Annotated in this window: 214 protein-coding genes and 2 riboswitches (2 of these 216 running past the window's edge); of the genes, 52 read left to right on the forward strand and 162 right to left on the reverse strand. The window is 43.3% G+C overall.

All coding sequences use genetic code 11. The annotated features are described in order from the left end of the window. The 10 genes from galU to JOC33_RS02815 all read right to left on the reverse strand — a co-directional run. Positions 1-709, reverse strand: the 5' portion of a protein-coding gene (gene galU, locus JOC33_RS02770) for a UTP--glucose-1-phosphate uridylyltransferase GalU (protein WP_205090736.1). It extends 185 nt beyond the left edge of the window; only the first 709 of its 894 coding nucleotides appear in the window; its start codon is at positions 707-709; the stop codon falls past the left edge of the window. A gap of 21 nt (positions 710-730) precedes the next feature. Continuing rightward, positions 731-2,581 (reverse strand): nucleoside-diphosphate sugar epimerase/dehydratase, encoded by a 1,851-nt coding sequence (locus JOC33_RS02775; protein WP_239533948.1) that lies wholly within the window; start codon positions 2,579-2,581, stop codon positions 731-733. Between the two features lie 5 nt (positions 2,582-2,586). Then, positions 2,587-2,736 (reverse strand): hypothetical protein, encoded by a 150-nt coding sequence (locus tag JOC33_RS02780; protein WP_205090738.1) that lies wholly within the window; start codon positions 2,734-2,736, stop codon positions 2,587-2,589. Positions 2,737-2,740: 4 nt separating this feature from the next. After that, positions 2,741-3,514 carry a tyrosine-protein phosphatase gene (locus JOC33_RS02785; RefSeq protein ID WP_205090740.1) on the reverse strand — a complete coding sequence of 258 codons (774 nt, stop codon included), beginning with the start codon at positions 3,512-3,514 and terminating at the stop codon, positions 2,741-2,743. Positions 3,515-3,813: 299 nt separating this feature from the next. Continuing rightward, positions 3,814-4,581: a tyrosine-protein phosphatase gene (locus tag JOC33_RS02790; protein WP_205090743.1), complete on the reverse strand. Its 768-nt coding sequence runs from the start codon at positions 4,579-4,581 to the stop codon at positions 3,814-3,816. A gap of 195 nt (positions 4,582-4,776) precedes the next feature. Further along, positions 4,777-5,472 (reverse strand): CpsD/CapB family tyrosine-protein kinase, encoded by a 696-nt coding sequence (locus JOC33_RS02795; RefSeq protein WP_205090744.1) that lies wholly within the window; start codon positions 5,470-5,472, stop codon positions 4,777-4,779. Next, entirely contained in the window at positions 5,444-6,220 is a 777-nt protein-coding gene (locus JOC33_RS02800; protein WP_205090746.1) for a YveK family protein, read from the reverse strand. The genes JOC33_RS02795 and JOC33_RS02800 overlap by 29 nt, the downstream gene beginning before the upstream one ends. Before the next feature lie 277 nt (positions 6,221-6,497). Then, on the reverse strand, positions 6,498-8,294 hold the full coding sequence (locus tag JOC33_RS02805; protein ID WP_205090748.1) for an LTA synthase family protein: 1,797 nt from the start codon (positions 8,292-8,294) through the stop codon (positions 6,498-6,500). A gap of 115 nt (positions 8,295-8,409) precedes the next feature. Further along, a complete protein-coding gene (locus JOC33_RS02810; RefSeq protein ID WP_205090749.1) occupies positions 8,410-9,171 on the reverse strand; it encodes a zinc ribbon domain-containing protein in 762 nt (253 codons plus the stop codon). A gap of 15 nt (positions 9,172-9,186) precedes the next feature. Further along, complete coding sequence (locus JOC33_RS02815; protein WP_205090750.1) at positions 9,187-11,040, reverse strand: zinc ribbon domain-containing protein; 1,854 nt, start codon at positions 11,038-11,040, stop codon at positions 9,187-9,189. Between the two features lie 415 nt (positions 11,041-11,455). On the opposite strand from JOC33_RS02815, the gene JOC33_RS02820 reads away from it, so the two are divergent. Then, positions 11,456-13,342 carry an FAD-dependent oxidoreductase gene (locus JOC33_RS02820; RefSeq protein ID WP_205090751.1) on the forward strand — a complete coding sequence of 629 codons (1,887 nt, stop codon included), beginning with the start codon at positions 11,456-11,458 and terminating at the stop codon, positions 13,340-13,342. Here the strand turns inward: JOC33_RS02820 and JOC33_RS02825 are convergent. From JOC33_RS02825 to JOC33_RS02835, 3 genes are read right to left on the reverse strand one after another with little or no spacing between them, the layout of a single operon-like run. Then, positions 13,339-15,333: an LTA synthase family protein gene (locus JOC33_RS02825; RefSeq protein ID WP_205090752.1), complete on the reverse strand. Its 1,995-nt coding sequence runs from the start codon at positions 15,331-15,333 to the stop codon at positions 13,339-13,341. The two genes, JOC33_RS02820 and JOC33_RS02825, sit on opposite strands and share 4 nt — an antisense overlap. A gap of 60 nt (positions 15,334-15,393) precedes the next feature. Next, positions 15,394-15,633, reverse strand: a complete 240-nt coding sequence (locus tag JOC33_RS02830; RefSeq protein ID WP_205090753.1) for a DUF3006 domain-containing protein — start codon at positions 15,631-15,633, stop codon at positions 15,394-15,396. A 12-nt stretch (positions 15,634-15,645) separates the two neighbouring features. Next, positions 15,646-17,271 (reverse strand): S-layer homology domain-containing protein, encoded by a 1,626-nt coding sequence (locus JOC33_RS02835; protein ID WP_239533949.1) that lies wholly within the window; start codon positions 17,269-17,271, stop codon positions 15,646-15,648. A 269-nt stretch (positions 17,272-17,540) separates the two neighbouring features. Here JOC33_RS02835 and JOC33_RS02840 point away from each other — a divergent pair, with 269 nt between their 5' ends. Continuing rightward, positions 17,541-19,616, forward strand: coding sequence for a 5'-nucleotidase C-terminal domain-containing protein (locus JOC33_RS02840; RefSeq protein ID WP_205090758.1), 2,076 nt, complete (start codon positions 17,541-17,543; stop codon positions 19,614-19,616). Between the two features lie 162 nt (positions 19,617-19,778). Further along, entirely contained in the window at positions 19,779-20,756 is a 978-nt protein-coding gene (locus JOC33_RS02845; RefSeq protein ID WP_239533950.1) for a C40 family peptidase, read from the forward strand. Between the two features lie 148 nt (positions 20,757-20,904). On the opposite strand, the gene JOC33_RS02850 is transcribed toward JOC33_RS02845, so the two are convergent. From JOC33_RS02850 to JOC33_RS02860, 3 genes are all read right to left on the reverse strand, one after another. Next, positions 20,905-22,560, reverse strand: coding sequence for a S8 family peptidase (locus JOC33_RS02850; protein WP_205090761.1), 1,656 nt, complete (start codon positions 22,558-22,560; stop codon positions 20,905-20,907). 70 nt (positions 22,561-22,630) lie between these two features. Next, complete coding sequence (locus JOC33_RS02855; RefSeq protein ID WP_205090764.1) at positions 22,631-23,995, reverse strand: N-acetylmuramoyl-L-alanine amidase; 1,365 nt, start codon at positions 23,993-23,995, stop codon at positions 22,631-22,633. A 393-nt stretch (positions 23,996-24,388) separates the two neighbouring features. Next, a complete protein-coding gene (locus tag JOC33_RS02860) occupies positions 24,389-28,702 on the reverse strand; it encodes a S8 family serine peptidase (RefSeq protein ID WP_205090766.1) in 4,314 nt (1,437 codons plus the stop codon). A 281-nt stretch (positions 28,703-28,983) separates the two neighbouring features. On the opposite strand from JOC33_RS02860, the gene JOC33_RS02865 reads away from it, so the two are divergent. From JOC33_RS02865 to csaB, 5 genes are all read left to right on the forward strand, one after another. Beyond that, positions 28,984-30,921, forward strand: coding sequence for an S-layer homology domain-containing protein (locus JOC33_RS02865; protein WP_205090769.1), 1,938 nt, complete (start codon positions 28,984-28,986; stop codon positions 30,919-30,921). A gap of 109 nt (positions 30,922-31,030) precedes the next feature. Next, entirely contained in the window at positions 31,031-31,762 is a 732-nt protein-coding gene (locus JOC33_RS02870; RefSeq protein ID WP_205090770.1) for a WecB/TagA/CpsF family glycosyltransferase, read from the forward strand. Beyond that, positions 31,759-33,315 carry a putative polysaccharide biosynthesis protein gene (locus JOC33_RS02875; protein WP_205090771.1) on the forward strand — a complete coding sequence of 519 codons (1,557 nt, stop codon included), beginning with the start codon at positions 31,759-31,761 and terminating at the stop codon, positions 33,313-33,315. Before JOC33_RS02870 ends, JOC33_RS02875 begins: the two co-directional genes overlap by 4 nt. A gap of 45 nt (positions 33,316-33,360) precedes the next feature. After that, positions 33,361-35,250, forward strand: coding sequence for a DUF5693 family protein (locus JOC33_RS02880; protein ID WP_205090772.1), 1,890 nt, complete (start codon positions 33,361-33,363; stop codon positions 35,248-35,250). After that, positions 35,247-36,335 (forward strand): polysaccharide pyruvyl transferase CsaB, encoded by a 1,089-nt coding sequence (csaB, locus tag JOC33_RS02885; RefSeq protein WP_338054462.1) that lies wholly within the window; start codon positions 35,247-35,249, stop codon positions 36,333-36,335. Before JOC33_RS02880 ends, csaB begins: the two co-directional genes overlap by 4 nt. Positions 36,336-37,037: 702 nt before the next feature. On the opposite strand, the gene JOC33_RS02890 is transcribed toward csaB, so the two are convergent. From JOC33_RS02890 to JOC33_RS02910, 5 genes are all read right to left on the reverse strand, one after another. Continuing rightward, positions 37,038-38,258: an acyltransferase gene (locus JOC33_RS02890; RefSeq protein ID WP_205090773.1), complete on the reverse strand. Its 1,221-nt coding sequence runs from the start codon at positions 38,256-38,258 to the stop codon at positions 37,038-37,040. A 59-nt stretch (positions 38,259-38,317) separates the two neighbouring features. Beyond that, a complete protein-coding gene (gene tagH, locus JOC33_RS02895; RefSeq protein WP_205090775.1) occupies positions 38,318-39,133 on the reverse strand; it encodes a teichoic acids export ABC transporter ATP-binding subunit TagH in 816 nt (271 codons plus the stop codon). A gap of 19 nt (positions 39,134-39,152) precedes the next feature. After that, positions 39,153-39,962: an ABC transporter permease gene (locus JOC33_RS02900; RefSeq protein WP_205090776.1), complete on the reverse strand. Its 810-nt coding sequence runs from the start codon at positions 39,960-39,962 to the stop codon at positions 39,153-39,155. Between the two features lie 139 nt (positions 39,963-40,101). Next, on the reverse strand, positions 40,102-42,201 hold the full coding sequence (locus JOC33_RS02905; protein ID WP_205090777.1) for a CDP-glycerol glycerophosphotransferase family protein: 2,100 nt from the start codon (positions 42,199-42,201) through the stop codon (positions 40,102-40,104). Between the two features lie 80 nt (positions 42,202-42,281). Continuing rightward, positions 42,282-43,343, reverse strand: a complete 1,062-nt coding sequence (locus JOC33_RS02910; RefSeq protein ID WP_205090778.1) for an acyltransferase — start codon at positions 43,341-43,343, stop codon at positions 42,282-42,284. Between the two features lie 316 nt (positions 43,344-43,659). Here JOC33_RS02910 and JOC33_RS02915 point away from each other — a divergent pair, with 316 nt between their 5' ends. From JOC33_RS02915 to JOC33_RS02930, 4 genes are all read left to right on the forward strand, one after another. Next, positions 43,660-45,219: a glycosyltransferase gene (locus JOC33_RS02915; protein ID WP_205090779.1), complete on the forward strand. Its 1,560-nt coding sequence runs from the start codon at positions 43,660-43,662 to the stop codon at positions 45,217-45,219. A 334-nt stretch (positions 45,220-45,553) separates the two neighbouring features. After that, positions 45,554-45,952 (forward strand): glycerol-3-phosphate cytidylyltransferase, encoded by a 399-nt coding sequence (gene tagD, locus JOC33_RS02920; RefSeq protein ID WP_205090781.1) that lies wholly within the window; start codon positions 45,554-45,556, stop codon positions 45,950-45,952. Further along, positions 45,945-47,099 carry a CDP-glycerol glycerophosphotransferase family protein gene (locus tag JOC33_RS02925; RefSeq protein ID WP_205090782.1) on the forward strand — a complete coding sequence of 385 codons (1,155 nt, stop codon included), beginning with the start codon at positions 45,945-45,947 and terminating at the stop codon, positions 47,097-47,099. Before tagD ends, JOC33_RS02925 begins: the two co-directional genes overlap by 8 nt. Positions 47,100-47,125: 26 nt before the next feature. Beyond that, complete coding sequence (locus JOC33_RS02930; protein WP_205090784.1) at positions 47,126-48,139, forward strand: LCP family glycopolymer transferase; 1,014 nt, start codon at positions 47,126-47,128, stop codon at positions 48,137-48,139. Between the two features lie 68 nt (positions 48,140-48,207). Here JOC33_RS02930 and JOC33_RS02935 read toward each other — a convergent pair whose 3' ends face one another. From JOC33_RS02935 to JOC33_RS02980, 10 genes are all read right to left on the reverse strand, one after another. After that, a complete protein-coding gene (locus JOC33_RS02935) occupies positions 48,208-49,335 on the reverse strand; it encodes a glycosyltransferase family 4 protein (RefSeq protein WP_205090786.1) in 1,128 nt (375 codons plus the stop codon). Positions 49,336-49,891: 556 nt separating this feature from the next. Continuing rightward, complete coding sequence (locus tag JOC33_RS20640; protein ID WP_205090790.1) at positions 49,892-50,506, reverse strand: tetratricopeptide repeat protein; 615 nt, start codon at positions 50,504-50,506, stop codon at positions 49,892-49,894. 161 nt (positions 50,507-50,667) lie between these two features. After that, positions 50,668-51,156, reverse strand: coding sequence for a VanZ family protein (locus JOC33_RS02945; protein ID WP_205090791.1), 489 nt, complete (start codon positions 51,154-51,156; stop codon positions 50,668-50,670). Positions 51,157-51,224: 68 nt separating this feature from the next. Further along, complete coding sequence (locus tag JOC33_RS02950; RefSeq protein ID WP_205090792.1) at positions 51,225-52,484, reverse strand: tetratricopeptide repeat protein; 1,260 nt, start codon at positions 52,482-52,484, stop codon at positions 51,225-51,227. A gap of 27 nt (positions 52,485-52,511) precedes the next feature. After that, complete coding sequence (locus JOC33_RS02955) at positions 52,512-53,768, reverse strand: tetratricopeptide repeat protein (protein WP_205090794.1); 1,257 nt, start codon at positions 53,766-53,768, stop codon at positions 52,512-52,514. A gap of 492 nt (positions 53,769-54,260) precedes the next feature. Beyond that, positions 54,261-56,150 (reverse strand): asparagine synthase (glutamine-hydrolyzing), encoded by a 1,890-nt coding sequence (gene asnB / locus JOC33_RS02960; protein ID WP_205090796.1) that lies wholly within the window; start codon positions 56,148-56,150, stop codon positions 54,261-54,263. Positions 56,151-56,557: 407 nt separating this feature from the next. Continuing rightward, positions 56,558-57,706 carry a galactonate dehydratase gene (dgoD, locus tag JOC33_RS02965; protein WP_205090798.1) on the reverse strand — a complete coding sequence of 383 codons (1,149 nt, stop codon included), beginning with the start codon at positions 57,704-57,706 and terminating at the stop codon, positions 56,558-56,560. Between the two features lie 4 nt (positions 57,707-57,710). Then, a complete protein-coding gene (locus tag JOC33_RS02970) occupies positions 57,711-58,358 on the reverse strand; it encodes a bifunctional 4-hydroxy-2-oxoglutarate aldolase/2-dehydro-3-deoxy-phosphogluconate aldolase (protein WP_205090800.1) in 648 nt (215 codons plus the stop codon). Positions 58,359-58,382: 24 nt separating this feature from the next. Next, positions 58,383-59,351, reverse strand: coding sequence for a sugar kinase (locus JOC33_RS02975; RefSeq protein ID WP_205090802.1), 969 nt, complete (start codon positions 59,349-59,351; stop codon positions 58,383-58,385). A 13-nt stretch (positions 59,352-59,364) separates the two neighbouring features. Next, positions 59,365-60,219, reverse strand: coding sequence for a MurR/RpiR family transcriptional regulator (locus JOC33_RS02980; RefSeq protein ID WP_205090804.1), 855 nt, complete (start codon positions 60,217-60,219; stop codon positions 59,365-59,367). Between the two features lie 220 nt (positions 60,220-60,439). Here JOC33_RS02980 and gntK point away from each other — a divergent pair, with 220 nt between their 5' ends. Genes gntK through gnd form a run of 3 tightly spaced genes read left to right on the forward strand, consistent with a single transcriptional unit; the run spans position 60,440 to position 64,303 of the window. Continuing rightward, the gene (gene gntK / locus JOC33_RS02985) at positions 60,440-62,002 is read left to right on the forward strand and encodes a gluconokinase (protein WP_205090812.1); all 1,563 of its coding nucleotides are present in this window, start codon (positions 60,440-60,442) and stop codon (positions 62,000-62,002) included. A gap of 17 nt (positions 62,003-62,019) precedes the next feature. Then, positions 62,020-63,369 (forward strand): GntP family permease, encoded by a 1,350-nt coding sequence (locus JOC33_RS02990; RefSeq protein ID WP_205090813.1) that lies wholly within the window; start codon positions 62,020-62,022, stop codon positions 63,367-63,369. 34 nt (positions 63,370-63,403) lie between these two features. Next, a complete protein-coding gene (gene gnd / locus JOC33_RS02995; RefSeq protein WP_205090817.1) occupies positions 63,404-64,303 on the forward strand; it encodes a phosphogluconate dehydrogenase (NAD(+)-dependent, decarboxylating) in 900 nt (299 codons plus the stop codon). Between the two features lie 115 nt (positions 64,304-64,418). Here gnd and JOC33_RS03000 read toward each other — a convergent pair whose 3' ends face one another. The 3 genes from JOC33_RS03000 to pcp all read right to left on the reverse strand — a co-directional run bounded on the left by JOC33_RS03000 (position 64,419) and on the right by pcp (position 65,976). Then, a complete protein-coding gene (locus JOC33_RS03000; RefSeq protein ID WP_205090818.1) occupies positions 64,419-64,742 on the reverse strand; it encodes a helix-turn-helix domain-containing protein in 324 nt (107 codons plus the stop codon). A gap of 87 nt (positions 64,743-64,829) precedes the next feature. Beyond that, entirely contained in the window at positions 64,830-64,982 is a 153-nt protein-coding gene (locus JOC33_RS03005) for an anti-repressor SinI family protein (RefSeq protein WP_239533952.1), read from the reverse strand. Positions 64,983-65,004: 22 nt separating this feature from the next. After that, positions 65,005-65,113, reverse strand: a riboswitch (cyclic di-GMP riboswitch). 242 nt (positions 65,114-65,355) lie between these two features. After that, complete coding sequence (gene pcp / locus JOC33_RS03010) at positions 65,356-65,976, reverse strand: pyroglutamyl-peptidase I (RefSeq protein ID WP_205090822.1); 621 nt, start codon at positions 65,974-65,976, stop codon at positions 65,356-65,358. A gap of 471 nt (positions 65,977-66,447) precedes the next feature. On the opposite strand from pcp, the gene JOC33_RS03015 reads away from it, so the two are divergent. After that, positions 66,448-67,185, forward strand: coding sequence for a CBS domain-containing protein (locus JOC33_RS03015; RefSeq protein WP_239533953.1), 738 nt, complete (start codon positions 66,448-66,450; stop codon positions 67,183-67,185). An 84-nt stretch (positions 67,186-67,269) separates the two neighbouring features. Further along, the gene (locus JOC33_RS03020; protein ID WP_205090824.1) at positions 67,270-67,620 is read left to right on the forward strand and encodes a PilZ domain-containing protein; all 351 of its coding nucleotides are present in this window, start codon (positions 67,270-67,272) and stop codon (positions 67,618-67,620) included. Positions 67,621-68,056: 436 nt separating this feature from the next. Here the strand turns inward: JOC33_RS03020 and JOC33_RS03025 are convergent, their stop codons facing one another. The 4 genes from JOC33_RS03025 to JOC33_RS03040 form a co-directional block, all read right to left on the reverse strand. After that, positions 68,057-71,116, reverse strand: a complete 3,060-nt coding sequence (locus JOC33_RS03025) for an efflux RND transporter permease subunit (RefSeq protein WP_205090826.1) — start codon at positions 71,114-71,116, stop codon at positions 68,057-68,059. A gap of 1 nt (position 71,117) precedes the next feature. Next, entirely contained in the window at positions 71,118-72,449 is a 1,332-nt protein-coding gene (locus tag JOC33_RS03030) for an efflux RND transporter periplasmic adaptor subunit (protein ID WP_205090828.1), read from the reverse strand. A 246-nt stretch (positions 72,450-72,695) separates the two neighbouring features. After that, positions 72,696-73,316 (reverse strand): hypothetical protein, encoded by a 621-nt coding sequence (locus JOC33_RS03035; protein WP_205090830.1) that lies wholly within the window; start codon positions 73,314-73,316, stop codon positions 72,696-72,698. Positions 73,317-73,502: 186 nt separating this feature from the next. Next, complete coding sequence (locus JOC33_RS03040) at positions 73,503-73,964, reverse strand: competence protein ComK (RefSeq protein ID WP_205090832.1); 462 nt, start codon at positions 73,962-73,964, stop codon at positions 73,503-73,505. Between the two features lie 273 nt (positions 73,965-74,237). Here JOC33_RS03040 and JOC33_RS03045 point away from each other — a divergent pair, with 273 nt between their 5' ends. Both JOC33_RS03045 and JOC33_RS03050 read left to right on the forward strand, forming a co-directional pair. Continuing rightward, positions 74,238-74,426 (forward strand): YjfB family protein, encoded by a 189-nt coding sequence (locus JOC33_RS03045; protein ID WP_205090833.1) that lies wholly within the window; start codon positions 74,238-74,240, stop codon positions 74,424-74,426. A gap of 34 nt (positions 74,427-74,460) precedes the next feature. Beyond that, complete coding sequence (locus tag JOC33_RS03050; RefSeq protein WP_205090834.1) at positions 74,461-74,634, forward strand: hypothetical protein; 174 nt, start codon at positions 74,461-74,463, stop codon at positions 74,632-74,634. A gap of 37 nt (positions 74,635-74,671) precedes the next feature. Here JOC33_RS03050 and JOC33_RS03055 read toward each other — a convergent pair whose 3' ends face one another. Together JOC33_RS03055 and fabZ are read right to left on the reverse strand one after the other, a co-directional pair. After that, positions 74,672-74,980 (reverse strand): hypothetical protein, encoded by a 309-nt coding sequence (locus tag JOC33_RS03055; protein WP_205090835.1) that lies wholly within the window; start codon positions 74,978-74,980, stop codon positions 74,672-74,674. A gap of 150 nt (positions 74,981-75,130) precedes the next feature. Then, positions 75,131-75,553, reverse strand: a complete 423-nt coding sequence (fabZ, locus tag JOC33_RS03060) for a 3-hydroxyacyl-ACP dehydratase FabZ (protein ID WP_205090836.1) — start codon at positions 75,551-75,553, stop codon at positions 75,131-75,133. Between the two features lie 193 nt (positions 75,554-75,746). Between fabZ and JOC33_RS03065 the strand changes: the two genes are divergently transcribed. Continuing rightward, positions 75,747-75,893, forward strand: a complete 147-nt coding sequence (locus JOC33_RS03065; protein WP_205090837.1) for a lmo0937 family membrane protein — start codon at positions 75,747-75,749, stop codon at positions 75,891-75,893. 217 nt (positions 75,894-76,110) lie between these two features. Here the strand turns inward: JOC33_RS03065 and JOC33_RS03070 are convergent, their stop codons facing one another. The 7 genes from JOC33_RS03070 to spoIIID form a co-directional block, all read right to left on the reverse strand. Beyond that, entirely contained in the window at positions 76,111-77,184 is a 1,074-nt protein-coding gene (locus JOC33_RS03070) for a class I SAM-dependent methyltransferase (RefSeq protein ID WP_205090838.1), read from the reverse strand. A 117-nt stretch (positions 77,185-77,301) separates the two neighbouring features. Beyond that, positions 77,302-78,603 carry an FAD-dependent oxidoreductase gene (locus JOC33_RS03075; RefSeq protein WP_205090840.1) on the reverse strand — a complete coding sequence of 434 codons (1,302 nt, stop codon included), beginning with the start codon at positions 78,601-78,603 and terminating at the stop codon, positions 77,302-77,304. Positions 78,604-78,852: 249 nt separating this feature from the next. After that, on the reverse strand, positions 78,853-79,167 hold the full coding sequence (locus JOC33_RS03080; protein WP_205090841.1) for a DNA-directed RNA polymerase subunit beta: 315 nt from the start codon (positions 79,165-79,167) through the stop codon (positions 78,853-78,855). Between the two features lie 19 nt (positions 79,168-79,186). Continuing rightward, positions 79,187-80,017 carry a flagellar hook-basal body protein gene (locus JOC33_RS03085; protein ID WP_205090842.1) on the reverse strand — a complete coding sequence of 277 codons (831 nt, stop codon included), beginning with the start codon at positions 80,015-80,017 and terminating at the stop codon, positions 79,187-79,189. Between the two features lie 11 nt (positions 80,018-80,028). After that, on the reverse strand, positions 80,029-80,844 hold the full coding sequence (locus tag JOC33_RS03090) for a flagellar hook-basal body protein (protein ID WP_205090843.1): 816 nt from the start codon (positions 80,842-80,844) through the stop codon (positions 80,029-80,031). A gap of 18 nt (positions 80,845-80,862) precedes the next feature. Continuing rightward, positions 80,863-81,864 (reverse strand): rod shape-determining protein, encoded by a 1,002-nt coding sequence (mreB, locus tag JOC33_RS03095; protein WP_205090844.1) that lies wholly within the window; start codon positions 81,862-81,864, stop codon positions 80,863-80,865. Between the two features lie 167 nt (positions 81,865-82,031). Continuing rightward, positions 82,032-82,319: a sporulation transcriptional regulator SpoIIID gene (gene spoIIID, locus JOC33_RS03100; RefSeq protein WP_205090845.1), complete on the reverse strand. Its 288-nt coding sequence runs from the start codon at positions 82,317-82,319 to the stop codon at positions 82,032-82,034. Between the two features lie 67 nt (positions 82,320-82,386). Between spoIIID and JOC33_RS03105 the strand changes: the two genes are divergently transcribed. Next, on the forward strand, positions 82,387-82,539 hold the full coding sequence (locus JOC33_RS03105; protein ID WP_205090846.1) for a hypothetical protein: 153 nt from the start codon (positions 82,387-82,389) through the stop codon (positions 82,537-82,539). Positions 82,540-82,664: 125 nt separating this feature from the next. Here the strand turns inward: JOC33_RS03105 and JOC33_RS03110 are convergent, their stop codons facing one another. The 48 genes from JOC33_RS03110 to JOC33_RS03345 form a co-directional block, all read right to left on the reverse strand. Then, positions 82,665-83,630: a stage II sporulation protein SpoIIQ gene (locus JOC33_RS03110; protein WP_205090847.1), complete on the reverse strand. Its 966-nt coding sequence runs from the start codon at positions 83,628-83,630 to the stop codon at positions 82,665-82,667. A 778-nt stretch (positions 83,631-84,408) separates the two neighbouring features. Further along, positions 84,409-85,443 (reverse strand): stage II sporulation protein D, encoded by a 1,035-nt coding sequence (gene spoIID, locus JOC33_RS03115; RefSeq protein ID WP_205090849.1) that lies wholly within the window; start codon positions 85,441-85,443, stop codon positions 84,409-84,411. Between the two features lie 193 nt (positions 85,444-85,636). Continuing rightward, a complete protein-coding gene (gene murA / locus JOC33_RS03120) occupies positions 85,637-86,962 on the reverse strand; it encodes a UDP-N-acetylglucosamine 1-carboxyvinyltransferase (RefSeq protein WP_205090851.1) in 1,326 nt (441 codons plus the stop codon). Between the two features lie 34 nt (positions 86,963-86,996). Continuing rightward, positions 86,997-87,719 carry a YwmB family TATA-box binding protein gene (locus tag JOC33_RS03125; protein ID WP_205090854.1) on the reverse strand — a complete coding sequence of 241 codons (723 nt, stop codon included), beginning with the start codon at positions 87,717-87,719 and terminating at the stop codon, positions 86,997-86,999. A 90-nt stretch (positions 87,720-87,809) separates the two neighbouring features. Then, positions 87,810-88,055 carry a DUF1146 family protein gene (locus JOC33_RS03130; RefSeq protein ID WP_239533954.1) on the reverse strand — a complete coding sequence of 82 codons (246 nt, stop codon included), beginning with the start codon at positions 88,053-88,055 and terminating at the stop codon, positions 87,810-87,812. 559 nt (positions 88,056-88,614) lie between these two features. Next, positions 88,615-90,120: an NADH-quinone oxidoreductase subunit NuoN gene (nuoN, locus tag JOC33_RS03135; protein WP_205090856.1), complete on the reverse strand. Its 1,506-nt coding sequence runs from the start codon at positions 90,118-90,120 to the stop codon at positions 88,615-88,617. 4 nt (positions 90,121-90,124) lie between these two features. Further along, entirely contained in the window at positions 90,125-91,597 is a 1,473-nt protein-coding gene (locus tag JOC33_RS03140) for a complex I subunit 4 family protein (protein WP_205090858.1), read from the reverse strand. Beyond that, a complete protein-coding gene (nuoL, locus tag JOC33_RS03145) occupies positions 91,598-93,463 on the reverse strand; it encodes an NADH-quinone oxidoreductase subunit L (RefSeq protein ID WP_205090860.1) in 1,866 nt (621 codons plus the stop codon). 43 nt (positions 93,464-93,506) lie between these two features. Next, positions 93,507-93,821 (reverse strand): NADH-quinone oxidoreductase subunit NuoK, encoded by a 315-nt coding sequence (nuoK, locus tag JOC33_RS03150; protein WP_205090862.1) that lies wholly within the window; start codon positions 93,819-93,821, stop codon positions 93,507-93,509. Continuing rightward, a complete protein-coding gene (locus JOC33_RS03155) occupies positions 93,818-94,333 on the reverse strand; it encodes an NADH-quinone oxidoreductase subunit J (protein ID WP_205090864.1) in 516 nt (171 codons plus the stop codon). The genes nuoK and JOC33_RS03155 overlap by 4 nt, the downstream gene beginning before the upstream one ends. Then, a complete protein-coding gene (gene nuoI, locus JOC33_RS03160; protein WP_205090866.1) occupies positions 94,330-94,749 on the reverse strand; it encodes an NADH-quinone oxidoreductase subunit NuoI in 420 nt (139 codons plus the stop codon). The genes JOC33_RS03155 and nuoI overlap by 4 nt, the downstream gene beginning before the upstream one ends. Positions 94,750-94,768: 19 nt before the next feature. Next, a complete protein-coding gene (gene nuoH / locus JOC33_RS03165; RefSeq protein ID WP_205090868.1) occupies positions 94,769-95,788 on the reverse strand; it encodes an NADH-quinone oxidoreductase subunit NuoH in 1,020 nt (339 codons plus the stop codon). Next, the gene (locus JOC33_RS03170; protein WP_205090870.1) at positions 95,788-96,888 is read right to left on the reverse strand and encodes an NADH-quinone oxidoreductase subunit D; all 1,101 of its coding nucleotides are present in this window, start codon (positions 96,886-96,888) and stop codon (positions 95,788-95,790) included. The genes nuoH and JOC33_RS03170 overlap by 1 nt, the downstream gene beginning before the upstream one ends. A 5-nt stretch (positions 96,889-96,893) precedes the next feature. Beyond that, complete coding sequence (locus JOC33_RS03175) at positions 96,894-97,952, reverse strand: NADH-quinone oxidoreductase subunit C (protein WP_205090872.1); 1,059 nt, start codon at positions 97,950-97,952, stop codon at positions 96,894-96,896. Next, positions 97,949-98,467, reverse strand: a complete 519-nt coding sequence (locus tag JOC33_RS03180; RefSeq protein ID WP_205090875.1) for a NuoB/complex I 20 kDa subunit family protein — start codon at positions 98,465-98,467, stop codon at positions 97,949-97,951. The genes JOC33_RS03175 and JOC33_RS03180 overlap by 4 nt, the downstream gene beginning before the upstream one ends. Continuing rightward, positions 98,458-98,832, reverse strand: a complete 375-nt coding sequence (locus tag JOC33_RS03185; protein WP_205090876.1) for an NADH-quinone oxidoreductase subunit A — start codon at positions 98,830-98,832, stop codon at positions 98,458-98,460. The genes JOC33_RS03180 and JOC33_RS03185 overlap by 10 nt, the downstream gene beginning before the upstream one ends. A 779-nt stretch (positions 98,833-99,611) precedes the next feature. Next, positions 99,612-100,013 carry a F0F1 ATP synthase subunit epsilon gene (locus JOC33_RS03190; protein WP_205090877.1) on the reverse strand — a complete coding sequence of 134 codons (402 nt, stop codon included), beginning with the start codon at positions 100,011-100,013 and terminating at the stop codon, positions 99,612-99,614. An 84-nt stretch (positions 100,014-100,097) separates the two neighbouring features. Further along, on the reverse strand, positions 100,098-101,510 hold the full coding sequence (gene atpD / locus JOC33_RS03195) for a F0F1 ATP synthase subunit beta (RefSeq protein ID WP_205090878.1): 1,413 nt from the start codon (positions 101,508-101,510) through the stop codon (positions 100,098-100,100). A gap of 42 nt (positions 101,511-101,552) precedes the next feature. Continuing rightward, positions 101,553-102,416: a F0F1 ATP synthase subunit gamma gene (locus JOC33_RS03200; protein WP_205090879.1), complete on the reverse strand. Its 864-nt coding sequence runs from the start codon at positions 102,414-102,416 to the stop codon at positions 101,553-101,555. 38 nt (positions 102,417-102,454) lie between these two features. Then, the gene (gene atpA / locus JOC33_RS03205; protein ID WP_205090880.1) at positions 102,455-103,963 is read right to left on the reverse strand and encodes a F0F1 ATP synthase subunit alpha; all 1,509 of its coding nucleotides are present in this window, start codon (positions 103,961-103,963) and stop codon (positions 102,455-102,457) included. Positions 103,964-103,978: 15 nt separating this feature from the next. Beyond that, positions 103,979-104,527: a F0F1 ATP synthase subunit delta gene (locus tag JOC33_RS03210; RefSeq protein WP_205090881.1), complete on the reverse strand. Its 549-nt coding sequence runs from the start codon at positions 104,525-104,527 to the stop codon at positions 103,979-103,981. Further along, positions 104,524-105,048: a F0F1 ATP synthase subunit B gene (locus JOC33_RS03215; RefSeq protein ID WP_338054463.1), complete on the reverse strand. Its 525-nt coding sequence runs from the start codon at positions 105,046-105,048 to the stop codon at positions 104,524-104,526. The genes JOC33_RS03210 and JOC33_RS03215 overlap by 4 nt, the downstream gene beginning before the upstream one ends. 183 nt (positions 105,049-105,231) lie before the next feature. Next, positions 105,232-105,444 carry a F0F1 ATP synthase subunit C gene (atpE, locus tag JOC33_RS03220; protein WP_205090884.1) on the reverse strand — a complete coding sequence of 71 codons (213 nt, stop codon included), beginning with the start codon at positions 105,442-105,444 and terminating at the stop codon, positions 105,232-105,234. A gap of 44 nt (positions 105,445-105,488) precedes the next feature. Then, on the reverse strand, positions 105,489-106,211 hold the full coding sequence (gene atpB, locus JOC33_RS03225; RefSeq protein ID WP_205090886.1) for a F0F1 ATP synthase subunit A: 723 nt from the start codon (positions 106,209-106,211) through the stop codon (positions 105,489-105,491). 5 nt (positions 106,212-106,216) lie between these two features. Next, complete coding sequence (locus JOC33_RS03230) at positions 106,217-106,606, reverse strand: ATP synthase subunit I (RefSeq protein ID WP_205090888.1); 390 nt, start codon at positions 106,604-106,606, stop codon at positions 106,217-106,219. Position 106,607: 1 nt separating this feature from the next. Then, on the reverse strand, positions 106,608-106,796 hold the full coding sequence (locus JOC33_RS03235; protein WP_420825695.1) for an AtpZ/AtpI family protein: 189 nt from the start codon (positions 106,794-106,796) through the stop codon (positions 106,608-106,610). Between the two features lie 573 nt (positions 106,797-107,369). Further along, on the reverse strand, positions 107,370-109,541 hold the full coding sequence (locus JOC33_RS03240; protein WP_205090892.1) for a S8 family serine peptidase: 2,172 nt from the start codon (positions 109,539-109,541) through the stop codon (positions 107,370-107,372). Between the two features lie 484 nt (positions 109,542-110,025). After that, positions 110,026-111,171 (reverse strand): non-hydrolyzing UDP-N-acetylglucosamine 2-epimerase, encoded by a 1,146-nt coding sequence (wecB, locus tag JOC33_RS03245; RefSeq protein WP_205090893.1) that lies wholly within the window; start codon positions 111,169-111,171, stop codon positions 110,026-110,028. A 14-nt stretch (positions 111,172-111,185) separates the two neighbouring features. After that, positions 111,186-111,818, reverse strand: coding sequence for a uracil phosphoribosyltransferase (gene upp, locus JOC33_RS03250; RefSeq protein WP_205090894.1), 633 nt, complete (start codon positions 111,816-111,818; stop codon positions 111,186-111,188). 279 nt (positions 111,819-112,097) lie between these two features. Continuing rightward, positions 112,098-113,333, reverse strand: a complete 1,236-nt coding sequence (locus JOC33_RS03255) for a serine hydroxymethyltransferase (protein WP_205091529.1) — start codon at positions 113,331-113,333, stop codon at positions 112,098-112,100. Between the two features lie 32 nt (positions 113,334-113,365). Continuing rightward, positions 113,366-113,935 carry a TIGR01440 family protein gene (locus JOC33_RS03260; protein ID WP_205090895.1) on the reverse strand — a complete coding sequence of 190 codons (570 nt, stop codon included), beginning with the start codon at positions 113,933-113,935 and terminating at the stop codon, positions 113,366-113,368. A 120-nt stretch (positions 113,936-114,055) separates the two neighbouring features. Further along, positions 114,056-114,496, reverse strand: coding sequence for a ribose 5-phosphate isomerase B (gene rpiB, locus JOC33_RS03265; RefSeq protein ID WP_205090896.1), 441 nt, complete (start codon positions 114,494-114,496; stop codon positions 114,056-114,058). A 171-nt stretch (positions 114,497-114,667) separates the two neighbouring features. Next, a complete protein-coding gene (locus JOC33_RS03270) occupies positions 114,668-115,282 on the reverse strand; it encodes a low molecular weight protein arginine phosphatase (RefSeq protein WP_205090897.1) in 615 nt (204 codons plus the stop codon). Between the two features lie 81 nt (positions 115,283-115,363). Continuing rightward, positions 115,364-115,915, reverse strand: a complete 552-nt coding sequence (locus JOC33_RS03275) for a manganese efflux pump MntP (RefSeq protein ID WP_205090899.1) — start codon at positions 115,913-115,915, stop codon at positions 115,364-115,366. Between the two features lie 61 nt (positions 115,916-115,976). Then, a complete protein-coding gene (locus JOC33_RS03280) occupies positions 115,977-117,020 on the reverse strand; it encodes an L-threonylcarbamoyladenylate synthase (RefSeq protein WP_205090900.1) in 1,044 nt (347 codons plus the stop codon). A gap of 197 nt (positions 117,021-117,217) precedes the next feature. After that, on the reverse strand, positions 117,218-117,616 hold the full coding sequence (locus JOC33_RS03285) for a hypothetical protein (RefSeq protein ID WP_205090901.1): 399 nt from the start codon (positions 117,614-117,616) through the stop codon (positions 117,218-117,220). Positions 117,617-117,672: 56 nt separating this feature from the next. Next, positions 117,673-118,293 carry a stage II sporulation protein R gene (gene spoIIR / locus JOC33_RS03290; RefSeq protein ID WP_205090902.1) on the reverse strand — a complete coding sequence of 207 codons (621 nt, stop codon included), beginning with the start codon at positions 118,291-118,293 and terminating at the stop codon, positions 117,673-117,675. A 71-nt stretch (positions 118,294-118,364) separates the two neighbouring features. Beyond that, the gene (prmC, locus tag JOC33_RS03295; protein WP_205091530.1) at positions 118,365-119,246 is read right to left on the reverse strand and encodes a peptide chain release factor N(5)-glutamine methyltransferase; all 882 of its coding nucleotides are present in this window, start codon (positions 119,244-119,246) and stop codon (positions 118,365-118,367) included. Between the two features lies 1 nt (position 119,247). Further along, positions 119,248-120,318 carry a peptide chain release factor 1 gene (gene prfA / locus JOC33_RS03300; protein WP_205090903.1) on the reverse strand — a complete coding sequence of 357 codons (1,071 nt, stop codon included), beginning with the start codon at positions 120,316-120,318 and terminating at the stop codon, positions 119,248-119,250. Positions 120,319-120,482: 164 nt separating this feature from the next. Further along, complete coding sequence (locus JOC33_RS03305; protein WP_205090904.1) at positions 120,483-120,878, reverse strand: hypothetical protein; 396 nt, start codon at positions 120,876-120,878, stop codon at positions 120,483-120,485. A gap of 232 nt (positions 120,879-121,110) precedes the next feature. Continuing rightward, positions 121,111-121,734, reverse strand: a complete 624-nt coding sequence (locus JOC33_RS03310) for a thymidine kinase (RefSeq protein ID WP_205090905.1) — start codon at positions 121,732-121,734, stop codon at positions 121,111-121,113. A 283-nt stretch (positions 121,735-122,017) separates the two neighbouring features. Next, positions 122,018-122,263, reverse strand: a complete 246-nt coding sequence (locus JOC33_RS03315; RefSeq protein ID WP_205090907.1) for a type B 50S ribosomal protein L31 — start codon at positions 122,261-122,263, stop codon at positions 122,018-122,020. A gap of 139 nt (positions 122,264-122,402) precedes the next feature. After that, complete coding sequence (gene rho / locus JOC33_RS03320) at positions 122,403-123,704, reverse strand: transcription termination factor Rho (protein ID WP_205090909.1); 1,302 nt, start codon at positions 123,702-123,704, stop codon at positions 122,403-122,405. A gap of 346 nt (positions 123,705-124,050) precedes the next feature. Beyond that, entirely contained in the window at positions 124,051-125,019 is a 969-nt protein-coding gene (gene glpX / locus JOC33_RS03325) for a class II fructose-bisphosphatase (protein WP_205090912.1), read from the reverse strand. 66 nt (positions 125,020-125,085) lie between these two features. After that, positions 125,086-126,369 (reverse strand): UDP-N-acetylglucosamine 1-carboxyvinyltransferase, encoded by a 1,284-nt coding sequence (locus JOC33_RS03330; protein WP_205090913.1) that lies wholly within the window; start codon positions 126,367-126,369, stop codon positions 125,086-125,088. 144 nt (positions 126,370-126,513) lie between these two features. Beyond that, on the reverse strand, positions 126,514-127,155 hold the full coding sequence (gene fsa, locus JOC33_RS03335; RefSeq protein WP_205090914.1) for a fructose-6-phosphate aldolase: 642 nt from the start codon (positions 127,153-127,155) through the stop codon (positions 126,514-126,516). A gap of 94 nt (positions 127,156-127,249) precedes the next feature. Then, positions 127,250-128,113 carry a class II fructose-1,6-bisphosphate aldolase gene (fba, locus tag JOC33_RS03340; RefSeq protein ID WP_205090915.1) on the reverse strand — a complete coding sequence of 288 codons (864 nt, stop codon included), beginning with the start codon at positions 128,111-128,113 and terminating at the stop codon, positions 127,250-127,252. 214 nt (positions 128,114-128,327) lie between these two features. Further along, positions 128,328-128,696: a response regulator gene (locus JOC33_RS03345; protein WP_205090916.1), complete on the reverse strand. Its 369-nt coding sequence runs from the start codon at positions 128,694-128,696 to the stop codon at positions 128,328-128,330. Between the two features lie 268 nt (positions 128,697-128,964). On the opposite strand from JOC33_RS03345, the gene JOC33_RS03350 reads away from it, so the two are divergent. Then, positions 128,965-129,480: a DUF2529 family protein gene (locus JOC33_RS03350; RefSeq protein ID WP_205090917.1), complete on the forward strand. Its 516-nt coding sequence runs from the start codon at positions 128,965-128,967 to the stop codon at positions 129,478-129,480. Between the two features lie 522 nt (positions 129,481-130,002). Here the strand turns inward: JOC33_RS03350 and JOC33_RS03355 are convergent. Both JOC33_RS03355 and rpoE read right to left on the reverse strand, forming a co-directional pair. After that, on the reverse strand, positions 130,003-131,604 hold the full coding sequence (locus JOC33_RS03355) for a CTP synthase (protein WP_205090918.1): 1,602 nt from the start codon (positions 131,602-131,604) through the stop codon (positions 130,003-130,005). A gap of 290 nt (positions 131,605-131,894) precedes the next feature. Continuing rightward, entirely contained in the window at positions 131,895-132,428 is a 534-nt protein-coding gene (gene rpoE, locus JOC33_RS03360; protein WP_205090919.1) for a DNA-directed RNA polymerase subunit delta, read from the reverse strand. A 275-nt stretch (positions 132,429-132,703) separates the two neighbouring features. On the opposite strand from rpoE, the gene JOC33_RS03365 reads away from it, so the two are divergent. Continuing rightward, a complete protein-coding gene (locus tag JOC33_RS03365; RefSeq protein WP_205090920.1) occupies positions 132,704-133,015 on the forward strand; it encodes a hypothetical protein in 312 nt (103 codons plus the stop codon). A gap of 390 nt (positions 133,016-133,405) precedes the next feature. Here the strand turns inward: JOC33_RS03365 and icmF are convergent, their stop codons facing one another. The 8 genes from icmF to JOC33_RS03405 form a co-directional block, all read right to left on the reverse strand. Next, positions 133,406-136,651, reverse strand: coding sequence for a fused isobutyryl-CoA mutase/GTPase IcmF (gene icmF / locus JOC33_RS03370; protein WP_205090922.1), 3,246 nt, complete (start codon positions 136,649-136,651; stop codon positions 133,406-133,408). 18 nt (positions 136,652-136,669) lie between these two features. Beyond that, entirely contained in the window at positions 136,670-137,308 is a 639-nt protein-coding gene (locus JOC33_RS03375) for a TetR/AcrR family transcriptional regulator (protein ID WP_205090924.1), read from the reverse strand. Then, on the reverse strand, positions 137,301-138,251 hold the full coding sequence (gene meaB, locus JOC33_RS03380) for a methylmalonyl Co-A mutase-associated GTPase MeaB (protein ID WP_205090926.1): 951 nt from the start codon (positions 138,249-138,251) through the stop codon (positions 137,301-137,303). The genes JOC33_RS03375 and meaB overlap by 8 nt, the downstream gene beginning before the upstream one ends. A 35-nt stretch (positions 138,252-138,286) precedes the next feature. Further along, entirely contained in the window at positions 138,287-139,426 is a 1,140-nt protein-coding gene (locus JOC33_RS03385; RefSeq protein WP_205090928.1) for an acyl-CoA dehydrogenase, read from the reverse strand. 25 nt (positions 139,427-139,451) lie between these two features. Beyond that, positions 139,452-140,597: an acyl-CoA dehydrogenase gene (locus JOC33_RS03390; RefSeq protein WP_205090930.1), complete on the reverse strand. Its 1,146-nt coding sequence runs from the start codon at positions 140,595-140,597 to the stop codon at positions 139,452-139,454. A gap of 21 nt (positions 140,598-140,618) precedes the next feature. Continuing rightward, positions 140,619-141,473 carry a 3-hydroxybutyryl-CoA dehydrogenase gene (locus JOC33_RS03395; RefSeq protein WP_205090932.1) on the reverse strand — a complete coding sequence of 285 codons (855 nt, stop codon included), beginning with the start codon at positions 141,471-141,473 and terminating at the stop codon, positions 140,619-140,621. A gap of 39 nt (positions 141,474-141,512) precedes the next feature. Continuing rightward, positions 141,513-142,700, reverse strand: a complete 1,188-nt coding sequence (locus tag JOC33_RS03400) for an acetyl-CoA C-acetyltransferase (RefSeq protein ID WP_205090934.1) — start codon at positions 142,698-142,700, stop codon at positions 141,513-141,515. Between the two features lie 203 nt (positions 142,701-142,903). Beyond that, entirely contained in the window at positions 142,904-145,036 is a 2,133-nt protein-coding gene (locus JOC33_RS03405; protein ID WP_205090935.1) for a heterodisulfide reductase-related iron-sulfur binding cluster, read from the reverse strand. Between the two features lie 252 nt (positions 145,037-145,288). On the opposite strand from JOC33_RS03405, the gene cls reads away from it, so the two are divergent. Further along, positions 145,289-146,482 carry a cardiolipin synthase gene (cls, locus tag JOC33_RS03410; protein WP_205090936.1) on the forward strand — a complete coding sequence of 398 codons (1,194 nt, stop codon included), beginning with the start codon at positions 145,289-145,291 and terminating at the stop codon, positions 146,480-146,482. A 2-nt stretch (positions 146,483-146,484) separates the two neighbouring features. Here cls and JOC33_RS03415 read toward each other — a convergent pair whose 3' ends face one another. The 5 genes from JOC33_RS03415 to speE all read right to left on the reverse strand — a co-directional run bounded on the left by JOC33_RS03415 (position 146,485) and on the right by speE (position 150,985). Continuing rightward, positions 146,485-146,664, reverse strand: a complete 180-nt coding sequence (locus tag JOC33_RS03415; RefSeq protein ID WP_205090937.1) for a XapX domain-containing protein — start codon at positions 146,662-146,664, stop codon at positions 146,485-146,487. A gap of 70 nt (positions 146,665-146,734) precedes the next feature. After that, complete coding sequence (gene argS, locus JOC33_RS03420; protein ID WP_205090938.1) at positions 146,735-148,405, reverse strand: arginine--tRNA ligase; 1,671 nt, start codon at positions 148,403-148,405, stop codon at positions 146,735-146,737. After that, entirely contained in the window at positions 148,402-148,842 is a 441-nt protein-coding gene (locus tag JOC33_RS03425; RefSeq protein ID WP_205090939.1) for a YwiB family protein, read from the reverse strand. The genes argS and JOC33_RS03425 overlap by 4 nt, the downstream gene beginning before the upstream one ends. 428 nt (positions 148,843-149,270) lie before the next feature. Then, entirely contained in the window at positions 149,271-150,143 is an 873-nt protein-coding gene (gene speB, locus JOC33_RS03430; RefSeq protein WP_205090940.1) for an agmatinase, read from the reverse strand. Positions 150,144-150,157: 14 nt separating this feature from the next. Next, a complete protein-coding gene (gene speE, locus JOC33_RS03435) occupies positions 150,158-150,985 on the reverse strand; it encodes a polyamine aminopropyltransferase (RefSeq protein WP_205090942.1) in 828 nt (275 codons plus the stop codon). Positions 150,986-151,287: 302 nt separating this feature from the next. Between speE and JOC33_RS03440 the strand changes: the two genes are divergently transcribed. Then, on the forward strand, positions 151,288-153,336 hold the full coding sequence (locus tag JOC33_RS03440; protein WP_205091531.1) for a transglycosylase domain-containing protein: 2,049 nt from the start codon (positions 151,288-151,290) through the stop codon (positions 153,334-153,336). Between the two features lie 230 nt (positions 153,337-153,566). Here JOC33_RS03440 and JOC33_RS03445 read toward each other — a convergent pair whose 3' ends face one another. Together JOC33_RS03445 and JOC33_RS03450 are read right to left on the reverse strand one after the other, a co-directional pair. Then, entirely contained in the window at positions 153,567-154,103 is a 537-nt protein-coding gene (locus JOC33_RS03445; RefSeq protein ID WP_205090944.1) for a YwhD family protein, read from the reverse strand. Between the two features lie 139 nt (positions 154,104-154,242). Beyond that, on the reverse strand, positions 154,243-155,112 hold the full coding sequence (locus JOC33_RS03450) for a dimethylarginine dimethylaminohydrolase family protein (protein WP_205090946.1): 870 nt from the start codon (positions 155,110-155,112) through the stop codon (positions 154,243-154,245). Between the two features lie 243 nt (positions 155,113-155,355). Between JOC33_RS03450 and JOC33_RS03455 the strand changes: the two genes are divergently transcribed. From JOC33_RS03455 to JOC33_RS03465, 3 genes are all read left to right on the forward strand, one after another. Continuing rightward, positions 155,356-155,559: a hypothetical protein gene (locus JOC33_RS03455; protein ID WP_205090947.1), complete on the forward strand. Its 204-nt coding sequence runs from the start codon at positions 155,356-155,358 to the stop codon at positions 155,557-155,559. Between the two features lie 111 nt (positions 155,560-155,670). Continuing rightward, positions 155,671-155,877, forward strand: coding sequence for a stress-induced protein, KGG, repeat-containing protein (locus JOC33_RS03460; protein WP_205090948.1), 207 nt, complete (start codon positions 155,671-155,673; stop codon positions 155,875-155,877). Positions 155,878-155,952: 75 nt separating this feature from the next. Next, on the forward strand, positions 155,953-156,330 hold the full coding sequence (locus JOC33_RS03465) for a con-10 family general stress protein (RefSeq protein WP_205090949.1): 378 nt from the start codon (positions 155,953-155,955) through the stop codon (positions 156,328-156,330). 143 nt (positions 156,331-156,473) lie between these two features. Here the strand turns inward: JOC33_RS03465 and JOC33_RS03470 are convergent, their stop codons facing one another. Continuing rightward, entirely contained in the window at positions 156,474-156,971 is a 498-nt protein-coding gene (locus JOC33_RS03470; protein WP_205090950.1) for a YwgA family protein, read from the reverse strand. A 14-nt stretch (positions 156,972-156,985) separates the two neighbouring features. Further along, the gene (locus JOC33_RS03475) at positions 156,986-158,281 is read right to left on the reverse strand and encodes an HD domain-containing protein (RefSeq protein WP_205090951.1); all 1,296 of its coding nucleotides are present in this window, start codon (positions 158,279-158,281) and stop codon (positions 156,986-156,988) included. A gap of 206 nt (positions 158,282-158,487) precedes the next feature. On the opposite strand from JOC33_RS03475, the gene JOC33_RS03480 reads away from it, so the two are divergent. Continuing rightward, complete coding sequence (locus tag JOC33_RS03480; protein ID WP_205090952.1) at positions 158,488-159,324, forward strand: lipoate--protein ligase family protein; 837 nt, start codon at positions 158,488-158,490, stop codon at positions 159,322-159,324. Positions 159,325-159,838: 514 nt separating this feature from the next. Here the strand turns inward: JOC33_RS03480 and JOC33_RS03485 are convergent. Both JOC33_RS03485 and JOC33_RS03490 read right to left on the reverse strand, forming a co-directional pair. Next, entirely contained in the window at positions 159,839-160,465 is a 627-nt protein-coding gene (locus JOC33_RS03485) for an FMN-dependent NADH-azoreductase (RefSeq protein ID WP_205090954.1), read from the reverse strand. A gap of 79 nt (positions 160,466-160,544) precedes the next feature. Beyond that, a complete protein-coding gene (locus JOC33_RS03490; protein ID WP_239533958.1) occupies positions 160,545-160,976 on the reverse strand; it encodes a MarR family winged helix-turn-helix transcriptional regulator in 432 nt (143 codons plus the stop codon). 192 nt (positions 160,977-161,168) lie between these two features. On the opposite strand from JOC33_RS03490, the gene JOC33_RS03495 reads away from it, so the two are divergent. After that, positions 161,169-161,411, forward strand: coding sequence for a hypothetical protein (locus tag JOC33_RS03495; protein ID WP_239533959.1), 243 nt, complete (start codon positions 161,169-161,171; stop codon positions 161,409-161,411). A gap of 44 nt (positions 161,412-161,455) precedes the next feature. Here the strand turns inward: JOC33_RS03495 and pta are convergent, their stop codons facing one another. Then, positions 161,456-162,427 (reverse strand): phosphate acetyltransferase, encoded by a 972-nt coding sequence (pta, locus tag JOC33_RS03500; RefSeq protein ID WP_205090957.1) that lies wholly within the window; start codon positions 162,425-162,427, stop codon positions 161,456-161,458. A 218-nt stretch (positions 162,428-162,645) separates the two neighbouring features. Here pta and hemQ point away from each other — a divergent pair, with 218 nt between their 5' ends. From hemQ to JOC33_RS03520, 4 genes are all read left to right on the forward strand, one after another. Further along, entirely contained in the window at positions 162,646-163,389 is a 744-nt protein-coding gene (hemQ, locus tag JOC33_RS03505; RefSeq protein WP_205090958.1) for a hydrogen peroxide-dependent heme synthase, read from the forward strand. A gap of 330 nt (positions 163,390-163,719) precedes the next feature. Then, positions 163,720-164,142: a cell wall hydrolase gene (locus JOC33_RS03510; RefSeq protein ID WP_205091533.1), complete on the forward strand. Its 423-nt coding sequence runs from the start codon at positions 163,720-163,722 to the stop codon at positions 164,140-164,142. 23 nt (positions 164,143-164,165) lie between these two features. Beyond that, positions 164,166-164,714, forward strand: coding sequence for a spore coat protein GerQ (gerQ, locus tag JOC33_RS03515; protein ID WP_239533960.1), 549 nt, complete (start codon positions 164,166-164,168; stop codon positions 164,712-164,714). 96 nt (positions 164,715-164,810) lie between these two features. After that, positions 164,811-165,059, forward strand: coding sequence for a hypothetical protein (locus JOC33_RS03520; RefSeq protein WP_205090959.1), 249 nt, complete (start codon positions 164,811-164,813; stop codon positions 165,057-165,059). Here JOC33_RS03520 and JOC33_RS03525 read toward each other — a convergent pair. The 4 genes from JOC33_RS03525 to JOC33_RS03540 all read right to left on the reverse strand — a co-directional run bounded on the left by JOC33_RS03525 (position 165,056) and on the right by JOC33_RS03540 (position 167,955). After that, on the reverse strand, positions 165,056-165,424 hold the full coding sequence (locus JOC33_RS03525) for a DUF423 domain-containing protein (RefSeq protein WP_205090960.1): 369 nt from the start codon (positions 165,422-165,424) through the stop codon (positions 165,056-165,058). The two genes, JOC33_RS03520 and JOC33_RS03525, sit on opposite strands and share 4 nt — an antisense overlap. Before the next feature lie 15 nt (positions 165,425-165,439). Beyond that, entirely contained in the window at positions 165,440-165,775 is a 336-nt protein-coding gene (locus JOC33_RS03530; protein ID WP_205090961.1) for a YwdI family protein, read from the reverse strand. 375 nt (positions 165,776-166,150) lie between these two features. Beyond that, positions 166,151-166,618: a GNAT family N-acetyltransferase gene (locus tag JOC33_RS03535; protein ID WP_205090962.1), complete on the reverse strand. Its 468-nt coding sequence runs from the start codon at positions 166,616-166,618 to the stop codon at positions 166,151-166,153. Then, positions 166,612-167,955 (reverse strand): sodium-dependent transporter, encoded by a 1,344-nt coding sequence (locus JOC33_RS03540; protein WP_205090963.1) that lies wholly within the window; start codon positions 167,953-167,955, stop codon positions 166,612-166,614. The genes JOC33_RS03535 and JOC33_RS03540 overlap by 7 nt, the downstream gene beginning before the upstream one ends. Before the next feature lie 347 nt (positions 167,956-168,302). Between JOC33_RS03540 and JOC33_RS03545 the strand changes: the two genes are divergently transcribed. Continuing rightward, on the forward strand, positions 168,303-169,013 hold the full coding sequence (locus JOC33_RS03545; RefSeq protein ID WP_205090964.1) for a YwaF family protein: 711 nt from the start codon (positions 168,303-168,305) through the stop codon (positions 169,011-169,013). 50 nt (positions 169,014-169,063) lie between these two features. Here the strand turns inward: JOC33_RS03545 and JOC33_RS03550 are convergent, their stop codons facing one another. From JOC33_RS03550 to JOC33_RS03570, 5 genes are all read right to left on the reverse strand, one after another. Continuing rightward, positions 169,064-169,639 carry a cytochrome c oxidase subunit 3 gene (locus tag JOC33_RS03550; RefSeq protein ID WP_205090966.1) on the reverse strand — a complete coding sequence of 192 codons (576 nt, stop codon included), beginning with the start codon at positions 169,637-169,639 and terminating at the stop codon, positions 169,064-169,066. Beyond that, positions 169,629-171,557 (reverse strand): cytochrome c oxidase subunit I, encoded by a 1,929-nt coding sequence (locus JOC33_RS03555; protein ID WP_205090968.1) that lies wholly within the window; start codon positions 171,555-171,557, stop codon positions 169,629-169,631. The genes JOC33_RS03550 and JOC33_RS03555 overlap by 11 nt, the downstream gene beginning before the upstream one ends. 21 nt (positions 171,558-171,578) lie before the next feature. Next, the gene (gene coxB / locus JOC33_RS03560) at positions 171,579-172,265 is read right to left on the reverse strand and encodes a cytochrome c oxidase subunit II (protein WP_205090970.1); all 687 of its coding nucleotides are present in this window, start codon (positions 172,263-172,265) and stop codon (positions 171,579-171,581) included. 209 nt (positions 172,266-172,474) lie between these two features. Next, complete coding sequence (locus JOC33_RS03565) at positions 172,475-172,795, reverse strand: phasin family protein (protein ID WP_205090971.1); 321 nt, start codon at positions 172,793-172,795, stop codon at positions 172,475-172,477. Further along, positions 172,788-174,455 carry an ABC1 kinase family protein gene (locus tag JOC33_RS03570; protein ID WP_205090972.1) on the reverse strand — a complete coding sequence of 556 codons (1,668 nt, stop codon included), beginning with the start codon at positions 174,453-174,455 and terminating at the stop codon, positions 172,788-172,790. The genes JOC33_RS03565 and JOC33_RS03570 overlap by 8 nt, the downstream gene beginning before the upstream one ends. Before the next feature lie 461 nt (positions 174,456-174,916). Between JOC33_RS03570 and JOC33_RS03575 the strand changes: the two genes are divergently transcribed. Then, positions 174,917-177,031 (forward strand): choice-of-anchor J domain-containing protein, encoded by a 2,115-nt coding sequence (locus tag JOC33_RS03575; protein WP_205090976.1) that lies wholly within the window; start codon positions 174,917-174,919, stop codon positions 177,029-177,031. A 440-nt stretch (positions 177,032-177,471) separates the two neighbouring features. Further along, positions 177,472-178,368 carry a GNAT family N-acetyltransferase gene (locus JOC33_RS03580; protein WP_205090978.1) on the forward strand — a complete coding sequence of 299 codons (897 nt, stop codon included), beginning with the start codon at positions 177,472-177,474 and terminating at the stop codon, positions 178,366-178,368. A 40-nt stretch (positions 178,369-178,408) separates the two neighbouring features. On the opposite strand, the gene JOC33_RS03585 is transcribed toward JOC33_RS03580, so the two are convergent. Beyond that, positions 178,409-180,703 carry a glycoside hydrolase family 65 protein gene (locus JOC33_RS03585; RefSeq protein WP_205090980.1) on the reverse strand — a complete coding sequence of 765 codons (2,295 nt, stop codon included), beginning with the start codon at positions 180,701-180,703 and terminating at the stop codon, positions 178,409-178,411. Between the two features lie 480 nt (positions 180,704-181,183). On the opposite strand from JOC33_RS03585, the gene JOC33_RS03590 reads away from it, so the two are divergent. Both JOC33_RS03590 and JOC33_RS03595 read left to right on the forward strand, forming a co-directional pair. Further along, positions 181,184-181,936, forward strand: coding sequence for an AraC family transcriptional regulator (locus JOC33_RS03590; protein ID WP_205090982.1), 753 nt, complete (start codon positions 181,184-181,186; stop codon positions 181,934-181,936). Positions 181,937-181,984: 48 nt separating this feature from the next. Further along, positions 181,985-182,854: a fructosamine kinase family protein gene (locus JOC33_RS03595; protein WP_205090983.1), complete on the forward strand. Its 870-nt coding sequence runs from the start codon at positions 181,985-181,987 to the stop codon at positions 182,852-182,854. Here JOC33_RS03595 and JOC33_RS03600 read toward each other — a convergent pair whose 3' ends face one another. Further along, the gene (locus tag JOC33_RS03600; protein ID WP_205090984.1) at positions 182,855-183,826 is read right to left on the reverse strand and encodes a YbgA family protein; all 972 of its coding nucleotides are present in this window, start codon (positions 183,824-183,826) and stop codon (positions 182,855-182,857) included. A 255-nt stretch (positions 183,827-184,081) separates the two neighbouring features. On the opposite strand from JOC33_RS03600, the gene JOC33_RS03605 reads away from it, so the two are divergent. Then, positions 184,082-185,431 (forward strand): YjiH family protein, encoded by a 1,350-nt coding sequence (locus tag JOC33_RS03605; protein ID WP_205090985.1) that lies wholly within the window; start codon positions 184,082-184,084, stop codon positions 185,429-185,431. A gap of 52 nt (positions 185,432-185,483) precedes the next feature. On the opposite strand, the gene JOC33_RS03610 is transcribed toward JOC33_RS03605, so the two are convergent. The 14 genes from JOC33_RS03610 to JOC33_RS03675 form a co-directional block, all read right to left on the reverse strand. Further along, positions 185,484-186,146 (reverse strand): type 1 glutamine amidotransferase domain-containing protein, encoded by a 663-nt coding sequence (locus JOC33_RS03610; protein ID WP_205090986.1) that lies wholly within the window; start codon positions 186,144-186,146, stop codon positions 185,484-185,486. Between the two features lie 259 nt (positions 186,147-186,405). After that, positions 186,406-187,401: an acyltransferase family protein gene (locus JOC33_RS03615; RefSeq protein ID WP_205090987.1), complete on the reverse strand. Its 996-nt coding sequence runs from the start codon at positions 187,399-187,401 to the stop codon at positions 186,406-186,408. Positions 187,402-187,897: 496 nt separating this feature from the next. Further along, positions 187,898-188,674 (reverse strand): ectoine/hydroxyectoine ABC transporter ATP-binding protein EhuA, encoded by a 777-nt coding sequence (gene ehuA / locus JOC33_RS03620; protein WP_205090989.1) that lies wholly within the window; start codon positions 188,672-188,674, stop codon positions 187,898-187,900. Then, positions 188,671-189,378, reverse strand: coding sequence for an ectoine/hydroxyectoine ABC transporter permease subunit EhuD (ehuD, locus tag JOC33_RS03625; RefSeq protein WP_205090991.1), 708 nt, complete (start codon positions 189,376-189,378; stop codon positions 188,671-188,673). The genes ehuA and ehuD overlap by 4 nt, the downstream gene beginning before the upstream one ends. Further along, positions 189,375-190,034, reverse strand: a complete 660-nt coding sequence (gene ehuC / locus JOC33_RS03630) for an ectoine/hydroxyectoine ABC transporter permease subunit EhuC (protein ID WP_205091535.1) — start codon at positions 190,032-190,034, stop codon at positions 189,375-189,377. Before ehuC ends, ehuD begins: the two co-directional genes overlap by 4 nt. 77 nt (positions 190,035-190,111) lie before the next feature. Further along, positions 190,112-190,981 (reverse strand): ectoine/hydroxyectoine ABC transporter substrate-binding protein EhuB, encoded by an 870-nt coding sequence (gene ehuB / locus JOC33_RS03635; RefSeq protein ID WP_205090993.1) that lies wholly within the window; start codon positions 190,979-190,981, stop codon positions 190,112-190,114. Positions 190,982-191,241: 260 nt separating this feature from the next. Then, positions 191,242-192,480: an aminopeptidase gene (locus tag JOC33_RS03640; protein ID WP_205090995.1), complete on the reverse strand. Its 1,239-nt coding sequence runs from the start codon at positions 192,478-192,480 to the stop codon at positions 191,242-191,244. Positions 192,481-192,705: 225 nt separating this feature from the next. Then, positions 192,706-194,100, reverse strand: coding sequence for an L-cystine transporter (locus JOC33_RS03645; protein WP_205090997.1), 1,395 nt, complete (start codon positions 194,098-194,100; stop codon positions 192,706-192,708). 307 nt (positions 194,101-194,407) lie between these two features. Beyond that, positions 194,408-194,875 carry a 6,7-dimethyl-8-ribityllumazine synthase gene (gene ribH, locus JOC33_RS03650; RefSeq protein ID WP_205090999.1) on the reverse strand — a complete coding sequence of 156 codons (468 nt, stop codon included), beginning with the start codon at positions 194,873-194,875 and terminating at the stop codon, positions 194,408-194,410. A 21-nt stretch (positions 194,876-194,896) separates the two neighbouring features. Further along, positions 194,897-196,090: a bifunctional 3,4-dihydroxy-2-butanone-4-phosphate synthase/GTP cyclohydrolase II gene (locus JOC33_RS03655; protein ID WP_205091001.1), complete on the reverse strand. Its 1,194-nt coding sequence runs from the start codon at positions 196,088-196,090 to the stop codon at positions 194,897-194,899. A gap of 14 nt (positions 196,091-196,104) precedes the next feature. Beyond that, positions 196,105-196,761, reverse strand: coding sequence for a riboflavin synthase (gene ribE / locus JOC33_RS03660; protein ID WP_205091003.1), 657 nt, complete (start codon positions 196,759-196,761; stop codon positions 196,105-196,107). Positions 196,762-196,764: 3 nt separating this feature from the next. Further along, a complete protein-coding gene (gene ribD / locus JOC33_RS03665; RefSeq protein ID WP_205091004.1) occupies positions 196,765-197,862 on the reverse strand; it encodes a bifunctional diaminohydroxyphosphoribosylaminopyrimidine deaminase/5-amino-6-(5-phosphoribosylamino)uracil reductase RibD in 1,098 nt (365 codons plus the stop codon). A gap of 135 nt (positions 197,863-197,997) precedes the next feature. Then, positions 197,998-198,177: riboswitch (FMN riboswitch) on the reverse strand. A gap of 196 nt (positions 198,178-198,373) precedes the next feature. Next, positions 198,374-198,763, reverse strand: coding sequence for a hypothetical protein (locus tag JOC33_RS03670; RefSeq protein ID WP_205091005.1), 390 nt, complete (start codon positions 198,761-198,763; stop codon positions 198,374-198,376). A 188-nt stretch (positions 198,764-198,951) separates the two neighbouring features. Beyond that, complete coding sequence (locus JOC33_RS03675; protein ID WP_205091006.1) at positions 198,952-199,212, reverse strand: hypothetical protein; 261 nt, start codon at positions 199,210-199,212, stop codon at positions 198,952-198,954. Positions 199,213-199,394: 182 nt separating this feature from the next. Here JOC33_RS03675 and JOC33_RS03680 point away from each other — a divergent pair, with 182 nt between their 5' ends. Beyond that, positions 199,395-199,598 (forward strand): hypothetical protein, encoded by a 204-nt coding sequence (locus JOC33_RS03680; protein ID WP_205091007.1) that lies wholly within the window; start codon positions 199,395-199,397, stop codon positions 199,596-199,598. Between the two features lie 275 nt (positions 199,599-199,873). On the opposite strand, the gene JOC33_RS03685 is transcribed toward JOC33_RS03680, so the two are convergent. After that, the gene (locus JOC33_RS03685) at positions 199,874-200,125 is read right to left on the reverse strand and encodes a hypothetical protein (protein ID WP_205091008.1); all 252 of its coding nucleotides are present in this window, start codon (positions 200,123-200,125) and stop codon (positions 199,874-199,876) included. Positions 200,126-200,301: 176 nt separating this feature from the next. On the opposite strand from JOC33_RS03685, the gene JOC33_RS03690 reads away from it, so the two are divergent. Both JOC33_RS03690 and JOC33_RS03695 read left to right on the forward strand, forming a co-directional pair. Then, entirely contained in the window at positions 200,302-200,553 is a 252-nt protein-coding gene (locus JOC33_RS03690) for a hypothetical protein (protein WP_205091010.1), read from the forward strand. A 586-nt stretch (positions 200,554-201,139) separates the two neighbouring features. Next, on the forward strand, positions 201,140-201,331 hold the full coding sequence (locus JOC33_RS03695) for a hypothetical protein (protein ID WP_205091012.1): 192 nt from the start codon (positions 201,140-201,142) through the stop codon (positions 201,329-201,331). Between the two features lie 173 nt (positions 201,332-201,504). Here JOC33_RS03695 and JOC33_RS03700 read toward each other — a convergent pair whose 3' ends face one another. Then, positions 201,505-201,831, reverse strand: a complete 327-nt coding sequence (locus tag JOC33_RS03700; protein WP_205091014.1) for a hypothetical protein — start codon at positions 201,829-201,831, stop codon at positions 201,505-201,507. Between the two features lie 334 nt (positions 201,832-202,165). Between JOC33_RS03700 and JOC33_RS20275 the strand changes: the two genes are divergently transcribed. Then, on the forward strand, positions 202,166-203,845 hold the full coding sequence (locus JOC33_RS20275; protein WP_239533963.1) for an N-acetylmuramoyl-L-alanine amidase: 1,680 nt from the start codon (positions 202,166-202,168) through the stop codon (positions 203,843-203,845). A 200-nt stretch (positions 203,846-204,045) separates the two neighbouring features. Further along, positions 204,046-204,210, forward strand: coding sequence for an aspartyl-phosphate phosphatase Spo0E family protein (locus tag JOC33_RS03710; protein ID WP_205091016.1), 165 nt, complete (start codon positions 204,046-204,048; stop codon positions 204,208-204,210). Positions 204,211-204,357: 147 nt separating this feature from the next. On the opposite strand, the gene JOC33_RS03715 is transcribed toward JOC33_RS03710, so the two are convergent. From JOC33_RS03715 to JOC33_RS03725, 3 genes are all read right to left on the reverse strand, one after another. Further along, the gene (locus JOC33_RS03715) at positions 204,358-204,618 is read right to left on the reverse strand and encodes a hypothetical protein (protein ID WP_205091017.1); all 261 of its coding nucleotides are present in this window, start codon (positions 204,616-204,618) and stop codon (positions 204,358-204,360) included. 520 nt (positions 204,619-205,138) lie between these two features. Beyond that, a complete protein-coding gene (locus JOC33_RS03720) occupies positions 205,139-205,588 on the reverse strand; it encodes an OsmC family protein (RefSeq protein WP_205091018.1) in 450 nt (149 codons plus the stop codon). A gap of 230 nt (positions 205,589-205,818) precedes the next feature. Further along, positions 205,819-206,178, reverse strand: coding sequence for a DUF488 domain-containing protein (locus JOC33_RS03725; RefSeq protein WP_205091019.1), 360 nt, complete (start codon positions 206,176-206,178; stop codon positions 205,819-205,821). Between the two features lie 136 nt (positions 206,179-206,314). Between JOC33_RS03725 and JOC33_RS03730 the strand changes: the two genes are divergently transcribed. Then, the gene (locus JOC33_RS03730) at positions 206,315-207,220 is read left to right on the forward strand and encodes a hypothetical protein (RefSeq protein ID WP_205091020.1); all 906 of its coding nucleotides are present in this window, start codon (positions 206,315-206,317) and stop codon (positions 207,218-207,220) included. A 17-nt stretch (positions 207,221-207,237) separates the two neighbouring features. Here JOC33_RS03730 and JOC33_RS03735 read toward each other — a convergent pair whose 3' ends face one another. Beyond that, positions 207,238-207,459, reverse strand: a complete 222-nt coding sequence (locus JOC33_RS03735; protein ID WP_205091021.1) for an SE1561 family protein — start codon at positions 207,457-207,459, stop codon at positions 207,238-207,240. A gap of 88 nt (positions 207,460-207,547) precedes the next feature. Further along, the gene (locus JOC33_RS03740; RefSeq protein ID WP_205091023.1) at positions 207,548-207,991 is read right to left on the reverse strand and encodes a DinB family protein; all 444 of its coding nucleotides are present in this window, start codon (positions 207,989-207,991) and stop codon (positions 207,548-207,550) included. Between the two features lie 454 nt (positions 207,992-208,445). Here JOC33_RS03740 and JOC33_RS03745 point away from each other — a divergent pair, with 454 nt between their 5' ends. Together JOC33_RS03745 and JOC33_RS03750 are read left to right on the forward strand one after the other, a co-directional pair. Continuing rightward, entirely contained in the window at positions 208,446-209,537 is a 1,092-nt protein-coding gene (locus tag JOC33_RS03745; RefSeq protein WP_205091537.1) for an AI-2E family transporter, read from the forward strand. A 163-nt stretch (positions 209,538-209,700) separates the two neighbouring features. Further along, complete coding sequence (locus JOC33_RS03750) at positions 209,701-210,891, forward strand: MFS transporter (protein WP_205091024.1); 1,191 nt, start codon at positions 209,701-209,703, stop codon at positions 210,889-210,891. An 89-nt stretch (positions 210,892-210,980) separates the two neighbouring features. Here JOC33_RS03750 and JOC33_RS03755 read toward each other — a convergent pair whose 3' ends face one another. After that, positions 210,981-211,817 carry a GNAT family N-acetyltransferase gene (locus tag JOC33_RS03755; protein WP_205091025.1) on the reverse strand — a complete coding sequence of 279 codons (837 nt, stop codon included), beginning with the start codon at positions 211,815-211,817 and terminating at the stop codon, positions 210,981-210,983. Between the two features lie 81 nt (positions 211,818-211,898). Between JOC33_RS03755 and JOC33_RS03760 the strand changes: the two genes are divergently transcribed. Continuing rightward, complete coding sequence (locus JOC33_RS03760) at positions 211,899-212,084, forward strand: SE1832 family protein (protein ID WP_338054465.1); 186 nt, start codon at positions 211,899-211,901, stop codon at positions 212,082-212,084. Positions 212,085-212,282: 198 nt separating this feature from the next. Here the strand turns inward: JOC33_RS03760 and JOC33_RS03765 are convergent, their stop codons facing one another. Next, positions 212,283-214,148, reverse strand: coding sequence for a cation:proton antiporter (locus JOC33_RS03765; RefSeq protein ID WP_205091026.1), 1,866 nt, complete (start codon positions 214,146-214,148; stop codon positions 212,283-212,285). Between the two features lie 389 nt (positions 214,149-214,537). On the opposite strand from JOC33_RS03765, the gene brnQ reads away from it, so the two are divergent. Further along, the gene (brnQ, locus tag JOC33_RS03770) at positions 214,538-215,851 is read left to right on the forward strand and encodes a branched-chain amino acid transport system II carrier protein (protein ID WP_205091027.1); all 1,314 of its coding nucleotides are present in this window, start codon (positions 214,538-214,540) and stop codon (positions 215,849-215,851) included. 304 nt (positions 215,852-216,155) lie between these two features. Here brnQ and JOC33_RS03775 read toward each other — a convergent pair whose 3' ends face one another. The 4 genes from JOC33_RS03775 to JOC33_RS03790 form a co-directional block, all read right to left on the reverse strand. Further along, entirely contained in the window at positions 216,156-217,007 is an 852-nt protein-coding gene (locus JOC33_RS03775) for a transglutaminase domain-containing protein (protein ID WP_205091028.1), read from the reverse strand. Between the two features lie 80 nt (positions 217,008-217,087). Next, a complete protein-coding gene (locus tag JOC33_RS03780) occupies positions 217,088-218,050 on the reverse strand; it encodes an alpha-E domain-containing protein (RefSeq protein ID WP_205091029.1) in 963 nt (320 codons plus the stop codon). Continuing rightward, entirely contained in the window at positions 218,043-219,503 is a 1,461-nt protein-coding gene (locus tag JOC33_RS03785) for a circularly permuted type 2 ATP-grasp protein (protein ID WP_205091031.1), read from the reverse strand. Before JOC33_RS03785 ends, JOC33_RS03780 begins: the two co-directional genes overlap by 8 nt. A 101-nt stretch (positions 219,504-219,604) precedes the next feature. Then, positions 219,605-220,543 (reverse strand): NADP-dependent oxidoreductase, encoded by a 939-nt coding sequence (locus JOC33_RS03790; RefSeq protein ID WP_205091032.1) that lies wholly within the window; start codon positions 220,541-220,543, stop codon positions 219,605-219,607. Positions 220,544-220,640: 97 nt separating this feature from the next. On the opposite strand from JOC33_RS03790, the gene recQ reads away from it, so the two are divergent. Next, positions 220,641-222,782 (forward strand): DNA helicase RecQ, encoded by a 2,142-nt coding sequence (gene recQ / locus JOC33_RS03795; RefSeq protein WP_205091033.1) that lies wholly within the window; start codon positions 220,641-220,643, stop codon positions 222,780-222,782. 214 nt (positions 222,783-222,996) lie between these two features. On the opposite strand, the gene JOC33_RS03800 is transcribed toward recQ, so the two are convergent. The 7 genes from JOC33_RS03800 to JOC33_RS03830 all read right to left on the reverse strand — a co-directional run bounded on the left by JOC33_RS03800 (position 222,997) and on the right by JOC33_RS03830 (position 229,490). Further along, complete coding sequence (locus JOC33_RS03800; protein WP_205091034.1) at positions 222,997-223,251, reverse strand: hypothetical protein; 255 nt, start codon at positions 223,249-223,251, stop codon at positions 222,997-222,999. Between the two features lie 136 nt (positions 223,252-223,387). Beyond that, positions 223,388-223,594 (reverse strand): DUF2187 family protein, encoded by a 207-nt coding sequence (locus tag JOC33_RS03805; protein ID WP_205091035.1) that lies wholly within the window; start codon positions 223,592-223,594, stop codon positions 223,388-223,390. 477 nt (positions 223,595-224,071) lie between these two features. Beyond that, positions 224,072-224,908: a phytanoyl-CoA dioxygenase family protein gene (locus tag JOC33_RS03810; protein ID WP_205091036.1), complete on the reverse strand. Its 837-nt coding sequence runs from the start codon at positions 224,906-224,908 to the stop codon at positions 224,072-224,074. Between the two features lie 82 nt (positions 224,909-224,990). After that, positions 224,991-225,986, reverse strand: coding sequence for an ABC transporter permease (locus JOC33_RS03815; RefSeq protein ID WP_205091037.1), 996 nt, complete (start codon positions 225,984-225,986; stop codon positions 224,991-224,993). A 14-nt stretch (positions 225,987-226,000) separates the two neighbouring features. Beyond that, positions 226,001-226,960 carry an ABC transporter permease gene (locus JOC33_RS03820; RefSeq protein WP_205091038.1) on the reverse strand — a complete coding sequence of 320 codons (960 nt, stop codon included), beginning with the start codon at positions 226,958-226,960 and terminating at the stop codon, positions 226,001-226,003. Further along, entirely contained in the window at positions 226,953-228,488 is a 1,536-nt protein-coding gene (locus JOC33_RS03825; RefSeq protein WP_205091039.1) for a sugar ABC transporter ATP-binding protein, read from the reverse strand. Before JOC33_RS03825 ends, JOC33_RS03820 begins: the two co-directional genes overlap by 8 nt. Before the next feature lie 45 nt (positions 228,489-228,533). Then, positions 228,534-229,490 carry a substrate-binding domain-containing protein gene (locus JOC33_RS03830; RefSeq protein ID WP_205091040.1) on the reverse strand — a complete coding sequence of 319 codons (957 nt, stop codon included), beginning with the start codon at positions 229,488-229,490 and terminating at the stop codon, positions 228,534-228,536. Between the two features lie 289 nt (positions 229,491-229,779). Here JOC33_RS03830 and JOC33_RS03835 point away from each other — a divergent pair, with 289 nt between their 5' ends. Further along, positions 229,780-230,686, forward strand: the 5' portion of a protein-coding gene (locus JOC33_RS03835) for an ArsR/SmtB family transcription factor (protein ID WP_338054467.1). Its footprint extends 35 nt past the window's final position; only the first 907 of its 942 coding nucleotides appear in the window; the start codon lies at positions 229,780-229,782; its stop codon lies beyond the right edge, outside the window.

The raw sequence follows: 230,686 nt of genomic DNA on the forward strand, positions 1-230,686 counted from the left end.
TAAGTTTTTGTATGGCATCAGTCAGTTGTATTTCCCCTCCAGCACCAGCGTTCTGCTGGCTTAAAAAAGTAAATATTGCAGGGTTTAAAATATACCGCCCCATTATAGCTAAGTTTGATGGGGCGGTACCCGGTTGTGGCTTTTCCACAAACTTGTTCACATGATACCTTCTCCCGTTTTTTTCTCCAGGCTCTATTATACCGTAGCGGTGTGTTTCATTAGGCGGTATTTGTTGCACACCAACTAATGAACTAGCTGTTTTTTTGTATTGCTCCATTAATTGTTTTATACATGGAACCTCGGCTTTTACTATGTCATCTCCTAATAACACTGCAAAAGGCTCATCTCCAATGAACTTACGCGCACACCATACCGCGTGTCCTAGGCCCATAGGTTCTTTTTGACGAATATAATGTATATCTACATTTGATGACTTGTTAACTTTTTCTAAAAGATCAAATTTTCCCTTTTTTATTAGATTTTCTTGCAACTCGAAATTATTATCAAAATGATCTTCAATTGCGCGTTTTCCTTTACCTGTAACAATTATTATATCTTCAATACCTGATTCAATAGCTTCCTCTACTATGTACTGAATGGTTGGCTTGTCTACTATAGGAAGCATTTCTTTTGGCATTGCTTTTGTTGCAGGCAAGAACCTTGTACCTAAACCAGCTGCAGGTATAATAGCTTTAGTTATTTTTCTCAATAGAAACACCCTTTTGAAATTTTATTTGGCAAAACTATAATGTTTTAATTTCTTATCGTTAGCTAGGGAGATTACATATTCAGACAGTTGATCTTGCATTAAATTCATATGGGATTCAATTAGGAAATTAACCTTATGAACATCAAATTCAACTGACTTACCAATAAATATTTTAGGGAATACCGGCTCAGAATGCACTTCATTTTCATTCAATAACTCTTCAAACATCTTCTCACCAGGTCGTATTCCAGAAAAATGAATAGGTATTTCTTTTTCTGTAAAACCCGATAAATGGATAAGGTTCCTTGCAAGATCCACTATTTTTACTGGCTCACCCATGTCAAGCACAAATATCTCTCCGCCGCGTGCTAAAGCACCGGCCTGCAACACAAGTCTGGATGCTTCAGGGATTGTCATAAAATAACGTGTCATGTCTGGATGGGTTACTGTGACAGGACCACCGTTTGCAATCTGCTTCTTGAATAACGGTATGACACTTCCACGACTTCCAAGCACATTGCCAAAACGAACTGCTACGTAATTAGTTTGGCTAGTATGTGCAAGCTGCTGGATAACCATTTCTGCAATTCTTTTTGTTGACCCCATAACATTTGTCGGATTTACCGCCTTATCTGTAGATACCAGTACGAATGTTTTAACATTAGCAATATCAGCTGCTTCTGCCACATTTTTTGTACCTATTACGTTATTTTTTACTGCTTCTTTAGGATTTGCTTCCATTAAAGGTACATGTTTGTGAGCAGCAGCATGATAAATATATTTTGGTGCATAATCAGTTACTACCTGAAAAATGCGATCACGATCCTGGACATCCGCTATCACCGGAATGAGTTCTGTGCTGATATCCAACTGTTTCAGTTCCATATGAATGGTATAAATGCTGTTTTCTCCATGCCCAAGTAAAACAAGCTGCCTCGGCTCGAACTTCACCAGCTGCCTGCAAATTTCAGACCCTATTGATCCACCAGCACCGGTAACAAGCACCGTTTCTCCCTTGATTTCGCTGGATATGGAATCAATATCCAGTTCAACTGGTTCACGTCCTAAAAGGTCTTCTATTGAAACATCCCGGATTTGACTCACCGACACATTACCAAGAGCGATATCTTCAATCATCGGCAGCGTCTGTACACTTGGAACGAGCTGGTGTGCTTCTGTTATGATTTCTTTAACACGGTCTCTTTCAACAGAAGGCATCGCTATAACAATATGGTTTATAACCTTTTTTTCAACAACTTTTGCTAAGTCTTTCGTACTCCCTAAGACAGGAACATTGTTAATAGATAAATGGTGTAAAGTGAAATCGTCATCAATGAATCCAACTACATTAAAGTCCTGCTCACTGTTACCTTTCATCTGCCTGGCAAGCATCTGGCCAGCCGAACCAGCGCCGATGATCAGTGTTCTTTTTTGATTTGTATTTTCCTGTGCCTGTTTCACCCTTTTACGGCGAGGCGCTAGTGTAAACCCATACGTATTGTAATAACGCCACGCAAAACGCAAACCACCAATTAAAATAATATGAAGCATCCATGTAACCGTTAAAGCCCGCTCATAGACCTCTCCGAAAATGATTTGCTGTTCGACTGCTGTAATAATGATTGCTCCCGTAACCGCGATAAATATCCCGATTAATTCTTCTAAGCTGGCATAGCGCCAAACTTTTTTATAAAGATCTAATATGTAGGAAAAAACGTGATGCGTAATCAATAACGTTATCGAAGCGACGAGCATTTTGGTATCGAATACTTGGACGTAGGGATTCAGGAAAAAGTGCGACATGAAAATCGAAAACGAAACAATGACGGAATCGATCAATATTAACAATGCCAACCGTTTACTATAGCTCAAACCTCTCACCCTTTCTGTCCTTCTATTTCTTTGCGCTGCGTTAATGCTTTTTGAAACTGTTTTTCGATTAAACCGATCTTATTGGCAGGAGCATCCTGTCTGATGTACCGCAGTGCTTTCATCACTGATTTTGGTAATTGTCCGTTATTTTTCAAATGATCACCCGAATATCCCAAATAGTTTTTTCTTCTTTTTAACAGGTTCTGGCGGGTCGGCTGCCAAAATACTTCCTTCTGCAACAAATTTCGCATTCTCCACAAAATAATAAACCATGGCAGCCCCATAGTTTTCCTTGATTTCCTGATAGGCCTCTTGGATGCAAAATCCCCGGGATGTGGTGTTATGTGCATCAGTTGCAATGATGTGTGTCAAATTTGCTTCAACAAGCTTATGGGTGAATTTCTGTACATTCTTTCCGAATCTGCCGCAAATACTAGCAGCTGTTACCTGGGTGAATGCCCCGTTTTTCACAAAATCATAGAGTAAATCCGGCTCTTTGATCAGCTTCGCATTACGTTCTGGATGAACAATAATTGGCTTGTACCCTTTCACCTGCAAATCGAACAGCATCTGCTTCGTATAGCGTGGAACTTGATCGGATGGGAGTTCAACAAATATGTAATCACTGGTTTGGTTAAGTGGCAGGATTGTTGCTTCCTCAAGTCCAGTTAAGAAATCTCCATGGATGCGTGTTTCCTGGCCGGGAAGAATGGTTAGTGGGATATTTTCTTCAGCTAAGCTAGCATTCAATTGATCTACTGCTGCGATGATAGTTTCCTTATCATTATTATATTTTCCATTCCGATGATGCGGTGTCGCGATGATGGAATCGATACCTTCTTCGACAGCACTTCGCGCCATGGAGAGGCTGTCTTCTAAGGTCTTCGCCCCATCGTCTAATCCTGGGAGAATGTGGCAATGGATGTCGATCATAGTCTAGAATTCCCCTTTTTTCTTTTTGAATATTTACAAATCTTTCAGTTATTGTCTATGTTAACATAATTTTCCCGGTTATGTATGGGGAATATAGGAGTATTTTAACTCAATAGATACTCCTATATCAGATTTCAATAAACCTTTTGTCCCTCTGCATGTAAGCCTTTTAACCCGAATTTCAAATACTTGTTAGATTATAGCATTAGATAAGCAAGATTAATAGATAATCTTGCCGCTTTTTACAAATATTTATAGTAAATTTACAAATTATTGAACCCGTTCGACAGGATTCGAGGTTAGAAAATGCCCATGAACTTTTTCGCCTTGATTCGCTCTGGCGGATCTGCGGCAACTACTTGTCCATCTGTCACATAAAAAGAATTTTCCGCAAAGTGGTAGACAGAACTTGCTCCATACCGCTTCTTGATTTCCCGGAAGGCATCTTTCATGAAAAAACCTCTATTTTTTACGTTATGCGCATCGGAAGCAATCAGGTGAGTCAGATTATGCTCAATCAGCTGATGAGTGAATTTCTGTACAGATTTTCCGAACTTTCCAGCTACACTTCCCGCCGTTACTTGGGTGTATGCCCCATTTTTCACTAGTTCATAAAGGATTCCAGGCTCCTGCATAAATTTCTTATTTCGTTCCGGATGGACGATTATAGGCTTGTAGCCTGTCCGAAGTATATCCAGCAATAGTTGTTTCGCATAAGTCGGCACCTGATCGGATGGCATTTCCACAAATACATACCCGCTCTCTACATTTATCGGCAGCAGTTCATCCCTTTTCAATTCTTCTGCCATTTCTCCATAAAGACGGATTTCCTGACCTGGCATAATAGTCATATCCAGTCCTGCCCGCTGAATTTCGTAATTCAATTCCTGGACTTGCTGAAGCACGTCCAGTTTATGATTTTCATACCTTCCGTCAAAATGATGCGGTGTGGCAACAATCGTATCAATTCCTTGATCAATCGCTTCCCTCACCATGGCCAAACTCTCTTCCAGTGTCTGTGCGCCATCATCTACTCCTGGGAGGATGTGGCAGTGTATATCTATCATTTACGGACCTCCTACTTCTATTTACCTACTAAAAGTTACATAACCCCTACATAAGTGGTATAAATTGTAATTACTAGTATACCAGAGGCATTTCGCATTTAAAGAGGTAAAAAATGTCGAATCCTTAGAAGTTAGCAAGACACTTGTCACATAATAAATAAACAACCCCGCCCTCGCTTTGAGGACAGAGTTGTTTCAAGAACCATAATAATAATAGTAGTTGGAATTCTTCGCTTCGACATCATTCAACACAGCACCAAGCACATTCGCCTGTACCTGGTTTAATAATTCAACCGCTTTCTTACCAGCATCGATTTCCGTCTGCTTGCTTCGGGTAACCAGCAGGACACCGTCACACAAACTGGACAAGATCTGACCGTCGGTTACTGCCAAAACGGGAGCGGTATCAAAAATGACCAGGTCGTAATAGTTTTTCGCAATTTCAAGGAAGTTTTTCATGGCCTTAGAACCGAGCAGTTCAGAAGGATTCGGCGGTATCGGGCCAGATGGTATGAGGTCCAGATTGTCCAAGTCGCTTCGTCTTACCACCTGATCCAAGCTGTAATCGCCGATCAGCACACTGCTCAACCCGATACTGTTATCGAGACGAAAGGTGTAATGGAGTGTCGGTTTCCTCATATCCGCATCAATCAAAAGTACTTTCTTTTCTTGCTGCGCAAACGTGACCGCCATATTTGAAGTGGTCAGGGACTTCCCTTCTGATGGACCAGCTGATGTCACCATCATGCTGTTTAAATCCTGATCGACGGAGGCAAATTGTAAGTTTGTACGAATTGTACGGTACTGTTCTGAGATTGGTGATCGAGGATTGATCTGGGCGATTAACGTTCTCGCTTTATTGTTAGACAGTTTCTTTCTTCTGCTTCTCATAGTGGTAATTGCCTCCTCTCGTCCTCATAGATGTCGCACTAACACGTTCTGCTGCTCTCGCAACTTCTTCTTCCCCGATATGCGTGACGATTCCCATAATTGGAATTCCAAGTTTATCTTCAATGTCTTTTTCGGTTTTGATCGTATTGTCGAGATACTCAAGCAAGAACGCAATTCCGACACCGATCATCAGACCGAGTACAAACGCGATGGCCATGTTGAGCATCGGTTTCGGGCTGACAGGGGATGGAGTATTTTTGATTTCCGCTTCGGATAATACACTTACATTATCCACATTCATAATTTCCGGAATTTTTTCCTGGAATACTTCTACGATCATATTAGCAATTGTAGCTGCACGGGCTTGGTCAGGATCTGTGACAGTAACCGCAACTACCTGTGAATTTTGTTCACTGGAAACTGCCAATTTATTCCGGAGCTCGTCAGCCGTCATTCCCAACTCCATTTCTTCAATTACTGCATCCAAGATTGCCGGACTTTTAATGACTACATTGTATGTATTGATGAGTTCTATATTGGTACGTATTTCGTTTTGCGTAAATTCAGCATTCTCCGATGTTTCATTCTTATTAACAATGAATTGCGAAGTAGCTTCGTATGTAGGTGTAAGGAAAAAGTAACTGATCAGTGCAGCAATGATGACAGCCCCGATGGTTGTCGCCGCAATAAGCAGGAAGCGTTTCTTGATGACCTCGGCAATCTCCTTCAATGATATGGTTTCTTCCATGTAAGTATGTCCCTCCGTACTTTCTAAAGTTTGCATTTGTAAAAACTAGTCACATTATAGCACAGGAAATGAGCAATTTTTGTAAAAATTTATAGAAAGGTGAATCTAATCCTATATATTTATAATGTTTCTCTAGTATCAGAAAATGCCACAATACATACATCGGCAGTATTTGTCGAAACTTAAATTGTTTTAGTCACTTTTTAAATATGGGCTTAATTTCCTATTAAAATTCCAAAGAAAAATAGCCTTATCCCGTTTAAGATAAGGCCTTTCATTAAGGTTTGGTAGCAAAATTCGACTTGATCAGGTCTTCTGAAATTTCCAGTGTTTCATGATGGATAGGAGCATATTCGGAAATACTGCCTTCATTATTAATAACGATGCTTTCGCCATAATCACCTCTCAGCAGGAATATTTCTTTATTGCTGAAACGGTTAATATTATGGCCGAGAGCGTGATTTTCATAGGTTTCACGCGGAAATCCGAACCAGTCAAGGATAGTGGGAGCGGTGTCAATCTGCCCAGTGACATCTGAAATTGCCATAGTTTCCTTTATACTAGGAGCAGCTGCCAGGAACGGTACCGACATGTATTTATTCCGCCATTCGCTTTCCGTTATTTCCTTCCCTCTCCACGCTTCTATTTCCGCTTTCGATTCATGGAAAATCCCGTTATGATCCCCATAAATGACCACTACGGTGTTTTCCAGCAGGCCGTCTTTTTCCAGCTTGTCGAAGAATTTCCCGAGATGATGATCCGTGTAATGAATACTTTCAAAATAATTGCCGAGATGCGTATTCTTTAGATTTCCTGTATCCAGCTTCACTTCTTCCGGCGGTATGTCGTATGGAGTATGAGAAGAAAGTGTGATCAGCAAAGATAGGAACGGTTCCTTTTGCTGTACGATTTTATCTGCGGTTTGTTCAAAAAAAGCTTCGTCACTTAATCCCATTCCAAGTTCACTTTTTTCCGTACTCTTGTAGTCTTCTATATCGTGATAGCTGTCGAAGCCCATCGCTGGATAGACGTTTCCCCGATTCCAGAAAGACCCTTCATCCCCGTGAAAGGCAGATGTTGTATACCCTTTTTCCTTAAAGGTTTTAGCTATGGAAGGATAATCTGCTGCAGGATAACGGAAGAAAGTACTTCCTTCTTTAAGAGGGTAGATACTGTTCAGGACAAGTAATTCAGCATCCGAGCTGTTCCCCTCTGCCGTCTGTGGGTAATAGCGTTCAAACGATAAACCATTTTCTGCCAGCCTATTGAGGTTCGGCGTTATTTCCTGGTTATTGACTTCCGCGCCAATGACGAATTGCTGCAGGGACTCAAACTGGATTAAAAGCAAGTTTTTCCCTTGGAATATCCCTGGCTCTAATAACGGCTGTGCCCGCTTCGTCACTCTTTCTTCACTGGAAAGGAAGGTATGAATATCCTCCATTTCTTCTGCGGAAAGCTCCAATGTCTGCTGGGAGGAGATAAAGTCGTAAAAGTCGATCATCTGGTGGCCGACGATTCCGTAATTACTGATATACGTATTAGCTGTGAATTTTTTCAGTAGTAGATGGTCCAAGTCAGACACATACATCGATACCGGTTTGACTGCTATCAAAAGCATTGCTGCAGCTGCCATCATGGATGTAATCCGATAATTACGGTGAGTCAGGTAGCTGAGATTGGTATTTCGCATCTTTTCATAAAGAAGTACAGACTCGAGAATCAGTAAATCCAAGAAGAACACAATCTGCCACCAGGAGATCTGTCCAATGATACTGTCTGACATTCCCGAGAGGTTCGCCGTTTGAAGCATAATATAGGAAGAAAACGGCGCCTGGAAGTAATCCATATATAAGTACGAACTCCAGCTGTAAAGCCCGATCAGCAACGAAGCGACTGCGCCATAGAGCAGCCAATGTTTTTTAAATAAGAACATCCACCCGAAAATGAAGAGAGCAAAGCTGATCGATACAAGGGTTGCCCCCTTTGACCATTCACTGAGCAGCAAATGACTGATGCCGATGAGCTTGATTGAAGCAGCAAGCGTGAATAACCCCCACCAATACACTCGACGCATATATGTATTCCCCTTTATCCAATAAGATTCTTATTAGTATTGGAACCCTAAAGAGAATATATGCAAAGAAGATGCCAGGCACTCCACATATTGGATTACCTGGCACCTAGAAAACTTAAAAGTTACTGAAGGTTTCAATCGTTTCTAGTAAATCACCGAACACTGCGTTTTCCGCTATCGCTTGTAAAACGACAAGCAAAACTACATAGGCAATAAGTGAGCTGTATAATGCATCTAACCCTGGAGTATCCTCTCTTTTATACGAGTAGATAGAGAAAGTCAAGGCAACGAACATGGTAAGCACCGCGAGACCTGTTGTAATCGCGAACAATGAAAACACATTCAATAACAGAAACACAAAACCTACGAGCAGAAAAGCTGCAGGAAGAATCATGAAGGTTCCAAATCTGCTTAAAGCACCTTTGAACGTCAATTGACTGTTACCTGGTTTAGAGAGCCCGAATACAAGGGCCGTCATGATTACCAGCAATATGGCCGTATACATGAATATCGGGAAAAATATCGACAAGAATGGAACATCAAAGTACATCATCACTTTAGAGGAAGCGGTGTACCCGATTGCCGCAAATAGAAGAGCATACAATACCAGTGTTATGGTGCCATTCACAAAATCATTCGGGCTTGTATTGTGTGATTTTTTCGTTGGATTCTTCAATCCATCCAGAAAATATCCCATGTAATTCTGGCTGGATTGTTTTAATTTCTCAAAAGTAGTTTCACTATCATACATTGGCGCTGCCGTCGCAGCTGCTTCTCCTGCTGATTGCGTATGCGCAACGTTACCTTCCACAGGCGAACCACAGTTTCCGCAAAATTTTCCGCCATCATGGGCAGCATTACATTTAGGACAAGTCATTAAAAATTCCTCCCTTTATTCACTAATAGACGAAAGTTTCCATGCTCCATCGACCAATACCGCTGTATATACCCACTTGTAATCCTGTACTTTCTCGGTACCGTCTCCATAATTGATAGCAATTGTTTCGGAAGTGGTGATACGCATCTCGGAACCGGCCTTTGAAACATCCGTAATTTCGAAATCCTCTACCTCCTCAGTGATACCTCGGTCATGGAGGCCTGCGACCAGACTTTTCTGTGCTTCATAAAGGCTGCTTCCTTCGAGCAGCAAATGGTCTACACTGCCAAAATCGTTTGTATTAATAGCTGTTGTCAATCCGTAAAGATAGTTCGCCATCAGTTCGGCAGTTAACTCTTTTAACTTACTGTCAGTGTCGCCTGGGTCTGTGTCATCTTGTTTATCTTCTTGCTTATCTTTTTGCTCATCTTTTGGTTTTACATTTTGTACTATGGGGCCATCGTAGGTATATGTTTTTTCCTTATTCAATAACTTGATCCCATTTTCCCATCCATTTGTGGTATCCATATGAAAGTCCTGGTATTCATAATCGACCAACCATTTTCCATCCTTGTAAATAATATCGTAAAAATACACATTCTCTTCTTCCCCATTGGATTTACGAAGAAGTTTATCTTTTGTATATACTCGGAGAATATATGTACCATCTATCTTTTGTTTTACCATTACATAGTCCATCAACAAGATGGATTCTGAAAGCGTCCATTCCAAATCAGAACCATAAGTAGCCTGGTTCTCGTATTCCAACATGACAGTACCCATCATCTCGTCTGTCATGACGTTTTCCCCTGTCTTTTCACCGGTGCTTATTGTAGTATGGTATCCATCTTTAAATGCAGTCATGGTTTCTTTAATCTTTTTCTTAAGTTCTTCCGAAGTTTTGAACGAATACACAGATACTTCCGACCCAGTTACTGATACCGGGGCACTTGTCATTGTTCCCCAGGGAAATTCTGCTTCTGCTGTAACTTCCATGGAACCATCGTACTTGGCGGGACCAAATTTATTACCTGCAAAGGGATTGAAATTTACTGCTTTACCATTAATGAACAACCTGCCCTTGGTCGACTTTCCAAGTTCTGAATCAAAATAGATTTCCTCACTCTCAAGCTCCAATTCAATTGTATCCTCACCACTGAGCACTTCGATTGTTTCCTGTGTTTCCAACTCGATCCAGTCATTTTTATAGACAGCTTTGAATTCGTGTTTACCTGGAAGAAAAGGACCGAATTGCTGCTCAAAATCGGCGGAATCAGACGTGACCAGTTCTGTTTCTCCCTTATATATAACAGTGTCTGCATAATTAGTAGACACACTTACATATACAGGCTCAATAGTAAGTTCATAGTTGTCGAACAGAAAGGTTTTTCCATGCTTTTCAAGCTGAACTACCCCATTTTTCAACAATTCCATCCCGCCTGCTACAGCTTTTTTATTCTCGTAATTCGATAACTGGGTGGTAAGGGAGCTTAGCATAAATTCTTTTTCCATGGGTGAACTATCTATGTATGTTAAAAATGCTTCAGCCTCTTCCTTCGTAACTTCTTTATCTGAATTCTGGTACATAAGGAGTTCTGCTACCTTTGTTGCATCCTGGTCCTCTACAGCCTCTCTAAAAGCTCCAACCAGCCGCTCTCCTGAAGTATAATATGCACCGACTTTGTACAGGCCGAATAAAATAATCAGACCCGCAACAAGACCTCCGATCCAAAGCTTTTGTTTCTTTGGCATCGGCTTTTTTTGTTTCCGGATAGATGCTTGACCGCTTCCCTGAATCGGAGCACCACATCCCTTACAAAACTTATTTTCTCCCGTAATCTTCTCTCCACACTCTTTACAAAATTTCATATTACCCTCCCCATTTTCACTTCGCCATATATATAGACTAGCAAAGTGGTATTATTTACTTTTTTAATAGTACCATAAGCCTATTACTTATTCTATGACTTTATGATTGATTTTAGACTCAATGACTCAATTATCAGAAATGCATTGTTTATTTAGGGGGAAATTCTCCTAAAATGCAGTTAGAAGAGATCACCCTCTCGTACTTTTATTACCTCCATTTTATGTCACCTCCTTTGGTTCTAAGGAAAACCTTTACCGCTCAAAGCTTACTTTAACCTCCATTTCTTGGAGTGTCTGGCACCTATTGGTGTGGTATAATACTCACAGCTTAAATTTTTACATTAAATTAACATTTATCGAGTTGAAAGATTAACACAAAATAAAATTACCCAGATTTAAAGGAGTGCAATTATAGATGAAGAAATTGTTTTTGCCCTTAACACTGATAGGTGCGGTGGCAATCGTCTTCGTAATATTCATTTTTGGCGGCGCAGAAAAAGAAAAAAATTATCAGGCTCCACCTATTGAAAGTGTGACTGAGGAGTCGTATGACACTATAGTCATTGGAGGGGAGCCTGAAGGTGTTGCTGCAGCGGTATCTGCCGCTCGCAACGGATCAAAGACACTGCTCGTTGCAAAACGTGATGGGTTAGGCGGCTTAATGACTTATGGCATGTTAAATTACATAGACATGGTTTATGGCATTGACAATAAAAAAGCTATTGGCGGGATTTTTGCTGAATGGCATAAAATGGTTGGAGGTAAGGATGCTTTTGCTATTGACAAAGGAAAGCAGGCTTTTCTTGACCTTGTATTAGCGGAAGAAAATCTTACCTTGATGCTTGAGACCGATTTGAAAGATGCCATAGTAGAAGAAGGCAAAGTTGCCTCCGGTGCTGTGCTGGAACGTAATGGGGAAACATTTAAAGTAACTGGAAACAAGATCATTGATGCTACACAAAGCGCAAATTATGCAGTCATGGCTGGAGCTCCTTATTACAAAGGGGGCGGTGATCTAAATATGCCGGACCGCAAAATGGCTGTCACCCTTATGATTCATCTTAAAGGTATTGATTGGGATGGGATCCGTAAAGCTGCCAAAAATGAAGTGTTGGGACCGGCAGGGTTGAATGAAACTGTTGCCTGGGGCTTTGGCGAGCTTCATTATGCTTATAAGCCAGTCGAGAAGAATACACGCCTAAGAGGCTTGAATATTGCTCGTATCCAAAAAGATGATGGCCCAGATCAATTTTATATCAATGCCTTGCAGATTTTCGGAGTGGATGGGACTAACCAAGAAGATATCGAAAAAGCTCTTGCGAAGGGTGAACGAGAAACGAAGCATATAGTGGACTTTCTTCGTAAGAACCTACCCGGGTTTAAAAATGCTGAGATAGCTAGTATACCTGATGAATTATATATTCGCGAAACCAGACATATTAAATCAGAATACATGCTCCAAATGTCAGATGTGTGGACTAACAGTGACTTTTGGGATGGAATCGCTTATGGCGGTTATCCAGTAGATGTCCAGGCTACTTCCATAAATGATTATGGGCAGGTTGTAGCTTCCCCAACGCAGTATTCCATCCCATTTAGATCAACCGTCCCGTTAGAAGTTGAAAACCTGCTAGTTGTCAGTCGTTCTGCTGGTTATTCCTCTCTGGCTGCAGGCAGTGCGCGAATCATTCCTACTGGTATGGCTGTAGGCGAAGCCGGAGGTGTTGCTGCTGCTTTGGCAAATGAACATAATGTCACTTTCCGTGAAATGTCGGAAAATGAGGGTTTAGTCGGACGTATGCGCAACCAGTTGATGGAACAAGGTGCTAAGGTGAAGCATTTCGATATTGGTTATCCTTATGAAGGTAAGTGGTACGATGAATCTTTACAGTTTCTTTTAAACTACGGTTTAATTGCTGGAGGCTACGATAACAATTTACATGTCGAAGAGAACTTAGATCGCAACCATATGAGGAAAGTTTTGCAAAACGGCTTATATCGTGGCAATATGGAAGCCTACAAAAAGTACGCACAACCATTGAAAGACAACTTACCAGCTAACGGTTCTAATGGAAAAGTATTCACCCGTGATGGACTGGCAAGCTATCTGATTAAAACATTCACAGGTAAAGAACCTAGTGCTCATCCGTGGGATCAGGCTTTAGACCTTGGACTTATCGATGATACTATACACTCTCGGCTTGCCAAAGATCAGGTGCTGAAACGGATGCATGGGTACTATATTGCAGCGGAAGTATTACAAAACTATATCGAAACAAAAGAGAACGCACAAGCGGATTAATCCGCTTGTGCGTTTTTAGGTACTTTTCTCCATTCTGCAATCAAGTCATGAAGAATAATTTTGTCCGACATATTCAATATTTCTCTTGTTCGCTGCGCATCTTCCAGGCATTGCCCTACTGGCAGCTTTTCAAGTTTCTCTACGTTGTAGCAGGTACCATTTTCATAGCTTCCATCAAGAGAAGCCTCGTAATAAATATCTCCTTTTTTGTACGAGCCGTAACGGAAAGCAACCAGTTGATCTTCTCCATTCAGCATGTTTTCTCCGAAATGATAGTAATCACTGTCATTGCCAAGAAGGTGTAACAGCGTTGGCGCAACGTCGCTCAGCCCAACCGAGTTTTCAAAAGTCTTCGCTTTTTCTTCCAATCCAGGCACATGAATGATCATTGGCACCTTGTCGTTTCGGTTCAGGATAGAAATAGGGTCCCCAGGCAATCCTAGAGCCTTTGCATGCTTTTCGGTAAACTCCAGCCCGCTGTCATGATCCCCATAAATCATTAGAATTGTATTCTCCCAGACACCTTCTGCTTTCATTTTTTCTACCAATTGACCGATAGCATAGTCGACATAATGGGTTGCATGAAGGTAATGAGCGAAAGTGGTACCATCAAACGGTTTCGTGTTCAATTCATAGTATTTGCTCGGTATGTTGTAAAAAGGATGATGACTGGTCAGTGCCACAGTAAAGGCGTAAAACGGCTGGTCATCTGCATTTTCTTCTGTCATCTGCATGAATACCCCTTCGTCCCCTACTGTCTTGAAGGGGCCAGCTGTTTCATAATCGCCAAAATCTCCCTTCCCGACAAAACGTTCAAACCCGTAATTCGGATATACGGTAGAACGGTTCCAAAAAGTCTTCTCATAGGCATGATAAACCGACGTAGCATACCCTTTTTCCTTCAAAATCCCTGGAAGGGCATCGAATGTGTTCATCGGCTCCCGCACATAAACGGAACCTGTCGGTAATGGGTATAAGGATGTTTGCGTCAACAGCTCAGCATCAGAAGTACGCCCCTGGGCAACCTGATGATAGAAATTAGAGAAATAAAACGATTCACCAATCAAATCATTCAGATGAGGAGTGATTTCTTTCCCGTTGATAGAACTGTTGATCAAATAGTTATGGAAGGATTCAAGCTGAATCATCATTACATTATAGCCTTCCCCTGCCCCGAAAAAAGGTTCCTCCTTCGAGGTGTTTGTCGCAAATTTCTCTTCGAAATAACTTTTGATTTCCACTTTTTCTTCCTCTGTGATTTCCGGTGCGTTAATAATGTTATTGTTTATGTATTTCTGCGTTTCAAACACGTGGAAACCCAGATGGCCAGTAACATTATAGATAGATACATTCGACCAGGTATTAATGAAAAGATTTTTCCCATTTGCGTCAATCCACGATTTAATTGGCACAGCCACAAGCAGCGATCCCACAATAATGGCAATTACAAAAAGCGGCAGACGCTCTTTCCACATGATGTACTGCTTGACCTTCTTTATTTTAAGAATGATGAATACAACCAATACAATGATAATATCGAAAAAGTATTTCAAATCCGCCCATGCCATCAACTCGGTAATGCTACCTGAAATGTCACCCATTTGAGTGGAATGACTCAACACAGGGGTCGTTATCAAATCACCGAAATAACGGAAATAGACGAGATCCGCATATACAATAAAAGCCCCGATCAAACCCACAAAGAAAAAATATAATAGCCGGTTGACCCGCTTAAACAGGAGTCCGAATGAAAACAAAACGATTACGGAACCTACATTGACTAAGAGCCGATGCTCGGTTAACAGATGTATGCCAACCTCTTGTGCAAACCAGAAGATTTTAATGAACAAGAGGGCTGATAAAATCGGAATTTCGATATGCCTTAATACAAAGGCTCCGATTGATTTAAGGATGTGCACCGCGTTTCCCTCCATTTGAAATGAACTCAATCCATTATATTTCTTCTCATGATGAATATCAATTGCTTTCAAAAGTCTGGTTCCCATCATGCCAAAGCGGGACAGGTTAACTATACCTGTCCCGCTTCTTTATTACTTATGCTTATTTTTAAGCTTTTCCAACAATGCTTCAGCTTTATTCCTCGCTTCGAATGTTTCTTCTTTTAAAACACTGTACCGAAAAGAACCATCCTGTTGTTCTTCTACTAAATCCCCTTCTGAAATGTCATCTGGGAAATATCGTTTCGGGACATCTTTTTGAATAGATTCATTCCCTTTTTCTAACAGAACCGCTAGCTCCCCTTCGAATCGGTCAATAGTATATTTTCTCATGTTATCTATCCTTTATAGTGTAATGTAGGGTCGCATTTCTTCTACGGTTGCCGGTCCGATGTAATGGACATTATCCAATTCTTCAATCGTTTGAAATGGACCATACGCATTACGGTAATCGATAATATATTGCGCAATGCTTTCCCCTACTCCAGGAATCAACTGCAGTGTTTCATAATCTGCAGTATTTACGTTAATAGGATAATTAGGTTCTGGGTCCGGATCTGGGGTCGGTTCTGAATTCGTTCCGCAATTGGCTTCTCCCTGGAATGGTTCGGCATTAACATCATAGCCAGAACCATTGGTGGTCACAGTAATCGTCCCCTGGTGACAGGTTGAATAAAGTGCTGTTTCATGGTCACGAAGCCTGTCGACTATCTCTGACTCAGGATGCCCGTAACTGTTTTCTCCATAGGATAAGATTCCTACTTCCGGGTTTACTTCTGCTAAGAAGGCTTCTGAAGTCGATGTGCTGGCACCATGGTGGCCAACTTTTAATATTTCTGCTTCTACCTCATAATTATCGATTATTTGCTGCTCGTTATCTACAGTCGCATCCCCTGTCAATAGAAAATCAATTTCCCCATGGGATACTTCCAAGACAATTGAAGATTCATTATTGTCGCTTGATGAGGAAGTAGAGTGCAGCACTTTGATATCTAATGCTTCATCAAAGTTGATGGTTGAACCTTCCTCTGCTACCGAAAAGGGGATATTCTTTTGATCAATCAACTTTAAGTATTCCATGTAAGTATCAGTCGTATGAGATTTGCCGCTGTCCAATACTTCTTTTACTTCGACCTGCTGAAGAACATCGATAAGTCCGCCAATATGGTCGGCATCCGGATGAGTAGCAACCATCAAATCAATCGTGTCAATTCCTGCTTTATTTAGATAATCTACTACTTTTTCACCTGCGGATTTACGCCCTCCATCTACTAAAATCGTTTTTCCAGAAGGAGATTCCAACAGTATACTATCTCCTTGGCCAACGTCGATGAAATGTGCTTCTGTATCTCCTAGTGGACGAAACTCAGGCTCTATCGTCCTGGCCATTACTACAGAAAACTCAGCCCGATTAATAGAATTACCTGGCTGGAAGGTTCCTGATGGATAGCCATTGATGATATTCTGCGAAGAAAGATCCAGAATGCTGTCAAGCGCCCAGGAGTAACCAACGTTGACATCACTAAAGTGCGTGGCATCTCCTTCTCCTTTTATCTCATATGCCCTGTCTACCATTACCGCAGCTTCTGCACGGCTGATGGTGGCGGATGGTTGGAATGAACCGTCTGGATAACCGTTCAAATAACCTTTCTCAAAGGCAATTGCAATCGCATCGTAGTAAAAATTACTTTTGGTTACATCCGTGAATCCCGGGTCTACTGCTGTTTGCCGCTCCGGATGTAAATCTGTGACAAGCATAAGCGCAACTTGGGCACGAGTAATATTATTTGTTGGTCCAAATTTTCCATTTCCGTATCCATTGATAATATCTAAATTACTGAGGTAAGTAATCTCTTCCTCAGCCCATGGAGTAGGATCTAAATCTGTAAAAACTGCCTCTGCATTAGCACTAGTAGTTATGTAAGGTGCCATCAGTGTTAATGCAAGAAGAAATGATATAACTTTCTTCAAAATAACCCTCCTAATTGTTTTATACACTATTATTATAGTAGAAACCTTCCACTATATGGATTAAAGGAGAGAATTTAGATATATAGACCTAGTAAATTTGTTTTTTTCTGTACTATAAATGTTATCCATAAGAGTAAATTTATTTATAGAAAGATGAAGGAATTTATAATGTAATATTTTTGAATATTTTTATGAATTATGTCCCCTTTATAGAGCCCATAGATTATAATGGATATGTTCTACTAATCTAGTAATAAGGAGGAATTAATGTGCAATTTTGGAGGAAAAGTATCACCTTATTGTTGATGGCTCTTCTTGTTCTGGGCGGGTTAAATTGGCATACATCCCAGGTCCACGCTGCTGACAACACAAAAATCACGATTCTACATACGAATGATTCGCATGGACGGGTCAAGGAAGGCACTTATGATGGTATGGGGTTTGCAAAATTAGCGACCCTTGTCGAACAGAAACAGTCGGAGAACCCGAACACCATCCTGCTCGATGCTGGAGATACGTTCCACGGAACGCCTTTTGCAACTCTTGAAAATGGCTCTAGCATTGTCGATATTATGAACTTGCTGGGCTACAATGCCATGGCAGCAGGTAATCATGACTTCAATTATGGTTATCAGCGGACGCTTGAACTTGCCGATGAAGCTGCTTTCCCTTTGTTAAGTGCAAACGTCCGAGTAGATGCTACTAATAATCAGTTACTGCAACCCTATTATATTGAGGAAATTGCTGGATTGAAGATTGGAATCTTCGGGTTATCCACTCCAGAAACACATTACAAAACCAATCCAAAAAATGTTGAAGGTTTGACCTTTACAGACCCGGTAACGGAAGCTAAAGCAATGGTCGCTGAGTTGGAGTCACAGGATGTCGATATGATTATTGCACTCACTCACCTTGGAACTGATGCTTCCAGTACGGATACTTCCATTAAAGTTGCAAAAGAGGCACCAGGAATCGATTTGATTGTCGATGGCCACAGTCATACAGTCGATAACATCGGGGAAGGCGACACATTAATTGTCAGTGCCGGGGAGTACACAAAGAACCTTGGAATCGTAGAATTGGAATTCGATGCTGACCAGCAGCTTGTCTTAAAAACAGCTGACCGTATTACAAAACAGGATGCAGCTGAAGTAGAGGAAGATCCTGAAACAAAGACATTGATCAGCAATATTGAAAAAGAGCAGGAAAGTATTATGAATCAAGTAGTCGGAAAATCATCGGTGAATCTTAACGGGGAGCGTGCGGACGTTCGAACCAGTGAAACCAATCTCGGCAATTTGATTACCAATGCAATGCTTGAAAAGTCAGGGGCTGATATAGCTATTACCAATGGCGGCGGTATCCGGGCTTCCATCGGTGAGGGTGAAGTTACTTTAGGAGAAATCATCAATGTATCCCCGTTCGGGAATTACCTCGTTAAAATGAAAATGTCCGGAGCTACCATCAAAGAAGCACTGGAACACGGTGTTAGTGATTACCCGAATACAAAAGGGGCGTTCCCTCAAGTTGGAGGCATGACTTTTACTATTGACTCCAAAGCATCAGCAGGTAAACGCGTCAAGGATTTAAGGGTTTCTGGTGAGCCAATCGATCTTGAAGCCACTTACCTTGTTGCTACTAATGACTTCCTTGCTGCTGGCGGGGACGACTATTCGATGTTTGCAGAAGCTGAGCTCGTGACAGAATACGAAGCATTAGAAGAAATTATGAAAGAGTATATCAATGTTAATTCTCCGGTAAATATCGGAGACGAAAATCGTATCAATATTCTTCTCCCATTCAGTGATGTCAACAGGGATGATTGGGGATTTGATTATATCGAGCGCCTGTATGGACATGGAGTTATCAACGGTATGACACCAGAAATGTTTGGTATTGACCATACGCTTACTCGTGTTCAATTTGCAGCCATGCTTGTGAGGGGATTGGGACTTACTGCTACCACCGAGGCTCCATTCACTGATTTGGAGAAAGCCAGCGAGGAAATGCAGGTGGAGATTTCCGCTGCTTTTGAAGCTGGCCTGATTAAAGGACATGAAGATAACACCTTCCGTCCCCATGAAGCTGTTAAACGTTATGAAATGGCTTTGATGATCAAACGAGCTTATGAATATAAGGTATCAGAACCTGTGAATAATGATATTAAATTGAGTTTTGAAGATATTGAGCAAGTGGATGCAGAAACACTAGAAGCAATTAAATATGTCAACGTCCTTGGCTTCATGGAAGGACATAATTCCACAACCTTCGAACCATATGGCGATGCAACACGCGAACAAAGCGCCAAAGTCATCGACCTCTACCTGCATGCCGTAGGATACTGATTGAAACTGGTTTTCCCAGTAAATGGAGTGACAGGAGCTCCATTTACTGGGAATTTTTCGTTTTTGTTACACAATTGTAAATTAAATTTGAATTATAATGTGTTACGATTTTAAAGGATAATAATTTAATTTCAATACATATTCTTCAGGGGGTTACATATTTTGTTAAAGAAAGTTGCTAGTATTTTACTGGCTGGTTTAATGTTTTTTGTAATGTTTGTTCCTTTCGCACATGCTTCTGACTCTACCAGGGACCAGGTAGTTTCGATAGCAAAACAATACTTAGGAGTTCCCTATCAATGGTCTGGTTCCTCTCCATCCGGTTTTGACTGTTCAGGATTTACCTCTTATGTATTCGGCAAGGTCGGAATTGATCTTCCTGCCGGATCTTATAATCAATATGATGAAGGTACATATGTTTCCAGATCAGAATTGAAACCCGGGGATTTAGTATTTTTCTCAGGTACATACAAAAGCGGCATTTCCCATGTTGGTATTTACATCGGTGGCGGGGATATGATATCCGCTACTTACAGCAGAGGAATCGACATTGATTCCGTCTTTTCTGGTTACTGGAGTGATTATTATACCGGAGCTAAGAGAGTAATCGAGGATAATGGATTATATACTGATTTATCTGAAGACTACTGGGCTTACGGTGAAATTGAATATCTAAGTAAAAAAGGCATTATAGACGGGAATCCAAATGGGACCTTTTCTCCTGAGGATGAAGTGACAAGAGCTGAAGTTGCAAAGATGCTTAGCGAATCTATGAATCTCAATCCATCAGGAAATAACACCTTTTCCGATGTTTCTTCCTCCCATTGGGCATATGAGTTCATCAATGCAGCTGCAGAAAAAGGGTACATAGAAGGCTATGAGGACGGAACCTTCAGACCAGATGAGGCTATTACCCGTGCAGAAATAGCTGCATTATTCACTCGTGCTTTTGACTTATCCGGAATGAACACTGCCGCGAATTTCGAAGACGTAAGTTCCTCCCACTGGGCATACGATGAGGTTTATACCTTATCAGCAAATGATATTACCAGTGGTTATAAGGACGATACTTTCCGTCCGGGTAAAGAAACTACCAGAGCGGAATTCAGCGTATTCCTATATCGCGCCCTTCATCAATGAGAACGTCTATATATTTATAAAAAGCGGATGTCCCAAAGGCTGTTATACACGCCTTTGGGACATCCGCTTTATTTATCAACTATACTCTAAATGAGAGCTTATTGACTCTGATAAGTCTAGACCAGCCTACCGAAATATCCGCTTAGTTTTATCGCAGATTTTCGTTTAATGTCTTTGCTAAAATAGCTGAAAACTCAGCTCTTGAAATTTCCTGCTCAGGGCGGAATTTACCATCATTGTACCCTGTGATTAGATTATGTGCTTTTAATACATGAACTGCTTCATAGTAGTATTTATCTGCATGAACATCTGTAAATGGCTCTGTGCTTTTTTCAGGGAAATCGAAGGCTCTGTCAATGATGACTGCTACTTCTCCGCGGGTGATCGCGGATTTTGGCCGGAATGTCTGATCAGGATAGCCCGTTACAATATTTTCATCATAAGCGGAATCAATGTAACCAGATCCGAAATAATCCACTTTTACATCCGTGAAAACCGTCTCGCGTCTTTCGCCGTTAAGACCTAATGCTCTTCCGATCATGGTTACTACTTCTTCCCGTGTGATTTTGTTTCCAGGGCGGAATGTTCCATCGGTATACCCATTGATTAGATCTCCAATTACCAGGTAATTAACATATGGAGTGTACCAGGCTGCTTCTTCCATATCCCAGAATAACTTATCCGGTGATTGGATCAGGCCGTATCCGTATTGAATGTCTTTCCCGCCTGCACCGAGATCCATCACTTCCTTGGACACAATCTCTATTATCTTTTCATTAGCCATGTCAGGGTAGTTTTGTTTATATAAAGCTATGATACCTGCAGCATAAGGAGTTGCCATTGATGTACCGCTCATTACCGCATACCCATCTGGATGGTCTGCGTTCGTGATATAAGTACTGTAGATATCTTCACCGGGTGCAGTATAAGATAGGGACGGGCCAACATATGAGAATTCTGCTCTATACAGCTCTTCATTAACCGCCCCAACACCAATGACAGAATCATACCGGGCAGGATACATGATGTCTTCCGTGGTCTGTCCATTTCCTGTCTCTTCATTTCCTGAAGCTGCAACGACAATGATTCCCTGGTCTTTTGCCTCTTCCAGCATAGTCTTCATGGCAATGGAGGAATATGGACTAGTAATACTGAGGTTGATGATATCCACTTCATTGTCCATCGCCCACTCTATTCCCGCCATGACATCTGTCTGATTTCCCATACCGTCCTCGTCCAGCGCTTTAACAGCATATAACTCGACTGCCGGGGAAACACCGAGTGTTCCGATATCATTGTTTTGTGCAGCAATAACTCCAGCGACATGGGTGCCGTGGCCATTATCATCATCATAAGAATAGGTCTCATCGACGAATGTAATTCCGCCCGCTATATCCAAATCAGGATGAGTTGTACTGATTCCAGTATCGATGACAGCTACCTTCACGCCTTCACCAGTCAGATTCAGTTCTTTTGCTTCTGTAGTTTCTGTGGCCTTATAACCCCAATCAATCAACTGCCCTTCTGTCTTAACGATGCGGTCCTTCTCGACCCATTTAACCTCACTGGTCCCCTGCAGCGCTTTAATTTCTGTAACAGGTCCCGTAACTGTCACTGCATCGATTTCTTCATGGATATAGTGTACTTCGTAAGGAATATCTTCAAAAAGCGTAAAATCGATTTCTTCTTCAAACCCTACGATAAATCGGTCCTCGCTTTCGCTGTCAGGAGAACCTATTACTTCATTTGTGGTAAATATAGAAAAAAACAAGAAAAATGTTAATACGTAAAACAGTTTTTTCATTATGTAAATTCCACTCCCATAGTGTTACTTTCTTAAAGTGTAAAAAAGCGGACGAGGATGTCCGCTTTTATCAATATTTCCAATCATAGTAATCTTCAATTCCCAGATAAATCGCCTTGGCAGCTCTTTCTCTATAGAAGCTGGACCCTAATTTTGCTGCATCCGAATCATTTGTAACAAAACCTAATTCCAACAGTACCGATGGCAGCGGGTTATGTTCAATGACACGGAATGGACCCTCTTTTACACCGCGATCATAAGTGTTTAAAGCATCAACAAGACGCTCTTGAATGAAGGTTGCGAGCATTTTACTTGCTTCCGCACGGGGGTTCAAGTCTGCGGTTGAATAATAAGTCTCCGTCCCGTGTGCATTTGGCGTGAATGCGTTTGAATGAATACTGACAAAGGTATCTGCATTTCTATTGACAGCATAGTCAATTCTTTCATTCAACTTTAGGAAGCTATCATCCGTACGAGTCATAACTACTTTGATACCGGCTTTTTCCAGATATCTTTGGGTTCTTAAGGCGACATCAAGGTTGATTTCTTTTTCTACAAGGCCATTTGCCTGTGCACCTGGATCATGGTCACCATGCCCAGCGTCAATCGCTACAATTCTTACATTCTCTCTTAAATAATCCGTATGGACGTAGCCTTTCAAATCGTTATACGACATATACGCCCAGTTACCGACCACTTTATAGATGGAAATTATACTGCCGCCCGTCAACTGACCAATCCTATCATAGCTGATTCCTGGTCCTGTTCTGACATTCAAGACAGCAGTAGAGACTACACTCGAATCAATTGGCTGTGGTTGTACCTCCACTTTAAAATCAGGATTTAAACCGCGAGCGACCAATAGTGAGAATTCAGCCCTTGTGATGGATTGATCAGGACGGTAGGAACCATCCGGGTAACCCATTGCGATTCCTGCGGTAGATACTTTGTTGATTGCTTCGTAACGTTTCCCGCTTCGTTCAACATCATAATAGTGAATATCACTGATTTGTGTAAGATTGAATGCCCGGGAAATCAGGAAAGCCATTTCACCTCGTGTGATATGGTTTTTGGGTTTGAAAGTCCCATCACCATAACCAGTGATGATTCCTTTTTCAACCGCTGATTGTATGTATCCAGATGCATAAGAAGATGAATCGACGTCGTTGAAGGAAGTGTTTCTTTCTGTGCCATTCAAATTCAGCGCTCTGCCGATCATGGTGGCTGCTTCTTCTCTCGTCACTGACTTCTCTGGATAAAAATACCCGTTGGGATAACCAGTAACCACCGATTTGTTGATGAGGTAATTGATTTCCTCGGCATATTTATCCGGGATATCCTTCAGAGAACCAGCCTCCGCTTTTCCTACAAACACATTTGACATAAAAACCAAAGCAAACAGAGCAAATAATAGCTGTGTGTTCCTTTTGATCATATTCTTTTTTCTGCCCCTTTTCCCAAGTAGATTAGAAGTCTAATATTAGACTAATTAACACTAATATCGACATAATATATGGTTTTTTTACCCATTTGAAGTCTAAATCTACTAAATAAATCTTTATGCCTAGTAAAAATAAATCATACCACCTAATAATAAATGGAAAAATTACTATTGTAAGGAATTGAATTCGGAGGGTTATATAAGGTTTTTATCAAAAATATTAATCATTAATGACACACATTAGAAAAACTAGAATTGTCGCCAAGTCCTATGGCGAAAGCCTTAGTCCTACTTATACTTTAATCCTTTAACAAAGTTAAACTTTCTTAAAATGCAAAAAAGGCCGGGGAAAGTCGCTATCCACCCCCGGCCTTGCTTAATACTTATTTATTTTTTGAAGCGATCATCAATCGATCTGGCTAACATGAGAGCAAATTCAGCGCGGGTAGTATTCCCATTCGGCTTAAACGTGCCGTCCGGATATCCAACCGTGATGTTATTTGCCACTAATGTATTGATATAATCTGTTGCCCAATAATCTGGGACGTCAGTGAATTTGTTCTCTTCACTGCCTTTCATGTCATAAGCTTCTACCAGTATCTTGGACATTTCAGCGCGTGTGAGCAAAGATTCAGGAAGGAACTTACCTGCTGGAGTACCTGTCATGATTCCCGCTTCTGCAATAGCGGCTATATCTTCATAACCGTAATCGCCTTTCTTCACGTCCTTGAATCCTGGATCTTTCACATTGGATGTGTCTAAATCAAGAGCACGCACCAGCATTTGTGCGGCATGGACACGTTTGATTTCGTCATCTTTTCCGAAGTCACCGTTGGTGTATCCATTGATGACACCCATAACATTCAGCATTTCTATAGCGTCTTTTGCCCAGTAATTCTCTGAAATGTCATCAAAATTCTTCGGTTTCTCATCGGATCGGATAACGGTTATTTTCTTAGTCGTTTCATTACCAGCTATATCAACTAGCTTCAAGTTGAACCTGTTGGTACCATCTTTCAGCTTCAGGGTTTCTGTATATTCATGAGTGAAAGGCACCATTTCATATGGTTCCCTGAATTCTTTATAATACTTTTCACTGTCATTGATATAGAACCGCATCATGCTGTAATTGTCTTTCAAGGCTATATCAAGGTCCACTGTGTCTTTATTTGTAATAAATGGACCTGCTACATCAATGGAAGCCTTCGTAGTATCAAGCATCACCCTGCGGATGAAAGAGATGTCATTCCCTTTGGCATCTGTTCCGGATACTTCAATTTCTTTTAATCCATCCGTTTTGTAGGTTAATGTCTTGCTGAAGGCGTAGCGGCTGTTTTCTTCATCCCAGGCAATTTCAACTTTATTCCCATCGATGAACAATTCTTTTACAGCTGATTCATCTTTGACATAACCTGTAACCGCAATTTCTTTTGTATCATGAACAGAAAGTGCTTCAGGAGTTAACACAGTAATATACGGAATAGTCTCGTCTTCTGATGTACCTGCTGTATCCATACCTGCATTCCCTGCCCAGTCATGAGCGACCACTTTGATGGATTCTGCTTCTTCTGATCCCTCAAGTGTGTATTCTTTAGCATCACCGGCAAGCGGCTGTTCCAGAACACTTTCCCCGTTTACGAGTACTTCATAATGGGAGATGCCGGCACCTTCATCTTCTGATACCCAGCTGACCTTTCCGGTCTCCTCATCATATGTCACTTCCACTGTAGGATCTTTTGTATCTACGAGGACAGGAATCTTTTTCGATTGCCATTCCGCATCCGGATAGTCGATGACTGTCTCTATCTCGTAATAATACAAGCCGTCTTCTACTGTTTCTCCTGAGACTTTACCATTCCAGGCACTGTCCGCGAAAATGGTGTATGGTGATGCTAAGCCTCCATCATAGTAATGTTTCCTTACTTCTTTTTCTGTGCGGATAGTTTTCAACTCTTCTTCGTCTTCATTCAATATCTTGAACTTGACGTCTTTGGCATTCCTTAAGAAGGACAGGACAGGCAGAGCACTATCGTGCACGTCATCCCCGTCTGGAGAGAAGGCGATTTTCGATTCCTCCACCCCTTCTGAAAGTGCATTGCTGCCAAGGTATGCAAAGTCAGCTCCGCTCGGTGTCACAAGTCCTCCGACACCATAGAACGTATCTTCTTCATACATCAGGTCATCAAGCACTGGCGCTTCATCCCATTCTCCATGGAAACCTACATACGGTACGTTGACTTCCGGATTGGAATCATTAGGATCAGTCAATGTAATAAACCCTTCAACGAAATGGCCATTTTCAAAGATTTCTTCTAATGGTTTGTTATAGAACCAATCGATTGTGTTCTCCAAATCGATCGTAACATTCAATTCGACCGTTTCATTTGCCGGCACTACTATCTGATATTCCCCATCGACTTCTCCGCCGTTTGGAGATGTGATGCTGATCGGAAATTCACCAGTAAACGGTGCTTCACCACTGATAGTTCCAGCTTTGTATATACCTTGTGTTTCCATCGCATTTGAGCCACTGTTTACTAAGTCTGTCTGCACTGTGCCGTCCACAGTGTAGATGACATTTTCATCACTGAAGTTATTGACTTCGAGTGTAAAATTAGTTTTCTTATCGATTTCTTTTAACGCCACTTTAGCTAAACCGGTTTTTTCGGCAGTAACCGTCACAGGAGTGCTCATTGCTGCATGCAAGTCCATCAGTCCTGCACCCTGTAAACGCGGCGAGTATCCTAATCCGACTTGATAATAGTCATTGAAAAGACCTTTATCAATCTGTGGTCTGGATGTATTCATCAAAATATTTTTCGTCATTTCGACGCGGTCGGCACCGGCCAGGTTGAACGCTTCTTCCACCCGCTGCATAACCAGTGCTGACCCACCGGCAACATGTGGAGCCGCCATGGATGTCCCGCTCATCATGCCATATTCATCATCCTGCAAGGTAGAAAGAATACTTGCGCCAGGGGCAGTGATTTCTGGTTTAAAGTCCAGGCTAGGTGTCGTGCCCCAGGATGAAAAGGTAGCCATTTTCCCGTTTTCCGGGTTAAGGGCTTTAATTTCTTTGCCATTGAATGCGATTTCCACTTTCTTTCCTGCCTCGAGATAACCCTTCAGTTCTTCCCCAGGTTGTTTAAGGATGAACAACTGCGGAATTTCAATCGCATCGTCTGTAGCCATGCTTACATAACCGGAGACATTATTGAAAATGATGACTCCCACGGCGCCATGTTCTTGTGCGTTCATTGCTTTATCAACAAAAGCAGATTCCCCACGTTGGATCAGCGCGATTTTACCTTCCAGATCAAGCCCTTCGAAGTCATTCGCATCAGGGGCATTTTCTGAATCCCCCGGCATTCTGCCTAAACCTGCATAGACTACTTCATAAGCTGTATCGCCTAATACTTCTGGAGAGACATTTCCTGCTGATAAGAAAGCAATAGGATCTTTCGCTTCCCCGTCCACAGTCGTATCGAATGCTTCCAGGTTTAAATATTTGTTTTCAAAAGCAGCTACCTGTAAGGATTCTGAGGCTAAACCAGGCGCCCCTACCACACCAATGTCCGGGTTAGAGGCGTATGGATCCGCAAAACCCTCACCGAACTTTGCCGAGTTACCAGCTGAAATAGCCATCATGACACCATTTTCAACTGCACGTTTGATCGCTTGTTGTTCCGGATCTTCCGGAAGAACGAAGCTCGCCGTTGAACCCAGGCTCATGTTGATGACATCTGCCCCCAAAATGATAGCGTCATCAATTGCTTTGATGTAGATATCACTATATGTGGAAGGCATTTCAGGGTCGTTTCCGAAAACTTTCAGACCCAGGATTTGCGCTTCAGGAGCGATTCCTTTAATGCCCCCATTATCTTCGTCCCCATTTGCACCAACTGTACCGGATACATGCATCCCATGCATACTAGCTTCGGGCCCTAAGTCGAGAACTTCATTATTCTCATCTGCATAGTTGTATCCATACGGGACTTTCTCAGTGAAATATTTACCCGCAAGATCGTCTTTTAATGCTGTGACATCTTCTTTACTGATTTCAGGATCTGTTTTTTCACTGAGTATCATGTCTTGATGGGAAGGATCGATACCTGTGTCAATAACACCGATCGTAATCCCTTCCCCTTTGTATCCATACTCCTGCCATGTTTTTTGGGCATTGACAAGTTCCTTGCTGTATAGCATCTTAGGTTCTTCTGTCGGGCGTGTGTATTCGTTTGTGATATGTACCTTTCCGACATTTGGTAAACTTTCAATCACTTTGATAGATTTATAGTTTACTTTACCACTGAAGCCATTATAAATTGTTGTGAAACTTTCTTCGTATTCCATCTTGATAGAATTTTCCGAAATATTATTCTTTACTCGTTCCTGTGCATCTAAAGCTGCCGTGCGAAGCTTCTCTTTATTTGATTCCGAAAGTTCGTGGTAACTTTTACCCAGACTTTCCGCAGAATAGATAACAGGTTCTTCTTTAAGTTCTACAATGACACGAACTTCGTCGTTTGGTGCATATTCTTTTGCCGAATCATTCATTTTAATGACATTTTCAAATTGTTGCTTTTCAGGCTTTTTGACCTTGCCCAGGTCCTTTTGTGGTATTCCGCCGGCGGCAAATGCCGCATTCGAGAATGCCAGCAGGAAAATAATGAATAATAATAAACTTTTCTTCACATTCACAAGCACACCTCCAGTTTATTGGTCACTCCTGCTATCCTCCTTCCATATTTTACTAGAGTTAATTATATGCTTATTTTTCAAAACTATCAATTGAAATTAGGTATTTCGACACCCTTCGATACTTTCTTTTTTAGAATCAGGTCTTTTTGTCTAACTTTGTAATATCAAGGCGTACTATAATAGCAAATTTTGTGCATGGGAGAAAAAAGTACTATTATTTTTTGTCGAATTTTGATAAATTAATAGAGAATATAAACACAATTGGGAGGAATAGACATAATATGAAAAGAATTCTATTAGCAATGTTGATTTTCATTGTTGCATTTTCTTTTTTCAAAACAGGACCAGTCAACGCAGCCGATGACATAACCGGTCACTTTTTTGAAGAAGAAATGAGAGAACTGATCGAAAAAGGAATAATGACTGGTTATAATGATGGTACATATCGCCCTAACCGGGATGTTACACGTGCAGAATTTACTGCTTTCCTTGTCAGAGCACTTGAAATTGAAACACTTGCTACTTCAGGTTACTCCGTAGCTGAACTTTCAGAAACTACTAATTACAGCGACATCGATCCTGGCGCCTGGTACTACCCTGCCATCACTGCGGCAAGCACCCAGGATATTGTTAACGGCTATCCTGATGGAACCTTTAAACCTGGTAAAAAGATTTCCCGCCAGGAAATGGCTGTCATGATGTTAAGGGCTGTCGAATCAAAAGGGGTCATTTCTGAAAAAGCCCCACTAGACTTCCAAGATGCCGATGAAATCCATCCGATATATCGGGAAGCTGTACAACGTCTTATTTATTTAGAAATTATCAACGGTAAGGTTGATAAAGAAGGCCATAGTTTCTTCGCCCCGTTGGATAAAACAACTCGAGCACAAACTGCTGGTGTCATTGGTAGAATGCTAGACATCATCCACCCACCTGTTCCACTGGATTACAAGGTGGTCAACTTATCCACAAATGAAGAGCCTGTGGTTCGCGGAGAGTATGAAACCTTCCAGGAAGCGAAGAGCGCCGCCAAAGCTAGCCAGGTTGTCATGAAAGGGAATAATGTCCTTTGGATTGATGAAGGTATCGCTGTTTCTAACAAATATACCGTCATTTATGAAAATCCAGATTTCACTTCCCACCATACCTATGTAACTTCTGGTGTCGAAATGGAATTTATCGATTCGACCGAAGATTGGGTAAAAGTGCAAACGGCTGACGTTACAGGCTATGTCAAACCTGATACCGTCAACTTGAACTCCAGTCACCTGGTAACGGATCGTTCATACTATCAGAATAAAAACGGGGACCTTGTTCACTTCATCTATAACCCGATCAGGGAAAGTTGGGCAAGCTATGTATACGGGAAGGCTCCGTCATTCATGGCAGAAGGTACGAAATACTATAGCTGGAACGGGCACACTTTCCACAATACCAGGGGAACAAAAGTCGGTGTTGCTAACCAGTTCTTCAATAAAATGCCACTCTATACGGATACAAAGTATACAGCAGAGCAACTGGATGAATATATCCGCTATGCCAAACCTGACAGTCCTTTGATTGGGACTGGCGATGACTTTAAAAAAGCTGAGCTAATGTATGGCACAAATGCCATGTATCTTCTTGCTCACGCTATCCACGAAAGCAATTGGGGAAAAAGCGCAATTGCCCAGGATAAAAACAACCTGTTTGGTATCGGTGCAGTTGACAGTAACCCTTATGAAGGTGCTTATACGTATGAAAGCTTTGAGGAAGGAATCCTTGAGGCGGCCAGTGACTTCATCATTCCAGGTTATTTCAAGATAAGTGACTGGCGTTATGAAGGGGATCACCTAGGCAATAAAAACACTGGCATGAACGTAAGATATGCTTCCGATCCTTACTGGGGGCAAAAAATTGCCGGTTATATGTATCGTATGGACAAATATCTAAGTAACAAGTATGGTACGAAGCCTGAACTGGGTAAAAACGACCTTGCCATGACCATTGCAGATTCAGTGAATGTCCGTTCAGAGCCGAAAGTTGGCGACAATCAGTTATACCAGATCGAAGAATCAGGCACTACTTTTGAAATACTAAGAAGTGTACACGCCAATGGTACGTGGTATAATGTCATACCGAAGAATGTGCTAGGCAACAGTTATTCTGAAATGTATGTTTATAGCCATGGCTATAAAAACTACGGTACCAGTTTGAAATTATTGCCAGTAGTAGAATAAAATTTTGTAAAGTGAGTTTAAATTTGGGAAGTGACAACTATTTGTTACTTCCCTTTTATGTTATATTATTTAAAGTATTAATGAATTAAATTGAAGGAGTATTCTTGGTATGAAATTTGTCGAAATTATGGGAGTGCCCTTTTTACATACGGATTTGTCCTCTTTTGTATCCACGCTAGATGATGACATTCGACAGCAAAAAAAAGCTTTCGTCATCACAGCAAATCCTGAAATTGTAATGAAAGCTAGAGAAGATATGAAATTCATGGAACTTATCAGGCAAGCAACTTATGTAACAGCTGATGGTATTGGTATCGTAAAAGCAGCCCAGCTGCTGAACAAGCCGCTTCCTGGACGGGTGACAGGATATGATACGATGATCAGCCTGTTACAGCTGGCTAATAAAAAAAAGTATCGAGTTTTTTTATTAGGTGCTAAACCCGAAACCTTACAAAAAGCAAAAGCAACAATTGAGAAAGATTACCCTGATGTTGAAATCGTCGGCACCCAGGATGGTTATTTTAATTGGGATGATAATGATATTGCTGAACGTATCAAGAAAGCCAAGCCGGATATCACTTTTGTAGCTCTAGGAGTACCAAGACAGGAAAAATGGATCTCTGAGAATATCTCTTATTGTAATAGTGGAATATTCATTGGCGTCGGCGGCAGCTTCGATGTAATTGCAGGTACCGTACAACGTGCTCCACTTTTCTGGCAGAAGCTTAACCTCGAATGGTTATACCGGCTTTTGAAGCAGCCCAGCAGATGGAGAAGGATGCTTGCTTTGCCGCGCTTTGCATGGCAAATACTTAAACTGAAAGCCAGAAATTCAACATGAGCCGTTCAACTTTCTTTAAAAGCACTGTCATTTTATCGATAGCAACATTAGTTTCCAAATTCTTAGGAAGTGTATTTCGAATTCCGCTTCAGAACATTGCCGGAGATGAAATTCTGGGTATCTTCAGTCTTGTCTACCCTGTCTATATGGTTGCACTGATTCTATCTGTCGCTGGTATACCAATTGCTATTTCAAAACTGATTGCAGAAGCAAGAGCGAAAAGCAGACAGACTGATATTAAACAAATTTACGTAACTGCAAGTATCCTTGCTGTGTTATTTGGATTATTAAGCTTTTCACTCATTTACAGTTTTTCACCTTTCATAGCTGCAGCATTGGGAAGCCAAAGCACACGCTTGGCTCTTATTGTTGTAGGAGTGACATTATTAGTTGCACCTTATATGGCCGTTTATCGCGGCTTTTTCCAAGGTTTTGATAATATGAACCCGACAGCTGTTTCTCAGGTACTCGAGCAATTATTCAGAGTAGGAATCATTCTGGTACTGGCATACTACCTGGTCAGTGAGGGATACTCCGATCGGGTTGTCGCTGGTGGAATAATGGCTGGGTCTGTTATTGGGGCATTGATTTCACTCCTTTATTTAAGAGTCAAATACATTCGTTCAGACTTGAAAATCACTTCCGGCGAGAAATACTCAACAGAGCAGTTCTCCTACTGGAGCAGAACGATTCTTAAGGTTTCCATTCCCATTGCTGTCGGCACCATTACAATGGCCTTACTAAATTTCGTAGACTCTTTCACTATTCCCTATGGACTGAAGGCTGCAGGGAAAGCAACGAATGAAATCAATTATTATTATGGTATCTATGGACGTGGACTTTCTTTAGTACAAATTGCTACGGTATTCGCAACTTCCGTCGTTCTTCCGCTGATCCCGCTGATTACAACAAAGCTGGCGGAAAGAGATTACACGAAGACCCGGGAATTGATAGAAAAGACACACCGAATTACCCACATCCTTTCCTGGCCGGCTGCATTCGGACTTTTGGCATTGACCCTGCCGATCAATCTGGCCTTGTTTACTGACCTGGAGGGAAGCCTTGTGCTGGCAATTATCGGATTCAGTTCTGTGTTCACTTCTTTGACGGTGCTCGGTACAGGTATTTTGCAGGGAATGAACCTTGCTCTTCAAGCAGCATTGATTATCATAGGGGGAGTGGTTTTAAAAACCTTTGTGAATATCTCCCTGATTCAATTATTTGGTTTAACAGGAGCCGCTTTGTCGACACTATTTGTGTATTTTATTCTTTATGTAATAAATAGTTATTTTATTTTTACTAAGATGGAACACCGAGTGTCTAAAAAGGAAACATCCGTAATTATTGTATCTTCTATCCTTATGGGATTGTGTGTAGGGCTTCCAACATTAACGTTTGATATCGCATCCTGGACAAGAATAGAAGCTTTCTCATATGTGGCTGTAGCTGCTTTGATTGGCGGGTGCTTATACTTTTTACAGTTATATTTGTGGAAGATCATTGATAAACGTACCATTAAAAACCTTCCCATCGTCGGTAAATTCCTGGGATGAGGCATACTATCTAGAAAAGACCCAAGGGAAAGGACTGAAATCGTATTGAAAAAACAGCTTTGGCTATGGTCTTTGATCATACTGCTACTTCTTGTATCGTTACCTGGTTTATATGAAAGATGGAACTCGGAAACGGAAAACGACACTTTTGAATTCATTGTTCCTTATCAAGATATACATGACCTGACAGTTGATAACAATATGAGTTTGGATCATGCCCTTTCAACATTAGAAGAATCCGGACTAACTACCGTGAGTCTTGCCCCATCCACCTTATCCTCGTGGGCAAGACAGGACATATTAACGATGTATGGACAGAAAGAACTGGAGGAAAAACTGGAGTTACTTGGGGTTAAAGGAGATTACAAACAAAAAGAACAAGGGTTTTATATCACTGTACCTGAAAAAGAATACTATGTAGATAAAATCAACGAAACGTTTAATCCGAAAGAAGTTACGATCAATGGTCAAGAGCTTTATTTCATTTCTGATAAAAAGGGTGAATTGCCCCAATACCCCCTTGGATATAACCAGAAGGCTATCGACAAAATAAAAGAAAACGGCCTGAATTACATATTGCGGTTAGAAAATCATGAAGATCCAGCGTTGAATGCGCAAGCTGTCGAAGAAACTGTTGAGCTGAAAAATGCTGCATTCAGCCGGGTGTTATTTTCAGGTGTAGAAGTAGTCGGTTATCCTGACGTTTCTAAAATTAAAAAATGGGGCGAACAGCTTAATAAGGCAGGTATTGGCTATTATATGATTGAAATGGCCAACCAGCATGGACTGCAAACCGTAGTCAGACAGTCTGATTACGATGTGATACGCCTCCACAGTCTAAGCTTAGGGACACGCACGATGGAAGATAGTGTAGATACAACAGTACGTGCCGTTAAGGAAAGAAATATTAGAGCGATATTCTTTCATCTGAAAAATGATGAACCTTCAGAAACATTGAAAAATGCGTCTCAATACATGGAAACTGCCATCAATAAAATGCCTGACTATTTTGAGACGGGCGCCCCCGAATCTTATAACAAAATCAATACACCTTGGTGGATGACTGTTTCTCTCTTGATTGCAGGCACATTATTGTCCTTCCTGGCAGCAAGTGACATTCTCCACAACAAGCTTGGAGTTGCTGCTCTAATTTTCATGGGGCTGCTATCCATCGCTTATCTTTTATTAGGGTCGATCATGTTAATCAAAGGATTCGCTCTGATTGTAGCTGTCATCACACCTATTTATGCAGTTGCAGCTACAGCTGAAGGCTCGACAAAAACTGGAAGGATCACTGTACAATATTCGAAAGCAATAGGCATCAGCTTTGCCGGAATCGTAATAGTCACCGGCCTGTTAAACGGTGTTCCTTATGTTACGGGATTCGAGCTGTTTCGTGGTGTGAAGCTAGTATATATCGTCCCAATTTTATTCTTTGTCATTTATGCGGTATGGGATAAAATCCTCTCCCTTTACAAAGAAAAAACATTTATGAATATATGGAATAGACAAATAACCTATGGCCATCTTTTTATTATCGGTCTAATTGCCTTTGTTTGTTATTATTATATTTCACGGACTGGCAATGCTGGATCGGTATTGGCATTTGAACTATGGGTGCGACAAAAACTGGAAGAATTATTATTCGTAAGACCACGAACAAAAGAATTTCTTATTGGTTTCCCTTTTTATCTGCTGGCGTTATATGTCATGGGGATAAACAAAAAATGGGGGGTATTCCTTCTTGTTCCTGGTGTTATCGGATTCTTGTCCATGATGAACACGTTCACCCACTTTCATATACCTTTGTATATTTCTCTTCTGCGTACAGCTTACAGCCTGGCATTTGGCTATGTCATCGGCATTATTGCCATTTACTGTTTTAGATTCATATTCCGTTATCTTTCCAAAGTGCTTAGAACGAGGTGGTCATGATGCATATTGTATTATCCGGATATTATGGTTTCGATAATGTGGGAGATGAAGCGATTTTATTTTCTATCGTTCAGGCACTGAAAGGTATTAATCCAGATATTAAGCTTACAGTCCTATCGAACAACCCAGAGACAACCAAGGCTACCTATGGAACTGATGCAGTAAACCGTTGGAAAATCAAAGATGTCATTTCCGCGATAAAAAGTTCAGATGGTCTGATTAGCGGAGGTGGCAGCCTGCTTCAGGATGAGACAGGCATGAAATCCATTCCTTATTATGCCGGAATCATGAAAATTGGACAGTGGCTAAATAAACCAGTATTCGTATATGCGCAAGGAATGGGACCAATAAAACAAGGCCTCAGTAAATGGATGGTCAAGAAAACCTTAAACAAGGTGGACCTGATTACTGTGCGTGATGAAGATTCGAAAGCACTCCTTGAAAAGATCGGTGTAACAAAGAGCTCTCAAGTGGTGCCAGATCCAGTAATGAGCATTGATGCACAATCATTTACCAATGAATGGCTTAAGAAAAATGATGTCCCTTCTTCCTATATTGCCGTGAGTATCAGGGATTGGTCCACAACCGTAGATTACAAAGTGCGAATTGCAAATGCATTGGATCACCTCGTTCAGCAAGGAAATACCATTGTATTTGTCCCAATGCATGGAAAGCTTGATGAGATAGCTTCCTATGATATTGTAGGTATGATGCGTGAAGCCAGTTATGTTGCTCCAGGGGATGCCTCTATTCAGGAAAAAATTTCATTGATCGGACAGTCTCGTCTCTTGATTGGAATGAGGCTTCATTCATTGATCTTTTCTGCTATTAATCATACGCCGTTTGTAGCTATTTCTTATGATCCTAAAATTGATTCCTTCTCTTCTATTTGCGAACAGCCGGTTGCTGGACACGTCGGAGAAGAAAATTGGGACAGCCAGGCAATCATTACACAGGTAGAAAACATAATGGCAAACGAGGCAAACCATACTGACCTCATCAGGGGTAAGGCAGAAGTACTTCAAAAAGAAGCTTTTTCTACTCCTCAATTGGCGGTCAATCTATTTTCTCAGTCAAATCTATAACACTATCAGAAATTTGTTGATTCTCACGAATTTGCTTGCCGCAGGGGTACAGCCTCTCGCTCATAGATTCACTACTAAAGAAAAGTGCTGTCCCATGAGTCTTTAATAGAATAATTGGGGCAGCCTTTTCTGTATTGTTGATACCGGAAAAGTGTGGCTGGGAAACGATTCTCTGTCCACGGGGAAGACGACAAGTCTCCCTCTCCTGTAGGAGTGTCATCGTTTCCCTGATCAAATTGACAATCGAACAATGCAAAAATCTTCTTTTTATATACGAAAAAACCACGAAGAAAAGTCACCTTCTTCGTGGTTTTTTGTTTCTAAGAAGCCTTTTGGGACAGCCCTTTTCTAAGCTTGGTAGTTATTCAGTGGCTTCGCACGAACCCGAGCTTTTTGTGCGTGAAAATTTTCTAATTTGGAGGAGCTGGGAAACTTCGAATCATATTATAAATGATTGACAATCCAAAGAAGAGATAGGTTGCTATAATTATGGTCAGTACTTTATTAAGCCCATTATTGACTATTATCGCCACCGCAAAAAATAAAAAAGAATATTTTAGTGGATTTCCCCAATAACCTGCACCTAATACAAATTTGTATATGGCGTATGAAAAAGTGATCAGCCACAATCCAACAAAACTGTAATACGATATCTTCATGAAATCAGCCTCAAATCGTTCCTAGGACCATTACGACTAAAAGTCAACTTGAACGCTTATACTGTGTTCTTTTATTATTCTTCGGCAGCTTTTGCTGTTCCGCCAGTTTCCCGAAAATAATCCAATATTTCGGAACGAAGTGAAAAGTGAGCCTCACAACAGCCCAGCTGGCTGAACTGATTAATAAGAATGTGATGACCTGCCAGCTATGATATTCAAGCGGACTGCCCCCGGGGAATAACGCTCTTGCTCCCATCAAATATAGGGGATGAATCAGATATATTCCAAACGAGGTTGCTCCAATTTCCATAAATATCATCTTTGATCTGGAACTGAACTTCTTATTCGCTCTATGCGCCAGGTAAAACAGCACCAAACCAGCTAATAAGGCATGTGTTGCCCAGGTAAACTCACTGATATAGCTCGTAACAAACTGAGGGAGTGAATCGGCTATTGCCTTATAACCCCCTACTCTGACCAAATACATATAACCTGTGTAGAGCATCACTATTGCCCCGTAGCCTATGAAAACCGGAATCAACACTTTGTCCTTATACTCGGGCTGCTGCATCTTGTTTTTGATATCAAAGTAAAAAATCCCAAGATACGCCCCGATAAAATAAAAGGATAAATACGATAACGAAATAGAACCCTTCAAGGTAATATGAAAGTAATTTTTATTTAAAATCACCCAGACCCATTGCAAAGTTATCCCAATCCAGATCGCATGGTAGCGTAAAAACGTTAATTTCTTAAACAAGATCAATAGCAGCGGGAAAAGTAAATACAGCTGGACACTGATAAATACAAAATATAGATGTGGGTGGTTTTTACCTAAAGCTAATAAGTATAAAAATCTGCTTGCAGCGTCAGTGATGCTTCCGTAATCATAATAGACATACCATTTTATCAAAAAATACAACAGGGAAAATAAAATGTACGGTACAATAATAAACTTCAGGCGTTTTTGATAAAATCGTTTGATTAATTGAAAATCCGTTTTTCTAGGATAGTAATTATAGAACAATACGAAGCTGCTGAGCATAATGAATGTCGGTGTCCCCAATTTCCCAGCGATATTCAGAAAATTATAGATCGGGTAAAGCAAAGAATCAGTTGGTACCTGTGTCACTCCACTGGAAGAGGAATGTACAACCAACACAGCTAAGATGGCAAAAGCCCTGGCTAATTGAATTTCGTCCAACCCATTCTTACTTGTTACATGATTCAATTTCATCACCTGCAATACTTGGATTTTCCCCATTTACCCTTTCATCCAAGTAAAGCAGCCCCTCCATTACTATGCAGGGGCGTATGTGAAAATCATGTAGAAGCAATTCCTTCTGGAGACGTGTTCAGCTTCTTAATAGCTTCTTCTTTATATTTTTTCTTTTCTGCTTTTGACATTTTTTTGAATTTATTTAAGAATTCCTCATACTTAGGCAGAACTTCCTCAGCAGGTCCAAATTCTTTCACTCCGCCATATTCCAGCCAGAGCACTTTTTCACAAAACTTTTTCATCTGCCCAATCGAGTGACTGACAAAGAACATTGTTTTGCCGCTTTCTTTGAACTCATGCATTTTGGAAAGGCTTTTTTCTGCGAATGCTTTATCACCAACGGATAATGCTTCGTCAATCAGCAGGATATCAGGGTCCACCGTTACAGAAATAGCAAAACCGAGCCTTGATTTCATCCCGCTTGAATATGATTTTACCGGCTGGTCAATGAACTTGTCTATTTCAGCGAATTCAATGATATCGTCCTGAAGTGCTTCAATTTCTTTTCTGCTGAATCCAAGCATTAGTAGTTTCAGTTCAATATTCTCACGCCCGGTAAGCTTGTTATCAAGCCCTGCATTAACAGCAATCAAGGCTGCTTGTCCTTTCACCTCGACTGAACCTGAAGTTTCAGGTACAATGCCCGCAATTATATTAGAGAGCGTGGATTTACCTGAGCCATTGACACCTACGAAACCGACAATGTCCCCTTCATCCACGTCGAAACTGACATTCTGTAATGCATAGAAGTCTTCCCCATAAGATTTGCGGGGAACAATTAAATCAAGCATACGTTCTTTCTGATTGTCGAACAGCTTATATTTTTTCGTTACGTTTCTTACGATGACTGATTTAGTCATGATGATCACATCCATTTAATTATAGAAAGTCAATGAAATGTCTTCGGAACCTGACATGCAGCATGGAACCGACCAGGAATAGTAAAGCAACTACACCTATAAAATATAAAGTATATTGCCATTCTTCGATAAAGTACCAGCCTTGGCCAATCAACGAGTGTCGATAACCCTCGACGATATAGTAGAAAGGGTTGATTTTCATGATGATTTTCAACCATTCTTGATCTAATGAATCTACATTCCACAAAATAGGTGACAGGTAAAGTAACATTCTCAGGACTGCCTGAAGCAGCATCTGGACGTCACGGATGATAGTTGACAATGTGGAAGTAATCAATGATATCGCAAATAATAAAGATAAGACAGCTATAGTATATAATGGCAGCTGAATATAGTAAATATTAATGGGATAGCCCAAGAACTGCAACAATACAATCACAAGTCCCAATAGCATCAAATGCGGATAAAATTTAGAAAAAATCACGTAATTAGGAATGACACTCATTGGAAAATTCATCTTAGAAAGCATTCTAATCTTTGTGTATATCGATTTAGATGCCTGTAATATCCCCTGGTTGATCAAAAACCATACGACAATACCAGCGAGCATCCACTGAAAGAACGGAACTCCGTCAATCCCATCCCGTCCTCTGATACCGAATCCGAAGACAAACCAGTATATCGCAATTTGGATCGCCGGGTTCAATAGTTCCCAAAAAACACCCAGGTAGGTGTTCATGTTAGAGCTTTTCATTTCATACCATGATAGTCTTCTTACAAGGTAAAAATATTTGATTTGTTCTTTTAAAACGATAAATGCAGCTTTCATAGCAGGTCCTTCCTTGATTGACTGTTCGTCATAACTCATCAAATTATACTAATAACCTTCAAAAAACTCAATGACACTTTCTTTACAAAAAAAAGACGGCCGGCACATTCATGTGGAGTACCGGCAGAGTCTTTAGCTGTTATTTGAAAACCTGGTTAACTACACGTTCCGTAGATTCCCCGCATTCCCATGAACAAAACCTTTCATGGAATTCCTCAAAGTCATCTGGCAGCACGAAACCATTCTTATCCAGTTTCTTGATTTCGCTGATCACTTCCCCCGTGGTCTTAGTCAGTGGGCCAGGAGCTTTTTTCTCAAAATCAAAATAGAAACCACGAAGCTTATCACGGTATTCGTCAAGATCATACACGTAAAAAATCATTGGTCTTCTCAAATTGGCATAATCAAAAAATACAGACGAATAATCCGTAATCAATATGTCTGAAATTAAGTAAAGCTCTCTGATATCTTCATAAGTGGACATATCGTAAGCAAAGCCCTGATAAGGGGATAAATCAAAATTTTCTGCAATGAGATAGTGCATCCGCAGAACGACCACATATTCCTCACCAAGTTCCTCTCGCAGCCTGTCCAGATCAAGGCTTAAATTGAAGCGATATCGGCCTTTCTGATAGAACTGGTTATCTCTCCAGGTTGGGGCATACATGATAACTTTTTTATCTAATGGGATATTTAACTTTTCCTTTATCTTATCAATATCTTCCTTGTTATTATGGCTATAAAGGAAATCATTGCGCGGATAGCCTGATTCGATCATCTCTTTATCGAATCGGAAGGCTCGCTCAAATATCTTCGCGGAATATTCATTAGGAGCCACCAAATAATCCCACTTACTCGATTCCCTCGTAAAGTTTTCCTTATACTTTTCCGTATTTGTACCAGGCATATGAACTTCTTCCATATCAGCTGCCAATCGTTTCAATGGCGTACCATGCCATGTTTGCAAGTATTTGGTGCCTATAGGTTTATGCAGCCATAGTGGCAGCCTGGCATTGGTCACCCAGTACTTTGCTCGCGGCATCGTCAACAGCCATTTCAGGGAAAACCTTCTGATCACATCCAAGCCTTTTTCACGGAATAATTGAATATGCCTCCGATCAGCACTCCAGACTAATTTATACTCCGGATGATGATCTTTCATATATTCATAAATGGCTCTTGGACTATCACTATATTGCTTACCGTGAAAGCTCTCAAACATGACCAGTTTTTTGTCCTTAGGCATAAAACTGAAAATGCGGAAGGCAAACTGATAGGCTTTCAATAACCGCTTACTTCTTCTGACTTTGGTAATCGTCTTTCTCGTGTTTTGGACAAGTTCTTTTTTAAAGTTTCTTTCCATTGATGAAACCGAAAGGAACTTCGATTTTTTTGTCGGCTTGATACGGATGTCTACTTTTACATCGTTGATAATGAAGGAATGCTGCTGACGTAACAATTCCTTATCCTTATTCCGGTATTTAAGACGTCCGCTTTCTATCCACTCGTTTCCGTTTTCCGTCTGGACATTTGCCTCCACATAAAACTTGAAATACTTTTTGTCCGTTAAATTCACGTGGGGCTTCAAATCAAATGAAGCTTTGAAATACTTATCCAGCTTGTTATGTTCTTCGTCAAAGCCGAGCTCGAACGGAATTCGTAATTCTTCTTTATCACAATTATTTCTGATAATAAGGTTTGTTTCTATCACTGAGTCAGAATCCCTGGAATAAGGCGGGAAGTCAAAATATCCTTCAACCGTTAAAGAGCCATCACCGTCAAGGAACACATGATTAATACCGGCTAAAATGCGATAATCTTTGATAGCAAAAGAAAAATTTCCTTTTTTAGTAATGTAAGGGTAGAATATTTTTTCTTTGCTCTCCAGAAGTTGATAAGACAACTCCAAGCCGCCTTCTGTTGCTTTAATACGCTTTCTCTTAGATTCTTCCTCGGAAATTTCTCCATGGAGATAAACGTCCCAATACAAACCATCAAGGAGAAGTTGTTGGTGGTTTTTAAAATTAAGTTTACCTTCAAGTAACTTGTACTCTTCTCCTTCTTCTACCACTTTGGTTTCGATAGGGAGTTCTTCCTCCGTACTTCTATTTCTAAGAAGCAAGGACCATGTTTGTACATTTTCAAAAAACGTTTCTTTCATAGAAATTTGAAATTGGTAATTCCCGCTTTGTTGTACTAAGGAAATTAAGTGACCGTGTTTATAGGATACATTTTCCATCAGGAATACTTCCCTTCTCTACTTTAAAAATCTAACGAATATTATAAGATTTCCTTCAATTATTTTCAAATTTACCTCACCTAGACCCGTTTCCTTGCTTTTAGACTTTTTTTAACCTGTTGAAGCAATACGGAAGCATAATAAGAAATTAAAAAGATAAAAGGAGTAAATCCGAGCCCCCACCAAACTGTATCTTTCAACTCTTCCCATTTCCCCAGTGTCAGGATGGTAAGCAGAAGACTGATAAAAAATGCATGAATCACATAAATTCCTAATGTATTCTTTCCTATCTTATTAAACCATGTACCTCTCCCTAAATGCGGAAATCTTAAAGCAAGTAAAAGCATGAAGAGGACTAGCGGAATAGTCATGATAAAGTAGTTACCCACCTTTCCGCCAAAGTTGTAATAACTGATGTATGCTTCCACAACCTGCAATGCTGAAAATGTAAATAATAACAGCACCATCGTAAAAGTGTTGATCTTACGAGCTTTCAATTGCAAGCTATTTTTATATTTGGCACCAACTGCTCCTAGGGCAGTGTAAAACAGACCAAAAAAGAAAGGATCCCTTGTCTGAATGTTCAATTCATAAAAGAAATTGTAGGATTGTCCAAGAAGACCAATCATGTTTAGCACAAAACTTACTAATAACAGTACTTTAACCAAATTAAACCGAATGAAAATATATAGAATTGCGGCACACCAAATCAATGCGTATAAATACCATAAATGATAGTGTGTTTCACTTGCACCGTAAAGAATGGTCTGCCAATGGAAGAACTCTAAGAAATATCCCTTCCATACCGTTAATGCAGCACCAAGGGTCTTCTTTTCAGCAAGCAAATAAAGACGTATCATATCATATATGAAATAAAAAAGGCTCCACGTCAGTAGTATCTTTCCTAGTTTACCTAGGTATTTTTTAACGTAATCTAACGGGCTTTCCGCTTCACTCGTCTTATTCATTAGGAAGAAACCAGCTACCATAAAAAAATACGCAACTCCGAAACGGAAAAACGCGTCCACTACAAAATCTAAATATTCTCCTTCCCCAGTATGCTGAAAAGTTCCTGTATGAATAGCTACTACACCAAACATTGCCAAGAACTTAAATGTGTCGAAGGTTTCATTTCTTTCCATGGCCATTCACTCCTGAGCAATTCCTCGAATTTTGTCACCAAATACAAGTATAAGAGGAAAGCTCACTAGTTCGCATGGTTTAACTCCACCTTTTAATCGAATTATTAAAATTGCAATCATTCGTTAATCTCTTTGTAATATTCATGGACGTTACCCTTAGAGATAATGTAGAGTTGAAGATAAAGGGATATTTTTACTGTTTATATTTAAATACGGTAGGAAAAGAAAATTAGTAGTCGAACATTATCCATGCATTACCTTGATGAGCATGAGAGAATAACAGAATAATAATCCTTAAGAAAAGCAGGTGAATCACATGGCTGATAAACATACGATGTACTTCTTAATCAATTCGATTGATCTCGCACGCGGTGGGTTAACAAGAGCATCCTTAAAACAAGCTTCTACTTTTGCTGAAATGGGTTATGATGTCGAAATGGTCACGTTCAATTATAACTTGAAATATTCGAAAATAAGGAAAAAACTAGTTGAAATGGGGAAAGTTCACCCTGATGTTACCATTCGAAATATGTATGAAGAACTGGAGGGAAACAATGAACCTGTAAATTCAATCCCCTCCCATAATAAAACTTCACTCAAAGAACTAGCAGATGGAGGAGCTTTGGATAAAAGAAGCGGATATAATAGTTACCGAGTTTATAAAAACGGGCTATATATAAAGTATATCGATCTTGATAAAAACGACACTCTAAACTTCATCGATTATTTTAATGAAAACCGGTACCGAACTAGTCGAGTTGAATATGATCAGGCGGGAAACATTCGTCGTGTCTCTTATATGGACTTTCAATATAATAAGCCACGACAAATCATTCATTATGACCCGTACGGAAATGCCTATCTATCCCAGTGGGAAAATGCAGAAAAAGGAAAAATCCAAAGAATTAACATTTTTAATCCGAATAATGGCGAAGTGGAAAAAACTTATTTCAACGATGATGACTTAAAAGTCGCATGGCTTGAAAAAATTCTTAAAGAATCAGAAAATCCAGTGGTTGTATCGGATACACGGAGCACTGATTCTGTGCTAGGTAAACTGGATAAATCAGCGGCGACTAAAATTTGGCGTCTACACAGCTGTCATGTGAAGTATCCATTCCAAAAAGATGGCGAAATTGTGCCCAAAGTTAGAGATGCTATAAAATACTTGGATAATTACGATGGGGCTTTCGTTTTGACAGAAGAACAAAAGAACGATCTTGTACAAAGATACGGTGGAGAATCTTTCTTCCATGTCGTCCCACACTTTCACGAAGAAAAAAAGCGTAACTTTTTGAAGGAAATGATAAAGAAAGAGAAGAAAAACGAAAAACTTGGTGTTATTATCAGCAGATTATCTACACTTAAGCGTATTGATCATCCTATTAGAGCTTTCAAGAAGGTAGTACAGCAAATGCCGGAAGCAAAACTGGAAGTTTGGGGGACAGGTACTGAAACCGAAAAGCTGGAAGAACTTATTAAAGAACTTGGGCTTGAAAATAATGTAAGTATGAAAGGATATACCCATGATCCTGACCTTATTTATCAAAAAGGACTATTTTCCATATTGACCTCAAAAACAGAAGGTTTCGCATTATCTATTTTAGAGAGCATGGCCAATAAGACACCTGTTATAAGCTATAACATTAAATACGGACCAAATGAGTTAATCCAACACGATCAGACAGGGTTGCTAGTCGAAGACAAAGATATTGAAGGGTTAGCTGAAAGTATGCTTTACATGTTTAAAAATCCTGAAAAAACCAAAGCGATGGGAGAAGACGCAGCTGAATTTGTAAATGAAAAATTCAGCAAAGAAAATTACAAGGAAAGATGGATAAAGTCCATCGCAGCAACCCAGAAAAATAAAAAGTAGTTTTTAGTAAAGCATTCTCACTTTAAGAGAATGCTTTTTTTGTGAAAATAGATATGGAATTAATAGTCTTTTAGATGGAAGTATAGCAATTTCAAGTGGGGATTATATGGAAATTATTCCATTACATAGGTTCTTGTATTCTCCATACAGGACAAGTATAATAAAATATGATTAACTTTATCATTATAAATGTTTAATATTATGATAGTTTAAAGGAATTGTTAATTCTATGTTAACCTCATGACATAAATGGGTATTATAATGACTAAGTGTGAGAGCAATATTATTCTAGAAAATTGGCGAATACTGATAAATAGATTAGGAGGAATTATAAATGAAGAAAGTTATCACATACGGAACTTTCGATTTATTGCACTGGGGGCACATCAACCTGCTTAGCCGTGCCAAGGAATTAGGTGACTACTTGATTGTCGCTATTTCTACTGACGAATTTAACGATATAAAAAATAAGAAGGCATATCATAGTTTTGAAAACAGAAAAATGATTCTAGAAGCAATTAAATACGTGGATGAAGTCATTCCAGAGGAAGATTGGGAGCAAAAAGTACAAGATGTCATTGATCACGATGTTGATGTTTTCGTGATGGGTGATGATTGGAAAGGGAAGTTCGACTTTCTGGAAGACCATTGTGAAGTGGTCTATCTCCCTCGTACTGTTGGCATTTCTACTACAAAAATCAAAAAAGACATGCTTAAAGTAAATAATGGTTAGAGAAATTCTAGTGAGTGCCTATTTGATTTTCTTTCAAATAGGCTTCTCTCTTTTCAAACTATTTCCCCTAAGGAAGAAAACAGTATTTGTAGCTTCTTTTGGGGATAATATTTTGTATGTAGAAAAAGCTCTAAAAAAACGGTACAATGGAGAAATAGTGATACTGAAGGATCCTTCCTGCCGTATTAATTTCAAAGAAGACGAATACGTCAAAGTCCTCCCATTCGATATAAGGAAACATCCATTCACCTATATTCTCGGAATCTATCACCTGGCTACATCCCGTCATGTTTTTGTAGATAACTATTTCGGGTTTCTGGCAAGCGCCACCTTTCGTGATTCAGTTACATGTGTTCAGCTGTGGCATGCAGCCGGTGCTGTGAAAAAATTCGGACTTAAAGATCCGACGGTGGAATTCCGTCTTCCTAAGGCCAGAGAGAGATTCCTAAGTGTTTATCAAACGTTTGATCAAGTGGTAGTAGGCTCTGAAAAGATGGCAACTATCTTTAAGGAAAGTTTCGGAATAGACGATCAAAAAATCATGCGAACTGGGATACCAAGAACGGACTTTTTTTTCGAAAACGAAAAAATGAGCAGAATCAAGAAGGATATTGAACATAGGTTTCCTTTAATAAGCGGCAAAAAAGTCATTTTGTATGCTCCGACCTTTCGGGATAACGAATTGAAAAAACAGAAGATCCGTTTAAACTTGGAAAAACTACGCACACATTTAAAAGATGATTATGTTTTTCTTATCCGGCTTCATCCAGCAGTCCAGGAATCTTTCGATAATCCTTATCCTGATTTTATTATGGATGTGACCTCTTACCCAGATGTTAATGAATTATTAGTTATAACTGATATATTGATTACCGACTATTCTTCTATTCCTTATGAGTTTGCATTATTAAACCGACCAATGATATTTTATGCATATGACTTCAAGGAATATACAAAGATGAGAGGTTTCTGGGAGGATTACTTTGACAGCCTGCCCGGGCCAATTCTCACTTCTACTGACGATGTTTTGAAAACCATCCAAAATCGTTCCTTCAGGTTGGATGAAATACACGAATTTGCCAGTACATGGAATCAATATTCTAATGGCAATTCCAGTGAAAAGCTTATTGAGCAATTATATGATTAAGTATTATTTAGACAAGGAGTAACAGCATGAAGCGAAAAGTATTGGTGAAGAGAAAGCGCCGTAAAAGATTATTAAGAAGAATTGTTACCGTATTTGTTTTAGCGCTGCTCATTATAACCGGTGGCTTCACATATCTTTATTATCAGACAAGCCAGGCAGCAGACCAGTCTTACAACGATTTGAATCGGGAGAAATCAAAGTTACGCCAGGATACGGTTTCCATATCCAATGATCCTGTTTCATTCCTATTATTAGGGGTCGAAGACTATGCTACCAGTGGTGCAAACGGCAGAGCAGACACGATTATGGTGGCTACTTTCAACCAGACTAAAGAAACAATGAAATTAGTAAGCATTCCCAGGGATACACTAGTTACAATAGCCGGAAAAGGTACAGAAGATAAGATCAACCATTCTTATGCTTTTGGCGGAGCTAAAATGACTATAGAAACAGTAGAGCAATTTTTGGATATTCCGATTGATTATTACGCCACGATCAACTTTGAAGGATTTGAAAATATAGTGGATATTGCTGGCGGAATTCCAGTTGAAGTACCTTTTGATTTTACAGAAAAGAACGCTGATGACTCAGAGATACTTCATTATTACGAAGGACCTATGGTTTTAAACGGAGAAGAAGCTCTCGGCTATGCAAGAATGCGCAAACAGGATCCACGGGGAGATTTAGGACGTGCTGATCGACAAAAACAAGTTCTGAAAAGCTTAATTGATGAGCTGACTAAGCCTAGTTCTGTTATGAAAGTTGATGAATTAACGGAGGAAGTCGGAAAAAACGTAACGACGAACTTGAAAATTTCGGAAATGTTAGCCTTTTATAAACAATATAAAGACTTCAATGTAGATAATATTGAACAATTGACTTTAGAGGGTGAAGGAATCAGGTTGAACGGCAGATACTATTACAATATCTTCGATTCCTCTTTAGCCGAAATACAACACACCTTGCGCAGTCACTTGGAAATTGAATCTACGAAAGAAACTTCTTATAATAATGATTCCTATGAAGATAGCAATTATTAAAATGAAGTGCGGGCCTGCCTGCACTTCATTTTTTTCGTAAAAAAAATAGGCTGCTTATAGCCTATTTTTTACGAAGATGTACGCTTTTTTTTCTTTTTATCATCTTTATCATCTTTATTGTCTTTATTGACTGTTTTAGCTGCCGTGTTTTTGACTGTATCAATAACAGGTTTCCTACCACCCTTTACTACACCTGTCATTTCAGCAAATAAATGCAGAATAAATACAATCAGAAATGTAATTCCAAGCGCCAATGCGAAAGACGCATAAGAAAAGAAAACAGCCAAAACTCCGAAAAGTGCACTAAATGCATATATTATTAGTACAGTCGTACGGTGACTGAACCCTGATGCGATCAATTGGTAATGGATATGCTGGTTATCTGCCTCTAATACAGGCTTCTTATTTATTAGTCTTCTTAAGATGGAGAAAAGCGTGTCGAAAATTGGTATTGCCAAGACCAGAATAGGAATGACAAAGCTGAAGAATGTAAGACTTTTGAACAGTCCTAACATGGATAATACGGCAACCGAATACCCTAAAAAAAGGGAGCCTGTATCACCCATGTAAATTTTAGCCGGATAGAAATTGTGAAATAAGAATCCTATATTACTTCCGATAATGGAAATACAAATCAATATTACTGCCATCCTGCCATCAATAAAAGCCATGACGGTTATGCTGGTAAGAGCAATTGTTGAAACCCCTGTAGCAAGGCCATCCAAACCGTCTATCAGATTGATGGCATTTGTTATGCCAATGATCCAGAAAAAAGTTACAATGACACTAACAAAAATATTCAACTCAATCATCCCATAAAGGGGAATGGTTATATTGTCAATCAGAAGTCCAGAGAAGATAAGGATGGATGCTGCAATAATCTGCCCTGTCAGTTTCACCAATGGCCGAAGCTGATAACGGTCATCCAGTAGGCCTGTCACCATAATAATTGTGGCGCCAATGCTTATTGGTAAAAACTCTGGGATTTGAGGTCTCAGATACAATAAAGCGACTACCACACCGGCAAATATTGCAACTCCCCCCATCCTTGGAGTTATAGTTGTATGTATTTTCCGTAATTCGGGATAATCCATTACCTTCCACTTCACGGCTAATTTACGAATAGGAAAGGTCAAAATATAGCTTGTCAGTACGGCGAGTATAAATGCAATAATTAGGCTTGTAATATCAAACATAGGAGACCTCACTTTTGTAAATTATTGAAAATAACTAGCAAATCACTTTTATTTTACATGATTCAACAAAAATCATAAAGTGAATTTTGCCTGTCTCCTAAGATATTTACATTTTCTTTAAAAAGAATTAACCTAACTGTTGCTTAAGCTGTTCAATGACTTCCTCTGTCGTCTCAATTTCAGCTGCTTCACTCTGCCTGATGATGTTCTGCAGAACCTCACTGAGATCTACTTTATCATTCATAAGTTAAACATCCTTTTTTATTTTTTTAAACTTTTAAGTAACCAGTTTATTTTCCATATATGGAAATACTTTTGATTCATGCTCTTCCGCTCGTCCCTTGCGTGCGGAAGAAATGCTTTTCGGGAACGTTTTTCTTCAACCCTTGTATAATTATATGATTTAGAGGTCGTCCGTGTTTCTTTATTGAGTATATTCACTACAAAATACGGGTTGAAACTTGCTTTTTTGACTGCTTTCGTAATTTTCGGTATCTAGAAGCATGCAAAAAAAGACATTTTGCCATGATGGCAAAATGTCTTTTTAACCTATTTCTTAAGCACGTAAACGTTCTCCCTGAGAAAAATGGGTGAGCATGGAGTAATCTGCTTTATGCTCCCTGTCTTCCTTGGATAATTCTAATAACTCCTCAAAGTAGCGCTTGCTCTCATCAAAGTTGTGCATGTAATAATATTTGACGCCCAAATAATGAAACATGGCTTTGTCAAAGATGATATTTTGTTTAAGAATGGGATACTTGTCCAGAAAGTAACACAGAAAGTTATCCTCCAGCCACGATGCATGGTCAAAGCGCTGCTTTTTATAGTGGTAGACCGCTAGTAACAGGTGGTATATCACCTCTTGCTGCAACGAAGGAATCGGCTGATAACTTTCAATTCTTACGATCAGGTTTTCCATGTTACCTTCATCGGATTGCAGTTTCTGCTGAAATTCTATCAGAAGCTGATGCAGACACGGATTGACCTCTTCATGCTCTTCAAAATAAGAAGCCGGTCTATCAAACACAGTGGAGAGACGCTGGATACTCGATGGTGGCAGGTGGACCATCCCTTGCTCTAGCATGTCCAATTCTTCGACGGGGATGTCCAGCATGTCGATTGTCAGCCCGTTTATGTTACACAAATAATCGATTCTCGACCGTAAATTCACTTTGTGTACTCCCCCTTGGCAGTTGATAACTTAAACTTATCATACTGTCCATGAAAAGCTTGTCGAGTTATGGAAAGGTTTTCAGTAAATTCCGAAAAGTTTTCGACATTTGGTGTGCATTTCCCGGGAAATATTTATATTCCGCATAAATTATTTCCTTCTCAGCGACGCTGCCGTCGAATTGTTGAAAGAAGTACTATCGCTATGACAGCAAACGACGCTCCGACAGCATCCAGCACAACATCCCCCGCATATGGTGTCCGGTTCGGCGTCAATCCCTGATGCCATTCATCCGTGATGGCATATAAAACCGTGCACACCCATGCTAAAGTGACGCTAAGACTCCGTTTAAAAGCTGTTGTTTTCGTAAAGGCGTAATAAAAAAGAACGGCCAAAATCATAAATACTGTCACATGGGCTCCTTTACGGATAAAAAACTCGATAAATCCTGCCGCACCGAGTGTAGCAACACTTACTTCTTCCTGGTGATAAACGAAGCTGATTCCATCCAAAAATGGCGTAATAAAAGTTAGGTCAAAGCGCTCAGAAAGGAATGGTTTCATGTTCTGTTCTTGATACGGCTGGGAGGAAGAGTGGAAAATCACGCCCATCCATAGGATCGGTAATAGCCAATATTTCCATTTTTTCAATCATAGACACCCATTTCTATGTAGGAGATTGAGAAAGACCTGCGAGGTATATTGGCCTGCAGGTCTTTTTATGCTTCTTTTTCTTTCTCTAATTTGATATGAAGCTTGTGCTGAAGCTGCTCGTATTTACCTGCTTTATTGGGGTCGCCGTTCTTTTCATACAGCTTAATCAGCTTCTGATAGATTTCGTCCAGTTTGCGAAGATTGGCAAAGTAATCTGCGGCCTTTTCATATATCGCAATCGCCTCTTGGATATTATCTTCTTCTAGTATATCTGCGTCCAGCATGTCGGCGAGCATGTTCTCTTCCTCATTTTTGGCAATCTCTTTAGCCTTATTCAGGAAACGTGCTGCCTGATCATGGTTTCCTATGTGGAAGTAATTTCTGGCGAGAGCATGGTAAGAGAAAAACAGTTCATCATCGAAGCCGCGAGAAGTTTGCCAGTCAATCGTCTGATGATACATGGCTATGGCATCTTCGTAGCGATCCTGTTTTCCATAGAGCACTCCCAAGTTATGATAAAGCCTCGCCTGCATCAATGGCTCAAGCTCCATTTCATTGAGTTTTTCAAAATAATAGATGGAGGTCGGGTAACTGCCTTTAAGCAAATGAAGAACGCCTAAATAGTTCAGTGCAACTGATAAACCGCGGTTGTGATGGAGTTTCCTGCTGAAGCTTTCCAGTTCTTTCATATAGTGAATCGCCTGGTCATAATCCTTGTTGTTCTTTGTAATAAGAGCAAGGTTCTGCATGACAGACACCACTTCATCGGGATCGTTTGATTTCTCCAACAGCCGTTCGAAATAGTCAAGTGATTCTGCTGCATTTCCCTCAAAGAAATATTTCACCCCAAAGTAGTAGAAATACGCCCGCTGGAAGGCGACAGTTTCTTTTAACATCCGGCGATCCGGCAGCATGATAGCGAGATAATCTTTTTCGATTTGGGCTGCTTTAGCAAGTTGATTCTCTTTATAATGATAGACGGCTTTCAGGAGGTGAAAAATGACTTCCTGAACAATAGAATTTATGGACATCGGCTGATCCAGGTCCCTCATGCGCTGCGCGGCACGTTCATCATTGGTGAGCAGTTCGTGTTGCAGCTGTTGGAGCTCACGATGTATCGTAAGATCATTTTGTTCATAAGCCGTCAAATAAGCAATTGGAACGTTCCATTTTTCTGCTAGAATCGCAGCCAGTTCATGACGGAGCGGCAGCTTCTTTCCCAACACAGCCGACCATTCCACTTCAGGAATCGGCCATGTGTTCAAGTCCGGTTCTATTTTGTTATAGGTTTCAATCAGATAAGTTAACCGCTTCCCGATGTTCATTTGGAAACCCCGCCTTTTATGCTTGTCCTATGCTTCCTTTTCTTTTCGCATTTTAATGTGTAATTCTTTATAACGCCTGCTATACAGACTTGCTTTCTCTTTTTGACCAATTCTTGTATAAAGCCGGATAAGTACCGGATAAATATCGTCCAATATAGTCGCTATACCACATGTCGCAATCGTTTCGTACATACGGATTGCTTCTTCCGGATGCTTGTCTTCCTGCATTTGTGCTTCAATCATTTTTGCGAGCATCCGTTCTTCTTCATTATCAGCCTGGTGATTTGCGAGATTCAGATAATAATGTGCCTTTTCCTCATCCCCATTGAGGTGATGATTCCGGGCTAGAGCGTGACAGGATAAAAACATTTCTTCCTCTATATTATACGCCTTCCGCCATACTACCGCTTGCTCATACATGGCGATCGCTTCTTCAAATCGCTCCTGCTTCCCATACAGGACGCCTAAATTATGATAGAGACGGGATTGCATTAAAGGATCAAGCTCCATTTCGTTTAGCTTTTCAAAATAGTAAATCGACGTTGGATAGCTTTCTTTTAATAAATGGAGCACCCCGAGGTAATTCAGGGCAATGGACAATCCACGTTGATGATTGTGTTTTCTGCTGTACTGTGCCAGGTCTCTCATATAAACGATCGACTGGTCGTATTCTTTGGTATTCTTTGAAATCAGTGCAAGGTTTTGCATGACTGATACCACTTCATCTGTATCTGATGTTTTTTCCAGCAAACGTTCGAAATATTGCAGGGACTCTGCTGTCTTCCCTTCATAGAAATACTTCACGCCGAAATAATAGAAAAATGCTCGTTGAAACGCAATGGTTTCTTTCCATATAGTGTAATCAGGCAGCATTAAGGACAAGTACTCCTGTTCGATTTCGGACGCTATCGCAAGTTCATTTCTCTTATAATGATAGACGGATTTCAGCAGGTGGAAAATGACCTCCTGAACAATCGAATGGATAGACATTGGCTGATCCAGCTTATTGATTCTTTCCTCTGCGTGGGAATCATTTGTCAGCAATTCATGCTGAAGAGCCTGCAATTCCCGATGGATCGAAAGGTCATTTTGTTCGTAAGAGGTTAAATAACCAATGGGAACGTTCCAATTATTAGCAAGTATGGATGCAATTTCATAACGCAAGGGAAGTTTTCTTTCCAAAATGGCAGACCACTCTGCAGCTAAAACCGGGCCTTCCTTGAAATCTGGTTCTGTTTTGTTGTAGGTGTGTATCAAGTAACGTAAACGTTTCCCGATATTCATAGTAGTTTCCGCCCTTTATGCTTGTTTCGACTTTTTTCCGTCTGGCTGTACCTCTATCATTTGAAGTATAACATACCAGAAACACGGAACATTCTCTTGAATATGCTCCAATTGGTTTTTATTTCCATTTTTAGTTTCAGAGTATTTGATAACGCTTTCTTATTAATAAATTGATAACTCATGGAAATTCCAAATTGGAGCTGAATTATAAAGACTTGAAGGTAAAAGGGGTTGATTCATTAGGCAAGGGTGAATGAATTCTATTTTCTTTATGGAATTTTCAAAACTAAATGTTTCTCCAATTAATAGAAACGTTTCCATGGAAACATGAAATTTCTCTTCTTTCTATGTATTTTCATGTCTATTATACTAGATATTTTGACAATTTATTACACTATATGATAGCACTATCGACAATAATAACAAATAAACGTGAAAAAATCACCCCGGGAGAACCATTTTCTGGTTCTCCCGGGGTGATGGCTTTTTTTCTTAGGCATATGCGTGTGTTGGGGTGTCTTCGTATATATCTTCCTGCATGTCAATGAAATACTTCTGATACCAGACTAGGAAAACGTACACAGTCCAAATGTAGCGCTGATGGTTGGCTTTGTTTTGGTAGTGTTCGTCCAGGAAACGCATCAGTTCATCGGTATGAAAGAATTCTCCGGCCATTTGTGATTGGAATAATTCTCTCACGCGGTTATAATACTTTTCCTGCCTGAGCCAATGTCTGATTGGTACAGGGAACCCTACCTTCTTTCGATTAGCCCATTCTTCCGGTAAAACCTCCAACGCAGCTTTTCGGAGCGCGTATTTTGTATCTACGTTGTTGACGCGAAGATGGGCAGGTATTTCTCCGGCTGTTTTCATGACTTCTTTATCCAGGAACGGTACACGGAGTTCGAGCGAATGAGCGGAACTCATTTTGTCGGCTTTCAATAGGATGTCTCCCGGAAGCCAGTGCTTGATATCGATATACTGCATTTTTGTAACATTGTCTTTACCGGCGACTTCCTGATAAGAACTTTTCGTAATACTTTGTACGGACGGAGATTTCTTAAAATCTTCCTTCAGAATTCGTTCCGCTTCCTTTTCTTCAAATACCTTCGCCTGTCCGATGAATTTCTCTTCGACCCGCTGTCCGCCTTTCACTAGAAAATTCGTCAATCGATTGCTCGGAAATTTCTTTGCAAGGTTGGACACGGGACGTCTTAAGGCAAACGGCAATTTTTCGTAACGCTGCATGACAGGACCAGTCTTATACCAGTCATAGCCACCGAATATTTCATCCGCACCTTCGCCTGACAGTACAACTGTCACGTGCTCACTTGCAAGCTCTGCAAGGAAGTAAAGCGGGACAGATGACAAGTTGGAATGGGGCTCGTCCATATGGAATTGAATAGTAGGAATCGCGTCAAAAAATTCGTCTCCTGTAATCAGGCGCCGATGATTCTCGATTCCCAGTATATCGGATAAATCTTCTGCCAGATTCGTCTCATTGAATATCCCTTCATGCTCCTGGAAACCGACCGAGAACGTTTTATTCGGTTGCAGCAATGCCGTTATGTAGCTGGAATCGATGCCACCGGATAAAAATGAACCAACTGGAACGTCACTGATTTTATGATAACGGACCGATTCTTTCATGGTCTCTTTGATTCGTTCAATATAATACTCCAAATCGTTATCCTTCGAGTCAAATGTCGGCTGCCAGTAGGGCCTGACTTCTGTTTTACCATTTTTATAGATCATATAGTTCCCTGCCTTCAGCTTATAGACACCCTTGAAGAATGTCTCGTCTAAGACAGGATACTGGAAAGTAAGATAAGGTTTCAGTGCTTGTCTGTTCAGTTCTTTCTTAAAGGAAGGATTTTTAAGAAAGGATTTAATTTCCGAACCGAACATGAATGATTCATCTGATGTATGTTGTGTGTAGTAGAGCGGTTTGATTCCGAATGGATCTCTTGCTATAAACAGCATATCCTCATTTTTATCCCAGATTGCAAAAGCAAACATTCCTCTAAGCTCCTGCAAAATTTCCGTGCCATATTCTTCATAACCATGAATGATCACTTCACTGTCAGCACGGCTCTTGAACTGATGCCCTTTCGCGACAAGGCCTTCTCTCAGTTCTTCAAAGTTATAGATTTCACCATTGAATACCAGGACGATGCTGTTATCTTCATTAAACATCGGCTGATTGGCTTCGTGGGTCAAATCGATGATCTGCAGCCGCTGGAATCCAAGCGTGACGCGTTCATCACTGTATTCCCCAGAGTTGTCCGGTCCGCGGTGCCCGATCGTCCCGACCATTTCTTTGATGATTTCTTCGTGATGTTTACTATGACCTGCATTCGTGAATCCTACAATACCGCACACATTTGTCCCTCCATTTTTTGTTGTATATCAGATTTGTCGTTTCAACAAATTTTTGGTTACATGTATTTTTTTGTCACTCATACCAATTTTAACTACACAGAGAGGGAAACGTCAAACAAAATCGTAGTATAAAAGATACATCATTTAAGAAAAACGTTCTAGCAAACTTACAATAACAGGATGAAAGACCGCGAAATCAGTCGGAATTTGATGGTAGAAAGAGGAAAAGCGGCAGATTTCCCAAATGATAGAATAGATGAGAATTTCTGAATGCATTTAAGAGAGGATTAATCAAAAGTTGGACATAAAAAAGCCTCCCCCATTGGAGTTCCAAATACTGGTTCTCCTGGGGAAGGCCTTTTACAAATACTGGTTCTCCCGGGGTAGGCTTTTTGATGTGTGTTAGTTTACCATTCGGCGACGCTGCCGTCGCGGTGGCGCCATACTGGATTTCTCCAGCGGTGGCTTTCTTCTGCTTTTTCTTTGACTTTTTCTTCGTTGATGGAGATGCCAAGGCCAGGTCCTTTGAGCATGGACACATAGCCATCTTTATATTCGAAGACAGACTTATCATGAATATAGTCAAGCAGGTCACTGCCTTTATTGTAATGGATGCCAAGGCTCTGCTCCTGGATGAATGCGTTGTGACTTGTTGCATCCACCTGCAGGCAGGCAGCGAGTGCAATTGGTCCGAGCGGGCAGTGTGGTGCCAGTGCGACATCGTAGGCTTCTGCCATCGATGCGATCTTTTTACACTCGGTGATTCCACCAGCATGGGACAAATCAGGCTGGATAATGTCCACTTGTCCATCTGATAATAACTGTTTGAAGTCCCATCGGGAATACATGCGCTCACCGGTCGCAATCGGTATGGATGTGTGCTGGGCGATTTCTTTCAATGCTTCGTTGTTTTCAGCTAGTACAGGCTCTTCGATGAACATCGGACGATAGGCTTCCAGTTCTTTGGCAAGCATTTTTGCCATCGGTTTGTGGACACGTCCGTGGAAGTCGATTCCGATTCCTACATAATCCCCGACAGCTTCCCTTACCGCTGCTACTCGTTCGACCGTTTCATCGATTTTCTTATGGGAATCGATATATTGCAGTTCTTCGGTTCCATTCATTTTAATCGCATGAAAACCTCTGTCCACAGCGTCTTTCGCTGCCGCTCCGACGTCTGATGGACGGTCACCGCCAATCCAGGAGTAGACTTTGATGGAATCACGGCACGCGCCGCCCATCAAGTCAGCGACTGGTGCATTATAGTATTTTCCTTTGATATCCCATAACGCCTGGTCGATTCCGGCAATCGCGCTCATCAATATCGGGCCGCCTCGGTAGAAGCCGGAACGGTACATGACATTCCAGTGGTCCTCAATACGCAGTGGGTCCTGACCTACCAGGTAATCACTAAGTTCTTCCACTGCAGCTTCTACAGTATGGGCGCGGCCTTCGATGACCGGCTCGCCCCAGCCTTCGATACCTTCATCGGTTTCGATTTTCAAAAAAAGCCACCTTGGTGGCACGACGTATGTTTTCAATCCTGTGATTTTCATTATGCTACCCCTTTCTTGCTGTCTCTACTTTTTCTTTGAATTCGCGGGCCAGATTTTCAAGTCCTTTGAAGTCTTCTGCCTGAATCAGTTTTTTATCAAGAAGTGATCCGCCTGCCCCGACTGCGAATGCGCCATTTTTTACATAAGTCTCGACATTATCAAGATTTACCCCGCCGGTCGGGATCATTGGGATATGGCCAAGTGGTCCTTTCAAGTCCTTAATATAGGAAGGTCCCATGGCTGTTGCCGGGAAAACTTTTACCAGATCTGCTCCGGCAGAATAAGCCTGGACGATTTCTGTCGGTGTCATGACGCCTGGAATCGTGACAGCACCGTAGCGATTGCCCATTTCTACTGTGGCACGGTCGAAATTCGGTGCGAAAATGAAATCGGATCCTGCTTCGATCGCTTGTTTGGCAGTCACTTCGTCCAGTACAGTTCCGGCACCGACCAGGGCTTCATCACCGAAGCGCGCTTTCACGTCACGAATCATGTCATAGACACGCTCGGAGTCTGCGGTGATTTCCAGTGTGTGCACACCGCCTGAAACGAGTGCCTCTGCAATTGGAATGATTTTCTCCGGGGCTGGCCTTCTGATTACGGCGATGACGCCAGATTGATAGATTTTATCGATGCGTTCTGATTTTCTCATCGTTTCTCCTCCTTGTTTGTAAGTTTACCTGTTTACATCCTGTTTTGCTTGCTTGGGATTCAGCAGGGCATCCAGCTGCCGCCGTGTTGGCACGCCTTCTACGTCCCCATTCATCTGCACGACGAACGCTCCCATCGCATTTCCCTGCCGTACTGCTTCTTCGATTGCTTTGCCGTCTAAGAGACCGCTGATCACTCCGGAAGCGAAGGCATCGCCGGCGCCGACGGGATCGACGACCTTTTCTACCGGGAAGCCTGCTACATAACCGTCACCTTCGCTAGTCTGATAGTAAGCGCCTTCCGCTCCTAGCTTGATGACTATACGCTGTCCGCTGCGCTTTCGTAAGGCACTGCAGATTCTTTCAGGGGTTGTTTCGCCTGTCAAAAATTCACCTTCATCCATGCCAGGTAATAGTACGTCTGCTTTGTCCGCTATCGAAAGAAGAGTTTCACGGGCAGCATCGAGATCTCCAAACAGCTTGTATCGAATGTTCGGATCGAAAATGACTTTGACATCATTCGACCTGGCTATGTCAATCGCACGGTCGACAGCTTGCCTGCATTCCTCGCTCAATGCCGGAGTGATACCAGTCAAATGAAGAAATCTCGCCTTCTTTATGTAATCTTCATCGAGATCTTCTGCAGTCAGTAGGCTGGCAGCTGATCCTTTCCGGTAGTAATAGACATTAAGGTTCTCTTCCGACAATTTTTCCTTGAAATAGACGGCTGTCGGAGCGGCATCGGTAAACGTGACACGGGAAGTATCAACGCCTTCGCCGCGAATGAACTTATTGACGTAGCTTCCGAACGGGTCCTCTCCGAGCTTGCTGATCCAGCCGACACGATGTCCGAGCCGGGTCAGACCGATTGCTACGTTCGATTCCGCCCCTCCCACCTGCTTCTGGAACTGGTGGACATAATCGAGCGGAAGGTTTTCGTGTGTACTGAACAATACCATCGTTTCTCCTAAAGTTACCACATCTAATTCTTCCATGATTCCATCCCTTCTACATCCTTCTTCGTGATATCGCTTTCCGCATTTTCAATAATGCTTCCTGCGATGCTTCTTTATTTTTCAATGAATAAATGACATACAATGCATCAATGATCGACAGTTCCGCAAGCCTTGATGCAAGCGCTTCTGACCGGTAAACAGTCTCCTGGGAAACAGTAAACAGGCAGATATCGACGGCCTTGCTGAATGGAGACTTGGCATAGTTGGTGATTCCGATCGTTTTGACACCGTTTTCTTTTGCTACATCGACGACTTCCAGGATGTCTTTGTTCATTCCGGTATGGGAGATGATGATGGCAACATCGCTGCTCGTCATCTGGGCAGCAGCCATGAGCTGCAGGTGCGTATCCGTATAGGCCTGGCTGATCACTCCGGTCCGCATGAATTTGTGCTGTCCATCCATGGCAGTCACCCCGGAGCCCCCATTACCGAAAAAATTGATCTGCTTTGCTTCTATTATATAGGAAACCGCTTCCTGAAAAGTTTTTTCATTTTGTATTTCTCGTGTATATTCCATGGCGTTGATATTCGCCTGAAAAACCTTATTCAAGATGTCCATATCGGAGTCATCTTCTGTAATCGTTTCGTGGATATCCTTGATTGGATTGACCAGTTCAGAGGCAAGGGCAATCTTCATCGCCTGATATCCTTTGAATCCTAAGCGCTTACAAAAACGGAAAACAGTCGCATCAGCGACCTCCAGTTCGTCTGCCACCTGGTTGATGGTGGAATGTACAATGTTTTCTGGCTGGGAGATGATGTAATCCGCAATCCGCTTTTCTTTTTCACTGAATTGTTGGTAGGAAGAGCGAATCCGGTTCAACACATGGACTGGTGCATTCGCCATCCGGAACCCCCCTTTTTGCTTCTTCGATGATATGACTAGTTTATACGATAACTTTTCTTAAGGAAAGCGTAACACGAAAATTTTTTTCATTCTAGCTGTTGAAGTGAAAAAAATTTACTGTATAATCTGTAGTTGAGAAAAAAAATTTCACACACAAGCAAACTCGCTCTTATTTTTTTACTAGACGATGTAAACGCTTAAGTAATTGAGGAGGGAAAACATGCAGTCAGACATCATCATCGCGGTTGATATTGGGACGACAAGCACGAAAGCTCTGGCTTACGACCGGAAGGGAAAGATTTGGGCCGAGGAAGAAAAGGGTTACCCGCTCTACTCCCCTGTCCCGACCAAAAAAGAACAGGATGCAGACGAAATCTATCAGGCTGTCAAATGGACGCTAGCGAATGTCGCCAGTCAGGTTGCGAATCAGGACGGCCGGGTTGCCGGGGTCGGGTTCAGCGCTGCCATGCACAGTCTGCTTGCCGTCGATGAAAACGGTTCCTTGTTGACCAACGTCATCACTTGGGCCGATCAACGTTCTGTCGAAGAAGCGGAAGCGTTGAAAAAAGGCGATGGGCACGAGATTTACTTACGGACAGGTACTCCGATCCATCCCATGTCACCGCTGACCAAACTGCTCTGGTTTAAGAACAATGAACCGGACATTTTTAACAAGGCGGCTAAATGGATTTCTATAAAAGAGTACATTTTCTACCAGCTGTTCCATCGTTATGTGGTCGATTATTCGATCGCTTCAGCTACCGGGCTGTTCCATCTGGCAAATTCAGATTGGGACAAAGGAGCGCTGGAAACGGCGGGTATCACCGAGGAACAACTGTCACGTCCGGTTTCGACTTCCCACGTGATGAAAGGCCTCGATTCCACGGTTGCTGAAAGCTTGCACCTTGCGCCTGACACACCGTTCGTCGTTGGGGCAAGTGATGGTGTGCTCGCCAACATCGGTGTCGGCGCAGTCGAGGAAGGATCGGTTGCGTGTACGATCGGGACAAGCGGGGCTATCCGAACAGTCGTGGACAGGCCCTCCGTGGATCCGAAGGGAAGGATTTTCTGTTACGCGTTGACAGAGGATCGCTGGGTTATCGGCGGACCGATCAACAATGGGGGCATCGCCTTCCGCTGGGCACGGGATGAGTTATTCGCCGATATCAGCGAAGCGGTTTCCAGCGGTGAAGTCTACAACCTGCTCACCGCGAAAGCGGAAAAAGTCAGACCAGGAGCAGACGGCCTGCTGTTCTTGCCGTATCTCACCGGGGAACGTGCTCCCTTCTGGAATGCCGACACGAAAGGAATGTTCTTCGGACTGACACTGAACCACGGCCGTGAACATATGGTCCGCAGCGTACTCGAAGGCGTCATGTTCCAGATGTATTCCGTCGTAATTGCTCTGATTGAAGCCGGTGTCGAGCCTTTCGAATACCGGGCAGGAGGCGGTTTCGCCCGATCGGAACTATGGAGACAGATCATGGCTGATGTATTCGAAGCGGAAATTGTCGTGCCCGAAAGCCACCAGAACTCCTGTCTAGGAGCTGCCTGGCTGACCATGAAAGCGCTTGGGATGGTGGACGATTTGGCAAGTATCAAACAAGTCATCCATACCAAAGTGAAACATGGCCCGATTGATGAAAATCTGCCAGTCTACCGGGAACTGAAACCGATCTTCCTGCGCCTTGCCAGACAGATGCAGGATGAGTTCAAAGCCATTTCAGATTTTCAGCGTCGTCATGGACATGGCGATGACACATTATCTACCAATATGAAATAAGAAAGGGGAAATTTTTCATGGAAAGTACTGCAGGTCTTATCATTACCGCTGTCTTAGCTGTCTTATTGTTATTATTCCTTGTTATGCGTACGAAGCTTCAGGCTTTCGTTGCTCTACTCGTTGTCAGTATCCTGATCGGATTGGCAGTCGGGCTGCCTCCAAAAGAAATTATTTCAACCATTGAAAAAGGGATGGGAGGTACCCTTGGATTCATCGCTGTCATCATCGGTCTTGGTGCCATGTTCGGTGAGATTCTCCGTGTATCCGGTGGTGCCGAACGTCTCGCGCTTACATTGATGGATAAATTCGGCGAGAAAAATATTACATGGGCACTTGGTCTTACTGGTTTCATTGTATCGATTCCGGTATTCCTCGATGTCGCCCTCGTCATCCTCGTTCCAATCTTGTACAGTATGGCTCAGAAAACGAAAAAATCACTGCTTTATTTCGGGATTCCGTTACTTGCGGGTCTTGCGGTTACGCACAGCTTTATTCCACCGACTCCAGGTCCGATCGCTGTTGCATCTCTCTTGAATGCTGATTTGGGCTGGGTCATCCTGTTCGGTGCCATTGCAGGTCTTCCTGCCATGATTCTTGGCGGTCCAGTTTTCGGTAAATACATTTCTGATAAGATTCATGTCAAAGTACCAGAATATATGATGGAACAAGTAAAAGAAATTGAGTACGACAGGGACTTGCCTAGCTTTAAGAGTGTCGTTCTGATCATCACGCTTCCACTCGTATTAATTTTACTAAACACGACTGCCGATCTTGTTTTAGCCGATGGAAGTTCATTACAGAGCTTCCTCGTCTTTATCGGTCATCCATTCGTCGCCTTGACAATTGCTGCCCTGCTGACCTTTTACTTCTTCGGTTATAAGCGCGGCTACAGTAAGGAAGAAGTTCAACAAATCACTACGAAAGCACTCGAACCAGCGGGTCTTATCATCCTCGTAACCGGTGCCGGTGGTGTATTCGGTGAAATGCTCATTTCCTCTGGTATTGGTGATATCTTGGCTGATATGATGAAAAATGCGCAGATGCCATTGATTGTTTTTGCCTTTATTACAGCGACTGTCGTCCGGATCGCCCAAGGTTCTGCGACTGTCTCCATGATCACAGCTGCCGGACTTGTGTCCCCGCTGTTAGATTCCTTTGACGTAAGCGAACCGATGCTCGGACTGCTCGTTATTGCCATTGCATCCGGTGCTACTGTCGTTTCTCACGTAAACGATTCCGGTTTCTGGCTCGTCAACCGTTACTTCGGCCTGACGGAAAAAGAAACGCTGAAGACATGGACCGTGATGGAAACGATCATCGGACTTGTCGGCTTTGGAGTCGCTTTGCTTATAAGCTTTTTTGTCTAAATTTCTATAAACTATTTAAAAAGGGGTATGTACCATGAAGGTAGGTTTGGTTGGATTAGGTAAAATGGGATTCAACATCGGAGAACAGATGTTGGAGAAAAATTATGATGTTGTCGCTTATGACGTCAATGAAGATGCTGTAAAAAACTTTGCAGATAAGGGAGGAAAAGGTGTCCATTCCCTTCAGGAGCTGACAGATGCGTTAGAGCCGAACCGCGTCATCTGGATCATGGTCCCTGCAGGTGAGATCACCGATGAGGTCATTTCGGAACTTACTCCCCTGCTTGATAAGGAAGACATCCTGATTGAAGCCGGTAACTCCCATTATAAGAAAACCCTCGAGCATCATAGACAGCTTGAGGAGGCTGGCATCAAGTTCTTTGATGTCGGCACAAGCGGCGGAATTTCCGGTGCACGTCATGGAGCATGCTTCATGATCGGCGGCGATGCGGATACATTTGAAAAGGTCGAACCGCTATTCCGCGATTTATCTGTTGAAGACGGATATTTGTATACCGGAAAAGGCGGCAGCGGCCACTATTTGAAAATGATCCACAACGGCGTGGAGTACGGCATGATGGCTGCCATCGGGGAAGGCTTCGACCTGCTCGAAAAGAGCCCATTCGATTATGATTATGAAAAAGTAGCCCACGTATGGAACCACGGTTCTGTCATCCGCGGCTGGCTGATGGAGCTCATGGAAGAAGCATTCAAAAAAGACGCACGTCTGGATGACATCCGCGGCGTCATGAATTCCTCGGGAGAAGGAAAATGGACCGTAGAATCTGCGCTCGACCTTGAGACTGCTGCTCCTGTCATCGCCCTATCATTGATGATGCGCTACCGCTCCCAGGAAAACGACACCTTCACAGGAAAAGTCGTTTCCGCACTCCGCCACGAATTCGGCGGACATGCCACTGAAAAAAGTGACTGATGGACGAGGATTCATTCCTGCATCGGGCTTAAAAGGACAACACAAAAAAGCACTTCTATTGACTTCCTGTCAGTAGGAGTGCTTTTTTATCGTCCATAAAGGGGAACATTTCCGCTCATTGGTTCAGCTTCCATTTATTAAATTCCAGGTACTCCCGAAATTGTTCCTTGGAGATCCCTGATTCCATTGCTTCCATGACCAGCCGCTTCCACCCTTCATCAAGAGCTGCATCCGTTTCACCCTGCTCCCCATGCAACAGGTAATTGATGGACACATCAAGCTCCGTGGAAATTTTCTCGAGAAACTGGATCGACGGATTAGACTGTATGTTACGCTCGATCGAACTAAGGTACGACTTCGCCACCCCGGCCCTCTCCGCCAAAACAGTCAAGGACAGGCCCCGATTTTTCCTAATCAGCTTAATTCGTTCACCTATCATGAACACTCACCTCTTTCCCTTAAATTATACCATAAAAAAAGGCGAGTGTTCGAAATTAAGCACAATATTTCTTTTTACCGCATACTGTTACTTATTGAAGCGGTTCACTGCACCTGATTTTTGATCGAAAAAATTTTTCACTTCTTCCTTTGTCATCCCCAATGATTTTGCTGCCAGTATTAACTCCACCCATTCAACATCTAAATTCTTACATTGCTTGTGATTGGAAACCTTCATCATAACGAGCCCCTTTTCAGTTCTTTCAGGTAGTCCAGCCGCCATAGCGATCCGTATGTAAGGAGTAGTTGCTTCGGTACCGTAGGCCTGTGACTTTGCGCCCTCATTTTTCAATGCGTTTGCCCTTTTCTGAAATTGATTTAATGATAATAATAAATATACTGTACTAGGGGTGTTTTTATCTGTTAGAATTTGTCAACAACTAACGGCTAATTTTGTCGAATCAAACTTTTTTTGGTAATTATCTGGTTTTTTAGTCACAGTTATAGGGATTAATGAACTAGCCAAAACGCTGTCCCAGGTATTTAAGGACAGCTCACTCATTCGATATGAAGGTTCTGGTCCCTCCCAAAATATGGTTCTCCTGGGGTGTAAATTATGTTTCTCCCGGGGTGTCTGTTGTTATTTGGATGGATAGGCGTATGGCTGCGGTCAGATCCTGTTGGGACCAGCTTGGAATGTTTCCATGCTTTATTGCCAGCTCATGGGAAGCAGGAATATGGATAAATCCCGCCTTTTTATGGTCCTTCTTCCTGTGAAAATGATATAAAACATGGTACATCACATTGTTGCAGAGATACGCACCCGCCGAATTGGAAATCTCAGCTGGAAAAGAGGCTCCATTCAAGGCTGCCGTAATTTCTTTAATAGGAAGCGTGGAAAACAATCCATCCGGCCCTTCGGAGCAAATCCGTTCCCCATCTGGTTTATGACCACGATTGTCAACCGGGCCATCATTACAATTGATCGCAATCCGCTCCGGAGTAATTTTCGGGCGGCCACCGGCCAGACCAAGCGCAATGACAATTTCCGGGTTGGTTTCCTCGATATGAGTGAGCAGCTCTTTTCCCGCTTTTTGGAAATCGACCGGCAGTACTCTGCTGATGATTTCATGGTTATTCATCTTCTCACCGTCAAGTTCCTCTGCAATCTGCATGGTTGGATTAACCGGAAAATCAAGGAATGGCTCGAAGCCAGTAAGCAGTATTTTCTTCATTTTTCCATCACCTCTGTCATTAGGATAGCATACAGGGCTATGCTGAGTGGATCAATAGGTTATGCTGGGATGGTTGGGGAGGCGGTCGGAATATGATCGTTTTGATGCCAGGTATGATTGCGCACTCGGGCTAGCTCAGATGCCGGGTATACTTGAGCGGGGATCGGAATATGCTCGCTCAATTACTGTTTGCGCTCGCCGGCGTGTAGAATACGCTCGTTGGGGTGCTGTTTATGATCTCCCAAAGTCAGAATACGCGCGCCCAGATACCATTTATGCTCGCTGAAGATCAAATGCTAGCTCAGGTGCTGGTTATGATCGCCTGCTCTCGAAATAGCATGTTCGAACGCTGTTTTCAGCGGTTACTTAATACTACAAAAGTTAACCTGCTTCTTTCCATTATGTTTTTTAATTGGTGAATCCGATATAATAAGTGTACTATCTATTTTTATTTATAAAGAAGGTGTTCGCATGAATGAGTCAAGGTACGGGATGGAGCTGGCGGAGCACTTTGAGATCGCATTTAACCAGATTCATCAAACACTAAAGTCCATCAATGGTTATCCGAAGAATGATAATTTCATGGAGCTTGTCCAGCGGTCGAAAGTGCAGCATAGCGTCATTCGGCATCATTTTGATCATCTGAAGCAGTTCGCGAAGCTCAGAAATGCGATTGTCCATGAGAAAATCCGTGATGATTATTATATCGCTTACCCTCATAAAGACGTTGTGGAGACGATTGAAAAAATTAAACAAACGCTTGATCAGCCGCCATTAGCCCTTGATATGGCTACAAAACCGGTGCTTTTCTTCCGGTCTGATTCACACCTGACGAAAATTTTGGAAGCATTCAGCCGCTTCAAAGTTTCCCAGTTCCCTATCTATGGGGAGAATCATGAGTTTCTAGGTCTGTTGACTAATGATGGGGTGGTCCGCTGGTTATCCCGAAACATGAATCAGGACTGCATCCAGCTTGGGGAAGTCCGGGCAGCTGATATCCTGCCGCTTGAGAAGAACCATAATGTCCGTTTTTTGAGCGAAAAAAATTCGATTTTCGATTTGGAGGCTTTTTTTTCGCAAAGCTTTAAGCAAAATTTGAAGCTGAAGGCTGTCCTTATAACCGAAGGCGGGGCACCTGATGGAAAGCCGATTGGAATTGTGACAACGTGGGATCTGATCAAAATCGATCGCGACAGCCAGGGTGGATGAGGCAGCATGCACATATTGTATTGCATTATCGTCTCCGTCGTTTTATGATTAGTCCAATAAAAGTATAGAGGGGATGGGATTCCCATGTATTATAAGCGAAATGAAGCCTTCCGCTACACATTCGATGATACGATACCCGGCAGTTTCATAAAAAAAACGGACCGCTTCGTCGCAGGTCCGATTGAACTCATTAATTTAAGTGTGAGCGGAGTGAAAATCGAATTAGATTATTTCTCCGAGTTGAGTACAGACGATGATTTACTGATTCAATTTTCCCTCCAAAACCAACAGATCGACGTCGATGGGGAAATCGTCTGGGTGAAAAATTTAGGAAAACGAATGACAGCAGGAGTTCAATTACATACAACAGAGGAAATGAAGCAGATGATCGTTCATGCATTAAAGCTATATACAAAACAGAATAGAGCGGAATGATAGCCTGGCTGAGAGAACCAGGCTTTTTTTATGGAAAAAATTTCACGGAAATTTTTCACCATTTTATTCGTTTCGAACTTATATTTATTGACCTTACTGTAGATTACTTTGCCGTGTGCTGTTTAACCCCTTAGGGGGCCTGATCGTGTGCGCGTGTTGGGCTTGCGAACACGCGTACTCAACTCGGATACACGCGCGTTCACCCTCTATACACGCGCATTCCAATGCCTAATACGCTGGTTCAGCTCACGTAAACGCGTGGTCCAGAGCCATGTACGCGTATTCTACTTACGCACACGGAGACGCGCACTTCCTGGCCCTGTACGCGCGTCCCACGCCAGACGCATGTGTTTCCCCAAAAAAATAATAAGAAAGAACTTTCCCGAGGTCAGCTATTTTGCAGACTTCAGAAAAGCTCTTGCCCTTCAATATGAGATTATTTTCTAAACCAGCCAGTGACTTTTCCTGATAGGTTATCAAAATAAATATAGACAACTGGTATCAAAAGCAATGTAAAGATGCTGGAAATGGTCAAACCGAAAATGATGGTAACCGCAAGAGGCTGCTGTGCTTCTGCCCCTTGGCCGATTCCCAGGGCTAATGGAACCATTCCGAGTACGGTCGTGAGTGTTGTCATCAGTATCGGGCGCAGCCTGCTTGGTCCGGCTTCAAGGATTGCTTCATAGCGTTCAATTCCTTTCCTGCGCAGGATATTGATGTAGTCGACGAGTACGATGGCGTTGTTGACCACAATCCCTGCGAGCATGATGACTCCGACGAATGCAGGCAGACTGAGAGGCAGTCCGGTGACCAGCAGGCCGAGTACCACGCCAATTACAATAGTTGGCAATGAGAACATGATGATAAACGGGAACAGGAAGTTTTCAAATTGTACGGCCATGACTGCATATACCAGAAAGATGGAAAATATGAGGGCGATTGCCAGGTCACCGAAAGCATCCCTCATATCTTGGGCCTGTCCGCCTACCTCATAACTGTATCCTTCTGGAAAATTCAGCTGCTGTAATTTTTTTTCGATATCTTCTGTTACACTTCCTAAATCACGGCCGACGATTTCACTGTTCACGTTGACCTGTCTCTGTTGATTTTCCCGCAGAAGTGTGACTGGCCCTTGCACTTGCTTGAGTTCTGCTATGGAATGGAGTGGAATCAAAGCTCCTGCCGGTGTCTGGACGTTCATTCCTTCGAGGTCTGCTATGGTGCTTCTTTTATCTTCCGGGAGGATCAAGCGTACCTCGATTTCATCGTTGCCTTCCCGATATCTGGTGGCGACTTGTCCATTAAAGGCTAGCTGTACCTGCCCCAATACCTGTTGATAGGAAAGTCCGTACTGGGCAGCCTTTTCCTTGTCGATGTTGATTTGCATTTCAGGTTTTCCTTCATCGGTGGAAGCTTTGGGATTATGGATGCCGTCAATATCCTCGATCATATAGACGACTTGGTCCGCCAGCTGACTCAACACCTCATAATTCGGACCATTCAATTGTATCTGGACTGGTGCACCAGTGCCGAGGCCTGCTCCGATTTCACTGACGTTAATCTCAGCACCGGGAATATTCTGCAGCTTCTCATCAATTTCCTGCATAACGGTCACTGTGTCCCGCTCTCGCTCACCGGGTTCTACCAGCTGCAGAGTGAAAGTCGCACTATTAGAGGAGGAAGAAAAGGTATCGAAGCCGCCTCCACCGATTGTCAGGTAATTGGTTTCGATAATTTCGGAATAGGTTTTCAAACGCTCACTTACTTTTTCCGTGACTTTTTCCGTTTCCTCGAGTGATGTTCCTGCAGGTGTTTCGATGCTGATATCGATCTGCCCCTGGTCGGATGGCGGGATAAATTCTGTCCCGATGGTCGGTATCAGGGCACTGCTCCCGACGATGAATGCCAAGGTCGTAACAATAGTAGTTTTCCGGTATTTCAATACTTTTTCTAACAGTTTCCTATATCCATTATCCATTTTGTCATGAAATCGATCGAACCAGTATCTTCTGCCACTCATTTGCAGTTGTTTTGTCAGTAATTTCGATGACAGCATCGGTATCAGGGTGACGGATACAATCAAAGACGCTAACAATGCGAAAGAAATGGTCAATGCCAGGGGAGTGAACAGTTCAGACGCGATGCCTTCTACAAATACGATCGGCAAAAACACAACAACAGTTGTTGTGGCTGAGGCGATGACTGCTGGAGCAAGCTCTGACGCTCCCTCTTTTGCGGCATCCATCAACGTATAGCCTTGCTGACGATAGCTGACGATGTTTTCTAAAATGACGATGGAACTGTCGACCATCATCCCGATTCCGAGAGCAAGCCCGCCCATTGTCAGGACATTCAATGTTTCCCCGGTGAAGTACATGAGTGTAAAGGTTGAGATGATCGCGATCGGAATGGAAATTCCGATGACGAGCGTCGCCCGGATGCTTTTCAAAAACAGGAACAGGACCATTGTGGCAATGACACCGCCGATAATAATGTTCTTAATGACCGAATCAATAGACGCTGTAATGAATTCAGAAGTATCAAGGACTACTTTCAACGCTGCATTTTCCGGGATGTCTCCGCTGATTTCCTTCATCGCTTTTCTTACATTTTCAGCTGTTTCCACCGTGTTTCCGTCTGATTTTTTCAGTACCGACAACACAATGGAGGGTTGTCCGTTCACCTTGGAAATGGCAGTTGCATCTTGATATGTATCCTTGATTTCAGCGATATCCTTAAGCTTCACCTTTCCTCCGTTTGCTGTTGGGAGGATGGTATTTTCGATTGCTTCGATGGAATCGAATTCCCCGTCAATCCGGAGTTGGAGGTCTTTATCTCCTTTTTTTACTGCACCGGCTGAAGCCGATTGATTCGCTTCTCGAAGTGCCTGGATAATCGCCTGGGAATTGAGACCGTAGTGGTTCAGCTTTGCCCGGTCAATTAATACCCGTACTTCTCTGGATTTTCCCCCTTCTATGTTGACGGAAGCGACTCCTTCCTGTCGTTCGAGATAAGGTACAATTCGGTCTTCTGCAATTTGCTGCAGATCTTCCGGTTTATCACCGGAAAGGCCGATCCACATCACCGGGATCTGCTGAGGGTCAAACCGAAGTACGTTCGGTTCACCTGCCCCTTCCGGTAGTGCAGCTTTTACCTGATCCACCTTTTCCCGGACTTCCAATAGAGCATTATCAAGGTGGACACCGGTATTGAATTTTATAAACACCAGGGAAGCGCTGGTCTGGGACTGGGACTGGACCGTTTCCAGACCTTCTATTGAACTGACGGCTGACTCAATCGGACGGCTGACTAACTTTTCTGTTTCCTGCGGAGCTGCTCCCTGGTAATTAGTCGAGACGACTGCAACAGGGAGGTCGATATCAGGGTATAAATCAATGGCAAGGTTCCTTAAAGAAACGACACCAAGGGCTACGATGGCAAGGACAATCATGACGACACCGACGGGACGTTTGACAGACTGATCGACTAGCTTCACGTCAATTGTCCTCCCCGATTACCGTCACTCGGCTGTCATCTGACAATGCAAACTGGCCGGTGGTGACCACAGTTGTCCCGTCACTCAGCTTGCCTTTTATTGCTGTTTTATCTGATTGTGCCTCTACCACTGTTACAGCAACTTTCTTTGCTTTATCATTGATTACTTTATAGACAAATGCCTCCTCGCCTTCCTGGACCACAGCTTCTGTAGGAACGATGAGAGCGTCATTTGCAAGATTTTCCGGTAATAGGAATGTCGCTATCATGCCTGGCTTGATAGCTTGGGATTCATTTTCTACTTCAGCTTCGACAGCATATAAACCAGACTCGCCAGGGACTGAAGATACATACTGGATCGTGGTCTTCAGCTTATTTTCCAACCCATCAATCGCAACAGTCACCTCTTGACCTTTCTTGAAAAGGGAAAGCTGGTCTGCTGTCACTTGTGCTTCGATTGTAATGGGATTATAGGAAACGACTGTTGCCAGTGGCTGCTGTCCGGAGACGAAGGTCCCTTCTTTTGCAGAAAGTGATGTGATTTCACCACTGGCAGGCGCGGTGATCGTGTTATTTGCCGCCTGCTTGCGTGCCTGCTCCAGCTGCAGCTGGGCTTGCTCAACCTGAAGCCTTGCCTGTTCCACCCCTGCCTCAGCCTGACGAAGCCGTTCTTCCGCCTGTGTAACCTGACTTTCCGCCTGAGCTGCAGATACCTGATTAGCTCCCACCTGTCCTAAGGACTCTTGATATTGGGAAAATGCCTGCTCCATCAGGGTTTGTGCCTGATCACTGATCCCTTTTGGAATCGTACCATTTTTGGCAAGCTCTTCCGCTTGTCCGGCTAGCTCTTCCATTTGTTCCAGCTGCTCGGATGCAGCCGCTTGAACCTGTTCGAGCTGTCCAATGCCTGAGGATGCCTTCCTTGCAAGCTGGGCCTGTTTTTTAGCATTTTCCACCGCGAGTGCTGCCTGCTGTTTTGCAATTCTGGCGTTTTCCAACTGTTTTTCTGCCTGTTGGACAGCTATCTCCTGAAGCTCGACCTGGTTGGCTGCACCGGCAGAGTCTATCACTGCTATGGTGTCGCCTTTTTCAACCATATCCCCTTTTGCCACACGCACACTAGTGACTTCCCCTTGCGTTCGTGGAAGGACAGGTGACGAGGAGGAAGGCAGGCTTCGTCCGGTGATCTCCCGTTCAACCTGGAGATCGCCTTTTTTCACCTGTGCTACCTCGACCGGCGTTACCTGCTCGGCTTCATCCGCTGTTTCGTTATTTGAACAGCCGCTTACCGTCAACACAATTGATGTCACAGCAGCAACTAACCACTTATTCATGATGCGGCTCCTCTCTGATTCCTTGCCCTTATAATCTGGAATTTATATAGTTAAAGTCTGCCCTGTTTCTACAGGTATCATCATATCGATAAAACGCTCAGTTACAGGGTTAATCGTACTAAAGGAAGGAAAAAATTTCAATAAGTAATGGGCAAAGAAGCTAGATGGGGGTACTAGTGTGGAATTCTGGATAACAAATAAAAACTGGCCGAAAAGTGCTGAAACACTCTTCGGCCAGTTCTCTAATCAGGATAACTGCTTACCGAGTTCTGCGACCATAAGGTCCATTTTTTTCACTTTAGAAAGTCCGTTCCGAGGGAACCTTGTCTCAAAATGGTCGAACATCGGAGCGAGACTTTCTCTTTCCATTAGGATTTTGTAGGTATCGAAGGTGTGCTGATACTGATCAACATACCTCTTCATCTTCTTATAGAAGCCATTCAGATGGTATGTCGAGGAAAAATCGAATGCTTTCGCTACATCACTGTCGTAAGTCGGAAAATTAGGATTAAGTGTATGTAGCATAGCAGTGGCAAGCGGAAACTGCATGGTCGGGTTGCCTTTATGGTTTTTAATTTCGTATAACTCTGTAACTACATTGACAATACTGGAATGTTTATCGTTTCGCTGCTGTTCCATGATTTCGAAGTATCGGTCCTGGAACTCTTGCGTCAGACTTGGGTTGTCCAATTTGTAAAAATGACGAAACGCAAATTGAAATACGCGATTAGTTGTTACGTCCGTCTTTTTAAAAAGATCATGGAGAAAAAGATAGACATCAATTTTTTCTGGATCAATTTTGTTTACGATGGTTTCCTGTTCGTCCAATAGTAAGCTTTCAATGTCTTCTGCCGTTCTATATTTCATTTATCCGATCACCTCTCCTTCGATATTCCCTGTCTGCCCTGCGAAAAAACTATCAAAATCTGCCAGCCCTCTCAGGTGGAGACGACGTTTTTTCAAGCTGAAAAAATAGTTTTATGTGTGTCAAGTTTATCATAAAAATAAAGAAGTAAAAATCGGAAGGCTTTCGGAATTCTATGTATCAGGTAATCAACAATTGTATGTGTGTTTAAGGGTGAGCTGGGCTGCTAAATTATACTGGCGTCTGAAGGAATGCCTGGAAATTGTAATGGTCGAAGTGGACTGATCGGTGAATAACAGTTCCATCCGTCCCTGGGAAATCTCCCTGAAATCTATGATATGGTTATAGGCCAGCCATACTTTGTGGAATATATTGCCTGTCCCTACGGGGAACATAATGACATTGGCATGCGGGATTACTCCAACAGGCAGCTTTTTATCTGTCATCAGACAATTTTTAGCGAAATTCATCCTGCCAATAAAAGAAGCTCCATTCACCAGACAGCTGTCATTCAGTATTTTTTTCATACACGGCTTTGCCAAGAAGCTATTGCCTTCCTCCTTGATGATCGTGTTTGCCTCGTCGGTATATTCTGGTGTCAACATCATTGTCTTTCTGGTAATCAGATAGTGGTTCTTGATTGTAGTCATCCATTTTTCCACCTTTTAAAAAGAATATTTACCTACGCCTATTTTACTACAGTTAAAAATTGCCACCGCTCAGTCACTATGGCAATTTTGTGAACAAAACTGCTAAAAGCCTTGACAAACATACTTTAATAAGGTTGCCAACCTGTCGATATTAGAAAGGTAGGGGATTTTCATTAGGAAAACTTGGCTTATGGAGAAAGCCTTAGTTTTACTTAACCTTTAATCCTTTATCAACGTTAAACTTTTTTAAAGTACAAGAAAGGAAGGTGGATAATGGATATTGCTGCAATGTCTGTCATCATGAACCAGGCCCAGCTGAAGCAGAATGCGGGAATCGCCCTGATGGATAAGGCAATGAACCAGATGGAGGCTCAGGGGGCAGGGATGTTGGAAATGATTCAATCACAAGCACCGGCACCTGCGCATCCGGATCTCGGGGCAAAAATAGATATGAAAGCATAATCGCATATTGTGTGAGAAGGGAGATGGCGTGGTCGTGAAACAATCCAAGTCAGGTAACATGATCGCCATCGTTGGAACCGTCCTGTTTCTTTCAGGAATCGGCCTGATGATATTGCCATTTCCACGTTTGGAAGTGATCATCCCGGTTCTGACACTTACTGGTCTTTGCATCTGGATGCTGTCTTTTTTCTTCCGCCAAAAAGAGTAACAGCCACGATGCCGTGGCTGTTACTCTTTTTTATGGATTATTCGTTGTTGTTACCATTCAAACGGTCGCGCTCCATAGTATCTTCATTCGTCATATCGTCGTTGTTGCCTTTGCCTTCCATGTCTTCGTTCATGTCGATATCCGGACCATTTTCACCATTCATATTACCATCCTGGTTGTTCATTTGATCACCATCGTCGAAGTTCATTTGCTCTTCACCAGTGCCTTCCTGTTGCTCCTGGTTGTTATTACCCTCGTTGGTGTCTTCCTCCTGTGTCGCACAAGCACCTAAAAGGAATACAGCCAAAGAAGCTGCACCTAGCTTCATCAATAATGTTTTACTCATTGGATTTTCCTCCTTCGAATAGTTATTTCACCCCTATCTTTCCCAAAAAAATTAAAAATACCAATATTTGATTTATGGTAAAAAAATACTTTTTAAAACATTTAAAAGCCGAGAAACATGTAAGCTGTCCTCGGCTTGTTCTTTCGTTCATTATTTTAACGCAAACATGATTTCCGCTTCACAGGCAAGCTCGCCGTCAACAGTGGCAGTGGCTTTTCCTTTACCCATCGGTCCTTTCACACGGACGATCTCCACTTCCAGCTTCAGTCGGTCTCCGGGCTTTACCTGACGCTTGAAACGACATTTATCTATGCCAGTAAAAAACGCAAGCTTCCCTTGATTTTCTTCCTTTTTCAACATTGCTACAGCACCAATCTGCGCAAGAGCCTCCACGATCAGCACTCCTGGCATGACAGGAAAATCAGGAAAATGGCCTTGGAAAAATGGTTCGTTGGCGGTTACATTTTTATAACCTATGGCGCGTTCCCCTTCCACAACCTCCTCGACCTGATCGATCAGCAAAAATGGATAGCGATGAGGAATGATATCTTTAATTTCATTGATGTCCATCATATGTATCGTGCTCCTTTCTTTTCACTAACCCCATTATAAACATGTCCGACAGATTCGACAAAATTTCTTATTTGAGGGAATTTAGAGAAGGGAGGAGTCTATTTCCATATAATGTAAGGTTTTGCAGAATCTAAATAATGGGAATATATAAAAGACATGATTATTACCATTCATGAAAAAGGAGGAACAAGCGATGCTCTGGACGATTCTGATCGTGCTGCTCATCCTTTGGCTGTTCGGCTTCATCGGTAATATCGCAGGCAACCTTATTCATATTCTGCTAGTCATCGCCCTAATCGTCTTAATTGTCCGCCTCGTTCAAGGCCGCGGCAGACCATAGCGGAAAAGCCTCCCTTTTTGTGGGGAGGCTTTTTCCTTTAACGATATGGCATGTGGCTCATACCAGATTGGCGGGTTGACTTGGTTAAATTGCTGGTACGAGCATAAATTTGCGATTGGCGAGCATAAATTTACTTTTTGAGAGCGTAAACTTGCGTCCGGCAAGCATAAATTTATTTCCCTCGAGCATAAACTCCCGTCCGGCGAGCATAAGCATTTCACCGAACGTGGCCAGAAGCACTCGCAAGATGCTGTTCCTCGATGGCCGTATCTTCTTTCTCGTTCTCTTGTCGGCCAGTCCGAACTGGCGCTAACCAGAAGGTGAACCAGGAACCTTCTTTAATGATCGGATCAAGGTCGAGGACTTTCATGCTGCCTTTATCTGTGAGTTTTTCAAGTTCACTTTGTTTAGGCAGGGCATATAAGTTAGAATGCGCCACGAAAAAGCTGTTAAATGCGGAAGAGAAAGCCTCGCCATACTCTGTCTCGTTCAAAGGTGTGATTACTGAAATAAGACCTTCCTCCTTCAGGTTTCCATTGATTTTCTGTAGCAGGTCCCCGCGTTCTTCCGGATGGACATAATGGAAAACATTGTGGAGGAGGATCATATCGACCTGGCCATCATCATAGCTCCATTCCTCGAGATCGCCGACTTCGAAACTAAGATTCGGATAATCTTTGGATTGCAGCTTTGCACTTTCAATCACTTTTTCATTGATATCAACACCGATCATTTTGATATCGGGAAAATTGCGTGCAAGCTTGCGGAGATAACCCCCATGTCCGCAGCCGAGGTCAACAATGGTCCGTACGCTTTGCTCCCTGACTTTCCTTTTGATTTTACGGATGGCAAAATGCTCTAGCAATGCAGAGGTCTCCGCAACGACTCCTCCGTATTCCTCATGATCGAAAGTTGTCCGCTTATGGGAACGCATGATTTTCGGATAAGCCAGTAAGGTCGGTAAATGGAGCTCCATCATTTCTTTTAAAAGCGCCGGGACACCAGGTCCGTTATTCTCCATCAAAGAACTGCATCGTTTTTTGGAGGTGCGGAAACGATTGTGTTTCTTCTTTTTTAAATGTTTTAAAGCCACGCCGACGTTCACCCAGGCTTCCAGCAAATCCTCTGGGTAATTTGTTTTATATGAAACCTCTTCAACCGTCGCGGGATGCCTGAACGCTTCGAACAGATCCATTTCAGAGCCTACATACGCGTGCCAGCTGTATAAGAATGCTTCATTTTTTTTCATCCATTTCCGCGCCTGCATGGCATTCGTCCATTCACTCTTCATCTCTTTCCACACCTTTCACTGTAAATTCCTGGTTCTCACGGGGTGTTGTCTGCTGTAAAAAACTGGTTCTCACGGGGGGCACTTCATCTTGTAAATTTTTGGTTCTCGCGGGGTGCTCTATTTTTTCCAGGGGTAGTCTTGGAAGTGGTGGTTCAATTGCTGTGTGTCTGTAATGGTTTGTTTTCGTGCTGGGAAAGCTCCTGCCTGGATCGCTCTGTCCACAATGGAAAAATCCCACTTCCCAAGGCCGGAAATGTTCAGCATCTGCTTTTCGTGCAGTTTATCGTCCTCACACATCCTTTCGACCGCTTTCATACGGAGCCTTCGCCACCATTCATAAGGGTAAGAATAGACGATTGCCGACAAGTGGCTCAGTTTCAGTAAAAATTCGACGTGTGGGCGGCGCACCTGTTCATAATCAGCCAAATACTCGTGGTAATGTCTGCCTGTCTCTTTACACCATGCCACCAGCTCTCCTAATACGTCTGCATCCTGAATAGCAAGATTCATCCCCTCACCTGCCATAGGATGAACCGTGTGAGCCGCATCACCGATCAACGCTATATTTCCAGTCACATATTTATCGACATGGTACGTATAAGGAATCATCAGCTGTATCTTTTTCCATTCTTTTATCGCCTTCACGTGTTCCTTGAGCCGCGGTTCGAGACTGCCATATGCACGATAAACGTACTCAAGCCCTTTCTCCTTGATTTGCTTGTATTCCCCAGCTTTAATTAAGTAAACGGTGCGGACTTCGTTATCCGGCAAAGGAAACATGCCCAACAGACAGCGATTTGTCGTGACGATTTTTCCTTCGATGAAATCATCCGGCCTTGGGATGGTCACTGTAAGAAAATGATGGTTATAATCAGTCCGGTTGACTGAGACTCCCATCGCTTCCCGGGTTGGAGAACTACGGCCTTCCGCACCCACATATACATCAGCCTCAACAAATTTCTTATCCTTGTTCCATTTGATTGCGGCCTTACCGTTTTCAAATCCGAGAAACCTGGCACCAGCCAGGTAGTGAAAGTATTCCGGAAACTGTTCTCCTTTTTCTTTCAGGATTGCCTTGATCCGGTCATGGGGAATCATGAGCGCATAATCAAAGTCACCTGCGAGACGATTGTAAGTGAGCTTCGTATTACTGATTTCCTCCAGCCAGCCGGACGAATGGCGGATCACTTCCTGAAACTCGAGATCCTCAATTTTATTTCCATATTCGTGAACATCAGAAAGAACTCCCAGACTGTCAAGGATATTTATGGTTTTAGGCTGAAGAAGTTCTCCTTTATATAAAGGGGATGTTTTATCGAGCTGCTCTGCAACGGTCACATGGACCCCGCGGCTGGCAAGCTTTACTGCCAGTGCAAGTCCTCCCACACCGCCGCCAGCCACAAACACTTCAGTATGCAAACTGCCTTCCCCCTTTATTACTTACTGTTTAATACCTTCTTCCACAAAATGCCTCTTAAAAAACTTGCAGAAGCATATTCATGGCTCGTGTAAAAAAAATACACAGCAGAAAAACTCGGCTTGTCGCCAAATCCATATGTCTCGAATGCGTTAGTTTACTTATACTTTAATCTTTTTACATACTTAAACTTTCTTAAAATGCAAAAAAAGCTATCCTGCATCAGCAGGACAGCGCTTGTTTTCAAAAAATTATTCGGTTTTGAATGCGATGTTCCAAATACGTTCCCATGTGGAAATGTCAAGGACGTCCAGCGGTTCTCCGTTCCCGATGACACCATATCCAACAATCAGTCCCACCAGGAGGGCTACAACGCAAAGCACCAGCACGATGATGACACGCAGCCAAATCGGCAGAATTCTGCGTACCGGCTTTCGTTCTTTCCGGCTCTGCTTGTCTTTTCGATCAGCTTTCGGTTCTTTATTGGCTGGTTCGTGCCCTTTTTGCTCTATCGTTTTTTGTTTATTTTGTTTCCGAGTGGGCTTGTTCTTCTCCAGGGTAGGCATAAAAAATGACTCCTTATGGTTATGATCTCAGTTGATTGACCAGTCCGCTCATTTGGTCATTCAGCGATATGGACCGTCCATTAAACTGGTAGGCTCGCTGTGCCATCAACATATCGGTCATCTGCTTTGAAATGTCGACATTAGAAGATTCGAGAGCACCGCTTTTTATCTGTACGTTACCGCGGTTTGCAATTTGAATTATTTCATCAGCTGCAAATCCAAGCTCGTCCATATCCGGAAGACGGAATTTATTGCCTCCAGCCGCTTCCAATAGACGAGGTCGTACAGCTTCGACGATTTCAATGCGTCCTTCTGCGGTTTCTCCTTGCGGCCTATCTACTATAATCATACCATCTTCCTCTATGGATATTCCATTAAAAGCCCCTTCAATGATTATCGGGCCATTTTCCCCCAGAAGTGCATGGCCATTAGCATCCGTCAGCATTGTCTGCCCGTTTCCTATTTGACTAAGGTAGAAATTGCCAGACCTGGTAAATTGCGTTTCGGTGCCTCCCGGAGTCTGTACCTCCACCTGAAATAACTGATTATCTGTAAGGAGAGCAGCATCTAAGGCTCTATCTGTCACCTGTATGTTGCCGCGAGTAAGATCAATGCTGATCTGCCCAAGCTTAGCCCCTGCGCCGACACGGATTCCTTCCGGTGTATTCCGTGGTGCGTCGGGATTTTGTTCATCCACATTATCCATCTGTTGAAACAGCAAGGAGGAGAAGTCTGCATGGCGCGTCTTGTACCCTGGTGTATTCGTGTTGGCGAGGTTATGGCCGATCATATCAAGTTTATTCTGCAGCTGCCCCATCGTTACAGCTGCCTGAATCATCATCCTGGACATTCTGCTCTCCCTTATCTAACCCTGCCGATTTCGTTGACGGCTTTATCCATACTTTGGTCATATGCTTTCAGTACGCGTTGATTCAATTCAAAATTACGGTATGTATTCATCATTTCTGTCATTGTTTTGGCTGGATCGACATTCGAACGTTCCAGATGATTCTGACGGACAGTAAACTCGGCACCTGGTGTCTCGCGGGCGTCAGCGATTTCACCTTCTGCCCGAAACAGACCATTTCCTTCTTTCACAAATTCTGAAGCATCAGGAGTATAGCCGATGCCAAGGGCAGCTTCGTTACCTGCAAAAGAAACGACTCCTTCCGAGGATACGTTAAACTCCATTCCGCCTGTTTGAATCGGATTACCATCCTGGTCGAGAACATAATATCCTTCTCCACTAACTAAAAAGCCTTGTCCATCTACAGTAAAGTTGCCATTACGCGTGTACCGCTGTTGACCTGCTTCATTTTGAACCGTGAAGAACAAAGCTCCGTTCTCATCCGGGAGATCCCCGTTGATAATCGCCATGTCGGTGGCAACCCCCGTTTCACGGATGTCTCCCTGAGTAAAGTCCGGTATCGTCTCCTGCAGGTATGTCCCTGTATTCAGAGTGCCAATTTCCTTATGTAATGGAACATGAAGTCCCTTGCCAGCAGGAAATTGATTCGCTTCCACACGCTCCATCAAAAGCTCAGGAAAAGCACGCATGACCCCTTGGTCCGCTTTGTAGCCAGGTGTGTGCATATTGGCCATATTATTGGATAAAGCTTCTTGACGGCGCTGCTGAGCCAGCATACCGGACGCAGCGGTGTAGAATCCTCTCAACAAGGGAAATCGCTCCTTTTATCAGCTGATTTTATTTTTCGCGACTTTATCGATGTTTTCAAGCATGATGCCCGTGCCTTTAGCAACGCAGTTCATCGGTTCTTCGGCTACAAGAACAGGGACTTTCAATTCATCCGCAAGCAGCTGATCGATACCATGAAGCAGCGCACCGCCGCCTGTCATAATAACGCCCCGGTCTATGATATCCGCAGAAAGCTCTGGCGGTGTCCGTTCCAGCACGGATTTGGCAGCTTGTACAATCACCATAACGGACTCTCTAAGTGCAGATTCGATTTCTGAAGAGTTTACAGTTATGGTCCGCGGCAGTCCGGATACCATATCACGACCGCGAATATCGATCTCCTCTTTACGAGATCCAGGAAATACAGTAGCGACCTTCATTTTGATTTCTTCTGCTGTGCGCTCACCAATCAGCAGCTTGTAATGCTTTTTAATGTAATTCAAAATTTCGTGGTCAAACTTATCACCGGCCATTTTGATCGAGGATGCGGTCACAATGTCGCCCATCGATAGTACCGCGACATCCGTCGTACCTCCGCCGATATCAACGACCATGTTTCCGCTCGGCTGAAATATTTCCATTCCGGCGCCAATTGCAGCCACTTTCGGTTCTTCTTCTAAGTAAATCTTTTTCCCGCCTGATTTCTCAGCGGCTTCCCTGATCGCTTTCTGCTCGACTTTTGTGATATTCGTCGGACAGCATATCAACATGCGCGGCTTTGATAGAAAGCCCCGCACGTTGATTTTGTTTATGAAATGCCGAAGCATCGCTTCTGTAACGTCAAAGTCGGCAATCACACCATCCTTTAGCGGTCTGATGGCTTCAATATTTCCCGGCGTACGTCCCACCATGCGGCGTGCATCCTCGCCGACTTCCAAAACTTTTCCAGTATTGCGGTCCATCGCTACTACAGAAGGCTCATCAAGAATGATTCCTTTTCCGCGTACGTGGATCAATACATTAGCAGTACCTAGGTCTATTCCAATATCTCTGGCAAACATTAGGTTGATCCTCCCTGTTCATACAAAAGACTATTATCGCATCCGTCCGAAAACTTCACGCATCTAATGTTATATTCTATCACAAAACTACGACATTCGTCGCACTTGTTATGAAAAAAACTTTCCACAAATTAACTAAATTATACAAAAAGGGAGAATCGATTTACTTATTGGGAGGGCTGTACCGGCTGATTCGATTCTGGCTGCAGTTTCATCTGGTACTTTCGTTTCGTAGCTTCACCGCCTCGAAGGTGACGGATTTCCTTATGATAATCGAGGATTTTCTTTACCTGGACCGCCATCTCCGGATTTAATTCCGGAAGCCGTTCTGTCAGGTCCTTATGAACCGTACTTTTGGACACACCGAATTCTTTTGCGATGACACGTACCGTTTTTTTTGTTTCCACAATGTATTCCCCTATCTTGATGGTCCTCTCTTTGATGTAGTCATGCACATCACTCGCCTCCTAAGGTTGACTATCCAAGGTGTTATGAGACAAGGTGATTAACTTGGGGGATGTTATGAGAAAAAAGCAGTCGACGGAAAAACGTTTCGCTTCTATGTTCGTATCGTGCACCTCGGATGCTGACCGAATGCTCGGTTATTTACATCATATTAATTCAAGAAGCGGATTATGTATGAAAAACCAGGCGACAAGTCCTTATTTTACTTGACTGAAGACGGCCAGGCCCCTTTCCATAAGTTATATGACTGTCCTTGAATATGAAATACTATGCATATTTATCCATTTTTTGGACAAATTAAAAAAAGCCGCGCAATGTACGCGGCTTTCTTTAAATTAAGTTTGGGTTGTGGAAATGGAAGATTCAATATCATCGGCGACACCGTCATCACCTTGTTCAGCGCCTTCGCCGGTGTCTGTGCCTTCTTCACCTTCTGCAGGTGCATCAACATCTTCTTCTGTTCCAGACTCAGCACCATTATCCTGATCTTTAGATGGCTCGGTACCCTGCTCTTCAGAAGCTGGGTCTTCCTGACCTTCTGTTGCAGCATCGTCCTGTTCTTCCGTTGCATCAGCATCTTGCTCATCTTTAGCTTCTTCTTTAGCTTCTTCTTTAGCTTTATCAATTTCGCTAAGTGGCTTACCGAAGAATTCTTCTGGATTCAGAGCTTGATCGCCTTTGCGTACTTCGAAGTGAACATGGACACCGCTAGCTTGTCCGAATACGTTTCTGCCGGATGTTCCCAGGACATCACCTTGGGCCACTTCTGTCCCTGCTTCAACTTTGACTTCTCCTAGACTTGCATAGACAGTAGATACCTCACCGGCATGTTCAATAGTTACGACATTGCCATAAAGCGGATCTTCTTTTACCTCTGTAACTTGACCGGTCAATGCTGCCTTGACGTCGAACTTTTCGTCGTTCTTCGTGAAGTCGACACCTGTACTTTGGTAATATTTATTTTCATACAATACAAGTGCGCTTTCTTGATCTTTTTCGGAAGCATCGTAATCATAGAACTTCGTTACAATTTGAGAATCCTCATCAACCGGCATTGCCAATTTTTCCTGTGACTCCATGACTGGGACAGCATCTTCACCGAATGGATCGTCTGTGACTACTTGATCATTGACATCGCTGTTCGGATTTTCTGCCAAATCATTTCCTTGTTGCTGGTACCATAGAACCCCAGCTAGTACGATAGCTGCTATGGACAAATAAATCGCTGGATACATCCACTTCTTGCGTAACAAGCGTCGGAACTTCATTTTTGTGACGCCGTTTTTTTCTTCCTCTCTCATTTGTTCATCACCTCAGCAACCATTCTGAGCAAAAAATCAGAGAGTTATACATCAAGTGGAAAAATTTTCTGTAAATATATCAGGAAAGTGAAAATGAACCTTGTTTGGCGTATGAATTACTTTACTTCCTGAAAGTTGGGAGAAGGGAAACAGCTCATATGTCGGACATACGTCAAACCTTTAATCCCATAAGTCTGTATTAGACTTACTTGGGGGGTTTTTTATTTTCAGTTATTTTTTATAACGGAAAAGTGGGGCTGGGAAACAAATGAGTCTACAGAAAAAGTCCTTTATAATCGAAAGGAGATGTTGAAGTTTTTTGTTGATACTCACGAATCGCTTGCCGGCGGATGCTTGCCGCGGGCACGACCTCAGCTAACTTGGTCAAGAAGATCGCTTGACCAAGTGGATCTTCGGCACGCGCTGTTCCCGCAGGCGTCACCGCCTCTCGCTCATCGTGGAATCAACCATGATATAACCGTATATCGTTATAAACTTTAATAGCGTCCAACCTAAAAAAGGGATTTTCTTATACTTTGAGCTATAATATTTTTCTCTACGTTGAGGGAGCTTCTTTGCAAAAAAACACTACATAAAACCTCAAGAAGGTATAAAGGGAATAAAATCCCTTAAAATTAACTCAAAAGCGGAACCGCCTTGCCCACCCTTTACAAGCTTAAGCCGATCCTTAAACACAAAAAAACCACGAAGAAAATCTATTTCTTCATGGTTTTTCATTTCTAATAGGATTTCGGGACATACCGGGAAAAATTTCCTGTTATTTTTTTGTTTCCATCGCGGAAGCAAGAGAGTTCAGCTGTTCAAGTTCTGTAATTTCTGTCCCTTTATAATAATGCTTTACGATGTCTTTATAGTCCTTTCCCTGCTTTGCCATTCCATTTGCCCCATATTGACTCATTCCTACGCCGTGGCCGTATCCCCTGGTCGTAAAAATCAAGTGGCCATCTTTTTTATCAATGGTGAAGTCGGTTGAACGCAATTCAAGCTTCTCCCTTACTTCTCTTCCTGATAATGTTTCCCCGCCAACTGTAATATTGTTGACACGTTTGCTATCCGTCAGCGTAATCTTAGTATTATTGATATTTTGCGGGAAGTCGACGCCAAGCTTTGCTTCCGCATCCTGCACGGAAATGACTTTCTGATCAAGGAATTTTGGTGAATTTTCATCCCACGGACTTTCAACACTTTTCAAATAAGGAATTGGGTTTGGCCAGTAATCTTCGGAATTCTCGGTAAAACCATTACTGGTGGAAAAGAAAGCTGCAAAAATCGGCTGGTTTTTATAGGTGAGAATCTCCCCTGCCGTATTTTTCACCGCTGAATTGATCTTGGTCATCTTCTCTTCAAAATCTTCCTTCCAAAGATTTCGAAGCTCCTGTGTGTTTTTGTAGACCTGATGCTGTACGGTGTCCGTCACATCCGCTTTGCCAGAAACCTTTTCTCCGCTTGTATAGTGCTTAACGATGTAAGTTCGTGCGGCCAGTGCCTGAGCTTTGAGGGCTTCCATTTCAAAATCGGCCGGCATTTCCGATGCGACCACCCGGGCTACATAATCCTCCAGAGGTACGGTCTCCACTTCGTCGGTTGCCGTTCTTAAGACATTGATGTCGAATGGAGACAGGTCCGCTGGAAGCTCGATGAGTTTACCGTTTTTGTCCTTTGCCATTTGCTCCGGCGCCCGCTCTTTATCTCCAGAATCGATAAAGGGGACGACGATCAGTGTTGGAATCATTAGAATGATGAGTAATAATGAGATAATGCTGATGAACCCTGGTCTCTGCCATTTTTTCATTCCATGCCCTCCTGCTAGTAACAATAGTAGATGTCTCTAGTAAATACTTATACAAAAAAAGGATATGGTAGAACAGGAAAATAGCATTAAATCGCAAAAACCCTGTCTGCTTTAACAAGCGTTTTTTCCATATAAAAAGGCTTACCCTACTCTTTCATTTCATGAGTGGGTAAGCCTGATGATGTATCTATGATTACGGAGTAGTCGTTACGGAATCTTGTTCCGTTTCCATTACGGCTGTTTCCGAATGAGCAGTGACAGCGTCATTGATCCGCTCAATATCTGCGCCAAGCATAGCTAATTTGTCTGCAAAGTCGACATATCCACGGTCAAGATGCTTCAATTCTGTCACGCGTGTATAACCTTCTGCAACCAATCCGGCAAGAATCAATGCAGCTCCTGCACGTAAATCGGTAGCGGCGACTTCCGCCCCTTGCAAATCAGAAGGTCCTTCGACAATGACACTGCGCCCTTCAATTTTCATTTTTGCGTTCATGCGGCGGAATTCCTCCACGTGCATGAATCGGTTTTCAAAAACAGTCTCAGTTATGACGCTTGTTCCTTTGGCTGCGAGCATCAATGCCATTATCTGCGATTGCATATCTGTCGGGAAGCCAGGGTGTGGCTGAGTCTTGATGTCCACCGCTTTCAAATGGTTCGGTCCAATGACTCTAAGCCCATCTTCTTCCTCTTCAATGATTACACCCATCTCCTGCATTTTAGAAACAAGTGAACGCAGATGCTCTGCAACTGCTCCTTTAACAAGAACATTTCCTTTTGTGATTGCTGCTGCTACCATGAAAGTTCCTGCTTCGATTCTGTCAGGGATAATGGTATGAGTGGTTCCGTGAAGCTTATCCACTCCGTTGATACGGATGGTTTCTGTTCCCGCGCCCACGATGCGCGCGCCCATTTTATTGAGGAAATTGGCAAGATCCACGATTTCAGGCTCTTTCGCACAATTTTCCAGAACGGTCTTCCCTTCTGCAAGTGCAGCAGCCATCATGATATTCTCGGTGGCTCCAACACTAGGGACATCCATATAAATTTTAGCGCCTTTCAAGCGCCCATCTGCATTTACTTCGACAAAACCATTACCTACTGTAACAGATGCTCCCATGGCTTCGAAGCCTTTGAGATGCTGGTCAATCGGGCGAGATCCAATCGCACACCCGCCGGGCATAGCGACTTTTGCGTGTCCATACCGGGCCAAAAGTGGTCCCAGTACAAGTACAGATGCCCGCATTTTCCTGACATATTCGAATGGTGCTTCTGTTGTCAGTTCCTTCGAAGCATCAACTGTCACGGTATTATTTTCAAAAGTAACTTCTGCATTCATATGACGCAATACTTCATTGATTGTAGATACATCAGCTAACGCTGGTACTTCGTGTAGAACACTCTTTCCTTCACTTGCAATTATACTTGCTGCGATGACAGGCAGTACGGCATTTTTGGCACCTTCGACCTTGACTGTGCCTTTCAGCTGCCCCCCACCACGGACGATGATTTTTTCCAAGGTTCATTCTCCTCCGCGTCCATATTCATTATTATTAGTATTCACTGGTTATAATGGGTGTGCCAATTGTAATGGTTGTCTTTGCGCCCAAACCTTCGCGGGCGGCGAACTGAACATTCATTGGACCAGCAGGCAGCGGTATCTTCTGCCCCCATTTTTCTGTATATCCGGAAATACTGGTGAAATCAGCTTCTTCTATTGTTTCAACTGGTTTAATATTCAATGCTTGGTCTAAAATTTCATACACTAAAACATCATTCATAATACCACTAATTTCAGCCTCAGCACAAGAGAAATTTACGACATTTTTCGAGAAAATACGATTATTTTTTTCTTTGACAGCTGCAGCAACGAACCGGCTCATCTGCTCGTCCCACTGTTTCCCATGAATTTTATAAATGATTTCGAGACCAAGATGGTCATTTTTAGGGACGATCATTATAACATTTTCGGTTATACCTTCTTGTTTCTGAGGGTGCGACAGGTAAAACTTGTCACTGTTACGATCAGAAGTATGCTTCCAATCAGCATCAGGAAATTGCGATTCAAGCAATTCTCTCATCTTATCCGCATCTTCCTGCGGAAAAGTCTCCCTAGCTACTACTTCCCATCTGGAAACCTTGATCGAAGCTGACTCCAGGATTTCAGTAATCTTTTGAAGCGGGAGTTCATCCTTAAGCGGACCAGCTTCCACAACGGCTCCTAGTAATGTTCCACAGAAAAATAAAACTAGCAATAATGGCAGCAAACTTCTCATCGTAACAGTCCTCCCCTTGATAGATTACTATTTTAAGTGTTTCCAAGGAGAGGGCGTTGCATACGATTTAATTTTCAACAACATCTGACATTAAAAAAGATGTACCAGCTGCTGCGACCACTGCAGAAAGTCAAGAAAGAAATTGCTGACGGTTGTACCAATGGTGATGGTCACAAGTATCATCAGCGTTCTCACTTCAAATACGTGGCCTTTTCGGAGCCAGGCATCCACCTTGATTGCTTGCAGCGAACGCCACGTGATAATGATGAAAATCAGATGGGAAATCATTCCTATCATTGCTTGCTGTCCTGCTTGTTGCATCCATGTTTCAACCATGTTCTCACACCTCTTCAATCTCATTTAGCCACACTCAACATGACATGCGTAAATGAAATTGTCAACCATGCTTGATACCCTAAGTTTTATCTACCTTTATTTGTTCGTTCGTAAACCCATTTCGGATAAAAATCCACTGAGCCTTAGTCCGGTATTTTCTGATATCCCAAGTCTGTTTACTTAACTGAGTCTACTCTGCCTCTGAAACTTATGATGAAGTTGATTCGCAAATCGCATGCCGGGGGATGCTTGCCGCGGGCACGGCCAAAGCTCACTTGATCAAGAAGAACACTTGACCAAGCGGATCTTCGGCTCGCGCTGTTCACGCAGGCGTCACCACCGATCGCTTACACAGTATTTTTTAACAAAGTTAAACTTTGTTAAAGTACAAAAAAACGGCCCGTATGGAATTTAAAATTCCGTACAGACCGTTTTTCAACCCTGCCTTACATAGATCTCCATTTTCAGTGATCTCACCCGATTTCCTTTCTACAAGGTTGATTACCAGCCTCTCCCTCAGGAGTACAGCCCTTCCTGACAAAAGAATTTCCATTATCAGTTAATATAGCATTTCGGCGAAGTTGAAGTGATTTTGGAAAAATTCGAGTGCTATTCCTGGCATGATCCCTAACAGCAGTGTACCTGCCGCACAAATGACCATTGCAATCGTAACAGCCAGTGGAAGCTCGATTTTCGTCCTGCTTCCCGGAGGGCGCATGAACATCTGTGCCATGACTCCAAAGTAATAGATATAAGAAATAATAGTGGTTCCGATCATGATCGCGGCCAGAATGTATCTGTTTGGATCGGCAAACAATGCCCCTAAAAATATGTTCAGTTTTCCAATAAAGCCAGCTGTTCCTGGGATGCCTGCCAGGGAAAGAAGGAATATCGTCATCAAAACAGCAAGCAGCGGTTTTCTATAATAGAGACCGGCAAAAACGGACACGTCCTCTGAATCATGCTGATCACTCATCATCTGGATAATTGTAAATGCCCCGATATTCATCAGAAGGTATGCGAGTAAGTAAAACCAGGTGCTTTCGAACATCAGCTGCGAAAAGGCTACAAACGGAACAAGCAAATAACCTGCATGAGCAATACTGGAATAAGCGAATAACCGCTTGATGTTACGCTGCTTCAATGCAATTGTATTGCCGACAACCATCGTTAGACCTGCAAGTATGCTTAGAAAAATCATCATGGATTGCAGCAACGAGGTGTTTTCGTCAAAGCCTTGTGTGAATGGGAATATGCTGATTAGAATTCGGAAAATAATCACGAACCCAGCTGTTTTAGATACGACACTTAAAAAAGCTGTAACCGGTGTCGGCGAGCCTTCGTAGACATCAGGGGCCCACATTTGGAATGGAACGGTGGATATTTTGAATGCTAAACCGACAAAGGTAAGTATAAATGCCATGGCGAGCAATGCCTGGCCATTTTCCGGGGTAATATTCGATATTTCCCGGGAAATTTCGGCAAGATTTGTACTCCCTGTCAAACCATAGATGTAACTCAAGCCAAACAAGGTAAATGCAGTAGATATTCCCCCATTAACGATATACTTCATTGCGGCTTCATTCGAACGGTGATGATTTTTTCGCATTCCGGCAAGCACATAGGAGGAAATGGATAACAGCTCTAGTCCGACAAACAATGTGATCAAGTCAGCGCTGCTCGCCATCATCATCGCTCCAAGCAGTGCAGTCAACATCAGATAATAGAATTCTCCTCGATATACGATACCTTCCTTCGGCTGATAGGAAATCCCCATCAATAATACGAGAAGGGCGGCAGTCAAAAGCAACAGTTTGAAAGCGATAGAAAAGGCATCCAGACGGTAAGTGTTCGCCAGGATCATTGCTGGCTCATGCCCTATTTGCATCACCAGATAAACGATTGCGACAACGATTCCTCCTGCTGCAAACCAGCCGAAGTTTTTTCGGTTAATATGCTTACCGGTGAACAGATCAAGCAAAGACAATGCTGTAGCAATGATTAAAATCGTGAACTCAGGGGCCATCATGCCCCATTCATAGCTTAATAATGTCTCCATGTCCATCTGCTCACCCCCCTATCCCAAGCATAATCGAATCTATTGCGAATTTTAGTGTGTGGGTTATGACATTCGGATAGATACCTATCATTAAAATGAAAGCAAGCAAAACGGCGGCCGGGAACATTTCTTTTCGACTCAAGTCCCGATGTATGCTCACGGTTGGTATGGTCTTTCCATACGTCACTCCCAGGACAGCACGTAACAAATAGACAACTGTCATAATAATCCCAAGTGTTCCTATCGCTCCCATCCATGGCATCTTTTCAAATAATCCAAGAAAAGCCATGAACTCGGAGACGAACCCGCTCATCCCTGGAAGCCCAAGTGATGCAAGAGCTGCCGTGAGCAGGAATCCTGCCGTAAGCGGCATCGTTTTGGCAAGACCACCTAATTTATCCAATTTGGTTGTCCGAGTCCGTTCATAAATGATTCCAACCAAGAAGAATAATAAAGAAGCAATCAAGCCATGGGATAATGTCTGGAAAATTGCCCCCTGAATACCTGCTTCATTCATGGCAGCTACCCCCAGAAGCACAATACCCATATGGGAGACGCTGGAATAAGCGAATACGCTCTTCAGTTCCGTCTGGACGAATGCCAGGAACGCTCCATAAAGCAGGTTGATCAACCCCAGCACGGCAATGAAAGGGGCTATTTTCACAAATTGGTCACCGAAAATGCCGATCCCGAAATTGATCAGCCCGTACGCTCCTATTTTCAGAAGAATCCCGGCATGAATCATGACGATTGCTACCGGTGCATGGACATGGACTCGCAGCATCCATGTATGAAGCGGTACAATCGGGAGTTTCACCCCAAAAGCAATCAGAAGAGCAAGCATACAGCCATATCGGAATTCCTCGCTTAAATAGCTGTCATTCTCCATGATTTCCTTCAAAGCTTCTATATTGGTCGTACCTGTGTTGGCAAAAATGGCAATAAACACGATCAACAGCACAGCCGAACCAAGACCGTTGTATATCAGGAAGCTGTAAGCAGCGTTTTCCCGTTCGACAAACCCCCACCTGCCTACCAGGAAGAACATTGGAACAAGTGTCATTTCAAAAAAGAAAAAGAACAAAATCAAATTTTCAGCCGTAAACACGCCGAGCATTCCCATTTCCAATAGGAGAAACCAGATAAAATAAGCTTTGTGCGCCTGCTTGATCTGAATCGAAGCGGCAATGGCGGAAAGCGAAGAAACGACTGTCGTGAGTAAAACAAGCAGCAAGGTAAAGCCATCGATGCCCAGCTCATAGTCGATCTTGAATGTACCTTCTGCGAACTGTATCCAGTCTACAGCGATTGCAAGCGTGTTTCCTGCATGGAACTGCCCATAAACCATGAAAGATAGTAATAACGGAACGAACGTAGCTAGTATACCAATCAATTTCACTTGTCTTGTATCCACTTTAGGAATTACCGTCAATACCAGCAACCCAATCAACGGGGAGAATACAAGTAATGTCAGCCAACCCATTTAGAAATACCCCCCTGTCAGTGCCACAATGAATACGAGCAGGGCCAATCCGACAAAAGCAACAGCCCCATAGTTCTGTACCTGGCCGGATTGCAGCTTGGAACCGAGACTGCTGCCTGCTTTTGTCATACCAGTTACAGAGGCTACAAGCACATCAATGATATATTTTTCTAAAAAACTTCCTAAATAAGCAATGGCCCGGGCTCCATATTCAACGGTATATTGGTAGAATTCATCGATAAAATATTTATTATAGACGACGGTGTACGTATTGGGCATGAAGCTTGTCAGGAAGTTCCTTTTCAATGACTTCTTATAATACATCATATAAGCCAGTGCGATGCCGGCAAGTGCGATCATGGTTGCTGCAAGCATCACCCAAATCGGCCCCTCATGATGTTCATAAGGTAAAAATTCATTTTCAGCAACAAGCCAATCTCCTAAGAATGTACCAAACCAAGGAGTGTTCACATAGCCCGAGAATACCGCAAGAAATCCTAGGATGATCATCGGCAGCGTCATCGAGCGTGGTGATTCTTCTACTTTTGTTACGGCCGATTTATCGTCACCGGTGAATACCATGAAGAATAGACGGAACATATAAAAAGCAGTAAAGAACGCTGCGGCTAACGCGACGGCAAATAAACCATAACGACCATCATGCCAGGTCGCCAGCAGAATCTCATCCTTACTGAAGAAGCCTGATAAGAATGGTACACCGCTGATTGCCAAGGTTCCAATCAGGAATACTGGTCCGGTTATACGCATCTTTTTCCATAGCCCGCCCATTTCTTCAATGTTCTGAGTATGTACGGCATGGATGACACTTCCTGCGGCGAGGAAAAGCAGTGCTTTAAAGAATGCGTGGGTCATCAAATGGAATACGCCCGCAGTATAACCTGCCGCACCAAGGGCAAGCATCATGTAACCCAGCTGGGATACGGTAGAATAAGCGAGTACCCGTTTGATATCTTTCTGGACAAGTCCGATTGTGGCAGCGAAAATGGCTGTGAAACCACCTGTAACAGCAACGACAGTCATGGCAGCCGGGCTTGCGTGGAAAACCGGGAACATAGCCGCTACCAGATAGACACCTGCCGCTACCATGGTCGCAGCATGAATCAGTGCGGAAACTGGCGTCGGGCCCTCCATGGCATCAGGCAGCCATGTATGCAGCGGGAACTGACCCGATTTCCCGACAGCTCCTATAAAAATAAGAATAGCGATCAATGTTAGCATTTCACCGGAAATTTCTCCTTGTGACACTGCAGCAAAAATTTCGGTGAATTCCAGGCTTCCAGTTTGCCAGAATAAGAGAATCATGCCGATCAAAAGACCAACATCTCCGATTCTAGTGACGATGAACGCCTTTTTGGCAGCTGCCTTCGCTTCTTCCTTATGAAAGTAAAATCCAATCAGCAGGAAAGAACCGACACCCACAAGCTCCCAGAAGATATAGAGCTGAAGTAAGTTTGGTGATAAAACCAAAGCCAGCATAGCAAAGGTGAATAAGCCAAGGTAAGCATAGAATGTTGAAAGACGTCCATCTGTATGCATATAGCCTTTCGAGTAAATATGTACAAGAAAACTGACCAGAGAAACGATAATCAGCATCAATGCATTTAACGGGTTGACGATGACACCGAACTGGAATTCAACCGCCCCGATAGTCAGCCAGGCAGCTTCCATCCCTCCGTTCCCTTGAGCAAGCTGGGTGAACAGGACAATAATCGACATGACGAATGAAACACCTGTAAGACCGATGCCTACCATACTGCTGTTCTGTTTCAGACTTTTTCCAAAAAAGGTTAGAATCAGGAACGACAGCAATGGAAACAAAGGGATTAACCATGCATTTTCCAACATAAAAGAAACAACCCCCTTCTGTTCCAACTATCCAACGCGTTGATTAATGTTTCATTGTATCCATCTCATCAATCTGGACGGTTGAACGGTTACGGTATAACGCAATTAAAATCGCAAGGCCGACTGCTGCTTCTGCGGCTGCGACCGTAATGGTGAATAAGGAAAAAATCTGTCCGGTAATTCCCGGGTTGATACCATACTTGCTAAAAGCGACAAGATTTATGTTGACGGCATTCAACATCAGTTCGATGGATATCAGCACGATGACCGTGTTTCTTTTCGTCAAGGCACCGAACAGACCGATACAAAACAATATCAGAGCTAATAGCAGATAGGCGTTCACGGATACCCCGCTCATGATTCCTCCGCCTCCTCTTTGTCATCCCGTCGCGCAAGGATAACAGCACCGACTAGTGTGACGAGCAACAGCACCGATACCAATTCAAATGGGATGATGTAATCACTGTATAAAGTAATGCCGATTTGTTTCGTATTTTCAACATGGAGAGCTTCCGCCTGGTCTCCAAATGAAACCGAGTTGATGGCGAAATACATCGTCATGAAAAATATTATTACACCTGCTCCCACGACAAGGTTACGCGCCAGACTCCTCCTGGACTTCTGCTCGTCATTATGTCTCGTCAGCATAATACCGAAGATCATAATGATCGTAACAGCGCCAGAATAAATAAGGATTTGTACGATAGCTACAAATTCTGCAGACAGCATGACATAGAGTCCTGCGATTGACAGAAAAGTAAGCACCAGCGAAAGAAGCATATGGATCACCTTGGTGAGATTCAGCATCAGAATCCCACCAAGGATGGCGAGCAGAGCCAGAACGAGAAATGCGAACAGTTCCCCACTCATGCTTTATTCTCCTTTCGGACATTCTGATCGTTTTCATCCAGCCATTCGAGATTTTTGAATAATTCATCCCGGGAATATTCGGCCAGTTCAAAATTGTTGGTCATGACAATCGCTTCTGTCGGACAGACTTCTGTGCACAAATCACATAATATACAAATCTCAAAGTTGATATCATAGGTATCGATGATTTTTCCCTTTTTTTCAGGATCAGGATGTTTTTTTCCTGTCAGTTCGATGCAGTCGGTCGGACAGATGTTGGCACACTGGTTGCAGACGATGCATTTTTCCGGATAGAATTTCTGGATTCCACGGAACCGGTCCGGCATGGGGATCGGTTCCTCTGGATACTGGTAGGTCATTTTCTCTTTTGTCAAATTTTTCAGCGTGTACTTTAAACCTTTTGCTAAACCAAGCATACGGAAATCCCCCTTTCAGTTAGAAAAACAGCTCCTTGATCAATGCGCTGAGGAATATGTTCGCCAGTGCTATCGGCAGAAGTACTTTCCAGCCAAATTCCATCAACTGATCGGCCCTGAGACGCGGGAAGGTAATCCGCATCCACATAAACAGGAAAACAATAACAATGAACTTGATAGTAAACCACACAGCACCAAGCCCGATTTCATTTAAGCCGATCCCTGGTATCGGTGCGTTCCATCCGCCGAGGAATAATACTGTAATCAAGGCAGATAAAGCAAAAAGGTAGACGTATTCTGAAAGCATGAAAAACGCCCAGCGGAAGCCCGAGTATTCGACATGATAACCGGCAACAAGCTCTGATTCTGCTTCAGGCAAGTCAAATGGCGTCCGGTTCAATTCAGCGGTTCCGGCTATCAGGAAAATCAAAAATGCAATCGGCTGCAAAAAGATAAATGCGATATTTTCCTGAGCTTGGACAATCTCGACCAGATTCAGGCTTCCTGTAAAAAGAATGATTCCGATGACGGACATGACAAGCGGGATTTCATAGGAAATCATCTGTGCGGCTGCCCTCATCCCGCCCATTAAGGCATACTTGTTATTGGATGCCCAACCAGCGGTTACGATTCCAATCGTCGAAATACCTGAAATGGCGATATAGTAAAGCAGGCCGACACCGATATCCGTAAACTTGAATGCCTCGGTGAACGGGATGACTGCAATTACCAGAAAAGCTGGAGCATAGGCGATTACAGGTGCCAGGACGAACAGCGTTTTATCTGCCTGTTTCGGACGAGTGTCTTCTTTTAACAACAGTTTCAGGATATCAGCAACGGACTGCAGCAGACCAAACCGGCCGCCTACCCGGTTAGGGCCATGTCTCAGCTGCATGTATCCCATCACCTTTCGTTCAGCGAGGATGGCGAAAGTAACAAACCCAAGCGTAATGCTAAGCATCGTCACGCCGAGCCCTGCAAAGATGGCGAAGTTGGTCCAGCTTGGCTGGGATTGCAATAAGGAATCAATCCACGTCATCAGCCATCAACCTCCCCTAAAACAATGTCCACTCCTCCGAGAATCGTGATCAGATTAGCCATGTTCTCCCCTTTCAACAGCTTGGGAAGAATCTGCAGGTTATAAAAGGAAGGGCGGCGGAACTTTAATCGATAAGGCTCTTTTTTCCCTTCACTGGCGATATAGCAGCCGATTTCTCCACGTGGAGATTCAATCCGGACGAACGCTTCCCCTTTTGGTGCTTTGATGATCCGCGGGACTTTCCCCATGTATTTCCCATCATCTGGGATTTGTTCGACTGCCTGCTCAATGATTTTGAGGGATTCTTCGATTTCAGCCATCCGGCACTGGTAGCGGGACCAGGCGTCACCACCCTCCCGAGTGATTACATTAAAATCAAATCTGTCGTAAACAGAATAGGTTTCGTGTTTCCGAAGATCCCATTCGACCCCGGTACAGCGAAGATTCGCCCCGCTGAGTGAATACTGGATCGCTTCTTCTTTTGTATATTTACCGATTCCTTTAACCCGGTTCAGAAAAATTTCGTTACCTGTAACCAGGTCATGGTAGCCTTTCAATTGCTCGCGCATGTATGGGACGAACTCACGAACCTTTTCCAGCCAGCCATCAGGGGCATCCCATTTCACCCCGCCAACTCTCATATAGTTGAATGTGAGCCTCGCACCGGACAGCTCATTCAGAAGGTTGATGATCATTTCCCTCTCTCTGAACGCATATAGGAACGGGCTGACTGCTCCAATATCCAATAAATATGTACCAAACCAGACAAGGTGACTGGCGACTCTTCCTAATTCCATAGCGAGCACGCGTAAATATTCTGCCCGATCCGGCAGCTCGGCCCCCATCATAGTTTCCACCGCGTGGCAGAGGACATAGTTATTCGTCATAGCAGAAATATAATCCATCCGGTCGGTGTAAGGAATGATTTGTGTATATTGCAGGTCTTCTGCCAGTTTTTCTGTACCACGGTGAAGGTAACCGATCACTGGTGTCGCCTCGACAATCGTCTCCCCATCAACCTTGATGACCAGCCGGAAGACTCCGTGGGTGCTCGGATGCTGTGGACCTACATTCAGCATCATTTCTTCTGTTCGAATCATAATCCCTACACCTCCACATCATACGGTTCATAGTCTTTACGCATCGGATGACCGACCCAGTCCTCACCAAGCAGAATACGCTTCAAATCAGGATGGTTACGGAAGCGGATACCCAGCAGGTCATAAGCTTCGCACTCCGGCCAGTTCGCTCCCTGCCACAAATCAACAACCGAATCAATTTCCGGATTATCGCGGTCGATTTTCACTTTTAAGGCAAGAGATTGAAGGTTTTTGAACGAGAATAGGTGAACATAGACTTCCATATGCGATTCAAAGTCGGTGCCGTGCAGCTCTGATAAGTAATCGAAACCCAGCTGATCGTTGAATCTCAGGAATTCTGCTATCCTGTGATAAGTATCTCGTTTTGCGACTAGTGTAGGTACATGCTTGGAAAGTCTGTTGATATAGAAATCCTCGAAGATATCTTCTCCAAGGTGATCTTTCAGTACCTTGACGTATTTATCGAGGAGGGGCTGGTTTGGCGAAGGCTTCTCTTCCTCCTCTTCCCCCTTATCTGCCGCCTTTTTCTTAGCACGAGCGGCAGCCGCTTTCGCCTTTGCGGCAGCGACTGCTTTTGCTTTTTCGTCCTCCCCATCTGCTCCTTCGGCTGCTTCCTTTTTCCTTTTTGCCGCAGCCTTGGCTTTTGCGGCAGCTGCTGCTTTTTTCTTTTCTTTGTCTTCCTCTGTGTCAGCGTCCTTAGGTTCAGCTTCTTGTTCCTTCTGCTTTCTATCCGCTTCAGCAGCTTCTTTTACTGGTTTCTTTTTGGATGATTCTTCATCGGTATCTTCTTTTTTTCCTGACTCTGTTTCTTTCTGTTCTTTTGCCTTTTTCTTAGCTAATGCAGCCGCTTTCGCTTTTGCTGCTGCGGCAGCTTTTTTCTTTGCAAGCTCCTTGTCCGACTCCTTCTCATCACTGGGGTCTTCTTCTTTATCAGGAGCAATTTTTGAGTTTTTCACCTTTTCTTCAGGAGGTTCCTGCTCTGCTTTTTCCCTCTTTAATTCTTCTGCTTTAGAACGGGCTTCCTCGGCAGCTTTCTTTTTTTCCAGTTCCTTATCATCACTCATCGGCTGGTCACCCGCTTTCCTGTCTTAGCTTCGTAGCGGATTTTTTCCTGCAGTTTATTAATTCCGTATATCAATGCGGCTGGATTCGGAGGGCATCCAGGAATGTACACGTCCACAGGAACGATCTGGTCCACACCCTTCACCACAGCATATGATTTGATATACGGGCCGCCTGCAGTCGCACAGGAGCCCATGGCGATCACATATTTTGGTTCCGGCATTTGATCATACAGCCTGCGCAATACCGGCGCCATTTTTTTCGTAACCGTGCCAGATACAATCATGACATCTGACTGACGGGGGGAAGTCCGGAAAAAGGAGCCGAAACGGTCAAGGTCATAATGGGAGGAACCAACCCCCATCATTTCAATGGCACAGCAGGCCAGCCCAAAGGTCATCGGCCATAAGGAATTACTTCTGGCCCAGGCTTTGACTTGTTCCAATGTAACCATAAAAACGTTGCGATCCAGTTCAGCTTTTTCATTTGGTGAAATACTCTCCAGATTCAAATCCATTGTAGCACCTTCTTTTTCCAGGCATAAATTAAGCCGATCAAAAGCATCACCACAAAGATAAGCATTTCAATCAGCGCAAATAAACCGAGCTGTTCATAGGCTACAGCCCATGGGTACAGGAACACGGTTTCGACATCAAAAATGACAAACATGAGAGCAAAAATATAATAGCGGGCGTTGAACTGCACGCGCGCATCCTGAAACGGCTCAATCCCGCTTTCATAGGTGGTCCTTTTTTGCTCTGATGGGTTATTCGGACGTAATAGCCTGCCAAGTGACAATGCAACAATTGGAAGCAGGATGCCGAGACCAAGAAAGATGACCACTACCAGATAACTATTTTGGTAGTTGAATAGATCAGCCATTTCCCCTCCCCCTTTTTCTATTTAAATTTTTGAAGATTAGCAATATTGTAATCGCTATCATTATAGCAAATACTGTATATAGTGTCGATACGAGGCCGATGATATAACAAATATTTACTATTTTTGAGCATTACTCCCTACCTCAACTTTAGCGGAAACAGAACATGGCTGCTATGACAAATCTCACTTATATGGACATGTATGTGCTGCCCACTAATAGTCTATTATTTATTTTCAGGAAAATGAGTATCAATAAAAAAACAGCAGCTGCTGTTTGAATGTCAGCTGCTGCTGGTTGTAGTTTGTCTGATTATTTTACTGCTTTTGCTGATTTACTCACGAATCGCTTGCCGGCGGATGCTTGCCGCGGGCACGGCCTAAAGCTATGGTCAAGAATATCGCTTGACCACGTGGATCTTCGGCTCGCGCTGTTCCCGCAGGCGTCACCACCTCTCGCTTATCATGGAATCAACTATGATGTATCAGTATATCGCTATTACTTTAACAGCTACCAATCTAAAAAAGGGCGATTTTCTTTTTGATTTTAAAAAAATCACCCTTTTTCTTGTACAAAAAAATACTACATAAAACCTAAGGTATAGAGTCTCTTAAAACTTAATCAAAAGCGTAACAGCCTTGCCTCTCCTGAAAGGGTCTCATCGTTTCCTTGTTCAAGGCAATCAGCAATGCGAAAATTTTTTACATACGAAAAAAACCACAAAGAAAAATCAACTTCTTCGTGGTTTTTCATGTTAAAGAGGCTTATTGGGACAGCCCCATCATTTATTTTCGTATACATCTAAACGGTTGATGGCACGTTTCAATGCCATTTCAGCCCGTTTGAAATCAACATCCTCCTGCTTTGCCTGCAGACGGCGTTCGGCACGCTCCTTTGCTTTCCGGGCCCGCTCGATATCAATCTCAGATGGTTTCTCTGCTGATTGAGCGAGAATGGTCACTTTTTCAGGACGGACTTCCAAAAAGCCCCCACTGACAGCGATCCGCTCGGAATTCCCTTTTCTCTTGAGACGTACTGCGCTGATAGTCAGAGGAGCCACCATCGGTATGTGACCTGGAAGTACCCCCAGTTCACCGCTCTCTGCCTTACAGCTCACCATTTCAAATGCATCTTCCAAAACCGGGCCATCAGGAGTGACAACACTCACCGTTAGTGTCTTCATGATTACCCCTCCTTGGGCTAGCCTCACAGGGGCCGTCCACGCCTTCATGAGACGGCTTCCTGTTCGTCATACTAGTGCGATTGCTTATTGCATTTGTTTTGCATTTTCAACGACATCTTCAATACGTCCGACAAGACGGAAAGCATCTTCCGGAAGATCATCATATTTACCATCCAGGATTTCCCTGAAACCACGTACTGTTTCTTGTACTGGTACGTAGGAACCTTTTTGGCCAGTAAACTGTTCGGCAACGTGGAAGTTCTGGGATAGGAAGAACTGGATACGACGAGCGCGAGCTACTGTAAGCTTGTCTTCGTCTGACAGTTCATCCATTCCAAGGATTGCGATGATGTCTTGCAGTTCTTTGTAGCGCTGCAGGGTACGCTGTACTTCACGCGCCACTTCATAATGTTCGTTTCCGACGATGTCCGGGTCAAGTGCACGGGAAGTGGATGCTAAAGGATCCACGGCCGGGTAGATACCCTGCTCGGAAAGTTTACGTTCAAGGTTCGTAGTCGCATCCAAGTGGGCGAACGTTGTCGCCGGAGCTGGATCCGTATAGTCATCGGCTGGTACATAGATTGCCTGGATGGATGTTACGGAACCTTTATCTGTGGATGTGATACGCTCCTGCAATTGTCCCATCTCTGTCGCAAGTGTCGGCTGGTAACCAACGGCTGATGGCATACGGCCAAGCAATGCGGATACCTCCAGACCACCTTGGGTGAAACGGAAAATGTTATCGATGAAGAACAGAACGTCCTGTCCTTGCTCATCACGGAAGTATTCTGCCATTGTCAAACCGGTAAGGGCAACACGCATACGTGCTCCTGGCGGCTCGTTCATCTGACCGAATACCATCGCAGTTTTTGAAATAACGCCAGAATCTTTCATTTCAAAGTAAAGGTCGTTACCTTCACGTGTCCGTTCACCAACACCGGCGAATACGGAAATACCACCATGCTCCTGGGCGATGTTGTTGATCAGTTCCTGGATTAATACGGTTTTACCAACACCGGCGCCACCGAACAATCCGATCTTACCACCTTTTACGTAAGGGGCAAGCAGGTCAACGACTTTGATGCCTGTTTCCAGGATCTCTGTCTCTGTTGCAAGGTTTTCAAATTTTGGAGCCTCTCGGTGGATAGGGTCACGGCGGACGTCCCCTCCCAGCGGCTCATCAAGGTCGATATTTTCTCCCAATACGTTAAACACACGTCCAAGTGTCACTTCACCGACTGGTACAGAAATCGGGCCACCTTTGTCGATTACTTCCATTCCGCGTCTGACACCTTCCGTTGATGCCATGGCAACGGTACGGACAGCGTTGTCACCGAGGTGAAGAGCGACTTCCAGTGTAAGGTCAATGCTTACTTCGTTTTCGGACTGTGCAATAGATTGTACGTGCAATGCATTATTGATGTCAGGAAGCAGGCCGTCTTCGAAAGATACGTCGACAACCGGTCCCATGACTTGGATTACGCGTCCTTTGCTCATCGATTTCCCTCCTAACTTACTTTTCGAACTCCAGGAAACTGGCTATTCCAGGGCAGCTGCGCCACCGACGATTTCCGTGATTTCCTGCGTGATGGCTGCTTGACGGGCACGGTTATATTTAAGCGACAGGTCGCCGATCAAATCATCCGCGTTATCCGTAGCACTCTTCATCGCTGTCATACGAGCAGCGTGTTCACTCGCTTTTCCATCGAGTAACGCACCATAAATCAAGCTTTCCGCGTATTGCGGCAGTAATACCTCCAAAATTTCTTCCTGGCTCGGTTCGTACTCATAGGAGCTTGAACCTTTGCTCGCTTCCTCTTCTAAATTAGTCAGCGGGAGAAGTTTTTTCTCAGTTACCTCCTGGGTAATCGCACTGACATAATGATTGTAATAGATATAGAGCTCATCAATTACTTCATCGGTATAAAGCTGAACGGAATCAGCAGCGATATCCTTGATGTCGGCAAAATTCGGCTGATCCGCTAGTCCGATGATTTCGTTATTGATCGGCATGTTGCGTTTTCGGAAAAAGTCGCGTCCAATACGCCCGATTGTAATCAGCGTATATTCGTCGGTGGAATTGTGGCGCTGCTTGATGGTCTGGTAAACCGAGCGCAGCACACTGCTGTTATACGCACCGGCAAGGCCACGATCTGATGTGATCACCAGGTAGCCTGTCCGCTTTACATCACGGGATTTAAGCATGGGATGGTCCGGGTTGCCGCCTCCCGCAGAAATGCTTGCTACTACTTCCTGGATTTTTTCACTATAGGGAACGAATGATCTGGCATTCTGCTCTGCACGGTTAAGCTTAGATGCAGAAACCATTTCCATCGCTTTTGTAATCTGTTTCGTCTTTTTTGTGGAATCTATCCGTCCTTTAATATCTCTAAGGGATGCCACGCTATTTCACCACCCTTTCTAACAAAGGTTGTGTTCCTTTATTCTGAAACGACGAACGTTTTCTTGAATGCTTCAATCGCTTCTTTCATTTCACCTTCATCGGCAAGCTTTCCAGTTTCACGGATTTGCTTGAGAAGGTCTTTACGGTTATTGTCCAGCCATACATGGAATTCATCTTCAAAACGAGTGATATCCTCGACAGGAATTTCATCAAGATATCCTTTTGTCAAAGCGAAAATGATCATGACCTGTTTTTCAACTGCGAGCGGCTTATGCAAGCCCTGCTTCAATACTTCAACCGTACGAGCACCACGATTCAACTTGGCCTGGGTAGCCTTGTCCAGGTCAGAACCGAACTGTGCGAATGCTTCCAGCTCACGGTAAGAAGCGAGGTCAAGACGCAATGTACCGGCAACTTTCTTCATCGCTTTGATTTGTGCGGAACCACCGACACGGGATACGGAAAGACCTGCGTTGATCGCCGGACGTACACCGGAGAAAAATAAATCTGATTGCAGGAAGATCTGACCGTCCGTGATGGAAATGACGTTCGTCGGGATATAGGCGGAGATGTCCCCAGCCTGGGTCTCAACGAATGGCAGTGCTGTCAAAGATCCGCCACCTTTGGCATCACTGAGCTTCGCAGCACGTTCCAATAGACGGGAATGAAGATAGAATACATCCCCCGGGAATGCTTCACGGCCTGGCGGGCGGCGAAGAAGCAAGGAAAGTTCACGATAGGCAGCAGCCTGTTTAGAAAGGTCATCATATACGACCAATACATGCTTACCGTTATACATGAAATCTTCACCCATGGAAACACCGGCATATGGAGCCAGATAAAGTAATGGAGCTGGCTGGGAAGCCCCTGCAGTGACAACAATCGTGTAGTCAAGTGCTCCGTGACGGCGAAGTGTTTCAACCGTACCGCGCACAGTTGATTCTTTTTGTCCGATTGCTACGTAGATACAAATCATATCTTGATCGGCCTGATTCAGAATCGTATCAATGGCTACAGATGTTTTACCTGTCTGACGGTCCCCAATGATCAATTCACGCTGACCACGGCCAATTGGTACAAGGGCGTCAATCGCCTTGATACCAGTCTGTAATGGCTCATCAACAGATTTACGATCCATGACACCTGGTGCCGGGGATTCGATTGGACGAGTTCTTGTTGTTTCGATGGCGCCTTTTCCGTCAACTGCCTGTCCAAGTGGATTTACCACGCGTCCAAGGAGCTCTTCTCCAACCGGTACTTGCATGATGCGTCCAGTACGGCGGACTTCGTCTCCCTCTTTGATATCAGTGAACGGTCCCAAAATGACAAGACCGACGTTATTTTCCTCCAGGTTCTGGGCAAGACCCATGACACCATTTGAGAATTCAACCAGCTCACCAGACATGACGTTGTCAAGTCCATGAGCACGTGCGATACCGTCACCGACCTGGATGACTGTACCTACATCATTGACTTCAATATCAGATTCATAGCTTTCAATTTGCTTTTTTATCAGAGAACTGATTTCTTCAGCTTTGATGCTCATGCCATTTCACCCCTATCATCTTTTGTTTGGCGATACCAGTTTCCGTTCGATGCGTTCCAGCTTACCACTGACAGATCCGTCGTAGATGCGGTTTCCGATCCGGAGCTTCAAGCCGCCAAGGATGGAACGGTCCACGATATTCGTGATCTTCAAGGTGTTTTTGCCGATTTTCTTCGCAAAGACATGAGAAATCTGGAGCTTTTCTTCTTCCGTGAGTTCGCGGACAGAGTAAACTTTTGCTTCCGCAACCCCTTTGGCATCATTCACTTTATTTATGAAATGATCGATCATTTCTGGAATGATTTCGAGACGGTGTCTATCCACTAACAGCATCAATGTGTTAGCAATATCAGCAGAAAGGTTCTTCATGGAAGTACGGATGATGTCTTTCTTCTGATCGTTCGAAATCCTTGGATGCTTCAGGAAGGTGACGAAGCTTTTATTTGCAGCCCAAACTTCGCGAACAGCACGAAGTTCCTCTTCGTATTGATCCAATTTGTCTTTTTCTTTACCGAGTTGAAAGAGCGCTTCTGCGTAACGCTTGGATACGACCGTTTCACTCATCGCTCTTCTCCTACCTCTTTGATATACTCATCGATCAACTTCTGCTGATCCTGTTCAGACAATTCTTTTTCAATCACTTTACTGGCAATCAGGACGGACAAGGACGCAACCTTGTCTTGCAATGCCTGAATAGCTTTTTCTTTTTCCTGCTCGATTTCTTCGCGGGCAGAAACTTTGATTCGTTCTGCTTCCGTACGAGCTGAATTGATAATGCTTTGCTCCTGCTGACCAGCAGTCTTTTTAGCTTCTTCAATGATAGCCTGTGCATCCTGCCTGGTCTTTTTCAGTTCCTCAGAAGCGTCTCTTTGCATTTTTTGTGCTTCTTCGCGGCTTTTTTCCGCTGTATCTATTTCATTGGAAATATAGCTTTCCCGTTCCTTTAACATGTCCATCAAAGGTCCCCAGGCGAATTTTCCAAGGAGGGCTAATAGAACAAGGAAGAAAATCAATTGGACTAGCATGTCTCCTACCATTAAACCGCCTTCTGCACCGATGACCAACCAACCTGTGTATGCTCCCACAGTATTCACTCCTTTCCACATGTTACCGTAACAGGCTTTACATGAGAAAATTCGGCTTAAGTTGAATTTCCACCTTAAGTCGAAGTTTTAATCTCATCTGCCCGGGTATTAATATGTCGTAGTCATAAAGGAAGGGCGAAGATCTTCATCTAGACGAACTTCGCCACTAAGAATTGCTTGAAATTATTGTCCCATTACGATAAATGCGATAACGACACCAATGATTGGAATCGCCTCTACCAATGCAACACCGATGAACATTGTAGTTTGAAGTACCCCACGAAGTTCAGGCTGACGTGCGATTCCCTCTACTGTTCTACCTACGATAAGACCGTTACCAATACCAGCACCTACTGCTGCTAGACCTACTGCGATTGCAGCTGCTATTAGACCCATTATTACTCCTCCTTAAAATATAGAAAGTTTTTATATTCTTTTATTTAATGGTCTGAACTCACTTTGTGAGACATGTAAACCATTGTCAACATGGTGAAAATGAAAGCCTGGATAAAACCTATGAATGTACTGAATCCCTGCCAAGCAAGCAATGGGATTGCAGCCCCGAAAAATCCTCCGACACTGGAAACGGCCAGTCCAGCCAAAAGTGTCAACAGGATTTCACCTGCGTAAATGTTACCATATAGCCGGAGACCAAGCGTCAATGTGTTGGCGAATTCCTCGATAATCTTAAATGGAAATAAGAAAGGGAGTGGACGGAAAAAATCTTTTCCATATTCTTTAGCTCCTTTTTCCTTGATCCCATAGTAATGAGTCAATACGACAACCATTGTAGCCAGAGTCAATGTGATCCCAGCATCTGATGTCGGTGACTTCCACCATAATTCATGGCCGAACACCGCCATCGTTATTACCCCTAGCATGTTGGCGACAAAGATATAAGTAAATAGCGTCAACCCCAGCGGCAAAAACTTCCTGCCTGTTTTCCAATCCATATTAGAACCGATGATTCCTTTGATGAAATCGATCAGCCATTCGATGAAATTCTGCCATCCTCGCGGTTTCCTTTGCAGGTTCCTGCTTGCCATTACTGCAAAAATAAATACGATCGCAGATGCAATAAACATCATCAATACGTTGGATAGGTTGAAATCCAGCCATGGAATCCCCAATACATCCAAAGCTAAAGGTGCTTCATGATTCATTGTGCTCACCCCTCTTCCATATATTGATTTCTTGAGTCAAAAAGCAAAAAATCTATAATAATGACAACGTATATTGTCATTAATCCAATAACAACTCCGATTATGTGGAAATACTCATTAAATTGGAGAGCGATCAATACGGCCAGTCCAGCCGAAGCCAGTCTTGAAAAGGTGCCAAGCTTGTAGGATTTTCGTTGGTCGGAGCCTGCATGGTCGATACTTTTGCGGATTTTGCGCTGCATTTGCAGTAAGTTGATAAAACTGAAGACCGAGCCTAAGAGGATCCCTAAGAAAATTGTTTTGTAATCTGTAAAACCCCAACCGAGGACGAATGTTGCCAGTAGATAAAACATCCACTTACGTTGTCGGGTGATCATGAGATGATATCGCTGCATATTATTGTTCTCCCGTATACTGTCGTACTAAGCGGATTGTTCCGTATGTACCTGCTCCCACCCCTAAGAGGATACCAATAATCAAAAAGAGTGGCTGTGTCGCTAGCTGCTCATCAATAAACTTTCCCAGAAACGCGCCGGCCAATGGTCCACCAGCCAGCTGAGACACGATAGCACTCGTCAGCGCCATAGCTTGAAATGGATTTTTCTGCCTTTTCAAAGCAACCGCTCCCATCCTGATTTTGGAGATGGAAAACCTTCGTGATAAAAGTGTGTGAAAACCTTATCATGCACACTAAGTAAGCATACAATAGGGGTATTGGGTTGTCAATGAGTTTGTGAGCAAAAATACATATGGATTGACAAATTTCAACAGCACCTATTTTGCTATTAAATAACCCTTGTTTCATTATATAAAAAATTCCATATTTTTAAAGTGAAACGGTTACAGAATTTCACGGTAATCGCAGGGTTAATTGCCATAAGTATACATGGAATGGAAAACTTATCTCGTATAAAAATGTGAAAATTTTATGACATTAATGCAGGGTAATTCTGACAAAATACGAGCTGGTTAGATCCGTTAGGAGTAACGATGCATGCATGAGGGTATTTAAACCTAAATTGCCTTGTCATTTATGGTATCCTCGTCATGTTTTTGTGCAAAGAAAAGCGGCTTCCAACGAGGGGGCCGGCCAATTGCAAAAAGTTATTCATGATCATTAGAAATAGAAAAAAAGAGCTGATTTACCAGCTCTTTTTTTCAGTCTACATAGATTTCTACCGGGGTTCCGTAGCTGTAATGGTTCTTGTCATTCTGGATGGTAATGACAGCTATGAACCTCCCGCCATTATTGATAAGTTTTTCATTTACCTCCCCTTCTACCACACCTTCTTTCACTTCCTCAAGCTCGACAAGCTTTTTTACATGGGTGAGCGTGTCTGGGTTGTACAGGTCAATTTTCACGTACTCCGAATCCTCAGGCAAATAGAATCTGTACTGGTAATCTGTCTGATCAAATTGGGAGGCAGTTATTTCAAAGCCCATAGCCCTTGGGTAATCGCTGGTTTCCAGCATGAACAAATATGGCAGTTCAAACGTTTGATCAATACTTTTCATCTTGATCCAGCCTTGATGCAGCCCTTTTTCCAGGAAAACAGGCTGAACATGCAGGCGGATCTTCACAGTCTTCTTCTCCCCGGGGGCGAGCGTAAAGCTTTCTGGAAGTATCCATTGCATCCCCTGCTTATGCTTTGGTTGTTCAAAGCTCAATGTCTGTTTGGTGTCACTCGTATTTTTAATAGAAATGGGTAACGTCTTTTTCGGAAAATTTGTGTTGAAACGGCCAAAGTTGAGCTTGGATGGTCTGATTTTCACAGCAGGTTTTAGTGCAGATTTAATATCCACCTTCCCCATCCCCTGTTCGGTCGGCATATATAACTCCCCAGCCTCATCCACTAGTGGCTCTGCAGTAGAGAGAATGGCGGTTTTTATATCCTCAGGTTCCCAGTCTGGATGGGCTTCCTTCAGCAAGGCGGCAATCCCTGCTATATGAGGAGCGGCCATGCTCGTTCCTTGCAGTTCCTGATAGCCCCCGGGTACAGTGCTGTCAATAGCTACCCCAGGGGCGAGGATATCCGGCTTGATCGTCCAATTGGATGTCACCGGTCCTCTTGAACTGAATGCTGCAAGATGGTCGACTTCTTTTCTATATTCCGTTGTCAGCCACTGGTTAGCTGATTTACTTTTTTCTGACAGCCATTTTCCATCTTCTTTTGATACCGCTACGACTGGTATACTGACGCTTGAGCCATCGATTGCTCCACGGAATTCACCCTTTTCATTGTTATAAATGATCACAGCTTCCGCACCGGCCGCTTCGGCAAGCATTGCTTTATCAGTAAAAGGAACTTTCCCCCGTTTCATCAGGACAATTTTTCCCCGGGCATTATTCAATGGCTTATCACCTATCCCTCCATCGACTAATCGGTATCTCTTTTCAAGCTCCCATTCCGATGAACCTATCATAGGGATGAGTGGAATCTCCTTGTCATGGAATGAGTCTTTAATAATCGGGACTTTCATAGGAGGGGTTGATGCCCCGACGGTAATCGCTTCCGTCGAGGTTGCAGGCGACCCGACCGTCCATGTATCCGGCCCGGTGTTCCCGGCAGCGACGACCACCGTTACTCCAAGCTTTACTGCTGTATCGACAGCCACACTCGTCGGCCAGTCCGGACCATTCACCTCATTGCCGAGGGAGAGATTAATGACATCCATCCCATCCTTTACTGCCTCTTCAATTGCTGCGATCACCTGCACAGATGTGCCGGCACCACCTGGGCCAAGTGCGCGATAACCATACAAAGAAGCATCAGGCGCGATCCCTTTCATTTTTCCATCAGCCGCGATGATTCCTGCAACATGCGTGCCATGGCTGGTAGCTCCATTTTCTGTCGTTTCCATGGGATCCTCATCAAAATCGACGACATCAAAGCCTCCCTTGTAATTCTTGATCAGGTCCGGATGAGTATAATCGATTCCAGTGTCGATTACACCTACTTTGACACCTTTTCCAGTATAAGGAATCGGGGCATTACCACGCTGGACTTCTTTCAAAAATGGGACAGACTGGTTGATATTTTCTATTTTAGTCGCATGATAAGTCTGCACAGGATGGCGATTGACGATAGCATCAATTTCGCTTAATTGTTCGACTTTATCCGGTGGACCTTTGACAGCAAGACCATTAAGGACAGTATCATAAACAGTCAGCACTTCCATTCTTGGAAGGTTCTGCTCTATTTCCTTTCTTACTTGGTAAGGATTACCATCGACTTCAATGATCCAAGTCGCTTCTTTCTCTTTTTCAAACCCTGAAGTAACCAAGAAGATGAAAGTAGTGATGATAAGGATCGTAGAGTTACGCAGCATTTTCTCGCCCCTTTCGTTCTTTATATTATCTGAAGAAAAGGCTGAGATATTCTTCTTTAAGGGCTCTGAAAAAGCATTTTCTAAAAGGAGCTGTTAAGATTTGTTGTTGGTTCTTAACTCTTGTCGGCGGATGCTTGGCGCGGGCACAGCCTCAAGCCTTCTTGACCAAGTTGATCTTCGGATCGCGCTGTTCCCACAGGCGTCACCACCGATCGCTCATCGTGGGAGTCAACTGAGGCAAATCTAAAAAGAGTGGAAGGTTTTTCGGATTCTGAAGGTGGAGGCTATTGTTTATGATCGTTCAAGTCGGAAATATGCTCGCCCAGCTATGATTTATGCTTGCCCCAGGCAGAAATACGCTTGCCCAGCAAAGGATTATGCTCGCCCCGGGCGGAAATATGCTCGTTCAGGCAAAAGGCAGGACGAAATAAAAATTCCACGGGAGTGTATGGACACTCTCCGTGGAATTTTTCTGCATATTGTATTATGGATGGAATTCTTCCGGTTTGGCATCACGCTGATTAAAGAAATAGCGGATCGCTTCAGCTATTCGGTTTGAAGCTTGCCCATCTCCATAAGGGTTGGATGCTTTAGACATTACTTCGTGTGCATTTGCATCTGACAGCAATTCATCGGCAAGATTGAAAATATTATCTTCGTCGGTGCCAGCAAGCTTCAGGGTCCCTGCTTCGATTCCCTCCGGGCGTTCGGTGGTATCTCGCAGGACAAGCACTGGCACCCCAAGGGATGGGGCTTCTTCCTGGACACCACCAGAATCGGTTAAAATCAGGTGAGCTCGTGAGGCGAAATTATGAAAATCGATGACTCCCAGTGGTGAAATCAACTTGATGCGATCGTCATTGCCAAGAATTTTTTCTGCCGTTTCCTGAACTACCGGGTTCAGGTGAACAGGATACACGACCTGGATATCTTCATGGGTTTCGACCAGACGTTTGATCGCCCGGAACATCTGCTCCATATTCTCCCCGAGGTTTTCTCTGCGGTGAGCAGTCATGAGCACAAGACGTCGGTCACCAAGATCGTCGATTACTTCATGGGAATAATCCTCGTCTACAGTCGTTTTCAAGGCGTCGATTGCAGTATTTCCAGTTATGAAAATGCTATCTTCGGATTTATTTTCTGCGATGAGATTCTCTTGTGATTTACTGGTCGGAGCAAAATGCAGATCAGCAAGCACCCCTGTCAATTGTCTGTTCATTTCTTCAGGATACGGGGAATATTTATTCCAGGTACGCAGTCCTGCTTCGACGTGTCCTACTGGTATCTGATTATAATAGGCAGCGATCGATGCAGCAAACGTCGTAGTCGTGTCACCATGGACCAGCACAATATCAGGCTTTGTTTCTTTCATGACATTATCCAGACCCTCCATTGCGCGGGAAGTGACCTGCGTCAATGTCTGACGCTGTTTCATGATATTCAGATCATGATCCGGTTCAATAGCAAAAATCTCAAGTACCTGGTCAAGCATTTCCCTATGTTGGGCTGTCACCGTAACGATCGGTTCGAACTCGGCCGGCCGTTTTTTCAATTCAAGCACTAGTGGAGCCATTTTGATTGCTTCCGGTCTGGTACCGAAAATTGTCATCACCTTGATAGGTTTCGTCATGTTGACACTCCCATCTATTTTGTTCCGAATAAACGGTCGCCAGCATCGCCAAGACCTGGCACAATATATCCTTTATCGTTCAGTTTCTCATCCAATGCTGCAAGGTAGATGTCCACATCAGGATGGGCTTTTTGGACAGCCTCCACCCCTTCAGGTGCAGCCACGATACACATCAGACGAATTTGACGGGCACCACGATTTTTGAGCGAGTCAATCGCAGCATTGGCGGATCCGCCTGTTGCCAGCATCGGGTCGAGGACAATCAGTTCACGTTCTTCTATATCGCTCGGGAGCTTTACATAGTATTCCACCGGCTTCAAAGTTTCTGGATCGCGATACAAACCAACATGGCCTACTTTAGCAGCTGGAATCAATTGCAGCATACCATCTACCATGCCAAGTCCGGCACGTAAAATCGGAACAAGACCGATTTTTTTCCCTGTAAGAACTTTCGCTTTTGCTCCGGAAACCACTGGCGTATCGATTTCCACTTCTTCCACAGGCAAATCACGAGTGATTTCAAAAGCCATCAAAGCAGCCACTTCGTCCACGAGCTCTCGAAAGTCTTTCGTGCCTGTACTATTTTTCCGTATGTATGTCAGCTTATGTTGGATTAACGGATGATCCAAAACGTATACGTTTCCCATTAGCCGATTCACTCCTTCGACATATTTTATAGTTGGCATCCTTCAAATTGTACAAAAGAAAAACAATAACCGCAACCTGAAGAAAGTGGAAGTGTCTGTTGAATAGTTTATCAGCGGTCGCTGCGTATTAGATATCTCGAAAAGTCAATGATAACGAAATCCACAGGCTGCCACCAGCGCTGGACCAATCCCTCCCCGCTATTGACCTGCAATACTAATCGCCAATGAAAAAGAGGCTGAACCAGGGGGAATTTTTCCTGGTAACAACCTCTTTGTCCATTATTGATATAGTGGGAACTGGCTGGTCAAGCGTAGTACACGCTCAGCAGCCTGCTTCATTTTCTCTTCGTCTTCATGGTTTTTAAGTGTGAAGGCGATAATTTCTGCGATTTCGTCCATTTCTTTTTCCCCGAAGCCGCGGGAAGTGACTGCTGCTGTACCGATACGGATACCGCTGGTTACAAACGGGCTTTCCGGGTCGAAAGGGATGGTGTTCTTGTTCGTCGTTACGCCAACTTCATCCAATGCTTTTTCAGCTACTTTACCAGTAAGATTCAGCGGACGTACATCAAGGAGCAGCAAGTGGTTGTCTGTACCGCCGGACACTAGGCGTACACCTTGTTTTTGCAAGGACTCACCAAGTCGCTTGGCATTTTTGATGACCTGCTCAGAATAAGACTTGAAATCATCCTGTAAAGCTTCATAAAAGGAAACAGCTTTAGCAGCGATGACGTGCATCAATGGGCCGCCCTGCATGCCAGGGAAAACGGTCTTATCAATTTTCTTGGCGAATTCCTCTTTGCACAGGATCATTCCGCCACGTGGCCCGCGTAATGTCTTATGGGTAGTTGTCGTGACAAAATGGGCGTGAGGGACTGGGTTCGGGTGATGGCCAGTAGCTACAAGACCGGCAATATGCGCCATATCAACCAGCAGGTAGGCACCGACTTCATCGGCTATTTCCCGGAATTTCGCAAAATCAATGGTACGGGAATAGGCACTGGCTCCAGCTACAATCAGCTTCGGCTTTAGCTCCTTCGCTTTTTCCAATACAGCGTCATAGTCAATTCTTTCTGTTTCTTTATCTACACCATAATCTTCAAAATTGTACAGTTTACCGCTGAAGTTTACGGAGCTTCCGTGTGTCAAATGGCCGCCATGATTCAGATTCATTCCAAGTACTGTATCGCCTGGTTCCAGGACGGTAAAATAAACAGCCATGTTCGCCTGGGCGCCAGAATGAGTCTGTACATTAGCGTGATCAGCACCGAACAATTCTTTTGCACGATCACGGGCCAAATTCTCAACGACATCCACATGTTCACAGCCGCCATAGTAACGTCGGCCAGGATAGCCTTCCGCATATTTATTCGTCAGGACGGAGCCCATTGCTTCCATCACTGCTTCTGAGACGAAATTTTCAGATGCGATCAGTTCAATCTTTTCCTGCTGCCTGGTTTTTTCATCCTCCATTGCTTGGAATACTGCCAGGTCCCTTTGTTTGACTTGTTCCATCATTACTTTCCCCTCTCTGCTGTTGCAAATGATTAGTCACACTCTGCTTCCACTTGTGGCTGCTTGTATACGGCGCGTTCGCCGCCAATGAGGCGCAGCCTGGTCCGGGCTGTGTTCAAATGGGCATGTCCAACAGACTTCTGTGAAAACCGAAGCGGGACGGCCACTCGTTTCAAGTGCATCCCGATCAGGGTATCACCAATATCGATCCCCACTTCCGCCTGTACTGTTTCTGCCAATACAGGGTCTTCCAGCCGCTTATATGCGTAGGAAGCCATCGAACCGCCAGCCTTTGGAACCGGGATGGCAGAAACCTGCTCGTACCCGTGTTCCTTCATTGTACTGCGCTCCATGACTAACGCCCGGTTCAAGTGCTCACAACATTGAAAAATGAGTGCTGCGCCAGTTTCCTCCTTAAGACGTTGAAACGCCTCGAACAACACGGCAGCTATTTCTTCACTTCCGGAAGTGCCGATCCGTTCACCTGCAATTTCACTGGTAGAACAGCCGATGACAAATTGCTCGCCTGCCTTGATATGACCACTCTCGGAAATTTCAGTCACGATTGTCTCGACATCTTTACTGATGCGTTCCAAATCCATGATATGCTGCCACCTCCATGAGGCTGAATTTGAGCCCAAAAACTTTCAACTACTTTACCAATTTTGAAAAAAGAGAAGCCTATATTTCATATGCTCCTCTACACTCTATTTTCTATTCTATTATTTATTTTCGTATTCGGCAATCTTTCCAACCCGATTTGCGTGACGTCCGCCTTCATATTCTGTGGAAACCCACGTACGGACGATTTCTATTGCAAGTCCAGGACCGATTACACGTTCCCCCATGCACAGGACATTGGAGTCATTGTGCTCACGGGTAGCTTTGGCGCTGAACAGATCATGGACAAGCGCTGCGCGGATGCCCTTCACTTTATTTGCTGAAATAGACATTCCAATACCTGTCCCGCAGATGAGGATTCCTTTATCAAATTCCCCATTTGCCACACGCTCCGCTGCAGGGATTCCGTAATCTGGATAATCGACGGACCCGGCACAGTCACAACCGATATCTTCGTATTGAATTTCCAGTTCGTCTAACAAGGAGGCAATTTCTTTCCGCAAGTTCGTTCCTCCATGGTCGGACGCTAGAATTATTTTCATGCTGCCATCACTCCTTCTGATTATATGATGCTTGTTTCCCAAGAACATGTCAATTGCCAGGTGTCGAATTTAATGCCAATACCAGGAAGATCTTGATCATAGGGTTAAAGCATCAACACCCATCATTTTAATATTTTACAAAATTAAAAAAACAGCTGCCAGGTTTGCTGGTCAGCTGTTATTATCTTCTAATTTTTTCACAAGGAGTACTATATGCTTCTCGATATCTTCACGGGTCTTACGGTAAATGGCCACATCGCCACCAAATGGGTCGACAATGTCAAGATCCGGGAGTTGATCCTCTAATTCCTGAATTTTTTCCAAATCCTTTTTACAGGCTTCATATAGCTTATTCTGTATTGTTTCCATATCATCCTCACCTTTATGGTCCTGGAGGATGCGGGATTTTTTTTCTTCAAGATCAGCATACGCTGTTTTAAGCTTTTCCCAATTGCTGGACTGATCGATCAGCACGTATTCTTTTAAGGTAAAGCATTTGTCCCGACAGTTTTCATCCTGCATGATAAGTGTCTGTTTATGCTGTTCGCTCATCGTTAAAATGATATCCGCCCATTCCACCAGCTCAGGTGTAACCGGCTGGGAATGATGATCGAAGGCAATGCTCTGTTCCTCGAGCACTTGTCTTGTCCCTTCTGACATCGGACTGCCTTTACCAGCAAATATTCCAGCAGACCGCACTTCAACATTATTACCGAGGTGTTTCAGCAGCGCTTCCGCCATCGGGCTCCGGCAAGTATTGCCTGTGCATACGAACAAAACCTTCATTCCCTGATCTCCTCCTAAAAAGCTTCTTTCTTTTACCAATATTATCATAAGGGAATTTTCTGAGGAAAATAATCAGTATGATCAAAAAATCATATTCAGGCCGATGCCACAAAGAATACTGCCGCCAAGTAATTCACTGTAAGTGCCCAGCAGTCCTTTCGCTTTTCTGCCTAGGATGAATCCAAGCCATGTAAGTACCATGCTGATGCAGCCGAAAAGGACAACAGCCATCAGCATGCCTGCACCGGAAATACCGAGGCTTAAGCCTGCCGAAAAGCTGTCGATGCTCACAGTGAAAGCAAACAGGTAGACGCCTGGACCAATAGGGGCCTGGGGCGGCTTTTTATCGTCGCGGAAAGAGGAAAAGAACATGTGGGCTCCTAAGCCGAGCAGCAATGCCCCACCAATGAGAATGGTTGCCTGGTCAAACTGGGAAGAGACCAATTTGCCCAGTGTAATTCCGATGAAAGGCATGACCATGTGAAAAATCCCAACCATAATTCCTATGAAAAACACTCGCTTTAAACGGATGACCTGCATGCCCATTCCCAATGATACAGAAAAAGCATCCAGCCCCAGTGCAAAGGCAAGTACAGCTAATGAAACGAATTCTCCCAACCAAATGGAAGCCATTTGAAAACCTCCCCGGACATGCTATCTCACTATATGCGGGAAGGGAGGCGTATATGATGCTTCAGAATTGATTGATTTTTTTCACTGCTGCTTTTTCGAGGCGGTTCATAATCGCTTCTCCGACGCCATGTTCCGGGAAGCTTTCACATAAAATCACATCGACATCCGATTTCTTAAACTCTCGTAATGCTTTATACAAATGGACAGCGATTTCTTTTAAATCATCACGGGAACCACAGGAGATGACTCGTTTATCGAGAAGCTGCGTCGCCAGTTCGCTGCTGGCAATCACACCTACCCGCGAACCTTCTTGCTCCAGGTTTTCCAGTTGATCCAAGAAGAAGCTGTCATCCCCATCAATGAGCCACAACGGGGATTCCGGTGCGTAATGGGTATATTTCATGCCCGGGGATTTCGGCTGGTCCTTTTGATCAGCAAGGGCGGGGTCAACCATGACTTCCCCAGTGACCTGCTCAATTTGCTCGCGGGTAATCCCACCCGGACGCAAAATGACCGGAATCTCCCCTGTGCAGTCCACAACGGTCGACTCCAGGCCAACCCCAGTAGGACCCCCGTCAATTATACCTCCAATCCTTCCATGCAAATCTTGATAGACATGATCTGCGTCAGTCGGACTTGGACGCCCGGACCGATTGGCACTGGGAGCAGCAAGCGGTACAGAAGAGGCTTTCAAAACCTCTATTGCTACAGGGTGATCCGGCATACGCACAGCAACCGTGTCCAGTCCAGCCGTAACATTTTTCGCCGCTGTTCCGTTACTCTTCAGCACTAATGTCAATGGCCCTGGCATGAATCGATCGATCAGCTTCCTGGCCATTCCTGGAATGGAAGTGACTAGCATACCTATTTGTTCATATTCCGCTACGTGAACGATGAGTGGATTATCAGCTGGACGGCCCTTTGCCCGGAATATTTTATCCACAGCTTGCTCACACGTCGCATCCGCGCTAAGTCCATAGACCGTTTCTGTCGGAAAAGCCACGACTTCCCCTTTTTCCAGTAAACGCACTGCTTCATCAATTTGTCTGCTATAATCCGCTACAGCACTGGGATTTATTTTCCAAATCTTTGTTTCGATATCCATACTTTTTCTCCTTTTTCATCTGCTATATTCATTATGAAGTTTGCAGCAGAGGGAAGCAAGTGAAGGAGCTGTGCACAAGTTACCCACAACTTATACACACTACTGTGAATAATTTCTGTTAAATAATCGCTTTTCTACTTATTTATCCACATATATCTCATAAAAAGAGATGAAGTTATCCCCATAAGTGGATAACTTCATCTTCCCGTACTGTATTCCCATAAACGCTGCCCCGCCTGCTCTGTGTCTGAACCCTGACATTTGAAATCGAAATGTTCCAACAGCGCGTCTAATTGCTCCGTATGACTGGTTACACGGATCGTTTTCCAATCCGATTCATCCATTTGCGCAATGATGGTATGAAAAATCACCAGCAGCAATTCAGGTGTCGCCTGTAAGAATAGTGTAAGCTGTTTCAATTTTGCACAATAATCATCCACAGGTACTAAGAGATAGCTGCCAATAGAGACATCGCCTTCCCTTATCAAAAAACCATGCTCAAGTAGTTTATCACGCTCGAATCCCTCATTGGCCGGATGATTATATTTGATTGCAATCCGATTCCAATGTGCGTCATCTATTTTTACAATTTCCATATAGAAACCCACTCCCTTTCTATCATTACTCTATGAGAAAGGGTGGGTTTTATATGCTAAGAAAATATATTCTTTATACCATTCCAGACTTTAACTAAGAAAAAATCAACTTCCGGCTCATCGGCTGGAGGCGCTTCTACGTTTGCCTGATCACCTGCTTCTGCAGCTGAAGCGACTGTTGCACCATCTGAAAAATCAAGGAAGCATAATGGCGGGAACAGGACACACCACCAGTTTTCGCCATTTCCTTTGCCTAGTGTAATCAGGATAGCTTCATAGTTGCCGGCAGGATAAACGAAATTGCCATAAAGCTTTGTCGGGAACTTAACACTATCATCATAATCAACCTGATAAGATTGCCCGCTTCCAGCTTCCTCTATCGTCGCCGCTACGATTCTTTCAATGTCAGGAAGACGGCTTTCGATCAGTTCTCTTGCAGCTTCAATGGAGGTGAGCTCTTCCACCCATTTCGTTATTTCCGCATTTACTTTGTCTCTTACTTCCCGCTTCAACTCCTGATCAGCCTTCTGATTGCTGTTTGCCAATATCCGAAGCCGGATAGCTTCATCAGGGATGACTTGAAAATCACTGGTGCTGCCTGCCTCAATCGAACGGTAAGATGGATCAGATATAAAAAGGAATGATAGAATCATGAATAAAATAAGTGCACGTTTCATTTTGTTTCCCCTCTCCCATGACTTGTATGTTTCTAAGTATGGGCAGGGGAATGTAGTTTTAAACTCTTAATCTAGCATTTTTCTTCTATACTGTTTTTCGCGAATACCATTCTTGGTTTTCCGTTGAGATCTTTTCGGATCTCTGCCTGATAGCCGGTAAGCGTGTCTTGAATCATTTTTTTTACTATCTCTCCCTGTTGATGACCAATCTCAAATACAATCAGGGAAGGGCGGAAATCGCAGGAACGGATTTGGCCGATGATTTCCCGATAAGCGGCAAGGCCATTTTCGTCAGCAAATAGAGCCAAGTGGGGATCAAATTCAGAGACCGTATCGGAGAGGTCCCCAGCTTCCGTTTCAGAAATGTATGGAGGGTTCGACACAATGATATCCGGGTTTGTATCTTCCGGCAGCGGACTTAGGAAATTTCCTTGATGAAAGCTGACAGATGCCTGAAGTTCTTCCGCATTTCTGCTGGCAGTCTCGATTGCTTCCGGGGATATATCTGTCGCATGCAGTTTGCTCTGCGGATGCTCCAGGGCAAGTGTGCATGCGATTGCACCGCTCCCTGTGCCGATATCAACTATGGTAAGCGGTTTTTCTGAATATATTTCCCCGATAAAACTTAGTACACCTTCCACCAGCTCTTCCGTTTCTTGTCTCGGTATGAGCACATGGGAATTTACATGGAATCTGCGTCCGTAAAATTCCGAGTGGCCGATCAAATGCTGGACGGGGATTCCTGTCTCGGCATGGCGTTGCACATCATTTATAAAATCTTCACGCTTATCACTTGGGAAAGAATCGCGCTCATATACGAGCATCTGTGTAAACGACATGCCTAGGTGATGCTCGAGCAGTATATCGCCGACACGCTCTTCCCGCTGATTGTTTTTTAAAAAAAGGGAAGCCCAGCGCCGGGCTTCCTGAATTGTTTTAAATGGTAGGTCCATTTTACTCACCAATCTGTTCCAGTTTTTTCGTTTGTTCTTCCATGATCAAGGAATCTAGAATTTCGTCTAATTTCCCTTCCAGAATCTGGTCAAGCTTCTGTATCGTAAGGCCGATGCGATGGTCGGTTACACGGCTTTGCGGGAAGTTGTACGTACGGATCCGTTCGGAACGATCACCGGAACCGACAGCCGACTTCCTATTTTCATCGTATTCCGCCTGTGCTTCCTGCTGGAATTTATCATATATTCTGGCACGAAGTACCTTCATTGCTTTTTCCTTATTCTTGATCTGGGATTTTTCATCCTGGCAGGATACGACGACACCGGTCGGTTCGTGGGTCAAACGTACAGCAGACATTGTCGTGTTGACGCTTTGCCCACCTGGACCGCTGGATGCAAACGTATCGACACGAATGTCTTTGTCATGGATTTCCACTTCCACTTCTTCTGCTTCCGGCAGTACAGCTACCGTTGCAGTAGAAGTGTGAATGCGACCGCCTGATTCTGTTTCCGGTACACGCTGGACACGATGCGCTCCATTTTCATACTTCAGCTTTGAATAAGCCCCCTGTCCGTTCACCATGAAAATGACTTCTTTATAACCGCCTACATCATTTTGGTGGGATTCGATCACTTCGACTTTCCACCCCTGCGTTTCTGCATAACGACTGTACATCCGGAATAAATCACCAGCAAACAAGGCAGCTTCGTCCCCGCCTGCTGCTCCCCGTACTTCCATGATGACGTTCTTATCATCATTAGGGTCTTTTGGAATCATCAATACCTTCAGGCGCTCTTCCAGCTTTTCCTTTTGTTCCTGCAATTCCTGGATTTCTTCTTTTACCATATCGTACATATCATCATCAAGACTATCATCAAGCATAGTCCTGGCGTCATCCAACTGAGCGGTGACATCCTTATATTCACGATAGGCCTGGACTGTCTCCTCAAGCCCAGCCTGTTCCTTTGAATAGTCACGTAATTTATTCGTATCACTGATCACTTCTGGATCACTTAATAGTTCATTCAATTTTTCATAACGATCTTCTAATGTTTGTAAACGTTCTAACATTCGATCCACCTCTTTCTCTATAACAGTATAATTATATTATAGAGCCTTCTCAGTTACAAGATGACGGATGGAGATATACTTTTTATGGATGAGATTTCACAGATGATGATGGCATCAAAAAAACCTGGAGCGGAATAATTATCAACTTTCCGCCAGGTTTTTTGTCAGCGTACCCTCACTCGAATATCGTAACGCGGCATTGCACGTTCAATAGCCTGTTTTATCTGGGCAATCCATTCCTGTTTATCAGCATCGGATAAATTTTCCTGCTCGATATTAGCAGTAACACGGGCAGTCGTGCTGTCGATGATGACTCGCTGTACTTCAACACCGGGAACACTTTCCGCCGCGCTCCTGATTAGTTCTCTGTCTTGCTTCAGCCCCCATGTGTCGCCGACATTCCGCATGGTCCTCGGATGATAATTATCTGTCGGGGCATCATTGGTAAAGTAAGCTCCCTGTTCGTCTTCGCTGACGCCACGGGAATTACCTTCATTACCGCCACATGCTGTTAAAACTAACCCTGCAAGAGCAATCGTCGCTATCCACTGTCGCTTCATACCTTCCACTCCTTTTTCCTTAGCATGTCCGTGATAAAGGAGAATATGAGCGACTGCAGGAAATCTGCGGTAAACACCCGCAGCTCTGGCGCGAGTTATCAGCGGAGCACGGGCCAGAATCAGCGGAAGCAATTTTTATGTCGAGAAGCTGCGCTGCAAAATTTTATACTTTATCTAATGTAAAAAAGCCAGAACAGAAAGCGATAAACTTTCGGTTCTGGCATCATTCTGATCAGGCACGATTTTCAACAGTACGGCTGTTCACTTGCGGTTGCCTGGGTTTATTAGGTACTTCATGGTGATGTCGGCATCTTGGTTCGTAAGATTCTGAAGCTCCGACTAAAATAATTGGATCATCATAGGATGCTGGACGACCATCTATCAGTCGTTGCGTCCGACTGGCTGGAGATCCGCAGATCGGGCATATAGCATTCAGCTTAGTGACCATTTCGCTTAGAGCCATTAATTCCGGCATCGTACCAAACGGCTCTCCACGGAAATCCGTATCCAGACCGGCTACAATTACCCGGACTCCTTTGTCGGCTAACGCTTCGACAACCCCTACAACTTCTTCATCAAAAAATTGCACCTCATCAATACCGACGATATCCACTTCGTCATTCACTGTATCAAGAATATCCCTGGCATGGTCAACGGGCCTTGCGAGTACGGATGTGCCATTATGAGACACGATGGCATCCTCGGAATAACGATTGTCTATTACTGGCTTGAATACCCGGACAGACAAATTGCCATATGTAGCACGACGTACACGCCGAATCAATTCTTCCGATTTCCCACTAAACATACTCCCGCAAATCACTTCGACCCATCCGCTTTGTTTCATCACATACACGTTACTAGTCGCTCCCTTCTCATACTGACGCAACTTCTTATACCGTTAGAAAAACTTGGCTTGTCGCCAAGTCTTAATGGCAAAAGCCTTCGTTTTACTTATACTTTATTCCTTTAACAAAGTTAAACTTTCTTAAAGTAAAAAATAAGGGAGCTGCCGTCAAGCGTTCTGTGACGTCTGCGCCCCCTTTTTTTCCGCCTATTCGTACAAAAAAACAGGCAAAAGATAGACAATTTGCCTGTTTTTCGTGTAATCAGCATAACCTGTATAGGAAATCCTGCTATTACTTAATGTTGTATTTTTTCTTAAAGCGATCAACACGGCCGCCTTCTTTATCAGCTTTCTGCTTACCTGTGTAGAATGGGTGAGAAGCTGAGCTGATTTCTACACGGATCAACGGGTATGTGTTGCCATCTTCCCACTCGATTGTTTCTTCGGAAGATTGTGTGGATCCGCTTAGAAATTTGTAATCAGAACTTGTGTCTAGGAATACAACTTTACGGTATTCTGGATGAATTCCATTTTTCATGTTCTTCCACTCCTTTTTGCCCTGAATCCTTTAGAAACAGAGTTATTGTAAGAGCCGTAATGGACAGACATTCTGTCCGTTCTCGAAACTCACATAGAATGATTATAACAGGGGCAGATTTTCAATGCAAGAACTTGTTCTACTTTCCTGAAACTTGCGGCCTTCTGCCCGGAGATTTGCCTTTCATTTCTTTGCTCATGATGTCGAAAAACTCTTCATTGTTTTTCGAAGCTCTCAGACGGCGGTTGAAACGTTCGGCGAAATCAGGGGCATCGGACATCGTTTTCCGGATCGCCCATATTTTTTCAAGCTGCTCTTTAGGAAGCAGCAATTCTTCTTTCCTTGTACCAGAACGAAGCACATCAATGGCAGGAAAGATCCTGCGCTCAGCTAGGCTGCGGTCAAGATGCAGCTCCATGTTTCCGGTTCCTTTGAATTCTTCGTAAATGACGTCATCCATACGCGAGCCGGTGTCGACAAGGGCTGTCGCCAGGATGGTAAAGCTGCCGCCTTCCTCAATATTTCTTGCAGCTCCGAAAAAGCGTTTCGGCCGGTGGAAAGCTGCCGGGTCGATACCGCCGGATAACGTCCGGCCACTCGGCGGGATGACAAGGTTATAGGCCCTTGCAAGCCTTGTGATACTGTCCATCAAAATAATCACATCGCGCTTGTGCTCTACAAGACGCATCGCGCGTTCTAGCACGAGTTCCGAAACCTTGATATGGTTTTCCGGAACTTCATCAAATGTGGAACTGACGACATCGACATCCTCTGCAACAGACCGTTCGATATCGGTAACTTCCTCAGGACGTTCGTCTACAAGCAGGATGATCAACTTCGCGTCAGGATGGTTGATGGAGATACTGTTGGCCATTTGCTTGAGGAGCATCGTCTTCCCTGCTTTTGGCGGCGCGACAATCAACCCGCGCTGGCCATATCCGACCGGGGACATCAGATCCATAATTCGGGTGGAAATGTTTTTGCTTTTCGTCTCAAGCTTCATCATCCGATCAGGATAAAGCGGTGTCAATGCTGGAAAATGGACACGCTCTTTCGCTGTTTCCGGATCTTCTCCGTTCACTGCATCAACGTGAAGCAGTCCGTAATAACGCTCGTTTTCTTTGGGCGGGCGGACTTTCCCAGAAACCTTGTCCCCGTTCCGTAAATCGAATCTGCGAATTTGGGATGCGGAAATATAGATATCCTCTGCGCTTGGAGAATAGTTGATCGGACGCAGGAATCCGAATCCTTCTGATGGAATGATTTCAAGAATACCATCCATGAACAAAAATCCGTCCTTTTCTGCCTGTGCCTTCAATATCGCGAAAATCAATTCACGCTTAGTCAGCTTTGCATAATAGGACACTTTATACTGTCTTGCTTTTGCATACAAGTCTTTCAATGTCAATGTTTCCAAATGAGAAATGGATAAATCTGCCATAAATATTCACCACTCTAGTATTATTTTTTTCCATGCATACTGCTCCAATGCCCGACTACTCTATTTGAAAAGATAAAGGAAGGTTGCCGTGTAAACTGGCAAACTATTACTTTCCTGACAGGAAGATAATATTTTCCGAAGTGAAAAGAAGGTTTCTCGAAGCTATGTTTGGGAAGCTCATAGGGGTTTTCACTATTTGCCTGTTATTTAAACATTTATCATTTTAACTCTTTTGATAGGATATATTCAATAAAAACAAGAAAAAAATTCGGGGAATTTCAACAAACAGGTTGACAGCAGTATGGAAAATAGGGATAAAGGAAGCCGCCGGACGGCTTCCTCCCTATCATGGTTTAATGACTAGATTCGGTTTTTTCTTCAAGCTGTGGTCCCCATCGATGAATCTGACGGTTCCTGATTTTGCCCGCATAACGACAGTCTGGGTAGTAGCCTTCGTCCCTTTGAACTGGACTCCTTGAAGAAGCTCGCCATCTGTGACGCCTGTCGCCGCAAATATAGCATCTTCTCCTCCACAGAAATCCTCCATATACAGGACTTTATCAATATCAGTGATCCCCATCTCTGCACAGCGCTCTTTTTCTTCATCATTGGAAGGCAGCAATTTCCCCTGAATTTCTCCTCCCAGGCATTTCAAAGCGACTGCAGCGAGCACGCCCTCTGGAGCGCCGCCCGAGCCAAACAGGATATCGACACCTGTGTGGTCGAATGCTGTATTGATTGCAGCTGCGACGTCACCATCAGGAATCAATTTGATTCTTGCTCCTGCTTCCCTGATTTCATCAATAACCTTTTCATGCCTTTTTCTATTCAGAACGATGGCGACCACGTCTTCTACTTCTTTATTTTTAGCTTCAGCTACAGCCTTCAGATTGTCGGCAATCGATGCGTTGATATCAATCTTACCGACTGCCTCCGGGCCGACTGCGATTTTATCCATGTACATGTCCGGTGCATGCAGAAGCTGTCCATGATCAGCAATAGCAATGACAGCTAATGCGTTCCATGTTCCCTGTGCGACGATGTTTGTCCCTTCCAGCGGATCGACAGCTACATCCACACGCGGGCCATAGCCATTACCTAATTTTTCACCGATGTAAAGCATCGGTGCCTCATCCATTTCTCCTTCACCGATGACCACTGTGCCCTTCATCGGAACGGTATCAAACACATCACGCATTGCAGACGTGGCAGCGTCATCCGCTTCATCTTTCTTCCCTCGTCCCATCCAGCGTGCTGATTTTAGTGCCGCCGCTTCGGTGACACGTACTAATTCCATTGTCAAACTTCTTTCCATGGTTTTTCCTCTCCCATTCGAATAAGAATTTTCCTCATCTCCATGGAAACAATAGTTGGCAATTTCCTAGTTTTGAAACTGCTCGACTTCCTGTTCTGACATCTCCTCATGCCAGATAGTCGCACCTAAATTCGTAAGCTTTTCAGCAAGGTCCTCATATCCTCGCTCAATATGCTCGATTCCTGTAACTTCAGTTACTCCTTTTGCCATTAGGCCTGCAATGACGAGTGCTGCACCAGCACGCAGATCACTCGCTTTCACCTTCGCCCCTTCTAACCTGGAAGGACCGGAAATAATTGCAGAACCGCCTTCCACTTTAATGCTTGCGTTCATTCTGCGTAACTCGTCAATATGCTTGAACCGAGCCTGGTAAATGGTGTCGGTGACAACACCAGTACCATTCGCTTTGGTAAGCAATGCGGTAAATGGCTGCTGCAGGTCAGTCGGAAAACCTGGATGTACGAGTGTTTTGATATCGACGCTACGCAAATTGTCACTCGTTTTGATGAACAGCTGTTCATCACCTTCTTCCACCGTGACGCCCATTTCGCGCAATTTTGCAAGCAATGACTCTAAATGCTGTGGAATGACGTTATCGATGATCATTTCCTCGCCAAGTGCAGCTGCTAGAATAGTATAAGTCCCTGCTTCAATGCGATCCGGGATAATCGTATGGTTGCACCCGCTTAAGCGTTCCACGCCTTCGATACGGATCACATCTGTACCGGCTCCTTTGATTTTCGCTCCCATGCTCGAGAGCAGGGTAGCGACATCAATGATTTCCGGTTCTTTTGCGGCGTTTTCAATGATAGTCTTCCCTTTGGCACGAACGGCAGCGAGCATGATGTTGATAGTGGCCCCAACACTGACGACGTCAAGGTAAATCCTCGCACCTCTGAGTTCCTCAGCTCGGAGGTAGATGGCACCTTGTTCATTCGTCACTTGTGCTCCAAGTGCCTCAAAGCCTTTGATATGCTGATCGATCGGCCTCGGGCCCAAGTGGCATCCGCCAGGCAGACCGATAACGGCTTTTTTGAACCGGCCGAGCATCGCGCCCATGAAATAGTAAGAAGCTCTTAGCTTCTTTACTTTTCCATTCGGCAATGGCATCGAAATCATTTCAGACGGGTCAATGCGTATTGTCTGACCTTCTTTGGTCACCGTACCACCGATTTCCTCGAGGAGATCCCCAAGAATCTGCAAGTCAGAAATTTTCGGCAGACCCTCAATGGTCACAGGGGAATCTGCCAATATCGCAGCCGGTAGTAAAGCGACAGCACTATTTTTCGCACCGCCGATTCTCACTGTTCCGTTCAACCTTTTTCCGCCTTCTACTAATAGTTTTCGCATGTCTAACTCCTCGCTTTTAATCCCGCAATCATAAGTGGTACTCATGATTGTCCGATTGATCAGAATAAGGAAACAGTTTTTCCCAGTAATCCGGGGTGTGCTTTTCCTGTGCCGTTAGTTTGCACATTTTTTCCAATTTCATGCTTACTTTTGTTGGTTCCAATCGGCTAAAAATTTCTCGATTCCCTGATCAGTGAGCGGATGCTTGACAAGCTGCTGCAATACCTTGATTGGAACTGTTGCGATATGCGCTCCATGGAGTGCAGCTTCCGTAACGTGGACAGGATGGCGTATAGACGCGGCAATGATCTCAGATTCAATGCCATGACGGTCAAAAATTTCGGAAATTTGAGCAATCAGGTCCATACCATTATGACCGATGTCATCCAGGCGGCCCAAAAATGGAGAAACGTACGCTGCTCCTGCCCGCGCAGCAAGCAGGGCCTGGTTTGCGGAAAAAATCAGCGTAACATTCACTTTAATATTCAAATCAGCCAGGGCTTTTACTGCTTTCAAGCCCTCCAATGTCATTGGAACTTTTACAGTAATATTCGGCGCAATAGCTGCAAGTTCCTTCCCTTCCTTGATCATTCCCTCTGCATCCTCTGAAACTACCTCTGCACTGACAGAGCCTTTCACTTCATCAGTAATTTCCTGCAAGCGATCATGGAACGAAACACCTTCTTTGGCTACCAGACTCGGATTAGTTGTTACACCGGCAAGTACCCCTAGAGCGTTCGCTTCTTTTATATCCTCAATGTTAGCTGTATCAACGAAGAATTTCATTTGTATATTCCTCCCCATTTCCAATGGTTGCGTTTTCAAATCATGCTGAAAAGGAAACCGTTTTTAGACAAACGGCTTCCTTGATACGTGCTTTTTATGCTTGATTAGACGAACCGAATTCACGCATTTTACCGATCACTGTTTCTTTGATGGCGTCGCGTCCTGGTCCAAGATATTTACGCGGGTCATATAGGTCTGGTTTTTCAGCCAGTACTTCTCTTACTTTTTTACCTTGAGCAATTTGGTTTTCCGTGTTTACATTGATTTTAGCTGTCCCGAAAGAGATCGCCTTTTTAATATCATGAGTAGGAATTCCTGTTCCACCATGAAGGACAAGCGGCTTGTCTACAAGACCCATGATTTCTTCCATACGGTCGAAACCAAGGTTCGGTTCACCCTTATATGGTCCATGGACAGAGCCAAGGGCCGGGGCAAATACGTCAACGTTTGTTTCGTCAACCAGCTGCTTACATTCAGAAGGGATGGCATACGCTGCTTCTGCATCCTCTACGATGATATCATCTTCTTGTCCACCTACACGGCCAAGTTCTGCTTCAACGGATACACCGTGGATGTGAGCAAGCTCTACAACTTTTTTCGTAACAGCGATGTTTTCATCAAGCGGGCCGTGGGAAGCATCAATCATGACAGACGTAAAGCCGGCATGTATCGCTTCTGCACACTTTTCAAAACTGGAACCGTGGTCAAGATGGATAGCAACTGGAACAGTGGTTCCATATGAGTCCATCAATGCTTTAACCATAGAAACAACAACATTGAATCCACCCATATATTTTGCGGCACCTTCGGAAACTCCGAGGATGACTGGTGATTTCTCTTCTTCTGCAGCTTGCAGAATCGCTTGCGCATACTCTAAATTGTTAAGGTTGAACTGGCCGACACCGTAGCGTTCTTCCTTAGCCGTTTCGAGCATTTCCTTCATTGATACTAAAGGCATGAAAGCTCCTCCTTCAAAATTGGGTATATTATTACCAGCACGTTTACAGATACGATGATGATCGCAGGAACCCGTCAGCCTCCAGTTCGGAAAGGGGCTGCCAGAATTAAAAACATGCTATGTAAGTTCAGTCACAGTAATAGAATACCAATACCCAAAGGAAGGTGCAACACTACCATTTGAATAGAACGCTTACATCAGGAAAAAATGTTTATCAATTTTTACCATTAAGTATATCAGCTATCATTTCCTTTACGTCAATAATGTTAAAAGGCTTTGAAATCACTTTTCGGACAAAGTGAAAATCTTTTTCTTCCCCAAGACTATCGACCGATAATCCTGTCATCAGAATGGCTGGTTTTTCATATCCTTCTTCCTTCAAATGATGCAGCAGTTCCCCGCCATTCATGACCGGCAAATTGTAGTCTACCAGGATGAGGTCCGGGTTGTTCCCTTTGATATATTCCAAGGCCTCCTGACCTGTTTCCTTACAGCTAACCTGGAATCCTTCGCTTTTGATGACTTCCTCCAGCAGCATTCTTATCCCAGGCTGATCATCTACAATCAATACTCGCTTGGCCATGATTCTCCCCTACCTTTCGAACTTTTATCATAGTATGAATAATAGCTCACTCATTTCAATTCTTGACGATGGCCTGTTTCTCCTGCCGAAATTTGGGAAAATGCAACCTATTTCCCAACAAATTGGTAAAATATCTGTGTTTATTTAAAAAGATGCAGGATTTATGTCGAAAGATTCCTCCCTGTATTGTTTTCCATACAAGGTTTCCGTATGGTATAACTATGCTGCAAAGCTCCATACAGAAATTTCATTAAAGGTGGTATGTTTCATGCTCAAAATGCTGACCACACAACTGACAGGTAAATTTCAGCAGATTCAGGAAAAAGAGGAATTCGCTATCGAAGATGCCGCCAGGGCGCTTGCCCAGGCTATCGTCGGTGATGGCAAAATATATGTGAAGGGCTTTGGAGAAATGAAAGCCCTGGAAGCGGAAATGCTCAAAGGAAAAGAAACCTTGCCTAAATGCTTTCGCTACAAGGAAGACGTCACTTTAAGCGATATCGACCGAATAATTATCGCCTCCCGATTCACAGATGACGAAGACGCCATTGTACTGACGGAAAAAGCACAGGAGCAAGGAGCACAGGTCATCAGCTTGTCTGCCGCGGACGATTCTGATGATCCCTCAAAGCAGCAAGCTGATTTCCATATTGATACAAAGGTGACCGACTCCCTGCTTCCGTTTGATATGGAGCGCATCTGCTTTCCCGCCGTCCTGACAATGCTATATGCGTATTACGGCATTTTTGTAACAGTAAAAGAAATTCTGTCTGAATATGAATGATAAAAAAGTTCTTATAATCTTAAGGAACTGGTCGTCGATTCTCACGCCAGGGATTGCTCGCTGATCAGAATTTGATCGCCCAGCAGTGAAATCGAGAATACGATCGCCACGCAGGAAAATATGCTTGTCGATTGCCAGAACTCATACCGACGGGTGCTAAAAAGTCATGCTCTGAGGTCACGACTTCCTTATTATTCCTTCAACAGTACAGCGTGCGAGATATCGGCGGAATATGGGCTGAAATCAGCGGAACGAAGCCGTTATCAGCGGATCAAAGCTCAGAATCAGCGGACGGGGCACAAAATCAGCGGAGGGACACCTGGAATCAGCGGAGCAAGGCTCTAGGTTTAATAAACAAAAAATCATGAAGGAATAGTTTATGATATCCTAATTAAAGACAAAAAGGTCTGTATGGACATAAAAATCCATACAGACCTTTTTTTATAAATCCTATCTTTTCTCTTTGATCGCCTTCACACAGCGAGCGGGGAAACTAGATCCAGAAGGAGTATGTCCACTTGCTTACTTTTGATAAGTGGAGGCTGCTCCAAGGAAGCCATGGAATAATTCCTGCGGCCGTGTCGGGCGGGATTTAAACTCCGGATGAAACTGGCTTGCGACAAACCAAGGATGTTCTTCTACTTCAATGATTTCGATCAGACGGCCATCAGGACTAGTTCCTGAAAATTTGAATCCATTCTCTTCCATCTGCTCTCGGTAATGATTATTGAATTCGAACCGGTGGCGATGACGTTCGTAAATGACTTCTTCACCATATGCTTGCTTCGCTTTTGAATCTTTTTCCAGTTTACATGGATAGATACCAAGACGAAGTGTACCCCCAAGGTCAGAAACTTCCTTCTGTTCTGGCAGCAGGTCGATAATAGCATGAGGGGTTGAAGGATCAATTTCTGCTGAATGAGCTCCCTCCAGGCCAAGTACATTACGGGCGAATTCTACTGTCGCAAGCTGCATGCCAAGACAAATACCCAGGAATGGAACTTTGTTTTCCCGTGCGAAACGGATAGCCTCAATTTTCCCTTCAATGCCTCTATCTCCAAAACCGCCGGGAACAAGGACGCCATCCGCCCCCTCAAGTTTTTCTGCCACATTTTCGCTGGTGACATTTTCGGAATTAACCCATTGAATGTTGACATCAGAATCGTAGGAATAGCCAGCGTGTTTTAATGCTTCCACGACAGAAATATAAGCATCTGGAAGCTCTACATATTTACCGACCAACGCAATGTTGATAGTTTTTGACAGGCTGCTGACCTGATCGACAAGTCCTTTCCACTCTTCCATGTCAGCAGGCTGACAGTTAAGCCCGAAGTGCTCACAGGTAAGCTGGTCCAGGTTTTGGTTTTGCAGCATCAACGGTACTTTATATAGAGTATCTGCATCGATCATTTCAATGACTGCTTTTTTATTGATATCACAGAACAAAGCGATTTTCTCTTTCATCTCTTCTGAAATTTCCATCTCGGTCCGCAATACAATTACGTCCGGCTGAATTCCGAGAGAACGAAGCTCTTTTACACTATGCTGAGTCGGTTTTGTTTTCATCTCGCCGGCTGCTTTGATATAAGGTACAAGAGTACAGTGAATATACATGACCTGTTCACGGCCGATATCACTTTTGATCTGGCGGATCGCTTCCAGGAATGGGAGGGATTCGATATCTCCGACCGTTCCACCGATCTCCGTAATAACAACATCAGCATTGGTCTCATGACCAGCCCGGAAGACGCGTTCTTTGATTTCGTTGGTAATGTGCGGGATGACCTGGACAGTTCCGCCCAAATAGTCACCGCGACGTTCTTTTTTAATGACATGGGAGTATACTTTCCCTGTTGTCACATTGCTGAATTTGTTCAAGTTGATGTCAATGAAACGCTCATAGTGACCAAGGTCAAGGTCTGTCTCCGCACCGTCCTCTGTCACAAAAACTTCCCCGTGCTGGTACGGGCTCATCGTTCCTGGGTCAACGTTCAGGTATGGATCAAATTTTTGGATTGTCACTTTCAATCCACGATTTTTCAATAGTCGGCCAAGTGAAGCGGCAGTAATACCTTTCCCTAAGGAAGATACAACTCCACCTGTTACAAAGATGTATTTTGTCACAGTCATCCCTCTTTCTATTTATTTAAAGTTAGCATTACTTCCCATTTTTAAACACGGGCAGCACCAAATAATGAAGGAATGGCAAGCAGGATGCCTGCTTACCATACGCTTGCAAGGACATATTTCTGGGTTGATGATTCACTGGAATTTATGAAGCAGCAACCTTTTAAAGATAGACTAAATAAAAAAAACGCCCCCCTGTTATGGGGAGCGTAAAATTTCAACGTTCGCATTTTTTAAGAGCCCAAATAAGATTGTACTTATTTACGATTTGAAAGTCAAGCATTCGATCAAAGGTCGTCGTCTTCCTCATCCTCATCATCGTCACCGATGAAGCTGATGTCATCTTCAATGACTTCTTCCTCTTCTTCATCCAAATCATCTTTGTCATAATCACCGTCAAAACCATCATCAGATTCATCGTCCAAATCTAATTCATCATCTTCGAGATCCAAATCTTCTTCCAAATCCTCGTCAAGGATAGCGTCATCCTCTATGGCAGCCTTACGTTTTTTCGACTTTTTCTTCTTGCGTTTCTTTGGCAGGTTGGAAATTTCCTCTTCCATTTGCTCCACTGGATACCAGCGTTTCAGTCCCCACTTATTCGTACCAATGGTCATGAATCCGCCATCGATGTTCATATCGGTATAGAACTGAGCAATATAATCTTCTTGTTGCTGTTTCGTATAACCTTTCATATCAGCAATTTTATAGAACAGGTCATTGAAGTCGATTGCCTGGCGTTCGTCCTCCAGGATGATGGTGGCGAGGTCGATCATGGACAATTCTTCGATACGGTCTTTGCTTAATTCTTTCAAACTCAAGGTCCAGCACTCCTTTAATGTTATTAATGTATAAGAGTATGTTTTTCCACAGGTTGTCATTTAAGTCCATCTGCTTGTTAAACATATCATTGGAATCACACGAATCACATGGAACCATACCTATCATTATATGTTCAGCAAAACTAAAAATCAATGATGTGCCATCAGGGATTGCAAGTAGTTCACACTTTTGGAATGACTTGGTCTCCCAGCTTATTTATCGTAAAATAAAGTTTATCCGAAGATTTGTAAAGTTAAACAAAGGAGAGAGATTCATGCGTTTTGCAAAATGGACAGTTATCATCATTGCCCTTGGGCTGTTTTGTACTTACTTATACAATAACTACGGGATAATTAACACTGAACATATGACTGATGTGCAGATTGAAAAAAAAGTGCATGAAGGCAAAAATTATTATATTTATGTAGAAGATGAGAAGTTAAAGGTAAAGGATAAAAACACCTGGATGCTGCTCACTTCTGAAAAGCAATATGATCTGACTTATGAATGGTATGGAACCATTACTCCATATATCAAACAGATCAATCAAACCGGTGATCATGATACTGTGGGTGGAGGGCATTAACTTTTTATTGATATTCACGGCAGGAGATGCTCGCTAAAAACGCTTGCCGCCTGATACTTGTCGCGGGCACGGCGTACAGCAGGTAGATCTAAATTTCTTTGAGTTAAACTTCATGAAGAAATAGAAAGCATAGGATCCCTCAATATTAAAGTCAAAAACGGTCTGTTTGGAAATAAAACTCCATACAGACCGTTTTTTCTAGTCAACTTCCATAACGCGGGCTTCTGCTTATGCGGGGCGCGTCTGGCAAGCCCCTTCCGCTTTTATTTATCCAGCTCCAGGGGCTAGAAGCTTGCGACATAAGCAGCCTCCCTCCTTCCGCCAAAGATCAGGCGGACTGCGGGCTTCTGCTTATGCGGGGCGCGTCTGAGCAAGCCCCCTCCGCTTTTATTACATATTTCTTCTGTATTGGCCGCCTACTTGGTAGAGGGCGTTGGTGATTTGGCCTAGACTTGCGTATTTGACGGTTTCCATCAGTTCTTCAAAGATGTTGCCGTTGCTTGCTGCTACCTGTTTCAGGCGCTGCAGGGCTTCTTCAGTTTTTGCTTCGCTGGTTTGCTGGAATTTGCGCAGCTCAGTGATCTGATGTTCTTTTTCTTCCTTGGTTGCCCGGGCAATTTCCATGGAATTGATTTCGTCTTCTGTCGGCGGTGTCGGGTTCAGATAGGTGTTAACACCGACGATAGGCAGTTCGCCGGAGTGTTTTTTACCTTCATAATAAAGGGATTCTTCCTGAATTTTTCCACGTTGGTACTGGCGTTCCATTGCACCGAGTACGCCTCCACGATCGTTGATTCTTTCAAACTCCTGAAGTACGGCTTCTTCCACCATATCTGTCAATTGCTCGATGATATAGGAGCCCTGTAAGGAGTTTTCATTTTTAGTGAGACCGAATTCTTTGTTGATGATCATCTGGATAGCCATCGCACGCCGGACAGATTCTTCTGTCGGGGTCGTGATAGCTTCATCGTAAGAATTGGTATGCAGGGAGTTACAGTTATCCTGGATGGCGATCAATGCCTGCAGCGTTGTCCGGATATCATTAAAGTTAATTTCCTGGGCATGCAGGGAGCGGCCGGATGTCTGAATGTGATATTTCAGTTTCTGGCTTCGTTCGTTTGCCCCGTATTTTTCCTTCATGACTATGGCCCAGATCCTGCGTGCTACGCGACCCATAACCGTGTATTCCGGGTCAAGTCCGTTTGAGAAGAAGAAGGACAGGTTCGGTGCGAACTTGTTGATATCCATTCCTCTGCTCAAATAGTACTCGACATACGTGAAGCCGTTTGCCAAGGTGAACGCGAGCTGTGTGATCGGATTCGCACCTGCTTCAGCGATATGGTAGCCGGAAATCGAGACGGAATAATAGTTACGGACCTCATTGTCAATAAAGTACTGCTGGATATCCCCCATCATGCGAAGTGCAAATTCAGTGGAGAAAATACACGTATTCTGGCCTTGGTCCTCTTTTAAAATATCTGCCTGAACTGTCCCGCGTACGACATGCAGTGTATCGGCCTTAATTTGTGCTGCTTCTTGTTCATTCGGCTTGCGGCCATTTTCTTCTTCGAATTTATTCAACTGCTGGTCGATGGCTGTATTCATAAACATCGCTAAAATAATCGGGGCCGGGCCATTGATTGTCATGGATACCGACGTCAATGGATTGGTAAGGTCAAAGCCGTCGTACAGTTTTTTCATATCTTCCAGGGTACAAATGCTTACGCCGCTCTCGCCGACTTTCCCGTAAATATCCGGGCGCTCATCCGGATCTTCCCCATACAGTGTTACCGAGTCGAAAGCCGTGCTCAAACGCTTGGCATCATCGTCTTTGGAAAGGTAATGGAAACGGCGGTTCGTCCGCTCCGGCGTACCTTCCCCTGCGAACTGGCGCTTCGGATCCTCTCCTTTTCGTTTGAACGGAAATACCCCAGCTGTAAACGGGAAAGCACCTGGAACGTTTTCCTTAAGAAGCCAGACGAGACGATCGCCCCAGTCATTGTAGGATGGCAGCGCAACTTTAGGAATTTGAAGTCCTGCCAGGCTTTCCGTAGTCAGATCCATAGTAATTTCTTTATCGCGGACCTTAAACGTATAGGTGTCACCGCTATAACGCTCATGAAGGGAATCCCAGTCATCAAGCTTTTCTTTCACTTTTGGATCGATGTCTTTCTCATATTGCTCGATCAGGTTATCAATTTTTTCTGCAGCATCTTCGCCTTCAAGTGCCTCTTTCGTGCCTTTCAACTGATAAAGCTTGCGGGCTTTCTGTGCCTGCTCCTCTGCCTTTTCATGATAATTCCTGACCATCATGGAAATGTCGCGCAAATATTGTTTACGCTCATTCGGAATGATGACGTTTTGTTTTTCCGCTTTTTTCACGCGTTCAAAAGAAGTTTCGTCGTTCCACTCGTACTTTTTGTTAAGCTTGTCAATAAGAGCTGCAAACAAGGTGTTTGTTCCTGGATCATTGAACTGGCTGGCAATTGTTCCGAATACCGGGAATGTCGATGGGTCGTCATGGAAAAGCATATGACTGCGCTGGTACTGTTTTCGCACCTGGTTGAACGCATCTTCCGACCCTTTTTGTTCAAATTTATTGATGACAATGAAGTCTGCGAAATCGATCATATCAATTTTTTCCAGCTGGGATGGGGCACCGAATTCGGATGTCATCACATACATAGATAAATCTGACACATCCGTTACGGCGGCATTCCCCTGGCCGATCCCACTTGTCTCCACAATAATGAGATCAACACCGGCAGCTTTCACTACCTGAATGGCTTCTTCGATCGATTTGGAGAGCTCAGACCTTGAATCTCTCGTTGCCAAAGAGCGCATGTAGACGCGGGGATGGAAAATCGCATTCATGCGGATCCGGTCACCAAGCAATGCTCCACCTGTTTTCTTTTTCGTCGGATCAATCGAAAGAATAGCGACTTTCTTTTCTGGTATTTCATTGATAAATCGGCGGATTAACTCATCGGTAAGCGAGCTTTTCCCCGCTCCTCCTGTGCCGGTAATACCAAGGACAGGAATATTTTTCGTCGTACTTTTTTCTACGGCAGCTTCAAATTGTGCAGCTGCTTCCCGTTCACCCTCCGGCGTGTTCTCCACATAAGTTATAAACCTTGCGATTGCCTGAGGGTTTCCTTTTTGCAGCTCTTCCACTGCTTTTTCTGCATCCATCGGAGGAAGGAAATCACAATCCTCCAGCATCTGGTTGATCATCCCCTGCAGGCCATGTTCCCGGCCGTCTTCCGGTGAAAAAATACGGGCGACGCCATATTCATGGAGCTCCTTGATTTCCCGGGGGATGATGACACCGCCGCCACCGCCATATACGCGGATGTGGCCAGCGCCTTTTTCCTTCAGTAGATCAATCATATATTTGAAATATTCCACGTGGCCGCCCTGATAGGATGAGATCGCAATCCCCTGGACATCCTCCTGGATGGCGGCATTGACCACCTCTTCAACGGAGCGGTTATGCCCCAGGTGAATGACCTCTGCGCCTGAAGCCTGCAGAATACGGCGCATGATATTGATGGACGCATCGTGGCCATCAAACAGACTCGAGGCAGTCACAAAACGGACAGGGTGTTTCGGTTGATAAATTTCAGCTTGTTCCATGTTCGCCTTCCTCCTGTTCTAAGAAGTTTGGGTGTCTTGCATGCGATTAAGATTGAGCCCTTCTAATAAAAAATGTATCTGCCTTCTTGTATAGCTTTCCAATGTGAATTCCTTCTGGAGCATCCAGCGGCGGAAGCCCCACATCTGACCTTGAACAAAAACATTATTGGCAATCAGAGAAATATCCTCCTCAGGAACCTGATGGGATATACTGTTTCTGATCACTTGCTTCAGCATCTCGAGCATATCCTTTTCCTTTTTCAGGACATATTCCTGAGCATCCCGGGATAAGGACTTCACTTCCTGGTACATGACAACTACTTCATCCTGCATTTCGTCCATCAGCTGAAAATAAGAAGTGACTGCATTGGTCAGGCTGTCGATCGTCTTGTTTTCTGTGTCGATAGCCTCTTCCATCCGCAGCTTTACCCGCTCATAAATCGAATCGCAGACAAGGAATAGGACATCTTCCTTTGTTCGGATATATTCATAAAGCGTTCCGATGCTGAAACCGGAAGCCTTCGCGATTTCCCGGGTCGTCGTCTTATGGAAGCCTTTCTCAATGAATAAGGACACCGCTCCTTTGATCATTTGCTCTCGCCTTTTTTCGACGAGAACCTGATCTTTGATCGATGAATGGATGTGCTGATCAGCCATGTTGGTTTCCCCCTTTTTCCTTCCATTCCTGGAACCATTCTTTGGCCATCTGGTAAGGGTCTGCAATGAGGTCACGGAAGGCTTCCTGTTTGGAATCTTCTGCTTCTATTTTTCTATATACCTCTCGCCAGATCTCTTCTCGTATCAAATCGTAGACTTCGAGTTTAAGCTGCCGCTGACGCTGTTTCTGACCTTTGTGCGATTCATATAAATAGGTTCGATGACGCTGGATTTCTGACCACAAGTCATCTACTCCCTTATTTTCGGTCGAGACAGTGCGGATGATTGGCGGCACCCACCCCTTGGGATCAGCGATCATGATATATTCTTCCAGGGTAGCCTTCAGACGGCCGACACCGGGAAGATCAGCCTTATTAATGACAAATAAATCGGCAATTTCCATAATTCCTGCTTTGAATATCTGCAGCACATCCCCACTGTTCGGTGTCAGAACAAGGGCTGTCGTATCAGCTACTTTCATGATATCGAGCTCTGACTGACCAACTCCGACAGTTTCGACGAGTATGACATCAAAACCGTACGCATCACAGACGCGGAGCGTATCCTTCGTCGCCCGTGCTAATCCCCCGAGGCTCCCCCTGGTGGCCATGCTTCTGATGAAAATTCCCGGGTCGGTGAAATGCTGGTTCATGCGCACACGGTCACCAAGAAGTGCGCCGCCGCTGAATGGACTGGTCGGATCAACTGCAATTACTGCAACCGTTAAGCCCTTTTCCCTCAGGTGGGTCAGCAGCCGGTTGACGAGTGAGCTTTTTCCCGCTCCAGGAGAACCGGTGATACCGATATAATGCGCGTTTTTCTTTAAGGAAAAAATGTCACTCAACATGTCGAGCTTTTCTGGTGAATCATTTTCGACCAGAGTGATGGCCCGTGCCAGTGCACGCATATCCTGTTGTTGGATCCGTTCCGCTAATGGATGCATGTAAGTCGACCCTTTCTCGCCGGAGATCTAAATGCCTATTTTGTCAGCATGCGGCCAATGACAAGGCGTTGAATCTCATTTGTTCCTTCATAGATTTGTGTGATTTTGGCGTCCCGCATGTAGCGTTCGACAGGATAATCTTTCGTATAACCATAGCCGCCGTAAACCTGGACAGCTTCAACAGTAATCCGCATGGCGGCATCTCCTGCAAACAGCTTTGCCATAGCGGATGCTTTCGCGTAAGGCTGGCCTTCTGATTCCAAGTGCGCTGCCTGGTATGTGAGTAATCTGGCAGCTTCCACTTCTGTCGCCATATCAGCAAGCTTGAAGGATATTCCCTGATTCTGTGCAATCGGCTTTCCGAACTGTTCACGTTCTTTCGCATAAGCGACGGATGCATCAAGTGCTCCCTGGGCAATGCCGACTGCCTGGGCAGCGATTCCGTTTCGCCCGCCATCCAGTGTCATCATCGCGATTTTGAAGCCCTGGCCTTCTTCACCCAGAAGGTTTTCTTTTGGTACCTTGCAGTCTTCAAAAATCAATTCTGTCGTAGGAGAGGAACGAATACCGAGCTTTTTCTCTTTTTTTCCAAAGGTGAAGCCAGGGGTGTCTTTTTCGACGATGAATGCACTGATGCCACGGCTGCCTGCTTCGGGGTCCGTTTTCGCAAACACGATATAGATATCCCCGACGCCGCCATTTGTGATCCATACTTTATTTCCGTTCAGAATATAGTGGTCGCCATCCAGTTTCGCCTGGGTACGCATAGAGGAGACATCACTGCCGGCACCTGGCTCTGACAATGCATAAGCACCAAGTTTTTCACCGGAAGCCAGCTGAGCAAGGAATGTCTTCTTTTGTTCTTCATTTCCGAACTTGAAAATCGGCCAGCTTGCCAGCGAGATGTGGGCGGACAACGTCACACCAGTGGACGCACATACCCGAGACAGTTCTTCAACGGCGATTACATAGCTGACAAAGTCAGAGCCGATGCCGCTGTACTCTTCCGGCCACGGAATTCCTGTCAATCCAAGCTCCGCCATTTTATCGAATAATTCACGGTCAAATCTTTCTTCCTCATCGCGCTCCGCAGCCGTTGGTTCTACTTCATTCCTGGCAAAATCCCGCACCATTTTACGGAGCATTTCTTGTTCTTCTGTCAGTTGAAAATTCATCGGAATCTCTCCTTAAGCTTAAGTATTAGTCTTTGAGCAGATGGTTGCTGATGACAATATGTTGAATTTCGTTCGTGCCTTCATATATTTCACAGACTTTAGCATCCCGGAAAAAGCGTTCAACGGGATAGTCCTCGGTATATCCATAGCCGCCGTAAACCTGGACAGCTTCGATTGCATTTTTCATCGCCGTTTTGGAGGCGTACATTTTTGCCATGGAGACTTCTTTTCCACATGGAAGGTTCGCTTCCTTCAAGGCTGTAGCATGATAAGTCAGAAGCCGTGCCGCTTCCACTTCTGTTGCCATGTCTGCCAACTTAAAGGCCAGACCCTGCTGCTTTGCAATCGGCTTCCCGAACTGTTCCCGTTCCTTGGCATAGGCAACGGCATGCTCCATAGCCGCCTCTGCGATACCTAAGGACTGGGCGGCAATTCCGATTCGTCCAGCGTTGAGATTGGACATAGCAATCTTGAAGCCTTCTCCTTCGTTTCCGAGGAGCTGGTCTGCTGGTACTTCGCAATTATCAAAGTTCAATTGCACCGTACTCGAACCATGAAGCCCCATTTTTTTCTCTGTTTTCCCAATCTCAAAACCCGGAGCCCCCTTCTCTAAAATGAACGTACTCACCCCGCGAGAACCAGTTTCTTCCATATTGGTGCGGGCGAAGACGATAAACGTGTCTGCGTGGCCCCCGTTGGTGATGAATACTTTGGAGCCGTTCAGGATATATTTGTCGCCTTGTTTCACAGCTCTGGTCTTCAGGCTCCCTGCGTCCGAGCCTGCGCCAGGTTCTGTCAATGCAAATGCCCCAAGGTATTCCCCGGAAGCAAGTTTAGGAACATATTTTTTCTTCTGGTCCTCGGTACCGAATGTCATAATCGGGAACGTGCCGACCGACGTATGGACAGACAAAATCACGCCTACAGTCGCACTGACTTTCGAAAGCTCATGGATGGCAATGATATAAGAGGTATAATCCATGCCAGCACCACCGTATTCTTCTGGGATCGGTATCCCCATCAGGCCTAATTCTCCCATTTTGCTGATAATCTCTTTCGGGAAGCGGTCTTCCTTTTCCATGCGTTCGATAGCCGGCGCGACTTCTTTTTGTGCGAAGTCACGCACCATCTTGCGCATCATTTCCTGTTCATCCGTAAACTGCAGATTCATAGCTGTTCTCTCCCCTGGCAATCAATTTTCATAGGTATAAAAACCACGGCCTGACTTCTTACCGAGCCATCCCGCTTTCACATATTTTCTGAGAAGCGGGCATGGACGGTACTTGCTGTCACCAAATCCTTCATAAAGCACTTCCATGATATATAGACAGGTATCCAACCCGATGAAATCCGCTAACGTCAGTGGTCCCATTGGGTGATTCATCCCGAGCTTCATGACTGTATCGACATCATCCGGTGATGCAACACCTTCATAAACGGTATAAATGGCTTCGTTTATCATCGGCATAAGGATTCGGTTAGAAACGAACCCAGGGAAATCATTGACTTCAACTGGTGATTTACAGATTTTTTCGGTGACATCTTTAATAGATTGATAGGTTTCATTACTGGTCTGGAGTCCGCGAATAATTTCTACAAGCTTCATGACCGGAACAGGGTTCATGAAATGCATGCCAATTACCTGTGACGGACGTTCAGTTACTGCAGCGATTTCCGTAATCGGCAGGGATGAAGTATTTGATGCCAAAATAGCATGTTCCGGAGCAATCCCATCCAGTGTTTGAAATATTTTCGTCTTGACGTCCATATTTTCTACAACAGCTTCGATGACAAGATCACAGTCGGAAGCATCATGGATTTCTGTGGTATAAGAAAGGTTACCGAGGGTTTGTTCCTTTTCCGCCTCTTCTATTCTTCCTTTTTCCACAGCTCTTACCAGCCGCTTTTCAATACCGTTCTTTCCTTTTTCGATAGCTTCTTCTGCGATATCATTCAATTTGACGGTAAAGCCATATTGGGCACAGACCTGAGCAATACCAGCTCCCATCTGTCCGGCACCGACCACCATCACTTTACTGATTGACATATCTGCGTTTCCTCCTCCGTTGGTTGAAATGTGAAAGAATTACTGTTTTGGCACCTCGATCAATACGGCATCTCCCTGACCGCCGCCACTGCAGATAGCGGCAATGCCAAGACCTCCACCGCGGCGCTTCAATTCATAGATCAAAGTCAGGATGATCCGTGCCCCGCTTGCTCCTATCGGGTGTCCCAGTGCGACTGCGCCGCCGTTAACATTCACTTTGTCTTCATCAAGACCTGCGATTTTTCCGCTTGCAAGGGAAACTGCCGCAAATGCTTCGTTCACTTCAAACAGATCAATTTCATCCAGTGTTTTTCCTGCTTTTTTCAAAAGGGAATTGATGACAAGCCCCGGTGTAGTTGGGAAATCCTTCGCTTCAACGGCAACTTCATCGTGGGCAAGAATTGTTGCCATCGATTCTGCGCCAAGCTCTGCTGCTTTTTCGTCGGACATTAATAGCATCGCACACGCTCCATCATTGACTCCAGGAGCATTTCCCGCAGTGATGGTACCGTTTGAATCAAATACCGGGCGCAGCTTAGCCAGCGATTCCTTGGATGTATCCCGGCGTGGTGCTTCATCGGTATCAACGACAACCGGCTCACCTTTCCGCTGCGGCACTTCTACTGAAACGATCTCTTCAGCAAGCTTGCCGTCTTCGATCGCCTTCACTGCCAATTGGTGGCTGCGGTAAGCCCAGTCATCCTGCGCTTCCCGGCTCAATTCATATTCATTGGCGACATTGTTCCCATAATTGCCCATATGGACACCGTCAAAGGAGCATGTCAACCCGTCATGGACCATCATGTCTTTCACTGCGCCGTCACCCATTCTTAAGCCCCAGCGTGCTTTCGGCATAAAATATGGCGCATTGCTCATGCTTTCCATTCCACCAGCAACAATGACCTCTTCATCTCCTAAGCGGATGAACTGGTCTGCCATCGTCACACTGCGCATCCCGGACGCACAGACTTTATTGATGGTTTCTGTTTTCACTTCCCATGGAATTCCTGCTTCCCGTGCTGCCTGTCTGGAAGGGATTTGCCCCTGCCCCCCCTGAAGGACAGTGCCCATGATCACTTCATTGACGTCTTCTGCTTTAAAGGATGCTCGTTCCAGTGCTTCCTTGATCGCTCGGCCTCCCAGCTGCGATGCGGTAAGTGTACTTAACCCGCCTCCGAATTTTGCAAACGGTGTTCTCGCTCCTGAAACAATGACAGTTTTTCTCATTTATAAGATCCTCCCTTTGTATGGTAACGCTTTCAAAAAAGTTACTTAACACGAACAGCGACAATATCATATCAGGTTGTGCTTGTTACCTTCGCACCTATCTAAAATTCGTGTGATTTCACCACGATTGAACGCTCGCTCAACCTGCCCTCACAAGGAAAGTGTACAAAACTTTCTGTACACTTTCCATACTTTTCGAGAGGCTACGCTGTTTTTTCCTGTTTTTCTTTGAAAATCGACTTTGCCAGAATTTCGGCAATATCCATGGTTCCTACGTTTTCCTCGACTTCTTTGGCTTTCGTACCATCGGACAGCATCGTCAGACAGTACGGGCAGCCACTGGATATCATCGTCGGATTGGTTTCCAATGCTTGTTCTGTCCGGGCTACATTGACGCGGTTTCCAGTTTTCTCTTCCATCCACATCATTCCACCGCCTGCCCCACAGCACATACCATTTTCCCGGTTCCGTTTCATTTCAGCCAGTTTCACTCCAGGTATCATTTCAAGCACTTCCCTAGGAGGCTGATATACTTCATTGTATCGGCCGAGATAACAGCTGTCATGGTACGTAATTGTTTCGTTTACTTCGTGTACCGGATGCAGTTTCCCTTCCTTCAGCCATTCTGCTAAAAGCTCTGTGTGGTGATATACTTCTGCTTCAAAGCCGAAATCAGGGTATTCATTTTTAAAGGTATTATAGGCATGAGGGTCAATGGTGATAATCTTTTTGACTTCATGCTTTTCGAATTCCTTGATGTTCTTTTCGACAAGCTCCTGGTACAGGAATTCATTCCCCATACGGCGCGCGGTATCTCCGGAGTTGCGCTCCTTGTTCCCAAGGATGGCAAATTTGATGCCTGCTTCGTTCATAAGCTTGGCGAATGCAAGAGCAATCTTCTGGCTTCGGTTATCATAAGCCCCCATTGAGCTTACCCAGAACAAATACTCGAATTCTTCTCCTTCTTTTTTCAATTCTTTTACTGTAGGAATGCTGACATCAGGCTCGAGGTCGCGCCAGTCTTCCCGCTCTTTCTTGGAGAGACCCCACGGGTTACCCTGGCGTTCAATGTTCATCATGGCGCGCTGGGCATCAGGATCCATACGCCCTTCTGTCAAAACAAGGTAACGACGCAGGTCGATGATTTTATCAACATGTTCATTCATGACCGGGCATTGATCTTCACAGTTTCGGCAAGTGGTACAAGCCCATAGTTCTTCTTCTGTAATAACGTCACCAATCAGGCTGTGATTCTGAGCGTCTTCCACGGCTGCCGCCGCTTCCCCGCCGCCTTTGCTTTGGGCCATTTTTGCCAGTTGGTTACCCTCAGTGTTGGAAAAAGCATAAGACGGCACCCATGGCGATTTTCCAGTAACCGCTGCTCCTTTTTCTGTCAGGTGGTCACGGAGCTTGATGATCAGGTCCATCGGTGACAGCATTTTTCCTGTACCTGTTGCCGGGCAGACATTCGTACAACGTCCGCATTCAACACATGCGTAGAAGTCAATCATTTGCAGCTGGTTGAAATCTTCTATTTTCCCTACACCAAAGCTTACCTCATCTTCGTCTGTATCTTCATCGACGTCGAAATCAATTTTGGTAAGCTTGCCTGGAGGTGTCTGCCTTGTCAAAAACACATTAACGGGAGCAGCAAGCAGATGGGCGTGCTTCGATTGTGGTACATAAACCAGAAAAGTAAGCAATATCAACAGATGGATCCACCACATGACAAAAAAGACAGAAGCGGCAGCGACAGGGCTCATCCATCCGAAAGCGCTTGCAATTAATGACGCAACAGGTTCTGTCCAGACGGCATCATGGCCATGCCAGATCTGCGCCATTCCGTTACCGATCAGCACTGAAACCATTAATCCGCCAATGAACAATAACACAAGGCCAGCTTTGAAGCCACGCTTCAACCGGACAAGCTTTTCAATATAACGGCGGTGAAAAGCCCAGACCACTGCGACGAGAATCATTAAAGTGACAATTTCCTGGAAAAAAGTGAACCCAGGATAAAACGGTCCCAATGGTAAATGACTGTCCGGGGCAAGCCCTTTCCAGATAAAATCAATGGCACCGAATTGTACAAGCAGAAATCCATAAAACATCATGACGTGAATAATGCCGGACTTTTTATCCTTCAATAATTTCTTCTGTCCGAAGACATTAACGGCTATGTGTTTTAGTCGTTCCTTGATTTCCCCATCAAACTCGAACTTCCTCCCAAGCTTGATATAGGCGATTCTAGTTTGAACGACACGCACGAATAAGTATAAACCATAAATGGTGACAGCTAAGAATAATATCCAATTCAACAGCAACAGCGCGTTCATTCGTCTCCCCCCTCGTTGATAATAAATCTGTGAAGCCATTCATAAAAAAATTCAGAATCTTATACTTTAACTATAAAACTGAATGAACATTCAGTCAACATATATTTTTATGGCTTCCAAATACAACATTATTAGAATTAAGGGAACACTAATGTTAAGTCTGGATTAACTTGGCTTGTAGCCATTCCCTAATGGCGAAAGCCCTTCGTTTCACTAATACATTAATCCTTAATAAGTAAAAAAAGGAAGATTATGATGGGATGGATAATAGGAATAATCGTTTTTATTGCAGTTATCATCGTAATGGCAATCATAGATTTCAAACTGGGCAGTGCCTACCTGAAGAAAAATCACAGGCATTTGACATTCACCAAGACGAGCGGCGATTACCTGCTGTATCACAACGGCAATCGACTTTTCGACGAGATGTATGTCGACATTACTAATGCCGTAAAACAAGTTGACGTTCAGTTTTTCATCATCAAAACCGATGATATAAGTCAGCAGTTCTTTGATCTGTTCAAGCAAAAAGCCCGGGAAGGCGTACAAGTAAGAGTGCTCGTCGACCGACTCGGTGGCTACCGGATCACGAAAAAATGGCGGGAGGAACTGGAGCAGGCGGGCGTGGAATTCCGATTTTCAGAAAAACCACATTTCCCTTATTTTATTTTCCACCTGAACCGAAGAAATCACCGGAAAATTGTTGTCATCGACGGTAAAATCAGTTATGCCGGCGGCTTCAATATTGCTAGAGAATACCTCGGGAAGGATGCAGAGATGGGAGATTGGCGGGACTATCATTTGCGGCTCACAGGCGAGGTCGTCAAAAATCTTCATATGATTTTTCTCGATGATTGGTATTTGGCAGGAGGAGGAAAACACGCTCCCATGCCCCCCTCTGACAAAGGCAGTAAGGAACTGTTGGTATCTCCGAATGAGTGTGGCCGGATGGAAAAGGAATTCTTGAAAATGATTAAGGCTGCTGAGGAAGAAATCCTGATCGGAACGCCGTATTTCATCCCGACAAGGAAACTCATGGAGGCCCTGAAACTAGCGGCTGCCCGCGGGGTAATGATCAAGCTGCTCTGCCCGCTTAAATCAGACCATCCGTTTGTCAAAGAAGCAGGAATTCCTTACTTCCGTGAGTTATATCAGGCAGGCGGGAGGATCCGTTTTTATGATGCAGGTTTTTACCATGCGAAAGTATTCATCGTCGACCGGAAACAATGCGACATTGGCACCGCCAACTTCGACTTGCGCAGCTTGTTCCTCAATAAAGAAGTGAATATTTTCGTCTATGACCCCGGGTTCATCGATCATATCCGGAATTTGTATCTGAAAGATTTTGCTGATGGTTTGTCATATGACCAAAATTGGCTGGCTGATCGATCCCTTGGAACGAGAATTAACGTGCAGATAGCCCGGCTATTGAGGCCGTTATTATGAGTTCACCTGATCAGGTTGGAGAGCAGAGGCCCTACCCATACAAAAAACTTGAATCCAAGGTAGATGCCGATAATTCCAGCCACTCCTGCCAGAGCAGGCGGTGCCGGGATCGGCAGCTTGAATAATGCAAATATAAACCCGACGGCAAAGCCGGTGACAAGCGCGATAATGACTTCTTTCATTGTAAAGCTCCTTTCTTCCGATTTAAAAAGAGGCTCTTCCGAACAGGGAGCCTCTTTTTCGTGCATTTAATTACATTTTTTCAGGGGCAGATACGCCAATCAGCTCCATTGCATTTGAAAGCGTAGTGCGTACAGCTTTCATCAAGGCTGTACGGGCTTTGGAACGTTCCGGATTCTCGGTATCTAAAACCTTTTCTGCATTGTAAAAACTATGCAGGCTGGAGGCAAGATCGAATGCATACTGAGTGACCCGGTGCGGTGTTCGTTTTTCGGCAGCATCAGCAATTGTTTGAGGAAATTCCCCAAGCCGCTTCAACAGTTCTTCCTCTTTTTCAGCATCCAATAATGCAGCATCAAATCCGCCTTCGATGGTCACACCTTTTTCTTCTGCCTGCCGCAGCATGGAACAGATTCTTGCATGGGCATATTGAACATAGTAGACTGGATTTTCATTGGACTCTGATCTTGCAAGATCCATATCAAAGTCAAGATGGGAATCACTTGAACGCATGGAGAAGAAATAACGCATGGCATCGATTCCGACTTCCTCCATCAGCTCCCGTAACGTGACAGCTTTTCCTGTCCTTTTACTCATTTTCACTTTTTCCCCATCCTGGAAAAGATTAACCATCTGAATGATCTCCACTTCCAGGGTTTCCTTGCTATAGCCTAGTGCCTGAATGGCTGCCTGCATTCTTGGAATATAGCCATGGTGGTCGGCTCCCCAGATGTTGATCAATGTATCAAAGCCGCGATCGAGCTTGTTTTTGTGGTAGGCAATATCAGGCGTAAGGTATGTGTAGCTGCCGTCCTGTTTGATCAGCACGCGGTCTTTATCATCTCCGAAATCTGTTGTTTTAAACCAGGTGGCCCCATCCTGATCGTACATATATCCTTTATCTTGGATAACTTTGAGGGCCTCCTCGATTTTACCATCCTGATATAAAGAAGTTTCAGAGAACCACTCGTCAAAATTGACGCGGAAATCCCGAAGGTCTTTCTTAATTTCTTCCAGCTCAAATTGGAGGCCGTACTCCCGAAAGTAAGCGATGCGTTCCTGATAAGGTTTGTCCGCCCATTCCATACCGTGGTCAGCAGCGAGTTTCTGGCCAAGCTCGATGATGTCTTTCCCATGATAGCCGTCCTCCGGCATATCCCATTCCTTTCCGATAGCCTGCATGTATCGGGCTTCCACAGAATAGGCAAGGTTATTGATCTGGTTACCAGCATCATTGATGTAATATTCGCGTGATACATCATACCCCGCTTTTGTTAAAATATTACAGAGCGAGTCACCTACTGCAGCTCCCCTGGCATGTCCGAGATGGAGTGTCCCTGTTGGATTCGCTGAAACGAATTCGACCTGAATTTTTTGACCATTCCCCGTTTCACTTGCACCGTAACCCTCTCCCTGCTCAAGAATGGCTGCGACAAGGTCGGTCAGGTATTGATTATCCATATGGAAGTTGATGAAGCCCGGACCGGCAATTTCGACTTTTTTGATAGAGGCTGCTGATGTATCAAAATGAGCTACGATATCTTCCGCGATCATGCGTGGCGCTTTTTTCGCGATACGCGCAAGCTGCATAGCCATATTGGTGGCATAATCCCCGTGTGCTTTATCCTTCGGCTGTTCCAGAACCACTTCCGGCATTTGTTCCTCTGTCGCCAATTCTGCTTTCAACACTGCCTGCACGATTTCCTGCCTCAGCTTCTGCTCTGTCTGTTCTAAAATATTCATTCGGCTGCCTCCTTATGATAGGTCAATGTCAAGCGATGACGCTGCGTGACCTCATGATTCAAAGTTAAACGATAACTGATGAACAGCCTTCCTTTACTTCCCTGTTTCAAGGAATGGTGTTCAATCTGATCAGTGAACGTATGCATATGAAAAATTCCATACGTATGATGGTACTTATTTTCCGTCTCCCGTTTCCGTTCAAAAATCTGATGCATTTTTACAGCACCAGAACGTTTGATACTTACTTTTTCCGGCTGGATGGTGACCATCGTCTCGATTGGACCGCTTTCCTCAGGGTGTTCCGTGAACTTCAGGACAATCGTGCTGCCCCGTTCGAACAGTCCTCCTGGTTCCTCAAGGACGACGTTTTCCTTTCTACCCCCATCCCTGATTTCCGTGACAAGGCGGATGGCAACTGGTACCTTGCTGGAACTCATGCTATCTCTCCTTCAATTTTTACTCAATTCCGATCTTCTTAACCTTTCCATTATAAAAATTGAGTCGAAAAATCGCAAGTCCAAGCAGAAAAACTTGGCTAGCGCCAGTCCATACGGCGAAATATTTAGTTTTACTTACACTTTAATCCTTTAACAAAAGTTAAACTTTCTCAAAGTATAACCAAAAGCACAAGCGCCTTTTACCCCCGACCAGTTTAAGACAAGCCTCGCCGTTACGTTCTATGTCACAGAGAGGACTGACTTAAGGCCTCGAGGGGATAGGCGCTGGAGCTGGATGAACCAAAAGCGGTTTGGGGGCGAAGCGATGGTGAAAATATTCCCTGACACACATATAATCCGAACTGATTTCAATGAAAACGTTCGGATTATTTTAAACTTTATTAAGTTTTCCCAGCAGCCTAATCCAATCATTTTACCCAGCCAAGAAGCATTTCCCTGACGAATTTACTTGCGGCTATGGCCGTCTGTTCGGTGGGATCATAGGCTGGGGCGACTTCGACAAGGTCAGCTCCAACTACCTCAACATCGGATCCTGCAATCAGGTGTATAGCTTCGAGCAATTCCTTAGAAGTTATACCGCCTGCTTCCGCTGTGCCTGTCCCGGGAGCAAAGGCAGGGTCAAGAACGTCGATATCAATGGTGACGTACACTTTCCTTCCGGCTAAACCAGGAAGAACTTTTTTCAACGGCTCTGCTACATCGTATTTGGCCATATGCATGCCGCTCTCTTCTGCGTACTTGAATTCTTCGCGCATGCCTGATCTAATTCCAAACGAGTAGACATTTTCAGGGCCAAGAAGCTCACACGCTTTCCGGACAGGGGTGGAATGAGACAGAGCTTCTCCTTCATACTCCTCTCTCAAGTCGGCATGGGCATCGATGTGGATCAGCGCTATATCCTGATATTTTTTCTGGAATGCTTTGATTACCGGCCAGGTGACCAGATGTTCTCCCCCGAGGCCTAATGGAAACTTTCCATCATCAAGCAAGCGGGTGATGTATTTTTCAATCATATCAATGCTCCGTTGCGGGTTGCCAAACGGAAGCGGAATGTCTCCGGCATCAAAATAGTTCACTTCTTCCAGGTGCTTGTCCAGATAAGGGCTGTATTCTTCCAGACCGATGGATGCTTCCCTGATTCGGTTTGGTCCGAACCGTGACCCAGGCCGGAAGCTGACAGTCCAATCCATCGGCATGCCATAAATGACAGTCGAGGCTATTTCGGCATCTTCCCTGCTCATGATAAATACCTTTCCTGAATATGCCTCATCAAATCGCATAATTTTCCTCCTTCTTATTCCGTTAAATCTTTGACGAATTTAGGCAGAGCAAAAGCCGCCGTATGCAGTTCCGGTGTATAATATTTTGTTTCCATTTCGTGAAAGCGGTCTGCGGGAACCTTCAAGGGATCGTGCTGCTTGCTCCCCATGGTGAAGCTCCACAAGCCGCTTGGATAAGTAGGGATATTGGCAGTATAGACTTTTGTAATCGGAAAAGTTTCTTTAACATCGTTATAAACCTGCCGAATGAGTTCTGCTTTGAACCAAGGGTTATCTGTCTGGGCAACAAATATACCATCATCTTTTAACGCTTTGGCGATTCCTTCATAAAAACCTTTACTGAACAGATTGACCGCTGGACCTACAGGTTCCGTGGAATCCACCATGATGACATCGTATTCCGAATCACTTTCTGCAATATGCATGAAACCGTCAGCTACCTTCACTTCCACACGGGGATCATCCAGTTTTCCAGCGATTTCCGGTAAAAATTCCTTGGAGTATTCGATCACTTTCCCATCAATTTCCACCAGGGTCGCTTTTTCAACCTGCGGGTGCTTCAATATCTCCCGGATAACCCCGCCATCTCCGCCACCGACAACAAGAACGTTTTTCGGATCAGGATGGGTGAATAATGGGACATGGGCGACCATTTCGTGATAGACAAATTCATCCTTCTCAGTGGTCATGACCATATCATCCAGGATGAGCATGTTCCCCCATTCTTCTGTTTCAACCATATCAAGCTGCTGGAAATCCGTTTTTTCTGTATGCAGCGTCCTTTTTATTTTAGCTGTAATTCCGAAGTTATCTGTCTGTTTTTCCGTAAACCAAGTGCTCATTCGTGAAAACTCCTCTCCTATTTCTTTTGCATTTAATAGACACGTATCCTTTTCCATTTTGAATGAAACAATCAAAATATAAGACTTTCCGTTAGAAAACCACTCATTCACTCGTCCCTTCGTGAATGCGTTAGTTTTTATACTTGGAACTTTAATTTTTTCATTAAGTTGAAAAACTCGTTGCAAAAATTCAATATATTCCTAGCGTGTCAAAAAAGCAAGCTTTTTCTCCATGTTTAATTACCCATCTATTATCCCATAATAATAGCAATCTTAAAAAATGGAGATTAGGAGCGCTCATGATGAAAAAATGGTTCCATCGTCAAAACAAATGGATACGGACTGCCATCCTGGCGACAGCAGGCATGACTGCGGCCACCATTGCTGCGGCTGTGGTTCTGTTTTTATTTATCGTCATTCAAGGTCCCCCGTCGTTAGTCACAGAGCAAAACACCATTTATTACAGTAATGACGGAAAAGTAATTGAGGAAGACTTCGGCAACCAGCGGAGGTATTGGGTTGATTTGAAAGGCATATCCCCTCATTTGATCGAAGCAACGCTAGTTATAGAAGACCGCAACTTTTATGATCATGCTGGCTTTGACTTGAAAAGAATTATAGCAGCAGTGCTGACCAACATCCGTAATCTGGAAAAAGCAGAAGGCGCCAGTACAATCACGCAGCAATACGCCAGGAATCTCTATCTGTCTCATGAAAAAACTTGGCTGCGAAAAGGGAAAGAAGCCATTTACGCCCTGAGACTTGAAATGTTCTATGATAAAGAAGAAATACTGGCAGGTTATTTGAACACAATCTATTATGGTCACGGCGCTTATGGAATCGAAGCCGCGAGCCGTTATTATTTTGATAAACATGCGGATGAATTGAGTGTGCCAGAAGCGGCGATGCTTGCTGGCATTCCAAAAGGTCCAAGCTATTATTCTCCTTTTAACAATGAGGAAAATGCACAATTCCGGCAAAAACAAATTCTGGCAAGCCTCGAGGCTTCAGGTTACCTGGACGAAAAAGAAGCCGAACTTGCAAGCAAGGAAGCCCTCACCTATAAGAAAACAGAGGAAGTAGAAGTACCGGATATTGCTCCTTACTTCCAGGATGTCGTTGCCCAGGAAGCGATGAGTATTCTGGATATCAACCGGGAAGAACTGACAGCTGGAGGCTATCATATTTATACCACGCTTGATATTAAGTCCCAAAAGCTTCTCGATAAAGCTTTTCAGGAACGCTTGAGCAAGTCATCTTCTATCCAGGCGGCTGGAATGGCGATGGATCCGGACACAGGAGCGATTGTTGCTCTGAAAGGTGGAAGAAATTACGAGGAAAGTCCATTTAACCGTGTGACACAGGCCAGAAGGATGGTTGGTTCAACAATTAAGCCATTTCTTTATTACCAGGCTCTCTCAAGTGGATTCACTCCGACGACCCAGCTGGTCAGTAAGCCGACGACATTCGAACTCGAAGACGGTAAAACCTATGCCCCTAGTAATTTTGATGGTTATTACGCCGATGCCCCGATAACAATGGCACAGGCTTTAGCCCTTTCGGACAATATTTATGCGGTAAAGACCAATGTTTTTCTCGGTCCTGATAAGCTCGTTGACACTCTTAGAAAGTTCGGAATACGCGGGGATATTCCTGCAGTTCCTTCGTTGGCACTCGGGACGGCATCCCTATCTTTATATGATATGACTGCTGCCTACAGCCGACTGGCCAATGCGAACGAAAAAATCGATCCGCATGCCATTCGAAAGATTACCGACCGTCATGGGCATGTATTATACGAGTTTGAAGAACCGGAGGGAGAAGGCAAAATCAATGAAAAACGTGCGTTCCTGACAGCCCATATGATGACTGGAATGTTTGACTCCTCCCTTGATGGATATATGAGCGTCACTGGCTCACCGATTGCAGACAGGCTGACAAGGCAGTATGCCGGAAAATCCGGAACAACCAACACCGACAGCTGGATGATCGGCTTTAGTCCGGAACTGGTTACAGGGATCTGGACCGGGTATGATGAAAGCGAGAACATTACCAGCGTAAAAGAATACCGTTACGCAAAAAATATGTGGGCAGATTTTATGGAAGCTTCGCATAACGGGAAAAGCCCACAAACACTGAGTGCGCCAGACGGAGTGGTCGGTGCTTATGTCGACCCGGAAACTGGAAATCTCGCCACACCCTATTGTGAAAATCAAAGGCTGATGTATTTCTCAGAAGGTAAAGAACCGAGAGAATACTGTAACCTTCATATGCATGAAGATTTCAACCTTCCGGATCAGGACAAAGGGGAAGAACGAGGCTGGAAAAAAGTTTTGGAATGGTTGTTCTAAGGTTACTGGGCATCCTAGGAGGCTCTATGCAAAAATTCACTTACCTGTCCATATATTAAATGAAAGGAAAATTCCATAAGAAAAAGGCCGGAAAAATCCACGGCCTTTTTCTTTGTCCTAGTAACATGTATAAACCATGTGATAAATATTTTACAAACTTCGGAAGAAAACCTCAAACGTTTTCACCAATGGTTCACAATTCTGCCACATTTTCAAAAAAATTCGTTAGATTAAACATTTAACGCTTGCTTTAATTCTTCTGAAGAGTTCTCCCACATTTCAGCATCATGCTCTTGCAGGAATTCACCCAGTAGCCGTTTTGATTTATCGTCCATATGTTCCAGTACCATTCGGCCTTTCAATGATTTATCCATATGATTGACGTGTTCCGGCAGTAACTTGTAACCTCGGCGTATTTCCCTGTCGACAATGATTTCACTTCCTGCAACTCCGGAATAATAAGGGCCGCTTTCGTCACGATCCACTGTAACCCAGACAATCCAATATAAGAGCCCGTTCGGCACTTCAGATTTGTCTGTGAGGAATTTAATCCTTTTTTCAACCGCACTTCTGGCGTGCATTGCTCCCATATCCACGTAGGCTTTCTCTTCGTTGGGGTCGACAATGACAGGGGACATGTTTTCTAATGTCACAGCACCTACTCCATAGCCGCCATGGCCATCGGTCGAATCATCCTTCAATATGGTGAACTGGCTTTTCTTCTTATCTTTATCTTTCCCTTGTTTGAATTGATCGAATTCTTTCATTGTACATGGCTCCTCCTTTGCTGCTCGTCTGTTTTAACATTTTAACACATCGGCCGCCTGCGTTTCAGACGTGGCGTATTCCATATGATCAGAAACCATGATTAGCCACTTCTACATAGGAGCCAAGTCCAGCCCTGGCCTACCCTTCTCTTTTCAGCGGAAGTGTGCAGCAACGGAAAGAACCACCTGATTTAATGATTTCTGAAAAATCAACTTCTATGATTTCAAATCCTTTATCTATCAGCTTACGATTTACCTGCTTATTTTGTGGAAGGCTGATTACCACCCCTGGAGCAATGGAAAGTACATTTACACCTAACGTAAACTGTTCTTTTTCGTTTACTTCAATCAGCTTATAATGACGGCTCAGCATGTCATACTCTTTTTTATTCAAGGCATCTGGATAAACGAGGGCATATTCAGGAGACAGGATATTGAAAACACAATCAAGGTGAAGATATTCTTTTTTAATAGGAATAGGAACTACTTTTAGATCAGGAAGTAAATCCTGCAGACATTGCACACCTGATAGAGTCGTCCGACCACTCAAGCCAACCCAGACGTAGCCTCGATCGACAATCACATCTCCACCTTCAATGGAGTTGTCCTCGATTTTCCTCCAAGGCGCTCCAGATCGATCAAGTACCTGCTCCAGAATGGCTTCTTCTCCTGTCCTTATCTCATTTCCCATATTCGATATAAATACCTGCGGCCCGATGCATACCCCTATATCCCTGGTAAAAACCTGCTCGTTGAACCCTTCCTCGGCAGTAAGCTCAATGACTTCTATCCCATGGTTCCTCATCAACTCCACAAATTCCTGATGCTGTTTCCGGGCTGTATGAACGTCAATGTTCTCTTCTTTATAACGCTTTTGTGTTTCGTTTATAACCTGGTCAATACGCATAAAGTCAGGGGGACAGACAACCACCCTTCTCAACTTTCCGTATTCTGTCATACACCCGACTTCATTTTCCATCCTCTCATCTTCCCTCCATAAGACTGCCATATTAACACCTCAATCCTGCATTATATATTCGAACACATTCCCTTCTTGTCCACTTGCAAACCTTCCTGAACGTCGGTTCTTCCTCTATCAAGTATTCTGTCCAAATGCAAAATATTCATCATTTATTAAGCTGACGTTACAATTCGATTGTTTTTTCTGCAAGGAGTTTAAAGATTTTGGAAGGTTGGTAATGGATGAATGTAGCGCCGGAAGTCAAAAAAAATGATGAAGGGAGGTAATCACTTGCCAAAGGGAACCGATAACCAAAAGGAAAAAGGCAATGAAAAGAAGATGGGCTTCGATTCTTCTGGTCCAAAAAAACGGAGAAACGAAGATTTCCAGTATGACCCTTCCCGTTTATCGAAAACTGTCGACAACGACGACGACCCGGTGAGCCATAAATATAAGCAGGACAATTTCAAGGATTTAAAAAAAGAAGATGATTAAAACCTATATTTTCAAAAATTACAAAAATATTACTGTAAATAATTAGGTTTCAGGAAAAAATCATCGTGGTAAATAATTGACAAGCTAACAGAAAAAGGAGGTTTTTTCCAAATGACTAAAAATAACAATCAAAAAATGAGTTATGAAGAAGCAGGAAAAAAAGGCGGAGAAAAAGTAAGTGAGAAGTACAGTCAAGAACATTTCGAGGAAATCGGAAAAAAAGGTGGCGAAAAGGTTAGCGACAAATACAGCCAGGAGCACTTTGAAGAAATCGGCAAAAAAGGCGGCCGAAACTCCGGCTCTAACAATAATTCCTAACCAAACCATCGTTACATCATTCAAGCATCAGCTTGAATTTCAAATATCAATATAAATTATTTAGGAGGTTATATAATGGCTAAAAACAACAATCGTAAAATGACTGTCGAAGAAGCAGGTCAAAAAGGTGGAGAAAAAGTAAGCGAAAAATATAACCAGGAACACTTCGAAGAAATCGGCAAAAAAGGCGGAGAAAAGGTCAGCGACAAATATGACCAGGAACACTTTGAAGAAATCGGCAAGAAAGGTGGAGAAACCACCAGCGAAAAATACGATCAGGAGCATTTTGAAGAGATCGGTCAAAAAGGTGGAGAAACTACCAGCCAAAAAAAGGACAAAGAATTCTATAAGGAAATTGGCCAAAAAGGCGGAGAAAAAACAAGTGAGAAGCATGGAGAAGAATTCTATGAAGACATCGGCCAAAAAGGCGGAAAGAATTCCAATTCCAAATAACTTCTCACTGGTTACGGTAAGAGGGCTGCCCTGTAGCGAGGGCAGCCCTTTTTTTGAGCAGGAAAACACCGCTCTCTAAAGATTGTAACAAAGGAAAAGCGGGTTTCCAAGAAGTAAGCGCGGACGAAAAGGGACTTTTCCACCTATTCTCCGCGCATTTTCCTGATAAATTCCCAAGCATCCGTCATTTCCTCGTCCGTATAATTCTGTTTACTTTTCACGGATAGAACCTTTTCATTTATTTCTCCATGAGGCAGATATTCAAAATATAGAATTGTTGATACGAGCTCCAGAAACCTTGAACTTCTTTCTTTCATTTCTGCTATCTGTTCGCCCATTTCAGGAAGTTCAAGATGATAATGATCCAAAAACCTCCTGCCAGCCTCTGTAAGCAGATAACGATACTGATAATAATTTTTTTTCTCTTCCTTTGTTTCTTTAAGAAAGCCAAGGTTGCAAAGTTCCTCCACTCGAAGTGTCAATTCCTCTGAGTACGGCCCGTAGAAGTGGAACTGAAACCGTTCTTCGAATGGCACCTCACATTTTTTCAGAATATAAATGATTTTTTGCAGTTTCTTTCTTCCGATGATTTCTCCTGAGCTGGCAAAGAAATGCATCAGCTTTGTATGGTTTTCCAGCACAACGGCTCATCCCCTTATCGGTACAATATTTCCAGGATCCGTTTTTTCGTTTTACTCCGGCTCGACAGTTCTTCCAGTCGGTCGAGCGGGAAATACAATTTATGGTCGGTCCGCTTCTTCCCTGAAATAGACTCAACAATCTCAGATTGGCGGGATAATTCCTTCAATTCCTGATTCGGCATCAACAGATGAATTGGCAGCCTTTCCTCTTCTTCACCTGGTCTGTAGAAGTCATACGGCAAGTCGGAGCTTGAATCGACCACAAGGTAATAGTCAGGATTCAGTCCTGCTTTCTGGAATAATCGAAAAAGTTCCATCCATTCATTCATCTGGTGGTTTGGGTTGAATTCAATATATTTGAACAGACGTCGATTAACGAAACGTTCACATAAATCGCTAAGTATCGGATCGTCTTCATTCATCCAAATTTGGAAATAATACATCGTGACAGCTTCATCCAGTTCCAGGTATTCCTTCAATGTCGGTTTTTCGGCGAAAAAAGACAAAAAGTGGGTCGGCTTCAGTTTAAATGCATAGTCATTTTCATGGAGTTCCTTTGCACGATGAAGAATTTTTGACAGAATCACCTCTGCACTACGTGTCACAGGGTGGAAGTAAACTTGCCAGTACATCTGATAGCGGCTCATTATGTAGTCTTCTACCGCATGCATGCCGCTCTCTTTTACGACAACCTGGTCTTCCATTGGCCGCATGACCCTAAGTATCCGTTCCATATCAAAATGGCCATAGCTGACTCCTGTAAAATAAGCATCCCTTTGGAGGTAATCCATCCTGTCCGCATCGATCTGGCTTGAAATGAGACTGACAATCAATTTATTCTCATACGTCTTATTGATGACGTCAGCGACTTTCTGCGGAAATCCATTCTCCACTTTTTTCAAAATCGCATTAATAGTTGTATCTCCAAGCAAAATTTGCTGGGTGAAATCCTCATGGTCAAGCTTGAACACTTTTTCAAAGGAATGGGAAAATGGCCCGTGTCCGAGATCATGGAGCAAAGCTGCACATAAGATAAGCAGCCGATCCTCCGGGTTCCAGTTCGGCCTGTCCTCGAAATTATAGATGATCCGGCGGACGATTTCATACACTCCCAGGGAATGATTGAAGCGGCTGTGCTCCGCCCCGTGGAATGTAAGATAGGACGTCCCTAATTGCTTGATCCGACGCAGCCTTTGGAACTCAGGAGCCCCGACGAGATCCCAGATAACGCGATCCCTAATATGTACATACCTGTGGACAGGGTCTTTAAAAACCTTTTCTTCATTTAATTGCTCGTTTCGGTAGGCCATTTGCTAATCCTTCCAATCGACATTTTTATCTATTATATAGTTAATTGGAATGAAAAAAAACTCCTTGACATGACGAAGGCTTAGATTAAATACAGTCAGCAGAGGGTTTTACTGGTGAAAATTTTCGAGTGAAGATACGTCCCCCATCGAACCAGTGATTTTGTTATAATAGGATGGTTGAATGGAACGTAAAAGGAGTATGGAAAATGACGCGGATACATCCCTTATTAACCCCAGAACAATACCGGTTCATCGATCAAAGTACACTCGGGCCAGGATTTTCTGCCTTACAGTCCTTTGCAATGGATGATTCCCTGACGATGTCGGTGGGACAAGGTCTGTCCCCGACGACCGCCAGGCTCTGGGTGCATCATGATACAATTGTGCTTGGCATACCTGATGCCAGGCTGCCTTATATAAATAAAGCTGTACATTTTTTAAAAGATAACGGCTACCAGGTGATCGTCCGAAATTCAGGCGGACTTGGTGTCGTATTGGACGAAGGGGTATTGAACCTTTCTTTGATTTTCCCTGATTCAAAAACCGTCAACATCCATGAGGGCTATGAAGCGATGGTTGGTTTTGTCCGCTACCTTTTCAAAAGTTATACGGATAAAATAGAAGCATACGAAATCACCCAATCTTATTGCCCCGGCACCTATGATTTAAGTATAGACGGGAAAAAGTTTGCGGGCATTTCCCAGCGCCGGGTTAAAAATGGTTCTGCGGTACAGGTATATCTCGATATCACAGGAAGCGGTGCCAAACGGGCAGGTCTCATGCGCGAATTTTATTCAATTGGAAAAAAGGAAGAACAGACCCGCTTCCTCTATCCTGAAATCGACCCGAAAGTGATGGCTTCCTTGAACGAACTGCTTCCGCTTAGACTATCTGTTCCAGAGGTAAGAAACATGATTCTGATGACTCTGCAGGAATTGAGCGGCAAATTAGTCACAGACGGCCTTAACGAAGTAGAAGCGGGATGGTTCGATAAGCGATTTGAGCAGATGATCGATCGGAACCGTAAAGCATTGGAAAACTGAGAGATCCATCGCTTTTTTGTTGGCGTCAATCGTCTCATTATTTTCTATTCTTCTCCCGAATCGCTTGCCGGCGGATGCTTGCCGCGGGCACGGCCTCAGCTAACTTGGTCAAGAAGATCACTTGACCAAGTGAATCTTCGGATCGCGCTGTTCCCGCAGGCGTCACCGCCTCTCGCTCATCGTGGAATCAACCATGATATAACCGTATATCTTTTTTTAACTTTAACATTGGCCAACCTGAAAAAAAATACATAAAACCTCATAAAAGTGTAGAGGACATAGAAGCCCTTAAATTTAATTCAATAGCGGAACCGCCTTGCCCACCCCTGACAAGCTTTAGTCGATCCTCGTCGTGACACTCTTTATCAACAGCGAAGATCGACCGCTTTTTAAAAACCATACCTTATCTAAATTTTCCGTTTTTTAGTGGCCTTGAAAGATTGGTTCAGCCTTTAAATAAAGAAAACGTCCAGAAAAGCTTCACAACGGGAAGAATCTGGACGTTTTTTATCTATTAAAATGATACAGCTGCTTTTTCTGCTTTTTCTAAACCTTCTTCTACGATTTCTTCTGCTTTTTGCGGAAATTGGTTGTGTCCTTCGATTACGATGGTAGTGATATCTTCTACTCCCCAGAACCGCAGCATGTTTTCAACATAATTGACGGCCATTTCCACAGACTGGGCCGGACCCTCGGAATAAACACCGCCACGGGCATTCAGTAACGCCACTTTTTTATCAGTCAAAAGACCGACCGGACCTTCTTCAGTATATTTGAAAGTCTTGCCTGCCTGAGCAAGGTAATCCAAATAGGTGTGCAGTACCGCTGGGACAGTGAAATTCCAAAGTGGAAATGCGAAAACCACTTTATCCGCTTTAAGGAATTGGTCAAGATATTTGGATACTGTTCTTGTAGCTTGACGCTCTGCTTCCGTCAATTCCATATCGCGGGAAAGCTTGAACATCCCGTTTATTTTGTCGTTATCGTAGTAGCTCAGGTTTTCCTCAAATAAGTCTAATTCTTCGATAATATCATCCGGGTGTTCCTCTTTATATTTTTCTAAAAAGGTGTGGTAAAGCTTTACGCTCACCGCCTGATCGATTGGTCTTGAATTTGCTTTGATGAAAAGTGTATTAGCCATGTTGGTACCTCCATTTATTTGATTAGTTGTCATAGCAACTTGAAAACATGGTAAGTATGTGACAGCAACGAAAGATGGATCAGTTTTTCGATATATTTTTATTAATCTTTGCAAGAAGTTTTTCCAGCTCAGCCAGTTCCCCTTCTGACAACCCATTGCAAACAATACGATCGAATTCCTCGGTTATCGGTATGACCTCTTTTCCAAGCTTTTCTCCGCATGGTGTCAGATACACCTTAAAAGAGCGTCGGTCTTCCGGGCAGTTAATCCTTTTGATGAAACCTTTTTTCTCTAGACTGGAAACCATCCGGGCAATATTTGTCTTATCTTTATTAAGTTTACCGGCCAATTGGTTCTGGGTCAGTCCATCCTCTTCCCACAACAGCATCATGATCAGGTTCTGTTCAGGAGCAAGGTTGAATGGCTCCAATTTTGATTTGATATAACTTGTCAGATTCAAATCGGTCTTATGGACTTTAATACTGAGGTAATCCTGAAACCCTAAATTCAATTGCCCTACCTCCATCTATTTAGTTGCTATACATACTATTTAGCGATGTTAAGTATATCGACGCCATTTTAAAATGTCAAATGATAATATTCAGGCAGTAAATCGTCAAAAAGACACAAAACTTCCATACCCGATTAAGAGGAAAATAGACTATAATAGAAGATAATAATAGTGGCAAAGGGGGAAATTTTTATGTACCCGATTTTAATAGGAGTCATATTACTTGTCAGTCTCATTGCCCTGGTTGGTACGTTGTATGTCGGCAAAGATATTAATAAGACGATTCAGAAGTACGAGGAACAAGGTGATACTGCTGCAGCGGAGTTAGAACGGTCCAGGAATTACGAGAAAGCTTCCAATTTGAAAGCCTTATCCATTATTTATATTGTCACATTCATCATTACCACAATTCTGGTAGCTATTTTTATCCTATAAAAAAACGGAGTCCACTTAATCAGTGAACTCCGCTTTTTTGCTTTTTACACAGACTGAGCGGCTGTAATGATTGCCAGTTTATAAACGTCATCCGGGCTGCAGCCTCGTGATAAATCATTAACCGGCTGGTTTAATCCCTGAAGCACAGGGCCGACTGCATCAAATCCGCCTAACCGCTGGGCGATTTTGTAGCCAATATTCCCTGCTTCAAGGCTTGGGAAAATGAATGTGTTAGCTTCCCCTTTCAATGGAGAATCAGGCGCTTTTTTCTCAGCGACGGACGGAACAAATGCAGCATCGAATTGAAATTCTCCGTCCAGAACTAAATCTGGATTCTTTTCTTTAGCAATTTGCACTGCTTCCGAAACTTTTTCCGTTTCGGGTGATTTCGCAGAACCTTTTGTAGAAAAGCTAAGCATTGCCACCTTTGGCTCGACATCAAACAGTCTGGCTGTTTCAGCGCTTGTTATGGCTATCTCTGCGAGGTCATTACTGTCTGGACTCATGTTAATGGCACAGTCAGCAAATACATATTTTTCATCGTCTCTTACCATAATGAATACGCCAGAGGTTTTCTGAATTCCTGGCTTTGTCTTGATGATTTGCAGTGCCGGGCGAACAGTATCCGCTGTAGAATGAGCCGCCCCACTTACCAATCCGTCAGCATTTTCCATATAAACGAGCATGGTTCCGAAGTAATTTTCATCCTTCAGTATCGTCTTGGCGTCTTCCTCTGTCGCCTTGCCTTTCCGGCGTTCTACAAAGCTTCGGATCATCTCATCCATAAACTCATACTTGTCAGGGTCGATGATTTCGGTCGAGGAAATATCAAGTCCTAGTTCGCCTGCTTTCTCTTTGATTCTTTCGGCATTCCCGATGAGGACAGGCACCATTACACCATTATTCGCAAGCCTGCTTGCTGCTGTCAGAATGCGATCATCAGTTGATTCCGGGAATACAATTCGCTTTCCTTTACTTTTGATTTTATCTGTCAGAGTATCAAATAGATCACTCATGTTTATCCCTCCATAAACAACTCTCCTTTAATGATAAAACACTATTTCACTGAAGGAAAGTGATACGTAAATGTGAATCGTTTTCATTTATAAAATGTGTCAAACTATTGAAATCATGCTCCTTTCTAACCAATTCCATGAAGTGAAAATGCCATTATGTTATATTTATGGATGGAGAAAACATACACATTGTTTTGATATAAAGGAGAGATCACACTATGCCAGAACCAGCAATTACCTTAGATGGATGGTATTGTCTTCACGACTTTCGTAAAATCGATTGGACTGCATGGAAATTTGCTTCCAGTGACGAGCGGGAAAGTGCTATCCACGAATTCAATCAATTGATTCACAACTGGGAAAGCACGGAGCAAAGTAAAAATGGCAGCCACGCATTGTACAGCATCATTGGCCAAAAAGCTGATTTCATGATGATGATTTTGCGTCCGACCATGGAAGAATTGAACGAGATCGAAATGGAATTCAATAAATCCAAGCTAGCTGAATTCACTATTCCAACGTACTCCTACGTATCAGTGGTAGAACTATCCAATTATGTAGCCCAAGGTAAAGACCCGGATACAGATCCAGAAATCCAGGCTCGCCTGAAGCCAATTCTTCCGAAGTGGCAATACATCTGCTTCTATCCGATGGACAAACGCCGCGATGGAGAAGATAACTGGTATATGCTTGAAAAAGAAGACCGTGGCAAATTGATGTATTCCCACGGCATGATCGGCCGTCAATACGCTGGTAAAATCCGCCAGATCATTACTGGGTCTGTCGGTTTTGATGACTGGGAGTGGGGCGTGACATTATTTGCCCATGACGTGCTTCAGTTCAAAAAATTGGTGTACGAAATGCGGTTTGATGAGGTAAGTGCCCGTTATGGAGAATTTGGAACTTTTTATGTCGGACATTTGCTCCAAAAAGAGTCCATTCCAAAGTTCTTAGCAATATAATCATGTTTACAAAAGCGCTGTCCGCCTTTATAGGTGGGCAGCGCTTTTCAGTTTGTGGAGAAACCCCTGTTTTTTCCGCAAGATTTTTTTTACCTCCAGGAGCGAATGACCCTTCCCTTTCCGCGGACGGGCGCAAGATATCAGCGGAAGCGAAGAAAGAATCAGCGCTCGCCCATCCTTCATCCCGCCTTTTCATACCACAACGAAAAAATTTCCTGTCCTTAAAAAAATCCTAATGAACTTGCCTTTTACTTTTTCTCATATTGTTTTACCCCGTACATATATATTTACAGAGAGCTTAGCTTGGTGACGTTGAAGCGAGGTGAAGGGATGGCCGTCATTCCATACACATCAAAAGGTGTCAGTCTCCTGGCAAGACTGATGAGGGCAGAAGCGGAAGGTGATGGCAGACTTGGCATGTTGATGGTAGGTAACACAGGAGTCAATCGTGTTAAAGGGGATTGTATCGATTTTACAGAGATCGACTCCATTCGGCAAATGGTTTTTCAGAGCCCAGGTGGGTTTGAGGCTACACAAAAGGGTTATTTTTATCAGCGTGCCAGAGAAAAGGATAAACGTTTGGCAAGAAGAGTCATCAATGGGGAACGATTCCATCCAGCGACCAACTCGCTTTGGTTTTTTAAGCCACCTGGAAACTGCCCTGCCCAATGGTTCGGCCAATGGAATGCTGGAAGATACAAATCCCACTGTTTTTATGACCCCCTCCAAAGTGCTTGTCCAAAAGTCTACTGAATGCTATGAAGGAGTGATGTATATTGGCTACGAATAAAAACCAGAACCAAGGTTCCGGTTCAGGCAGTAAACCACAGTCTCAGCAATATCCCTATTATCCGAATAATCCATATAACAGCTATTATTCCCCGCAAATGCAAGGTCAGCCGGGTTATGTACAAGGTGTGCAGCAAGGAGCACCTCAAGGAATGCCTCAAGGAATGCCTCAAGGTCAGCAACAGGGCGGACAGCAGTTTCCCGGTATGCCAGGCGGTCAACAGGCTGGCCAGAACATACCGGGTATGCTTCCGACAGAGCAATCGTACATTGAAAACATTCTTCGCCTGAATCTAGGCAAGGAAGCCACTGTCTATATGACTTTTGAAAACAACACCCAATGGAATGCCAAGGTTTTTAAGGGAATCATTGAAGCTGCCGGAAGAGACCATATCATTTTAAGTGATCCACAAACTGGTAAACGTTATTTATTACTAATGATCTATCTTGATTACATTACCTTTGACGAAGAGTTGAATTATAGTTATCCATACGGAGTCGGCTCTGGTCAAATGGCAACTTACTCACCAAGATAGTTCACGTGAATAGGCAAGCGCCCTGCTTTCTGCCATTAAAAAAGCCACGCCAACATTTGGGCGTGGCTTTACTTTATCCAAGGTGGTGAAAGATTAATGAAGCATTCTTATGAAAAAATGCAGCGCCTGCAAATGGTTACAATGGCCATCGCACTGGTGCTTGCAATCATAGCGCTTATCCAGCAGGCATTCTCGTGGATGGTTCTGGCCATGTTCTATGCTCTGGCATGCAGTTTCATGTTTGAAGCATTGGTGGAATTACAAAAACGGAACAATTACAGTTTTATTTCTCAAATTGTCCGAGCCTTTCTTATCGCTATCTTCTCTACAATACTATTCTTTTAAAGGTATTTGACGACAGCAATCCCAAGCAAAGCCCAGCCCACAAGGAATGTCAAGCCGCCGAACGGTGTGATCATCGCTAAGGCTTTGATACCTGTCGGTGCATAAATATATAAACTGCCTGAAAAAAGAAGAATCCCTATAAAAAACAGCCAGCCCGCTCCGGTCAGCAGCCCTGACTGGGTTTTGGCCATAAGTAAAGCGGTGATGAGAAGCGCAACTGTATGGAACATTTGATACGTCACCGCTTTATCCCATGTTTTCAGAGCTTTTTCCGAAATCTTACCTTCCAGCCCATGGGCCCCGAATGCTCCAAGTACCACAGCAAGAAAACCATTTATGATACCTATAAGCAAAAATAATTTCATAAAGCCTTCCACTCCTTAAAAATCAAAAATCGATTCCCCATTTGCATCGTCATCTTCCATTCTATTGGACGACTTTTCCGTCTTCTGTCGTTTATTTACATGATCCTCGCCCATCATCTGTCTGATTTCTTCCGCTGTCGGTTCGTTTACTTCTGAAGGCGATTCTTTTCGCTTCGTTACGTTTTCATGTGAAGTGATCGCATTTTCATCCTCATCTTCTTCGAGCACCAGATCACAAAGCAGCCTGATGGCACGGACACGCTCCCTAACCGTCGAAGATCTGCCATCTTCAAGTGCTTCTTGAATCTCTTTCATCATTTTTTTCAAAATTGATGCATTCGTGATCACCATATATGATATCTCCTTTTATCGACTATCCGTTGTCTATGATAGTGTATCATGCTATGAAAAAGCAACGCCAGCCTGCAAAGGTTTCGATTTCTGTAACAATGTTTGGGCTTTTGGTAAATAGCAATAAAAACTTTTACCATTAGCGTTATGTAAAACTGAGCTTTGAATAGCTGCCACTTGTCCATTGTACGAACTGTACTCCTTCACCAATAAATTATTAATCCTAAAACGCAAGGGTTCACTTCTCATCCGGAAAAACATTGATTAGAAAAACTTGATCAAGTCCTTACGTCGAAAGCCTTCGTATTACTTATACTTTAATCCTTTAACAAAGTTAAACTTTCTTAAAGATAAAATAGTGACCGCTCCCACTAATCAGTTGGAACGGTCTTGTTCATAACAAAGGAGGGCAAGCATAATTCCCTCCTCTGTTTCCATGTTATTCAAATGAACGAATCCTTTTTCCTGATAAAAAGTCATCGCTGGCCTGTTTTTCAGACCGGTTGTTACACAGCATCTGGCAAAGTTGTTTTCGTCAAATATATACGTAAGCATATCGCTGCCAATTCCTTTTCTCATCCATTCGGGATGTACGGCGAGACGTGTGATCCAAATGACCTCTTCCTCCCTATGGCAGGCAAGTAAACCGGCGAGCTTTCCGTTTTTATACGTACCCAGAAAATTTTCCTGGGCTTGTTGGATATGGCGGTACGTTTCGGTCAGTGGTGGCAGTTTATCATTATTGATATATTTCGCTTCCTGGTGATAGGAGAGTTGCTGGAGAGCTTCTATTTCTTTTGCGATCTCCGCGTTCCTATGCTCCAGTAAAGTGATTTCTACCATCCTATAACACCAATCGCATTTAGAAATATGAATAGGATCATGATCGGACCGATATATTTGACGATACCATACCAGATATCTCTGATGCTGTTATCCTGCATGTCTGTCGCTTCGAAAGCTGTGGATTTATTAAAATACCAGCCTACAAACAATGCCATGGAAAGTCCACCAAGAGGGAGCAGGATATTCGAGGCGATGAAATCCATTGAGTCCATGATATTGTTGGAACCAATCGGTGTCACACCTGCCCAGATTCCCATTCCTAAGGAAGCAGCCATTCCAAGGACAAACATGATAAAACCCAGGATGATGCTCGTTTTTTTACGCCCCCAGTTAAAAATACGCATGAAAAATGCGACTGGAACCTCCAAAATAGAAACGGAAGAGGACAAGGCAGCTAATGTCAGGGCAAAGAAGAAAATAAACCCGATTATTTCACCGAATGGCATCTGTCCGAAAATCCCCGGCAGGGTAATAAAGACAAGCTCAGGCCCTGAACCTGGATCTATGCCGAAAGCAAACACCGCTGGGAAAATGACAATACCGGATATAATCGCAAAAAATGTATCCATTACACCAATTCCAAACGTTGCGCTTGGCAGCTTGTTTTCCTTGGAGAGGTAACTTCCGTAAGTAAGCATAGCACCCATACCAAGGCTCAACGAGAAGAATGCCTGTCCCAATGCTGCTAAAAATACAGACGGATCCCCTAATACAGACCAGTCTGGCGTAAACAGGAATTCAATTCCTGCCCATGCACCATCAAGCGAAAGACTGTATATAGCTAGTCCAACCAGTAACAATGCTAAAGTCGGCATGAATATTTTGTTAGCCAGCTCAATCCCTTTTTTTACACCGCTATAAACAATGACGATTGTAAGGGCAATGAACAATGCATGCCACAATATCGGATGCCATGCATGGGAAATGAACCCTCCGAATTCAGCCGCATACCCGCCAGCAGGCTCGACGAAAAAGCCGCCGCTGATATAATTCCATAGGTAATAGATACACCAGCCGGCTACCACTCCATAAAAACTCAGTATCAGAAAGGCCGATAGCACTCCGAAGAAACCAGTCATAAACCACGGGGTGCCTGGTGACAGGCGAGAAAAAGAACCAATCACATCACTCTGTGCCTTCCTACCGATACTTACTTCAGCCAACAATAAAGGTACGCCAATGATAAATACACAAAATAAATATAAGACCAGAAAGGCGCCTCCCCCATTCTCACCTGCAACATAGGAAAAGCGCCAGATATTTCCTAATCCGACAGCAGATCCGATTGCAGCAAGCATGAAGCCCAGCTTAGAGGAAAACTTTTCTCTTTCCATTCGTTCCACTCCTCACTCTTGTTTTCAAATATTCCTCAGCATATCACAGATTTTTTTCTCTTACGACAGCCAATCAAAATCTTCAATTTTTTAACAGTATTCTGACCTATCAACTTTACTGCTTTGGTTCAAACTTTAAACACGCTGTACCTGTCGTCTTTTTGACGAGCACGGAAGGCATCTCCTTCGTCTTGAACCCATAGGCACGGCACCCTCGAGGAAATCCAGGATTCCATGTTGTAAAAAAATGACGGCAGCGGAAGCAATTCATACCAAATTCCTCGTTTCGTTTCCTATGTTAAAATAATAGCATAAGCACAAGTTTTCAACATGGGAAGTGTAGCTATATGGAAAAATGGTTCAGCCCGTGGGTGGATCACCCGTTTACTATGTTTGGTGTCAGCCATATCGTAATGTTGGTGATTTATGCACTGATACTCGTCAGTTTCTGCGCGGGAAGCCGCTGGATTTCTTCCAACCGCGAAATTTCCAGCTGGATCCGGTGGTTTTTGTTCAGTCTTCTCTTCGTTTCCGAAATATCCTATCAAGCGTGGGCAATCGTCAACGGATTGTGGAATGCTGCTGACTACCTTCCTCTGCACCTTTGCGGCATCGCTTCTTTAGCAGGAATGGCGGCGTTAGCTTACCCTGCTCCTAAGCTTGTGCAAATTACCTTTTTCCTTGCTGTTATCCCCGCCTTTCTTGCCCTTCTTACGCCAGACTTGCCTCATGACTACCAGCATTATCGATTTTGGAAATTTTTCCTTCATCATATGGCGATATCCTGGACGGGGATCTTTCTGATTATTGTTTATGAAGTTAAAATCAACTGGAGAAATGCTTTTGAAGTGTTTGGTTATGTAGCGCTATATGCAATCATCATCAGTTTTATTAACGAATCAATCGGCTCAAATTACCTTTATCTCGAACGTACACCTGCAACAGCTACTCCCTTGGATTATCTGGGTGAGGGCTGGTGGTATTATATAAATCTTTCTGCTCTTACACTTGGAGCTTTCCTGCTCCTTACCCTTCTATATAAACTGATAAAAAGATAGCAAACTGCCCCGAAGCATCTATTTTAAGAGCATCGGGGCAGTTTCCACTTTTATAACAGGTATGGGGCATAGACGATACTGATGATGAAAACCCAGATGATATCAACAAAGTGCCAGTAATAGATGAATACTTTGTGTTTTTCCTTAAACAACTGGAAAGGCTGCTTTTTCAACTGTATCAATAAAATAATCATCCACCCTAACCCAAACACGACGTGGGAGGCATGGAGACCGACCAGCACGTAATAAGAAGACAGGAAGTTGCTGGTCGATATCAAATGACCTTCCTTTATAAATTTGTGAAATTCATGCATTTCAAAATACATGAAAGTTGCACCGAGAAGAAAGGTAAAGATAATGCCAGCTATAATCATCTTGGTGCTTCGCTTATCTAGTCCTTTTTCCGCAATGAATATCGTCCCGCTGCTTGATAATAAAAAGATAGAAGCGAGGACGGTTGTTTTCATTTCGAAAATTTCGCTTGGATGGGGGCCAACCGGAGCCGGTGTGTAAATGATATAGGTCGCAAATAAGGTGCTGAACATGATTGCTTCCACACCTAAATAAATGAAAAATCCCATCCGTTTATCGGCAAATAAGTCCTGAGACATTGCTTTAGTACTCATCCTCGCTCTCCTCCTTTTCATAAGCAGGAATCCGTTCATCCTTAAAGGCGCGGTTCACAAAAAATACCAACACTAAAATTCCTCCGACAACCTGTACCCATATCCAATGGTATATAAAGCCGAAACTTAAGATAAACAAGGCAGCAGCTATGAGCATCGGCTGAACGGTTGGTGTCGATATCGGGATAGCACGTGGATGCTCTTCCACAGGAATAGGCTTGTCTTGTGTTTTTGCCCACCAGAGCATATCCCGGCGGTCGATGATCGGCATTTTCTCAAATGGATGCTCCGGTGAAGGAGAAGGAACTGTCCATTCCAATGTCCGGCCATCCCAAGGATCACCTCCGACATTCTCTTCTTTCTTACGATGAGCCCTGTAGATATTCCAAATCAAGAACAACATCGAACCACCCATCAGGAAGGCTCCAATCGTACTAATAAAATTGTAAACAAAGACACCATCTTCCCACGTATAGTCATAAACCCGACGCGGCATACCATTGAGACCAGCAAGGTGCTGAGGGAAGAAGGTTAAATGAAATCCAATTAAAAATAGCCAGAAATGCCATTTCCCAAGTTTGTCATTCAGCATTTTCCCAGTAATCTTCGGGTACCAGTAATAAATTCCGGCAAATGCCCCAAATATCGTTGACCCAATAATCACGTAATGGAAATGGGCAACCACGAAATAGGTATCGTGGTACTGCATGTCTGCAGCTGCTGAGGCAAGCATGACACCAGTGACCCCGCCCATGACAAAGGTCGGAATGAAACCCAGGGCAAACATCATCGGCGTTTGCATCCGAATGACGCCCCGCCTCATTGTGAACAGCCAGTTAAATATTTTGATACCGGTCGGAACGGCGATCATCATCGTTGTTATCGCAAAAAATGTATTGGCGAATGGTCCAAGTCCAACAGTGAACATATGATGCGCCCACACCATCAATCCGAGCAAGCCGATTAACGCCAGAGACAAAACCATGGAAGTGTAACCAAACACATTTTTTCTTGAGAAATTCGATATGATATCAGAAAAGATTCCGAATGCCGGAAGGGCAAGAATATATACCTCCGGATGTCCGAAGATCCAAAACAAATGCTGCCAGTAGACAGGATGTCCCTGCGGTCCAAGAAAGAACGTCGCTCCATAGAACCGGTCAAATTGAAGCAGCAAAAGTGCAATAGCCAGCACCGGGAATGCAACCAGTATCAAGAAAGATGTAAATAACGTTGCCCAAGGAAATAACGGCATCCTGGTTAACTTTAACCCCGGAGCACGTAATCTAAGTATAGTAACAATCATATTTATAGCGGCAAATATCGTACCTAGTCCGGACACTTGTAAGCCCATTATATAATAGTTGTTATTCGGCCCAGAGGTGAAATCTTCCGTGGACAGTGGTGTATAAGCGGTCCACCCGACGTTTGGAGCCGCGTTGAAAAAGAATGCCAGAAAGAAAATCGTTCCCCCTGTTACAAATAAGTATAGTCCGATTAAGTTCAAGAATGGGAATGCCAGATCATTCGCTCCAATCTGAAGTGGTACAGCGACGTTCATCAAGCCGATCAGAAGTGGAGTGGCCACGAAGAAAATCATCATCGTTCCATGGGTGGTGAAAATTTCGTTATACTTTTCCCCCTGAAAGACCCAGAATTGATTTTCAGGAGTGGCCAGCTGCAGACGAATGAGCAATGCATCGATTCCCGCCCGAAAAAAGAATAGAACGGAGAAAAAAATATATAATGTCCCTACTTTCCGATGATTGGTGCTAGTTGCGTAATCCCAAATCAAGGGCCAATGACGTTTTTTAGTGATCCAGTACAGGACAGGTGGCACACCGATAATCATAAGAACCCAAGCCGCAATTACGTCTGTCGGTATGATGAGGAGTTCTCCAAATATATTGATTTCCATAACATTCACCCTTTTCCCCTGCTATTTCTTCTTACTTGATAACCATTCTTCAAAGTCTTGCTGAGAAACCACCTCAGTGGTAAACCTCATATCCGCATGCAATATCCCACAAAATTCCGCACATTTCCCTTGGTAGGTACCGGTTTTGTTTGGCACTACCTCCAGCTTATTTACAGTCCCAGGAATGACATCCTTCTTACCTGCCAGGCGAGGAACCCAGAAAGAATGGATCACATCTTTAGATTTTAGATGAAATATTACATCCCTGTTTACAGGAAGAACTAATTTTTCGTGCGTTTTTTTTCCGTTTTCATACTCAAAGGTCCACTTGAACTGCTCTCCGGTAACATTGACATGTACGGTTTCTTCAGGGTTCGCACTTATGTTTGAGGCCTGATAAGTAATAATGACGGTCGGGATTGCCAGGCAAACGAGCAAAATAATTGGAAGAACTGTCCAGATTATCTCCAATGTCCGGTTCCCTTCCTCATGCTTCGGTATGTCATACCTGTTTTTATCCGTCTCCCGATATTTTAATGTGAAAGCAACGAACAGGATGGTGACTACGCCCACCACCACCATCATGATCCAAAACCCGAGTTTAATAAGGAACGCCTGGTCGGAGGCTGTTTCGCTGACTGGATCGAGCGTCCTTAGATTGCATCCTGACAATAAAAATAGGAAGGTTAACATTAATAACTTTTTCATGAGAACATCAACCTTTACCGCAAGATTTTGGAAACGTTATTAGTTTGTTTAACCTAACTTTGACCAGACAAAACGTATTTCCATTAGCAGCTTATATCCAAATTTCAAAGAAGTAATCTGAACATTGAAATACTGGATAAAAGGGCATTAAATAAAACGGCTGCCTGCATCAGGTAATTATCACCTGGCAGGCAGCCGTTTGTTTATAATCAAGTTCCCATGGGAGGCTGGCCTTCATCTTTGAGCAGTTTTTCCAGCCGCACGACTCTCGCTTCCAAAATTTCGTATTCATCCTTTGTCACAAAACCCAGATCTTTCACTCTTTCCTTCATTTTGGCTTTACCTTGCTCATTCCATTCCGCATCCTTCTCCTGACCTTTTTCCGCGAATTCTTTAAACATCTCTCTTGCCTGAGATGGGCTGACGTCACCTCGCTTCACCAATTCATCAAGCATTTTCTCTGCCTTTTCCTTCCCGCTTAAGGCTGCTCCCAATCCTACATAAAATCCTTTTTTCAACAAATCACTCATTATCTTTACTCCTCCTCTGATTGATTGTAGTTACCATTTGATGGTGCTTGACTCCATTTACAAAAAGACCTAACAAACCTAAAAGAGCAACAGTTACCCCAACCCACATCAAGGCAGCAGCCTGCATCTCGTACATATATAAGCCCAAAACAGCACCTGCAATCATCGTAATGAAAGATAATAGTCCGTAAAACAAATAGTATTGATGGAACAAGTAATTACGCTGTTTTTCCACGTCCCATTCCCTGTCTTTGTCGCCGCTTTCCAGAAAGCCGATTAATGCACGCGGAAATGACATCAACGGCCTTACGGTTTCTCCTGCCACCTCTTTATAAAAAGAAGTCTTGGACTCCTCTCCGCTCATCCATTCCCTTATCACCGGTTTTCCCCATTCCATCAAGTCAATTTGAGGATAAACGGTCGTCAGCACACCGATGATAATCGATGTCGCCCTTCCCAGAAAGGCATAATCCGCCGGGAGTTGAATGGGCTGATTCTTCACTAATTTCTGAACGTCTTCCATGATATATTGCATCATATTCGCATCAAGCTTACGAAATTCTCCATCAAGATACATCTCGGTAGTTTCTTTAAGTAATTTTTTCAAACGTTCCGTATTCGCATGCTCAAGCAGAAAATTCATGTTTTTCAAAGCCTGGATGACCCGGTCATAGTCATCGAGAATGAAGCCCTGTATCATCTTCCGGATATAATTGACATCCTGCTTTTTGATATCCCCGACCATCCCGAAATCGATAATGACGACAGTTCCATCTTCCTTCAGCATCAAATTCCCAGGGTGAGGATCAGAATGAAACATTCCTGCCTTGAGGAACTGCTCGACACATAAATCAAATAACGTCCTGGCTACACGCTCCCGGCTGATTCCATTCCTTTTGATGAACCCGAGATCGGTCACTTTCGCCCCTTCGATCCATTCCATAACCAGCACCCGCTGGGTCGAAAGATCACTATAATAATCCGGGATATATACTTCCGGCAGGTCCTTGAACCGCTTTTTAAAATGCGTCCCATTCCTGAGCTCCTGCTTGAAATCCAGTTCATTGCTCATCACCGTAACAAGCTCGCGGTACAATGCCACCAGATCAGCCTTTTTTCCGAACCGGGAAAATTTGCGCAGCATCCAGAAAACAATACGTAGTGCTTTGAAATCCATATGGAAAATATCTTTCACGCGATATCTCTGCACCTTTATCGCAACAGGGGTTCCATCTTTCAGATACCCTTTATAAACTTCACCGATCGAAGCGGACGCTACTGCCTCTTCATTAATGTCACTAAGGTATTCATCCATACCCCCTCCCCATTCTTCTTCTATAATCTCTTTCGAATACTTAAACTCAATCGGCTTGACCCTGTCGACCAGCCCTTCCAGTTCTTTAATAAAGACCTCCGGAAGTAAATCCGCCCGTGAACTAAGAAACTGACCAAACTTGATCAGCAGACCGCCGAGCCTGATCGACTTTATCCGATACTCTCTCGCCTGCTTAGCCAGAAGATCGTTCCACTCTTGTTTCGTCTCCTCATCCCAAATCCGACGAGTTTTCTGAAACCAAAACAATTGCAGCATGAACTTGGCTGACATCCAGACGATGACAGCAATTCTGTAAATAGATATGTATTTCCAGCGACCATCCATCTGCCTCATCCTTTCCAGACTCTTGCTGTTCAAATACCCTATTTTGGCTCGCTCAATCTTACAATTGATGTGACATATGACAGCAAAAAGAACTCACCGGCCCATATGTATTAACATCTGCCGGTCGGAGTTATCAGCGGTTTGCGGCATAGAATCAGCTGTCGAGGCGCAGTTATCAGCGGAAGGTTACTCTTATCTGGGGAATTACGAAAAGTTTGCTGTATTTCAGTATGAACACCCTGTCTTTTGCACCCCAAAACTTAATCATGGAGTCCCTGACTATTTCCCTCATTTTCCATGTTATTTTTACAAAATAGGCATTAATTCACCATCGATTGATACTTTCCGCCTACCAATATGACAAAAATCACCCTGAAATCACTATTCCCAATTTTCAAAAACTTTACGATAATAAGAAACATATGGAAATATTCCATGAATACTAGGGGGAGGAATGCACATTGAATAAGAAATTTACAGCATTGCTGTCTGCAAGTGTGCTGACATTATCATTATTTGCACCAGCAGCAGGAGCAGATGAGGTCAGTGCAGAAAGCAAGTACAGTGATTTCAACACTGAGCGTTACACCGACCGGATTGATATCGATGGAATGCTTGAGAAGCAATCCAGAGATGAAGATTTTCAAAGGCAAGCAAGGCAGGAAATTAAAGAAGCAGCCAAAAGCACTAATTTCAATGAAGAGGAAGCATCAACTTCTGATGCAAGCGACCAATACTTTACATACGATGGCGGTACGAAGCTATTCTTAGATCGTAACTTAGCTTTTAAAGAATTCACGCTCCGCAGTGTCGGGGAGCATGTCGAAATTTGGGTAGCAAACGATTTGAGTTTCCCTGAGGGTGACCCGCGTGAGCCACATGTCGTGACACAGGAACAAGTGGACAAGCTGGCAGCTGAATTTGATAACAATATTTATCCGACAGATACTGCCTTTTTTGGAAAGCCGGACAGCCACGATGGTACGGAAGCGGAATTAGAAGATTTGGGCATTGTACCAGAAGGCTACTATAAAGGTGATGGCGACAAAATCGTTATGCTAGTCGATAATATTCAAGATGAGAATTATAACGATCCAGAATACCCTTTCTTTGTTGCAGGTTTCTACTGGAGTACTTTGGAAATGTACATGGATCGTAATATCATAACCATTGATACTAACAACTGGGAAGAGCGTTTAGAAAGCACATTCTACGGTACTACTATCCATGAATTGCAGCACTTGATTCATGATGACAACGATTCCGATGAAACTTCCTGGGTAAATGAAGGAATGTCTACTTTCTCTGAATTCCTTGGCGGTTACGGTATCGATGCAGGTTCTATTAACTTTCTGCTGGATCACCCTGAAAACTCTTTAACTGCCTGGGATGAGCATGTCGATGCAGAGACCGGTCCGGAAACGATTGCCGACTATGGTTTGGTACAACTGTTCACCCTTTACAATTACGAACAGTTCGGCCAGGAATTTATCCGTAGCGTTGCCAAAAGTGAAGTCAATAGTATCGAAGGCTTCAACAAAGCACTGAAGGATTTTGGAATTAATAAAACCTTCACGGAAGTTTACCAGAATTTCTCTACCGCTTTGGCAATAGACGATGATAAGTTTAAAGGCGGCATCTACGGTTTCGAAAATGTTGATTTGCGCGATCTTCCAGTTGAAGATGGCAAAGTCCGCGGAAAAACAGTAAACTTTGAAAAAGCGAAAGATTATCAAAAAGATGGCGTCCCTGCATGGGGAACTGATTTTAAAGTATTCGAATTTGAAAAGAACAAAAAAATCGATACCATCGATTTCAATGGGGTCGACTTCCTGCCTACGAAATGGCAGACAGTTACAGATCCTTTAGGTTCTGATAACCAGGTATATTGGGGAAGTGAAGGTCACGAAATGGATAACAGCATCATCTTCAAGGCAGATCTAACCAATGTGGCAGATGCTACCCTCCAATTCGATAACTTTATTGATATCGAAGAACAATGGGATTTTGGTATGGTTCAAGTATCTACTGATAACGGACAGACCTGGACCTCCCTTGCCAATGAAAACACTCGTTCCGATGTTGTCCCAGAAGGTTATCCTAAAATCAAAGATAACCTGCCTGGTTTTACCGGACATTATGAGGACTGGCAGCAGGAAACATTCGACCTCTCTGCCTATGCTGGTCAGGAAGTCCATATTGCCTTTCGATATCTGACAGACTGGGGTTATAATGACTCTGGCTGGTTCATCGATAATATTGAAATTCCTGAAGCAGGAATAAGCTTTGACGGTTCAAGTCTTGATTCCTTCCAATCAATGGATCAGCTTTTAGAGACCTATGTTGAATACGGGGTTACATTCATCAATGAAAAGAAAAATGGAAAACATCGTGTTTTGCAGGTTGACCCATTCAATGTCACAGAGGAAGACGCTCTACAATTAAGACAGTTGTTCAAGAGCGGAAAAACATATATGACCACCTTCTATGCTGCTCCTCAAGACAATACTGAGGCTGTAAGCTTTGAAGTTAATGTACAATATAAAGATAACGGAAAAGGTAAAAAGAAACATTAATGTACCTGCCCAACCCAACGGGTACTTTATTAGTCCGCTGAAAAGCTGAAGGTTTAAAAAGCAATATCTTTTTAATAGTCTGTATGGAGCTTTACTTCCATACAGACTTTTTTGTCTTTCATGAAGTTTTATGCAGTGTGATGGTTTCCTTTAATACGACATATCGTTATACCAGAGTTGATTCCACGATGAGCGAGAGGCGATGACGCCTGCGGGAACAGCACGAGCCGAAAGATCCACTTGGTCAAGCGATCTACTTGACCAAGTTAGCTTTTGGCCGTGCCCGCGGCAAGCATCCGCCGGCAAGCGATTCGTGAGTATCAACAACAAGCTTTAACAGCCCCCGTTCGATTATAAAGGACTTTTTCATTTCTCCCCATCCGCTTGCACTTCCAACACTACCTATGGCATGCTAAAAAGAAAAAGGCAGGCGAAATTTTTTGCAGATAAAAGAATTAGAAGTGAAAGATTTACAGGCTATTTCGGAATGGCTCTATCATATGAATGAGCAGGATCAGCATTTTGTCGCCTGGTTGGCATCGGATGAGAATGAAATCTATGAACAGGTTTGGACATTGACCCAGTTCCGTGATCCACTCGCCTATATCGCGTGGGAAAATAACCAGATCATCGGATTTCTCGGTATCCTCCCATTTTTCGAACAGAAATTGTGCCGCTTGCTTGGACCCTTTGCGATCGAGCAGGAAAAGGCAGTGATGGAGGGCCTATGGAATAAGGCTTCATTGACGATGGAGCAGCATTTTAATGCTGTGAAAGTTGCCAGCTTCAAGGCCAATACGACATTGGTGGAATTTTGCGAACGTCATCAATTCCATCTTTACAATATCGAGAAGACGATGGTACTGGATCGGGAGGATTATAAGCCTGCCCACCTTGACGGAAGAAATATCGTTAAAATTACGGAAGAGGATAAGCTTGAGGTCGCCCGACTCCATCCGAATGGTGCCTATTATACGACAGCTGAAATGATGGATCTTGCCAGGTCGGATCGAAATCATCTATGGGGTTACCAGCATGAGGGCAGACTGATTGGGTATATCTACTTTGAAACGATACTCCCTGGGGAAGAAGGAGAAATTTGTTTTGTCAATGTGGATGCAGACTATCGCGGCAAGGGAATTGGATCCGTATTAATCGATCATGCCCTTCAGCATGCATTTCTCGTTCTTGAGCTTGATGAGGTCTCCATTTCGGTACGGACCACTAATGATGGGGCAGAAAACCTGTACCGTACACTCGGCTTTCATGAGACTCATACCATTTTTGCTTATGAAAAACTGTTCCAGGAACCGATTATTAAAAATCCGTTTCACTAAATAAACAGGCAGCAGGATTAATCCTGCTGCCTGTTTTTAATTAGTAAGACAATGTTGCTTGTTCATTTCTTTTCACTTGAATTTCCTCACCGTTCACCCAAAGGGATACCTGCTCACCCTCTACCAGGGTTAAACTCACTTTTTCATCCGTGACCTTTACCTTGACCGGACTGCCTTTGTAATGAATGTGGAAGGAATAGCTGTTCCATTGTTTTGGCAATTTAGGGTCCAGGTGAAGGCCATTCTCCTTAACCCGCAGCCCTGCGAAACCGTAAACGATAGCCATCCAAGTACCTCCCATATTAGCCATATGGAGTCCATCTTTCGTGTTGTTATGTGTATTGTCGAGATCAAGCCGAGTCGTCCCTTGGAAATATTGATACCCTTTTTCCAAATCCCCAAGTTTTGATGCCATCATACTGAACACGCAAGTTGACAAGGAGGAATCATGAGTGGTTACCCGTTCATAGTAATTATAGGAATTGTGGATCGTTTCCTCATCTGCATAGTCCTCCAGTAAAAAGTGGGATAGAACCGTATCTGCCTGCTTACATACCTGATAGCGATATAGCGTCAAAGGATGATAATGCAGAAGAAGAGGATAATGTTCTTTTGGTGTGTTTTCAAAATCCCATACTGCTTTCTGTAGAAAGGTATCATCCTGCGCATGGATTCCGAGCTCTTCATCATACGGCAAGTACATCGCCTCTGCTGCACGCTTGAAGCTCTCTACCTCTTTATCCCATAAATTGAGACGCTCACTGAGGATTTCAAAATAATTACCATCAATTTCCTTAATCATCTGATATATTTTATAGGCCCATTCCAAATTATATTTCGCCATCGAGTTCGTATAGTAATTATTGTTAACGACACATGTATATTCATCCGGTCCTGTGACATTATCAATCGCAAAGGTACCATCTTTCCTAAAATGACCCATATCTACCCAAAGGCGGGCAGTCTCGAGGAGCACTTCCGCTCCGTAATCAAGCAGAAAGGATTCATCCCTGGTTGCCAGAAAATATTGAATATAGCTGTATGCAATATCAGCACTGATATGATACTGGGCTGTTCCTGCCGGGAAATAGGACGAGCACTCTTTCCCATTGATCGTACGCCATGGAAAAAGAGCTCCGCGTCTGTGTCCCATTTCCACTGCTCGCTCACGAGCTTTATCTAATATGGAATGGCGGTAGATCAGCAGCTGTTTAGCTAAATCAGGTGCAGTCATGAGGAAAACAGGGACCATATAAATTTCCGTGTCCCAGAAGTAATGGCCCTCATAACCTTCGCCGCTCAAGCCTTTTGCGGTGATGTTACTGTATTTATCTCTGCCCGCAGATTGCAGAAGATGGTATAAGTTGAAACGGATACCTTCCTGAAGATCATCATCACCATCCACTTCCACGTCACTACGTTCCCAGAAGGTTTCCAAGTATTTTCTCTGGGCTTTTGCCAATTGAAAGTCATCAATGGTTTCCAGCTGCCCTCTAATCCGCTGTGCTTTCTGTTTCAATTCCCCGCTGTGCCTCAAATCATCGACATAAATGTTCCATTTGCTGAATTCGACCGGTTGTTCTTGACGTCCTTGTGTCTGGTAAGTAAAAATGATGCGCTGGTCGTCGGCTTCTTTGGAAATATCGACAAGCTTATCATCCAGTCCTTTATGAAAACTTAGGCAGGCCATTTCCAATCCGGATGATTCAGCTCTGCTTCGGAGGAACCCACTTTCTTCAATCGTATCTGCTTCCTGGACGTGAAGAAGCTTGGCGTGACCGCCCCCCACTCTTGGATCCGAAGCATCTACAAAGTTTTCTACATCCCCATCCATGATGGAAACAATCGTAATTACGTCATTAAAATTGACTGGAGTGACGGAAACTTTGATATAAAACAATTCTCGATGCACAAAGGAAACCATCCGCTCAAAACACACATCTATTTCTTTTCCAAGCGGTGACTTCCATCGAATGTTACGTTCCGCTTTCCCTTCATCCATATGAAGTTTTCGAGTATACTCTTTCACTTCCCCCTCCTGGATGGAAAAGTGTTCTTTCTCATCACCTAAGTAAATATGGATGGTCTGTGTATCGATCACATTCAGCATTTTCTGCTGTGTTTCAGGGAAGGCGAATAACTTTTCCCCATAAGGAATATCGATGACATCATGGAAGGCATTCAAATAGGTTCCCCTGACAGTTGGCACTGCTCTGCCGTAGGATTCCTCAAAGTTTCCACGGACCCCGATATACCCATTTCCGAGAAAGAACAGACTCTCCTCATTCACCAGATCAATTTCTTTTAGTGAATCTCTTGCAATTTTCCAGCTCATCAGCAGCATTTCCCCTTTCTATTCCCCCTATTTTTATCAACAACAGGAGGGTGTAACTTAAAGTTTCGTTTGATTAAAGATCACATTCAATTGCTCCTATAAGAACTAGAGGAGCTGTAATTTACTGATTTACGATGTGCAGCATGGAGGAGCTTGATTAATAAACATGGCATGTCGACAAGTCCTTATGGCAAAAGCGTTAGTATTTTTATACTTGGAACTTTAAAGTTTTCATTACGTCGAGAACTTCTTTACATAAAAAAAGAAGTTGGGTTACCCGGAGGTGTAAAAGGATTGCAATTATAATTTCCCTCACATAAGCGGGCAAAAACACCAAAATGGCTGTTAAATTTCCATAGTTCCTGCCGCCAGTCCACTATTAATTTATAAATCCACTTTATTTTCAGTTTGAAATCGCTTACAATTATACTAAAATCTTTACATTTTTAATAAAATTTTATGAACTTCGGAGGAATTGTAATGACATTGTCCATCGAACCGAACATGATTGACCAGTTTATGAGAATCCGCATGAATAATAAGAAGGAACAATTCGTCCACCCATCTTATCTCATGGAAAAACAATTGATGGAAGCCATCACGAATAAAGATTTGAACAAGGCATCCCTTTTGTTAAAAAATATTAATCAGGATCAGCGTCCTTACCTTGCCCAGAATCCTGTCCGGTCACTGAAAAATTCGCTGATCTGCTCGTGCACTTTATTCACCAGGGCGATCATCAACGGCGGAATAAACCCGGAAACCGCCTTTAACCTTAGTGATACCTACATACTTGAAATCGAGAAGAAAGTGACAGTAGCTGAATTGAATGACCTTGAACATCACATGCTCCACACATTCATCCGTATGGTCGAAGAAGCAGAGGAGTTGCCATATAGCCATGTAATTAACCGGGCGATCAATTATATCCATGACCATATTCTTGATGAGCTGATGCTCGAAGATATTTCAAAGGAATGTTTTGTGAGCCCGAGCTACCTCTCTCACCTTTTTAAAAAAGAAGTGAAAAAATCAGTCGTCCAATTCATTAATGAAAAGCGGGTCGAAGAATCAAAATATTTCTTGTTACATACCTCTACTTCTATATCCGATATTGCGGCGTTATTTAAATTTTGTAATCAGAGCTACTATACTGCCGTTTTCAAGAGGCATCTGAAGATTACACCAAAGCAGTTCCGGGAAAAACATGCCATTCATGCTATGACTCTATGAATGACCATTCACCAAATGGGGTACAGCCGGATGAAAGGGGAGAATAGTATGAATGATATTATCAAACAGTCTCTTAAAGAGATGGGAGATTCTACTACAGTTGCCGAAATCCGCCCTGTAACAGGAGGCGATATCAACGAGGCATTTTTTGTCCGGACAGAACACCAGGCTTATTTTGTAAAAACCAATGATAATGTACCTTCTGATTTTTTCCGGGTGGAAGCAGAAGGACTGCGGGTCATCCAGGCCAGTAATTCGATAGCTGTTCCAGGTGTTTATCATTATGATGAGCCGAAAAATGGCAGCCCGGGAACACTTATTCTCGAATGGATTGAAGGCAAGAGTAAAAGCGATACCGTGGAACAGCTCGGACATGGGGTTGCACATATGCATTTAACACAAGCCAATCAATATGGATTCGGTCAATCGACCTTTATTGGCACACTTACCCAGGAAAACGGCTGGCATGAGGATTGGCTGCGCTATTACAGGGACAAACGACTGCTTCCTCAGCTGGAACTAGCCATTGAACGTGGGCGTATGAATGATATCAGGCATTCAAGAATGACTAAGCTGCTCAACCGGTTAGACAAATGGATCGACCCTTTTCCTGCCTCTTCCCTCTTGCATGGAGATCTTTGGGGTGGAAACTGGATGGCCGGTCCAGGCGGCAAACCCTACTTGATCGATCCCTCAGTCTGCTATGGAGACCACTGTTTCGAACTGGCATTCACTGAGCTGTTTGGCGGATTTCCCCCTGCATTCTATGAGAGCTACAAGGAGGTTTATCCACTGCCAGACAGCTATGAAGATACAAAAGCCCTCTACCAGCTGTTTTATTTAATGGTCCATCTCAACTTTTTTGGAGAAAGCTATGGAAGACCTGTTGACCGTATACTGGACCATTATGTGGGATAGTCAGGTATAGGCTCTCCCTTTTCCTGAATCCGAAATTTCAATGAGTTCTATTGGATAAGGCTCAAAATAGGTCTGCCCTTTCAGATAGTGTTCATCAAACCGAATAACCCAGGCTTTCAATATGCCAAGCAACGTACTTAATGGTATCTTTTCTTCTTCATATTGCTCCATTTCATCCAAAAAGTATGCCTTTTCTTCAGCGTTTAACTCATTTTTGAAATAGCCGAAGATGTGCTGGCATACATTTTGATGTCTTTTTGGAGTAGCTGGAGACTGCATCATTTTTTTCAACAATCCCTCATAGTGTTTAAAAACTTCCTCAACAGGATGGCGGGCATGATTCGCCACCGCCTGTCCCATCTCTTTCAACAGCTGTTGGTTATAAGCCATGAAAAGATATTTATTCCGAGAATGAAAATCAATTAAAGCAGACATCTCCATGTGATTCTTTATTTCCCTGAAGGCTGCCAATGTGAACAATTTGGTCATAAAGTGTTCACGCAGCGTAAAGTTTTTCAGTCTCCCCTCGTCTTCTATTGCCAGTTCGCCATGTTTTTTAAGTATTTCTTTTGCAAAAAACCCGTCTGTTTTCCTTATGACAGGCGAATTATCCCCATCCGCATAAACCTTTACATCGTTTATTCCACAAGTGGGTGATCGATTTTTCAACAAAAATCCATCTACTTCAGGCAGTCCCTCGATGAAACTGGTGGAAAACTCTGTCATGGTTTTCGTTAAATCTTTACCAGTGCTTGGCTGTACCAGTCTTTCCTTTTCTTTATCAGCGATAATTCTAATCACTTCCCGCGGCACGCCAAGGCCAATTTCTACTTCCGGACAGACCGGTATGAACTCCACGAACGGCTGAAGGCGCTGAACAACTCTATCAGGAATAACCTCTCCATTATATCTTACCTCATCAAACTCAAGGCAGCGGCTTACGACAAGTCTCGGTGTTGCAAATGACTGCATGCAGTTACCCTCCTATTTCCACGACCTTTCTTTCCATTATATTTTCCAAATACTTTCCTTTCTATTTTAGATGTGTCAGGAAGGATTTTTGCTGGTTTATGTCGAAGTTAGGTAGTTGGTGACTGCAGGGAAGGCATTTCCAATCTTTACTATTGGCATTGAACGATTATTGTATTAAAATTAATCCCGCTGTATTTTTATAATTGATTCCATGCCACATGTTCGAATCATCCTAACCTACAAGGAGTGTACTTAATGAAGAACTTTCGTCTAGTCGACCACTTGAAATTTATTATTCCTTCTTTAATCGGTATTTTCTTATTCATGGTACCTGTATATGACAGTAAGGAAGGCGTGGTAACGATACCAATCGCTATTCTGGCTGGCTGGGTTGAGACAGCCCTGGCAGACCAGTTGTCCTTCATTATGATGGCAATCATCACCATCACAGCTGTCGCCACGATCATTGTAAAGATTGCAGGTCCAGGAATTTTAGACCGATACCCATTTTTTCAGGGGCTTTTCAACGTTCCGCCTGTATGGGTAGCCGCACGGATTCTGGGTAGTATTTTCGCTATTATGGTATATTATCAAATCGGTCCGGAAGCAATCATTGCCGATGTAACCGGGGGACTGCTGCTGGACAGCCTGTTACATGTCCTGTTTGCCGTGTTTTTATTTGCGGGGCTGTTCCTTCCGTTACTACTTAACTACGGGCTTTTGGAATTATTCGGCGTCCTTTTAACAAAAATTATGCGCCCTTTGTTCACCCTCCCTGGCCGATCATCAATCGATACCATCGCTTCCTGGCTAGGAGACGGTACTATCGGGGTACTTTTGACGAGTAAACAGTATGAAGATGGCTATTACTCCAAACGAGAAGCAGCCGTCATCGGTACTACTTTCTCTGTAGTTTCCATCACATTCAGTCTTGTCGTTATTAGTGAAGTCGGCCTTAAGCATATGTTTGTTCCTTTCTATTTGACTGTTGTTGCTGCAGGTTTTATTGCCGCATTGATTATGCCGCGAATTCCTCCTTTATCCAGAAAGCCAAGTACCTACGTCACGGAAGAAGCGGAAGATATTGAAGAAGTTATACCAAGTGAGCATAATGCCTTCAGCTATGGTTATCAGGAGGCTGTCAAACAAGGTAAAAGCCAGACGAGCGTAAAGAAGTTCTTCAAAGAAGGCGGACAGAACATACTGGATATGTGGATGGGTGTAGCACCGATCGTTATGGCTCTCGGGACGATCGCCCTTATTATCGCCGAATTCACCCCGTTCTTTACATGGCTGGGATATCCGTTCATTCCATTGCTCGAATTGATGCAGGTGCCATATGCACAGGCAGCATCAGAGACGATACTTGTCGGGTTTGCGGATATGTTCCTTCCAGCGATTATTGGGGCATCCATCGAGAGTGAGATGACCCGTTTCATCATTGCAGCATTATCCGTTACTCAGCTGATTTATATGTCTGAGGTCGGGGGGCTGTTGCTCGGATCCAAAATTCCAGTCGACTTAAAAGATTTGTTTATCATCTTCTTAGAACGTACGCTGATCACATTGCCGATCATCGTATTGATTGCCCATATGATATTTTAAATAAACAACACCCCGCGAGAACCAGAATTTGGTTCTCGTGGGGTGTTTTTCGTTATTTTTTCATAGCATCTGCAAACGCTCGCCCTGCATCAAGGCTTGATTGTGGATTCTGTCCCGTAATGAAATTACCATCTACTTCAATATGATGTTCATAATTATCTGCTGCTACGAATTCAGCACCTTCTTCGCGCAGTCTGCTTTCTAATAGAAAGGGCATTAATGAGTCGAGTTCTGTGTCTTTTTCTTCTGCATCGGTGAAGCCTGTAATCTTTCTCCCTTTTACAATTGGATCTCCATTTTTATCTTTGACGCCCACAAATCCTGCGGGCCCATGGCAGACAGCACCGACCAATTTTCCCTTATCTACGAAATGCTTCAGAACGGTCTGCATCGTTTCATTTTCCGGGAAGTCAAACATGGTCCCGTGGCCACCCGGTAGGAAAACGCCGTCGAATTCTTCCGGGTTTATATCCTCTAATTTCACTGTACTATCAAGCGGATCCATGACTCCGTCCCATTCTTTCGGCAGCTCATTCGAAAAACTATTCGGATCAATGTGTACTTTTCCACCCTTTGGGCTTGCAGTTGTCACTTCAAACCCTTCCTGGGTGAATTCCATATACGGCTCAACGAACTCTGAGAGCCATAGTCCAGTTTCATGGTCATTATCAATCCTGCTCGTATTTGTTACAATCATCAAAACTTTTTTTGCCATTGCGAAGCCATTCCTCCTTTAAAAATAAAGGTATTCCTCCTTACTATTTCACATTTCCAAAGATTTCAAACAAGAATGTTTGGCAAAACAAAAGCGGATGCGCCTTGACCACCCCTGAGCAGCTTAAGACCTCGAGGGGCTAGGCGCTGGAGCTGGAGGAAAACAAAAGCAAAGGAATAGCCACAACCGTCCATATTTATAATTTCATAACAATAAAACCCGCCTGCTCATTACAAGCAGACGGGTTGATGGTTTGCAATCAGTTAGTCCTGAGACTAAAAACTTTTTTCAAGCGAGGCATTTTCCCTTCAATCAATGGCTCTGCCAAGGTAAGGACTGTTTTACTGGAGAGAAGATAAACGATTCCAGATGAAACCACTGCAAGCCCCAGAACATCAAGCAATCCTTCCACATGGAACAAATCCGCCCGACGGAAGAACTGGATGAAGAACCCATGGAGCAAGTAGACATATAATGTCCGCTGCCCGAGACTTGTCATCCTTGTATGGGTGTTCGGAATCCAAGCGAGGACGCTGACTGTCATCAAGGCGGCAATCCCATATACACCTAAGCGAATTAATCCACCTTCTACAGGCATAGCCATTACCTCGTAGGATTTAGAACCTAGCAGCCAATCAGAACTCATTTCAGGCAGAAGGAAAAGCGAACCTGCAACTGCTATGAGTACAACCAGGGAACCAGCTTTCACAGCTGTTGTACGCCATTTGGCGACTTGTTCCTTCGTCAGCCAATAACCTGCAAGGAAGAATGGGAAAAACACAAACGTTCTAGATAGGCTGAACGTATGTCCTATACTATCGAAGTATCCCACTCCTATACCAAGCGCGATAGAAATCGTCATTCCGAGCATTGGTGGAATTTTGGCAAACAACTGGAGCATGACATGCCAGCAAAACATGCTGAACAGGAACCATAGCGACCAGTGAGGATAAACCGGACTTGTCATCCAGCCCTCTTTCCCGATGAAGAAATAATAGATAGTATAGATGAACTGGAATAACAAATATGGAAAAATCAATTTTTTTGCCAGCTTAGCGATGTATCCCTTATCTCCGGATCCTTTCGCAAAGAACCCCGCTAACAAGATAAAGGCTGGCATATGGAAGGTATAAACCCACATATATAGACTGTACATCGGCTTCGAACCATCCGTAAACGGCTGGATGATATGCCCAAAGACGACGAGGAATATCAAAAATACTTTTGCATTATCAAAATATGCTTCCCGCTTCATCCGTCTCATTCCTTTTATAGAAAATTTTTTTCTGCCCTTCCACATTTTCACGTTTTAGACAGAAGTGAAACGAGTCTCCTGTACTATTTTTATACATTTTAAGACGGATGCAAACCTATTTGGGTCAGATGTCAAAAAGGTTTAAGGAGTCTGTCAAATTTGTCATCAAACTGAAAAAATACTGGGAAAGACCACCATGAAGCTCATACTGCTATTATTCTCACATACTGCTGCAGGCGAATGCTCGTTCGTTGTCAGAATACGCTCGCCCAGCGGGTAAATATGCTTTTCCGATGCCAGAATACGCTCGCCCAGCAGAAAAATATGCTCGTAAGAACGCTTGCCTGTTCATTAAACGCAAAAACGGTCTGCATGGACATAAAACTCCATACAGACCGTTTTTCCAAAATCATACCTCTTCTGAACCACGTTATTAGTAGCCTCAAAAGCTCCACTGTGTTATCTCAGATAAAGCATTCTTCTGGCAAAAAACCTATTAAAAATTAGAGCGGAAACGCTGAAGGAATGTCTTCAATCGCTCGCTATTCGGGTTTTCCAGAATATCAAGGGGTTTCCCTTCTTCGGCGATTTTACCGCTTTCCAGGAAGACGATCCGGTCGGCAATATCACGGGCAAATTCCATTTCGTGTGTCACAAGGATCATCGCCATTTCGCCTTCTTTAGCAATGTCACGAATGACTTCAAGTACTTCGCCGACGGTTTCCGGGTCAAGCGCTGAGGTCACTTCATCAAACAGCATGACCTTCGGACGCATAACAACGGAACGTGCAATAGCTACACGCTGCTGCTGTCCGCCTGATAATTGAGCAGGATAGGCATCAAGTTTGTTGCCAAGCCCTACCTTCTCCAGCATCTCAACGGCACGCTCTTCAGCAACTTTCTTATCAACCCCCTGCACATTGATCGGCGCAGACGTACAGTTTTTCAATATGGTCATATGGGGAAACAAGTTAAAATGCTGGAAAACCATACCAATATCCCCACGGACCTTCCGCAAATGTTTTTCATCCGCTTCTACAAGTTTACCGTTAACTTCCTTATGCCATAAAGGTGTTCCATCGACCTTGATAAGTCCGGAAGTTGGCTTTTCCAGGGTCATCAACATTCTGATAATAGTTGTTTTTCCGGAACCACTAGGACCGATCAGGGATATTTTTTCGCCTGGATCAACTTCCAGATTGATTCCCTTCAATACCTCGACATCGTCGAATGATTTATGCACATCTTCGTATTGGATAAGAGGCTGGGTCATGTTGCGGTCACTCCTTTACCTTTTTTGTCGGGTTTATTTACAAACCGGCGATTCATTTTCTTCTCAAGCCACTGAATTAACAAGGAAGATGGGTAACTCATCGCAAGGAAGAAAAACGCCACAATTGTATATGGCTCCAAATATTCGAAATTGTTAACCCCATAAACTTCCGCTACGGTCAACATTCCAGCGACACCAACGACGATTGTCAACGGAATCTCCTTGAACATGATGATCAAGTAGTTTCCGAGCATCGGTATAATCGGCGGAATGGCTTGAGGCAAAATGATTTTCGTCCATTTTTGTCTGGTAGAAAAATTTAACGCAGTGGCCGCTTCTAACTGCCCTTTCGGAACCCCTTCTATACCAGAACGGTAGATTTCAGATATATAGGTACTAAAATGGACACCAAGTCCCATAACAGCTACCGTGAAAGGATCCAACGTAACTCCGATGTAAGGAATCATCGGCCAGGCAAAGAAAAGAAAATACAACTGGACCAATGGTGGTGTCGAACGGATAAATTCCAGCACAAAGCTGATAAACCAGTTGAAAGGTTTGAATTTAATACGCTTTAACGCTGTCCATATCGCACCGACGATCATCGCTGTGGAAAAACAGGCAATCGTCAGACCCAGGGTTGTCCACATCGCATCAAAAATGAGAGGAAACACCTCAATTACCGTACTCCAATCCCATCTCATTCTGTAGCAACCCCTTTCGAAGCCCAGCGTTCTAATCTACGGGTGATGTAAATAAGCGGCAAGGCAATGATGAAGTAAATAACTAGCAGCATCGTGAATACAGCTACACCTTCTGACGTGTTAGCATCTCGATACAAAAGCCCGACATAGGTGATATCTGCCATGGATATAATCGATACTAGCGATGTCGCTTTCAACATTTGTATTAAGTAGTTTCCAAACTCGGGCAGCATCATCCGAATCGCCTGTGGCAATATTACGAAACGCATCCGCTGGAAGCGCGACATGTTCAAAGCTGTGGCTGCTTCATACTGCCCTTTTGGTACAGCAAGAATGGAACCACGGACGACCTCAGACATATAAGCTCCGTAGTTCATACCTATAGTGATGACACCAATCATATAGGATGATAATTCAATCCCCAATAACCCAGGGAGAACATAGAAGAACCAGAACAATTGAACGACTAATGAAGTTCCTCGGAAAATTTCTATATATACGGTGGTGAATTTACGAATAAAGACATTTTTAGCTAATCTCCCAAATCCGGCTATGAATGCAATAGAATAACCAAATATGGCCGAACCGATCAGAACGGTGAGTGTAATGTCTAATCCTTCCATTAGTACGGGAATGACATCAATGTATGCGTTAATGAGAGCTCACATCCTTTCTGCTTTTCACAGAAAAGGTACCCTGAACGGGTACCTTCCCTAGTTATTCCGTTTTGTTATTATTTACCGCAAAGCTCTTCTACTGTGATATCTTCTTTTATAATGTTTCCTTCACCAAAGAACTCAGTAGACTTGATGATTTCTGCTAGTTCTCCACTTTCTTTCATTTCTTTTAACGCTTCGTTATAGGCATCAAGCAGTTCCTCTTCCCCTTGGGCAAATGCTGCTGCCCCGTAGCTTGGAACGCCTTCTACATCAGGTTGTTCAAAATCTTCGACAAATTCAAGATCTCCTCCACCTGATGATTTCATCGCTTTTTTAACCGTCATTTCCGTAGCAGTCGTAGCCTGTGCGCGTCCAGTTTTAACAGCGTCTAGAGTCGCTGCGATATCAGGATACGTTTTGATTTGGTCTTCTGACACTCCGGCTTGCTTCAAAAAGTCTACTTCCGTTGCACCAGACATAACTGCTACCGTGACATCCGGGTTGTCAGCGATATCTTTATAGCTATGCAAGTCCATTGGATTCCCTTTTTTAACGACCATACCTTCCCCATACTTAATTGTTGGCATTGCAAAGTTCACTTGTTCACAACGATTAGGTTTGATTGCCATCCCTGCTGTAATTGCGTCAAATTTATCTGTCTTTACTCCCGGAATTAATTGCTTCCATTCCGCAATTTCCCCTTTTACTTCCTTTACACCCATTTTCTTAAAAGCAGCTTTGGCAACTTCAACAGCAACCCCTTTAAGTTCACCGTTTTCCTGGTATGCATAAGGTGCTTCGTTGGCAAAACCTACTGTTACGAAACCATCCTCTTTAATTTTCGCCAGCGCAGAATCTCCACCGTCTCCTGATCCTCCGCCTCCACAGGCTGCTAACAGGACCAATGTAAGACATGCTAGCATTGATACTAATTTTTTCTTCATAATCGACCTCCTTGGATTTATGATCCGACGAATCTATATGTGTTAGGTAATGATACTTATGTGCTAGATCGAGGGATGCAGGGAATTAGGGAATTATATCTAATTTTAGCAAATTAGTAATTAAGCCTTCAATCTCCAAATATTCGCAAATATCTGACTAAACTTACTCTATATACGGATAAGTGATTATATCGTCTAATTACTTGGAATATATGGCCGAGCCAGTCTGCGAGAGACTTAGCGGTAACTTTGAGCCATCTTTAAAATTCTAATGCCCAGGAACCATCGATGAATACCGGCTCTGTTGTTCCATCATCTTTCTCTCCCTGGATATCAAGATCTTCTGAACCCATCATGAAATCGACGTGGATCAGGCTGTCATTGGCTCCACGCTCTTTCCTCACGTCTTCACTCATTCCTATTCCATCTTTTAATGTGGATGGGTAGGCTTTACCAATTGCAAGGTGGCAGGATGCATTTTCGTCATAAAGCGTATTGAAAAATATATGGCCAGACTGGGAAATCGGTGACTCATGAGGAACTAGTGCTACTTCCCCCAGCCTTTTTGCACCATCATCGGTCTCTAATAGATGTTTCAGAGTGTCTTCTCCAGTTTCAGCAGTAAAGTGGACAATTTGGCCGTTTTCGAACGTCAACTGAAAGTTTTCAATCAGGCTGCCGCCGTAATTAAGCGGTTTGGTACTGGTAACTGTGCCATTCACCCCGTTTTTATGCGGCAGGGTGAATACCTCTTCCGTAGGAATATTCGGGTTGAACTCCACTCCTGCTTCTGATTTCTTGGAACCTCCTTGCCACACATGCCCTTCAGGTAAGTCAATGGTCAAATCTGTCCCTGGCGCTTTATAATGAAGCTTACGATAATTTTTTTCATTCAGATATTCACGGGCCTGACGCAAACGTTCATTATGTACATTCCACGCTTCGATTGGATCCTCCTGATCGACTCTCGTTATCATAAATATTTGATCCCAGAGCTTTTCCTTCGCTTTTTCTTCTGAAAGTCCAGGATATATTTTTTTCGCCCACGATGCTTGTGGATAGGCGATAATGTTCCAAGTGACTTTGTAGTTCATCACATAATCGCGGTACGTCTTCAATGCCTCAGCACTTGCCTTATTTTTAGCTGCCATACGTGACCCATCTACATCCTTCATTAAGTCAGGATCAGGACCATAAATACTCAGAAAAGAATACCCATCCTTTACCATTTCCTCCATGCCGTCCGCTTTCCATTTCGGAAAATTTTCTATAACATCCATTGGGGCATGTTTCAATTTCATATAGGATAGCAGGTCATCTGCCCACTCAACATGAACATCTTTTGCTCCTCTTCCATAGGCTTTTGCCGTTATAATGTGAACCAAATGCTGGGCTTCTATCGGTGCGCTAATAATTAAGCCCTGCCCTTTTTGCAGATTCACTCCTTTTTTTAGTGCAAGATCTGCATATTTTTCTAGTTTTTGCTGAAAATTTGCCATACTTTTACCTCCATATAAGACAGCGGAAACTCTCCCACCGGCATTTTGACTATTTAGATTATTTCATATATTACATTATTTTCTCAATTATTTCATATTGTTCAAACGTTTGAATTAGAAAAACTTGGCTTGTCGCCAACTCCTTATGACGAAAGCCTTCGTTTTACTGCAAAAAAATAGACACCCCGGGACATCCATATTATGGATGTCCCGGGGTGTCATACTTTATTCAGCGAGATCTTTCTCTATGGCGGTTTTATCATTGAAGGTCGATTGGTTCAGGGTGCCGAGAATCTTGGATGTCAATGTCCCTGACGTCATGGCTCCATTAACATTTAAAGCAGTCCGGCCCATATCAATAAGCGGTTCCACTGAAATCAGCAGCCCTGCGAGATAAACTGGCAGGTTCATCGATGAAAGCACTATCAAGGCTGCAAAGGTAGCTCCGCCGCCTACACCGGCAACGCCGAATGAGCTGATACCCACTAACAATATAAGCGGAATCAAAAACCCTGGGGTCAGCGGGTCGATACCGACTGTCGGAGCAATCATGACAGCAAGCATAGCGGGATAGATACCAGCACATCCATTCTGACCGATAGTCGCTCCAAATGAGGCTGACATATTCGCTGTACCCTCATCGACTCCCAGACTATTTTTCTGTGCCGATATGTTTAATGGGATGGTCCCTGCACTTGATCGGGAAGTAAATGCAAACCCAAGAACCGGAAGAACTTTTTTCAGATACGTAAATGGATTTAACCCCCATAGTGAAATCAAAGCTAAATGAATAAGGAACATAACAAGCAAGGCAACATATGACGCAAGCACGAATTTACCCATCTCCAGTATACCTGCAACGTCTGTTCTTGCTACAGTTGCTGCCATTAAAGCCATAATTCCATATGGTGTTAAACGCAGTACCAATGTGACGATTCGCATGACAACAGCATAAACGGCATTGAGACCTTTCGTGAACACAGCTGCCTGCTCCGGACTTCTCCGTCTTACACCAAGGACAGCAATCCCGATTAAGGCAGAGAATATTACAACCGCAATGGTAGATGTTGCACGATCACCTGTCATATCTAAAAACGGATTAGCCGGGATGAACTGCAGGATTTTCTGCGGCGTGGTCATATCTTTCACTTCACCGAGTCGTTCTTCGAGATAAGCTCCCCTGTCTTCTTCAGCCTGGCCGGCTTCTATTTCCTCTGCATTTAGATCAAATAACAGGGAACTTCCTATTCCTACAACCCCGGCCACCATAGCAGTAGCAATTAAAATACCGATGATCCATCCAGACATTTTTCCGAGCTGCGACGTCTTCTCCAAATTGATGATCGATTGGATGATGGAAACCATAATGAGTGGAATGACAATCATCATTAACAATCGTACATAGCCGCTTCCTACAATACTGTACCAATCTGTCGTCTGACTGACTACCTCCGCTTCAGCCCCAAATACTAGTTGAAGATACGCCCCCAGCAATATACCCAGTCCAAGCCCCGCAAACACCCGTTTACTGAATGACAGACTGCTTTGCCGCATTTTGAAAAGAATACCGATAAAAACAAGTAAGATTGCAATGTTGACGACAACTAATAAAGTATCCATTGTGTCCCTCCTCAAGATGAATAGTGTCATCTGTCTATCCTATGTCCAATAGGAGCGGATTTTGACCGACTTGAAAAAATTTTTCTTGAGGAAGGAATTTATGAAGCAGTAAAGGGACAGGCTTTTCACGTCTGCAGCATAGAAGAACAGTCGTCACTTATCCTTCCGTGAAGGAAAACCATGTGAAAAAGATTTCCCATTCATGAACACTACAATAGGCGGCCACCTGTTAAAATAAAAAAATTAGGCCGTCGAGATTTCCCCGACAGCCTAAATCAACGCAAGTCAACTTTGCCCTAGTCTTTTATTATTCGAACATTTTATTGAGATTTGCCATCTCAATGGCTGCGCTTGCCGCTTCCCATCCTTTGTTGCCAGCTTTTGTGCCAGCACGTTCTATTGCCTGCTCGATCGTATCGGTTGTAATAACTCCGAACATAACCGGGATACCGCTCTTCGTAGCCGCTTGCGCCACACCTTTTGCAGCCTCCCCACAAACATAATCAAAATGCGGGGTAGAGCCTCGAATGACAGCACCAAGTGTAATGACAGCATCGTACTTTCCGGATTGGGCCATACGGTTTGCTATCATCGGGATTTCGAAAGCCCCAGGCACCCATGCTGCTTCAACGTTGTCCATGTCCACACCATGTCGCTTCAGTCCATCCAAGGCACCCTCGTATAGTTTACTAGTAATAAAATCATTGAATCGTCCAACAACGATACCGATTTTCAGATCCGTACCGATTAAATTTCCCTCATATTGCTTGACCATTTAGTAAGTCCCCCTTGACTATTAAAAGTGAAATAGATGACCGAGTTTAGATTTTTTCGTCTGAAGATACCTTTCGTTTTCTTCTCTGCTGGGCATTTGAATTGGAACACGTTCTACTACTTCAAGTCCATGTCCCCCGAGCCCGGATATTTTCTTTGGATTATTTGTTAGAAGACGCATTTTGGAAATACCAAGGTCTTTCAATATTTGAGCACCGATGCCGTAATCACGTAAATCCGGAGCAAAACCAAGCTTTTGATTTGCCTCTACTGTATCCAGGCCTTGTTCCTGCAGTTTATAAGCATGCATCTTATTCAACAACCCGATCCCCCGGCCTTCCTGCCGCATATACAGTAGTACACCACTGCCATTTTCCTGAATCTGACGAAGAGCTGCGTCGAGCTGCGGACCACAGTCACAGCGGTAGGAACCGAATACATCACCGGTCAGGCACTCGGAATGGACGCGGACCAGTGTCGGCTCACCCTCCTTGATTTCCCCTTTCACCAGGGCAACATGTTCACGAAAATCGATATCGTTGGTATAACCAAAAGCTTTGAAATCACCGTATTCTGTAGGAAGGTTGATTTCGACTTCGCGGTTAATATGATTTTCATGGCGATTGCGATATTTGATTAAATCAGCAATGGTAATCATCGTCAGGCCGAATTTATCTGCCATTACCCTTAAATCAGGTACTCGTGCCATTGTTCCGTCTTCCTTGATGATTTCACATATTACTCCCGCAGGTGCTGAACCTGAAAGTCTGGCAAGGTCGACTGCCGCTTCCGTATGCCCGGCCCTTCGCATTACTCCGCCTTCCTTGGCTAACAGTGGAAAAATATGACCCGGTTTATTGAAATCTTCCGGTTTAGAATCGGGGTTCAATAATTCTTTGACCGTGTCCGCACGTTCTGCTGCGGAAATCCCAGTGGTAGTGCTTTTGTGGTCGATACTTACTGTAAATGCTGTTGCCAAGGTGTCCGTGTTTCTTTCTACCATTGGAAACAACTCAAGCTTCTCAGCGATCGTCTCACTGACTGGAGCACATACAAGTCCTTTACCATAAGTGATCATAAAATTTATCATTTCAGGAGATGCGAATTCAGCCAGCCCGATCAGATCTCCCTCATTTTCCCGGTCTTCATCATCACAGACTATAACTACTTTCCCTTGCTTCAAGTCTTCTAACGCTTGTTCGATAGCATCAAACATACGGGTTCACCCTTTCATTTTCCTCCAAAACCGTGTTCATCTAAAAAAGCTTTTGTCAAACTGGATGATTTCTTCTGTGTTGTCTGACCGGATAAAAAATGAGCCACATATTTACTGATCATGTCACATTCAATATTAACGCTGTCACCGGCATCCTTTTCACCAAGTACCGTTTGCTCCATCGTGTGAGGAATCAGAGAAATTGTTATGGTATTTTCATCTACACCAAACACTGTCAAGCTGGTGCCGTCAACACCGACAGAACCTTTATATACGAAATAGCCAATCAAGTCATCTGAGAGTTCTATTTCATAATAGACGGCATTCGAGCGTCTATTTTTACTGACAATCCTCCCCATGCCATCAATGTGGCCAGACACAAGGTGACCGCCGAACCTTCCATCTGCTGCCATAGCACGTTCAAGGTTTACTTTGCTGCCCTTGGTCAATTCATTAAGGTTGGTGGCATGATAGGTTTCAGGCATGACATCAAAAGAAAGAATATTTCCTGCAATCTTCGTGATTGTCAGGCACACCCCGTTGATCGAAATACTGTCGCCAAGGTGAGCATCCTCGATGATAGTTTCTGCCTTGATGGCAAGCTCCATTGCTTCGCTTTTTGATTTTATTGCTTCAATTTCGCCAATTTCTTCTACAATTCCGGTAAACATTTGTCATGACCTCCCCTTGGGAACAGCTGTTACTTTAATATCTTCTCCCACCATTTCTGTGGCTAACACTTCCAGTTCCAGTGAATCCTTTAATTGTTGAAAGCCTGTGCCTTCTACAGGAGTAAGGGCATCCTTGCCACCAAGGAGCTTAGGCGCAATATAAGTGATGAGTTCATCAACCTTACCTGCCCGTACAAATGCATCCGCAATCGTACCTCCTCCTTCCACAAGCAAGGAGGTGATTTCCTGTTCACCCAGATACCGCAGCACTTCCGGTATATCTACAGCTGGACTGGATAAGGAAATGATCTCCACATGTTCTTTAGCACGGAATGCCTGAATTTGGGCAGGAGATATCCTGCTGCCGGTTATGACCCAGGTCGGTGCCTCGTCATTTTGGATAAGTTCAGAATTAATCGGTGTCCTAAGCTGTGTATCGAGGACAATACGTATTGGATTCTCCCCATCGCCTTCTAATCGGGTCGTCAGTTTCGGGTTATCCTTGATCACCGTCTGGACTCCCACCAGTATGGCATCACTACGATGTCGGTATTTATGGCCGTCTTTTCTGGCAGCCTCTCCGGTAATCCACTGGCTCTCTCCGGTTGATGTCGCAATTTTACCATCAAGGCTCATCGCAGTCTTCAGAAAAACATAGGGAGTTTTTGTCTTCATATAGTGAAAAAAGATCGTGTTCAATTGATCAGCTTCCGCTTTTAATACATTAGTTTCAACCTCGATGCCGGCGTTTTCAAGCATTTTAATTCCTCTGCCTGAAACTTTCGGATTAGGGTCGTCTGAACCGATTACGACGCGCTTCAGCTTGGCATCAATAATGGCTTGTGCACAGGGCGGGGTCTTGCCATAATGGCTGCACGGTTCTAAGGTGACGTAAATCGTCCCACCTGTTGCTTTATCTCCAGCCATTTGCAAAGCATTTATTTCGGCATGGGGATCTCCTGCTTTCACATGGACACCAAGGCCGACTACTTCATTATTCTTAACGATAACTGATCCTACTGCAGGGTTAGGAGAGGTCTGGCCTACCGTAGTCTTTGCCATTTCAATCGCCAATTTCATATATTGTTGATCGCTGTTCATTTCCGTCACCTCCAATGTCACTAATGAACGAAAAAAGACCCTGAAGAAGGCATACTTCTCCAGGGTCTTTGTAAACGTCTTATTTTAAGCATGCTCAAAAAGGCATACTCGCAGAATTTTAATGAACATTTACTTTTTTACCTTCTCCCATCCAGACTTTCACTGTCGGCTTTGGCATTTCACCAAATCAGGGGGAAAACCAGATACGCGATGCATCTCTTTTCAATACGATTATTGAGGTATTCCCCGTCGCGGGCTGAGAGCTTTACACTCATCACCGCCGGCTGGGATTTTCACCCGACCCCGAAGGTTATAGTATTCTGTTGTATTACTATAAATATAAAGGAAATGCGATAAAGTCGCAATTCTTTCGGCTTGATTTGGACAAATATCGAATGAGTCCCGATTAATATTATGATTTTGGCGGATAACTTTATCAACTTGTTAATAAAACATGTATATGTAATTCTGCAAGATCATTTGATAAATGAAGTAGCAAAGAAGCAGAGAGTCACTTGACTGGCAACTCCAAGGCAACATCATAAACAACTTCTTTCTCTGAACTATGATACCTTCCAACTCTTCGTTCTTCATCTAAATCAGCAACAAATGGATCTTGGTAATAATTCAATTTGAATTGTACTTTCTCCTTGTTTTTAAAATGTAATATGTATTCTGGAGAATTTATATCGGCAGTTTCAGTGGAAATGGTTTCAGCAGTGTTTAATTCTGTAAGGAGTTTTCGTATATATCTCTTGTCTGTTATACTCGAAACTTTTTCGTTGGATTTATAGTGGTACACCTCTATTTCAGTAATACCTTTTATTTCATATCCATTATTACAACCTACAAGCGCTATCACCAATAAAATAAAAGAAAGCATTGAAAGAAATTCCTTCAAAACATCTACCTCCTTTGCTTTTCTTTGTATACCCACCATCAGGATACCTTTCTTTAGGGGAGTTTACTTTTCCGGATTGTGTAATGGAGAGTATAAAAAGAAAAAATTGGTACTTTGTTACAAACAGACACCCTTATTATGATTAAAGCCCCGGCGTTTGCCAAGGCTTTTTTATAAATGCAATTTTTTTATTGATTGTTTCTTTCCTCAGATGGTTCTTCTCTAAGGTCCGGTTCTTGTTCATCTCTATCTAAAGGTTGATCTAATTCTAAATCATTCCCATTACCATTACCATTCATATTTTGATTATTATTATCCTGGTTGTATTGAGTTGGCTGGAAATTAGTATCTTGTGGCTGCTGTTCTTGATTTTGATCGTTAGTCCCGCATGCCGCCAAAACACCAGTGAAGATAACCATTGATAAACCTAAGCTAAGGCTCTTTTTCATGACTACACCTCCTCTAAAAATTATGAACTCACCGATTATAATTTGCATTTTGGTGTGGATTTACACATAATCAACCGCAATTAAAATTTTCCAAAAAACAGGTCGTTTAATACAGAGATATAAAGCTAAAAATAAAGGTTGGTTCTTTTGAGAGCTAAATTTTTGGTGAAGGGTTGGATACTATGAATGGTAAACAAAATCGAGGAAATTCTTGGGTAGCACTTGGTACAGCCGGGGCGATTGGAGCTGCAGCTATGTACGGAATTTCAAGAATGAATCGTAATGGCGGTTTGCAGCAGATGGCTCATAATGCGCAAAACAGCCCGGCGATGAAAAACCTTCAGCAAGCTGTCCCTGGAATGGAAGATAATCAGGAATCTCGATAGAAATGTTTTATATAACCCTTCTGCAGAGGGGCTATTCTACAAAAAAGAGTCTGAGTTTTGAACTCGACTCTTTTTGCTTATTATTTATCCTTTTGAATTTAAAAAAACCTGGCAAGTAGCTGTCATCAGCACCTATGTAAATTTCGATCTTCTAAGCCATAAAAAACCCCTCCAACTATATCGTTGGAGAGCTTAAGAAGAGATTTTGCCCGTTATAAACAGAATGCTTTCGTAATACAGCTAATTCTAATGTTTCACATTAGAGTGCTATTTTCTTATTGATGCCCTTCTGATGGCACTCCTTCTTTGTCATCTTCCTGCTCATCTTCATTTAAAGGAGCGTCCATTCCAGGAACATCCTCTGCTTCCATGTCATTGTTTTGACCATTATTTTGCTGATCATATTGGGTTGGTTGAAAATTAGTGTTTTCTGGCTGCTGTTCTTGATCTTGATCATTCATTCCACATGCGGACATAACACCAACTAACATAGCCATCGATAAAACCATACTTGAAATTTTCTTCATGCTTACACCTCCCTGTAAACTTTTTGGAATCACTGATTATCTTCTGCAATTTAGAGGTGTTTACACTCATGAATTTTTTTGTGGTTATGGGTAAAAAAGGGAGTTTATAAATACACAAATTAGTTAGACTAATACTTGTTCTTAGAATCTGATTAATAAGAAAAGGAAAGATGATCATGAAACGTAAAAAGCGTCAAAAAAACTCATGGACTGCCCTTGGTGCAGCTGGGGCTATTGGTGCAGCAGCTATGTATGGAATTTCAAGGATGAATCGTAATGGAGGATTCCAGAAACTTGTACAAAATGCTCAAAACAGCCAGACAATGAAAAACGCACAGAACTACATCTCTGAAAAAATGGGAAACAATGAGGCGCACGATGCAAATGCAGAGATGAGCTATTCCTTGCCTAAGCACAAGAAAATATAATCTCATTCCATTTAATGCATATTTCTGAAGGCTTACACTTTATTCAGCGGTCCCACCTTAACCTGGGACCGTTACATGTTACCAATGCATGCTTTCATTGCTTGCACAGCGCAGTAAAAAGAAAATTATCGGAAATATATAAGATTTAACAGTAATGCCGGATGCTTTGTTCGTATTCTAAGATGTAAGCTTTAATTAGCAATAAAAAAACACCCCATAGGGATGATTTTCAGAAAATTATTCGTTATTCTTACCTTTATTCGTTTTTTCGTTCATACCAATAATTAGTAACCCAAATATAATGGTAATAAATAAAATACCAATCACCCATATAACAATTGTTTCGTGGGAACCGAACCACTGAAGAACCATACAGCAGCAACTACCTTTTTTACCTATTATCAACCCGCAGTTATTTTTTTATTCCAGTTAACGGGAAAAGCGGGATCTTACTTCTTTTCTTACCCTCAAGTTTGCATACCTCCCAGCCCTTAAGTGGCGAAATGCCACAATGGTTTAATTACTGTACATACTGGTAATGGACAAGCACAGCTATACTAATATATTCGGCGAATGGAGGTTAAACTTGTATCATACGAGATCTTTTTATGAAGCTCTCCCCGACGAAATATTAGGCAGATTCTATTACGAGTTTATCATTTCCTTCGAAAAGGGTAATGGGAACAACGCTATGTTTCGGGAATTGCAATTAATAAAAGGTATCGCGGCAGAACGGGGCATTCCCCTTGACCAATTACTCAAAATTGGCACTCCCTGATCTTCCCCTCACCATTTTCCTGTTAGAACAGTGTTCACTTTTCGATTCCCCATCAATACTTCCCCATTCGGCTATAATGTTGTAACTTTGTGATGGTCAAATCAAGATGCCAATACAGGAAGCCATCAAAATATGGAGAGGGAAACATCACATACCCGCCTCTCTCCATAGATTCAAAATAGTTTCCCTTTTATAACGCCAATGAGCTGCTCTTGATATAGAATTAAATGGTCAGTATCAATGCGTTCACCTTCATACGTTTTAATAGTCACATTTTTTAAAGAAATAGAGCTTTCTCTATAGGCCTTTTTAGATTCATCTACCAGGTTCTCCACTTCCTTTTCAGAGGATTTCCTCAATGGATAAACTTCCCCTTGGACAAAACCGAACTGCGTAAGATACGTGTTGCAACCTGATTCATTTTCCCCTAGATAAGTAAGTGGATTGGCAGTATTCATTCCTTGGTATAAATTGGTGATCAGATGATGTTTCTGTGTCATAATTTTCACTCCTTTCACCACATAGCTACGACGAATATGGCTTAGAGTCCTTTCATTAAATTCAAACTTTACAATCTTTAACAATGCTTTTACAATCCTGCTTTGAATATTCTCTGAGCGCTTTAATTGGACTGCCCCCCATTTCAATACCTTGATAGCTATTCGCACTTCTATATCTATGTATAAATAACATACAGTAAAATTTCAGGCTTCTCTTCATATGGATCTAGGGTTCCAGCCTTTTTTTCAGGGAAATGGTGCATTTTTCCATATGTGTCCAAGCAGGCCCTCCTTAGCTGCGTATCATGGTATGTAAGAAAAAGGAGGTAAAAATATGAAAACTGTCGTTATCGATCCAGGTCATGGTGGCACGGATCCAGGCGCAACTTATAAGGGTTACCAGGAAAAAAGCTTCAACCTGGATATTGCCCGTAAAGTTAGGACGCACCTGCTTAATAACTATGAAGTGAATGTAGTGATGACTCGATCAAGCGACGTAACCATGTCTCTCGATGCAAGGACTAATCTGGCCAATTCCAGAAACGCCGATTTTTTCTTGTCGATTCACAATAACGCATCTGGAGGTTCAGGGTTTGAAAGTTATATTTATAATGGGCAAGTTAGTAACATTAGTCAAAGAGCCCAAAATATTATCCATGCCAAAGTATTGAATGCAGTCAGAAACAAATACAATATCATCGACCGGGGCAGAAAGCGGGCAAACTTCCATGTCCTGCGGGAAACGGAAATGCCGGCTGTCTTACTCGAGGTGCTGTTTGTTGACAATGAGACTGACCTTATAGATTTGACTAACCCAGCCTTCATCATGGATGTGGCTGTCGCAGTTGCTGAAGGTGTCAAGGAAGCTTTGAACCTGCCGCCTATAAGTCAGCCAGAACCAGAGCCGGAGCCTGACCCTGATGTACTTTACAAGGTCATTGCCGGTTCATTCAAGGACCGGGAAAATGCGGAAGAACGCGTTGCTTATTTGAAAGCAAGAAACATTGATTCGTTCATCGTACGGACTACCATTTCCGGGACTGTTTATTACCGTGTACAGGCAGGTGCCTATTCAACCAGGGAGGCTGCTGAGGATCAGGTAAATAGGCTGAAGAACGCTGGAATACCTGATGCCTTTATTATACAGGAGAACACAGCACCAGAACCGGATCCAGAAGTGCTTTACAAGGTTATTGCCGGTTCGTTTAGGAACAGGGAAAATGCGGAGGAACGTGTAGCCTTCTTAAAAGCGAGAAACATTGATTCATTCATCGTACAGACTACCATTTCCGGGACTGTTTATTACCGCGTACAGGCAGGCGCCTATTCAACTAAGGAAGCAGCAGAAGAACAAGTGGAAAAACTGAAGAATATCGGAATTACAGGTGCATTCATCATTACGGATGGCGAAGTGCCAGAGCCTGATCCAGAGCCTGAGCCTGAACCCGAACCTGAGCCGCTCCCATCACCGATTAACGATATGACTATTCTTGGAGATATGCGCCTAAATGCATGTCAGCTGGATGCATTCGTGAAAACCATCAATCCAAATGCTCCCGAGCTTGGCAGGTTTTATATCAAATACGCCGCAGCCTATGGCATAAGAGGCGATATTGCCTACGCACAAGCCATTCATGAAACGAATTATTTCCGATTTACAGGAGTCGTCAAAAAAGAACAGAACAACTATGCAGGAATTGGGGCTACCGGTCCAGACAACCCTGGGGCAACTTTTAAAACTCCTGAAGAGGGCGTACATGCACATATTCAGCACCTATACGCTTATGCCTCGAAAGCGCCGATTCCAGAAGGATATTCAAAGGTCGATCCACGATTTGATTTGGTTACGCGCGGAATTGCAACTAAATGGGTACAACTGAACGGGAAATGGGCTGTACCAGGTACCATATACGGCCAAAGCATCATAGCTGTATTTAAACGGAATGCCAACCACGCGCTTATAGAGCTTAATAAACAGCAAGCGGTTTTGGAAACCCTTTTAAAAGAAATATGACGCAATTCATGCAACATGCAAGCTTATAACATACTATATATTCCATATATTACAAGGAAAACTTACAACTTAGTAAAACTTTCAAACTATGCTGTTTCCAGATTTTTTATATATGTTCGGGCTTCCTTCTTCTTTTGCCTATAGAGTCTGGAAATGAATTAACTGGTTTGTTAAGGTATGCAGTCGCGGGGGTGTGAGGGATGAATGAAATAAATGACTTAAAAGAGAAAATAGAAGCCATGCGATTAAAAATGTATCGTATTTATGCCAAAAATCCTCTGGACAATGAGTTACTAGAGGTCTCCCAAGCGCTGGACGATTTATTGAATCAGCTTGAAATGTTGCTCAAACCGAAGAAAGAATAAATCGAACACTATCTCTATGTGACGGTGCCTCCTGCAATGGGGCACCTTTTTCGTTTTCTGATACATCGCGGAAGTCATTAGGGGTTTCCCCAGGAAGGATGCTATATGTACAAATATTAAAAAAGCACCTCTTTGGCAAGAGCTACTTTAAATCTTCTTTAATTGAATCAACCCCTGGTTAACCATCTGAATGGAGTATGGCCCCTTATGTACATCTTCTTCCTTCGTATCTTCATGATAGAAGGCTACTTCACCCAGCTCTTCATAATTTCGTTTATAACGCATGAATTCTTTTTCGAGCTTTTCCCAATAAACTTCGATATAAATGGAGCCTTCGTTCCTGACTGCGTAGCTGCCAATACTCTGAATCTTTTGTTCATTCAACTTAATTGCACTGAAGTATGCCATTTGACCCGTTCTCCTTTCACCATAACAACCCTATATTTCACCATGTTAAAAGAAGATTCGACAATATACAACACTACACAGTACTTATTTTTCGGTCAATTAGGACCCATATTCCTATATAAAAGGAAAATCAACCCAATATTTGTCGACAAATTATTGCAAGATTCTACGGATTGCTGAAAGTACTACCTGTAATCCTGATATTTCTAGTGCTGGGAAATTTGGCATTACAGTTTTTTTGACCTCATATCAAAAGCCTTCAGGACCTGAAATGAAGCTTTTATCACCTGTAGAAGCTCTTAAAGTTTTTTGTTGATTCTCACGTATCGCTTGCCGGCGGATGCCTGCCGCAGCAAAAACGGTCTGCATGGACATAAAATTCCATACAGACCGTTTTATTAAAATCGTACCTTTCTATACTCAGTAACCTTGACAGACCCTGAAAGCTTTCATTGTGGAGTTATTATTTTCTCAGAAGATTCTTTTTTGGATGAGAGTAGAGAGAAACACTTTGCTCTCTTCAGTAGGCAATGGATAAATCTGCCTCCAGCTCCATTTCCACATTGCCTTTTATTGCTTTTGATATCATACAGTTTTTTTCTGCTTTCTCTACCAATCGCTGGAGCTTTGAAAGCATATTGACGCTTGCTCCTTTTTCCAGCGTAATTCTTGGGCGATGAATGATTTTCTTATAGGTGAATACCCCATCCGTTACATCGACAATGCCTTCCGAATTAAGATCCATACTTTCTAATGGCAATTCTGCCCGTTCGATCATTGCGGCAAGGGTGATGATGTAACAGGTAGCAGCTGCTCCAAGCAGCATCTCATCCGGATTGGTGCCTACATCGGGGCCATCCATTTCCTTAGGAATCGATATTGCAGTTTTCAGTTTTCCTGCATCTATATTACCAACACTGTTCCTTCCGCCCGGCCACTCTGCTTTTAAAAGAAAATGATGATGTGCCATGAGCTTCCACCTCCGCTCCTATCATAGCAGATTTTAATAACTGCATCTCTTATATACCATTGGTAAATTTTCGGTTACAGTAACTTGCATTTACGCTTCCTTCTGAATGCGTTATTTTTTCTTTTCCTTAGAACTTTAAAGCCTCCCCTAAGTATAGGGGCTTCTTTGCAAACATTGTATGGTTTCTTAAATCAAAATAAATACCATGCCTTATAACTGGCATGGCTGCATCAATGATTTTTTTCTATCAGTTCTTTTAATACGACTGCATGGTTATGTTCTTCGTTCTTGGCACCGAATAATAACACCAGACGTTCGTTCTGAGCCATTTCCTTCAGCTGTTTCAGCTGCTCTTTCCTCTCTTTGCTATTTTCAATTTGCTCTGTATAGTATTCTTTGAATTCCTCATATTTTTCCGGGTCATGATCAAACCATTGCCGTAACTCTTTACTGGGTGAAATCTCTTTCATCCATTCGTCAACCTGTGCCTGATCCTTGGAAATACCACGGGGCCATACCCCATCTACCAGGACACGATTTCCCCCTAACGGTTCTGATTCATCATATATCCTCTGCAATACAACTGACATTTCTCTAACCCCTTTCTCATGGTTACCTTATTTATTAACCGCTTTTTCCATAAACTAAACCTATTTTTAAAAATAATACAGCAGGAAAATCTCCCCCTCTTATGCAACTAATTAAAGAGAGGGGGAATCGGAGATAATGCGACTTTCATTAATAGATCAGCAAAAAGCACTTGACTATATTATCGAACAAGGAAGGTCTTTGGAGAAAGCATGGGCACAGAAGTTTCAGACTGGTTTTTGGGAAGAAGAAGTAATCCGTGCGCTCGTTGGATTTCACAATGTAGATGGGGGTTTTGGCAATGGATTAGAAGCGGATATTCGTCTCCCTGCTTCTTCACCGATTGCAACAACTATCGGTTTGCAACATTTGGAAAGGTTGGACCATTTACAATCGGCACAGGAAATGATTCAAAAAGCAATCAGTTATTTAGAAAGCTCTTTCGACAAGATAAATGAGCGGTGGTATGCAGTACCCCGTGCTGTTAATGACTATCCTCATGCTTTCTGGTGGAAGGTGTATGATAATGGTTTGTCGTGGATCGATCACCATTGGGGCAACCCTTCAGCAGAGATAATCGGTTATTTACATAAATATAAACATTACGTCAAGGACCTGCCTGTTGATTCCCTCACCGATAAAGCTCTTCACCACTTGAAAGCCTTGACCTCGTTTGAATCGGAGCATGAGGTTTATTGTTATGTCCGGTTTTTCCGAATGCATCCGGATTTGCTTACTCCACCTGTAAAACGTCAGATGAAGAAAGCTGTAAATCAGCTGGTACACACAAAACCGTCAGATTGGAAAAACTATGTTCCGATGCCGTTGAAATTTGTCCCTTCCCCTGATAGCCCCAATTACGGAATGCTGCATCGGAATCTGGATTATTTCGTGCACCAGCTAACTCATGACCATTTTATTGAACCTTCCTGGGAATGGAATGATTACTTGGAAGACTGGGAACAGGCGAAACGGGAATGGTCCGCTGTTTTAACGTTGGAGGCATTAGAATACTTGGAGCTCTTTGACCGTTTAGAACGTTAACAAAAGGGCGAAAAGATTTACTTTCGCCCTTTTCCTTTTTTATAACTGGCCGAGTCTTCCCAATCCATTTGGAAACGTTCCATTTTTATCTGGAGCTGTTCAACCATCTCAAGCAGTCTTCTGAAATCATCTCGCCCTACTGAATTTTCATCCATTGATTCAATTACCTGATTAAGCATTTTTATCCGATTTTTTATATAGTGAAACTGGCCGGATGGACTTTCGGAAGCTTTTCCCATACACTTTCACCCTCTCATTTTACATTTTATTACATATCCCCTTTCGGGCATGAGGGTAAACGGGTGGCTGCTTAGATTCATAACTCAGCTAATTGGTGACAAGCCGTTCCCTTCCATGTATGATGTAATTTTTTTTATGGTGGATATCATGCTCCGTCAGTCCTTTAATATAATCAGCTACGTGCACTGACTTGTTTAAGAGCTGGAATGGTTCAGAAAAATGCTTCTCAGGTATCTTTTCCAGCATCGTAATTACTTCTAAACGCTTCGCGATTACCTGGTCAATGAGTTCCTCCTGCTCTACTCCTGAATGGGCATAAACTTCAGCGGCTTCATTGACTTCCTGTTCAGACACCTCCACAACAGGGACAGAGCGATTTTCTACATACGGTAAAAGCCTGTTTTCTAAAACAAATCGATCCCAATACATGAAATGGGCTGCTAGTGCTCCAATTGACCATTTTCCAGGTTGAATTTCCGCGAAAAGTTGTTGCTTTTCTAACTCTCGTAACGAATCAATCCATATTGCCAACTGTTTGTAGTCTTCTATAATCTGAGTTTTTATTTACCTCTCCTCGCTTTCATAAAGGTATTCGCCCATTAAGGACGATTTTCCTTTACTGACCCATAAAAACTGGCCTTTACCTATAATTGGTAAAGGCCGCTATTAAATGCGTTGGCTGTCAGTTGATTGGTCAACCCGGAAAGGATCGACTTGCTCTTTCAGCTGTTCATTATTAAGTAATGTTCCTTATCTATCATATCCTGATGAATTGGCAAATCAACTGACTCCAAATCATCTTTCTACTTTTTCATAGCTGCTATATAACACATTGTACCCGATTTCTCTATGTGAAAACCTATTATTGTAAAAAAAGTAAAAAGCTTTTGTTCTATCACTATCTAAATTGTTTATAGTAAGTCTATAATGGATAATAAAGTTATATAATTCATACATAGTAAGGTGTGAGCAAAGTTTGAATCTAATGCATAGAACGTGGTTTAAAGTTTTAATTGTAGCAATTCTTGTATCTGTATTGATTTTACTGGTTTCCCAGATCGATTTCATTTTCGAGCCGTTATGGGCTTACATAGGTGCAGTAGCCGCTCCACTGATTGGAGCGGGAATCCTGTATTATGTGACCAGGCCGGTCATGTATTTTTTTGAAAGGTATAAGATTCCGAGATTGCTGGCTATCCTGCTGGTCTATGTGCTTCTTACGCTTGTTGGATTTATTATCACTCAATTCATTGCACCTATTGCGCAGCAGCAATTCTCACGACTTATCGAAAACATTCCAAAAATGGTTGATGGCGTCCAGGAATTCATAGAATCCTGGCAGAACAACCAGACTATCCTTCCAGCCCAGATTACGGAGGGAATTAATACGCAAAGTATCATGAACAACATAGAAAAATATTCCCAGAATGTAACCACTGCCGTTATCAACGTCGTTTCTTATATGGTAAGTTTTGTCGTGGCAATCGTACTGATTCCATTCTTCCTGTTCTTCATGCTGAAGGATGGAGAAAGATTGGTACCATTTATTCGCCAGTACTTGAATAATAGAGTCGGAGACAGTTTCGTTAAACTGTCAGCATCCGTCGACCATACACTACGTTCATTTATCCAAGGCCAGCTGCTCGTCAGCTTCTGTGTGGGGATCTTATTGTTAATTGGTTACCTGATTATTGATTTGCCGTACGCCCTGACGCTTTCCTTGTTTGCCATGCTTACCAATATTATTCCGTTTATCGGGCCATTCCTGGCCGTTATTCCAGCCATGCTAGTGGCATTGTTCGAAAACCCGATCATGGCCGTATACGTGGCGATCATCATGTTGATTGCCCAGCAGATTGAAGGGAACCTGATCTCTCCAAATATAATGGGGAAGGCACTCAGCATTCACCCACTGACGATCATCACTTTAATTCTGGCTGCCGGAAGTATCGCAGGTTTTCTGGGACTGCTGTTTGTCATTCCTGTTTATGCAGTATTCAAGACAATCACCAACCACCTTTATCATGAGTGGCTTGCCAGTAAAGAAAAGCAGTATACCACGCATGACAGAACATAAAAAGCTATCCCCCTGATGTGCCACTATCATCAGGGGGATAATTGATTTTTTTATTTTGAAACATTTGGCTTGTCGCCAAGTCCTTTTGGCGAAAGCCTCAATTTGCATACACTTTAATCTTTTAACAAAGTTAAATTAAAGTGTAAAAGAGAAGGAGATTTCCATGCAACAATCACCTAAATTATGGACAAGACCATTTATATTTCTGCTTCTCGGTAATTTATTTACTTTCATGAGTTTTCAGATGCTTCTTCCTAACCTTCCCCCTTACATTGAGGAAATTGGCGGGAGTAACCTGCAAATAGGACTGGTTACGACGATGTTTTCCGTGGCAGCCATTTTGATTCGGCCTTTTATCGGACATATGCTGTTGACGAAAGAACGAAAATTGCTAGTATTGGCGGGTTCCATTTCCCTTCTCGGAATGACCCTGTTATATCCGATTACGCAGATTGTATTCGTGCTTTTACTTTTGCGATTTCTGCATGGAGTGGCGTGGGGCTGGTCAACGACTACCAACGGGACGGCTGCAGTCGATATCGTTCCGAGAAAACGTGTCGGGGAAGGAATGGGTTATTTTGGCCTCTCCATAACAGTCGGAATGATTATCGCGCCCAGTCTGGGTATCTACCTTTACCAACATTACACCTTTGATATATTGATAGCTTTTTCTGCAGGTTTAGGAGTGGTTGCTATTATATTATTCGCGCTTACGAAGTTCCAAACTCCGGACAGCGTGAAGGAAAGCCGCACAGACCCGCCGCGCTTTTCCTTTGTCGGCTCACTTGTGGAAAAACGAAGCTGGTATCCGGCTATGGTAACTTTCTTTACTACCTTCGGTTACGGATCCATTGTCACGTACATTGTCATATTCGGAGAAGAAAAAGGCTTGACTGGAACATTTCTTTTTTATTTATTCAATGCTTTATTCGCTACGATATCACGCCCTGTAACCGGCAGATATTTCGATAAAAAGGGCCCTTGGAATCTGATTATGGCTGGGACGTTGATTGCATTTGCTGCGATGTGGATACTGGCTGTGGCTGAATCGAACGTTTACCTGATTATTTCCGGTGCTTTGTTTGGACTTGGATATGGGCCGATGATGCCCGCTTTTCAGGCGTGGGTTATTTCCAAAACCACGACAGCCAGAAGCGGTATCGCAAATGGCATGTTTTACTCTTCCATTGACCTCGGTATTGGTTTAAGTGCCATTGTTTTAGGTTTCATTTATAACTTTGTCGAAACAGCCACTTTATTTAAAATATCAAGCTTTCTTTTCCTCCTCGTGTTTATTTTGACGTGGTGGGATTCACGTAAACAGACCGAGGGATGGGAGCCGCTGAACAGTTGAAATCAGGTGCACCGCAACAGATTCTTCATGCCGAATCTTAGCAGGTGCACCTGTTTTACTACCGGAACGGCATAAACAACCTTAGGAGCCTATGAGCTGAACCGATAGACAACTGATTTACCAATCGGATAATAGCCAATTTTTTTATAGATAGAATTTGATGTTGGGTTATCAGCATCTGTATACAGACAGCAAAATTGGAATCCCCCCTGCAGCAAGTCACGGCTCAGCCTCCAAACTGCATTTGTTGCATAACCCCTCCCTTTGTATAGATCAGGTGTATATACAGCATTTATGGTCGTACCATTTTTTGTACTTCGTGACTGGTTGACCATGGAGACAGGCTTTCCATCCACTTCCCAAATATACATCGAGCCGTTCCCAATCATTCTTTTGGCAAGGTTCCTTGCGTCATCGTAAATCGTTATCTCCCCTGTTTCCCTTCCAAACCCTTTCAACCAATTCGTGATAAGTAGCATGTCGTTAGAATCCGCCTTCCTCAGGCTTCCTGGTGTACGGCTGATTTCCTGTACTTCATCTAACCGGTATATCCACTGCCGCATATGTAGATGACTTTTCTTACCACTCTTTCTCAGATAATTAGCAGCAAAACGATCCGCAATTGTTATCTCCCCTACAATCCCGGGCATTTCGTAATCATTACTGATTATGTAGTCGACAACAGTTTCCAGGACAGCATTATCAATTTCACAAGCGGGAAGGATCCATTGTTCCGGATGTGTTTTCATCATCATGAAGAGCGTGCGTCCATCGCTTTCCACTGCCAGTAGTTTTGAATCATTGGATGTATCATTCAACCTTCCTGCCACTCCAAGCGCCAGGTTATTCATCGCTTCCTTTTTAAGAAGCAACTCCTCTACTTTATCAAAATAAAGATTAGGATCCTTGTATGTTTTTACCTTCATTCCCGCCTCTCCCCTTTGCACTGAAATTTCAAATACTATACCATAAAAAACGAGCAGCCTACAATATGAAAAGAGGTGTAGATGATGACAGAAAATGAAATCAAAGACCAGATTGCAGAGGTCAAATCCGATTACATCCGTATTCAGGGAGATCTAGATAAAGTCGAAGCAGCCGGAGGAAATGTGAAAAAGGCTGAAGAACAGCTGGTTAGACTTGAAGAAGAACTGAAGGAACTGAACCAAAAGCTGGCAGAATGTAAAAAATAAGAAACCTAAAGGTAAATAATAAAAAATACCGAGGAGAGACTAAAACCCTAGTTTCTCCTCGGTATTTTTTACCTTATTAGACAAGGCAAGGTAATTGAACAGAACTTGTATAAAATACCCCGCTGGCGTTTATTACTTGCATCCGCTGAAAATGGAGTTTCGCTTAAGGATATTGAATATACCTCGTTGTGTTAAAATCTAATAACTTTTCTTAGAAGCAGTGTTCCCATTCCTTTTCTCTTCCAGTTTCATCTGGATTTTATCCATTTCCTTATCGGGCGGCATAAGGCTGACAACCGTGTCTCCCTGCTCTGCCCGAATAATTAATTCCTCCGTAAAGAAATCAATCTTGCCAGAAGGCTTTTTGATGAACAGCATGATAGCATCTGCATTGACATTTTCCAAGTACTGATCGTACGTATATTTAGAAGTGATATTTGTTTTTCGGAAAATATAGCCATTATTCACCTTGTTATTAAGCACTTCCCAGGTAGCCCCATCCTTAAATAAGGTCTGGCCCCCAATTGTGTGGTTAAGCCCTTCAAGTTTTTCTTCGCCCTTGCGCTGGATACTGAGCTGGAACAAGTTGTTCCTTCCGAACGCAGGAACAAATGTTGTACATATCAACGCGTTGTATGCATCCTTATCTGTCGAAGCAATCAAATATTCAAACGGCGTCATATCCAGGTTATATTCCGTCTGTTCCGACAAAATTTCCCCATGATAAGCTGGAAGACCATTGCGCCTCGCTTTTATCAGCTTCTCCCACGAAGAGTCCACCACCATGACCGGTACGTTAAGGTCTTCAAACGTCTTAGCAAGTGATACGGTAAAATTATTGCTACCGTTAAGCAGAACACCAGGTGGTCCTTCCATCGACAAATTCAGCTTCTTTGCCAGCCACTGTATGGAAAAACCATGGGCCAGCACCGTCGAAAACACGAGAGCAAACGTAATAGAAGTAAGAATATTGGCATCTGCAAAGCCAGCATCAAGCAGGACACTGGCAAAATAACTGGACACAGTCAAAGCTACAATCCCCCGCGGAGCAATCCACCCTACCAGGATTTTCTCTCCAAGGCTGAGATCCGTGCCGATCGTTGACAGCCAAATCGATAGTGGACGTACGACAAATAGCATCAGCAATACAAAACCGATAACTTGCGGGTTCAGTATTTGAATCAGCGTTTCCCTTGTAAGGGATGATGTCAAAATTACGAATATGGTAGAAATCATTAATAATGATATATTTTCTTTAAAGTGCTTCATATCTGTTACAGATGGAATTTTCAAATTAGCCATGGTCATTCCCATAGCTGTCACTGCCAATAGTCCTGTTTCATGGGTGATTTCGTCTGAGATAGTGAAACAGGCAATGACTACCGTAAATACCATCGGTGACTTCAAATATTCCGGTAAAAATCCGGTCTGAAGCATCCAGCCGACACCTTTCCCACAAAACCATCCAAGGATGGTAGCGAAAAAGGAGGCTAGAAAAAAGAGTAATAGTGCGGTGGGATTAGGCTCGCTTCCCATAAGAAATTGAATGATTTCAAACGCAAAGACGGCAAGCAGCGCCCCAATCGGATCTACTATGATTGCTTCCCATTTAAGAATTTTAGCTGGCCGCTTTTTCAATTTCGCCTGCCTTAGTAATGGAAGGATGACAGTCGGTCCCGTAACGATAAACAAACCTGCAATCACGAATGCGACTGCCCAAGCCAGACCTCCTACATAGTGAGCTGCCATAGCTCCTGCGATCCAGCTGATGAAAGCCCCTAAGGTAACAATTCGGAATACAGGTTTTCCGAGTCCTTTCACTTCTTTAAAGTTAAGGTTCAAGCTTCCATCAAACAGGATGATCGCTACGGCAACGGCGATGATCGGTTTATAAAGATCCCCAAAACTTTCCTCCGGATTCATCAATCCAAGGACCGGTCCCGCCAGTAAACCAGCGATTGACATTAGAACGATGGCTGGAAGCCGGTATCTCCAGGCTGCCCACTGGGAACCAATTCCTAAAGCTAAGATAAGCATGAATTGGACTAAAATCGAATCAATCATGGTACAACCCCTTTATTTGGAAGCAATAAAAATCGCTTAATTTCCTTATTTTAAAGATATAGGGATATTCTATATTCCCCCTACATTAATGTAAACTATAAGGTTTTATTTGTAAGCATTTTCATGAAAGTTTTGTGAACGGATGAAATTAACAATTATTACTTTGCAAAAATGGATTGACATAATTTTTCGACATTGATAGTATTATCCCGTCTTGATAATATTCAAAAAAATCTGAGTCGTCTCCTGTGCCTTATCGAATATCTCAGGGTATATAGAAAAACAGATGTAAGCGCAATCATAGCACACACTTAGTGAGCTCTACCCTGGATGAGGGAGGGCTTTTTTAACGGCACACTTACAACAGGACCCATCAAGGAGGATGTATTATGAAACGACGAGATACAGTCTTTATTGGCTTTACGTTATTCGCACTATTTTTCGGGGCAGGAAACCTAATTTATCCGACTTCCCTGGGGATTGAGGCTGGCACTTCCTACTGGCCAGCAATTGCAGGCTTCGTATTAACCGGCGTCGGAATACCCGTTATTACAGTAACTGCAATTTCCTTAATAAGAAATGGAACAATTGAATTAGGAAGCCGGGTTCATCCATTATTCGGTCTGCTCTTTACAGCAGCCATCTACCTGGCAATTGGGCCATTCTTCGGTATCCCGCGTGCCGCTAATGTGGCCTTTGAAATGGGAGTGCAGCCACTGGCGGGTGGATCAGCCGGAATGTTACTTCTGTTCACCATCATTTTCTTTGCTCTCGTATTTTGGGTCAGTCTTAACCCTTCCAAGATTGTTGACCGGATCGGACAATGGCTGACACCTCTATTACTGCTTTCTATCATTGGTCTTGTAATCGGAAGCTTTTTCTTATTAGACGGTTCATTGATCCAACCGACAGAAAAGTATCAATCTACACCCTTTTTCACAGGCTTTCTGGAAGGTTATTTGACGATGGATGCCATTGCTGCCCTTGCATTCGGCATCATCGTTATCACGGCATTAAAAGAAAGAGGAGTTACCGATCAGAAAGAAATCACGCGGTACACCCTTAAAGTCGGTGCAGTAACCGCAACCGGTCTTACAGCCGTATATACATCTATCGGATGGATCGGTGCAAAGATGGCAAGTGAAGGCAGCTATGCAAACGGCGGAGAAATTCTTTCCGGTGCGGCAAATTTAATGTATGGGCAGATAGGTACTGTTTTACTAGGTATCATCGTTGCGCTGGCCTGCTTCACTACCTGTGTGGGCCTTACAGTAGCCTGTGGTCAATTTTTTAACCGGGTATTCCCAAAATTATCGTATAACATTGTCATCACGGTAATTACCCTCATCAGCTTTGCAGTATCCAATGTCGGTTTGAATCAAATTATCGCCTATTCAGTACCGGTTTTAGTGTTTATTTATCCTATTGCAATCGTATTGGTAATTTTGGCGTTTACCCACAGGCTTTTCAATGGTTCTCTTTATGTGTATCGTGGGGCCATCCTCATGACATCGATTATCAGTCTTTACGACGGTCTTGTCGCTTTCGGAATCGACTTATCCGCTGTAGAAGGGATGATGCAGCAACTGCCATTATTCTCCTTGGGACTTGGCTGGGTGATCCCTGCTATTATAGGGGCATTAGGTGGCTTACTGTTCCACCTGTTCATCTCCTCAGACAGGTTGATTCCGACAGACAAATAAAGAAGAAAAGTGCCGTGCGCTTCTTTTTTCAAGCGTATCGGCACTTTTTCTTTTGGAATTTTATTCGTATCAGGCTAATCTTATTCCATGAATACATGCTTCCGCTTAAAAAAGTCCTTCTTAATATAGTAGAGTTGTTAAAGCTGGTCATTGATCCTTACGAACCGCTTGCCGGCGGATGATTGACGCGGGCACGGCCTCAAGCCTTCTTGGTCAAGAAGGCAGCTTGATCAATATAGCGTGAAGGAATACTTAGGGGTTTCTCTACAAGCTGAAAAAGCAGGCCAAAAGGAGGCCTGCTTTTTCAGCTTTCAATCAAGGTAACACTAACTTTAACATCAAGTGTCTGCTGACCACCGCGGTAGACACCCTGGAGCGGGCTGAGATCGGCATAATCTCTTCCCGTCCCTATTCGGATGTGCTGCTCAAGGGCTTCAACATTATTGGTTGGATCGAGTCCTACCCAGCCTATTCCAGGAACCATTATTTCTACCCACGCATGAGTTGCGGCATCTCCCACCAGGGCAGAATCCTCTCCGACATATAAATAGCCACTCACGTATCTAGCCGGTATCCCGTTAGCACGAAGGACTGCCAGCATGATATGGGCATAATCCTGGCACACTCCCCGTTTTTCCGGCCAGCTTTCATAGGCTTTCGTATAAACATGGGTTGCAGTACCGTCATAATAAATCGACTGATTGATATAAGCCATCAAATCGAGGGAGAATTTAATCGGGTCACGGGGATCACCAACAGCTGCGACGATCTCCTCAACTTGATCTTTATAAAGGAACGTATATGGTGTTTCGTTCAGGTAAGCTAAATAATGCTTATGGAAAAGCTGGGAATTGAAAATCTCCATCATCTCATCGGTATAGCGGATCATCCGTATGAAAGGACTTTTTTGAATACTGATGGTCGAGCTTGTTTTTACGGTAAGATGCTCATGCTTTTCCGGGATAAAAAAAGTTTCCACATGATTCCCCCATAGATCGATATGTTCCTTCGTCATGGATGAGGGGGTGATATCCGTCCGATAGGACAATAACCGCTGGCACTCATCGGTCCTCGGCTTCAGGCGGATGTGGTTCATACTCTGGTCAACAGGATTTTCATAGTGGAACGTATTTGTATGCTCAATCTGGTACTTCACGATTAAACTCCTCCAGCAAGGGAAAAAATTTGTCTCTTATCTAAATTATGACCTGATACTCCCAAGGATACCCACTGTCATCATTTTATTTCGACTGGTTCAACTAAATAATAGGTTTCTGAAAATATCTGTCCGATTTGAATACAACGATTTTGAAAGTGATTTAGGAAGTCCATCAGCTCTTCCATGGACATATCATTCGACTTAAAAGAAATGACCTCCTGCTGAATCGTTTCTAACATTTGGAACAATCGTTCGGAATAATGGTTGATTTCTCCTTTTTCCAATTTATTGATTGTTTCCATCACATGATCCATACAGTAACGGATGGATCTTGGAAATCTGTCCTCCTCAATGATGAACTGCAGGACGTGCTCTGCATCCATTGTCGGCGGGTGTTCTTTAATATACGCATCATAGCCGTTGACCAGGCGAAGTGCCGATAACCAGTAATAATGATGATTGACGGAGCCCTGTTTTTCCTTGCGGGCTTTTTCACAAATGACATTCAGGATACGGGCTGTCTTTTCAGCGCGCTCCAGCCATTTGCCGATTTTGATGAACGAATATGGAACTCCTCTTATCATCGATGATTCCACTACTCCCTGAGCGGTCATGGAGGTCATCGTGATCGTTTTCAAAAAATCCTGGATTTCCTGAAGGGTGAAATCATTCCTGCGGATGGCAGGAAGCTCCAGGTAGAATTTATTCAAAACTTCCCATAATCGCTCTGGTATCATATCTCTTGTCGCTCTGGCATTCTCACGGGCGTAAGTCATGCAATTGATAAGAGAGTTATAGTTTTTATCAGCAAAAGCTACATAATGGATGATTTCATCTGTTTTAAAATGGGGATGCTGTGACTGGTACTCTGCAAGAGAAACCACGATTTCCAAAACTTCTTCCCAATCTCGGTCAAGCACTTCTGCATCATCCGCTTCCAGCATATTGATCAATTGCACCTGCAGTACGCTGGCATTATTTTCTGCCCTTTCAATGTTCCGAGCCATCCAAAATAATGAATTAGCTACTCGACTAAGCATGGTGATTACCTCCTTCATGCAATACCCAGGTATCCTTGCCTCCGCCGCCCTGGGAGGAATTGACGACCAGAGAACCCTCCTTCAATGCGACACGGGAAAGCCCGCCTGGCAATACGTGGCTTTTTGACCCAGTCATGACGAACACACGCAGGTCAACATGACACGGATAGAACCGCCCTCCCTGGAACGCTGGCGCCCGTGACAATTTAATCGTAGGCTGGGCGATATACTGGCTCGGCTTTTCTATTATTTTCTTCCGGAACATTTCAATTTCCTGTTCATCCGCATGCGGGCCAATCAGCATGTCATATCCACCTGACGCACCAACATTTTTGACTACTAACTTGTCCAGGTTATTCAAAACATAATCCTGATGTTCAGGATTACGAAGAAAGTATGTCTGTACATTCGGAATGATCGGATCTTCGTTCAAATAATAACGGATCATATCAGGCACAAAGGCATACATCGCTTTATCATCAGCAACTCCATTACCAATACCGTTAAGGATGGAAACATTGCCTTTCTGGTAAGCTTTGAGTAATCCCCGTACGCCCAATACGGACCTGGGATCAAATGCATCTGGGTCGAGGAAGTCATCATCAATCCTGCGGTAGATGATATCCACTCGCTTAAGTCCTCGGATTGTTTTCATATAAACTACGTCGTCCCTGACGATAAGGTCTCTTCCTTCTACTAGCTCTATACCCATTTGCTGGGCTAAAAAGACATGATCATAATAAGCAGAGTTGTAGCTTCCCGGTGTTAACAGAACAGCGCAAGGATGCAATGGGTTTTTTGAATTTTCCGGGACATGGGCGATTAATGCCTGATGCAGTTCCGATAGTTGATGCTCCAGCGTATGGATAGAATGTTCACCAAATAGTTCCGGATAAACCTGACGCATGACATACCGATTTTGGAATACATAGGACATTCCCGAAGGGTTCCGGAGATTATCCTCCAGAACACGGTACTCCCCGTTCTCATCGCGGATCAGATCGATGCCTGCCAGGAAAATATGGTTGTTGTGGGGAATATTCAATCCTTCCGATTGTTCTTTATAATAATATGGATTTTGTTCGACTAAGTCTCGCGGAATTATTCCATCTTTAATAATTTCCTGATCCCCATAAACATCTTCAAGAAAATGGTTCAGTGCCTGGACGCGCTGCTTCATTCCCCGTTCAATCTTCTTCCAATTGTGGGATGGAATGATAATTGGCACAAAATCAAACGGCATTGTCCGCTCAGTGCCGACTGATTCATTATAAACGGTAAAGGTGATACCCTGTCGCAAAAAGCTCAGCTGGGCGGTTTCATTTTTTTCATGGAGATTGTCTATGGAAAATTGTCGGAGCATTTGATAGAAGCGTTCGTAATGAGGCTTTGGTTTTTCCGTATCTTTCATCATTTCATCAAAATATTCAGCTGTCTGATAGTTGTTCAGCATAAGTTCCGTCCCCCTACCTTTTTTTACTTCCCCCTTCTAATACCCTAAAAAAGCACCGAGTAGTCAGAAAATTCTACAAAATACCCGGTGCTTCAGTTATACTATTTTTTAATAGAAATAGCAATCTTTCCTTTGGCATGATGAGTCTCACTGGTAGCATGCGCTTCTTTTAATCCGTCTTCACTGAATTCGAAGTGATGGCCGATGACAGGCGTAAGTTCGCCCGTTTTCATCAACTCAGCAATTTTTGCAAGCTGTTCTCCCTTAGGTTCCAGCCAATGAAACCCTGCTTTTACTCTATATTTTTCCGCTTCCTCCTCATCAGGAGGTTGGACGATGGATACCAGTCTGCCGCCTTCCTTCAACACCTGATAACTTTTCGACTGCACATCTCCACCAATGGTATCAACTACAATATCGAATTCCTCCAAAACCTCGCTAAAGTCTTCTTCTTTATAATTGATGAAGCGATCGACACCAAGCTCCGTCACCCAGTCCTGGTTTTCTCCACTCGCAGTAGTCGCTACATAAGCACCAAAATGTTTGGCAAGCTGAATAGCAAAACTGCCGACACCACCCGAACCGGCATGAACCAACACTTTGTCCCCATCTTTTATCTCAGAAAAGTCGACGAGGCATTGCCACGCTGTCAGTCCTGCCAGAGGTACGGCTGCGGCTTCTTCAAAATTAATATTTTCCGGTATTTTAGCTAACAGTTTCTCATCAATTGCGGCATATTCGGCATAAGTACCATAACGCGTCAAATCCGGCCGGGCGAATACCCTGTCACCGATATTAAATTTGGTTACGTTTTTCCCTTTTTCCTTCACGATTCCCGCAGCATCCCAGCCGAGAATAATTGGAAATTCAAAATCTATCATTTCTTTTAGGTAGCCCTCACGCAGCTTCCAATCAATCGGGTTAATGGATGTCGCGTGTACTTCCACCAAAACCTGGTCATCCGTGATTTCAGGCTTATCGATTTCTTCCATTGTCAGCTGATCTTTATTTCCATAATTATTAATGACAACAGCTTTCATACCAACCCTCCTAAAATCTGTATCTCCATAAATTTTCCCCTTTCAAAAGGATTCAAACGTGATACCATTAATAGAGAATTTCAAAAGGATGATAGCCATGCTAGATCAAGCCAGATTAAAACTTCAAGAATATTTCGGGTACCCTTCCTTCCGCAATGGGCAGGAAGATGCCATTCAGCAGGTACTCGAAAATAATAATACCCTTGCCGTTATGCCTACTGGTGGCGGAAAGTCCATCTGCTACCAGATACCAGGTCTTTTGAAATCTGGAACCGCCGTGATTATTTCCCCGTTGATATCTTTGATGAAAGACCAGGTGGATGCTTTATCCACGATGGGAATTCCCGCCACTTATATCAACAGCTCTTTAAGCTTCGAAGAGCAAAGAGAGAGGATGCAAGGATTGAAGCAAGGAATCTACCAGTTTGTTTACGTAGCTCCAGAGCGTTTCGATTCTTCTCATTTTTTTCACACCATCAATTCCATTCCGTTATCCTTGATCGCCTTTGATGAAGCCCATTGTATTTCCCAATGGGGGCACGACTTCCGGCCAAGTTACCGATCGATCGTCCCACTTTTGCAAAAGCTGTCGAACCTGCCGACGATGATGGCTCTTACTGCTACAGCGACAAGGGAAGTGATTCAGGACATCCAGCTTCTTCTCGATGTTAGAGAGGATTCCGTCATCAACACAGGATTCTCCCGTGAAAATTTATCTTTCCGCCTGATCAAAGGGCAGGACAAGCGCGATTTTTTGTCAAACTACGCTGCTGAGCGGAAAAATGAATCAGGAATCATTTATGCTGCGACAAGGAAAGATGTCGATTTCATCCAACAGTTTTTACTCCGGAAAGGGTTCAACGCCGGAAAGTATCATGCCGGTCTTACAGAAGAGGAACGAAAACAAGCCCAGAACAGCTTCATACAGGATGAAACACTTATCATGGTCGCAACGAATGCCTTTGGGATGGGGATCGACAAATCAAACGTAAGATATGTTATCCATTATTCCATGCCGATGAATATCGAGTCCTATTATCAGGAGGCAGGGCGTGCTGGCCGAGATGGTGAACCGAGTGACTGCATCCTGTTATTTTCCGGGCAGGATGTAAACCTGCAGAAGTTCATGATCGAGCAGTCACTGTTAGATGAGGAAAAAAAAGCAAAAGAATACGAAAAACTGCAGTCAATGGTAAACTACTGCCACACCCACCACTGCCTCCAGCAATATATACTTGAGTATTTCAACGACCCTATCGGCAGTGAACCGTGCGGTAAGTGCTCTAATTGCCTGTATGATGGCGAACGGGAAGATATGACCAAGGAAGCACAAATGGTACTTTCCTGTGTTAAACGAATGGGTGAACGATTCGGGGCAGGTCTTACCGCCAAAGTGCTCCGCGGATCTTCTGATCAAAAAGTGAAAGAATTCGGTTTCAATCGCTTAAGTACCTACGGCCTGCTATCCCAATACAAGGAAAAAGAACTGACAAGCTTTATTCATTTCCTGACAGCAGAAGAACTGCTAAACCCTGGGTCAGGAAAATTCCCTACCCTGCAACTCACTTCAAAAGCAGTCGATGTCCTCAAAGGGGAAAAACAGGTGTGGATGAAAATTGAGAAAACGACAACCACTGCAGCCGTTGACTATAATGAGGAACTTTTTGAAGATCTACGGAATCTGCGAAAAGAAATAGCTGATGAACACAACCTGCCCCCTTACGTTATCTTCTCGGATGCGACCCTTAAGGATATAGCCAGATATTTGCCGGCCTCCAAGTCAGAAATGCTCGCCATAAAAGGGGTCGGAGAACGGAAGTACCAACAATATGGGGAAACTTTTCTCGAGACCGTCAAGCCATGGAAGGAGCAACAGCCGGAAAGTAAAGTCGTCAAAGCACCGACTCCTATTTTCCAAAAGAAAGCAGAAGATGCAAAACAGCCGAGTTATTTAATTTCCTATCACTTATGGAAAGATGAAGCAAAAAGCGTCTCAGAAATAGCGCGTAATCGTGGAATGAGTGAAGTGACTATTGAAAGTCACTTGTTCCGTGCTGCCAGTGAAGGATATCCTTTTGACTGGGATTCCTGGTTTGATCAAGAAACGGAAATGAAAGTGCTGGAAGCAAGAGAAAGGCTCGATAACGAGGATGGCCTGAAAGCGTTGAAGGAATCGCTCGATGACCAATATACTTACAGTACGATTAAAGGGATATTGGTCAAAAACGGTTTTATGTAAGAAAAGGTACATGCATCTTCTAAACAGAGAGGGATGTCACTCGATAACTTGAATTGACTGCCGGAAAACAATAGCCGTTGCCGTAATGCCTCGCAGAACATGATGGTTCTTCGAGGTATTATTTTGTTATCTGGTGTATCTGACATACTTGTTCCTGGAAGGGCTTTTTTCCTGATTGGGTCGGGATGTCTCCCACATTGGATGTTGACTTTGCTTAATGACTGCTGAGTTTGTTCGAATTCATCGGCCATGACTTAAATCGTTTTCTCGCCTGAAAGGGTTGAATGGAGAGTACGTTTGAACGCTTAAATGACCGGACTTCTTTTCGGACATAGCAAAAAGCAAGGAATTGGTCCTTATCCACGCTTAGAATGCGAATCGTTCTTTGAGTAAGCGTGCCCTTTTCCGTCAGATAAATCATTTCGAGTCGCTGTTTTTCTACTTGAGCTCTGTTCAGTAACCCTTCCATACATTCCACCCCCACACATGCGAACGTTTGTTCTTATTATACTCTAAAAAATCGAATACGTACACTGGTAATTACATGAAACTATGGAAATTAAAAAACCCTTCAACAATAGCTGAAGGGGATACTCTTTATGAAATTATCTTTTATTAATCACCTTATAATTACCGGGCCCTACTACTGTCCGGTTGTGCTCAAACCCAATATTCTGTGAATGACCACTTATATCCACCATGACACACCTCTGGCAAGAAGATGGTACGACTTTCCCTTTCACTTCGAAACCATTCAAGTTAAATTGGATTACATCTCCTAAGTTAGCTTCATGTCCTGCAGGAACTTCCATAGATATCTTCCTTTCAATAAAATGATTGCTATCAGAACTCTTAACTGATCTAAGCCTAAATTAGCAACCTTTGATAAATGCTGTGTTATGTCGAATTTTGTTCCCTGTAATTATCCGGTATAAACATCACTTTCTTCTATGAATTACGTGGTTATTTCTTAAAAGAAATAGATTTAATGTATTTACTCTTCCTTTATAATCGAAAGGTGTTGTTGATTCTAACGAATCGCTTACCGGCGGATGCTTGCCGCGGGCACGACCTCAGCTAACTTGGTCAAAAAGATAACTTGACCAAGTGGATCTACGGCTCGTGCTGTTCCCGCAGGCGTCACCGCCAACCGCTTAATGGAATCAACCATGATATAATCAATTGTCGTTATAAACTACCGTTTTTTCTTGTAAGCTTTGCAAAATAATAAAATGGGACTGTCCCATAAGTCTATTTCAGTCTTATGGGACAGCCCTTTGTTTTACCTTTTATGCCTCACCCATCATTAATCCTTCAATAGAATGTCCCTGAACAATAACTTCAAGTTCATCAACCAGGCGGCAATGGAGGTGGCGTTTTAAATCTTCTGGTAGAGTTTTGTAAAAATCCTTAGTAATTTGCAAATCATGCCTTTCATGATTATTTGCAGTAGGAGCGTCCACTCCGAGTACAAGAACTGGTCTTGATTTATCAGAATGATTTGTGGTTCCTCTGTGAATTGTCAGAGCTGATCGTGCAGAGATGTCTCCCATTTTCGGCATCTTTTGCTGAGCTCTTTCTTCATAACGGGAATAATTTTCTTTAGAAGGGAACATTTCATAATCAAATTCACTTCCATCATCCCATTGCGTCCCTGGAGCAATCTCAAATGGTCCCATGTCCTCTTCTACATCTACTGTTGTCATGTTAAAGGCTAAAGAATTCAACCTTCTTCCTTTTGTTGTGTCTTCTGGAGCAGGGAAGTCCCGATGCCAAGGCTGATTAACAGCCCCTGGGTTAGGGACGTCAAAACCAATTTCTACGATTTTATAATCCGGTCCCAGTACCGATTCACACACCGTTTTAACCCAAGGATGGGTAACAATCTCTACAAAACCGCTTATATCTTCTGGATGGATTTCAACATAGTGACGTTTAGGTCCTCTTCCTACTGCCCCTCCTTCCCTTTTTAAAGCCTCCTTGTATAGTTCATTAATTTCTTCCCCAAGTTTAGCAGTAAACTCTCTGCTGAAAGCTCCTTTTAAACCCATTATCCCAGGTCCATATAATGCTCCCTGAATTTCACCAATATCATACTTTTTTGCTTCTTTTATTTGACTTGTCATATAAAGCCCTCCTATATGGCATATTTATGGGTGTTCATCCCATTTATTGAAAGTTAATAGCACTCTGGTTTAGCCAAAATACTTATGTCTTAAGCTTTTTGGTATTCATGATTTTAGCTTGGATGATGACAATCGCTAATAAAAATAGCCCTCTGATGACTGGCTGCCACCAGGAATTAAGTGTTCCATCAAGATTAATTACATTTAGGACGATACCTAAGAGCATAACACCGATAAAGGTACCGATGACGCCCCCTCTTCCTCCTGCCAGAAGAGTGCCGCCGATTACCACAGCTGCAATAGCATCAAGCTCCCACATGTTCCCCGCAACCGGCTGGGCAACCCCTCCCAACCTGCCGGCCAGAATGATTCCGGCAAGACCAGAGAGTGTTCCGCTAATTACATACACCCATACTTTAATGTTCTTAGTCTTTACTCCCATTAACTGACTGGCGTTTTCACTACCTCCCACTGCATAAGTATGACGCCCAAAACGTGTCATCTTTAAGACATACCAGGAAATTCCCACAATCAATAGAAGTAACCAAACAGGGAAGGGGACTCCCAAAAATAAACCATTTCCTAAAAAATAATAAAAATACTCTGCGCCTTCTGTAACAATTACCGATTGTTCTCCGGTTATGATAAAAACAATTCCTCGAACACCAATCATCATCGCCAAGGTAACTATAAATGGTTCTAAATTTCCTCGTGAAATAATTAGACCATTTACCATTCCTAATAAAGCGGTAATTGCTATTGGAATAATAAGAGCAAGAATCATATTTACATTGGTTAAATATGCGGACAAGACGCCTCCTAAGGCGATTAAACTGCCAACTGATAAATCAATACCTTTCGTTAAGATTACGAATGTCATCCCAACTGCTACTATCCCAATCATACTGTTCTGCTTTAATACGTTAATAATATTTTGTGAAGTCAGAAAGTTCTCATAGCTCAAACTAGCATAAATAATAAGTAGAACCAGAGCTATAAAAGCCCCCTGCTGCTGGATTAAGCTGGCGTTAAATCGAATAGGGATGGAACTCGTCATCCTCTGTACGGCTGCTTTCATTTATGTCACCTCCCTCACTTTTTACGTTGGACGAAAATTGCACCGATAATGATGAATGCTTTAATTACGAGAGAATATGGGTGAGGGATATCATTCATGATAAAAGTTACAGTGATTAACCCCATCAACAAGGCCCCCATTACTGTACCCCATATATAAGGTCGGCCACCTGTCATCAAGGTCCCTCCAACCACTACAGCAGCGATGGCGTCCAATTCTATTAATTCCCCGATCCTCGTTGCATCTGCTGCGGCAAGCCGGGAAGTTTCAATGAGACCTGCTAACGCTGCAAGTACAGCCGCAATGCTATACACTATTAATTTCACCAGTTTCACATTAATGCCAGCTAGATTTGCCGCCCTCTCATTATCACCAATAGCCTCGACATATCTCCCAAAAGTCGTATGTTTTACTACTGTATAAATCAAGGCAGCCACTATGAATAGAATCAGTACAGGTACTGGAATTCCTGCTATGGAACCTTTTCCGATAAATCCATAAGCAGGATTTGAAAAAGAAATCAAATATCCTTCAGTCGCAACCTGAGCAAGTCCTCTCCCTGCGATCATCATCGCCAACGTAGCGATAATCGGCTGAACACCAATGTAGGAGATAACTGCACCATTAAAGATACCGAATAATAAACAGACCCCAAGCGTCCCAGCAACCAGAATAAATAGATTCGTTTCAAGAAGGAATGTTGATGTGACGGCTGCCACTGCCATAATTGATCCAACCGACAAATCAATTCCTCCAGTAGCAATAACCAGTGTCATGCCTATCGCTACAAGAGCAGTGGTTGATATAAGAATTAATAAATTCCAAAGGGACTGAAGAGCAAAGAAGTTTTCCGTAACTAGAACATTAAACAAAGCAAGCAACAAAATTATGGCAGGTAAAATAGCTTTAGTCAGCGGGAATTCTGTCTGCTTTTTAAGCTTTGTCTCACTTACAACTGCGTTTGAGTTAGCCATGCGTTACGGTTGCCTCCTTTCCCTCGCCGATACCACCTTCGTTAGCAATGACGGCCATAATATTATCCTGGGTCCTTTCCTCTCCCTGAAGCTCTCCTACTCTAACACCATCTTTTAGTACAATAATTCGGTCAGTATTTTGAATTAGTTCATCAAACTCTGAGGAGATTATTAATAGACTTAATCCGTTTGCAGATAATTCATCCATTAAAGAGTGAATCTCTGCCTTCGCTCCAATGTCGATACCACGGGTAGGTTCGTCCAAAATGAGCAAATCAGGATTTAAAGCAAGCCATCTCGCTAAGAGGACCTTCTGCTGGTTACCTCCACTTAAGTTTTTTATTTTTTGTTCAGGATTTGGAGTTTTTATACCCAGCCGCCTGATATATTGATCCACAAGTTTCGCTTGTTTCCTCTTAGATATAAAGCTGAATTTGGAGATTTTCGGAAGACATGCAAGCGTAATATTTTCACGAACAGACATATTTGGGATAATCCCTTCTGTTTTGCGATTCTCCGTTAAAATAGCAACACCCTTTTGTATAGCCTGCTTCGTGTTATATAAATTCACTTCCTTTCCGTGAATTTGAAGGGTTCCTTCTTCTTTTCCATCAATGCCGGCTATTATTTTAGCCACTTCAGATCTCCCCGAACCAAGAAGCCCTGCCAACCCGAGAATTTCTCCTTGATGTAAAGAAAAATGGACATTTCGAACTTTATTTCCTTGTTTTACACCTTCCAATTGAATAAGTACACTTTCACCGCTTTTGTCCAATGCTTCTCTTTTGTCAGACAGGGATGCAACTTCTCTTTCACTCTTGCCTATCATCCGGGCAATAAGGCTCTCTTGCTGGAGTTCGCTGGTTTTCCAAGTACCTATGTAGCTGCCGTCTCTTAAGACACTGATTTTGTCACACATCTTATAAATTTCCTCAAGGCGGTGGCTGACAAAAATAATGGCAATCCCCTGTGCTTTAAGCTGATTCATTACTTTATACAGCACTTCCACTTCCTTGTCATCCAGGGAAGACGTCGGTTCATCCATGATGACAAGCTTCGCCTTCATGGAAACCGAGCGGGCAATGGAGACCATTTGCTGGATGGCTGTACTGTATTCATTAACCGACTTTTTAACATCAACGGTTATCCCCAAGGAGGAAAGGATAATCTCTGCTTCTTTATAAACCTTTTTCCAGTCAATGCTTCCCCACTTCGTTTTAGGTTCTCGCCCCAGCATGACGTTCTCTGCTATTGTAAGATTAGGGATCAGGGAAACTTCCTGGTAAATGGTACTTATTCCTCCCTCCTGGGCTTCAAGAGGCGTTTTAAAATTTACTTTCTTCCCGTCAAAGAGTACATTGCCTCCGTCTCTCTGATAAACACCGGTCAGTATCTTTATTAATGTGGATTTACCGGCACCATTTTCCCCCATTAGTGCATGGATCTCTCCAGGGTACACTTCAAATGAAACGCCTTTTAATGCCATGACTCCCGGAAACTTTTTTGTAATACTTTCCATCCTGAGCATCGCGTTCCCCACCTTCCTTTCATCTTCCTTCGCTAACAAGCATTCTTAATAAGCTTCATCCACAAATTCTTTCGCATTACTCTTATCAAAAAAACGATCTTCTATGATAATTTCTGTATCCACCTGTTCTCCTGATTCCAGTTTCTCAATTACATCAAAAACTACAGGACCAAAAAAGGGTGAGCTTTCTACAGTAGCTCCCAAGTCACCATCAATGATTGCTTGCAGCGCATCTTTAGTTCCGTCTACTGAAACAACAGTAATATCTTCTCCGGGATTTAATCCCGCAGATTTAATAGCATTTATAGCGCCAATAGCCATTTCATCATTATGAGCGTAAACAGCATCAATGTTATTTCCATTCGCCTGTAGCATACTTTCCATAACCTTCTGACCCTCCGCTCTGGCGAAATCCCCTGTTTGAGAAGCTATGATTTTCATATCCGGGGCATGTTCCTCCAGGTAATTCCGGAACCCCTCAGCTCGTTCGATAGCTACAGAAGAACCTGTCGTTCCTGATAATTCTACAATATTCCCTTTTCCATTTAACTCCTTTACCAGCCATTTAGCAGCACGTTTTCCCTGCTTAACGAAGTCGGATCCAATAAATGTTACATAATCTTCGCCAGCTTTTCCTTCAGCCATTCGATCGACAAAGATAACAGGCACACCCGCTTTTTTCGCGGATTTCAAAGCTGGTCCAAGCCCCTTATATTCTCGAGGTGCAAGAACAATGTAATCTACCCCTTGGGCAATCATATCTTCAATGTCTGAAAGCTGTTTGGCGGTATCACCTTGGGCGTCGGTATATACCATTTCGTAGCCTCTTTTTTCAGCTTCATTTCTGATACTTTCTGTTTCTGCAATCCGCCATGGGTTGTTATTTTCCATTTGAGAAAATCCAACAACAATTTTATCGCTCTCTGCTACACTGGATGACCCACAGCCTGCCAGTAATCCGACTATTCCACAAAACATGATAATACTTAGAAACCTATGCACTTTCATCCTCCTGTTCGTCTGCAAATTGATTATGTAAAAGGTTAATAGATAGACTTATATTTTTTCTTACATAAGAGAATACGCTTTCATTTCTGAATTGTCAAAATAATTTTAACTATTTTATGTATACATACATATTTTTTGTAACAAAGGATGTGCAGATAATTGGTTTATTAAAGGTTAGAAAAACTTTTAAAAAAATTAAAAATTCGTTAGGATATAGATAGTTTAGTTTGAATGAGTTAATGTTACATATTTTCTGTATCAAATCACATGTACAGGGGGTCTCATGTTGTTAGAATTATCAATTAAGCATCCTGATGAGCTTCAGAAGGTATCCCGCGCTTTATCCTCTGAAGCAAGGTTAAAGATTATCAGCCTTTTAAATACTAAAAAAGCTAACATTCATGAGTTAGCAGAAGATTTAAGCATTCCTGTTTCTACAGCTGCTTCTCATATCAAAGTTCTTGAAGAAGCCGGTCTAGTACTGACTCAACTGCGTCCTGCCCAAAGGGGGTCTATGAGAGTGTGCTCACGAAATTTTGACGATATCCATATCCAGCTCAATGACCCTAAAGACCATTTAACTGAATATGAAAGTTTTGAAGTGGAAATTCCCATAGGTCAATACGTGGACTACGAGGTTGCTCCTACTTGCGGGATGGCGAGCCAATCAGGAAAACTGATTCCAGAAGACCAGCCCGGGCAATTTTTTAATCCCAGGCGTATGGAGGCTCAGTTGATTTGGACTAGGAAGGGATATTTCGAGTATAAGCTTCCTTTAGTAATCCCAGATGGTAAGACTGTTGATTCAATTGATCTTTCATTGGAGATATGCTCTGAGGCCCCACACTTTGATCCAAATTGGCCATCCGATATTACTGTCTGGTTAAATGGCATCGATATAGGAACATGGACAAGTCCGGGAGACTTTGGTGATCGACCAGGAAAATTAAACCCAAAATCCTGGGCTGAAACAGACTATACGCAGTATGGGACATTAAAGACGTGGATAGTAGATAGGGAGAAAACGACAATCGATGTATTTTACCTTTCAGATATAACCGTTGCAGACTTAGAGTTAGAGAACAATAATTTTCTAACATTTAAAATAGGGGTAAAAGAGGAGGCTCTTCACAAGGGCGGAATCAATTTATTTGGCCGTGAATTTGGTGACCACCCACAAGATATCAAAC

Source organism: Thalassobacillus pellis, assembly GCF_016908295.1.
In the GTDB taxonomy this organism is placed as follows: Bacteria; Bacillota; Bacilli; order Bacillales; family Halobacillaceae; genus Thalassobacillus; species Thalassobacillus pellis.

Bases quoted from the DNA above. Each gene is read 5' to 3' on its own strand.
- JOC33_RS03725 (WP_205091019.1), bottom strand. From the start codon at position 206,178: ATGTCAGTTGTATTGCAGAGGATATATGATGAATCAGAACCGTTAGGG.
- JOC33_RS03485 (WP_205090954.1), bottom strand. From the start codon at position 160,465: ATGGCTAATACACTTTTCATCAAAGCAAATTCAAGACCAATCGATCAG.
- JOC33_RS03045 (WP_205090833.1), top strand. From the start codon at position 74,238: ATGGATATTGCTGCAATGTCTGTCATCATGAACCAGGCCCAGCTGAAG.
- JOC33_RS03155 (WP_205090864.1), bottom strand. From the start codon at position 94,333: ATGAGTGGGGAACTGTTCGCATTTCTCGTTCTGGCTCTGCTCGCCATC.
- nuoN (WP_205090856.1), bottom strand. From the start codon at position 90,120: ATGGACATGGAGACATTATTAAGCTATGAATGGGGCATGATGGCCCCT.
- JOC33_RS03545 (WP_205090964.1), top strand. From the start codon at position 168,303: ATGGAAAAATGGTTCAGCCCGTGGGTGGATCACCCGTTTACTATGTTT.
- JOC33_RS03720 (WP_205091018.1), bottom strand. From the start codon at position 205,588: ATGGCACATCATCATTTTCTTTTAAAAGCAGAGTGGCCGGGCGGAAGG.
- JOC33_RS03015 (WP_239533953.1), top strand. From the start codon at position 66,448: ATGAATGAGTCAAGGTACGGGATGGAGCTGGCGGAGCACTTTGAGATC.
- JOC33_RS02850 (WP_205090761.1), bottom strand. From the start codon at position 22,560: ATGAAAAAACTGTTTTACGTATTAACATTTTTCTTGTTTTTTTCTATA.
- JOC33_RS03680 (WP_205091007.1), top strand. From the start codon at position 199,395: ATGAATGGTAAACAAAATCGAGGAAATTCTTGGGTAGCACTTGGTACA.
- JOC33_RS03175 (WP_205090872.1), bottom strand. From the start codon at position 97,952: ATGAGTGATGATAAGGAACTGGAAAAAAAGAAAGCTGCCGAGGAAGCC.
- JOC33_RS03495 (WP_239533959.1), top strand. From the start codon at position 161,169: ATGTACCCGATTTTAATAGGAGTCATATTACTTGTCAGTCTCATTGCC.
- JOC33_RS03715 (WP_205091017.1), bottom strand. From the start codon at position 204,618: ATGGCATACTTCAGTGCAATTAAGTTGAATGAACAAAAGATTCAGAGT.
- mreB (WP_205090844.1), bottom strand. From the start codon at position 81,864: ATGTTTGCCAGAGATATTGGAATAGACCTAGGTACTGCTAATGTATTG.
- gnd (WP_205090817.1), top strand. From the start codon at position 63,404: ATGAAGGTAGGTTTGGTTGGATTAGGTAAAATGGGATTCAACATCGGA.
- JOC33_RS03520 (WP_205090959.1), top strand. From the start codon at position 164,811: ATGAAGCATTCTTATGAAAAAATGCAGCGCCTGCAAATGGTTACAATG.
- JOC33_RS02820 (WP_205090751.1), top strand. From the start codon at position 11,456: ATGAAGAAATTGTTTTTGCCCTTAACACTGATAGGTGCGGTGGCAATC.
- JOC33_RS03825 (WP_205091039.1), bottom strand. From the start codon at position 228,488: ATGCTCAGGATGGAAAGTATTACAAAAAAGTTTCCGGGAGTCATGGCA.
- JOC33_RS02910 (WP_205090778.1), bottom strand. From the start codon at position 43,343: ATGGAAAGAAATGAAACCTTCGACACATTTAAGTTCTTGGCAATGTTT.
- ehuB (WP_205090993.1), bottom strand. From the start codon at position 190,981: ATGAAGAAAAAATTAGTATCAATGCTAGCATGTCTTACATTGGTCCTG.
- JOC33_RS03185 (WP_205090876.1), bottom strand. From the start codon at position 98,832: ATGGCTGATCTATTCAACTACCAAAATAGTTATCTGGTAGTGGTCATC.
- JOC33_RS03550 (WP_205090966.1), bottom strand. From the start codon at position 169,639: ATGAGTACTAAAGCAATGTCTCAGGACTTATTTGCCGATAAACGGATG.
- speE (WP_205090942.1), bottom strand. From the start codon at position 150,985: ATGAGCACTTGGTTTACGGAAAAACAGACAGATAACTTCGGAATTACA.
- prfA (WP_205090903.1), bottom strand. From the start codon at position 120,318: ATGTTAGAACGTTTACAAACATTAGAAGATCGTTATGAAAAATTGAAT.
- ribH (WP_205090999.1), bottom strand. From the start codon at position 194,875: ATGGTCAAGCAATATGAGGGAAATTTAATCGGTACGGATCTGAAAATC.
- JOC33_RS03180 (WP_205090875.1), bottom strand. From the start codon at position 98,467: ATGGATTTGAATCTGGAGAGTATTTCACCAAATGAAAAAGCTGAACTG.
- atpE (WP_205090884.1), bottom strand. From the start codon at position 105,444: ATGGGTCTAATAGCAGCTGCAATCGCAGTAGGTCTAGCAGCAGTAGGT.
- JOC33_RS02950 (WP_205090792.1), bottom strand. From the start codon at position 52,484: ATGAACATCGGGAAGCGGTTAACTTATCTGATTGAAACCTATAACAAA.
- speB (WP_205090940.1), bottom strand. From the start codon at position 150,143: ATGCGATTTGATGAGGCATATTCAGGAAAGGTATTTATCATGAGCAGG.
- JOC33_RS03615 (WP_205090987.1), bottom strand. From the start codon at position 187,401: ATGAAGCGGGAAGCATATTTTGATAATGCAAAAGTATTTTTGATATTC.
- JOC33_RS03085 (WP_205090842.1), bottom strand. From the start codon at position 80,017: ATGTCCAGGATGATGATTCAGGCAGCTGTAACGATGGGGCAGCTGCAG.
- JOC33_RS03755 (WP_205091025.1), bottom strand. From the start codon at position 211,817: ATGAAGGTAAAAACATACAAGGATCCTAATCTTTATTTTGATAAAGTA.
- nuoH (WP_205090868.1), bottom strand. From the start codon at position 95,788: ATGACGTGGATTGATTCCTTATTGCAATCCCAGCCAAGCTGGACCAAC.
- JOC33_RS03510 (WP_205091533.1), top strand. From the start codon at position 163,720: ATGGCCGTCATTCCATACACATCAAAAGGTGTCAGTCTCCTGGCAAGA.
- ribD (WP_205091004.1), bottom strand. From the start codon at position 197,862: ATGAACAGCGATCAACAATATATGAAATTGGCGATTGAAATGGCAAAG.
- JOC33_RS03800 (WP_205091034.1), bottom strand. From the start codon at position 223,251: ATGGAAGGGTTACTGAACAGAGCTCAAGTAGAAAAACAGCGACTCGAA.
- JOC33_RS03350 (WP_205090917.1), top strand. From the start codon at position 128,965: ATGCTCAAAATGCTGACCACACAACTGACAGGTAAATTTCAGCAGATT.
- JOC33_RS03465 (WP_205090949.1), top strand. From the start codon at position 155,953: ATGGCTAAAAACAACAATCGTAAAATGACTGTCGAAGAAGCAGGTCAA.
- coxB (WP_205090970.1), bottom strand. From the start codon at position 172,265: ATGAAAAAGTTATTAATGTTAACCTTCCTATTTTTATTGTCAGGATGC.
- argS (WP_205090938.1), bottom strand. From the start codon at position 148,405: ATGAATATTTTAGAACAGACAGAGCAGAAGCTGAGGCAGGAAATCGTG.
- JOC33_RS03530 (WP_205090961.1), bottom strand. From the start codon at position 165,775: ATGGTGATCACGAATGCATCAATTTTGAAAAAAATGATGAAAGAGATT.
- gntK (WP_205090812.1), top strand. From the start codon at position 60,440: ATGCAGTCAGACATCATCATCGCGGTTGATATTGGGACGACAAGCACG.
- JOC33_RS02870 (WP_205090770.1), top strand. From the start codon at position 31,031: ATGAAATTTGTCGAAATTATGGGAGTGCCCTTTTTACATACGGATTTG.
- JOC33_RS03190 (WP_205090877.1), bottom strand. From the start codon at position 100,013: ATGAAGACACTAACGGTGAGTGTTGTCACTCCTGATGGCCCGGTTTTG.
- JOC33_RS03285 (WP_205090901.1), bottom strand. From the start codon at position 117,616: ATGGAAATTGTAAAAATAGATGACGCACATTGGAATCGGATTGCAATC.
- JOC33_RS03140 (WP_205090858.1), bottom strand. From the start codon at position 91,597: ATGGGTTGGCTGACATTACTTGTATTCTCCCCGTTGATTGGGTTGCTG.
- upp (WP_205090894.1), bottom strand. From the start codon at position 111,818: ATGGGAAACGTATACGTTTTGGATCATCCGTTAATCCAACATAAGCTG.
- JOC33_RS02905 (WP_205090777.1), bottom strand. From the start codon at position 42,201: ATGGAAAATGTATCCTATAAACACGGTCACTTAATTTCCTTAGTACAA.
- tagH (WP_205090775.1), bottom strand. From the start codon at position 39,133: ATGACTAAATCAGTCATCGTAAGAAACGTAACGAAAAAATATAAGCTG.
- JOC33_RS03040 (WP_205090832.1), bottom strand. From the start codon at position 73,964: ATGACTACAATCAAGAACCACTATCTGATTACCAGAAAGACAATGATG.
- JOC33_RS03415 (WP_205090937.1), bottom strand. From the start codon at position 146,664: ATGAAAGAAGTCATTATCGCGCTTGTCACCGGCTTTGCCGTCGGGTTT.
- JOC33_RS02915 (WP_205090779.1), top strand. From the start codon at position 43,660: ATGGCTGATAAACATACGATGTACTTCTTAATCAATTCGATTGATCTC.
- JOC33_RS03020 (WP_205090824.1), top strand. From the start codon at position 67,270: ATGTATTATAAGCGAAATGAAGCCTTCCGCTACACATTCGATGATACG.
- JOC33_RS03525 (WP_205090960.1), bottom strand. From the start codon at position 165,424: ATGAAATTATTTTTGCTTATAGGTATCATAAATGGTTTTCTTGCTGTG.
- JOC33_RS03690 (WP_205091010.1), top strand. From the start codon at position 200,302: ATGAAACGTAAAAAGCGTCAAAAAAACTCATGGACTGCCCTTGGTGCA.
- JOC33_RS02935 (WP_205090786.1), bottom strand. From the start codon at position 49,335: ATGTTTGATATTACAAGCCTAATTATTGCATTTATACTCGCCGTACTG.
- JOC33_RS02925 (WP_205090782.1), top strand. From the start codon at position 45,945: ATGGTTAGAGAAATTCTAGTGAGTGCCTATTTGATTTTCTTTCAAATA.
- rpiB (WP_205090896.1), bottom strand. From the start codon at position 114,496: ATGAAAATAATTCTAGCGTCCGACCATGGAGGAACGAACTTGCGGAAA.
- JOC33_RS03760 (WP_338054465.1), top strand. From the start codon at position 211,899: ATGATGACAGAAAATGAAATCAAAGACCAGATTGCAGAGGTCAAATCC.
- JOC33_RS02805 (WP_205090748.1), bottom strand. From the start codon at position 8,294: ATGCGTCGAGTGTATTGGTGGGGGTTATTCACGCTTGCTGCTTCAATC.
- JOC33_RS03270 (WP_205090897.1), bottom strand. From the start codon at position 115,282: ATGAAGGTTTTGTTCGTATGCACAGGCAATACTTGCCGGAGCCCGATG.
- JOC33_RS02890 (WP_205090773.1), bottom strand. From the start codon at position 38,258: ATGGGGAAAATCCAAGTATTGCAGGTGATGAAATTGAATCATGTAACA.
- atpB (WP_205090886.1), bottom strand. From the start codon at position 106,211: ATGAATCATGAAGCACCTTTAGCTTTGGATGTATTGGGGATTCCATGG.
- JOC33_RS03390 (WP_205090930.1), bottom strand. From the start codon at position 140,597: ATGAATCTGCAGTTTACGGATGAACAGGAAATGATGCGCAAGATGGTG.
- meaB (WP_205090926.1), bottom strand. From the start codon at position 138,251: ATGCATCCATTAGCGGAACGGATCCAACAACAGGATATGCGTGCACTG.
- JOC33_RS03035 (WP_205090830.1), bottom strand. From the start codon at position 73,316: ATGAAATATAGAACGGCAGAAGACATTGAAAGCTTACTATTGGACGAA.
- JOC33_RS02990 (WP_205090813.1), top strand. From the start codon at position 62,020: ATGGAAAGTACTGCAGGTCTTATCATTACCGCTGTCTTAGCTGTCTTA.
- JOC33_RS03735 (WP_205091021.1), bottom strand. From the start codon at position 207,459: ATGGGAAAAGCTTCCGAAAGTCCATCCGGCCAGTTTCACTATATAAAA.
- JOC33_RS03125 (WP_205090854.1), bottom strand. From the start codon at position 87,719: ATGAGAAGTTTGCTGCCATTATTGCTAGTTTTATTTTTCTGTGGAACA.
- JOC33_RS03110 (WP_205090847.1), bottom strand. From the start codon at position 83,630: ATGAGAGAGGAAGAAAAAAACGGCGTCACAAAAATGAAGTTCCGACGC.
- JOC33_RS02980 (WP_205090804.1), bottom strand. From the start codon at position 60,219: ATGGCGAATGCACCAGTCCATGTGTTGAACCGGATTCGCTCTTCCTAC.
- JOC33_RS03260 (WP_205090895.1), bottom strand. From the start codon at position 113,935: ATGGATTTGGAACGCATCAGTAAAGATGTCGAGACAATCGTGACTGAA.
- JOC33_RS03675 (WP_205091006.1), bottom strand. From the start codon at position 199,212: ATGAAAAAGAGCCTTAGCTTAGGTTTATCAATGGTTATCTTCACTGGT.
- JOC33_RS02785 (WP_205090740.1), bottom strand. From the start codon at position 3,514: ATGATCGACATCCATTGCCACATTCTCCCAGGATTAGACGATGGGGCG.
- fsa (WP_205090914.1), bottom strand. From the start codon at position 127,155: ATGAAATTCTTCGTTGATACAGCTAACATTGAGGATATAAAAGAAGCG.
- JOC33_RS03230 (WP_205090888.1), bottom strand. From the start codon at position 106,606: ATGCAGCGATATCATCTCATGATCACCCGACAACGTAAGTGGATGTTT.
- JOC33_RS03815 (WP_205091037.1), bottom strand. From the start codon at position 225,986: ATGAAAGCAGCCGTACAGAGGATGACGAGTTCCATCCCTATTCGATTT.
- JOC33_RS03235 (WP_420825695.1), bottom strand. From the start codon at position 106,796: ATGGCGCTGACGAGTGCTATCGTGTCTCAGCTGGCTGGTGGACCATTG.
- JOC33_RS03750 (WP_205091024.1), top strand. From the start codon at position 209,701: ATGCAACAATCACCTAAATTATGGACAAGACCATTTATATTTCTGCTT.
- JOC33_RS02810 (WP_205090749.1), bottom strand. From the start codon at position 9,171: ATGACTTGTCCTAAATGTAATGCTGCCCATGATGGCGGAAAATTTTGC.
- JOC33_RS03385 (WP_205090928.1), bottom strand. From the start codon at position 139,426: ATGAATTTTCAACTGACAGAAGAACAAGAAATGCTCCGTAAAATGGTG.
- JOC33_RS03170 (WP_205090870.1), bottom strand. From the start codon at position 96,888: ATGATTCGAACAGAAGAAATGATGCTGAATGTAGGTCCACAGCATCCG.
- JOC33_RS03595 (WP_205090983.1), top strand. From the start codon at position 181,985: ATGAATGATATTATCAAACAGTCTCTTAAAGAGATGGGAGATTCTACT.
- JOC33_RS03130 (WP_239533954.1), bottom strand. From the start codon at position 88,055: ATGGTTGAAACATGGATGCAACAAGCAGGACAGCAAGCAATGATAGGA.
- JOC33_RS03240 (WP_205090892.1), bottom strand. From the start codon at position 109,541: ATGCTGCGTAACTCTACGATCCTTATCATCACTACTTTCATCTTCTTG.
- JOC33_RS03820 (WP_205091038.1), bottom strand. From the start codon at position 226,960: ATGGCTAACTCAAACGCAGTTGTAAGTGAGACAAAGCTTAAAAAGCAG.
- JOC33_RS03790 (WP_205091032.1), bottom strand. From the start codon at position 220,543: ATGAAAGCTGTTGTCATTAATAATTATGGAAATAAAGATCAGCTGACA.
- JOC33_RS03765 (WP_205091026.1), bottom strand. From the start codon at position 214,148: ATGATTGATTCGATTTTAGTCCAATTCATGCTTATCTTAGCTTTAGGA.
- JOC33_RS03005 (WP_239533952.1), bottom strand. From the start codon at position 64,982: ATGATGAAGGTTTCCAATCACAAGCAATGTAAGAATTTAGATGTTGAA.
- JOC33_RS03400 (WP_205090934.1), bottom strand. From the start codon at position 142,700: ATGAGAAAAACTGTCATTGTTTCAGGAGCGAGAACACCGTTTGCAAAA.
- JOC33_RS03480 (WP_205090952.1), top strand. From the start codon at position 158,488: ATGACGCGGATACATCCCTTATTAACCCCAGAACAATACCGGTTCATC.
- JOC33_RS03445 (WP_205090944.1), bottom strand. From the start codon at position 154,103: ATGAAAGAATTCGATCAATTCAAACAAGGGAAAGATAAAGATAAGAAG.
- pcp (WP_205090822.1), bottom strand. From the start codon at position 65,976: ATGAAGAAAATACTGCTTACTGGCTTCGAGCCATTCCTTGATTTTCCG.
- JOC33_RS02795 (WP_205090744.1), bottom strand. From the start codon at position 5,472: ATGAGAAGCAGAAGAAAGAAACTGTCTAACAATAAAGCGAGAACGTTA.
- JOC33_RS20275 (WP_239533963.1), top strand. From the start codon at position 202,166: ATGAAAACTGTCGTTATCGATCCAGGTCATGGTGGCACGGATCCAGGC.
- ehuD (WP_205090991.1), bottom strand. From the start codon at position 189,378: ATGAGATGGGATTGGAGTACGGTAATTGAGGTGTTTCCTCTCATTTTT.
- JOC33_RS02875 (WP_205090771.1), top strand. From the start codon at position 31,759: ATGAGCCGTTCAACTTTCTTTAAAAGCACTGTCATTTTATCGATAGCA.
- JOC33_RS03730 (WP_205091020.1), top strand. From the start codon at position 206,315: ATGCGACTTTCATTAATAGATCAGCAAAAAGCACTTGACTATATTATC.
- atpD (WP_205090878.1), bottom strand. From the start codon at position 101,510: ATGAGCAAAGGACGCGTAATCCAAGTCATGGGACCGGTTGTCGACGTA.
- nuoI (WP_205090866.1), bottom strand. From the start codon at position 94,749: ATGCTTGGTTTAGCAAAAGGTTTAAAGTACACGCTGAAAAATTTGACA.
- JOC33_RS03590 (WP_205090982.1), top strand. From the start codon at position 181,184: ATGACATTGTCCATCGAACCGAACATGATTGACCAGTTTATGAGAATC.
- JOC33_RS02930 (WP_205090784.1), top strand. From the start codon at position 47,126: ATGAAGCGAAAAGTATTGGTGAAGAGAAAGCGCCGTAAAAGATTATTA.
- recQ (WP_205091033.1), top strand. From the start codon at position 220,641: ATGCTAGATCAAGCCAGATTAAAACTTCAAGAATATTTCGGGTACCCT.
- rho (WP_205090909.1), bottom strand. From the start codon at position 123,704: ATGGCAGATTTATCCATTTCTCATTTGGAAACATTGACATTGAAAGAC.
- JOC33_RS03700 (WP_205091014.1), bottom strand. From the start codon at position 201,831: ATGACACAGAAACATCATCTGATCACCAATTTATACCAAGGAATGAAT.
- JOC33_RS03655 (WP_205091001.1), bottom strand. From the start codon at position 196,090: ATGTTTGATGCTATCGAACAAGCGTTAGAAGACTTGAAGCAAGGGAAA.
- JOC33_RS03605 (WP_205090985.1), top strand. From the start codon at position 184,082: ATGAAGAACTTTCGTCTAGTCGACCACTTGAAATTTATTATTCCTTCT.
- JOC33_RS03255 (WP_205091529.1), bottom strand. From the start codon at position 113,333: ATGGAACAAGTCAAACAAAGGGACCTGGCAGTATTCCAAGCAATGGAG.
- JOC33_RS03710 (WP_205091016.1), top strand. From the start codon at position 204,046: ATGAATGAAATAAATGACTTAAAAGAGAAAATAGAAGCCATGCGATTA.
- ehuA (WP_205090989.1), bottom strand. From the start codon at position 188,674: ATGACCCAGCCTCTTATCCAATACGAAGATGTGCATAAATCATTCGAC.
- JOC33_RS03555 (WP_205090968.1), bottom strand. From the start codon at position 171,557: ATGGAAATCAATATATTTGGAGAACTCCTCATCATACCGACAGACGTA.
- JOC33_RS03105 (WP_205090846.1), top strand. From the start codon at position 82,387: ATGAGAAAAAAGCAGTCGACGGAAAAACGTTTCGCTTCTATGTTCGTA.
- JOC33_RS03365 (WP_205090920.1), top strand. From the start codon at position 132,704: ATGCGTTTTGCAAAATGGACAGTTATCATCATTGCCCTTGGGCTGTTT.
- hemQ (WP_205090958.1), top strand. From the start codon at position 162,646: ATGCCAGAACCAGCAATTACCTTAGATGGATGGTATTGTCTTCACGAC.
- JOC33_RS02955 (WP_205090794.1), bottom strand. From the start codon at position 53,768: ATGAATATCGGGAAACGTTTACGTTACTTGATACACACCTACAACAAA.
- JOC33_RS02790 (WP_205090743.1), bottom strand. From the start codon at position 4,581: ATGATAGATATACACTGCCACATCCTCCCAGGAGTAGATGATGGCGCA.
- JOC33_RS03305 (WP_205090904.1), bottom strand. From the start codon at position 120,878: ATGAAGCGACAGTGGATAGCGACGATTGCTCTTGCAGGGTTAGTTTTA.
- JOC33_RS03685 (WP_205091008.1), bottom strand. From the start codon at position 200,125: ATGAAGAAAATTTCAAGTATGGTTTTATCGATGGCTATGTTAGTTGGT.
- JOC33_RS02815 (WP_205090750.1), bottom strand. From the start codon at position 11,040: ATGAAATTTTGTAAAGAGTGTGGAGAGAAGATTACGGGAGAAAATAAG.
- JOC33_RS03080 (WP_205090841.1), bottom strand. From the start codon at position 79,167: ATGCCTACCCTGGAGAAGAACAAGCCCACTCGGAAACAAAATAAACAA.
- spoIIR (WP_205090902.1), bottom strand. From the start codon at position 118,293: ATGAAACGTGCACTTATTTTATTCATGATTCTATCATTCCTTTTTATA.
- pta (WP_205090957.1), bottom strand. From the start codon at position 162,427: ATGAGTGATCTATTTGATACTCTGACAGATAAAATCAAAAGTAAAGGA.
- cls (WP_205090936.1), top strand. From the start codon at position 145,289: ATGATGGGATGGATAATAGGAATAATCGTTTTTATTGCAGTTATCATC.
- JOC33_RS03375 (WP_205090924.1), bottom strand. From the start codon at position 137,308: ATGGCTGATCAGCACATCCATTCATCGATCAAAGATCAGGTTCTCGTC.
- JOC33_RS03450 (WP_205090946.1), bottom strand. From the start codon at position 155,112: ATGGCAGTCTTATGGAGGGAAGATGAGAGGATGGAAAATGAAGTCGGG.
- JOC33_RS03535 (WP_205090962.1), bottom strand. From the start codon at position 166,618: ATGGTAGAAATCACTTTACTGGAGCATAGGAACGCGGAGATCGCAAAA.
- icmF (WP_205090922.1), bottom strand. From the start codon at position 136,651: ATGGAACAAGCTGAAATTTATCAACCGAAACACCCTGTCCGTTTTGTG.
- tagD (WP_205090781.1), top strand. From the start codon at position 45,554: ATGAAGAAAGTTATCACATACGGAACTTTCGATTTATTGCACTGGGGG.
- JOC33_RS03440 (WP_205091531.1), top strand. From the start codon at position 151,288: ATGAAAAAATGGTTCCATCGTCAAAACAAATGGATACGGACTGCCATC.
- JOC33_RS02830 (WP_205090753.1), bottom strand. From the start codon at position 15,633: ATGAGAAAATATACTATTGACCGATTCGAAGGGGAGCTAGCGGTTCTG.
- JOC33_RS02975 (WP_205090802.1), bottom strand. From the start codon at position 59,351: ATGGAAGAATTAGATGTGGTAACTTTAGGAGAAACGATGGTATTGTTC.
- JOC33_RS03805 (WP_205091035.1), bottom strand. From the start codon at position 223,594: ATGGAAGTTCCTGCAGGACATGAAGCTAACTTAGGAGATGTAATCCAA.
- JOC33_RS03030 (WP_205090828.1), bottom strand. From the start codon at position 72,449: ATGAATAAGTGGTTAGTTGCTGCTGTGACATCAATTGTGTTGACGGTA.
- JOC33_RS03610 (WP_205090986.1), bottom strand. From the start codon at position 186,146: ATGGCAAAAAAAGTTTTGATGATTGTAACAAATACGAGCAGGATTGAT.
- JOC33_RS02900 (WP_205090776.1), bottom strand. From the start codon at position 39,962: ATGAAAGCTGCATTTATCGTTTTAAAAGAACAAATCAAATATTTTTAC.
- ribE (WP_205091003.1), bottom strand. From the start codon at position 196,761: ATGTTTACCGGAATTGTAGAAGAAATTGGCGAAATTGAAGCAATAAAA.
- JOC33_RS03395 (WP_205090932.1), bottom strand. From the start codon at position 141,473: ATGTCAATCAGTAAAGTGATGGTGGTCGGTGCCGGACAGATGGGAGCT.
- nuoK (WP_205090862.1), bottom strand. From the start codon at position 93,821: ATGAGCGGGGTATCCGTGAACGCCTATCTGCTATTAGCTCTGATATTG.
- csaB (WP_338054462.1), top strand. From the start codon at position 35,247: ATGATGCATATTGTATTATCCGGATATTATGGTTTCGATAATGTGGGA.
- JOC33_RS03460 (WP_205090948.1), top strand. From the start codon at position 155,671: ATGACTAAAAATAACAATCAAAAAATGAGTTATGAAGAAGCAGGAAAA.
- JOC33_RS02865 (WP_205090769.1), top strand. From the start codon at position 28,984: ATGAAAAGAATTCTATTAGCAATGTTGATTTTCATTGTTGCATTTTCT.
- JOC33_RS03585 (WP_205090980.1), bottom strand. From the start codon at position 180,703: ATGAGCTGGAAAATTGCAAGAGATTCACTAAAAGAAATTGATCTGGTG.
- JOC33_RS03475 (WP_205090951.1), bottom strand. From the start codon at position 158,281: ATGGCCTACCGAAACGAGCAATTAAATGAAGAAAAGGTTTTTAAAGAC.
- JOC33_RS03055 (WP_205090835.1), bottom strand. From the start codon at position 74,980: ATGAGTAAAACATTATTGATGAAGCTAGGTGCAGCTTCTTTGGCTGTA.
- JOC33_RS02970 (WP_205090800.1), bottom strand. From the start codon at position 58,358: ATGAGAAAATCAGAACGCATCGATAAAATCTATCAATCTGGCGTCATC.
- prmC (WP_205091530.1), bottom strand. From the start codon at position 119,246: ATGGACCTACCATTTAAAACAATTCAGGAAGCCCGGCGCTGGGCTTCC.
- glpX (WP_205090912.1), bottom strand. From the start codon at position 125,019: ATGGAAAGAAGTTTGACAATGGAATTAGTACGTGTCACCGAAGCGGCG.
- wecB (WP_205090893.1), bottom strand. From the start codon at position 111,171: ATGACGAAACCTATCAAGGTGATGACAATTTTCGGTACCAGACCGGAA.
- JOC33_RS03210 (WP_205090881.1), bottom strand. From the start codon at position 104,527: ATGAGTGAAACGGTCGTATCCAAGCGTTACGCAGAAGCGCTCTTTCAA.
- JOC33_RS03315 (WP_205090907.1), bottom strand. From the start codon at position 122,263: ATGAAAAATGGAATTCATCCAGAATACCGTAAAGTTGTATTCCTAGAC.
- fabZ (WP_205090836.1), bottom strand. From the start codon at position 75,553: ATGATGGACATCAATGAAATTAAAGATATCATTCCTCATCGCTATCCA.
- spoIID (WP_205090849.1), bottom strand. From the start codon at position 85,443: ATGAAAAAATGGCAGAGACCAGGGTTCATCAGCATTATCTCATTATTA.
- JOC33_RS03640 (WP_205090995.1), bottom strand. From the start codon at position 192,480: ATGGCAAATTTTCAGCAAAAACTAGAAAAATATGCAGATCTTGCACTA.
- fba (WP_205090915.1), bottom strand. From the start codon at position 128,113: ATGCCTTTAGTATCAATGAAGGAAATGCTCGAAACGGCTAAGGAAGAA.
- atpA (WP_205090880.1), bottom strand. From the start codon at position 103,963: ATGAGCATCAAAGCTGAAGAAATCAGTTCTCTGATAAAAAAGCAAATT.
- JOC33_RS03745 (WP_205091537.1), top strand. From the start codon at position 208,446: ATGCATAGAACGTGGTTTAAAGTTTTAATTGTAGCAATTCTTGTATCT.
- JOC33_RS03570 (WP_205090972.1), bottom strand. From the start codon at position 174,455: ATGGATGGTCGCTGGAAATACATATCTATTTACAGAATTGCTGTCATC.
- JOC33_RS03330 (WP_205090913.1), bottom strand. From the start codon at position 126,369: ATGCGAAAACTATTAGTAGAAGGCGGAAAAAGGTTGAACGGAACAGTG.
- brnQ (WP_205091027.1), top strand. From the start codon at position 214,538: ATGAAACGACGAGATACAGTCTTTATTGGCTTTACGTTATTCGCACTA.
- JOC33_RS03645 (WP_205090997.1), bottom strand. From the start codon at position 194,100: ATGGATACTTTATTAGTTGTCGTCAACATTGCAATCTTACTTGTTTTT.
- JOC33_RS03000 (WP_205090818.1), bottom strand. From the start codon at position 64,742: ATGATAGGTGAACGAATTAAGCTGATTAGGAAAAATCGGGGCCTGTCC.
- JOC33_RS02855 (WP_205090764.1), bottom strand. From the start codon at position 23,995: ATGATCAAAAGGAACACACAGCTATTATTTGCTCTGTTTGCTTTGGTT.
- JOC33_RS03425 (WP_205090939.1), bottom strand. From the start codon at position 148,842: ATGAGTTCCAGCAAGGTACCAGTTGCCATCCGCCTTGTCACGGAAATC.
- nuoL (WP_205090860.1), bottom strand. From the start codon at position 93,463: ATGTTGGAAAATGCATGGTTAATCCCTTTGTTTCCATTGCTGTCGTTC.
- JOC33_RS03405 (WP_205090935.1), bottom strand. From the start codon at position 145,036: ATGAACGCGCTGTTGCTGTTGAATTGGATATTATTCTTAGCTGTCACC.
- JOC33_RS03600 (WP_205090984.1), bottom strand. From the start codon at position 183,826: ATGCAGTCATTTGCAACACCGAGACTTGTCGTAAGCCGCTGCCTTGAG.
- JOC33_RS03280 (WP_205090900.1), bottom strand. From the start codon at position 117,020: ATGGATATCGAAACAAAGATTTGGAAAATAAATCCCAGTGCTGTAGCG.
- JOC33_RS03275 (WP_205090899.1), bottom strand. From the start codon at position 115,915: ATGGCTTCCATTTGGTTGGGAGAATTCGTTTCATTAGCTGTACTTGCC.
- JOC33_RS03785 (WP_205091031.1), bottom strand. From the start codon at position 219,503: ATGCTGAACAACTATCAGACAGCTGAATATTTTGATGAAATGATGAAA.
- JOC33_RS02800 (WP_205090746.1), bottom strand. From the start codon at position 6,220: ATGGAAGAAACCATATCATTGAAGGAGATTGCCGAGGTCATCAAGAAA.
- JOC33_RS03565 (WP_205090971.1), bottom strand. From the start codon at position 172,795: ATGAGTGATTTGTTGAAAAAAGGATTTTATGTAGGATTGGGAGCAGCC.
- JOC33_RS03070 (WP_205090838.1), bottom strand. From the start codon at position 77,184: ATGAAGAGTGAATGGACGAATGCCATGCAGGCGCGGAAATGGATGAAA.
- dgoD (WP_205090798.1), bottom strand. From the start codon at position 57,706: ATGAAAATCACAGGATTGAAAACATACGTCGTGCCACCAAGGTGGCTT.
- JOC33_RS03780 (WP_205091029.1), bottom strand. From the start codon at position 218,050: ATGCTTAGTCGAGTAGCTAATTCATTATTTTGGATGGCTCGGAACATT.
- JOC33_RS03540 (WP_205090963.1), bottom strand. From the start codon at position 167,955: ATGGAAAGAGAAAAGTTTTCCTCTAAGCTGGGCTTCATGCTTGCTGCA.
- JOC33_RS03065 (WP_205090837.1), top strand. From the start codon at position 75,747: ATGCTCTGGACGATTCTGATCGTGCTGCTCATCCTTTGGCTGTTCGGC.
- JOC33_RS03345 (WP_205090916.1), bottom strand. From the start codon at position 128,696: ATGGCCAAGCGAGTATTGATTGTAGATGATCAGCCTGGGATAAGAATG.
- JOC33_RS03810 (WP_205091036.1), bottom strand. From the start codon at position 224,908: ATGACAAGTCAAATAAAAGAAGCAAAAAAGTATGATATTGGTGAAATT.